195 protein-coding genes, 1 tRNA gene, 1 pseudogene and 1 riboswitch (1 of these 198 cut by a window edge) are annotated in these 230,686 nt (G+C 63.7%); of the genes and pseudogenes, 72 read left to right on the forward strand and 125 right to left on the reverse strand.

The window, feature by feature from the left end:
- Positions 1-293 carry the 3' portion of an asparaginase gene (locus tag QD172_RS04220; RefSeq protein ID WP_279855098.1) on the forward strand. The gene continues 754 nt to the left of window position 1, outside the view, so the window shows 293 of its 1,047 coding nt (coding positions 755-1,047); its start codon lies beyond the left edge, outside the window; it ends in the stop codon at positions 291-293.
- Positions 294-405: 112 nt separating this feature from the next.
- Here QD172_RS04220 and ppc read toward each other — a convergent pair whose 3' ends face one another.
- The 5 genes from ppc to cysM form a co-directional block, all read right to left on the reverse strand.
- Positions 406-3,054: a phosphoenolpyruvate carboxylase gene (gene ppc, locus QD172_RS04225; RefSeq protein WP_077372197.1), complete on the reverse strand. Its 2,649-nt coding sequence runs from the start codon at positions 3,052-3,054 to the stop codon at positions 406-408.
- 307 nt (positions 3,055-3,361) lie between these two features.
- Positions 3,362-4,297, reverse strand: a complete 936-nt coding sequence (gene mazG / locus QD172_RS04230) for a nucleoside triphosphate pyrophosphohydrolase (protein ID WP_077372194.1) — start codon at positions 4,295-4,297, stop codon at positions 3,362-3,364.
- A complete protein-coding gene (relA, locus tag QD172_RS04235; protein ID WP_077372191.1) occupies positions 4,294-6,558 on the reverse strand; it encodes a GTP diphosphokinase in 2,265 nt (754 codons plus the stop codon). Before relA ends, mazG begins: the two co-directional genes overlap by 4 nt.
- Before the next feature lie 56 nt (positions 6,559-6,614).
- Positions 6,615-8,018, reverse strand: a complete 1,404-nt coding sequence (gene rlmD / locus QD172_RS04240; protein ID WP_176492962.1) for a 23S rRNA (uracil(1939)-C(5))-methyltransferase RlmD — start codon at positions 8,016-8,018, stop codon at positions 6,615-6,617.
- Positions 8,018-8,947 carry a cysteine synthase CysM gene (gene cysM / locus QD172_RS04245; protein WP_279855099.1) on the reverse strand — a complete coding sequence of 310 codons (930 nt, stop codon included), beginning with the start codon at positions 8,945-8,947 and terminating at the stop codon, positions 8,018-8,020. The genes rlmD and cysM overlap by 1 nt, the downstream gene beginning before the upstream one ends.
- 340 nt (positions 8,948-9,287) lie before the next feature.
- Between cysM and QD172_RS04250 the strand changes: the two genes are divergently transcribed.
- Positions 9,288-12,269, forward strand: a complete 2,982-nt coding sequence (locus QD172_RS04250) for a response regulator (protein WP_077372182.1) — start codon at positions 9,288-9,290, stop codon at positions 12,267-12,269.
- A gap of 187 nt (positions 12,270-12,456) precedes the next feature.
- Here the strand turns inward: QD172_RS04250 and acpS are convergent, their stop codons facing one another.
- The 9 genes from acpS to QD172_RS04295 form a co-directional block, all read right to left on the reverse strand.
- Entirely contained in the window at positions 12,457-12,834 is a 378-nt protein-coding gene (gene acpS / locus QD172_RS04255; protein ID WP_077372179.1) for a holo-ACP synthase, read from the reverse strand.
- A complete protein-coding gene (gene pdxJ, locus QD172_RS04260; protein ID WP_279855100.1) occupies positions 12,831-13,655 on the reverse strand; it encodes a pyridoxine 5'-phosphate synthase in 825 nt (274 codons plus the stop codon). The genes acpS and pdxJ overlap by 4 nt, the downstream gene beginning before the upstream one ends.
- A gap of 103 nt (positions 13,656-13,758) precedes the next feature.
- Positions 13,759-14,475 carry a DNA repair protein RecO gene (gene recO / locus QD172_RS04265; protein ID WP_077372173.1) on the reverse strand — a complete coding sequence of 239 codons (717 nt, stop codon included), beginning with the start codon at positions 14,473-14,475 and terminating at the stop codon, positions 13,759-13,761.
- 147 nt (positions 14,476-14,622) lie between these two features.
- Positions 14,623-15,567, reverse strand: a complete 945-nt coding sequence (era, locus tag QD172_RS04270) for a GTPase Era (RefSeq protein WP_077373161.1) — start codon at positions 15,565-15,567, stop codon at positions 14,623-14,625.
- 92 nt (positions 15,568-15,659) lie between these two features.
- Positions 15,660-16,352 carry a ribonuclease III gene (gene rnc, locus QD172_RS04275; RefSeq protein ID WP_077372170.1) on the reverse strand — a complete coding sequence of 231 codons (693 nt, stop codon included), beginning with the start codon at positions 16,350-16,352 and terminating at the stop codon, positions 15,660-15,662.
- 343 nt (positions 16,353-16,695) lie between these two features.
- Positions 16,696-17,499: a signal peptidase I gene (lepB, locus tag QD172_RS04280; RefSeq protein ID WP_077372167.1), complete on the reverse strand. Its 804-nt coding sequence runs from the start codon at positions 17,497-17,499 to the stop codon at positions 16,696-16,698.
- 54 nt (positions 17,500-17,553) lie between these two features.
- Positions 17,554-19,374, reverse strand: coding sequence for a translation elongation factor 4 (lepA, locus tag QD172_RS04285; RefSeq protein ID WP_077372164.1), 1,821 nt, complete (start codon positions 19,372-19,374; stop codon positions 17,554-17,556).
- A 276-nt stretch (positions 19,375-19,650) separates the two neighbouring features.
- The gene (locus QD172_RS04290) at positions 19,651-21,057 is read right to left on the reverse strand and encodes a DegQ family serine endoprotease (RefSeq protein WP_065392616.1); all 1,407 of its coding nucleotides are present in this window, start codon (positions 21,055-21,057) and stop codon (positions 19,651-19,653) included.
- Between the two features lie 258 nt (positions 21,058-21,315).
- Positions 21,316-21,786 carry a SoxR reducing system RseC family protein gene (locus QD172_RS04295; protein WP_271302683.1) on the reverse strand — a complete coding sequence of 157 codons (471 nt, stop codon included), beginning with the start codon at positions 21,784-21,786 and terminating at the stop codon, positions 21,316-21,318.
- 146 nt (positions 21,787-21,932) lie between these two features.
- On the opposite strand from QD172_RS04295, the gene QD172_RS04300 reads away from it, so the two are divergent.
- Entirely contained in the window at positions 21,933-22,181 is a 249-nt protein-coding gene (locus QD172_RS04300) for a VF530 family protein (RefSeq protein ID WP_084209118.1), read from the forward strand.
- 167 nt (positions 22,182-22,348) lie between these two features.
- On the opposite strand, the gene QD172_RS04305 is transcribed toward QD172_RS04300, so the two are convergent.
- Together QD172_RS04305 and rpoE are read right to left on the reverse strand one after the other, a co-directional pair.
- Positions 22,349-23,065 (reverse strand): sigma-E factor negative regulatory protein, encoded by a 717-nt coding sequence (locus tag QD172_RS04305; protein WP_084209119.1) that lies wholly within the window; start codon positions 23,063-23,065, stop codon positions 22,349-22,351.
- A 321-nt stretch (positions 23,066-23,386) separates the two neighbouring features.
- Positions 23,387-23,989, reverse strand: a complete 603-nt coding sequence (rpoE, locus tag QD172_RS04310; protein WP_077372152.1) for an RNA polymerase sigma factor RpoE — start codon at positions 23,987-23,989, stop codon at positions 23,387-23,389.
- A 529-nt stretch (positions 23,990-24,518) separates the two neighbouring features.
- Here rpoE and QD172_RS04315 point away from each other — a divergent pair.
- A complete protein-coding gene (locus QD172_RS04315; protein WP_077372149.1) occupies positions 24,519-25,607 on the forward strand; it encodes a 3-deoxy-7-phosphoheptulonate synthase in 1,089 nt (362 codons plus the stop codon).
- Positions 25,608-25,751: 144 nt separating this feature from the next.
- Here QD172_RS04315 and dinG read toward each other — a convergent pair whose 3' ends face one another.
- Together dinG and QD172_RS04325 are read right to left on the reverse strand one after the other, a co-directional pair.
- Positions 25,752-27,890: an ATP-dependent DNA helicase DinG gene (gene dinG, locus QD172_RS04320; RefSeq protein ID WP_279855102.1), complete on the reverse strand. Its 2,139-nt coding sequence runs from the start codon at positions 27,888-27,890 to the stop codon at positions 25,752-25,754.
- Positions 27,891-28,073: 183 nt separating this feature from the next.
- Positions 28,074-29,378 (reverse strand): DEAD/DEAH box helicase, encoded by a 1,305-nt coding sequence (locus QD172_RS04325; RefSeq protein WP_084209121.1) that lies wholly within the window; start codon positions 29,376-29,378, stop codon positions 28,074-28,076.
- A 944-nt stretch (positions 29,379-30,322) separates the two neighbouring features.
- Between QD172_RS04325 and QD172_RS04330 the strand changes: the two genes are divergently transcribed.
- Positions 30,323-30,589, forward strand: a complete 267-nt coding sequence (locus QD172_RS04330; protein ID WP_077372139.1) for a hypothetical protein — start codon at positions 30,323-30,325, stop codon at positions 30,587-30,589.
- Positions 30,589-31,401: an exodeoxyribonuclease III gene (gene xthA, locus QD172_RS04335; protein ID WP_077372136.1), complete on the forward strand. Its 813-nt coding sequence runs from the start codon at positions 30,589-30,591 to the stop codon at positions 31,399-31,401. The genes QD172_RS04330 and xthA overlap by 1 nt, the downstream gene beginning before the upstream one ends.
- Positions 31,402-31,537: 136 nt before the next feature.
- On the opposite strand, the gene QD172_RS04340 is transcribed toward xthA, so the two are convergent.
- The 8 genes from QD172_RS04340 to QD172_RS04375 form a co-directional block, all read right to left on the reverse strand.
- Positions 31,538-32,866, reverse strand: coding sequence for a hypothetical protein (locus QD172_RS04340; protein WP_279855103.1), 1,329 nt, complete (start codon positions 32,864-32,866; stop codon positions 31,538-31,540).
- Between the two features lie 154 nt (positions 32,867-33,020).
- A complete protein-coding gene (locus QD172_RS04345) occupies positions 33,021-33,800 on the reverse strand; it encodes an energy transducer TonB (protein WP_279855104.1) in 780 nt (259 codons plus the stop codon).
- A 1-nt stretch (position 33,801) separates the two neighbouring features.
- Positions 33,802-34,200 carry a biopolymer transporter ExbD gene (locus tag QD172_RS04350; RefSeq protein WP_077372126.1) on the reverse strand — a complete coding sequence of 133 codons (399 nt, stop codon included), beginning with the start codon at positions 34,198-34,200 and terminating at the stop codon, positions 33,802-33,804.
- Positions 34,193-34,828 (reverse strand): MotA/TolQ/ExbB proton channel family protein, encoded by a 636-nt coding sequence (locus QD172_RS04355; protein ID WP_176492955.1) that lies wholly within the window; start codon positions 34,826-34,828, stop codon positions 34,193-34,195. The genes QD172_RS04350 and QD172_RS04355 overlap by 8 nt, the downstream gene beginning before the upstream one ends.
- Positions 34,821-36,287 carry a MotA/TolQ/ExbB proton channel family protein gene (locus QD172_RS04360; protein ID WP_279855105.1) on the reverse strand — a complete coding sequence of 489 codons (1,467 nt, stop codon included), beginning with the start codon at positions 36,285-36,287 and terminating at the stop codon, positions 34,821-34,823. Before QD172_RS04360 ends, QD172_RS04355 begins: the two co-directional genes overlap by 8 nt.
- On the reverse strand, positions 36,287-37,153 hold the full coding sequence (locus QD172_RS04365) for a DUF3450 domain-containing protein (RefSeq protein ID WP_279855106.1): 867 nt from the start codon (positions 37,151-37,153) through the stop codon (positions 36,287-36,289). Before QD172_RS04365 ends, QD172_RS04360 begins: the two co-directional genes overlap by 1 nt.
- Before the next feature lie 365 nt (positions 37,154-37,518).
- Entirely contained in the window at positions 37,519-38,445 is a 927-nt protein-coding gene (locus QD172_RS04370; RefSeq protein ID WP_279855107.1) for an FAD-binding protein, read from the reverse strand.
- Entirely contained in the window at positions 38,442-39,194 is a 753-nt protein-coding gene (locus QD172_RS04375; protein ID WP_077372115.1) for an electron transfer flavoprotein subunit beta/FixA family protein, read from the reverse strand. The genes QD172_RS04370 and QD172_RS04375 overlap by 4 nt, the downstream gene beginning before the upstream one ends.
- Positions 39,195-39,814: 620 nt before the next feature.
- Between QD172_RS04375 and QD172_RS04380 the strand changes: the two genes are divergently transcribed.
- Together QD172_RS04380 and QD172_RS04385 are read left to right on the forward strand one after the other, a co-directional pair.
- Complete coding sequence (locus QD172_RS04380; RefSeq protein ID WP_191236693.1) at positions 39,815-41,458, forward strand: electron transfer flavoprotein-ubiquinone oxidoreductase; 1,644 nt, start codon at positions 39,815-39,817, stop codon at positions 41,456-41,458.
- 303 nt (positions 41,459-41,761) lie between these two features.
- A complete protein-coding gene (locus tag QD172_RS04385; RefSeq protein ID WP_279855108.1) occupies positions 41,762-42,997 on the forward strand; it encodes a dicarboxylate/amino acid:cation symporter in 1,236 nt (411 codons plus the stop codon).
- Between the two features lie 101 nt (positions 42,998-43,098).
- Here the strand turns inward: QD172_RS04385 and QD172_RS04390 are convergent, their stop codons facing one another.
- The 16 genes from QD172_RS04390 to QD172_RS04465 form a co-directional block, all read right to left on the reverse strand.
- Positions 43,099-44,040, reverse strand: a complete 942-nt coding sequence (locus QD172_RS04390) for a sulfurtransferase (protein WP_279855109.1) — start codon at positions 44,038-44,040, stop codon at positions 43,099-43,101.
- A 98-nt stretch (positions 44,041-44,138) separates the two neighbouring features.
- Complete coding sequence (locus QD172_RS04395; RefSeq protein WP_279855110.1) at positions 44,139-46,709, reverse strand: ATP-dependent helicase; 2,571 nt, start codon at positions 46,707-46,709, stop codon at positions 44,139-44,141.
- 122 nt (positions 46,710-46,831) lie between these two features.
- Complete coding sequence (locus tag QD172_RS04400) at positions 46,832-47,461, reverse strand: DUF1285 domain-containing protein (RefSeq protein ID WP_279855111.1); 630 nt, start codon at positions 47,459-47,461, stop codon at positions 46,832-46,834.
- Positions 47,462-47,504: 43 nt separating this feature from the next.
- A complete protein-coding gene (locus QD172_RS04405) occupies positions 47,505-48,341 on the reverse strand; it encodes a TatD family hydrolase (protein ID WP_084209132.1) in 837 nt (278 codons plus the stop codon).
- Between the two features lie 106 nt (positions 48,342-48,447).
- The gene (locus QD172_RS04410) at positions 48,448-48,798 is read right to left on the reverse strand and encodes a PilZ domain-containing protein (protein WP_077372097.1); all 351 of its coding nucleotides are present in this window, start codon (positions 48,796-48,798) and stop codon (positions 48,448-48,450) included.
- A 173-nt stretch (positions 48,799-48,971) separates the two neighbouring features.
- On the reverse strand, positions 48,972-50,000 hold the full coding sequence (locus QD172_RS04415) for a DNA polymerase III subunit delta' (RefSeq protein WP_077372094.1): 1,029 nt from the start codon (positions 49,998-50,000) through the stop codon (positions 48,972-48,974).
- Positions 49,997-50,728: a dTMP kinase gene (tmk, locus tag QD172_RS04420; RefSeq protein ID WP_191236689.1), complete on the reverse strand. Its 732-nt coding sequence runs from the start codon at positions 50,726-50,728 to the stop codon at positions 49,997-49,999. Before tmk ends, QD172_RS04415 begins: the two co-directional genes overlap by 4 nt.
- A gap of 101 nt (positions 50,729-50,829) precedes the next feature.
- A complete protein-coding gene (gene mltG, locus QD172_RS04425; protein ID WP_279855112.1) occupies positions 50,830-51,831 on the reverse strand; it encodes an endolytic transglycosylase MltG in 1,002 nt (333 codons plus the stop codon).
- 72 nt (positions 51,832-51,903) lie between these two features.
- On the reverse strand, positions 51,904-52,755 hold the full coding sequence (pabC, locus tag QD172_RS04430) for an aminodeoxychorismate lyase (protein ID WP_279855113.1): 852 nt from the start codon (positions 52,753-52,755) through the stop codon (positions 51,904-51,906).
- Between the two features lie 147 nt (positions 52,756-52,902).
- Positions 52,903-54,147: a beta-ketoacyl-ACP synthase II gene (gene fabF, locus QD172_RS04435; protein WP_279855114.1), complete on the reverse strand. Its 1,245-nt coding sequence runs from the start codon at positions 54,145-54,147 to the stop codon at positions 52,903-52,905.
- A gap of 530 nt (positions 54,148-54,677) precedes the next feature.
- Complete coding sequence (gene acpP, locus QD172_RS04440; protein ID WP_065392587.1) at positions 54,678-54,911, reverse strand: acyl carrier protein; 234 nt, start codon at positions 54,909-54,911, stop codon at positions 54,678-54,680.
- 100 nt (positions 54,912-55,011) lie between these two features.
- Positions 55,012-55,755 (reverse strand): 3-oxoacyl-ACP reductase FabG, encoded by a 744-nt coding sequence (fabG, locus tag QD172_RS04445; protein WP_043331893.1) that lies wholly within the window; start codon positions 55,753-55,755, stop codon positions 55,012-55,014.
- Positions 55,756-55,815: 60 nt separating this feature from the next.
- Positions 55,816-56,778: an ACP S-malonyltransferase gene (gene fabD / locus QD172_RS04450; protein WP_077372081.1), complete on the reverse strand. Its 963-nt coding sequence runs from the start codon at positions 56,776-56,778 to the stop codon at positions 55,816-55,818.
- Positions 56,779-57,151: 373 nt separating this feature from the next.
- Positions 57,152-58,174 carry a phosphate acyltransferase PlsX gene (gene plsX / locus QD172_RS04455; protein ID WP_271302672.1) on the reverse strand — a complete coding sequence of 341 codons (1,023 nt, stop codon included), beginning with the start codon at positions 58,172-58,174 and terminating at the stop codon, positions 57,152-57,154.
- A 29-nt stretch (positions 58,175-58,203) separates the two neighbouring features.
- Positions 58,204-58,374: a 50S ribosomal protein L32 gene (gene rpmF, locus QD172_RS04460; RefSeq protein ID WP_065392644.1), complete on the reverse strand. Its 171-nt coding sequence runs from the start codon at positions 58,372-58,374 to the stop codon at positions 58,204-58,206.
- A gap of 33 nt (positions 58,375-58,407) precedes the next feature.
- On the reverse strand, positions 58,408-58,806 hold the full coding sequence (locus QD172_RS04465) for a YceD family protein (RefSeq protein WP_308457318.1): 399 nt from the start codon (positions 58,804-58,806) through the stop codon (positions 58,408-58,410).
- A 495-nt stretch (positions 58,807-59,301) separates the two neighbouring features.
- On the opposite strand from QD172_RS04465, the gene QD172_RS04470 reads away from it, so the two are divergent.
- A complete protein-coding gene (locus tag QD172_RS04470) occupies positions 59,302-59,889 on the forward strand; it encodes a nucleoside triphosphate pyrophosphatase (protein ID WP_141392621.1) in 588 nt (195 codons plus the stop codon).
- Here the strand turns inward: QD172_RS04470 and sppA are convergent.
- From sppA to QD172_RS04485, 3 genes are read right to left on the reverse strand one after another with little or no spacing between them, the layout of a single operon-like run.
- Complete coding sequence (sppA, locus tag QD172_RS04475) at positions 59,886-60,962, reverse strand: signal peptide peptidase SppA (protein ID WP_271302670.1); 1,077 nt, start codon at positions 60,960-60,962, stop codon at positions 59,886-59,888. The genes QD172_RS04470 and sppA overlap by 4 nt on opposite strands.
- Before the next feature lie 35 nt (positions 60,963-60,997).
- Positions 60,998-61,684 carry an HAD-IA family hydrolase gene (locus QD172_RS04480; RefSeq protein ID WP_279855115.1) on the reverse strand — a complete coding sequence of 229 codons (687 nt, stop codon included), beginning with the start codon at positions 61,682-61,684 and terminating at the stop codon, positions 60,998-61,000.
- Positions 61,677-62,636, reverse strand: a complete 960-nt coding sequence (locus QD172_RS04485) for an RluA family pseudouridine synthase (protein WP_279855116.1) — start codon at positions 62,634-62,636, stop codon at positions 61,677-61,679. Before QD172_RS04485 ends, QD172_RS04480 begins: the two co-directional genes overlap by 8 nt.
- Positions 62,637-63,666: 1,030 nt before the next feature.
- On the opposite strand from QD172_RS04485, the gene rne reads away from it, so the two are divergent.
- Positions 63,667-67,779, forward strand: coding sequence for a ribonuclease E (gene rne / locus QD172_RS04490; protein WP_279855117.1), 4,113 nt, complete (start codon positions 63,667-63,669; stop codon positions 67,777-67,779).
- A gap of 125 nt (positions 67,780-67,904) precedes the next feature.
- On the opposite strand, the gene murB is transcribed toward rne, so the two are convergent.
- The 9 genes and pseudogenes from murB to QD172_RS04535 all read right to left on the reverse strand — a co-directional run bounded on the left by murB (position 67,905) and on the right by QD172_RS04535 (position 77,476).
- Positions 67,905-68,966 carry a UDP-N-acetylmuramate dehydrogenase gene (gene murB / locus QD172_RS04495; RefSeq protein WP_279855118.1) on the reverse strand — a complete coding sequence of 354 codons (1,062 nt, stop codon included), beginning with the start codon at positions 68,964-68,966 and terminating at the stop codon, positions 67,905-67,907.
- Positions 68,963-69,505, reverse strand: a complete 543-nt coding sequence (locus QD172_RS04500) for a low molecular weight protein-tyrosine-phosphatase (RefSeq protein ID WP_279855119.1) — start codon at positions 69,503-69,505, stop codon at positions 68,963-68,965. The genes murB and QD172_RS04500 overlap by 4 nt, the downstream gene beginning before the upstream one ends.
- A complete protein-coding gene (kdsB, locus tag QD172_RS04505; RefSeq protein ID WP_077372058.1) occupies positions 69,498-70,304 on the reverse strand; it encodes a 3-deoxy-manno-octulosonate cytidylyltransferase in 807 nt (268 codons plus the stop codon). Before kdsB ends, QD172_RS04500 begins: the two co-directional genes overlap by 8 nt.
- On the reverse strand, positions 70,304-70,498 hold the full coding sequence (locus QD172_RS04510) for a Trm112 family protein (RefSeq protein WP_077372055.1): 195 nt from the start codon (positions 70,496-70,498) through the stop codon (positions 70,304-70,306). Before QD172_RS04510 ends, kdsB begins: the two co-directional genes overlap by 1 nt.
- 52 nt (positions 70,499-70,550) lie before the next feature.
- Positions 70,551-71,540 carry a tetraacyldisaccharide 4'-kinase gene (lpxK, locus tag QD172_RS04515; protein ID WP_077372052.1) on the reverse strand — a complete coding sequence of 330 codons (990 nt, stop codon included), beginning with the start codon at positions 71,538-71,540 and terminating at the stop codon, positions 70,551-70,553.
- Positions 71,537-73,285, reverse strand: a complete 1,749-nt coding sequence (gene msbA, locus QD172_RS04520; RefSeq protein WP_254696427.1) for a lipid A export permease/ATP-binding protein MsbA — start codon at positions 73,283-73,285, stop codon at positions 71,537-71,539. The genes lpxK and msbA overlap by 4 nt, the downstream gene beginning before the upstream one ends.
- A gap of 28 nt (positions 73,286-73,313) precedes the next feature.
- Complete coding sequence (locus tag QD172_RS04525) at positions 73,314-73,739, reverse strand: biopolymer transporter ExbD (RefSeq protein ID WP_176502779.1); 426 nt, start codon at positions 73,737-73,739, stop codon at positions 73,314-73,316.
- A 170-nt stretch (positions 73,740-73,909) separates the two neighbouring features.
- Positions 73,910-74,518, reverse strand: a pseudogene (locus tag QD172_RS04530) (MotA/TolQ/ExbB proton channel family protein); the annotation flags it as partial.
- A gap of 120 nt (positions 74,519-74,638) precedes the next feature.
- On the reverse strand, positions 74,639-77,476 hold the full coding sequence (locus QD172_RS04535) for a ComEC/Rec2 family competence protein (RefSeq protein ID WP_279855120.1): 2,838 nt from the start codon (positions 77,474-77,476) through the stop codon (positions 74,639-74,641).
- 168 nt (positions 77,477-77,644) lie between these two features.
- Between QD172_RS04535 and QD172_RS04540 the strand changes: the two genes are divergently transcribed.
- A complete protein-coding gene (locus QD172_RS04540; RefSeq protein WP_077372037.1) occupies positions 77,645-78,226 on the forward strand; it encodes a DUF2062 domain-containing protein in 582 nt (193 codons plus the stop codon).
- 105 nt (positions 78,227-78,331) lie between these two features.
- Here QD172_RS04540 and QD172_RS04545 read toward each other — a convergent pair whose 3' ends face one another.
- Complete coding sequence (locus QD172_RS04545; protein WP_077372034.1) at positions 78,332-79,054, reverse strand: ATP-binding cassette domain-containing protein; 723 nt, start codon at positions 79,052-79,054, stop codon at positions 78,332-78,334.
- Positions 79,055-79,106: 52 nt separating this feature from the next.
- A complete protein-coding gene (locus QD172_RS04550; RefSeq protein WP_077373141.1) occupies positions 79,107-80,351 on the reverse strand; it encodes a lipoprotein-releasing ABC transporter permease subunit in 1,245 nt (414 codons plus the stop codon).
- A 245-nt stretch (positions 80,352-80,596) separates the two neighbouring features.
- Here QD172_RS04550 and QD172_RS04555 point away from each other — a divergent pair, with 245 nt between their 5' ends.
- The 3 genes from QD172_RS04555 (at position 80,597) to QD172_RS04565 (ending at position 83,650) form a co-directional block, all read left to right on the forward strand.
- Complete coding sequence (locus QD172_RS04555; protein ID WP_279855121.1) at positions 80,597-81,658, forward strand: agmatine deiminase family protein; 1,062 nt, start codon at positions 80,597-80,599, stop codon at positions 81,656-81,658.
- Positions 81,658-82,578 (forward strand): carbon-nitrogen hydrolase, encoded by a 921-nt coding sequence (locus tag QD172_RS04560; protein ID WP_176502781.1) that lies wholly within the window; start codon positions 81,658-81,660, stop codon positions 82,576-82,578. The genes QD172_RS04555 and QD172_RS04560 overlap by 1 nt, the downstream gene beginning before the upstream one ends.
- A 202-nt stretch (positions 82,579-82,780) precedes the next feature.
- Complete coding sequence (locus QD172_RS04565; protein WP_279855122.1) at positions 82,781-83,650, forward strand: DNA replication terminus site-binding protein; 870 nt, start codon at positions 82,781-82,783, stop codon at positions 83,648-83,650.
- Between the two features lie 49 nt (positions 83,651-83,699).
- Here QD172_RS04565 and QD172_RS04570 read toward each other — a convergent pair whose 3' ends face one another.
- The 11 genes from QD172_RS04570 to QD172_RS04620 all read right to left on the reverse strand — a co-directional run bounded on the left by QD172_RS04570 (position 83,700) and on the right by QD172_RS04620 (position 94,923).
- Entirely contained in the window at positions 83,700-84,065 is a 366-nt protein-coding gene (locus QD172_RS04570) for a YrhK family protein (protein ID WP_279855124.1), read from the reverse strand.
- A gap of 116 nt (positions 84,066-84,181) precedes the next feature.
- Complete coding sequence (gene sthA / locus QD172_RS04575) at positions 84,182-85,573, reverse strand: Si-specific NAD(P)(+) transhydrogenase (RefSeq protein ID WP_077372019.1); 1,392 nt, start codon at positions 85,571-85,573, stop codon at positions 84,182-84,184.
- A gap of 131 nt (positions 85,574-85,704) precedes the next feature.
- Complete coding sequence (gene nqrM, locus QD172_RS04580) at positions 85,705-85,956, reverse strand: (Na+)-NQR maturation NqrM (RefSeq protein WP_077372016.1); 252 nt, start codon at positions 85,954-85,956, stop codon at positions 85,705-85,707.
- Between the two features lie 183 nt (positions 85,957-86,139).
- The gene (locus QD172_RS04585) at positions 86,140-87,210 is read right to left on the reverse strand and encodes an FAD:protein FMN transferase (protein ID WP_279855125.1); all 1,071 of its coding nucleotides are present in this window, start codon (positions 87,208-87,210) and stop codon (positions 86,140-86,142) included.
- 6 nt (positions 87,211-87,216) lie between these two features.
- A complete protein-coding gene (gene nqrF / locus QD172_RS04590) occupies positions 87,217-88,449 on the reverse strand; it encodes an NADH:ubiquinone reductase (Na(+)-transporting) subunit F (RefSeq protein ID WP_077372013.1) in 1,233 nt (410 codons plus the stop codon).
- Positions 88,450-88,474: 25 nt separating this feature from the next.
- On the reverse strand, positions 88,475-89,095 hold the full coding sequence (gene nqrE / locus QD172_RS04595) for an NADH:ubiquinone reductase (Na(+)-transporting) subunit E (RefSeq protein ID WP_077372011.1): 621 nt from the start codon (positions 89,093-89,095) through the stop codon (positions 88,475-88,477).
- Between the two features lies 1 nt (position 89,096).
- Complete coding sequence (locus QD172_RS04600; protein WP_077372008.1) at positions 89,097-89,765, reverse strand: NADH:ubiquinone reductase (Na(+)-transporting) subunit D; 669 nt, start codon at positions 89,763-89,765, stop codon at positions 89,097-89,099.
- Positions 89,766-89,767: 2 nt separating this feature from the next.
- The gene (locus tag QD172_RS04605) at positions 89,768-90,550 is read right to left on the reverse strand and encodes a Na(+)-translocating NADH-quinone reductase subunit C (RefSeq protein WP_077372005.1); all 783 of its coding nucleotides are present in this window, start codon (positions 90,548-90,550) and stop codon (positions 89,768-89,770) included.
- Between the two features lies 1 nt (position 90,551).
- Positions 90,552-91,784 carry an NADH:ubiquinone reductase (Na(+)-transporting) subunit B gene (locus tag QD172_RS04610; protein WP_279855129.1) on the reverse strand — a complete coding sequence of 411 codons (1,233 nt, stop codon included), beginning with the start codon at positions 91,782-91,784 and terminating at the stop codon, positions 90,552-90,554.
- Positions 91,784-93,133 carry a Na(+)-translocating NADH-quinone reductase subunit A gene (locus tag QD172_RS04615; protein ID WP_084209148.1) on the reverse strand — a complete coding sequence of 450 codons (1,350 nt, stop codon included), beginning with the start codon at positions 93,131-93,133 and terminating at the stop codon, positions 91,784-91,786. The genes QD172_RS04610 and QD172_RS04615 overlap by 1 nt, the downstream gene beginning before the upstream one ends.
- A gap of 341 nt (positions 93,134-93,474) precedes the next feature.
- A complete protein-coding gene (locus QD172_RS04620) occupies positions 93,475-94,923 on the reverse strand; it encodes a glyceraldehyde-3-phosphate dehydrogenase (RefSeq protein WP_077371996.1) in 1,449 nt (482 codons plus the stop codon).
- Between the two features lie 548 nt (positions 94,924-95,471).
- Here QD172_RS04620 and mfd point away from each other — a divergent pair.
- On the forward strand, positions 95,472-98,999 hold the full coding sequence (mfd, locus tag QD172_RS04625) for a transcription-repair coupling factor (protein ID WP_077371993.1): 3,528 nt from the start codon (positions 95,472-95,474) through the stop codon (positions 98,997-98,999).
- A gap of 116 nt (positions 99,000-99,115) precedes the next feature.
- Here mfd and QD172_RS04630 read toward each other — a convergent pair whose 3' ends face one another.
- The 6 genes from QD172_RS04630 to QD172_RS04655 all read right to left on the reverse strand — a co-directional run bounded on the left by QD172_RS04630 (position 99,116) and on the right by QD172_RS04655 (position 104,622).
- Entirely contained in the window at positions 99,116-99,853 is a 738-nt protein-coding gene (locus QD172_RS04630) for an S-methyl-5'-thioinosine phosphorylase (protein WP_191236680.1), read from the reverse strand.
- Positions 99,854-100,104: 251 nt separating this feature from the next.
- On the reverse strand, positions 100,105-100,686 hold the full coding sequence (locus tag QD172_RS04635) for a hypoxanthine-guanine phosphoribosyltransferase (protein ID WP_077371987.1): 582 nt from the start codon (positions 100,684-100,686) through the stop codon (positions 100,105-100,107).
- Entirely contained in the window at positions 100,667-102,058 is a 1,392-nt protein-coding gene (locus QD172_RS04640; RefSeq protein ID WP_240499577.1) for a mechanosensitive ion channel family protein, read from the reverse strand. Before QD172_RS04640 ends, QD172_RS04635 begins: the two co-directional genes overlap by 20 nt.
- A gap of 47 nt (positions 102,059-102,105) precedes the next feature.
- Entirely contained in the window at positions 102,106-103,200 is a 1,095-nt protein-coding gene (gene nagZ, locus QD172_RS04645) for a beta-N-acetylhexosaminidase (protein WP_084209151.1), read from the reverse strand.
- A gap of 202 nt (positions 103,201-103,402) precedes the next feature.
- On the reverse strand, positions 103,403-103,945 hold the full coding sequence (locus QD172_RS04650; protein WP_279855131.1) for a L,D-transpeptidase: 543 nt from the start codon (positions 103,943-103,945) through the stop codon (positions 103,403-103,405).
- On the reverse strand, positions 103,945-104,622 hold the full coding sequence (locus QD172_RS04655; RefSeq protein WP_077371978.1) for a TetR/AcrR family transcriptional regulator: 678 nt from the start codon (positions 104,620-104,622) through the stop codon (positions 103,945-103,947). Before QD172_RS04655 ends, QD172_RS04650 begins: the two co-directional genes overlap by 1 nt.
- A gap of 551 nt (positions 104,623-105,173) precedes the next feature.
- On the opposite strand from QD172_RS04655, the gene lexA reads away from it, so the two are divergent.
- Positions 105,174-105,803 carry a transcriptional repressor LexA gene (gene lexA, locus QD172_RS04660; RefSeq protein ID WP_077371975.1) on the forward strand — a complete coding sequence of 210 codons (630 nt, stop codon included), beginning with the start codon at positions 105,174-105,176 and terminating at the stop codon, positions 105,801-105,803.
- A 130-nt stretch (positions 105,804-105,933) separates the two neighbouring features.
- Here lexA and QD172_RS04665 read toward each other — a convergent pair whose 3' ends face one another.
- The 3 genes from QD172_RS04665 to topA form a co-directional block, all read right to left on the reverse strand.
- Positions 105,934-106,173, reverse strand: coding sequence for a hypothetical protein (locus QD172_RS04665; protein ID WP_103751365.1), 240 nt, complete (start codon positions 106,171-106,173; stop codon positions 105,934-105,936).
- 253 nt (positions 106,174-106,426) lie between these two features.
- A complete protein-coding gene (locus QD172_RS04670) occupies positions 106,427-106,906 on the reverse strand; it encodes a DUF6586 family protein (protein ID WP_077371969.1) in 480 nt (159 codons plus the stop codon).
- On the reverse strand, positions 106,906-109,548 hold the full coding sequence (gene topA / locus QD172_RS04675) for a type I DNA topoisomerase (protein ID WP_077371966.1): 2,643 nt from the start codon (positions 109,546-109,548) through the stop codon (positions 106,906-106,908). Before topA ends, QD172_RS04670 begins: the two co-directional genes overlap by 1 nt.
- 607 nt (positions 109,549-110,155) lie before the next feature.
- Between topA and pyk the strand changes: the two genes are divergently transcribed.
- Complete coding sequence (gene pyk, locus QD172_RS04680; RefSeq protein WP_077371963.1) at positions 110,156-111,625, forward strand: pyruvate kinase; 1,470 nt, start codon at positions 110,156-110,158, stop codon at positions 111,623-111,625.
- A gap of 79 nt (positions 111,626-111,704) precedes the next feature.
- Positions 111,705-112,178, forward strand: a complete 474-nt coding sequence (locus QD172_RS04685; RefSeq protein WP_077371960.1) for a methylglyoxal synthase — start codon at positions 111,705-111,707, stop codon at positions 112,176-112,178.
- 205 nt (positions 112,179-112,383) lie between these two features.
- Here QD172_RS04685 and QD172_RS04690 read toward each other — a convergent pair whose 3' ends face one another.
- From QD172_RS04690 to QD172_RS04715, 6 genes are all read right to left on the reverse strand, one after another.
- Positions 112,384-113,136 (reverse strand): isochorismatase family protein, encoded by a 753-nt coding sequence (locus QD172_RS04690; RefSeq protein WP_279855134.1) that lies wholly within the window; start codon positions 113,134-113,136, stop codon positions 112,384-112,386.
- A gap of 183 nt (positions 113,137-113,319) precedes the next feature.
- Positions 113,320-114,009: a prephenate dehydratase domain-containing protein gene (locus QD172_RS04695; RefSeq protein ID WP_084209155.1), complete on the reverse strand. Its 690-nt coding sequence runs from the start codon at positions 114,007-114,009 to the stop codon at positions 113,320-113,322.
- Positions 114,010-114,076: 67 nt separating this feature from the next.
- Positions 114,077-114,829: an SDR family oxidoreductase gene (locus QD172_RS04700; RefSeq protein WP_176502788.1), complete on the reverse strand. Its 753-nt coding sequence runs from the start codon at positions 114,827-114,829 to the stop codon at positions 114,077-114,079.
- A 227-nt stretch (positions 114,830-115,056) separates the two neighbouring features.
- On the reverse strand, positions 115,057-115,608 hold the full coding sequence (gene gloA / locus QD172_RS04705) for a lactoylglutathione lyase (protein WP_077371949.1): 552 nt from the start codon (positions 115,606-115,608) through the stop codon (positions 115,057-115,059).
- A 118-nt stretch (positions 115,609-115,726) separates the two neighbouring features.
- A complete protein-coding gene (gene oadA, locus QD172_RS04710; RefSeq protein WP_279855135.1) occupies positions 115,727-117,565 on the reverse strand; it encodes a sodium-extruding oxaloacetate decarboxylase subunit alpha in 1,839 nt (612 codons plus the stop codon).
- Between the two features lie 69 nt (positions 117,566-117,634).
- Positions 117,635-119,050 carry an acetyl-CoA carboxylase biotin carboxylase subunit gene (locus tag QD172_RS04715; protein ID WP_077371943.1) on the reverse strand — a complete coding sequence of 472 codons (1,416 nt, stop codon included), beginning with the start codon at positions 119,048-119,050 and terminating at the stop codon, positions 117,635-117,637.
- Positions 119,051-119,236: 186 nt separating this feature from the next.
- Between QD172_RS04715 and QD172_RS04720 the strand changes: the two genes are divergently transcribed.
- Positions 119,237-120,226, forward strand: a complete 990-nt coding sequence (locus QD172_RS04720) for a LysR family transcriptional regulator (RefSeq protein WP_077371939.1) — start codon at positions 119,237-119,239, stop codon at positions 120,224-120,226.
- An 87-nt stretch (positions 120,227-120,313) separates the two neighbouring features.
- Here the strand turns inward: QD172_RS04720 and lipA are convergent, their stop codons facing one another.
- The 12 genes from lipA to QD172_RS04780 all read right to left on the reverse strand — a co-directional run bounded on the left by lipA (position 120,314) and on the right by QD172_RS04780 (position 132,305).
- A complete protein-coding gene (lipA, locus tag QD172_RS04725) occupies positions 120,314-121,306 on the reverse strand; it encodes a lipoyl synthase (protein WP_077371936.1) in 993 nt (330 codons plus the stop codon).
- Positions 121,306-122,031, reverse strand: coding sequence for a lipoyl(octanoyl) transferase LipB (gene lipB / locus QD172_RS04730; protein WP_084209158.1), 726 nt, complete (start codon positions 122,029-122,031; stop codon positions 121,306-121,308). Before lipB ends, lipA begins: the two co-directional genes overlap by 1 nt.
- A 57-nt stretch (positions 122,032-122,088) precedes the next feature.
- Complete coding sequence (locus QD172_RS04735) at positions 122,089-122,376, reverse strand: DUF493 domain-containing protein (RefSeq protein ID WP_077371930.1); 288 nt, start codon at positions 122,374-122,376, stop codon at positions 122,089-122,091.
- Positions 122,377-122,539: 163 nt separating this feature from the next.
- A complete protein-coding gene (locus QD172_RS04740) occupies positions 122,540-123,742 on the reverse strand; it encodes a D-alanyl-D-alanine carboxypeptidase family protein (protein WP_084209159.1) in 1,203 nt (400 codons plus the stop codon).
- A 98-nt stretch (positions 123,743-123,840) separates the two neighbouring features.
- Complete coding sequence (locus QD172_RS04745) at positions 123,841-124,869, reverse strand: septal ring lytic transglycosylase RlpA family protein (protein WP_176502791.1); 1,029 nt, start codon at positions 124,867-124,869, stop codon at positions 123,841-123,843.
- Positions 124,866-125,906 (reverse strand): lytic murein transglycosylase B, encoded by a 1,041-nt coding sequence (gene mltB / locus QD172_RS04750; protein WP_077371920.1) that lies wholly within the window; start codon positions 125,904-125,906, stop codon positions 124,866-124,868. Before mltB ends, QD172_RS04745 begins: the two co-directional genes overlap by 4 nt.
- Positions 125,907-125,979: 73 nt before the next feature.
- Positions 125,980-127,128, reverse strand: a complete 1,149-nt coding sequence (gene rodA, locus QD172_RS04755; protein WP_077371918.1) for a rod shape-determining protein RodA — start codon at positions 127,126-127,128, stop codon at positions 125,980-125,982.
- Positions 127,118-129,070 (reverse strand): penicillin-binding protein 2, encoded by a 1,953-nt coding sequence (gene mrdA / locus QD172_RS04760; RefSeq protein WP_279855136.1) that lies wholly within the window; start codon positions 129,068-129,070, stop codon positions 127,118-127,120. Before mrdA ends, rodA begins: the two co-directional genes overlap by 11 nt.
- Before the next feature lie 42 nt (positions 129,071-129,112).
- A complete protein-coding gene (gene rlmH / locus QD172_RS04765) occupies positions 129,113-129,580 on the reverse strand; it encodes a 23S rRNA (pseudouridine(1915)-N(3))-methyltransferase RlmH (protein ID WP_077371912.1) in 468 nt (155 codons plus the stop codon).
- Between the two features lie 159 nt (positions 129,581-129,739).
- A complete protein-coding gene (gene rsfS, locus QD172_RS04770; RefSeq protein ID WP_077371908.1) occupies positions 129,740-130,099 on the reverse strand; it encodes a ribosome silencing factor in 360 nt (119 codons plus the stop codon).
- Positions 130,100-130,191: 92 nt separating this feature from the next.
- Complete coding sequence (gene nadD / locus QD172_RS04775) at positions 130,192-130,827, reverse strand: nicotinate-nucleotide adenylyltransferase (protein WP_077371905.1); 636 nt, start codon at positions 130,825-130,827, stop codon at positions 130,192-130,194.
- A gap of 194 nt (positions 130,828-131,021) precedes the next feature.
- On the reverse strand, positions 131,022-132,305 hold the full coding sequence (locus QD172_RS04780; RefSeq protein WP_136938286.1) for a glutamate-5-semialdehyde dehydrogenase: 1,284 nt from the start codon (positions 132,303-132,305) through the stop codon (positions 131,022-131,024).
- A 291-nt stretch (positions 132,306-132,596) separates the two neighbouring features.
- Here QD172_RS04780 and QD172_RS04785 point away from each other — a divergent pair, with 291 nt between their 5' ends.
- From QD172_RS04785 to QD172_RS04800, 4 genes are all read left to right on the forward strand, one after another.
- Complete coding sequence (locus QD172_RS04785) at positions 132,597-133,538, forward strand: hypothetical protein (protein WP_279855137.1); 942 nt, start codon at positions 132,597-132,599, stop codon at positions 133,536-133,538.
- The gene (locus QD172_RS04790; RefSeq protein ID WP_279855138.1) at positions 133,538-134,500 is read left to right on the forward strand and encodes a diguanylate cyclase; all 963 of its coding nucleotides are present in this window, start codon (positions 133,538-133,540) and stop codon (positions 134,498-134,500) included. The genes QD172_RS04785 and QD172_RS04790 overlap by 1 nt, the downstream gene beginning before the upstream one ends.
- Positions 134,497-135,951 (forward strand): bifunctional DedA family/phosphatase PAP2 family protein, encoded by a 1,455-nt coding sequence (locus QD172_RS04795; protein WP_279855139.1) that lies wholly within the window; start codon positions 134,497-134,499, stop codon positions 135,949-135,951. The genes QD172_RS04790 and QD172_RS04795 overlap by 4 nt, the downstream gene beginning before the upstream one ends.
- 83 nt (positions 135,952-136,034) lie before the next feature.
- Complete coding sequence (locus QD172_RS04800) at positions 136,035-136,913, forward strand: DMT family transporter (protein WP_084209164.1); 879 nt, start codon at positions 136,035-136,037, stop codon at positions 136,911-136,913.
- Positions 136,914-137,070: 157 nt separating this feature from the next.
- Here QD172_RS04800 and QD172_RS04805 read toward each other — a convergent pair whose 3' ends face one another.
- Genes QD172_RS04805 through mpl form a run of 3 tightly spaced genes read right to left on the reverse strand, consistent with a single transcriptional unit; the run spans position 137,071 to position 139,835 of the window.
- Complete coding sequence (locus tag QD172_RS04805; RefSeq protein WP_077371890.1) at positions 137,071-137,700, reverse strand: LysE family translocator; 630 nt, start codon at positions 137,698-137,700, stop codon at positions 137,071-137,073.
- Between the two features lie 42 nt (positions 137,701-137,742).
- Complete coding sequence (locus QD172_RS04810; protein ID WP_077371887.1) at positions 137,743-138,396, reverse strand: flavin prenyltransferase UbiX; 654 nt, start codon at positions 138,394-138,396, stop codon at positions 137,743-137,745.
- On the reverse strand, positions 138,393-139,835 hold the full coding sequence (mpl, locus tag QD172_RS04815; RefSeq protein ID WP_279855141.1) for a UDP-N-acetylmuramate:L-alanyl-gamma-D-glutamyl-meso-diaminopimelate ligase: 1,443 nt from the start codon (positions 139,833-139,835) through the stop codon (positions 138,393-138,395). The genes QD172_RS04810 and mpl overlap by 4 nt, the downstream gene beginning before the upstream one ends.
- Before the next feature lie 192 nt (positions 139,836-140,027).
- Here mpl and QD172_RS04820 point away from each other — a divergent pair, with 192 nt between their 5' ends.
- On the forward strand, positions 140,028-141,290 hold the full coding sequence (locus QD172_RS04820) for a 6-phosphofructokinase (protein ID WP_077371881.1): 1,263 nt from the start codon (positions 140,028-140,030) through the stop codon (positions 141,288-141,290).
- 148 nt (positions 141,291-141,438) lie between these two features.
- Here QD172_RS04820 and QD172_RS04825 read toward each other — a convergent pair whose 3' ends face one another.
- Positions 141,439-143,166: a bifunctional protein-serine/threonine kinase/phosphatase gene (locus QD172_RS04825; RefSeq protein ID WP_077371878.1), complete on the reverse strand. Its 1,728-nt coding sequence runs from the start codon at positions 143,164-143,166 to the stop codon at positions 141,439-141,441.
- Between the two features lie 329 nt (positions 143,167-143,495).
- Here QD172_RS04825 and ppa point away from each other — a divergent pair, with 329 nt between their 5' ends.
- The gene (gene ppa, locus QD172_RS04830; RefSeq protein ID WP_043331979.1) at positions 143,496-144,026 is read left to right on the forward strand and encodes an inorganic diphosphatase; all 531 of its coding nucleotides are present in this window, start codon (positions 143,496-143,498) and stop codon (positions 144,024-144,026) included.
- Between the two features lie 169 nt (positions 144,027-144,195).
- On the opposite strand, the gene QD172_RS04835 is transcribed toward ppa, so the two are convergent.
- The gene (locus QD172_RS04835; RefSeq protein ID WP_279855142.1) at positions 144,196-145,299 is read right to left on the reverse strand and encodes a DUF2333 family protein; all 1,104 of its coding nucleotides are present in this window, start codon (positions 145,297-145,299) and stop codon (positions 144,196-144,198) included.
- A 355-nt stretch (positions 145,300-145,654) separates the two neighbouring features.
- Here QD172_RS04835 and dsbD point away from each other — a divergent pair, with 355 nt between their 5' ends.
- The 8 genes from dsbD (at position 145,655) to purH (ending at position 154,639) form a co-directional block, all read left to right on the forward strand.
- Positions 145,655-147,685: a protein-disulfide reductase DsbD gene (dsbD, locus tag QD172_RS04840; protein WP_279855143.1), complete on the forward strand. Its 2,031-nt coding sequence runs from the start codon at positions 145,655-145,657 to the stop codon at positions 147,683-147,685.
- A 284-nt stretch (positions 147,686-147,969) separates the two neighbouring features.
- On the forward strand, positions 147,970-148,407 hold the full coding sequence (gene aroQ, locus QD172_RS04845) for a type II 3-dehydroquinate dehydratase (RefSeq protein WP_077371872.1): 438 nt from the start codon (positions 147,970-147,972) through the stop codon (positions 148,405-148,407).
- A 166-nt stretch (positions 148,408-148,573) separates the two neighbouring features.
- Positions 148,574-149,044, forward strand: coding sequence for an acetyl-CoA carboxylase biotin carboxyl carrier protein (gene accB, locus QD172_RS04850; RefSeq protein ID WP_077371869.1), 471 nt, complete (start codon positions 148,574-148,576; stop codon positions 149,042-149,044).
- A 19-nt stretch (positions 149,045-149,063) separates the two neighbouring features.
- Positions 149,064-150,404, forward strand: coding sequence for an acetyl-CoA carboxylase biotin carboxylase subunit (accC, locus tag QD172_RS04855; protein ID WP_077371866.1), 1,341 nt, complete (start codon positions 149,064-149,066; stop codon positions 150,402-150,404).
- Positions 150,405-150,588: 184 nt separating this feature from the next.
- Entirely contained in the window at positions 150,589-151,503 is a 915-nt protein-coding gene (prmA, locus tag QD172_RS04860) for a 50S ribosomal protein L11 methyltransferase (protein WP_077371862.1), read from the forward strand.
- A gap of 168 nt (positions 151,504-151,671) precedes the next feature.
- On the forward strand, positions 151,672-152,706 hold the full coding sequence (gene dusB / locus QD172_RS04865; RefSeq protein ID WP_077373125.1) for a tRNA dihydrouridine synthase DusB: 1,035 nt from the start codon (positions 151,672-151,674) through the stop codon (positions 152,704-152,706).
- 47 nt (positions 152,707-152,753) lie between these two features.
- Complete coding sequence (gene fis, locus QD172_RS04870; protein ID WP_225348107.1) at positions 152,754-152,999, forward strand: DNA-binding transcriptional regulator Fis; 246 nt, start codon at positions 152,754-152,756, stop codon at positions 152,997-152,999.
- Positions 153,000-153,061: 62 nt separating this feature from the next.
- Positions 153,062-154,639 carry a bifunctional phosphoribosylaminoimidazolecarboxamide formyltransferase/IMP cyclohydrolase gene (gene purH, locus QD172_RS04875; protein WP_279855144.1) on the forward strand — a complete coding sequence of 526 codons (1,578 nt, stop codon included), beginning with the start codon at positions 153,062-153,064 and terminating at the stop codon, positions 154,637-154,639.
- A 111-nt stretch (positions 154,640-154,750) separates the two neighbouring features.
- Here purH and QD172_RS04880 read toward each other — a convergent pair whose 3' ends face one another.
- Both QD172_RS04880 and QD172_RS04885 read right to left on the reverse strand, forming a co-directional pair.
- Complete coding sequence (locus QD172_RS04880) at positions 154,751-155,842, reverse strand: amidohydrolase family protein (RefSeq protein WP_279855145.1); 1,092 nt, start codon at positions 155,840-155,842, stop codon at positions 154,751-154,753.
- Positions 155,843-155,904: 62 nt separating this feature from the next.
- Entirely contained in the window at positions 155,905-156,144 is a 240-nt protein-coding gene (locus QD172_RS04885) for a DUF2061 domain-containing protein (RefSeq protein ID WP_176502795.1), read from the reverse strand.
- A 214-nt stretch (positions 156,145-156,358) separates the two neighbouring features.
- On the opposite strand from QD172_RS04885, the gene glsB reads away from it, so the two are divergent.
- Positions 156,359-157,357 carry a glutaminase B gene (gene glsB / locus QD172_RS04890; protein ID WP_254696424.1) on the forward strand — a complete coding sequence of 333 codons (999 nt, stop codon included), beginning with the start codon at positions 156,359-156,361 and terminating at the stop codon, positions 157,355-157,357.
- A 606-nt stretch (positions 157,358-157,963) separates the two neighbouring features.
- On the opposite strand, the gene QD172_RS04895 is transcribed toward glsB, so the two are convergent.
- The 6 genes from QD172_RS04895 to QD172_RS04920 all read right to left on the reverse strand — a co-directional run bounded on the left by QD172_RS04895 (position 157,964) and on the right by QD172_RS04920 (position 163,063).
- The gene (locus tag QD172_RS04895; protein WP_084209170.1) at positions 157,964-159,421 is read right to left on the reverse strand and encodes an NAD-dependent succinate-semialdehyde dehydrogenase; all 1,458 of its coding nucleotides are present in this window, start codon (positions 159,419-159,421) and stop codon (positions 157,964-157,966) included.
- A 91-nt stretch (positions 159,422-159,512) separates the two neighbouring features.
- Positions 159,513-159,878: a hypothetical protein gene (locus QD172_RS04900; RefSeq protein ID WP_279855146.1), complete on the reverse strand. Its 366-nt coding sequence runs from the start codon at positions 159,876-159,878 to the stop codon at positions 159,513-159,515.
- 35 nt (positions 159,879-159,913) lie between these two features.
- Positions 159,914-160,339 (reverse strand): dihydroneopterin triphosphate 2'-epimerase, encoded by a 426-nt coding sequence (gene folX, locus QD172_RS04905; protein WP_077371844.1) that lies wholly within the window; start codon positions 160,337-160,339, stop codon positions 159,914-159,916.
- Between the two features lie 86 nt (positions 160,340-160,425).
- On the reverse strand, positions 160,426-160,977 hold the full coding sequence (gene folE, locus QD172_RS04910) for a GTP cyclohydrolase I FolE (protein ID WP_077371842.1): 552 nt from the start codon (positions 160,975-160,977) through the stop codon (positions 160,426-160,428).
- A gap of 269 nt (positions 160,978-161,246) precedes the next feature.
- A complete protein-coding gene (locus tag QD172_RS04915) occupies positions 161,247-162,344 on the reverse strand; it encodes a serine/threonine protein kinase (RefSeq protein ID WP_279855147.1) in 1,098 nt (365 codons plus the stop codon).
- Positions 162,345-162,445: 101 nt separating this feature from the next.
- On the reverse strand, positions 162,446-163,063 hold the full coding sequence (locus QD172_RS04920) for a ComF family protein (RefSeq protein WP_139345415.1): 618 nt from the start codon (positions 163,061-163,063) through the stop codon (positions 162,446-162,448).
- A 328-nt stretch (positions 163,064-163,391) separates the two neighbouring features.
- Between QD172_RS04920 and bioB the strand changes: the two genes are divergently transcribed.
- The 6 genes from bioB to QD172_RS04950 all read left to right on the forward strand — a co-directional run bounded on the left by bioB (position 163,392) and on the right by QD172_RS04950 (position 168,572).
- Positions 163,392-164,570 (forward strand): biotin synthase BioB, encoded by a 1,179-nt coding sequence (gene bioB, locus QD172_RS04925; protein WP_279855148.1) that lies wholly within the window; start codon positions 163,392-163,394, stop codon positions 164,568-164,570.
- An 18-nt stretch (positions 164,571-164,588) separates the two neighbouring features.
- Positions 164,589-165,920: an 8-amino-7-oxononanoate synthase gene (locus QD172_RS04930; RefSeq protein ID WP_279855149.1), complete on the forward strand. Its 1,332-nt coding sequence runs from the start codon at positions 164,589-164,591 to the stop codon at positions 165,918-165,920.
- Positions 165,917-166,738 (forward strand): hypothetical protein, encoded by an 822-nt coding sequence (locus QD172_RS04935; protein ID WP_279855150.1) that lies wholly within the window; start codon positions 165,917-165,919, stop codon positions 166,736-166,738. The genes QD172_RS04930 and QD172_RS04935 overlap by 4 nt, the downstream gene beginning before the upstream one ends.
- A 1-nt stretch (position 166,739) precedes the next feature.
- Positions 166,740-167,567 carry a methyltransferase domain-containing protein gene (locus QD172_RS04940; RefSeq protein ID WP_279855152.1) on the forward strand — a complete coding sequence of 276 codons (828 nt, stop codon included), beginning with the start codon at positions 166,740-166,742 and terminating at the stop codon, positions 167,565-167,567.
- Between the two features lie 38 nt (positions 167,568-167,605).
- Entirely contained in the window at positions 167,606-168,397 is a 792-nt protein-coding gene (gene bioD, locus QD172_RS04945) for a dethiobiotin synthase (RefSeq protein ID WP_077371825.1), read from the forward strand.
- A gap of 90 nt (positions 168,398-168,487) precedes the next feature.
- A tRNA-Leu gene (locus QD172_RS04950) sits at positions 168,488-168,572 on the forward strand.
- Positions 168,573-168,950: 378 nt separating this feature from the next.
- On the opposite strand, the gene QD172_RS04955 is transcribed toward QD172_RS04950, so the two are convergent.
- Positions 168,951-169,322 (reverse strand): hypothetical protein, encoded by a 372-nt coding sequence (locus QD172_RS04955; protein WP_157109495.1) that lies wholly within the window; start codon positions 169,320-169,322, stop codon positions 168,951-168,953.
- A gap of 226 nt (positions 169,323-169,548) precedes the next feature.
- Positions 169,549-169,875 carry a YnfA family protein gene (locus QD172_RS04960; protein ID WP_077371819.1) on the reverse strand — a complete coding sequence of 109 codons (327 nt, stop codon included), beginning with the start codon at positions 169,873-169,875 and terminating at the stop codon, positions 169,549-169,551.
- Positions 169,876-170,091: 216 nt separating this feature from the next.
- Between QD172_RS04960 and QD172_RS04965 the strand changes: the two genes are divergently transcribed.
- Both QD172_RS04965 and QD172_RS04970 read left to right on the forward strand, forming a co-directional pair.
- Positions 170,092-170,544, forward strand: a complete 453-nt coding sequence (locus QD172_RS04965; protein WP_191236657.1) for a nucleoside diphosphate kinase regulator — start codon at positions 170,092-170,094, stop codon at positions 170,542-170,544.
- Between the two features lie 232 nt (positions 170,545-170,776).
- Complete coding sequence (locus QD172_RS04970; protein WP_205632710.1) at positions 170,777-171,322, forward strand: Mpo1-like protein; 546 nt, start codon at positions 170,777-170,779, stop codon at positions 171,320-171,322.
- A gap of 178 nt (positions 171,323-171,500) precedes the next feature.
- On the opposite strand, the gene QD172_RS04975 is transcribed toward QD172_RS04970, so the two are convergent.
- From QD172_RS04975 to QD172_RS04995, 5 genes are all read right to left on the reverse strand, one after another.
- Complete coding sequence (locus tag QD172_RS04975; protein ID WP_279855153.1) at positions 171,501-173,330, reverse strand: acyl-CoA dehydrogenase C-terminal domain-containing protein; 1,830 nt, start codon at positions 173,328-173,330, stop codon at positions 171,501-171,503.
- 328 nt (positions 173,331-173,658) lie between these two features.
- Positions 173,659-174,864 (reverse strand): uroporphyrinogen-III C-methyltransferase, encoded by a 1,206-nt coding sequence (cobA, locus tag QD172_RS04980; protein ID WP_307722817.1) that lies wholly within the window; start codon positions 174,862-174,864, stop codon positions 173,659-173,661.
- 196 nt (positions 174,865-175,060) lie between these two features.
- Entirely contained in the window at positions 175,061-176,338 is a 1,278-nt protein-coding gene (gene serS / locus QD172_RS04985; RefSeq protein ID WP_077371807.1) for a serine--tRNA ligase, read from the reverse strand.
- A gap of 135 nt (positions 176,339-176,473) precedes the next feature.
- Entirely contained in the window at positions 176,474-176,851 is a 378-nt protein-coding gene (crcB, locus tag QD172_RS04990; RefSeq protein WP_084209182.1) for a fluoride efflux transporter CrcB, read from the reverse strand.
- A gap of 206 nt (positions 176,852-177,057) precedes the next feature.
- Positions 177,058-177,915 (reverse strand): hypothetical protein, encoded by an 858-nt coding sequence (locus QD172_RS04995; RefSeq protein WP_077371804.1) that lies wholly within the window; start codon positions 177,913-177,915, stop codon positions 177,058-177,060.
- A gap of 350 nt (positions 177,916-178,265) precedes the next feature.
- Here QD172_RS04995 and QD172_RS05000 point away from each other — a divergent pair, with 350 nt between their 5' ends.
- The 5 genes from QD172_RS05000 (at position 178,266) to cobO (ending at position 188,283) form a co-directional block, all read left to right on the forward strand.
- The gene (locus QD172_RS05000; protein WP_279855154.1) at positions 178,266-181,481 is read left to right on the forward strand and encodes an FAD-binding and (Fe-S)-binding domain-containing protein; all 3,216 of its coding nucleotides are present in this window, start codon (positions 178,266-178,268) and stop codon (positions 181,479-181,481) included.
- A 209-nt stretch (positions 181,482-181,690) separates the two neighbouring features.
- Positions 181,691-183,658, forward strand: a complete 1,968-nt coding sequence (locus tag QD172_RS05005; protein ID WP_077371798.1) for a sodium:proton antiporter — start codon at positions 181,691-181,693, stop codon at positions 183,656-183,658.
- A 282-nt stretch (positions 183,659-183,940) separates the two neighbouring features.
- A complete protein-coding gene (locus QD172_RS05010; protein WP_077371796.1) occupies positions 183,941-185,182 on the forward strand; it encodes a NupC/NupG family nucleoside CNT transporter in 1,242 nt (413 codons plus the stop codon).
- Between the two features lie 158 nt (positions 185,183-185,340).
- Positions 185,341-185,582: riboswitch (cobalamin riboswitch) on the forward strand.
- 131 nt (positions 185,583-185,713) lie between these two features.
- Entirely contained in the window at positions 185,714-187,600 is a 1,887-nt protein-coding gene (locus QD172_RS05015) for a TonB-dependent receptor (RefSeq protein WP_279855155.1), read from the forward strand.
- Positions 187,601-187,683: 83 nt separating this feature from the next.
- A complete protein-coding gene (gene cobO / locus QD172_RS05020) occupies positions 187,684-188,283 on the forward strand; it encodes a cob(I)yrinic acid a,c-diamide adenosyltransferase (protein ID WP_077371790.1) in 600 nt (199 codons plus the stop codon).
- Between the two features lie 15 nt (positions 188,284-188,298).
- On the opposite strand, the gene QD172_RS05025 is transcribed toward cobO, so the two are convergent.
- Entirely contained in the window at positions 188,299-189,159 is an 861-nt protein-coding gene (locus tag QD172_RS05025) for an ABC transporter substrate-binding protein (RefSeq protein WP_167593048.1), read from the reverse strand.
- Positions 189,160-189,416: 257 nt separating this feature from the next.
- Between QD172_RS05025 and QD172_RS05030 the strand changes: the two genes are divergently transcribed.
- Positions 189,417-190,244 carry an SIMPL domain-containing protein gene (locus QD172_RS05030; RefSeq protein ID WP_170212639.1) on the forward strand — a complete coding sequence of 276 codons (828 nt, stop codon included), beginning with the start codon at positions 189,417-189,419 and terminating at the stop codon, positions 190,242-190,244.
- Positions 190,245-190,375: 131 nt separating this feature from the next.
- Here QD172_RS05030 and pyrF read toward each other — a convergent pair whose 3' ends face one another.
- On the reverse strand, positions 190,376-191,083 hold the full coding sequence (gene pyrF / locus QD172_RS05035) for an orotidine-5'-phosphate decarboxylase (protein WP_084209187.1): 708 nt from the start codon (positions 191,081-191,083) through the stop codon (positions 190,376-190,378).
- A 293-nt stretch (positions 191,084-191,376) separates the two neighbouring features.
- Here pyrF and QD172_RS05040 point away from each other — a divergent pair, with 293 nt between their 5' ends.
- Positions 191,377-191,748 carry a helix-hairpin-helix domain-containing protein gene (locus QD172_RS05040; protein WP_084209188.1) on the forward strand — a complete coding sequence of 124 codons (372 nt, stop codon included), beginning with the start codon at positions 191,377-191,379 and terminating at the stop codon, positions 191,746-191,748.
- Between the two features lie 740 nt (positions 191,749-192,488).
- Here QD172_RS05040 and QD172_RS05045 read toward each other — a convergent pair.
- Positions 192,489-192,995, reverse strand: a complete 507-nt coding sequence (locus QD172_RS05045) for a peptidylprolyl isomerase (protein ID WP_077371771.1) — start codon at positions 192,993-192,995, stop codon at positions 192,489-192,491.
- Positions 192,996-193,062: 67 nt separating this feature from the next.
- Positions 193,063-193,590 carry a transcription/translation regulatory transformer protein RfaH gene (rfaH, locus tag QD172_RS05050; RefSeq protein WP_279855156.1) on the reverse strand — a complete coding sequence of 176 codons (528 nt, stop codon included), beginning with the start codon at positions 193,588-193,590 and terminating at the stop codon, positions 193,063-193,065.
- Between the two features lie 265 nt (positions 193,591-193,855).
- On the opposite strand from rfaH, the gene QD172_RS05055 reads away from it, so the two are divergent.
- The 9 genes from QD172_RS05055 to QD172_RS05095 all read left to right on the forward strand — a co-directional run bounded on the left by QD172_RS05055 (position 193,856) and on the right by QD172_RS05095 (position 205,126).
- Entirely contained in the window at positions 193,856-195,061 is a 1,206-nt protein-coding gene (locus QD172_RS05055) for an AmpG family muropeptide MFS transporter (RefSeq protein ID WP_103751364.1), read from the forward strand.
- Positions 195,062-195,333: 272 nt separating this feature from the next.
- Positions 195,334-195,690, forward strand: a complete 357-nt coding sequence (locus QD172_RS05060) for an STAS domain-containing protein (protein WP_279855157.1) — start codon at positions 195,334-195,336, stop codon at positions 195,688-195,690.
- Complete coding sequence (locus QD172_RS05065) at positions 195,690-196,862, forward strand: polysaccharide biosynthesis/export family protein (RefSeq protein ID WP_279855158.1); 1,173 nt, start codon at positions 195,690-195,692, stop codon at positions 196,860-196,862. Before QD172_RS05060 ends, QD172_RS05065 begins: the two co-directional genes overlap by 1 nt.
- A 58-nt stretch (positions 196,863-196,920) precedes the next feature.
- Positions 196,921-198,375, forward strand: a complete 1,455-nt coding sequence (locus QD172_RS05070) for a hypothetical protein (RefSeq protein ID WP_279855159.1) — start codon at positions 196,921-196,923, stop codon at positions 198,373-198,375.
- 7 nt (positions 198,376-198,382) lie between these two features.
- Positions 198,383-199,756: an O-antigen ligase domain-containing protein gene (locus tag QD172_RS05075; RefSeq protein ID WP_279855160.1), complete on the forward strand. Its 1,374-nt coding sequence runs from the start codon at positions 198,383-198,385 to the stop codon at positions 199,754-199,756.
- Positions 199,757-199,895: 139 nt separating this feature from the next.
- On the forward strand, positions 199,896-201,278 hold the full coding sequence (locus QD172_RS05080; RefSeq protein ID WP_279855161.1) for an oligosaccharide flippase family protein: 1,383 nt from the start codon (positions 199,896-199,898) through the stop codon (positions 201,276-201,278).
- Entirely contained in the window at positions 201,275-202,357 is a 1,083-nt protein-coding gene (locus QD172_RS05085) for a glycosyltransferase family 2 protein (protein WP_279855162.1), read from the forward strand. Before QD172_RS05080 ends, QD172_RS05085 begins: the two co-directional genes overlap by 4 nt.
- Entirely contained in the window at positions 202,354-203,811 is a 1,458-nt protein-coding gene (locus QD172_RS05090; RefSeq protein ID WP_279855164.1) for a WecB/TagA/CpsF family glycosyltransferase, read from the forward strand. Before QD172_RS05085 ends, QD172_RS05090 begins: the two co-directional genes overlap by 4 nt.
- A 70-nt stretch (positions 203,812-203,881) precedes the next feature.
- Entirely contained in the window at positions 203,882-205,126 is a 1,245-nt protein-coding gene (locus QD172_RS05095) for a hypothetical protein (protein ID WP_279855165.1), read from the forward strand.
- Between the two features lie 191 nt (positions 205,127-205,317).
- On the opposite strand, the gene QD172_RS05100 is transcribed toward QD172_RS05095, so the two are convergent.
- Both QD172_RS05100 and QD172_RS05105 read right to left on the reverse strand, forming a co-directional pair.
- On the reverse strand, positions 205,318-207,144 hold the full coding sequence (locus QD172_RS05100) for an SEC-C domain-containing protein (protein WP_077371759.1): 1,827 nt from the start codon (positions 207,142-207,144) through the stop codon (positions 205,318-205,320).
- Between the two features lie 107 nt (positions 207,145-207,251).
- Positions 207,252-208,211 carry a homocysteine S-methyltransferase family protein gene (locus QD172_RS05105; protein ID WP_279855166.1) on the reverse strand — a complete coding sequence of 320 codons (960 nt, stop codon included), beginning with the start codon at positions 208,209-208,211 and terminating at the stop codon, positions 207,252-207,254.
- A 254-nt stretch (positions 208,212-208,465) separates the two neighbouring features.
- Here QD172_RS05105 and QD172_RS05110 point away from each other — a divergent pair, with 254 nt between their 5' ends.
- From QD172_RS05110 to QD172_RS05120, 3 genes are all read left to right on the forward strand, one after another.
- Complete coding sequence (locus QD172_RS05110) at positions 208,466-210,373, forward strand: hypothetical protein (RefSeq protein WP_077371752.1); 1,908 nt, start codon at positions 208,466-208,468, stop codon at positions 210,371-210,373.
- A 70-nt stretch (positions 210,374-210,443) separates the two neighbouring features.
- Entirely contained in the window at positions 210,444-212,558 is a 2,115-nt protein-coding gene (locus tag QD172_RS05115; protein ID WP_279855167.1) for a DNA topoisomerase III, read from the forward strand.
- Between the two features lie 45 nt (positions 212,559-212,603).
- Positions 212,604-213,698 (forward strand): 2-dehydropantoate 2-reductase, encoded by a 1,095-nt coding sequence (locus QD172_RS05120; RefSeq protein WP_279855168.1) that lies wholly within the window; start codon positions 212,604-212,606, stop codon positions 213,696-213,698.
- A 221-nt stretch (positions 213,699-213,919) separates the two neighbouring features.
- On the opposite strand, the gene QD172_RS05125 is transcribed toward QD172_RS05120, so the two are convergent.
- The 3 genes from QD172_RS05125 to zwf all read right to left on the reverse strand — a co-directional run bounded on the left by QD172_RS05125 (position 213,920) and on the right by zwf (position 216,858).
- Positions 213,920-214,582, reverse strand: a complete 663-nt coding sequence (locus tag QD172_RS05125; RefSeq protein ID WP_077371743.1) for a bifunctional 4-hydroxy-2-oxoglutarate aldolase/2-dehydro-3-deoxy-phosphogluconate aldolase — start codon at positions 214,580-214,582, stop codon at positions 213,920-213,922.
- 82 nt (positions 214,583-214,664) lie between these two features.
- The gene (gene pgl, locus QD172_RS05130) at positions 214,665-215,366 is read right to left on the reverse strand and encodes a 6-phosphogluconolactonase (protein WP_279855169.1); all 702 of its coding nucleotides are present in this window, start codon (positions 215,364-215,366) and stop codon (positions 214,665-214,667) included.
- Position 215,367: 1 nt separating this feature from the next.
- Positions 215,368-216,858, reverse strand: coding sequence for a glucose-6-phosphate dehydrogenase (gene zwf / locus QD172_RS05135; protein ID WP_077371740.1), 1,491 nt, complete (start codon positions 216,856-216,858; stop codon positions 215,368-215,370).
- A 372-nt stretch (positions 216,859-217,230) separates the two neighbouring features.
- Between zwf and QD172_RS05140 the strand changes: the two genes are divergently transcribed.
- From QD172_RS05140 to QD172_RS05165, 6 genes are all read left to right on the forward strand, one after another.
- Positions 217,231-218,088 (forward strand): MurR/RpiR family transcriptional regulator, encoded by an 858-nt coding sequence (locus tag QD172_RS05140; RefSeq protein ID WP_077371737.1) that lies wholly within the window; start codon positions 217,231-217,233, stop codon positions 218,086-218,088.
- Positions 218,089-218,207: 119 nt separating this feature from the next.
- On the forward strand, positions 218,208-219,089 hold the full coding sequence (locus QD172_RS05145; RefSeq protein WP_084209792.1) for a putative selenate ABC transporter substrate-binding protein: 882 nt from the start codon (positions 218,208-218,210) through the stop codon (positions 219,087-219,089).
- A 3-nt stretch (positions 219,090-219,092) separates the two neighbouring features.
- Positions 219,093-219,818: an ATP-binding cassette domain-containing protein gene (locus QD172_RS05150; protein WP_077371734.1), complete on the forward strand. Its 726-nt coding sequence runs from the start codon at positions 219,093-219,095 to the stop codon at positions 219,816-219,818.
- Positions 219,808-221,367, forward strand: a complete 1,560-nt coding sequence (locus QD172_RS05155; RefSeq protein WP_279855170.1) for an ABC transporter permease — start codon at positions 219,808-219,810, stop codon at positions 221,365-221,367. The genes QD172_RS05150 and QD172_RS05155 overlap by 11 nt, the downstream gene beginning before the upstream one ends.
- 78 nt (positions 221,368-221,445) lie before the next feature.
- Positions 221,446-222,726, forward strand: a complete 1,281-nt coding sequence (locus QD172_RS05160) for a cation diffusion facilitator family transporter (protein ID WP_279855171.1) — start codon at positions 221,446-221,448, stop codon at positions 222,724-222,726.
- Positions 222,727-222,850: 124 nt separating this feature from the next.
- Positions 222,851-223,153 carry a hypothetical protein gene (locus tag QD172_RS05165; RefSeq protein ID WP_043332474.1) on the forward strand — a complete coding sequence of 101 codons (303 nt, stop codon included), beginning with the start codon at positions 222,851-222,853 and terminating at the stop codon, positions 223,151-223,153.
- Positions 223,154-223,202: 49 nt separating this feature from the next.
- Here the strand turns inward: QD172_RS05165 and QD172_RS05170 are convergent, their stop codons facing one another.
- Positions 223,203-223,673, reverse strand: a complete 471-nt coding sequence (locus QD172_RS05170; protein ID WP_279855172.1) for a pilin — start codon at positions 223,671-223,673, stop codon at positions 223,203-223,205.
- A gap of 762 nt (positions 223,674-224,435) precedes the next feature.
- On the opposite strand from QD172_RS05170, the gene pilB reads away from it, so the two are divergent.
- The 5 genes from pilB (at position 224,436) to yacG (ending at position 229,501) form a co-directional block, all read left to right on the forward strand.
- A complete protein-coding gene (gene pilB, locus QD172_RS05175; RefSeq protein WP_279855174.1) occupies positions 224,436-226,172 on the forward strand; it encodes a type IV-A pilus assembly ATPase PilB in 1,737 nt (578 codons plus the stop codon).
- Between the two features lie 245 nt (positions 226,173-226,417).
- Positions 226,418-227,656, forward strand: a complete 1,239-nt coding sequence (locus tag QD172_RS05180) for a type II secretion system F family protein (protein WP_279855175.1) — start codon at positions 226,418-226,420, stop codon at positions 227,654-227,656.
- A gap of 99 nt (positions 227,657-227,755) precedes the next feature.
- Entirely contained in the window at positions 227,756-228,616 is an 861-nt protein-coding gene (locus QD172_RS05185) for an A24 family peptidase (RefSeq protein WP_084209205.1), read from the forward strand.
- Entirely contained in the window at positions 228,616-229,263 is a 648-nt protein-coding gene (gene coaE, locus QD172_RS05190) for a dephospho-CoA kinase (RefSeq protein WP_279855176.1), read from the forward strand. The genes QD172_RS05185 and coaE overlap by 1 nt, the downstream gene beginning before the upstream one ends.
- Positions 229,256-229,501 (forward strand): DNA gyrase inhibitor YacG, encoded by a 246-nt coding sequence (gene yacG / locus QD172_RS05195; protein WP_279855177.1) that lies wholly within the window; start codon positions 229,256-229,258, stop codon positions 229,499-229,501. The genes coaE and yacG overlap by 8 nt, the downstream gene beginning before the upstream one ends.
- A gap of 128 nt (positions 229,502-229,629) precedes the next feature.
- Here yacG and QD172_RS05200 read toward each other — a convergent pair whose 3' ends face one another.
- Complete coding sequence (locus QD172_RS05200) at positions 229,630-230,583, reverse strand: Nudix family hydrolase (protein ID WP_077371708.1); 954 nt, start codon at positions 230,581-230,583, stop codon at positions 229,630-229,632.
- Positions 230,584-230,686 lie beyond the last annotated feature (103 nt).

The following is a 230,686-nucleotide window of genomic DNA, read 5'->3' on the forward strand; positions in this document are numbered from 1 at the left end:
GCAGCGGCAATCTGCCGGCGGGCGCCGAGCTTCTGGGCGTGCTGGCCGATGCGCGCGGCGAAGGCAAGCTGCTGGCCGGCATCAGCCAGTGTCCGCATGGCCCGGTCAGCATCGGCCACTATGCGGCAGGCGCGGGCCTTGCCACCATCGGGGTACTGTCCGGTGATGACATGACGCTGGAGGCCGCCTTCACCAAGCTGCTGCACCTGGTCGCGCTCAATCAGGATGAGGACTGGCAGCGGGAACGTTTCCTGATGCCATGGGTAGGAGAGCGCGCCAGCGGCCTGCTGTAATCAGATACCACCGTTAGCTTCATGACAACGAAAAGCCCCGACAGGCATGCCTGTCGGGGCTTTTTCATGCAGTGACTCAAGACTGGCCGACGCGATATCGTCAGCCGCCGCCTCAGCCGGTGTTGCGCAGACCGGCCGAGATACCAGCCATGGTCACCATCAGGGCGCGCGACAGCTCGGCGGAGATGGCGCCATCGGCGTCCCGGTTGCGCTGCAGAAGCTCGGCCTGCAGGCCATGCAGCGGGTCGATGTAGGGGTTGCGCACATCGATGGCCTGACGGATCAGCGGCATGTGCTCCAGCAGCGTCTGTTGATCGCGGATCTCCAGCACCACCTTCTCCAGACGCTCGAGACGATCACGCAGCGACTGCCCCAGCTCCTTGAGCGCAGGCTCATCCACTAGACGTTGCTCGTAGTAGGCCGCCGTCGAGAGATCCGCCTTGGACAGCAGCATCTCCAGCATGTCGACATAGGTGGAGAAGAACGGCCAGTCGTTCATCATCTCGCGCAGGATTTCCAGCCCACCCTCTTCCTCGAGCCGATTGGCGAAGGCTTCGCCACTGCCAAGCCACGCCGGCAGCATCAGACGAATCTGGGTCCAGGCGAAGATCCACGGGATTGCCCGCAATGTCTCGACACCGCCATCCTGACGACGCTTGGCCGGGCGTGACCCCAGCGGCAGGCGCGCCAGTGCCGTCTCCGGCGTGACCGAGCGGAAGTAAGGCACGAAGTTCGGGTCCTCGCGCACCACTCCGACATAGGCCTTGTGCGCGACGTCCGCGAGACGATTCATCTCGTCGCGCCATTCCTGACGCGGGGCGGGCGGCGGCAGCAGGCTGGCTTCGAGGACCGCACAGACATAGATCTCCATCGAGCGGCTGGCGATGTCCGGCAGGCCGAACTTGAAGCGGATCATCTCGCCCTGCTCGGTCACGCGCAGGGAACCGGTCACCGAGCCCGGCGGCTGCGAGAGGATCGCCGCATGTGCCGGACCGCCCCCGCGACCCACCGTGCCGCCACGACCATGGAAGAGCGTCAGTTCGACGCCGTGCCGCTTGGTGACATCCACCAGCGTCTCCTGGGCACGATACTGTGCCCAGGCCGCCGCCAGCTGGCCGGCATCCTTGGCGGAGTCGGAATAGCCGATCATCACTTCCTGACGATTGCCGGCGTGCTTGCGATAGATCGGCATGCCCAGCAGCGTGTCGATGACCGGGCCGGAGCGATCCAGGTCGTCCAGGGTCTCGAACAGCGGCGCGATGGGCAGGCGCACATCACCGCCCACCTCCTTCATCAGCAGCGCCACCGCCAGTACATCGGAGGCCTGGCCCGCCATCGAGATGATGTAGGTGCCCAGCGCCTCACGGTGTTCACGCGCGATGACCTTGAAGGTATCCAGCACTTCGCGGGTATCGGTGGAGCACTCCCAATGACGCGGGATCAAGGGGCGCTGACCGCCCAGCTCCCTGGCGAGGAATTCACAGCGCTTCTGCTCATCCCACTCGAAGTAGCTGCCCATGCCCAGCGACTGGGTCAGCTCGTCGAGCACCTGGGCGTGGCGCGTACTTTCCTGACGGATGTCGAGCTTGGTGAGAGTCACGCCGAAACAGGCCACGCGGCGCAGCGTGTCGAGCAAGGCGCCATTGGCGATGGTGTCCAGTCCCACGTCACACAGCGAGCGGTAGCAGGCCAGCAGCGGTGCATAGAGCTGCTCACGCGTCTCGATGATGTCGAGCCCCTCGTGACGCTTGCCGTCCAGGCCAGCCTTGGCCCAGTCACGGGTGCTTTCCATGCGCAGGATCAGACGCCGCAGGATCTCGCGGTAAGGTTCCGCCACGTCGCCGGCCTCGGCACGCAGCGCCGCGGAGCACTTCCACATGGAGAGCTCGGACTTGAGCTGCTCGAGATCCCGCAGGTAGAGATCCGCCGCCATCCAGCGACCCAGCAGCAGCACGGTGCGGGTGACCCGCGCGGTGACATTCGGGTTGCCATCGCGGTCGCCCCCCATCCAGGAGGCGAAGCGCAGCGGCGCGGCGTCCAGCGGCAGACGCTCGCCGGCCGCCTCCAGCGTCATCTCGTCCAGCTGACGATGGAAGTCCGGCACCGCCTGCCACAGCGAATTCTCGATGGTGGCAAAGCCCCACTTGGCCTCGTCCACCGGGGTCGGGCGCTCGTGACGGATCTCGTCGGTATGCCAGGCCTGGCTGATCAGCTCAGAGAGGCGTGCACGCGCGAGCGTCGCCTGTTCCGGGCGATCACAGGCACCTTCCATCTGGGTCAGGCAGCCTTCGATGGCATCGTACTTCTGGATCAGGGTACGGCGGATGACTTCCGTCGGGTGGGCCGTTAGCACCAGCTCGACGCGCATCGCCGACAGCTCCTCGACGATCTTCTGGGCACTGAAGCCACGCTCACGGATACGCGTGATCAGCTCGCCCAGATCCGGCTGACTGCCGGGACGATAATCCTCGACACGCTTGAAGCGGCCGCGGTAGTGCTGCTCGGCGATGTTGGAAAGATTCAGAAACTGATTGAAGGCGCGGGTGACCGGCAGCAGATCGCTGTCGGGAAGGTCGCGCAGGTAATCGATCAACTCGCGACGGGCCGCGAGGTCGCCTTGCTGGCCTTTCTTGGCCAGGGCGCGAATGCGTTCGATACGCTCGACGAAGTCATCGCCGAGATCGGCCGCGATGGTCTGGCCGAGGTTGTCCCCGAGAATGCGCACATTGTCGCGCAACGATTCATGCAGGTCGTGACTCATGCAACCCTCCTTGGGAGTGACGGTGCCGCCGCGGGAATCATCCCCTGTCATCAGGGGCATTCAGTTGACAGATCCATGACGGGCTCGCGGCCCGTCGCAAGCCCTGCGCCACCTGACACGGAGACTGGCACAGAGATCTGACGCATGCCCCAAACGAAAGGCCCGCGGCGCAGCAGACCGGAAAGCAGGACAAGGCACTTGCCCTGATCGCTTACCATCAGCATACGACCGCGGGCCTTGGCTCCACAATCCGACTATCGCGTAAACTTACTACATTTTCTTTCTGCCGCCCGACGACGGCATCACATCACCTGACAAGCGGAGTCACCGCACGCGCGTTCGACGAGCCATCCTCGAGGCTCTCGGACTGACTGGCCGCCCGCTCCCGGCGCTTGGCCTCATCCCAGTGCGCATCCATCTCGGCGAGACTGGCCTCCTTCAGCGAACGCCCCTCTGCCGCAATCGCGGCTTCCACATGACGGAACCGGGAAGCGAAACGGGCATTGGTCGCCCGCAGCTGCTGCTCCGGGTCCGCCTTGAGCGTCCGCGCCAGATTGACCACCGCGAACAGCAGATCCCCCACCTCCTCACGCGCATGGGCCTCATCGCCCTCGGCCAGCGCTTCCTCGACCTCGCCGAGTTCCTCGCGGATCTTGTCCAGCACACCGGCAGTGTCCGGCCAGTCAAAGCCCGAACGTGAGGCCTTCTTCGAGAGCTTGGCCGCCCGCGTCAGCGCCGGCAGGCCCAGCGGCACGCCATCCAGCACGCTGACGTCAGCGGCCTGGCTGGCAGATGGCTCGCCGGACTCCTGCTGCTTGAGGGTCTCCCACTGGGCATTGAGCGACCCTGCGTCCACCTCATGCGTGGCGATGCCCTCACGGCGCGAAGCCAGGGTGCCATCCGGGAAGACATGCGGATGGCGGCGCAGCATCTTCTCGGTGAGCACATGGATGACGTCATGGAAGTCGAAACGCTGCTGCTCGCTGGCGATCTGGGCGTAGAACACGCCCTGAAAGAGCAGGTCGCCCAGCTCCGCCGGCAGCTCGTCGAGCACCTCGGCATCTGCCGCGGCCCGCTCGATCACGTCGGCGACTTCATAGGCCTCCTCCAGGGTGTGCGGCACCAGGCTCGCGTAGTCCTGCTTCAGATCCCACGGACAGCCGTACTGCGGGTCACGCAGCACGGCCATCAGGGTCAGCAGGTCCTCAAGGCCATGGCGTCCGGGGGGAGTTGCGGCACTCATGACTTGTTGCCACCGACCCGCAGGCGCTTGACGTCGATGATGTTGGGCAGCTGCTGGATACGTGCGAACACGCGTCCCAGCACATCGAGGTTCTCGACCTCCAGCGTGATCCTGAGCGTGGCGATGTTGTCGAGCTGGTCGGTGCGCGTATTGACCGACAGCACATTGACCTTGTCGCCACTGAGCACATTGGTGACATCGCGCAGGAGCCCCGAGCGGTCCCAGGCCTGGATCTCGATATCCACCGGATACTGGCTGCGTGACCGCTGGCCCCAGTCGACATCGACGATGCGCCGCGGCTCGTCCGAGCGCAGCTGGATCAGGTTCGGGCAGTCCTGACGATGCACCGTCACGCCACGCCCCTGGGTGATGAAGCCGGCGATCTGATCCCCCGGCACCGGATGGCAGCAGTTGGCCATGGTGGTCTTCAGGTTGCCGACCCCCAGCACCATGACGGCGTCCGGCTTCTCCTTGCCCTGCGGCTTGCGCTGACGCAGCAGGCGCTCGAGCTGCTCCTGATCATCGGTGTCGCCGAACAGCTGCTGCGCCTGATGCAGCACCTGGCCGACCCGCAGGTCCCCCGCGCCGATGGCGGCGTACATGTCATCACGCGTCGGATAGTTGACGGCGTTGGCCAGCTTGTCGCGATCAAGGTTCTCCAGCGCCAGACGCGAGAATTCCTTCTCGAGCAGCGCCTTGCCCTCGTCGACGTTCTGATCCCGCGCCTGGAGCTTGAACCAGGTCTGGATCTTGGCGCGAGCGCGCGAGGTGCGCACATAGCCCAGATTGGGGTTGAGCCAGTCACGACTCGGCCCGCCCTTGGTGGCCGTCAGGATCTCGACCTGCTGGCCGGTCTTGAGCTTGTAGGTCAGCGGCACGATACGGCCGTCAACCTTGGCACCACGACAGCGATGCCCCACCTCGGTGTGCACGCGATAGGCGAAGTCGATGGGCGTAGCGATCTTGGGCAGATCGATGACGTGCCCTTCCGGCGTGAAGACATAGATGCGATCAGGCGCCACGTCGGAACTCAGGCCCTGACGGATGGACTCCTGTCCTCCGCTCTCGCCGACCTCGTCCTGCCATTCGAGCACCTGACGCAACCAGGCGATCTTGTCCTCGTAGCTGCGACTCTTGTGACCGACGTCGTGGCCCTTGTAACGCCAGTGGGCACACACGCCCAGCTCCGCCTCCTCGTGCATGTCGAAGGTGCGGATCTGGATCTCGATGACCTTGTTGCTGGGCCCGACCACTGCGGTGTGCAGCGACTGATAGCCATTCTTCTTCGGGTTGGCGATGTAGTCATCGAACTCGTGAGGCACGTGGTGCCAGCGCGAGTGGACGATGCCCAATGCCGTATAGCAGTCACTGACGGTGCCGACGAGAATCCGCACCGCACGCACGTCATACACCTGCGAGAAGGCGATGCGCTTGATCTTCATCTTCCGCCAGATGGAGTAGATGTGCTTGGCGCGGCCGGCGACATCGAAGTGCTTGATGCCCTGATCGCGCATCAGACTGCGCATCTCGACCAGCAGATCGGCGATGTAATGCTCGCGCTCCAGACGCTTCTCGGCCAGCTGCTTGGCGATGTTCTTGTATTCGGTCTCCTCGCGGTAGCGGAAGGACAGATCCTCCAGCTCCCACTTGAGCTGACCGATGCCAAGACGGTGAGCCAGCGGACCATAGATGTCGAAGACCTCATTGGCGACCCGCATGCGCTTCTCGCGCGGCGCATCCTTGACGTGACGCAGGGCGACGGTGCGCTCGGCGATCTTGATCAGCGCGATGCGCACGTCATCGATCATCGACACCAGCATCTTGCGCAGGTTGTCCTGTTGATCGTGCTGCGCCATGCCATGACTGGGCGCCTGCAACTGACTGATGGCGGCCATGTTGAGCACGCCCTCGATCAGACGTGCCACCTCGGCACCGAAGTGCTTGTCGATGGCCTCAAGCCCCAGGTGCCCCTCACGCACCGCGCGATAGAGCACTGCCGCCACCAGCGCAGGCTGGTCGAGCTTCAGCTCCGAGAGGATATCCGCCATCTCGAGACTGAAGCGGAAACTGACCAGCGGCTCACGCCAGGGCTTGTCGCCACGCGCATCCGCCTCACGCGCCACCTTCAATGCGACTTCACAGGCTCGCACCATGACCTCGGCATTCACCGACGGGACCTCCTCGCGCAGTCGCGCGACCCACACCGGGATGTCCACACCACCGCTATCGGTCAGCGGCTGATCTTCGCGCACCTTGACCATGACCCTATGTCCTTGAATATCTTGCCATCTTGATGACAGCGCCCGGGGGCGCCGTCTCAGTCTTCCATCCGCTCCAGCAGCAGCATCGATTCCAGATGTGCCGTGTGAACGAACATGTCCGCCATCAGCGCACGCGTGACACGATAGCCGGCGTCGGTGAGCATCTTCACGTCACGCATCAACGTGGTCGGGTCACAGGCGATGTACAGCACCCGTGCGGGTGCATGGGAGACCTTCCCGGCATGCAGGTGACGTGCCAGCTCATCGCATAGAGGCTGAGCGCCATCGCGCGGCGGGTCCAGTACCAGAAGGTCGATACCCTCGAGTGATGGCAGCGCACGACTGAGGTCGGCGCGTCGAGCGCTCACCTGAGGCAGCGCGTTGTGCTCGGCATTGGCGATCAGCTGATCCACCATGCCCTGGCTGCCTTCGATGCCGGTTACCTTCGCGGCCCCCGCTGCCGCCACGGCCAGCGTGAGATTGCCGACTCCGGCATAGAGGTCCATGACCGCAAGGCCACTGACATCGCCCAGCCAGTCCAGCGCCGTATCCACCAGGCGCTGATTGAGCGCGGCATTGACCTGCACGAAGTCACCCGGCGAGAAGGCGAGACGCAGTGTCCGCTCGCCGACGCGCACGGAGTAGGCGGCGTCCGGCGTGCCGGCCAGCCATTCCAGCACCACCGGATCACGCCCGACTCGCCAGCCGACCACCAGCCCATGCTGTTCGGCAAAGGCCTGCCAGCGCTCGGCATCACGCGGCACGGCCTTGAGCTGTCGAATCACCAGGATGACCTGGTCATCCGCGGCCGTCAGCTCCAGATGGCCCAGACGCTTGGGCGCTTCCAGCGTATTGATCAGCTCGCGCAGCGGCGTGATCAGTCGATCCAGCGCCGGCACCAGCACGCTGCAGCTCTGGATATCCACCAGCTGATTGCTGCCACGGCCGCGGAAGCCCAGCTGGATCTCGCCGCTGTCCGTGACGCGCACCCCGAGGCGTGCACGCCGACGATAACGATGCTCGTCCTCGCCCAGTGGCTGGATATCCGCCAGCGCCACGCCATTGCGCTGTGCATGCTCACTGAGCACCTGCACCTTGTGGGTGCGCTGGGCCGGCAATGCCATGTGCTGGAGATCACAACCACCACAGGTGCCGAAGTGTGCACACGGCGGCGTCACGCGACTCTCGGCAGCATTGTCCCGCGAGCGCACATGCGCCTCGTTGAAGCGCTTGTGGGTACGGTGGATGGCCAGCGTGACCCGCTCACCGGGCAAGGCCTGGTCGATGAACTGGGTCTTGCCGTTCTCGTCATGCGCGACGCCTCGCCCATCATGCGCCAGACGTTCCACCGTCAGCCATTGGCTGTCGGCATCACTGACGTTGCGCGTCTCGCGACTGGCCACTTCCTTCTCACGACGCGTCGGCTTGCGCGCTGGGCGTTTCTGTCCGAGCAGTGCCATCAGAGGTCATCTCCGTGGGTGTAGAGGCCGGTCGACAGATAGCGGTCGCCACGGTCACAGACGATGAACACGATCACCGCGTTCTCGACCTGCTCCGCCACCGTGAGCGCCCCTGCCAGGGCGCCGCCGGAGGACACGCCCGCCAGAATGCCTTCCTCACGCGCCAGACGGCGCATGCAGACTTCGGCGTCCCGCTGAGCGATATCCAGGGTGCGGTCGATGCGCGAGGCATCGAAGATGCGCGGCAGATAGGCCTCGGGCCAACGACGGATGCCGGCGATGCTGGCGCCGTCCGCCGGTTGCAGTCCCACGATCTCGATGGCGGGATTCTGCTCCTTGAGATAGCGCGAGGTACCCATGATGGTGCCGGTCGTGCCCATGGAGGAGACGAAATGCGTGATGCGTCCCTGAGTCTGTTGCCAGAGTTCCGGTCCGGTGGTGCGGTAGTGCGCCAGGGGATTGTCCTGATTGGCGAACTGATCAAGGGCCTTGCCCTCGCCACGCGCGATCATCCCATCGGCGATGTCCCGCGCGTGCTCCATGTTGTCTGCCTCGATCAGCGTCGCGCCATACGCGCCCATGGCCTGCTTGCGCTCGCTGGAGGCAGTGGAGGGCATCACCAGCACCATGCGGTAGCCCTTGATGGCCGCGACCATCGCCAGCGCGATGCCGGTGTTGCCGGAGGTGGCTTCCACCAGGGTGTCACCGGGCTGGATCTCGCCGCGAGCCTCGGCTTCATTGAACATCGAAAGCGCCGGACGATCCTTCACGGAACCCGCGGGATTGTGGCCTTCCAGCTTGGCCAGCAAGACGTTGTTGCGACCGGCGGTGATACGCGTCAGGCGTACCAACGGCGTATTGCCGACGACATCGGCAAGACTGGGGAATTCAGTCGCGGCAAGATCCGCGGCGTCACTGACATGAGACATGAGGGGCAGACTCCAAGGACGCGCCCGGATACTCCGATGCTGACCGTCAGGAGGCAGCATCGAGACCTGAGACAATCGGGGCCACGTCGGGGGTGTAGAAGATGTGCGCAGTATATCGCTCCCGCCACCTCCCTGTCAGGGCGCGAACCATCGCATCACTGCAGTCTGGAAGGTATGCTTGAGCCTGGCTTTCGCACGCCGCTCGCCGCTGGCGGCTGTGCGGGCCTTGCACGCAGGCCCTCGGACACGTCACCTCCGGAAGGTGCGGCGCTGCAACCCTGTTTTCCTCTTCCTGCGGCATCCGAGTCTCTGGCTCGCTGCCCCGTCGCGATGGACTGCCATGCTGCTTAGAACCCGCTTTCAGCTCGCGTTGCTTCTGCTGCCGCTTGCCACGAGCCTGCTGTTCAGCCTCTATGTGGTGGATCGTGAGATCAGTCGTGAACGCACCGCCATGATGCAGCGTCTGCAGGCCAGTGTGCAGGCGATCATGCCCGGGCTTGCCAATGCCGCCCTGGAAGCCGACGACCAGCGTCTGCATGAACTGGCACAGATGCTCATCGATCAACGCGACGTGCGAGGGTTGACGCTGCGCACCCCCGAGGGTGGCACCCTGCTTCACATGGGGCCGAGCCAACGTCCACAGACAAGCTCGCTGCTGGAAAGCGACGCCTACCCGCAAGCCCCCGACGCGCTGGTGCTGGTGACACCGGTGATCGACCCATGGCGGGAGGCACGACGCGGAGACCGCATCTCCTGGCTGATTCTCGAGGCCTCCGATACCCGTATCGTGCTGCACCGCTATCAGCTGCTGGTCGGCTATGGGCTGGCCAACCTGGTCTTCGGACTGGCGCTGCTGCTGTTCGCCTACCATGCCTCACGTCGCATGCTGCAGCCCTTCCATGACCTCGGCGAAGCCATGACCCGCCTCGCGCGCGGCGAGACTCACCAGCGTCTGCCGGTGCAGGGCAATGACGACATGAGCGAGCTGGCCGAGCACTACAATCTCAGCGTCGAGCAGCTCAAGCGCGCGCGGGAAGACATGCAGGACCAGATCGACCAGACGACGCGTGACCTGCACGAATCGATGGAAACCGTCGAGATCAAGAACATCGAACTGGACATGGCCCGCCGCAAGGCGCTGGAAGCCAACCGCATCAAGTCGGAATTCCTCGCCAACATGAGCCATGAGATCCGCACGCCGCTCAATGGCATCATCGGCTTCAGCAACCTGCTGGGGCGCAGTGACCTGGACAACCGCCAGCGCGACTGGCTGGGCCACATGCAGAACGCCTCCTCCTCGCTGATGTCATTGATCAATGACATCCTGGACTTCTCCAAGATCGAGGCCGGCAAGCTCGAGCTCGAGAAGGTCCAGATGGACATCGAGCCGCTCATCGAGGAAGTGCTGGCGATGCACGCCCCGGAGGCGCATCGCAAGCATCTGCACCTGCTGGGGCTGGTCTACGATGACGTGCCACAACGCTTCGAGGGTGACCCGCTGCGCATCAAGCAGGTAGTCACCAATCTGGTGGCCAATGCGGTCAAGTTCACCGAGCAGGGCGAAGTGATCGTCCGCGTGATGGTGGATGACCTATCCGGCAGCAGTACCCGCCTGAAGATTGCCGTGGCCGATACCGGCATCGGCATGGACAGTGCGCAACGCAACCGACTGTTCCAGGCCTTCTCCCAGGGTGACCCGTCCCGCGCCCGCCAGTTCGGCGGCACCGGCCTGGGCCTGATGATCTCGAAACGCCTGGTGGAACAGATGGGTGGCGAGATCCAGGTCGAAAGCCTGCCCGGACATGGCTCCACCTTCCTGTTCAGCGTGCCGGTGGCCGTCAGCAGCATCGAGGAGCGCCCGCGCGAGATCGTCTTCGATCATCAGCGCATCTGTCTCATCGAGCCACACCCGGCCACGCGCCGCGCCCTGAGCTACCTGCTCTCGCGCTGGTCGCTGGACCTCGTCGGCATCGAGGAGCAGCCTGATCTCGTGGTAGTCGCCCTGGAAAGCCGTGACCTGAAGCGGCTGGAGGAATGGAGTCAGCGCCTCAAGCATCTGCCGTGTCGCGTGCTGTGTCTGCTGAATGCACCACTGCCGGCCAATATCGAGGACCTGCAGCAATACGGGATCGACGAACTGCTCAGCAAGCCGGTCACACGCCTGCAGATGCGCCACAAGCTGGCCAACCTGCTGCATTCACCGCGGCGTGACACACCACGCCTCCAGGAGCTGCCGGCCTTCACGCCGCTGGAGGATGGCACCACGGCCGGGCGGCTGACGCCTGATCTTTCCGCTCCGCTCCCGGAGCGCTCGCCGGCATCGCCGCGGGCCCCCGAGGCGCCGCCTGCCTCCCCCATGCCTGACGGGCTGCCTCAGGCTGCCACGCCTGCGGAGACGCCGAACATGACGCGCAAGTGCGTGATGGTCGTCGATGACAACCCCTCCAATCGCCTGCTGGCCGAGGAACTGCTCACCGACATGGGGCTGGATACCCTGGCCGCCCAGAGTGGCGAGGAAGCGTTGGCCCTGGCACAGCAGCAGCCGGTGGATGCGGTACTGATGGATATCCAGATGCCGGGCATGAACGGCCTGGAAGCCACCAAGGCTCTGCGCCATCAACAGCGCATGCGCCATGAGCACCTTCCCGTCATCGCGTTGACCGCGCACGCCCTGGCACACGAGCGCCGGGAGCTGCTGGCCGAGGGCATGGATGACTACCTCATCAAGCCGGTCGACGAGCACCTGCTGGCCAACATGCTGAGCCGTCACCTTGGCATCACGCTCAGCGTGCCGAAGACCCCGCCACACGACACGGCCCCCGCCTTCTCCCCTTTCTCCAGTGCCACTGACGCGGGCAGTATCGAGCGTGGCAAGCGCCCCGAGGGTGCACCTCCCATGCCCGCCGCGTTCGAGGGACTGAGCGAGCAGGATGGCGAACTGCCCATCGTCGACATGGCACTGGGCATCGAGATGGCCGGCGGGCGCAAGGCGCTGGCCCTGGAGATGCTAGGACTGCTGATCAAGAGCCTGCCGGAGAGTGAGGTCACCATCCGCAGGGCCTGGGCGGTACAGGATGGCGAGGCCATGCTCGATGGAGTGCACTATCTGAATGGCGCCTGCCGCTACTGTGGCGTGCCGCGCCTGGCACTGCTGGTCGAGGCGCTGGAGACACGCCTGCGCGTCAGTGGCCTGGATCAGCTGGAGGACGACGTCGCCGCGCTGTTCGATGCCATCGCAAGCCTTGCCCAGTGGGCACAGAGCGAGGAAGCCACCTTGCTCCTGGCAGAATCGCGCCCCGACGCCTCGGACCGCGAGCGCTGAGCGAGAGCGCTGGTCGAGAGCACTGGCCGAGAGCACTGATGACGGCATCCGCTCTTCGCCAATCCTCTTTCTCTTGCCTATTCCGCCCCCTCCTCACCATCCCACTGCCGACAACGACAACGCCACCCTGGCCGCGAGGCGAGGGTGGCGTTGTCATGTCCAGCACTTGTCAGCGGTCAGCGGATGCTCAGCGCTCCAGCACCACGAAGGCGATGGCCTGATCACGCTCATCACTGATCGACAGATGCAGATGACGAATCCCGGCACGCGCAGTCAGCGCTTCCGCCTCATCTGACAGCACGAAGGACGGCTTGCCCAACGCATCGTTCACCACCTGAATCTGGGTGAAACGCATGCCCTGACGCAGCCCGGTCCCCAGCGCCTTGACGAAGGCTTCCTTGGCCGCGAAACGCTTGGCCAGAAAAGCCGCCGGCTGGGGGTGATCCGCGAAGCGTGCCAGCTCCTGCGCTCCGAGCAGACGCCGAGCGAAGCGCTCTCCGTGGCGTGCCATGCCGGCCTCGAAACGCTCGATTCGCGCGATGTCCGTGCCTATCCCGACGATCATCCGCAGCAGCCTGACCCTTGCACGTGCTCATGATCCTCATCGTGCTCATGGTCATGGTCGTGTGCATCCAGCGCTGCCATCAGCCCCGCTTCCTGTCCGGCGATGCACAGGCGCTTCATCTCGATGACGGCCTCCTTGAGGCCAACGAACATGGCACGCGCGATGATCGCGTGACCGATGTTCAACTCGTTCAGCCCCGAGATGCCTGCGATGGCCTCGACGTTGTGATAGTTGAGACCATGCCCGGCATTGACGATCAGGCCCAGCTCGTTGGCGAGCTCGGCTGCGGCCGCGATGCGCTCGAATTCGACACGCGCCGCTTCACCGCTGGCATCCGCGTAGGCACCGGTGTGAAGCTCGACGACTGGCGCCCCGGTCTCGAAGGCGGCCCGAATCTGCTCAGGCTCCGGGTCGATGAACAGCGAGACTTCACAGCCCGCCGTCGCGAGACGCTCACAGGCCGCGCGAATGCGTTCCAGATCCCCGGCGACATCCAGACCACCCTCGGTGGTCAGTTCCTCGCGCTTCTCCGGCACCAGGCAGACATTGGCCGGACGCACTTCCTCGGCCAGCGCCAGCATCTCGTCACTGACGGCCATCTCGAGATTCATGCGCGTATTGAGCACCTCGGACAGAAGACGCACGTCGCGCTCCTGAATATGGCGACGGTCTTCACGCAGGTGCACGGTGATGCCATCGGCGCCGGCTTCCTCCGCGACCAGCGCGGCCTGGACCGGGTCCGGATAACGGGTGCCACGCGCCTGGCGCAGAGTGGCGATGTGGTCAATATTGACCCCGAGCAGGATACGCAGCGGGTGCATGATCAGCTCCTAGCGATGGAGATGGAAAATAGGCATGGCAACAGGTGCCATGACGAAGACAGCTTGCATGACGACAGGATACGACCTGCAGGCAAGGCCCGCATCATCCTGTCTGACGACTTTCACGTCGCCGGGCGGTCAGCTGACGCATCAGTTCACGCGAGCGCAGCGGACGCTCTCCCAACAATGGCGCCAGGGCGCGCCGCGCCAGCCATAGACTCTCGCGCGACAGGCCGGCGTGCCCCCAGTCCTCACTGGCCAGCAGCTTCAAGGCACGCCCCTCGATACCTGCCGCCCCCTCGGGTTGGGCGCGAAAACGCCGCTCGCTGGCGACATAGTCGTAGCGCACGTCGGGCATCAGAGGGGCATCCTCCAGCGTACGAAACTGCGGCAATTGCTCAAGGGCTTCCAGCAGGGTGTATTCCAGTCGCCTGAGCGCCGGGGCGCGACGAGCAGGCAGCGCCACGTCATCCAGGGTCAGCGAATAGAGCGCGAACAGCTCCGGTACCGGCATTTCCACCGGCAAGGTGCGCGTCAATAGCTCATTGGCATAGAAGCCACACAGAAGCCCCTCCCCCGCCAGCAGACTGGCACTGCCGCCGGTCTCCATCAGGTTGAGCGTCTTGAGATCGCTTTCCCCGCGCCAGGTGACGTGCAGGGGAGTGAACGGCTGCAGTCGCGCCCGCGACTTGCTGCCCGGACGCTGGACACCGCGTGCCACCGCGCGCACCCGACCATGCTCGAGGGTCAACAACTCGATGATGGCACTGGTTTCACGATACGGCTTGCGATGCAGCAGGAAGGCCGGTTGCGGCGTCATCGGACAGGCTCACGACAGAGAGGGCTTGCGGACAGGGAAGATGGCATCCGGCAGAGGCGAACGCCGAGCATCAGTCGATGCTCGACTGATGAGGCCACCCGTGGCGCGGCAGTCGTCTTGCCTGCCACGCCACGGGTGCGGGGAGCATCAGTCCTTGTCGTGGGTGTAACCCAGGCTTTTCAGGGCGCGCTCGTCATCCGACCAGCCACGCTTGACCTTGACCCACAGGTTGAGCATCACCTTGGCATCGAAGGCACGCTCCATCTCGAGACGCGCTTCGCGACCGATGTTCTTGATGCGCTCACCATTCTCGCCGATCAGGATCTTCTTCTGGCCCTGACGCTCGACCATCATCAGCGCGCTGATGTGCAGCGTACCGCGCTGATCGGTCTTGAATTCCTCGATCTCGACGGTCATCTGGTACGGCAGTTCGTCACCCAGCTGACGCATCACCTTCTCGCGCACCAGCTCGGAGGCCAGGAAGCGTGAGCTCTTGTTGGTGATCTGATCATCCGCGAACATGTGCTCGCCGTGCGGCAGACGCCCCATCACGTTCTCGAGCAACAGGTCGATGTTGGTGCCATTCTTGGCCGACATCGGGATGATGGCCGCGAAGTCACGACGTTCCTGCAGACTCTGGAGCCAAGGCGCCAGAGTGGTCTTGTCCTTCAGCCAGTCGATCTTGTTGACGACGAGAATCACCGGCGCCTTCACGTGGGCCAGCTTCTCGAGCACGATCTGGTCTTCTTCCATCCAGCGGGTGCGGTCGACGATGAACACCACGGCGTCCACATCGCGCAGCGCCTGGGTGGCGGTCTGGTTCATGAAGCGGTTGATCGCCTTGTTGCGATCGCGCTGCATGATGTGGATCCCCGGGGTATCGACGAAGACGCACTGGGTGCCGTCCTCGGTGTGGATGCCCATCACCTGGTGACGCGTGGTCTGCGGACGACGCGAGGTGATCGAGACCTTCTGGCCCAGGATGTGGTTCATCAGCGTCGACTTGCCGACATTGGGGCGCCCGACGATGGCGACGAAGCCACAGCGGGTATCCGGCAGCGGCTGATCGCTGACACCGGCGGCCGCCAGCATGCCCTCGAGGGCATCGGCGTTGCCGGTGTGCGTCTCGGTAGAGGCATCAGGGGCGTCGCCGCTCGGGGTGACGTTGTCTTCTGGGGTATGGCTCATGAGCGGCCTCCGCGGGCAGGTTCGAGCAGTTGCAGCGCGAACTCGGCCGCCTGCTGTTCAGCATGGCGACGGCTGGAGCCGACGCCTGTGGTCTTGGTGTCGATCATCTCGACGTGGCAATCGACGCTGAAGGTCTGCGAATGCGCTTCGCCTTCGACGCTGGTCACCTCATAGCGCGGCAGGGCCGCCTGACGCGATTGCAGGAATTCCTGCAGACGTGTCTTGGGATCTTTCTGGGTGTCCTGAAGGTTCAACGCCTCAAGACGGCTGTCGTACCAGCGCAGCACGTGTTCACGCACGACCTGCATGCCAGCATCCAGATAGATGGCACCGATCACGGCTTCCACGGCATCGGCCAGGATGGATTCGCGACGATGACCGCCGCTCTTCATCTCGCCGGAGCCCAGGCGCAGGTTCTCGCCCAGCTTGAACTCACGGGCAAGCTCCGCCAGGGTCTGGCCCTTGACCAGACGCGCACGCAGGCGTGACAGCTGGCCCTCACGGGCCTGGGGGAAGCGCAGGAACAGCGCTTCGGCGATCACGAAGTTGACGATGGAATCGCCAAGAAACTCGAGCCGCTCATTGTTCTGGCCACCATAGCTTCGATGGGTCAATGCCAGTTCCAACAGACTGGCATCCTCGAAGGTGTGGCCGATACGCTTTACAAAGGCATTCAGCGGGCTACTCACAGGTCTCCCTACTCTCTTTTTGTCGCTGACGCCCGCAGGCGTCCTGTCGAATGGTGCATCAGTCTTGACGGCTGATGCCTGTCGTCATCGACATGCTTCGCGATGCCCGAAGCCTACACGGCTTGAGGAGTTGCCGATCGCCACCATCCCAATCCGATATTCGTCAGCCGCGCTGCCCGCAGGCTCGTGGCCTCGGGTCCGACATGATGAACAGCAGGTTGACATGGCAGGCACGACGCATCGTCCCATGTCGAAAGATCCGTCCTTGCGGTACTGGCACGCCGCCGGGCGGCGCTGCCAGACACGACCGGGCCGCCTCTCGGCGGCCCGGTCAATGCACTGATCAATGAATCAGGCGTACCGAGGAAAAGTCCGGGAATCCGTCCTTCCAGTGCATCCACACCGCGACCGCCTTGCCGACGATGTTCTCTTCCGGCACGAAGCCCCAGTAGCGGCTGTCGTTGGAATGGTCGCGGTTGTCACCCATCACGAAGTACTGCCCTTCAGGCACCCGGATCTCGCGCATCTGCGGGCCGGGGTCCTGAGGGTTATTGTAGATTTGATGGGCGTGTTTCCCCAGTGTCTCATCCAGCAGACTCTCGCCGGGCTGCTCACTGACGTTGCGCGCATTGAGCGTCTTGCTGACCGCCTGACCATTCACGTAGAGCTGCTTGCCCTCATAGCGAATGGTGTCACCGGGCAGACCGACGACGCGCTTGATGAAGTTGGTGGACGGGTCCTCCGGGAAACGGAACACCATCACGTCACCACGCTCAGGCTCGCCGACCTCCAGCACCTTGGTGTCGACCACCGGCAGGCGCAGGCCATAGTCATACTTGTTGACCAGGATGAAGTCGCCGATCTTGAGCGTCGGCAGCATCGAGCCGGAGGGAATCTGGAACGGCTCATAGGCGAATGAGCGCACCACCAGCACCAGCAACAGTACCGGAAAGAACGACTTGGCATAGTCCACCAGCCACGGGTCCCGCGTCAGCTTCTCACGCGTACCACTGTCCAGTTCCCCTTCGACGGATGCCTCGGCCTTGGCCAGACGCGCCTTGCGCGCACCGCGCAGGGCAATCAGGTCTATCAGCCACACCACGCCGGCTACCGCTACGGCAATCACCAATACTAGCGAGAAATCCATCGTCATCCCTGTCTGCCCTGGGTCTTGGGGCAGGCCGCCAGCCGGCGGCCTGCATCAGTCGTTCATCTTGAGCACGGCAAGGAAGGCGTCCTGGGGAATTTCCACCCGGCCGACCTGCTTCATGCGCTTCTTGCCCGCTTTCTGCTTCTCGAGCAGCTTCTTCTTGCGGCTGACGTCGCCGCCGTAGCACTTGGCGGTCACGTTCTTGCGCAGCGCCTTCACGGTGGAGCGTGCCACGACCTGGCCACCGACGGCCGCCTGGATCGCCACGTCGAACATCTGGCGCGGAATCAGTTCCTTCATCTTCTCGACCAGCAGTCGGCCACGGCCGTGAGCATGGTCGCGGTGGATGATGGCCGCCAGCGCATCGACGCGATCGCCATTGATCAGCACGTCCAGACGTACCAGCTTGGCCGCCTCGAAACGCTCGAAGCTGTAATCCAGAGAGGCATAGCCCTTGGAGATGGACTTGAGACGATCGAAGAAGTCCATCACGACCTCGGCCATCGGCAGCTCGTAGACCAGCTGGATCTGGCTGCCCAGGAACTGCATGTCGAGCTGGACGCCGCGACGATTGACGCACTCGGTGATGACGTTGCCGACGTATTCCTGTGGCACGAGGATGGTGGCGCGGCAGATCGGCTCACGCAGTTCATCGACGTTGGCCATGTCCGGAAGCTTCGAGGGGTTGGACACCGGCAGCACGTCGCCGTTGTCCATCAGCACCTCGTAGATCACCGTCGGCGCAGTCGTCAGCAGGTCGAGATTGTACTCGCGCTCCAGACGCTCCTGGATGATCTCCATGTGCAGGGTGCCCAGGAAGCCGACGCGGAAGCCGAAGCCCAGTGCGTCGGAGTTCTCCGGCTCGTAATCCAGCGAGGCATCGTTGAGCGCCAGTTTCTGCAGCGCGTCACGGAAGTCCTCGTAGTCATCGGAGCTGATCGGGAACATGCCGGCGTAGACCTGCGGCTTGACCTTCTGGAAGCCCGGCAGACGCTCGACCTTGTCGGCCGTCTTGGTGTGCACGATGGTGTCACCCACCGGCGCGCCCATGATGTCTTTGATGCCGGCGACGATGAAGCCCACCTCGCCGGCACGCAGCACACCGGTTTCCTTGCGCTTGGGCGTGAAGATACCGATCGCGCCGGTTTCCCAGTCGCGGCCGGTGGACTTCAGGCGGATCTTCTCACCCTTCTTCAGGGTGCCGTCGAAGATACGCACCAACGAGACGACGCCGAGGTAGTTGTCGAACCAGGAGTCGATGATCAACGCCTGCAGCGGCGCTTCCGGATCGCCCTTGGGCGGCGGAATGTCACGCACCAGACGCTCGAGCAGCGCTTCCATTCCCATGCCGGACTTGGCCGACACCTGACAGGCATCCGTCGCGTCCAGACCGATGATCTCCTCGATCTCCTGGGAGACCTTCTCCGGGTCCGCCTGCGGCAGATCCATCTTGTTGAGGACCGGCAGCACCTCGAGGCCCTGCTCGATGGCGGTGTAGCAGTTGGCCACCGACTGGGCTTCGACGCCCTGACCGGCATCCACCACCAGCAGCGCCCCTTCACAGGCATACAGCGAGCGCGAGACTTCATAAGAGAAGTCGACGTGGCCCGGGGTATCGATGAAGTTCAGCTGATAGGTATTGCCATCATCGGCGTGGTAGTCGAGGGTCACCGACTGAGCCTTGATGGTGATGCCGCGCTCACGCTCGATGTCCATCGAGTCAAGCACCTGCTCCTTGAGCTCACGGTCACTCAAGCCTTCGCACAGCTGAATGATGCGGTCAGCCAGCGTGGACTTGCCGTGGTCGATGTGGGCGATGATTGAAAAGTTGCGGATATGCTTCAAGGACGGCGGCGTTACGCGTTCGGTCATGGATCACTGCTCTGTATTTGTGCCCGTCTCCGTGAAATCACACGGCCAACACGGGAGACGACGGAAATCGAATTGCACGCATTGTACAGTCCGACTTGAGGCGATGATAGAAGGCGTTACCTTTTGCACCTCTCTCACCCAGCCGTTCGAACGGCAGTCACAGGGCAATCCTCATGCTTGCGAGCCCCGCGAGAAGGGGCTCGCCCCTGAATGCAGACGGGGCGCACAGTCGCCCGTGCGCCCCGTCGTCACTCGCCTCCCTTGCTGGCGTCCGCGTCATTCATCGCGCATGCGCAGAGCGATGTACAGCGGGCGACCGTTGCGCACCAGGCGCAGCGAGACCGGGCGATCCGCCGGCAGCTTGGCCACCACGTCACGCAACGACTGCACGCTGGTCAACGGCTGCTGATTGAGCTCGACCAGCACATCGCCGGCAGTGATGCCCGCCTCTGCCGCCACGCCCTGTGGGTCGACCTCCAGCACCTTGACGCCATTGTCGAGGTTCATGTCTGCCAGCGCCGCCTTGCCAAGCTCGGTCACGGCAATGCCCAGGCCTTGCTTGTCATTGCTGGCAGCGGCAATCTTGTCCTGATCGCTGCCCGGCCAGTGACCTACCTTGGCCTGCAGGGTCTGATGCTTGCCATCTCGCAGGATGGAAAGCTTGAGCGAATCCCCCGGCGAGCTGGCACCGACCATGCGCGGCAGGTTGGCGGAGGTTTCCACCTCATCGCCATCGACCGCCATGATGATGTCGCCCGCCTTGAGGCCGGACGCTGCGGCCGGGCCATCCGGGTCAAGATCGGCGATCAGCGCGCCACGCGCCCGGTCCAGCCCGAAGGATTCGGCCAGATCCTTGGACACCGGCTGGATGACGACCCCCAGCCAGCCACGATCGACGCGACCATCGGTCTTGAGCTTGTCGGCCACATCCATCGCCACATTGATGGGAATCGCGAAGCTCACCCCCATGAAGCCACCGGAGCGGGTGTAGATCTGGGAGTTGATTCCGACCACGTCTCCCTCGAGATCAAACAGCGGCCCCCCGGAGTTGCCCGGGTTGATCGCGACATCCGTCTGGATGAAGGGCACATAGGCATCCGAGGGCAGCGTGCGATCGATGGCACTGACGATCCCCGCCGTGACGGAGTGATCGAAGCCGAACGGCGAGCCGATGGCCGCCACCCACTGACCGACTTCCAGGGCGTCACTGTCGCCCATCGGCAGAGTGGGCAGATCATCCGCCTTGACCTTGAGCAGCGCGATATCGGTCTTCTTGTCCTCGCCGACCACCTGAGCCTTCAGCTCCCGACGGTCATTCAGGCGCACCATCACCTCGTCGGCACCATCCACGACGTGGGCGTTGGTCATGATGTAGCCATCGTCGGAGATGATGAAGCCGGAACCGAGGCTGGAGCGCTTCTCGATCCCCCCACGCCCCTGACCGGGGAACTGATCACCGAAGAAGTGCTTGAAGAACTCCGGCATCTCCTGGCCATCCGGGCCACGGAACACCGGGCCCGAGGTACGTTTGATCTCGGTGGTGGTCGCGATGTTGACCACGGCAGGCGCCGAATCCTTGACCAGCTGGGTAAAATCGGGAAGTTCACGCGCCTGGGCCATCTGGGCACCCATCAGGGCAGCCATGGCCAACGCGGGCGCCATCAGGCGAGAAAGCGATTTCATCGATGCGACTCCTGGTACGTCCTGTCACTTGTTATGAGGCACGCTGTCACTTGCCATCCAGCATGCTGACGCCGCAGGCGACGTCCCATTCATTGACGCCAAGACGGCGTTGAAGTTCAGCGAATGATACCGCGCTCGACGCAACCTCAGGTCGCATGAAAGCGACAGACGACATGCAGCAGGCATTCTCGGGGACGGGCGAGGGTCGACCACTGCCGCTCACGCGCGCGAGCAGCTGTCAGCCGAGCACAAGAGCCGTCAGACGGCCTTGATGGCCAGCGAGCCCACTCCCAGGCGACGCAGCAGGCGGGGACGATACAGCGCCTGCTGCTCAGGACGCGCGGCATGCCAGCGCACCACGCCCAGCCCCGCCGCCAGCGAGAGCGCAAAGCCCAGCGGCACCACCAGAGCCCCTGCGCCTGCCAGCTGCTCGGCCACGATACCGCCGAGCATGCCACTCATCAGCGGCAGGCCATACAGCAGTCCGGCACTGCGCAGGAAGGCGGATTCGTCGATACCGATCACGACCCGTTCGCCGACCATCGGCCACGCCTCGCCAAGCGGCACATGAATCAGCACGCGGTGTGCCTTGCGGCGCGAGAACTGGCTCAACAGCCCGCTCCCGCAACTGCTGCGAGCCTTGCAGGCTCCACAGGTGGAGCGGCGCTGGGTCTCGACCCACACCCCTTCCCTGCCATGACCGGTGACCTGCCCTTCTTCCTGCATCATCTTGCCGACTCCTGAAATCTCGCCACCTGCCGGCAGCACATATGGGTAGAATAACGCCTTTCAGGGGGACGCTTCACCTCACCCCGCCGCCATTGCCCCTCATCCCGGTCGACCGAGATGACACCCATGTCCGCACAGGAACTCTCATGAGCGAAGCACCGCCACCCTCCACCTCGCGTCTCGACCCCCTGCACGGGGTCACCCTCAAGGCGTTGCTGACCTGGCTGGTCGACCATTACGGATTCGAGACGCTGGGCGAACTGATCCCCATCAATTGCTTCCTGAGTGACCCCAGCATCAACTCCAGCCTCAAGTTCCTGCGACGCACGCCCTGGGCACGCGCCAAGGTCGAGGCGCTCTACATCCAGACGGCAGATCGCTATCTACATGACTGAGGCGGAGAGTGGCCACACCGCCAGGTGACGGCGCTGGCCGGACGCGACCAGGATATGCAGACGCAAAAAGAGGGGCAGCCAATGGCTGCCCCTCTTTTCCTGTCGACCCTTGCTGCTTTCACCTACCCTGGCAACGACGCCATCGCAGGCCAGTCATCCAGCGAAGGTTACTGGGCGACATCCTGCAGACTGATCCATTCGCTGCGCTCCGGCACGGGGCCGCGCTCGGACGACTTGCTCAGGTACGCTTCAAGCAGTCGACGTTGGGCAAGATCCGCCGCCGCGACGTTGCTGGACGACATGCCGGATTCATAACCGCCATTCTGCGGGGCCATGAACATGGGACGCGACGGAGAAGCCGTCACGCCGACCTGCATCAGGCCGCCTGCAGCACTCGGTTGTGCCCACTGGGAAGCCTCGGCATTCACGGACGGCTGGCTGACCTGATGCACCGCGCCACCCTGCAGGCCTGAAGCCCCGCTGGCCAGCTCCGCGCCTGAGCCGTTGAGGCTCGGCACGCCGGTGTCAGTGCCGTTGAAGACCTGCACACCGGTGATCACCATCACCGCGACACCCGCCGCGATCGCGGCAGAGCCTGCGAAGGAGAAGAGGCTGCGGCGCTCGGCCACGGGTTCGGCAACCGGCGCTTCACGGGAGATCATCTCGACCTCGGCACTCACGGCCGCCGAGATATCCATGGTGAAGCTGCTCTCGCGCTCGCGGTGCATGACGCTGCGCGCAAGATGATAGCGACGCCAGGTGTCTGCCGCCTCAGGCGATTCGTCGAGCCCCTTGAGGACACGTCGCAGATCCAGCTCGTCACCCTCCGCATCCATCAGCGCGGACAGCGACTCCTTCACGGATTCGGTGGTCTTAAGATTCATGCGTAAATACCCTCACACTCGACAGGCCATCACGGGGCACAACCTGCATTTCAGACAACGAATGGCGTCATGACACGACTGGCTCGCTGCATGACTCTTGGCGGCCCGACTGAACGAACCGGCAATCTGCACACTATGATCACGCGCACGCCAGTTCGTTCCGCGATTCATTCAGAAAACATTCACTTTTCATGCACTATCTGAACAAGCCATTGTTTTTGATGAATTTTCTCGGCAGACAAGGATGTAGACCATCGGAGACAGATACTTGCCTGTCGGGTTCTGCTCGACCGCCAGTCGCCATCTTCAACAGTGCCCCTCTCAGTCAGCTACCGCCCCAGCTGCAGCAGGACTGAGCAGCCCCTGGATGGCCTTGTCCACCGATTCGCGAGCACGGAAGATGCGTGAGCGAACGGTCCCCACCGGGCACTGCATCACCTCGGCGATATCCTCATAGGACAGACCGTCGAACTCGCGCAGCGTGATGGCGGTGCGCAGGTCTTCCGGCAATTTCTCGATGGCATCGAACACCACCTTCTCCAGCTCGTCACGCGCCATGGCCGCTTCCGGTGTCTCGACATCCGCCAGACGCCCGGACTGATCCAGCACCTCGGCATCCCCGATGTCCAGATCCGTCCCCGGGGGACGCCGCCCCCGCGAGACCAGATGATTCTTGGCGGTATTGATGGCGATGCGATACATCCAGGTATAGAAGGCGCTCTCCGCCCGGAAATTGGGCAAAGCGCGATAGGCCTTGATGAAAGCTTCCTGGGCGACATCCTGGACTTCGGCATGATCATGCACATAACGGCTGATCAGGCCGAGAATCTTGTGTTGATACTTGTTGACCAGCAGATCGAAGGCGCGGTTATCCCCTTTCTGGGCGCGCTCGACCAGCTGCTGATCTGTCTCATTGACACTCATTCACTCGCTCCCTCCGCGGGAGTGGAGGCACCGCTAGAGACGACTCGCAAAGACGTCCCCGGGGCATCAGTACCTGATGGAAATTGCGACTCGCGCATATGGAATCCGGCCCCTTTGACATTCATGCTCATGGATGCGTCGCGCAATTCGAACAGCACACTGGCTACCTTGCACCCGTTCGGGCGACCAAAATCAACGCACAGTGTTCCTGTTTATCATTTGCACGGCAAGACACGTGGTGGCCAAAGCCACAGGTTTTCCATGCCTACGCCTGAGATGACCGTGTTTGGCGACGCTGACTCGCTCAAGTGTAACGATTACTTTACGACTGACTCATTGCCAGGCATGACACTCGCTCCTGATCCCTCCATTTACCTTGACAGGTGATTTATATTGCGCCAAAGCCGCTGACAAGCGTCAAAGCAGCAGATACCATGGAGCCATTCACGACTCCACTCACGGCAGGGGGACAGCCTCTGCCAGGATCTGCGCTCACGATTGCGGACCGAACAACGCTCAGGACACCGTCATGTCAGAACAGCACGTCAACAACCTCAACGTCCTGTCCCAGGATGTACTGATCACTCCGCAGGCGCTCAAGCAGGACATCCCGCTGACCGACAAGGCCGAGCAGACCGTCATCGAAGGCCGTCGCACCATCCAGCGCATTCTGGACGGCGAGGATCCGCGCCTGCTGGTGGTGGTCGGCCCCTGCTCCATCCATGACCTGGACGCCGCCCGCGACTATGCTCGCCGCCTGAAGGTGCTCGCGGAAGAGGTCAAGGACAGCCTCTACATCGTGATGCGCGTCTACTTCGAGAAGCCGCGCACCACGGTCGGCTGGAAGGGATTGATCAACGACCCGCACCTCAACGATTCCTTCGAGATCGAGGAAGGCCTGCACATCGCCCGTGGCCTGCTGGTCGAACTGGCCGAGATGGGCCTGCCGCTGGCCACTGAAGCGCTGGACCCGATCTCCCCGCAGTACCTGCAGGACTGCATCAGCTGGTCCGCCATCGGCGCGCGCACCACCGAATCCCAGACTCACCGTGAGATGGCGTCTGGCCTCTCATGCCCGGTCGGCTTCAAGAACGGCACCGACGGCTCGCTGGATGTCGCCGTCAACGCGCTGCAGTCCGTCTCCCACGGCCACAACTTCCTGGGCATCAATCAGGCCGGTCAGGTCGCGATCATCCGCACCCGCGGCAACGCCTACGGCCACGTCGTGCTGCGGGGCGGCAACGGCAAGCCGAACTATGACAGCGTCAGTGTCGCCCTGGCCGAGCAGGAACTGGCCAAGGCCGGCGTCACCGCCAACCTGATGGTCGACTGCTCCCACGCCAACTCCAACAAGGACCCGGGCCTGCAGCCGCTGGTGCTGGAGAACGTCACTCAGCAGATTCTCGAGGGCAACCGCTCCATCATGGGCCTGATGGTCGAGTCGCACATCAACTGGGGCGCCCAGAAGATCAATGCCGACCGCAGCAAGATGGAATATGGCGTTTCCATCACCGATGCCTGCATCGACTGGGCGACCACCGAAGAGACCTTCAAGACCATGGACACCAAGCTCAAGGACGCCCTGCGCGCCCGCCTCGAGCAGTCCGCCGAAGCCTGATACGCACCGGACAGGCAGACAGAAAAAGCCCCGCCGATCGGCGGGGCTTTTTTGTGGCCACTCAGTACTTGCGAATCAGTACTTGCGAATCAGTACTTGCGAATCAGCACTTGCAGATCAGTACTTGCAGATCAGGCTTGCGGCTCAGCTCTGACGTACGCCGTCAATCTCGCGCACGAAGGGCGGCAATGCCTCGATCAGCTGCTGACCGTAACGCTTGGTCAGAATGCGTCGATCCAGAATCGTGATGCGCCCCTCATCGGCCTCCTTGCGGATCAGGCGCCCGCAGGCCTGCACCAGCTTGATGGACACATCGGGCACCGCGATGCGCATGAACGGATTGCCGCCTCGCGACTCGATCCACTCTGCAAGCGTCGCACCGACCGGATCATCCGGCACCGCGAACGGCAGCCGCGTGATTACCACATGGGTCAGGTACTTGCCGGGCAGATCGATCCCCTCGGCGAAGCTCGCCAGGCCGAAGATGATGCTGCCGCGACCACCATCCACCGCCTTGCGGTGCTGACTGAGCAGCTCGTGCTTGGGCAGGCGACTCTGGGCCAGCACCCGCTTGCGGGTCTCGTTGTCCAGCGCCTTGTTGACCGCCGCCAGCTGCTTGCGCGAACTGAACAGCACCAGCACCGCCTCGCGCACATCCAGCGCATTGACGAAATCGACGATCGCCTGCTCATGCGGGCCGGGCGGCGACGGCTCCACCGCCTCGCGCGGGATGGCCAGCACCGCCTTGCCATAATCGAACGGGCTGGGTAGTCGCTGATAGCGATAGCGATTGGCCAGACCAGCGCGCTCCTGCAGGCGCTCGAAGCGGTTGAGCGCCGTCAGGGTCGCGGACGTCAGTACCGCGCCGAAACAGGTCCCCCACAGGTGGCGCGCCAGAGTCTCCGCCGCCGAGACGGGGCTGGCCGAGACGGTCATCTCCGGTTCGCCATTGAAGCGCTCGAAGGTCAGCCAGCGCGCATGCGGCGGGCCATCCGCAGGATCGCTCAGCCCGATGGCCTCCCACAGCGCATGGGCTTCCAGCGCACGTCCATGCAACAGGGCCACCAGCGGCAACCAGTCTTCGGCATTCTCCTTGGGCAGGCCTGTTGCCTTCTCCGGGTCCAGACTCTCGCGCAGGATATCGGCGATCTGCTCCAGCGCCCGTGACAGCTCCGCGAAGCCCTTGAGCAGATTGTGCCCCAGCTCCTTGAGCGCCTCCGGTGCCTGGCCGCGCTCGAAACGATGATTGGTGGCATCATCGCCCGCCCCCTCCGGCAGGTCAGCCAGCTGGTGGCCCAACCCGAACACCTCGCCCAGCCGCGGCTCGATGTCGGCCAGCAACTCCGGCATGCGCGCCAGCAGGCGCCCGATGGTCGGCTGACTGCCCAGCGCCGCGTTCAGCTCGGTGAGCGACTTCTTGAGATTGCCCAGCCAGCGCAGCGTCTGATTGATCGGCGTGCGGTGGTGGAAGTGGTCCAGCGCCTTGTCCGGCAGGTGATGCGCCTCATCGAAGACGTAGATGCAGTCACTGGGCGAGGGCAGCACCAGCCCGCCGCCCAGCGAGAGATCCGCCAGCACCAGATCATGGTTGGCGACGATGATGTCGGCCTGCTCCAGCTGACGGCGGGCGCGGAAGAAGGCGCACGCCGAGAAGTGGCTGCAGCGACGATTGGTACACTGGCGGTGATCCGTGGTCAGCCGCGCCCAGTCGCGATCCTCGACCTGCAGCGGCCAGCTGTCGCGGTCCCCTGCCCACTCGCCGCTGGCATAGTCCTCGGCCATCTTGCCGGCCAGCTCCACGAAGCTGCCGCCATCGCTGGCGATCATGTCGCGCTCGAACAGCGCCATGGTCGGGTTGTCCTCGACGCCTTCCAACGCCTGATCCAGCTTCTGCACGCACAGATAGCGCCGCCGCCCCTTGGCCAGCGCATAGTCGAAGGTCAGCCCCGAATGCTTCTTGAGCGCCGGCAGGTCCTGATGCATGACCTGCTCCTGCAACGCGATGGTGGCGGTGGAGACCACCAGCCGCTTGCCGCGTGCCTTGGCCACCGGCAGCGCGGAGAGCAGGTAGGCGAGCGTCTTGCCGGTACCGGTACCGGCCTCCAGCACGCAGACGTGCTCGTTGCCGAGGCGATACCCTTCCGGATTCTGCTCGATGTTGCCCAGGGTGCGTGCAATCTCGGCGATCATCAGCCGCTGCCCATAGCGCGGCGTCAACTCAAGCCCCTCAAGCAGCTTGCGATAGGCGGTCTGGATCTCGCCCTTGAGACTGTCTTCCAGCATTGCGTGTCTCTCCTTGTGCCGAGCTGACCGCCGTGCGGTGCCCTAGCGCAAGACGGCGAACAGCCTGAGCTGTTCGCCGTCCATCACTTGCTGTCTTCTGACTGCGCTGCCGAACCATGCCCTGATGAATGGCATCGGTCATCCAGGCCAGACAGCCAGCATGAGCGGGGTATCACCCCCGCGTCACAGCATGCCCTGTGGCGGTTGCTCGCGGGGCAGCGTTTCCTGGATGTACTCCTCGATCTCCGGCAGGGAGAACACATCCTCCTCGCCGATGAAGCTGATCAGGCTCACGTCACTGAAGCTGGCACGATGCACGTAATCTTCCGGCACCTCCGGCAGCGTGAAGTTGATGGCATGGGTGGCATCTTCCAGCGGCAGTCCCCGCCCGGCCACGTCACTGACCACCAGCACCTTGAGCTTGCCGTTGCGGAAGGCTTCCTGCGCCTCGAGACGTGCCGTCTGGGTCTCGGCACCCGACATCAGCGCCACCTCGATGCCTGCCTCACGCAGAGCGGCATCGATGCGACGCACCAGCGCACGGGTATTGCCGAACACCACCACGCGCTCCAGCGCGTCCTGCTCGACGAGCTTGACCAGCAGACGCAGCTTGTCGTCGTCGCTGACGGTGTAGGCCTGCACGCCCGCGTTGTCCGCCGGGATGGCGGCCGCGGCTTCATGCTCCACCGCCACCTGAGCGGCCTCATGCGTCCACTGCTCTGCCAGGCCCAGCACGTCGGAGGACAGCTCGGCGGAGAACAGCAGTGTCTGGCGCTCCTCGGCACGCGGTGTGGCGCGGATGATGCGCTTGACGTCCGGGATGAAGCCCATCGACAGCATGCGGTCGGCCTCGTCGACCACCAGCACTTCGGTCTCGGAGAGATCGACATCGCGCTTGGTATGGAAGTCCAGCAGGCGGCCCGGCGTGGCGACCAGCAGGTCGACCTTGCGCTCGAGACGCTCACGCTGCTTCTGGTAGTCCATCCCGCCGACCACGCAGGCCACGGAGATGCGCGCGAATTCGGAGAATGCCTTGGCATCCTTCTCGATCTGCAGCGCCAGCTCACGGGTCGGCGCGATGATCACGGCACGCGGGGCACCCGGCTTCTGACCTTCCGGCGCCTTCTCTTCCAGGAAGTAGGCCAGCGTGGCGATCAGGAAGGCAGCCGTCTTGCCGCTGCCGGTCTGGGCGCGCCCGACCACGTCACCGCCCAGCAGCGCCTTCTCGAAGGTCTGGGTCTGGATCGGAGTGCAGTATTCGAAACCGGCCTTCTGGATGGCACGCATCAACGGCAGCGGCAGATCGAAATCGTGGAAGCGCCACTGACCGGCGACCGGCGCGACCTGGAACTGATCAAGGTTCCACTTGGACTGGGAGCGACGCGGCTTGCGGCGGCGACGCTTGGGCTTTCTGGGCTTCTGGTTCGGGTCCTGCGGCTCTTGCTGAGTCTGCTCAGCGGCTGGCTGGGTCTGATCCGTCTCGCTCATGTAATCCGTTCTTTTCAAGGGTTCATATGCGACAGGCGCGGGCCGCTCTCGGAATCTCGCCACGACAGGCCACACCCGGATGGTTCGTCATGCCCAGTGGTCTCACCTGGTTCGCCTGACCCGCTTGTGACAAGCGGTCGTCTCGGGCTGCATGCGCCTTTGCCGGATTGGGAGTCATCCCGTACCTGTCTGCTCCCCTTCGGGGGTATGCGTCTCCAGGGCCACGCAGGCCCCGGGTGCAGACATGCACGAATGCTCTCACCTGTTCTGAACGGATTCACGCATCCGGATCTCCCCTGCCCGAATGTTCGGCAGGGGCTGGAGCGGACGTCGGCCATGAGGGTCAGCTCACCTGGCATCGGTCATGTCATCGCCGCGCACAGGGAACCGACAGGCTCATGGGTCGCCACAAGGGCGGCCAGTACTGCGTGTCGGTGGAATGGTTGTCTTCTGTCATCTTCTTTGGGCCCGGCGAGGACACGCTGAACGCTTCCTGCCGGAGCGACCGGGCGGTACGTTGCAGGCCAGGTCAACGAGGCTGGCGGGTCCTGAGAGCCGTTCCCCCGGCACGGCATGCAAGCAACGTGCCGCGAAGGCAGGGTACTTGAGACATGCGTGTGGAGGGTGAGGCTTCGGATCCTGCGGCCAGTCGCGAGTCGCGCCTGCGGGTAACAACGATGATGCCGGATCATTGTACCAGCACGTGACCATCTTCGCGCCCCTGCGTGGCATCGTGATGACCCCGCCCGGGCATGGAGAAACCTCCCATCACCGTCTGCGTCCTGCAGACATCAGGGGAGCGGCGTGTGACATGGTGCATGGCACCTGCCCCGTGCAGGCTGGTAGAATGCCCGCCAACTGATGCGATTGCCCGCACGCCACGCCCTGACTTGCGCGTGTGCCCGAGGCTGGCGACTGCTGACACCGAACAGGAAAGCCCGAAGATGACACGCAGAAAGAAGAGCCGCTCCATCGCCGACAAGGTGCAGATTCGCACCGGCCGCCGCAAGGACTTCAAGAAGTGGCGCGCCGAGAATCCGGATCAGGTACATTCCGGACCTCGCTACGTGGCCAAGAAGAAGGATCAGCGCAAGAGCCAGGCAGCCGCCAAGCTGGAACGCATGAACGCCGCCCCGCTGCTGCCACTGCATCCGGACGCCCCTGCCGAGCAGGACGACAAGGGCGGAAATGATGAGGGAGGCAAGGCGTGATGCGACTGGTGTCCTTCAACATCAATGGCATCCGTGCGCGTCCGCATCAGCTGGAAGCGCTGATCGAGGCGCATCAGCCGGACGTCATCGGCCTGCAGGAAACCAAGGTGCAGGACAGTGAATTCCCCCACGCGCACATCGAGGCGCTGGGATATCACGTGGTCTGGCACGGCCAGAAGGGCCACTACGGCGTCGCCATGCTGACCCGCCAGGTGCCGAAGAAGGTGCATTACGGCATGCCCGATGACAGCGAAGATGCCCAGAAGCGCATGATCGGTGTCGAGATCGACGGCCCGAACGGCGAGCCGCTGATCGTCTACAACGGCTACTTCCCCCAGGGCGAGAATGTCGAGCACCCGGTGAAGTTTCCCTACAAGACGCGCTTCTATCAGCAGCTGTTCCGCCTGCTGGAAGAGGACCACACCCCCGATCAGCACGTGGTGGTGATGGGCGATTACAACATCTCGGCGACTGACCGCGACATCGGCATCGGCGAGCCCAATCGCAAGCGCTGGCTGCGCGAAGGCAAGACCAGCTTCCAGCCCATCGAGCGCGAGTGGATGGAGCGTCTCTACGCCTGGGGCCTGACGGACAGTTTCCGCCACGTGCACCCGGAAGTCGATGACCAGTTCAGCTGGTTCGACTATCGCTCGCGTGGCTTCGAGCGCGAGCCCAGACGCGGCCTGCGCATCGACCTGATCATGACCAGCCCGGGCCTGACCCCGCTGATCAAGGATTCCGGTGTCGATTACGTGCTGCGTGGCATGGAAAAGCCATCGGACCACGCGCCCGTCTGGACCGATATCGGCTGACACGCTGAGCAACGCCAGCGCGAACACGATCGCCAGATACGCAAACGCCGCCTTCCCCCGTCTCAGGACGATCAGGAAAGGCGGCGTTTTCGTTGCACTGCCGGTCAGACAGCCAGGAGTCGCGGGGGTGGGCGCCTCAGCGCTGCGCGAGTGACTTCAGCCAGTCATCGGCCCCTTCGGCGCCGCGTGCCTGCGCCTTCTTGAAGGCCTCACGCGCGGGGTCCAGCTGATCAAGCTGACGGGCGACCACACCGCTGAGCAACCAGTGACGCGCGGAATCATCCCCGCGCTCACCGGCACTGGCCAGGGCACCGCTCGCGATATCCCAGCGCCCCCAGTCATAGGCCAGTTCCGCCAGCTGCCGAGCATCCTCGACACGGCCACTCTGCTCGGAAACCATCGCCCACGCCGTCAACGAGTGCTCGATGTCGCGCGCCGAGGTCCAGGCCTCTGCCAGCTGACGACGCAGTACCGGCGTGTCTACCAGCAACGGCTGCCCCTCGGGAGTTGCCGACGTCGAAAGTCCCGCCTCGATCAACTCCGCGGCCCGCGCCGGCGCGCCGGCGGCCAGTTGCAGATCGATGCGCTGCTGATAGGCCTCGCGACCACTGACGATTCCCGCCGCCCAGGCGGCTTCCCAGGTACTCGCCGCACGCCGCTGCTGATTGAGACGCTGATAGAGCGCCACGGCGCGCTGCCAGTCCTGCGCATCCCGCGATTCGCCAAGTCCCTGCTCGACCAGTGCCACCGCCGCAGCATGGCGTCCCGTCTGCTGATAGACGCTGACGGCAAGTTTCAGACGATCGCCTTCTGGCGCACTCGCTCTGCTGGCGCGCTCCAGCCAGTCCTCGGCCCGCGACCACTGGCCACGGTTGGCTTCCAGGCTGACGGCCAGCCACAGATCATCGGCACTCGCCGAGCCGCCATGCAGGTACTCCGCCAGACGTGCGGTACCGGCTTCCTGCTCTCCCGCCCGCAATCTCAGCATGGCTTCGCGCCGCAGCCACTTGCGCGCCTGACTGGCATCGACGCCCGGCAACCGGCGGGCTTCGCCATAGAGTCGCGCCGCCTGGGCCTGATCCCCTTGTCTTGCCCGCGCGCTGGCGGCCAACGACAGATACAGCGCACGTACCTCGCCACGTTGCTGACGGGCTTCCCGCTCGGCACGCTCGCCGACCTCGTCGTAATCCCCCTCTTCCAACCGTGACTGGAGCGTGCGCAGCTGCCCCGCGACCTCCGCCGACACGCGCATGGCCCCATTCGCGGTGTCGACGCCCCCGACCTCCATCATCAGCATCAGACAGGTGGAGACCAGGGTCACGCGCGTCAGGCGACGCCCGCCGCGACGAATCGCCGTCATCAGACGAGCGCCGAGACCTTCAGGCGTCGCTGACTCGGCAGGCGCCTGTCGCGCGGACTGCCCGCATGGTGAGCGCTCGGCGGAATGCTTGTCTTGGTTCGACATCGTACGGATATCCTTTGCTCCACGACTCAAGTACGTCTCAGATACGCCTCAGGCGTCATGCCTGCCATCTGCTTGCAACACCAGCTCTCTTCTACACCAGATTCGCGGCGAAGACATGAATGACAGGTACCGCTTTGCATGCGCCCGGGTTGCCTCAACGCAACTGGAACTCAAGCCGTTGACGCGCCTGACGCGCTGTCTGGGCCGCCGGGAACTCCCAGCGCGCGATGGCCTTCATCGCGGCGCGATCAAAGACACCGGAAGGCTCTGCACGCACCACCCTCAGCGAACTGCCATCGACATTGCCATCCGGACGAATCACGAAGGCCACCTCGACGAAACCCTCGATGCCACGCCGGCGTGCACGACTGGGGTACTCAGGCGCCGTGCGCAGCGTCGGGCGGGGCGAGCCCCCTTGCGCCGCGGGTGCCGGCGTCGACCTGGCCTCCGATCGAGAAGCACTGGCGGTGGCCTGGGCACTGGACTGGGCTGACGCTTGGGAGGCGGGTGCCGGGGCCGGCTTCGGCGTTGGCTTGGGCTTCGGATCCGGTTTCGGCTCCGGTGTCGGTCTCGGCGGACGCTTCACCTCCAGTGGCGGCAGGCTGTCATCCAGCGTCAGCTCCGGCGTTGGCGGCAGTGGTGTCTTGACCTCAGGGATCGCCACCGTGCTTGTCACCTCTGGTGACGGCATCGGTGCCGCTTTAGGCGGCGGCGGTGGCTCGGCCGGTGGTGTCGGCAAGGCCTCTGCCGGCGCCGCTTCAGGGGCGGGTGCCTCTTCAGGCGCCTGAACGGTCGAGACCGACAGCGGCTCAGGCGCCGGCGCATCGTTCACCGGCGGCGCCACCAGCAGTGCCAGGGCATAGAACAGGGCCAGCGCCAGCAGGGCTCCGCCCAGCAATCCGATCAGTCGATTGGCATACAGACGTCGCGTCATGTCATTCGCCTTTCGATGCCGCGACCGCGATGTCCTGCACTCCCGCACTGCGCAGCGCATCCATCGTCTCCACCAGCAGCCCGGTCCGCGATTGACGATCCGCCTGGATCACCACCGGTTGGCCGTCGGCCAGCTCCGCCACCGCGTCCCCGACACGGTGGGCATCCACCGGCTTGCCATCGACCCACACCGCGCCCTCGGCGGTGATCGCCACCATCACGGCCGCATCCGGACGCGCCGTGGCATGCGAGGCCTCGGGGCGCTGGATCTCGACCCCCGACTCCTTGACGAAGCTGGTGGTGACGATGAAGAAGATCAGCATGATGAAGACGACATCCAGCATTGGCGTCAGGTTGATCTCGCCGCTGTCTTCCGCGGCTTCCATGCGACGTCTACGCATGCGGTGTCTCGCTTGTATCAGAGGAATCGGAGTCAGACGCGGTGGACATGCCGCCAGGTACCTTGCCCTTGCGGGCATCATCCACGGCGCGCGCCAGGCGGTCGTGCAGGCGTTGGTCTTCACGACGCACGACACGCTCGAAACGGGTCACGAACAACAGTCCCACCACCGCCACTGCCATGCCGGCCAAGGTCGGCAAGGTGGCACGCGCCACGCCATCGGCCATCGCTCGCGCCTGGCCGGTACCGGCGATCGCCAGGGAATCGAAGACGTGGATCATGCCGGTCACGGTGCCCAAAAGGCCCGCCAGCGGGCAGATCATCACCAGCAGCTTGAGCCACGGCAACGGCGCGCGCAGGCGTGACAGCAGCTCGCGGGTCAGTACCTCGCGGTGAGTGAGTGCCGACCAGCTGTGGTGCTCGCTGCGCGCCACCCAGTCGTGGATCAACTGGCGGCGCGCCGGCCGATGCACCAGCCGCCAGTAAAGGCCGCGCTCCAGCGCCAGACCGAACAGCAGCATGGCGATCAGGCAGATCACCACGATCAGAGGCCCGCCGCTATCCACCAGCCGCATGACCGGTGCCAGCGCACCGGGCAACAAGGAAGAAGAGGCCAGCGACTCAGGCATGCTCGGTTTCCCGCGTGCGGGCATTGGCCGCCGCCACGGCGGCGGGCGCACGACGCTCGAGGTGATCCGCCAGACGCGCACTGGCACGCCCTTCCAGGCGCCCCATCAGCCCCTTCGACAGGCTCGACAGACCGGTCTGCGCGAACAGCAGCGGCACGGCGGTGATCAGACCCAGCACGGTGGTCACCAATGCCTGGGAGATGCCGCCGGCCATCAATTTCGGATCGCCGGTACCGAAGACGGTGATCGACTGGAAGGTGCCGATCATGCCGGTCACGGTGCCCAGCAGACCCAGCAGCGGCGCGATGGCCGCCAGCAACTTGACCAGTGCCTGACCACGCTCCAGCTTCGGTTGCTCGGCGAGCAGCGCCTCATCGAGACGCGCTTCCAGCGCTTCCGGCTCATGATCATGACGCATGCCTTCAAAGCGGGTCAGCACGCGGCCCAGCGGGTTGTCATCCTTGAGCTGGGTCAGATCCGCTTCCTGACGCTTGACCGCGCGCCGCGTGGCCGTCAGGCGCACCAGCTGGATCAGCGCGATGATCAGCCCCAGCACGCCAAGCCCGACGATCACGTAACCGACCGCCCCGCCCTGCTTGAGTCGCTCGGTCAGCCCCGGCGCACGTGACAGGGCGCGGGTGACATCACCCCCGGTGGGATCGAAATCGAGTCGATCGGTATCGCCGGCATTGAACGCCGCCAGCTGATCACGCATGGTCGCCGGCGTCTTGCCGGCAAGGCCGAGACTTTCCAGTGCGCTTGCACCATCCACGGCCTTGTCACCGGACAACGGTGAGAGCAGCAGATCGCCACTGAAGGCCATCTGCTCGCCGACACGCACGATCTCACGTGGCTTGATGCTGCCATCGGCACCGGCCAGCGGTGCCTTGAAACGCAGCGCACGGCCACTTTCGCGGGCGATGCTGCCGATGTCGGCCGTCAGGGCCGCGAGTCGCTCACGACCGGGCACTTCATCCCGCGGACCAAGGTCCGGCAGTCGGGCCTGCCCACCGGCCAGCAACCAGTTGCCGGCCACCCCTTCCCGGACTTCCCGCGCATGCTTGCGCGCCACCGTGAAGACCTGGCCGAGATCACCCTGCTGCGCCTGGCGCTCGTCATCCAGGCCGCTGAGGGTCGCCTGCTGCTGCTTCGCTTCGGCTTCAAGGCTCTCGCGCTTCTCGCGCAGGCTGTCACGTTGCGCCTCGGCCTTGGCCACGGCCGCATTGAGCGCTTCACTGTCCGACAGCAACGTCTCCAGGCGTATCTGATCGCGACCTTCCGCCTGACTGGCCGCCTGCTCGAACTGCTCGACGCTCAGTGCCTGTGCCGCGGAGCCGGTCACGGCATGTGCCGGCAGCGCGCTCATGCCGAGCACGCCCAGCAGGCTCACGCCGAGCCACCCGCGCTTGAGCGCGCCAGACATCGACAGTCGCGGGAATGTCTTGTGCATCATGGACATCAGCTGGACTCCTGCGCGGACGGGGTAGACGAAGCGGCATTGGAGGCAGCCTGACGAGAGGCGTCGAGCTCCACGTTTTCCACCGGGACGGACAGCGGCAAGGTGAGCAATGACGGTGCCTGCTGGTCACGCGCCATGCTGATTCCCTGGCGCAGCTCGCTCAGCGCACTGTCATCCAGTACCTGCCAGCTGTCATTCTGCGTCTTCCATGCCCCGCCGTGCTGGCCATCCAGCGTCAGGTAATAAAGCCCCACGCGACCGACACGCAGATATTGCACCTCGGTGTCCTCCGCACCGATCAGCCCCGCACGCCAGGTATCCAGGCCCTGGCCGTAGCTCAGCTCCTGCTGCCAGGCATTGAGCAGCTGATCGAGGCGCTCGTCATTGGTGAGACTGGCGTTGGACAGGTTGTCGCGCAGCCGTGCGACACGCGCCAGACGCTCTTCCTTCAGGAAGGGCAGGTCCTGCTCGATGAACGCTTCCAGCTCATTGACCTGCTCACGCAGCAGGCCCGGCAAGGACTCGCGGGTGGCCTCGAGATTCTCGAGCGCCGTGCGCTGACGCTCGATTCGCGCGGCACGGTCGGCATTGAGCGGGGTCAGTTCCGCGGTATAGCTTTCCAGACGCGCCGCTTCCTGACGCGCCTCGCGCAGCCTCACCAGCAATTCGCGGGTCTCGTCGTCAGCCGCGTCGATGCGCGACTGCAACTCCCCCTGGGTCTGCTGATGACTCGCCGCACTGTCACGCAGCGTCTGTGCATGAACCGGCAGACTCGTGGCACACAGAGGCACCATCAGCGCCAGCGCGGGCAGCATGCCGCCAAACGCGCGCGCCCTCGGGAAAGAGAAAGAAGTGGAACGCCGCACGGACATCTCCTGAAGAACAAGACTGGGTTGCATCCTCGGTCACTGGCCATGCTGCCAGAGAGTCGCGAGTGGAAATGCAAATCACTGGCAGGGACGGTATTACAAACAAGAACAATTATCAATTGATCTCGATCCGCACTCGCCTCCATCTCTGCAATGCCGCGTTGCAGGCTTTCCCCTCGCGTGCCGACGCTCACGCAGAGCCTGTCAGATGTCATGCCCACGGGGTGCCATCCAGGCAGACGCCATGACGTGACGATGCCTGATCCGGGCACAAAAAAAACGCGACCCGCCGAAGCGGGTCGCGTTTTCTGCTCATGTCCGGTCCGGGTGTCCGGCGCCGGATGAGAGGTCAGCGCACTGTCTTACAGCTTGCCTTCCAGCTCCGGCAGCACCTCGAACAGATCTCCGACCAGACCGTAATCCGCGACCTGGAAGATCGGCGCCTCATCATCCTTGTTGATCGCGACGATGACCTTGGAGTCCTTCATGCCCGCCAGGTGCTGGATCGCACCGGAGATGCCGACGGCAATGTACAGGTCCGGGGCAACGATCTTGCCGGTCTGGCCGACCTGCATGTCGTTGGGCACGAAACCGGCATCCACGGCGGCACGTGAGGCACCGATGGCAGCGCCCAGCTTGTCGGCGATGCCGTCGAGTAGAGCGAAGTTCTCACCGTTACCCATGCCGCGGCCACCGGAGATCACCACCTTGGCAGCACCCAGCTCCGGACGCTCGCTCTCGGCCAGCGTCTCGTTGACGAAGCTGGAGACACCGGCATCCTCGACGACATCCACCGCCTCGATGGCCGCCTGGCCGTCAGCCGCCACCGGGTCGAAGCCGGTGGCACGCACGGTGATCACCTTCAGGACGTCGTCACTCTTGACGGTCGCGATGGCGTTGCCGGCATAGATCGGACGCAGGAAGGTATCGGCACTCTCGACCGCGATGATCTCGGAAATCTGTGCGACGTCCTTCAGCGCTGCCACGCGCGGCATGAAATTCTTGGCCGTGGTGGAAGCACCGGACAGCACATGGCCGTAGTCGTCCGCCAGCGCCACGACCAGCGCCGAGACATTCTCCGCCAGCTGATGGGCGTAGACCGCGTTGTCCGCCACGCGCACGCGCTTGACGCCGGCAAGCTTCGCGGCCTGCTCGGCAACCCTCCCGACACCTTCCCCCGCGACGAGAACATCGATATCGCCACCGATGGCGCTGGCAGCCGCTACCACACTGGCAGTGGTACCTGTCAGCTGGCCATCGTGATGATCGGCAATGACGAGAATGCTCATGAGATCACCTTTGCTTCATTCTTGAGTTTGTCCACCAGCTCATCGACGGAGCCGACCTTGACGCCACCCTGGCGCTCGGCCGGCGGCGTCACCTTGACCAGCGTGACCTTCGAGGCCGTGGAGACACCCAGCTCTTCCGGCGTCTTGACGTCCAGCGGCTTCTTCTTGGCCTTCATGATGTCCGGAAGCTTGGCGTAGCGCGGCTCGTTGAGGCGCAGGTCCGTGGTGACCACCGCCGGCAGGCTGAGCTTGACGGTCTGCAGACCCCCGTCGATCTCACGAGTGACGTTGACGCTCTCGCCATCGACCACCACCTCGGAGGCGAAGGTGCCCTGCCCCATGCCGGTGAGCGCCGCCAGCATCTGGCCGGTCTGGTTGTTGTCGGCATCGATGGACTGCTTGCCGAGAATCACCAGGCCAGGCTGCTCTTCCTCGACCACCTTGGCCAGCAGCTTGGCCACTGCCAGAGAGTCGACGGCGTCATCGGTCATCACCTGCACCGCGCGATCTGCCCCCAGCGCCAGCGCGGTACGCAGCTGTTCCTGGGCGGCCTTCGGCCCGATGGTCACGGCCACGACCTCGGTCGCCACGCCTTTTTCCTTCAGGCGTACCGCTTCTTCCACGGCAATCTCGCAGAAGGGGTTCATGGCCATCTTGACGTTGGTCAGATCCACGTCAGACTGATCCGCCTTGACGCGAATCTTGACGTTGTAATCGATGACGCGTTTCACCGCGACGAGTACTTTCATGGTGTCCTCGCTGATCTCTCATGGAGCGAGAGGCTGCTCGAGGCGCCCCCGCTCGATTCATGCAAGCGTTTGATAGGTGAATATCATCCAAAATAGGTCGTGCTGACAAGCACCGCGTCACGGCACCCCATCCCACGACCCGAAGGCATGCTGCCTGCTGCTGGCGAACGCCGCTCGCCGGCCGTTGACAACCGGCCCTGATGGCAACGGATCATCATTCTCATGGGGGCATCTTGCGCAGAATTGGGGGTCGGGGTCAAACCGGAAAGCCACCATCCGGGTGCCCGGACATGAAACCCGTCAGGCGATATCCTGCAACACGCCGTGTGGCTATTACGTCAGACCCAAGCATAATAAACAAACGGTCGTTTTAAATGCTACTGTTGCGGCATGCTATGCGGCTGCCTTGCGCATGACAGCTCGCCACGACGGGATAGGGACCATATCCTTCACTGTCGACACGACGAGCACAGCATCGTTTTTTGCTTTGGCGAGCCACCGCCCTGACGCGCGCCGCCGAAGATCAATAGCCCTGCGATCAGCAACGACTGATCGTGATACGCCCACCCCGCCGGATCCGCGGGGCCTGATACAGGGCATCAAGATTGAGGAGACGGGTCATGGAACGCGAATTCATGGATTTCGACGTCGTCATCGTCGGTGCCGGGCCTTCCGGCCTGTCGGCGGCCTGTCGACTGATGCAGCAGGCCAATGAGGCGGAGCACGAACTGACGGTCTGCGTGGTCGAGAAAGGCTCTGAAGTCGGCGCCCATATCCTGTCAGGCGCAGTGCTGGAGCCGCGCGCACTCACCGAACTCTTCCCCGACTGGGCCGAGCGCGGCGCGCCGCTCAATACCGCCGTGACCCGTGATGAAGTCGTGCTGCTCAAGGATGACCAGAAGGCACAGGTCATCCCCAATGCGCTGGTTCCCAAGACCATGCACAACGATGGCAACTACATCATCAGCGCCGGCAACCTGACCCGCTGGCTGGGCGAGCAGGCCGAGGAACTGGGCGTCGAGATCTTCCCGGGCTTCGCCGCTCAGGAAGTGCTGCACGGAGAAGATGGCACGGTGCGCGGCATCGTGGTCGGCGACATGGGCGTGGCCGCCGATGGCAGTGAAAAGGATGGCCACATGCCGGGCATGGAACTGCGCGGCAAGTACACCCTGTTCGCCGAGGGCTGCCGCGGGCATCTGGGCAAGCAGCTGATCTCGCGCTTCTCTCTCGACAAGGACGCCGATGCCCAGCATTACGGCATCGGCCTCAAGGAGCTGTGGGATGTCCCGGCCGAGCAGCATCAGCCGGGGCTGGTAGTCCACGGCAGTGGCTGGCCGCTCAAGGGCAACGCCGAAGGTGGCTTCTTCCTCTATCACACCGATGACCAGCAGGTGGTGGTGGGCCTGATCGTCGATCTCGCCTACGACAATCCGTACCTGTCACCCTTCGATGAATTCCAGCGCATGAAGCAGCACCCGACCCTGGCTCGGCACCTCGAAGGCGGCAAGCGGGTCTCCTACGGTGCACGCGCCATCGCCAAGGGTGGCCTCAACTGCCTGCCGAAGATGAGCTTCCCGGGTGGCCTGCTGATCGGCTGTGATGCCGGTACGCTCAACTTCGCCAAGATCAAGGGCCTGCACACCGCGATGAAGTCCGGCATGCTGGCGGCGGAGAGCGTGTTCGCCGCCATCAAGAGCGGCGATGAAGGTGGCGAGGACCTCGTCGACTTCGGCAAGCGCTTCCAGGACAGCTGGGCCCATGAGGAGCTGGATGCCTCGCGCAGCTTCGGCCCGGCGATGCACAAGTACGGCACCTTCCTCGGTGGCGCCTACAACTTCCTCGACCAGCTGATGGGCGGCCGACTGCCGACCCTGCATGACACCACCCCGGACTACGCGCGCATGCGCCCGGCGGATGAATGCACGAAGATCGAGTATCCCAAGCCGGACGGCAAGCTGTCCTTCGACAAGCTGTCCTCGGTGTTTCTCTCCAACACCAATCACGAGGAAGACCAGCCGTGTCACCTGCGTCTGGCAGACCCGGCGCTACCGGTGCGTGACAACCTGCCGCGCTTCGCTGAGCCGGCCCAGCGCTACTGCCCCGCCGGGGTCTACGAGATCATCGAGGAAGCCGGTGAGCCGCAGTTCCAGATCAACTTCCAGAACTGCGTGCACTGCAAGACCTGTGACATCAAGGACCCGGCGCAGAACATCACCTGGGTCGCCCCGGAAGGTGGCGGTGGCCCCAACTATCCGAACATGTGACCCAACGCTGCCCGCCAGCTGACAACGCCGCCGTGGCCCTGCCGCGGCGGCGTTGTCGTTTCTGGCCTCCCGTACGGACCTGCTCCGTGGACCGCTGCGCGGTCCGCTTCAGCATGGCGATGTCGCGCTCTCACGAGAGCGCTTCTTGTGTTATTACAAAACAGTCTCAAATACTTCATTGATATAACTTTCCATGGATAGCACATTAGCCATCCTTGATTTCACTCACTCCAACGGGGTCAGACGGCGCAGCACCCGAGCGTCGACTCGCCTCTTCCTGACTTCCCTTGCTTAGGAGCCACCATGTCCGTCACTCGTCAGATACTGCTCGCCCTGGGGCTGGGTATCCTCAGCGGCCTTGCCCTGAACGCCGGAGCAGGTGCCTTGCCCGAGGGCAGTGTCGCCTGGCTCGACACCAACCTGCTGACGCCGGTAGGCCAGATCTTCCTGCGTCTGCTGCAGTTCGTGGTGGTACCGATGGTCTTCGGTGCCCTCATCCTCAGCCTGACCAGTCGCGAAGGCGGTGCTGACGTGGGCCGCCATGCCGGGCGTCTGCTGGGCAGCTACGTGGTCACCAGCGCCGTGGCGCTGACGCTGGGCATGCTGGTCGCTCATTGGCTCAGCCCGGGCAGCGGTGCCGAGAGCCTGGTGGACTCGGCGCCTGAAGGGCGCAATGCCGACAGCATCGCCCAATGGCTGGTGGGGCTGGTGCCCAACAACCCCTTCACGGCGCTGGGTGGCGGCGGCCTGCTGCAGGTCATCTTCGCAGCCGCCTTGATCGGGCTGGCGATGCGTGCCCTGCCGGAAGAAAGCGCGCCGCTGCATCGCGTGATCGAAAGCGGCTACACCGTCAGCCTCAAGGTACTGTCCTTCGTGCTCAAGCTGGCCCCGCTTGGTGTCTTCGCGCTGATCACCTCGGTGATCGCCACCCAGGGGCTGGATCTGCTGATGCGGCTGGGCATGTACGTGATCGGTCTGATCATCGCGCTGGCCTTGATGGCACTGCTCTATCTGGTGCTGCTGGCCGTGACCGGTGCCCGTCCGCTGGCCTTCATGCGCCACTTCGGCCAGAGCCTGGGCTTCGCCTTCGGTACCGCCAGTTCCGGTGCCACCCTGCCGCTGGCGCTGGGCAATGCACGCGACTACGGCATGCAGGAATCCCTGGCCAGCTTCGCGCTACCCTTCGGTACCGCGCTCAAGCGTGATGGTGCCGCCGTGCTGCAGGGCTTCAATGCGCTATTCGTGGCGCAGCTGTTCGGTATCGACGTCACGACGTCACTGGTGATCACCGTCTTCACCACCGGTCTGCTGGTCAGCTTTTCCACGGCGGGCGTGCCGGGTGCCGGGCTGGTCGCGATGACCACCGTGCTGGGCGCGGCGGGCCTGCCGCTGGAGGGCGTGGCCGTGGTCGCCGGCGTCGACCGCTTCACCGACGGCCTGCGCACCGCCCTCAACGTGATGGGCAACTGCGCCAACGCTGCCCTGCTGGAGCGCTTCGAGTCACGCAAGCCCGCCACGGAGCCCAAGACGCCAGCCTGAGCGCGCACGGAAAGCGCGCCCCACAAACGACAACGCCCGCCAGAGGTTTCTCTGGCGGGCGTTGTCGTTTCGGCAATATCCTTGTCGGACTTGCCTGAATGCTACCCTTCGCTGGCCTCGCCGGTGGCGACCGGGCGTTCGGCGTCACTGATCCAGTCACTCCAGGAGCCGGCGTACAGACGCGGCAGCGGCAGTCCCGCGATCGCGAAGGCCAGGATATTCTGACAGGCGCTGATGCCGGAACCGCAATAGGCGATCACGGCGCTGTCATCCGGCAATGTCCGGCGCAGCTCGCGCATCAGGCTCATGCGGTCCTTGAAGCGACCATTGGCCTCGAGATTGCCGGGGGTCGGGCGACACAGGGCGCCGGGGATATGGCCGGCCACCGGGTCGACCGGCTCCTGCTCACCGCGAAAGCGCGCTTCACCCCGGGCATCCAGCAGCACCGCCTGACTGTCCACCACCTCCTCGGCAGTGACCAGCAGGCTGTCGTCAAAGCTCGGCTGCCAGTCACTGGGCGCGGAGGTCACTGGCTGGGAGGGAGCGCGCTTGAGCTCGCCCATGGCCTGATTCCAGGCCTGGATGCCGCCATCCAGCACACGCACATCCGGATGCCCGGCCCAGGTCAGCATCCACCACAGGCGCGCCGCCGCCATCTGGCCGCCCATGTCGTCATAGACCACCACCTGTTGCTCGGGCGTGATGCCGAGACGGCGAAACAGCTCGGCTGTCGCCTGGTGCGACGGCAGTGGATGACGACCTCCCACGCCGTCCTCGCGCACGGGCGCGGAAAGATCACGTTCCATATCGACATGGATGGCCCCTGGCAGGTGCCCTTCACGCCACATCCGCTCGCCCGCCTCGCCATCCTCGAGGCGAGCGCGGCAATCCAGTACCACGGGGGACTTGAGCCCTGCCATCGCCAGCTGGGTCACCAGCTGACTGGCGTCGATCAAGGGTGCCTGCCGCTGGTCCGGGGCCAGCAACGATGAGGTGGAGACGGAGGCTGCCGCCAGTGCGGCAGGATCGGGATACTGGGCCATGGGAACTCCTTTCCAGCGGACGGTGACGCCATGAAGGCATGATGGCCCTCACGTCGATGATTGGCAATCGCGCACCTTGCCACCCTGGGCGTCTGGTCTTACAGAGCGGACAGTGGCGCACGCGAGGCGATCAGGCGTCGCTTGCTGCCATCGGCAAAGCGCACTTCGACCAGCGGATTGGTGTCATTGCCGGACACCTCTTCGATCACGCCCTCGCCAAAGATGTCATGAGCGACACGCTGCCCCACCTTCCAGCCACCGACGCTTTGCAGCACGCCAGACACCTCGCTGCGAGAAGAGGATGACGTGCGGGAATGACGGCCCCCGGAACGAGGCTGACGCCGGCTGGATGCGGCGTCAGCGGTCTTGCCTACGCCACCGGGCTTGCTCTGTTGCTCGGCCCTGGGCCTGGGCGAGGCCTCAAGCGTCGGCGGCGTGATGCCATGACGTACCAACGGCAGGCGTGCCAGATAGGCCTCGCCAAGGGCTGGCGCGCTCACGCGCAGGGTCTCGGTATTTTCAGAGGACGCCTCGCGACTGGATGCGTCGCCCTCACCGGCCTGCTGGCGAGCGAGCTTGGCACGCTTGCCCGCACCGTGAATCCAGTCACCGAGGCGGGAGCAGTCCTCCACGCACAGTTCCGCCAGGAAGCGACTCGGCGCATGGGTCCCGCCATCCCGCCACAGATGCAGCTGTTCGCGAGCACGGGTCACGCCGACATAGCACAGACGTCGCTCTTCCTCGAGGCGCTCCGGCGACAGCGGGTTGTCGCGCGAGTAGGCCGGAAAGTCCTCTTCGTTCATGCCCCAGAGGCCTACCAGCGGCCATTCCAGCCCCTTGGCACCATGGACCGTGGTGATCAGCACGCCATCGGCGGCATCCTCGACCGGATTGCGCAGCAGGTTGACGAAGGCCTCGGGGTCGTTGGCAAGCTCCCCCGCCTGCTCGATCAGCACGTCCAGCAGACGCACGTCCTCCTCGCCCTTGTCCCGTCGGGCCGCGGCCCGTCTCAGCACCTTGTCGGCTTCCAGCTCATCGACCACGTGCCGCAGCAGCCGCGCGGGTGCCCAGTCGCCCAGCGAAGGGAGATCACACAACAGCTTCCAGCGCTTGTGCAGGTTGCGGCGCTGCAGCGGCTTGAGCCCTTCGAGAATCGGGTCTTCCTTGCGCGGCCAGCGCTGGCTGTCGGCCAGTTGCTGACACAGACGCTCGAGGCGCTCGCGCGCGACGAAGGCGGTGGGCTGGGTGAACAGCAACATCAGATGCGCCGGGTCACGCAGCCGCGTGGCGTCACGCGCAAGCTCCAGATAGCCTGCCAGCGCCTGCACCAGTGGCAGGCGGAACACGAAGCGATCGCCCTGCCCGAGCCGGAAGGGAATCCCGGCCTTCAGCAACTGCAGCTGCACCGGCACCGACAGCGCCCAGCTGCGCACCAGCACGGCGGCCTCGGCACCGCTGCGCCCGGCGTCCCTCCAGGCGGTCAGCGCCGCGACCAGACTGGCGGCCCCCTGCCCTTCGAACAACCGCGTCGGCGGTGTGCCGGGTGCAGCCAGACACAGCTGATCCGGTCGGCGCGCATTGGCGGCAATGGCGTGATTGGCCGCCAATGCCAGACGATGACCATGGCGAAAGGTGTAACTGAGCGGGAAGTCCAGCGGGGACGGGAAACTCTCGGCGAAACGCGTCAGCATGTAATCAGGGCGGGCGCCACGCCACTCATAGATGCACTGGTTGGCGTCACCTACCGCCATGACTTCTGCCACGGTGCTGGATGATTCGCCGGTGACTGCCGGCGAGGAAGCCTCAGTGGACGGCGCACCGGCCAGCAGCGCCAGCATGCGCTGCTGCGCCTCATTGATGTCCTGATACTCATCGATGATGACGTGCTGCAGATGCCCCTGGATGCGCGCACGGGTCTCCGGCTCCTTCTCCAGCTGACGCAGCGGCCGGTAGAGCAGATCGGCATAGGTCATCTGGCCATGCTGCTCGAGCAGCTGCTCAAGCTGGGCGAAGGACTCGACGAAGTGACCGGTGTGCTCACCAAGGTTCATGCGCTCGTACAGCAGCGTCGGTTCACACATCTCGGCCTTGACCAGATCACAGAACTGGGCAAGCGCTTCGAGACGCTCACCTTCCAGTGCCGCCTCACGATCGGCGCGGTCGGCATCGCCCAGGGCACGCTGGGCGGCCTGCTTGAGCAACCGCTCCAACGCCCAGTCCTGCTGGATCAGCTCGCGCGGCGCCAGACTCCCCCAGCGCACCAGGGTAGTGGTCAGGCGATGACCGATGGAGTGAAAGGTGCGGACATCCGGCAGGCGTGTGCCCGGTGGCGCCGACTGCGCCAGCTTGGCGACGAAGTCCTCGCGCGCCGAGCGGTTGAACATCAGCACCAGAATCCGCTGCGCCGGAATGCCTTCCGCCAGCAGACTCAGCACTCGCGCCACCAGCGTGGTGGTCTTGCCGGACCCTGCCACCGCCGCGACCCGTGCGTGTCGTCCGCGATGTGCCACCACGGCGCGCTGCTGATCCGTCAGCCGTTGCGTCAGCTGGCCGACGGCGTGCGCGAGCGGCGAGACCGGTTCCGCACCGTCGGTGGCGACATCATCTGGCGTGACGCCGATGGCCTCGACAGGGGTATCAGGCGCGACTGGCGGGAGAGTAGAAGACATGAAGACCTGCAATGGCTGACGAGGGACGGCAAGGATGCCATGCGTCGTTGATGAATACGGTTCAGGCGGCGCTGCCGCGGGCGACTCAAGTTTCGAGACCCAGGTGTCGAGGAGATCCAGGTTTAGAGATCTCGGGCACTCAGTACACCGAGCATCTGCCAGTGGCCGTCGCTCATGAAGCCCAGCGCCTGATCGCCATTGTCCAGCTCGCGCATCTCGGCCTCTTCCAGCAGACGGTAGTAGAGATTGCGATGCAGGCGAGCGGCGAGTCCGAAGCGCACCGGCGCTTCCGGCAACCACAGGCCATCCGGTGTCTCGCTGAGCGTCAGGCGGGTATCCCCTTCCAGTCGCACGATATCACCCTGGTCGGTGACCAGCTGCCAGATGTCCGGCTGAGGCTGAGGCTCAGCCTCTCCGAGTGCTGCCTGTCCAGGCTGTGTCTGACCAGGTTCAGACTCGACACGGGAGCAATCCACCGCCAGGAAGGGGCGATCCTCGACCTGGATGGTGACCTTCTCCGCCGGCGTGACCAGGCAGTAGCTGCCATCGGGTTCGCGCCGCATGACCCGCGACAGCATGTGCACCAGCCGTGCACGACCGATCGGCGTGCCTTCATGCACCCAGCGACCATCGGCGCGGATGACGAGATCCATCTCGCCGCAGTGCTCCGGGTGCCAGGTCTCCACCGGTGGCAGTGGCCCATCCTTGCCGGCCCTGTCGCCCAATCGAGTGAGAATGGCGGCTGGATTCATGACATTTCCTCCCTGCCTGGCGTGTCACGCTGCCCGTGGGCGCTCATCCGTCGATGAGCATGCCGCTGCTGGCCAGCGCTTCGCGAACGTTGTCCGGGGCTTCCGGCGCGGCGGCGCGGAACAGACGATAGAAGTTGGCGGTGGTCTGCATCGCCAGCTCATCGACGGTGATGCCGCGCTCGGCGGCGATGCATTCGGCGACCTCGACCACGTTGCCCGGCACGTTGGAGGTGCCACGGTACGGCACCGGCGCCAGGTAGGGGCTGTCGGTCTCGATCAACAGGCGATCCAGCGGGATGGCGCGCGCCAGCTCGCGGACATGCTCGGCATTGCGGAAGGTGACGATCCCGGAGATGGACACCATGAAACCGTGGCCCACCGCGACACGTGCCATGTCCAGATCTTCCGTGAAGCAGTGCAGCACGCCACCCACGGCGGGATCGGTATGCTCCTTGATCAGCGCCAGGGTGTCCTCGCGGGCTTCACGGGTATGGATGATGACCGGTAGCTCCAGCTCGCGCGCGGCAATCAGATGACGCGTGAAGCGCTCGTATTGCAGTTCACGGCTGACGCTCTCGTAGTGATAATCGAGGCCGGTCTCGCCGATGGCCACTGCACCGAAGCGCTCGGCACACTTCTTGATGTCCTCGACCGAGGGCTCCGGGTCCACCTGATGCAGCGGATGCACACCGGCGGAAATCACCACATCGTCATGCTGTCGGGCGATGGCCGAGATCTCGGGCACATCGTCCAACGTGACCGCGATGGCGAGGAATTGATGCACGTGACGGGCGCGTGCGGCGTCCAGCACGGCGTCAAGGCTGCCGCCATGTTCTTCAAGCTTGAGGCGATCAAGGTGGCAATGCGAATCGACAAACATCCGGAAACTCTCAGACTGGGGGCCACGCGAGGCATGGCGAAAACATGAACGACCGACACGCCAGCATGGCGGCACCGGTCGGGGTGACAGGCAGAGCGGGGTCAGCTCATAGCGTATAGGTGGCGTGGCCCTTGCCCAGCATGCCGGCCAGATGGTTCTCGATATGATCACGCACCTGGCGGTCCTCTTCACTGAAGTGGATGCCGATGCCTGCGGTACGGCGACCGCCGACACCCGAGGGGGAGATCCAGACCACGCGACCGGTGACCGGAATGCGCTCGGATTCTTCCGGCAATGTCAGCAGCAGGTAGACCTCCTGCCCCATGGTATAGCGCTCGGTGGTCGGCACGAAGATACCGCCTCGCACGAGAGTCGACATGTAGGCGGCCAGCAATGTCTTCTGGTCGCGAATCGTCAGCGACAGTGCCTTCTGGCCTTGCTGTGGAGCGGTGTGCATCCTTCACCTCCGGCCGGTGATCCGGCGAATTCAGTCTCGTGGCTCGGCGTCTGCTCTTCTCACGGCGACGCCGAGCAGCGTGAATCTCATGGCGCCTGTCCTGCGGTTCGCGCGGCGCCTGCTGTCAGTCTAGCCCGCGGGACACGTTGAGCGCTGCCTCCTGCTCACGGGCATCACGAACGCAGCAGCGCTGCCCAACGCACCAGCCAGGACTCCAGTACCAGCTGCGGGTTGGGGTTGCCCCCCGCCGCCAGCAGACGGCGCTGCTCACGGGCAAAGTCCAGCAGCTTGAACCAGTCACGGGTGCGGCCATTCTTGACCGCCTGACGCAGCAAGGGCTCAAGACTCGGGTCACGCAGCTGCGCGGTATTGCCAGACAAGCCCATGCGTATCAGATCTTCCAGCCAGGCAATACCGTACCACAGCACCTGCGACAGCGGTTGGCGCTCCAGACGCCAGGCTTCCGCCACCGGCTCTCCCCCGCGCACCAGCGCGTCGAACAGTTCACGCAATGCCTGCCTGAGCTGGCGCTGGTCCGCCTCGCCCAGACGCACCGCCAGCTGCGGCAGGCCTCCTGCCATGCGCAGCAACGATTGGGCATCTTCGCCCAGCTGCTCGCTCAACCACGGCAGACTGTCTTCAGCCGACGGAATCACCAGGGGCCACTGCTGGCAGCGGGAGCGAATGGTCGGCAGCACGCGCGATGGCATGTCACTGAGCAGGATGAACAGGGTGTTGGCGCCGGGCTCCTCGAGACTCTTGAGCAGCGCGTTGGCCGAGGCGATGTTCATCGATTCCGCCGGCTGCAGGCGAATGACACGATAGCCGCCCTGCTGGGCCGTCTGAGCGACGAACCGATTGACATCGCGGATCGGGTCGATACGGATCATCTTGCCGACGTCCTGAGGTGACACCGCCATCAGGTCAGGATGATGCCCTGCCGCCAGCATGTGGCAACCATGGCAGTCACCGCAGGCGGCAGCGCCGGGTTTGCCCTGTGCGGTGCGACACAGCACACGGGCGATCATCGCATCCGCGAGTTCCTGCTTGCCAAGCCCCGAAGGTCCGCTGAGCATCACCGCGTGCGGCAGGCGACCGCTGTCATGCACGGCGGTGAAGTGCTGCCACAGCGAGTGCTGCCACGGCAGAGGCGAGAAACTCGAGAGTGTCACGCCGTCATCGCTGGATCGCGTTGCGCTCATGCGGTCTCTCCTGCCTGCCAGGCGGCGATGCGGGCCGACAGCACGCCGGCGATCTCGGCCTGTACCTCTGCCAGCGACTGATCGGCATTGATGGTGGCAAAGCGCTCGGGGTCTGCATCGCGCCGCTGGTGATAGCCGACTCGCACCGCTTCGAAGAACTGCTCGGCTTCCTGCTCGATGCGATCCGCGCCTTCGCCGGTTTCGGCGCGCCGTGCGGCCAGACGCCCTCGTGCGGCCTCGACCGGCATGTCCAACAGCAACGTCAGATCCGGCTGCAGCCCTTTCTGCACCAAGGCTTCCAGTGTGGTGATGTCGGCCAGCGGCAAGCCACGCCCCCCGCCCTGATAGGCGAAGGTGGCATCGGTGAAGCGATCACACACCACCCAGGCACCACGTTCCAGCGCCGGGCGAATGGTCGCGGCCAGGTGCTGGGCACGCGCGGCGAACATCAGCAGCAGCTCGGCATCATCGCTCAAGGCCTCCGCGGGGGCCGGGTCCAGCAACAACCGGCGTATGGCTTCCGCCCGCTCACTGCCTCCGGGTTCCCGCGTGCGCACCACCTCGATGCCGTGCGCCTCGAGCTCGGCGACCACGAAGGCGACATTGGTGCTCTTGCCGACACCTTCTCCTCCTTCCAGGGTGATGAAACGCCCCGTCGATGGGCTCACCTCGAGGGGGGTGGTGTGGCGAGAAGACGTCGTGCTTGCGGCGCTCGGACGTGAAGACATGAGGTTTCCTGATTCAGACGGCAGATGACTCGCGACGAAGGCCCACGCGGCATGGCGATGATCACCGGACCACGCGGACATTTCGCCTCATTCACGGCGTATTACCGGTTGAGAATATAGCGGCGCACGGCGTTGTTGTGCTCTCGCAGAGTGCGCGAGAAGTGGTGCTTGCCCTCGCCCTTGGCGACGAAGTAGTAGGTGTCGCCTGGCTTGGGGTGCACCGCGGCTTCCAGAGCGGCACGCCCCGGCATCGCGATGGGTGTCGGCGGCAGGCCGGTGATCACGTAGGTATTCCAGGGGGTCGGCTTGCGCAGATCGGCACGCGACAGCGAGCCATCATAATTCTCGCCCAGACCGTAGATCACGGTCGGGTCGGTCTGCAGGCGCATGCCACGCTCCATGCGACGCTTGAACACGCCGGCGATCTCGCCACGCTCTTCCGGGGCACCGGTCTCGCGCTCGATCAGCGAGGCCAGAATCAGGGCCTCGTACGCGGTGGTGATCGGCAGGTCGTCATCACGCCCGGCCCACACGTCCTCAAGCGTCTTGCTCATGCGCGCGTAGGCCTGCTTGTAGAGCGACAGATCGCTCACGCCCTTGTGATAGCGGTAGGTGTCCGGGAAGAAGCGCCCTTCCGGCTTCTCGCCTTCTGCCCCTACGGCCGCCATCAGCTCCTCATCGCTCATGTCGCGAGTCGTGTGCTCAAGCTTGGGTGAGGCGTCCATGGCGGTACGCATCTGGGCGAAGGTCCAGCCTTCCGGCACGGTCAGGGTATAGCTGACGACGTCATCGCTGGACAGCAGTGCCACCAGCTCACGCCCGTTCAGGCCCGGCGTGAGACGGAATTCACCGGCGCGCAGACCATTGACGGCATCAGGCTCCAGACGTGCCCATATCTTGTACGGCCAGCTGGCCTCGATGATGCATCGGGATTCCAGCTCGCTCACCACCTTGGAGAGACTGGCACCGCGCGGGACCTCGAACAGCTGTTCCTGCTCGATCGCCAGCGGTGACAGCAACTGTGCCTGCCAGTAACGAAAGCCCACCATACCCGCAGCCACGGCCACGACGACCAGCATCAGAAGGATCTTGAATACACGCATAATCGGATTTCCAGTCTTCATGGCGAAGAAGGTGTCTGCTCGGGAACGCCCCCGCAGCCTGGACGCCTTCCATCAATACGCGGGCTCGCCCAGCAAGCGCGCGACAATGTCGTTCAGTGACGCAAGCGCCGGATGCCCCTCATCACTCCATTGGGCCAGAGGCGCTCCCGACGCCGCCAGCAAGGTGCGCAGCGGCCAGATGCCCTGCACGGAATTCATCACCACCACCACCTCGGCCGCCCTCAGTGATGCCAGTCCTTCGCGCACTCGCATGACGGGGAGCTCGGCCTCTAGCGCCACCAGCAAGGTGCCCTCGACACCGGCGCGGTCCAGGCATGGCGTGAACCATTGCCCGTCGCGATACCAGGCGAGGTTCATGCTGGTGGCCTCGACGAGCTCATCGCTTGCCGTCAGCAACAACCCCTCCCGGATGGCGGGGTCTGTCCACTCACGGCGTGCCAGCACATTCTCGAGCCGGTTGAGATGCTTGAGTCCCGCCAGCGCCGGCTGCTCCGCCACGCGCAATTCGCACACGCGCGCCGTGATGCCCTGACGGGCCTCACGATTGACCACAAAGGGCATTGCGCGTGCCCGCAGACGAGGTTCGGGTGACTCGGGTGCCTTGTAGCCACGACCACCGGACCCGCCGGTGACGACCAGCTTGAGCACCTCGAGCCCCTCTCCCCGGCAGACATTCAGACACGCATCGAGCGCCTGCGACGAGGGCACGGGCAAGCCAAGTCGCCGGCAACCACGGGTCAGTCGCGCCAGGTGCCGTGACCATAGCTGCGGCTGGCCATCGCGCACCAGAATCGTCTCGAACACGCCCTCACCGTAGGCAAGGCCGCGATCCTCCATGGGCAGGTCCGCCGCAAGCGAGTCGTGAAGCATCTCCTGCGTGGTACCGGTATGGTCAGCCGTCATCGATGCAACACTCCTTCGCGACATGCATGGCACACAAGGTGTCAGCAAGACATCGTGATCCGGTCATCACCGCCTGGCAACGCCCCACAGACAGACGCGCCCCCGGATGGGAGCGCGTCAGAGGGGAGATCACGACAGCGTGCGACCTCAGTCCTTGAGCTTGCCGAACACCAACGAGCCGTTGGTGCCACCGAAGCCGAAGGAGTTGGACAGGGTGTACTCGATCTTCATGTCGCGTGCGACATTGGGAACGTAGTCGAGATTGCAGCCCTCGGCCGGATTGTCGAGGTTGATGGTCGGCGGGGCGATCTGATCACGCATCGCCAGCACGCAGAACACGGCCTCGACGGCACCGGCGGCACCCAGCAGGTGACCGATCATCGACTTGGTGGAACTGACGGCCACGTTGCGCGCCGCGTCGCCCAGCACGGATTCGACGGCCAGGCTCTCGGCCTTGTCGCCGGCATTGGTAGACGTGCCGTGAGCATTGATGTAATCGATCTCGCTCGGGTCCAGCTTGGCATCCCGAATGGCGTTGCGCATCGAGGCGGCCGCGCCACGGCCGTCTTCAGGCGGCGCCGTCATGTGATGCGCATCATCGGACATGCCGAAACCGAGCACCTCGGCGTAGATGGTCGCACCACGTGCCTTGGCGTGCTCATACTCTTCCAGCACCACGACACCGGCACCGTCGGACAGCACGAAGCCATCACGATCACGGTCCCATGGGCGGCTGGCCGCCTGAGGGTCGTCGTTGCGGGTCGAGAGCGCGCGCGCCGCGGAGAAGCCGCCCAGACCCAGCGGTGTGGTCGCCATCTCGGCACCACCGGCCACCATCACGTCAGCATCGCCGTAGGCGATGGTACGAGCGCTGTAACCGATGTTGTGCGTTCCGGTGGTACAGGCGGTGGTGATCGCGATGTTGGGGCCGCGATAACCGAACTGGATCGCCAGATTGCCGGAGATCATGTTGATGATGGAGCCCGGCACGAAGAACGGCGAGATGCGACGCGCACCGCCTTTCTCCAGCGCCTTGTGATTGTGCTCGATCATCGGCAGACCACCGATACCGGAACCGATGGCAACACCGATGCGATCGGCATTGTCTTCCGTGCACTCGATACCGGAATCGGTGATGGCCTGATGGGCCGCCGCGATACCGTACTGGATGAAGAAGTCCATCTTGCGGGCCTCTTTCGGGTTCAGATACTGACCCACATCGAAATTCTTGATGGAACCGCCAAAACGGGTATTGAAACCGCTGACATCGAAATGCTCGATGGGTGCGATGCCACTCTTGCCCGCCTTGATGTTGCTCCAGCTTTCCTCGACGGTATTCCCTACCGGGGTCACCAGGCCTAGACCTGTCACCACTACCCTTCTGCGAGGCATCGTGTCTCCTCCAAAACTATCGACTTGGCACGCCTGGGCCAGCTGCACCTGGGCGGTAATTGAGCGCATTATACAGAAACCTTGCCAGTGATGGGCAGTCGGTTTTCCTGCGGTTTTCCAGACGCTGTCCTGCGCACAGGCGACGGGGGTGACACCGCCATGTCACCTGCGATCAACACTGCCGACCACACGCCCTGCTCCCGCCTCTTTTCGCCCACAAAGACAGGGCTCTGGCACAGGAAGGTCGCGCGAGACATCCCGCGACAGGCTCACGCTCCTGCGCAGACCTCGCCCTTGCCTCGGACGTCGCCCGCCCCTGGCACCGCCAAACTCTCGCATCTCCCGCCGGCAGAGAAGTCTGCCGTCCTTGCTGGCCGCTCTGCCGAGAAAGGCACGGCCGACCAGCGCTCAAGAGTGACGAATGGCAGAAACGACAAGAGCCGCACTGAAGACAGTGCGGCTCTTGAACGTACAGACGATTGCATCACGACCCTGAGCCACGAAGGGCCCGCTGGTCGCTTCAATCCACCTTACTGGTGGTTGACGATGTAATCGATAGCTTCCTGCACGGTGGTGATCTTCTCTGCTTCTTCGTCAGGAATTTCAGTATCGAATTCCTCTTCCAGAGCCATCACCAGCTCAACGGTGTCCAGGGAGTCGGCGCCCAGGTCTTCAGTGAAAGAGGAAGAGTTCTGGATGTCTTCTTCTTTGGCGTTCAGGCGCTCGGCCACAACCTTCTTGACGCGTTCTTCAATGGTGCTCATTTAACAATCACTCCTAGTGGTACGGAATCCGCAGCTCGAAAAAGCTGGGCGTAGTTTATAGGCCACCCCAAAAGGACGCAACCACGTCCCCGCGCGGGGCTTAGCGCATGTTCATGCCGCCGTTTACCTGCAACGTCTCACCGGTAATGTAGCCTGCTGCATCACTGGTCAGGAAGCCGACTGCCGCAGCAATCTCTTCCGGCTGGCCAAGGCGCGCCAGCGGGATGTTGCCGAGCAGCGCTTCGTGCTGCGCTTCCGGCAATGCTTCGGTCATGTCAGTGGCGATGAAGCCCGGCGCCACTGAATTGACGGTAATGTTGCGCGACGCGACTTCACGCGCCAGCGAGCGGGCAAAGCCTTCCATGCCTGCCTTGGCGGCAGCATAGTTGACCTGACCGAGGTTGCCCATGGTCGCGACCACGGACGAGATGTTGACGATGCGACCGAAGCGCGCCTTGGTCATGCCGCGCAGGCAGCTCTTGCTGACACGGAAGACCGACTTGAGGTTGGTGTCGAGCACCGCATCCCAATCGTCTTCCTTGAGGCGCATCAGCAGGTTGTCACGGGTGATGCCGGCGTTGTTGACCAGGATGGTCGGTGCGCCGAAGCGCTCGCCGATTTCCTTGAGCACGGCGTCGACGCTGGCCTGGTCGGTGACGTTGAGCAGCATGCCCGCGCCTTCGATACCGTGCGCCTCGAGGTCAGCGCCGATGGCGGCCGCCCCTTTTTCGCTTGTGGCCGTGCCGATCACGATACGGCCCTGACGGCCGAGTTCACGGGAGATGGCTTGGCCGATGCCACGACTGGCACCGGTTACCAGTGCGATTCTGCGTTCGCTCGTCATCTTGAGTCCTGAGTTGGCTGATCCAAGTCACATGACTGGCCGCGCGGGCCAATCACGAGCTTACTGATTCTGTTCGGCAGCGGTCTCACGGGCAAGTTCCAGCGCCGCTTCCAGGCTGTCCGGGTCGTTCACGGCCAGGCCACGGGCCTGACGCTGGATACGCTTGCCGAGACCGGTCAACACCTTGCCCGGACCGCATTCGATGAAGGTCCGCGCGCCGCTGTCGAACATGGCATTGACGCAATCCGTCCAGCGCACCGGCTGATAGAGCTGCTCGATCAGGCGCTGACGCAGTGTCTCGACATCCTCATGGGCCTTGGCATCGACATTCTGGATGACGGTGTAGCGCGGCGCACGGAAGTCGATGTCGTTCATCGCCTCGGCCAGCTTGTCAGCCGCCGGACGCATCAGATCACAATGCGAAGGCACGGAGACCGGCAGCGGCATGGCACGCTTGGCACCCGCCTCCTGACACGCCGCGATGGCACGCTCGACGGCAGCCGTGCCGCCCGCGATGACCACCTGACCCGGCGCATTGTAGTTGACTGCCGCGACCACTTCACCCTGCGCCGCACTGGCACAGGCAGCTTCGACCTGAGCATTCTCGAGACCGAGAATGGCCGCCATCGCGCCCTGCCCCTGAGGCACGGCAGTCTGCATGGCTTCGCCGCGCAGATTGACCAGCTTGACGCCTTCGGCAAAGCCGATCACGCCGGCGCAGACCATCGCGCTGTATTCGCCCAGGGAGTGACCGGCCATGCGCGCCGGACGCGGACCTTCCAGCTCCTGCCAGACGCGCCAGATGGCAACGCTGGCCGTCAGAAGCGCAGGCTGGGTCAACTCGGTACGATTGAGCTCCTCTGCCGGGCCTTCCTGCGTCAGATGCCAGAGATCGCGCCCCAGCGCGTCAGAGGCTTCTTCGAAGGTAGTGCGGACGACGCTGTAGCGCTCCGCCAGCTCCCGCAGCATGCCGACCTGCTGGGAGCCCTGTCCCGGGAAGATGAGGGCCAGGGAATCTGTCATTGCTGTCACCATTTCCATCTGTTCAGGTGGGACTGACACGGGTAAGGAAACCCGATTTCCGCTGGCCCGCCAGTGCGCTGCGCCGTGTCGCTCCCATCCGGAGCCATTCACCAACGCCACACACTCCTGCCAGGGGAAAGCCTGCTTCTCCCTTCACTGCATTGTACTCGCCAGCGACACACTTGCTGCCTGCTGCCACCCTCTCACTCGCCATCCCTCGCGAGAACAGGCCTTCACACCTGCCGGACATCCCGGACATCAGGCGGCGCCTTCGCGTCAGACCCGATGCCACATCGGTCGGGCGCAGGCATTGTCGCACCGAGTGAGACCAAGCTCGACCCCCGCCGACCAAGAATCCGACCAATTTACGCAATTAACCCGGCAGGCTGCCCTTGAGAGCATGCGCAAGACGCTCCGGCAAGCCTCGACGCGCCTCACTCGCCGCGCGCGAAACAGCATAGGCGAATCCCTCCGCGGCCGCCCCGCCATGACTCTTGACGACCACGCCGGCCACGCCCAGCAGACTGGCACCGTTGTAGCGCACCGGATCCAGCTGACGAGACAGGCGCGTCAATGCCGGACGTGCCAACCAGGCCATCAGGCGCGTACGCCAATCCGCCGCCAATGTCGCCCCCAGCTGTGCCGACAGCATCTGGGCCAGCCCTTCACTGCTCTTGAGCACGACATTGCCGACGAAACCGTCGCAGACCACGACGTCTACCTCACCTGCGAAGAGGTCGCCCCCTTCAACGAAGCCGAGATAATCGAAATTCGCACCGCTGCCAGCCAGCAAGGCATGCGCTTCCTGCACCTGCGCCGTCCCCTTGCCGGATTCGACACCGACATTGAGCAGCCCCACGCGCGGGTTGGCGACACCTTCCACCAGCTGGCACCGCACGGCACCCATGCGAGCAAATGCCAGCAGATGCTGCGGCGCGACCGCCACATTGGCGCCAAGATCCAGCAGACTGCAGGACCGCTCGCCCTGCGTGGGTACCGCCGCACAGATGGCTGGCCGCTCCACTCCCTCGACCGTTCCCACGTCCCGCATGGCCAACGCCATCAAGGCGCCGGTATTGCCCGCACTGACGCAGGCGTCGGCCTGCCCGCTCGCCACCAGGTCGAGCGCACGGGACATGCTGCTGGGCTCGCGACTGCGCACGACACGCGAGGGGCGAGCATCAGACGCGACAATGCCGTCGACAGCGAGTGTCTGAAGGCGATCACGAACACGGGAGAGTGAAGCAGGGAGGGAATCAAGCTCGGCATCCAGAAGATGCCCTGGACCCACCAGCGTGGCGCTGAGTCGTGGGTCACGCAACAGTGCACTGGCAGTGCCCCGTAACGTAGCGCGGGGACCGAAGTCCCCGCCCATCGTATCGATGGCGATACGCACGGCGTTACGCCGTGCGCTGCATCAATGCTTTAGGCATCGACGACTTTACGGCCACGGTAGAAACCGTCGGCAGACACGTGGTGACGCAGGTGAACTGTACCGGTTTCCTTGTCCTGGGACAGGGTCGGTGCAGTCAGGGCGTCGTGGCTGCGACGCATGCCACGCTTGGAACGGGTTTTGCGGTTCTGCTGAACTGCCATGGGAATTACTCCAATCTTGTCGACAAATTGAGTTCAGTGCTTGTCCTTCAGGGTGCCAAGCACACTGAATGGATTCACAGCGGGTGCGTCCGAGGCCTCGGGTTCCACACCGCTGGCCAGCTGGTCGCGAGAGACGGCACAATCGGCCTCCTCGTGGTAGACCACCTGCGGCAGGACAAGGAGCACTTCATCCTCGATCACTGACAGGAGATCCAGCTGTTCGTTTTCCACCACTACCGGCTCGTACTCACCGGGCAGCTGCGATGCCAGTGCGTCATTGGTGACCAGTCCCAACAGGAATTCGCTGGAAAGCGGTTCCGGCTCGGTAGGTCCCAGGCAGCGCTGGCACAGCAGACTTGCCTCGAAGGCGATGCTGCCCTCGATGAAGCTGCGACGCTGAGTATCGATGTCAAAGGCCAACGTGATGCTCACGTCACCCTCCTGTGCACCGATCGCTTCAACTACACGGGGCATGTCCGCCAGAGGAATCACGCCTTCAAGGCGTTTTCCCGCTGACGCCAGCCGGTAGGGCTCGACCTTGGTCGGCAGTCTTGTGGTCAACATAGGCGCGCCATAATAGGGATTCCCCCTCCCGGTGTCAAAATGCATGAGCAACTTGTTCATTCTGCCAGCCCACGGCATGGCGGCCTTTCCGCGCCACCCGACCCGAGCATGAGCACAGATGAGGTCAGGCGGATCCTTCAGCGCGCGATTGTACGCCTGTGTCGCTTCAATGCCGAGAGGATTTGCGGCATCCTCCAATCTCAAGCATATCAACGAGTTGTCGTGAGAAAGCATGGCGGCGATGCATCACACGGAGAATCACGCGCGCGCCGGCCCCTCTCGACCTTCTACCCCTCTCATGCTCCGCCCCCTTCGCGTCCCGAACGCATGCACGAATCGAGAGCCCAAAAAGAGAACAACGCCATGACACGACTGGTACTGGCTTCCAGCTCCCGCTGGCGCCGAGCCTTGCTTGATCGACTCGGACTCCCCTACACATGGGGGGCGCCTGACATCGATGAAACCCCTCGTCCCACGGAATCTCCCGAGGCACTGGTCCATCGCCTGTCCCTGGGCAAGGCCAACGCCCTGGCGGAGGCCTATTCACACCACTTGATCATCGGCAGCGACCAGGTGGCCGTCTTCGAGGGCGAGATCCTCGGCAAGCCACAGGACCTGGCCGCCGCCCGCGCTCAGCTGACACGCTTCTCGGGACGCCGAGTCCGCTTCGTCACCGGCCTGGCGCTGTTGGATACACACAGCGCGCGACACTGGGTCTGCCATGAAAGCTACGACGTGGTGTTTCGCACGCTGAGCGAGCAGGAGATCACGCGTTACGTCGAGCGCGAATGCCCGCTGGACTCGGCCGGCAGCTTTCGCATGGAGGGGTTGGGCATCACGCTCTTCGAGCGTCTCGAGGGACGTGATCCCAACACCCTGATCGGCCTGCCGCTGATTCGCCTGTGCGAACTGTTGCGTGAGGCAGGCCTGGATCCACTGCTGGAGGACTAGGGCAGGCGATAGCTGACCGGCGAGACATTGGCGTCAAGCCCCAACGCGCTGGCCATCACACCGGCAAAGCGCCGCGTGAAGCGCTCGAAGGGATCCTGACGCGGCGTGTAATCATGCACGCCACCCTGCGGTGCCAGCTCGGCAGCCAGCTCCTCAAGCGTTGCGGTGCGATCCACAAGCCCGAGCGCGCGAGCCTGCTCGCCGGTCCAGATCAGCCCGGAGAACAGCGCCGGATCGTCCTTGAGCCGCTCACCGCGCCCGGCCTTGACCGCCGCGATGAACTGCTGGTGAGTCGTGGCCAGCACGTTCTGCCAGAAGTCGCGCTGCTCAGGCGAGATCTCGGAGAAGGGATCGAGAAACGCCTTGTTGTCACCTGCCGTGAACACACGTCGCTCGATTCCCAGCTCTTCCATCGGCCCCTTCAGCCCGAAGCTCGAGGAGATCACCCCGATGGACCCGACCAGACTCGACGGTGCCGCGAGAATCTCGCCGGCGCCGGCTGCCATGTAATAGGCGCCACTCGCCCCGAGATCCTCGATCACGGCGATCACCGGCTTGCCACCCTGCTCCCGCATGCGCATCAACTCGTCATAGACGCGCTGGGACTGCACGGGACTGCCGCCGGGGGAGTTGATATCCAGCACCACCGCCACGGAGGCCGGCGACTCATTGGCCGCTCGCAGACCCTTGATGATGCGCTCGGCATTGGCTTCGCCATCCGCCTCGATCACGCCCTTGACGCGCACGACACCGAGGTGCCGTTCACCGGGCAAGGCTGCCGGCTGGCTGCCGAGCGTGAAGAGGGTCACGGATGTCGCGATCGAGGCAATGAACAACAACGCGAACAGGAAGCGAAAGAACAGCTTCCAGCGCCTGGAGCGCCGTTGCTCGGTGACCACGCCCTGCACCCAGCGGTCCATCATCTCGAGCTGCACGGTACGCTCACGCGCCTGCCAGTCCACCTCGCTGCTGGAGGTGGCAGCGCTGTCAGCGCCCTGTCCGCTCGCGCCCGCTTCACCCTCGTCCTTGCCACCTGGCCCTTCACGCCAGGGATCCTGCGGCCTGTCACTCATCGTTTGCTGCTCCTGTCATGGGCAGGACACCGTCATCATCTGACCGCGCCAAGCCACTCCATCAATTCATCGAAGTGCGAGACGATGCGCTGTGGGGCACAGGCCTCGAGTCGCGGCACGCTGTGCACGCCATAGGTGACACCGACACTGTGCATGCCCAGCGCACGCGCCATCTCGAGATCATATTCGGTATCGCCGACCATCAGCGCCTCATGCGCCTCAACGTTCAGCTCGGCCAGCAGCTCTTCGAGCATCAGTGGATGCGGCTTGGACAGCGTCATGTCCGCGGTACGCGAGGCGTGGAACCAGTCACCGCAGTCATGGGCTTGGAACATCCGATCAAGCCCGCGACGACTCTTGCCCGTCGCGACGGCCAGCAGCTGCTCCGGGTGAGCTCGCAGACGCTCGATGCCATTTTCCACGCCCGGAAAGAAATCCAGCGGCGTGGTATCGACTGCCACGAAATGCTGCTTGTAGGCCTCGACCAGTGCCTCGCACTGGGCAGCCGAAGCTCCGGGGAACAGCCGCGCCATGGCCTCCGGCAATCCGAGACCGATGATGTCGCGCGCGGCATGCGCCGGAAGCTCTCCCATGCCGACCGCCAGCGAGGCCGCCTGCAGGCAATCGACGATGCGTGCCTCGGAGTCCATCAAGGTACCGTCCCAATCGAAGATGATCAGACGATAGCGAGGTGAAGGCAGTACCGCAGAGGCGTCAGTCATGACGGGCTCCCAATTCTCGAGCATTGGCAAGGACGCGCTTCATGCGCTTGTCCAGCGGCGCACGGACCGTCACGGTCCGCCCGTCGGTGGGGTCTGGGAAGCTGAGCTGAGCGGCATGCAGGAACAGGCGCTCCAGCCCGACCTTCTTCGCCAGCGCATTGCCGCGTTCGGTCCCGTATTTGGTATCGCCGAGCAGCGGGTGACCGGCATGCACGGAGTGCACACGAATCTGGTGGGTACGCCCGGTGATCGGCTCGGCCTCGACCAGCGTCATGCTGGGATAGGCTTCGCGCACCGCATAACGGGTACTGGCCGTCTTGCCGGCCTCGTCGACGCGCACGCGACGCTCCCCGTTGCCGCCGTCGTAACGCTCAAGCGGTGCATTGACGTAATCACGCCGCGAGTCCCAGCGCCCTTCCACCAGCGCCAGATACAGCTTGGTCATCTTGTGGGCCTTGAGGTCCGCATTGAGCTGCAGCAACGCCGCACGCGTCTTGGCCAGCAGGATGCAGCCGGAGGTATCACGATCCAGACGATGCACCAGCTCCAGAAACGGCAGTTCATCACGAATCTGACGCATGGCCTCGATCAGCCCGATCTTGACGCCGCTCCCGCCGTGCACGGCGAGACCGGACGGCTTGTTGATGATCATGAAATCATCGGTCTCGCGCACGATGCAGCCCGACAGCACCTCACGCAGATTGCCACTGACTTCCTGCACCGCAGCCTCCGGCGACAGACGCAGTGGCGGTACACGCACCAGATCTCCCGCCTGCAGGCGATAGTCGACCTTGATGCGCTTCTTGTTCACCCGAACCTCACCCTTGCGCACGATGCGATAGATCAAGGCCTTGGGTGCCCCCTTGAGACGTGTACGCAGGAAATTGTCGATGCGCTGCCCGGCCAGTTCCGGGGCAACCTCGATCCACTGGACTGATTGGCCCTCGGCCATGTCTCGCTCCTTTCCGGCCTCGCCTTCGCGCGGCCTGTTCATCATGTTGCCGTACGCCGGGGCGCACTCAGACTGGCCATTCTACGGTGTCATGCGACCAATGGGGAATCATCCCGCCATCGGAGGGCTCTGGCTGCGCCGCTCAAGGCCGCGAAACCCGGGACGAATGGCGGGCATTCGGGCGAAGCATTTGATATGCCTGCCGAATTGCTGGCCCATACCTTTACTGGTATATTCGGGCCCAGTGAGATGGGCCTTCTCTATATGCCCGATCACCCGCGTCACGACCCCGCCGAGACGGCGAGGTAAACGGTTCTGCATGCGGCGTGAAACCCCATGCAGACCACGTGAACAGGGCCAGCCGGCCCACGACGAAACAATGCGCACCGACGTCAGCACCGTGCAGAGTCTTCACGCACCCTGTTGTCACCTGGACTGTCGGCCGCGTGCTGTCCTGCGCAACGGGTCTGCCGATTGCAGATCACGAATGCCGCCTCACGGACAGTCGTCCAATGCCGCTGGCTGGCCAGCATCATGACGAAAGACATCGATAACGTCCGCGCCAGAGATGGCGAGGTAACGCTATCAGCGGGCGCGGGACGTGTTACCCCGCGCGCCGCAGCGCGACCGGCCGTGACGCCACCTCCCCGCGAGACACGTCACTGCCCTCGAGCGCAGCAACACGATGCAATGCCCAGCCTTCTGGTGGGCCAATGACACACTACCGCCCGGGCATGATGCCCGGGCAATCATTCGATATCCGTGCCGAAGGCCGGCGTCGATGAATCGGCGAATGCCAGGTGTTAGGGAAGAGACCGCAGGGCCGGAGGAGTCAACGTTCCCCGCAACACGTCCTGCCTCTTTCCAGTACTCAACATGATCATGCCGCATGTGGCACGTCACGAGACGTGCCTGCATGCGAAAGACGCATCCCACGACATGCGCTGAGCACAACACGAAGCTGAAAACGGTTCCTCGTCGCCGACGCAAATGCGGCTGCCCTTCGGCACGCCCAGTCTAGCGAGACGACATGAAACGGATGCTCATCAACGCGACCCAGCCGGAAGAGCTGCGCGTCGCACTGGTCGACGGACAACGCCTTTACGATCTCGACATCGAGTCTGGTGCCCGCGAGCAGAAGAAAGCCAACATCTACCGCGGCAAGATCACCCGCATCGAGCCCAGCCTGGAAGCCTGCTTCGTCGATTTCGGCGCCGATCGCCACGGCTTCCTGCCGCTCAAGGAAATCTCCCGCGAGTACTTCAGCAAGGACCCGGGCCAAGGCCGCCCCAACATCAAGGAAGTGCTCAAGGAAGGCCAGGAAGTCATCGTCCAGGTCGACAAGGAAGAGCGTGGCAACAAGGGCGCCGCCCTGACCACCTTCATCAGCCTGGCCGGCCGCTTCCTCGTGCTGATGCCCAACAACCCGCGTGCCGGTGGCATTTCCCGCCGCATCGAGGGGGAAGAGCGCGCCCAGCTGAAAGAGGCGATGAACAGCCTCACCCTGCCAGACAAGATGGGCGTCATCGTACGCACCGCCGGTATCGGCAAGAGCGCAGAAGAGCTCCAATGGGACCTCGACTATCTGGCACAGGTCTGGGATGCCGTCACCAAGGCTGCCGCCAGCCGCCCTGCCCCCTTCCTGATCTATCGTGAATCCAATGTCATCATCCGTGCCATGCGCGACTATCTGCGCAATGACATCGGTGAGGTGCTGATCGATTCCGGTGACGTCCAGGAAGAAGCCCTGTCCTTCGTCCGTCAGGTCATGCCGAGCTATCAGCAGAAGATCAAGCTCTACGAAGACGACGTCCCGCTGTTCTCGCGCTTCCAGATCGAATCCCAGATCGAGACCGCCTATCAGCGCGAAGTGAAGCTGCCTTCCGGTGGCGCCATCGTCATCGACCACACCGAAGCTCTCGTCTCCATCGACATCAACTCCGCGCGTGCCACGCGTGGCAGCGATATCGAGGAAACCGCGCTGCAGACCAATCTGGAAGCGGCGGACGAGATCGCGCGCCAGCTGCGTCTGCGTGACATCGGCGGCCTGGTGGTGATCGATTTCATCGACATGACCCCGGCGCGCAATCAGCGTGAAGTCGAGAATCGCGTGCGAGACGCGCTCAAGATCGACCGCGCTCGCGTGCAGATCGGTCGCATCTCACGCTTCGGCCTGATGGAAATGTCGCGCCAGCGCCTGCGTCCGTCACTGGGCGAGACCAGCGGCGTGGTCTGCCCGCGCTGTGACGGCCAGGGCACCATCCGCGACGTGCGCTCCATGGCGCTCTCGATCATGCGCCTGATCGAGGAAGAGGCCATGAAGGAGCGCAGCTCGCAGATCCGCGCCATCCTGCCGGTGCCGGTCGCGACCTACCTGCTCAACGAGAAGCGCGCCACGCTGTTCGACATCGAGCGTCGTCAGGGCGTCAATGTCGTGCTGCTGCCGAACCCGGAACTCGACACGCCGCACTACGAAGTCGTGCGTCTGCGTGATGACCATGTCGATGAAGACGGTGCCGACAAGTCCAGCTTCGAGCTGTCCGTCGAGACCGAAGTCGGCAAGGAGCCGGATCCGAATTTCGACAAGCCACCGGCACGCACCGAAGCGGCGGTCAAGAGCGTGTCCCACACGACGCCTGCCCCCGCCTCCGCACCGGAAGTCAGCGAGCCCGCCGAGACTGACGAGAACACCTCCGCTTCCGGCAACGGCAACGGCAACGGCAACGGCAACGGCAACGGCAACGGCAACGGCAACGGCAACGGCAACGGCAACGGCAACGACAATGCCAAGAGCGGCAACCGTCGTCGCAATGGCAATGGCAGCAATAACCGCAGCCGCAACGACAATCGTAACGACAGCCAGAGCGAGACTCGCAACGACAGTCGTCAGGGATCGCGCAGCGACACTCGTAACGACGGCCGCAATGCCAATCGCAACGACAATCGTCAGACCTCTCGCAATGACGGACGCAATGCGGTGAGCAAATCCGAGGCCACGGCGGCCCCGGCCACCCAGGCACCGGCAGCAGCCCCTTCCGGCGGCGGTCTGCTGGCACGTCTGGCCAAGGGCTTCAGCCGCCTGCTGGGCAGCGACGACAGCGCCAGCGCGACGCCGGCCAAGTCCAGCGAAGCCCGCAAGGCACTGGAAAAGGCACGCGAGCGTCGCGAAAGCGTCAGCGAAGCCTCAACCGACGGCAATGCACGCAAGGATGGCCGCAATGCCAACCGCGGCAACGCACGCAACGACAATCGTCGCCGCAACGCCGAGGGCGATTCACGCCAGCAGGACTCGCGTCAGCAGGACTCACGTCAGCAGGACACGCGCGGCAACGACAACGATGGTCGCAACGACAGTCGCAACGATGGTCGCAACGACAGCCAGAGCGACAACCGCTCCGAGGGTCGCAGCAACAACAAGCGTCGTCAGCGCAATGACCGTGGCAATCGTCGCAAGTCCAGCGAGTCGCGTCAGGACAACGCTCAGGACATCGTGACCAACGACAGCAAACCGCAGGCAGAAGCGACGGAGAAGACATCCGACGCACAGACGCCTGCCAAGGCGCCGTCCGGCAATGATGCCAAGAGCGATGCCAAGCAGAACGATGCCAAGCAGAACGATGCTGCCAAGCAGGACAATGCTGCCAAGCGTGATGACAAGCCGGCGCGCCGTGAGAAGCCTTCCAAGGCGGACAAGGCAGAGCAGGTCAACAGCCATCATGCTCGCGAGTCCATCAAGGCGGCAGAACAGGCCCAGCAGAGCGAGCAGCAGGCAGACGATGTCCAGCAGCCGACGCGCAACAATCCGCGCGCTCGTAGCCGCAGCCATGCACTCAATCCCGATGCCGTCGCTCAGCAGCAGTCCCTGAAGGCCATGGCACTGGCCGGCCCGCAGGCGCAGAGCGCTCAGCCAGCCGACACCGTGCTCGATGACGTCGCCTCGACCGCAGCACCGCAGCAACCGGTTCCCGCCGTTGCCGAGGAAGGTGCCGAAGGCGTGAAGGTCGCGCCTGAGACGGTCGAGAGCAGTGAACCGCAAGCGCAAGCTGTCGTCGCTGACAGCGATGGCGACAAGGCAGCACCTGCCGACACCAGTGCCGAGGTCAGCACCAAGGTGGAGACGGACGTGGCGCCGGCCGTGGCAGTGACCGCTGACGACGCCACGCCTGATGAACAGCCGTCGGTCGCCGAGACGCCAGAGGCGCCGGAAATCAGTGCGCCCAGCACGCAAGCCCTGCAACAGGACGTGATGACACGGGATGACTCTGCCGAGGTCAACGACTCCAGCACCGCGTCTTCCACGCCCCATCAGGCTCAGCGCACTGAACAGCACGCCACCCAGCGTACTGAGCAGCATGCACCGCAGCAGGCCAGCGCTCATCAAGCGCAGGCCGAGACGCTGAGCGCAACGACCAAGACCGATGCCGACACCTCTGAAACCGTGTCCGATGCCGAGGCCGATGTGGCAGCAACGGACGTCAAGGCGGATGACAGCGCGGTACAGGCGCAGGTCGCGGTGGAGACCGCACCGGAAGCGGCCGTCGACAGCCAGGCGCTGAAGGACAGCGTGATGCCGCAGGAGACGGCGTCCGTGGCCGAGACCGAAGCTTGCGTGGAAGCAGACACCCCCCATCGCACTGAGCACGCCAGCGAAGCGGCGACGCAGCCAGAGGCGACGGCTCAGGTAGAAGCGACTCCGGAGACTGCACCTGCCGAGCACGATGCAGGACAGTCTGAAGCCGCCAAGCCGGAAGTGCAGCAGCCACAGACCCAATCTGCCGCGACCCCGCTGGCGTCGACTCAGGCCGATGCACAGCCTGATGCGTCTCAGGCAGAGGCTGCGCCAGCAGAGCCCGCTCTGGAAGATGTCGAGGCGACCGCCTCCGTGCAGACGGAAACGCCAGCACAGGATGACGACATCGCCGCGGCAGACGCTCAGGCACCTGCAAGCGATGACAAGCAAGATGAGGCAGCCGGGACCGCCAACGCTTCACGTCGCCGCCGTGGTGCTCGCGCCTACAATGACCCGCGCGAAGTTCGTCGTCGTGAGCGTGAGGCCGCCGAGAAAGCGGCCGCCGATGCTCAGGCGACAGAGGGTCAGGCAGAAGTCAGCTCGCAGGACAACGACGACAGCACGACACGTTGAGCCCTGCCCCCTGCCTCACCGGCTTCATCGGTGCAGGCAGGGGTTTGACCCGTCACGAAAAAGCCCCGCAGATCACTCTGCGGGGCTTTTTCGTGACGGAATGCCTTCGACAAACCGACCAACCGTCAGGAAGGCATCGCGGCCATCTCTCCCAGTACGCGCGGTTCCTGCTCCAGCCAGACCCCGAAACGCGCATGAACGCTCTCACGTACCTCATGTGCCAGCGCCATCAGCTCCGAGACCTGCCCGCCCCCAAAGTGAACCAGCACCAGCGCCTGGCGATCATGCACGCCGACATGACCCCGACGTGCCCCCTTGAGGCCACATTGGTCGATCAGCCAGCCGGCCGCCAGTTTCACGCTGCCATCGGCCTGCGGGTAGTGCGGCAAGGTCGGATGATGCGCCAACAGCTCGCGCGCCTCGTCGGCGGCAAGCTGAGGGTTCTTGAAGAAGCTTCCCGCATTGCCGAGCACGGCAGGGTCCGGCAGCTTTTCACTGCGCGTGGCAATCACGGCATTCGCCACACTCAATGGCGTGATGGCCTCCCCTTGCGGTGTGGCGGCACTGACGCGCTGAGCGAGGTCCCCATAGGCCAGTTGCGGTGTCGCTTCACGCGTCACCACGAACTCCAGGCGAGTGATCAGGACACGATGCTCAAGCGACCCCTTGAAGAGACTGTCACGGTAGCCGAAGGCGCACTCCTCGCGACTCAGCCAGCGCGTGCTGCCATCCTCCAGCGACATGACTTCCAGTCGCAGCAGATGGTCGGCCAGCTCGACACCATAGGCACCGATGTTCTGGATCGGGGCTGCGCCACAGCAGCCGGGAATCAAGGCCAGATTCTCATAGCCCCACCAGCCAGCTGTCGCCAGCTCCATCACCAGGGCGTGCCAGCGCTTGCCCGCCTCGACACTCACGGTGGCGGTTCTGCCATCCGCTGCCGGCGTGATCGTCATGGCCTCGAAGGCCGGGCGCATCACATGGGCATCCAGCCAGGGCAGCAACACCAGATTGCTGCCCCCACCGATCACCACCAGACGCTCATCGGCCGCACGCGAGTCCAGAATCTGGCGACGCGCCTCGGCCACGCTGCGTGGCTCACTGAAGGTACGTGCGGTGGCGGCAAAGCCCAGGGTATTGCAGGCCGTCAGTGATGCTCTCGTCGATGACTTGTCGGGCGCCATCATGAAGGGGTCCGCGTGACAGGTGGCAGGGCATCGATCAATGCCTCACAGGCGATGTCGATCAGGTCCAGCACCTGCTCGAAGGCCTCAGGCCCCCCGGTATAGGGGTCCGGCACTTCGCGACTGCCTCGCGCCAGAGTCGGCAGCGGCGTCGGCAGCAGGTCCAGCAGACGGCCAAGCAGTGCCGGACTGTCCTGGGGTGCCAGACGCCGCGCGTCACTCAGGTTGGCATCATCCATCACCAGGATCAGATCGACGTCATAAAAGTCCTGCACGCACAGCTGGCGGGCGCGCAGGCCACTGATGTCGTACCCACGCTCAGCCGCATGCGCGATGGCACGTGAATCCGGCGGAGCACCCACATGCCAGTCACTGGTACCACAGCTGTCGACCTCGATGAGCTCATCCAGCCCATGGCGTGCCAGCGCGGCACGCAGTACGCCTTCCGCGCTGGGGGAGCGACAGATATTGCCCAGACAGACCATCAGAATTCGTCTGACCGGCGGTCTGCGCGCCGCTATCCGCTCAAGCAATTCACTCATCACCGGCCTCTTGCGTCAGCCAGTCACGCACGCGCTCGAGATCTTCCTGGGTATCCACACCGGCAGGATGGGAGGTGCAGGCGATGGCGACCTGAATCGCATGACCATGATGCAGTGCGCGCAATTGCTCGAGCTGCTCGAGCTGCTCCAGCGGCGCCGGCAGCCAATCGACATATTCGCTCAGAAAGCTGGCGCGATAGGCGTAGAGACCGATATGGCGCAACCAGGAGTCGGTGGCCAGCACGGTCGGCGGCGTGGTGAAGTGCTCCCGATCCCACGGCAGCGGTGCGCGCGAGAAGTACAGCGCGCGACCACGCAGATCACGCACCACCTTGACCACATTGGGATTGAACAGGCTATCGACACTGGTGATGGGCTCGGCCAGGGTCGCGATGGAAGCCCCCTCGTCTTCCTCGAGACGCAAGGTGACCTGATCGATCAGCGCGGCAGGCAACAGCGGCTCATCTCCCTGCACGTTGACGACCAGCGTCTCGGGAGCCAGTGCCAGCCGCTCGACCACTTCCGCGAGACGATCGGTGCCACTGGGGTGATCGGCACGAGTCATCACGACCTCGGCACCGAAGCCCTCACAGACGGTGCGGATACGCTCATCGTCCGTGGCGATCACCACACGGCTCGCCTGACTGGCACAGGCATTGCGCCAGACATGCTCGATCATCGGCCGACCATGGATGTCCGCCAACGGCTTGCCGGGCAGGCGCGAGGAGTTGAAGCGCGCCGGAATCACCACCACAGCGCCACGACCTGTCACATCACTGCTGTGCGCCACATCGCTCATCAGCCGCGACTCCCCTTGAGCTTCTCGTCGGCATCCATCACGCGCGCTTCTTCTTCCAGCATGACGGGGATGCCGTCACGCACGGGATAGGCCAGTCCATCATAGAAGCACTTGAGCTCGGCATTCGCCGCATCGTAGGTCAGCTTGGCCTGACAAAGCGGGCAGACCAGCAGCGCGAGCAATTCCTTGTCCATCGAGACATCTCCGGGATAACAGCTAATAAGAAAGAAACAATCGGTCAGTCGCTCACAGCGCCTCGAGGCGGTTGGCGAGCCAATCCACCAGCGCCTGATCCGGACGCGCCTCGACATCCAGTGCCCAGCAACGCTCGTTGGCGAAGCGGCGACACTTCACGGCATCCTTGGCCGTCATCACCACCGGCAGGTTGTCGGAAAAGCGCAGGTCCGTCGGCGTGAAGCGATGATGGTCCGCCAGGGGATGGGGCTGATGCTCCACCCCCAGATTGGTCAAGGTACGGAAGAAACGCTGGGGATTGCCGATACCGGCCAGTGCATGCACCGAGCCACTGAATGGCTGATGAGTGGCGGGATAACGCACATCATCGATCAGATGGCGCCAATGGACCGGCGTCAGCGTCATGCAATGTGATTCCACCGGCAGGCGGGTGCAGTCGATCACCCCATTGGAGATCACGGCATCGACACTCGCCAGCCGTGACAGCGGCTCCCGCAGGGGACCCGCCGGCAGGCACCGCTGATTGCCGAAGGCGCGCTCACCATCCACCACCACCAGCTCGATGTCGCGCCCCAGCGCATGGTGCTGCAAGCCGTCATCGGAGAGCAGGATGTCGCACCCCGCCGCGATCAGACGACGCGCGGCACTGGGACGGTCCGGGTCCACCGCCACCGGCAGGCCGGTCTGCTGAGCCAGCATCACCGGCTCATCTCCGGCGTGCTGCGGGTCCGTATCGGCCTGGACATACAGCGGGTAACGCGGCGCGTGGCCACCATAGCCCCGTGAGATGATGCCCGGGCGCCAGCCCTGCTCGCTCAACCAACGGCCGAGCCAGGCCACCAGCGGCGACTTGCCGGTTCCACCGACGGTGATGTTGCCGATCACGATCACCGGCACCGGCGCCTTCCAGACCTCACGCTTGCCAGTGAGATAGGCCTCACGTCGGCGTGCCACCACCCCTTTATAGACATGCTCCAGCGGACGTAACAGATGGAGCCAGGCGGCGCCCCGATACCAGGCGTCTACCAGTCGTTCACTCATGCGTCAGCCGTCTCCCGGAACTGGATGCGATGCAGGGCGGCGTAGGCCCCTTCCTGAGCGATCAACGCTTCATGCGTACCGTCTTCGATGATCTCGCCGTCATCCATCACCAGGATGCGATCCGCCTTTTCGATGGTGGACAGGCGGTGCGCGATGACGAAGGTGGTACGGCCCTGACAGACTTCCTCCAGCGCCCGCTGGATGTAGCGTTCCGACTCGGTGTCCAGTGCCGAGGTGGCCTCATCGAGCACCAGAATCGGCGAATCCTTGTAGATGGCACGCGCGATGGCGATGCGCTGACGCTGCCCTCCCGAGAGCATGATGCCGTTGTCACCGACGATGGTGTCATAGCCCTGACTCATGCGTTCGATGAACTCGTGGGCATAGGCGGCGCGCGCCGCTTCCTCGACCCGCTGGACATCCGCTTCCCCGGTGCCGTAGGCGATATTGGCGGTGAGGTTGGCATTGAACAGCGTCACGTTCTGGGAGACCAGCGCGATCTGCTGGCGCATCGGGCGCAGCTTGTAGTCCTCGATGGCCACGTCGTCGATCAGGATGCGGCCCGTGGTAGGCGAGTAGAACCGTGGCAGCAGGCTCATCAGCGTCGACTTGCCGGAACCTGAGCGCCCGACGATGGCTACCATCTGCCCGGCCTCCACTTCCAGATCGATGCCCTTGAGCACATCCGGCTGGTTGTCGGCGTAACGGAAGTGGACGTTGTCGAAGCGCACCCGGCCCGCCAGGCGACCGTCCGGAACCACGTTGCCGTTGTCGGGCTCCGCGGGCATGTCGAGCAGCCCGAACAGCTCCTCGGATGCCGCCATGCCCTTCTGGATCTCGCCGTTGACCTCGGTCAGCTGACGCACCGGCTTGGCCATCATCGAGGCCGCGGTGATGAAGCCGACGAATTCACCCGCCGACATGCCAGCCATCAATTCCGGCGCCATCGCCAGCCACACCAGGGTCGCCAGTGCCACGGCGATCAACAGCTGGATCACCGGCGTGGCGGTGGCCTTGGTCAACGCCTCCTTCATCTTCTGCTCGCGGTTGTACTCACTGACCGCAGCGAAGCGCGCCTTCTCGTAATCTTCCGCACCGTGGGTGCGGACCACGCGATGCCCGGACAGCGCCTCGGATGCCACATGGGTGACCTCCCCCATCGAGCCCTGGATACGCTTGGAGAGCTTGCGGAAGCGCTTGCTGGCATAGCTGACCACCCAGCCGATCAGCGGCGTGACCGCGATGAATACCAGCGTGAGTTTCCAGTTGGTCCAGAACAGATAGCTCAGCAGACCCAGCACGAAGAAGCCTTCGCGCATGATGATGGTCAATGCCTTGGTGGCGGCGCCGGTGATCTGCTCCACGTGATAGGTCACGCGGGTGATCAGGTGACCGGTGGAGTTCTCGTCGAAGTAACGTCCCGGCAGATGCAGCATGTGGTTGAACACGGTGGTACGCAGGGTATGCACCACATTGCGTGCCACGTCGCTCATGCAGTAGGTCCCCAGGAAGGTCCCCACACCGCGTATCGCGAACATGCCGATCACGAACAACGGCAGGAACAGTCTGAACTGGGCGTCAGGATTCTGAATGCCATCGATCAGGCGCTTCATCATCTCGGCCAGCGCCGTGCTCGAGGCACCATAGATGACGTAACCCAGCACGGCAGCCAGGAACATCTTCCAGTACGGACGGACATAGCCGAGCAGGCGGCGGTAATGAATCCAGGTGGAGTCGCGACTCACGGGGTCTCCATAGACTTGAGCGGCGCCCTCATGGGGCATCCGGTGGTGATGTATCGGTCCCGGTGCGCGTACTGATGCGCACTCGGGTAATGCCCACTTCGGCGGCAGCGTCCAACGCTTTCACCACCTTCGCATGTGGCGTACGGCCATCGGCTTCGAGGATCAACCCGAAGCGATCAGCCTGGTCCTTGTGTCGTGCAAGCGCAGTCCCCAATGCTGACTCGGTGAGCGAGGTGTCACCGAGCGTGAAATCTCCCTTGGCGCCGATGGTCATGATCAGCGGCGCCTGCTCCACGGCGCTGGCCTGACTGGATTGCGGCAGAATCAGGTCCAGGGCGCGTCGACTGTCAAACGTGGTCGAGACCATGAAGAAGATCAGCAGCAGAAAGACCACGTCGATCAGCGGCGTGAGATTGACCTCGACCGATTCACGCTGGCGACGAGGAAACCTCATGACGGCCTCCCGGGCCCCACGCCTCGATCGGCGAGCGTATCGGAGCCCGACAGCGGATCATCCTCGTCCCGGCGCATGTAGGCCGGCAGGTCTTCCGGCAGACTCTCCCTCGGCGCTGGCCCGTTGCGCTGGCCCGCGCGACGATCGAAGCCGTCATGACTCTCGGCCAGCCCCAGCTCCCCCTGATGGTGCGAGATATATTCCACCACCTGCCCCGCCTGCTCTTCCATGGTCACGGTGATGTCTTCCACGCGACGCTGGAAATAGCGATGGAACATCAGCGCCGGAATCGCGACCGTCAGACCCGCCGCCGTGGTGACAAGCGCCTGGGAAATCCCGCCGGCCAGCTCCTGGGCACGCTCGGCGGACCCGGCGTCCACGATCACGGCGAAGACATCGATCATGCCGACCACCGTGCCCAGAAGGCCCAGCAGCGGGGTGATGGCCGCGATGGTCCCCAGGGGGCTCAGGAAGCGCTCCATGTCGTGGATCACCGCAACGGCCGATTCCTGAATGCGCGCACGCACCTGTTCATTGCCCAGGCGCGCATTGCGAAGTCCTGCCGCCAGCACCCCCCCAAGGGGCGAATGACTCTCCAACCAGTAGACATTGACCTGTCCCTGACTGATCAGTTCACACACCTGCTGTCCCAGACCGCGCGGCGCGATACGGCGCGTGCGCAACGTCCACAGACGTTCGAGGATGATGGCCAGTGCCACGACCGAACATCCCAGGATCGGGAGCATCAGCAGCCCCCCTGCGTACAAGGCTTCCAACATGTGACCTCTCCCTTGGTCTTGATGGTGCACCGTCAACGGCGCCGATCATTGTTGTCGTCATCAGGCCTGCGCGACCGCGTCCCTGGCACGCTGACAGGCAGACATTCGCCATGCCCCTGATCAATCAACGGATTTTACCCCAAGGCACTGCGTATCGATACCGGCAGCACCCCGCGCGGGAATGAGGCGCTCCGCGTCAGGGGACCACTCCCAGCGCAGCGCTCCCTCCAGGCCACTGTGCCAGACACATTGCGCATGCCGCATCAGGCGTTCGACCACCTCGTCATGCGGATGACCATGCGGGTTGTAGCGTCCGGCACTGATGATCGCGTGGCGCGGTGCCAGACGCGCGAGCCAGGATTCCCCACTGCTGCTGCGACTGCCATGGTGCGCGACGACCAGCAACGGCAGCGGGCTTCCCGCCAGCCGACGCGAGAGCAGCTCCACCAGCTGGCGCTCCTCCTGCACCCCGATATCGCCACTCAGCAACGCCAGCGGACGCTCACCCCACGCGATCAGGACCACACAGGAGTGGGCATTGTCACGCCGCACCTTCCACCCGGGCGGCGGCCACAGCATCTCCAGTTTCACGGGGCGGTCGGCGAGATGGCCGAGCGTGATGCGCCGCCCTGCCTCACAGGACGCGGTCGGCACGTCCTTCAGCCAGCCGACCTGACGGTCAAGACGGTTTCTCTGTCCCTCAGGCACCCACAACTGCGCGACCTGCTCCGCTCGCAGCGCCGCCAGCCCGCCTGCATGATCGCCATCACCATGACTGATGATGACGCCCCAGGGCGCCTCGGCAGCCTTCAGCAGCTCCCCCATGCGCGGCGGCCCGAAGGCAGCACCGGGGCCGAGATCATAGAGCCAATGACGAGGAAGATCCTCCATCGTCTCAGGCGACAGCACGCGCCCCGCTACCCTGAGCGATATCGCCAGCCCCTGTCCGACGTCATGGACGGTCACGACCAACGGGGCCGCTCGCGAATCGGCAAGCCACGCGCTGTCGCGCCCTGTGCGTCCTTCGCCGGCGTGGGCGCTGGACGGCCATGGCGCAGGCGGCCACAGCAGCAAGGCAAGCCCCGTCCCCCACAGCATCGCCAGGGCGGTGCACAGCCCTCTGACACGGCGCTCCAATCCCGGCACTCCACTTGCCAGCCACAGGCCGCCCAGTACCATCATCGCCATCGCTGCTGCCATGTCAGCGGACAGGGTGTCCGTCGCTGTCCGTACGGGCCAGAGGCCATGACGCTGCGTGACGGTACCGAGCCACGCCATGCCATGATCCACTCGCTCGGCGAGCCACTGCCACAGCGCCCCGCTCATTCCCGCCCCTTCCGACAGCCGCAAGCCCATCGCGTCCAGCAGGGAATCGATGCCAGCCAGCCCCCAGCCCAGCATCCCCAACGGCACGACCAGGAGGGTCGCGAGCGGAGCAATGACGAGGTTCATCGGCATGGCAAGCCATGACAGCTGACCACGCCCGACCAGCAGAGCGACCCCCATCACCAGCGTCAACACCCATTGGCTGCGCAGCGTGGCGCGACACCAGCCCAGCGCGCCGCGGGGGCGCTCACACCCCTGCCAGGCCAGCAGCAGCGCTGCCACGGCAAGAAACGAATACCAGGTGCCGGGTCGCCACAAGGCCAGCGGATCAAGGCCGATCACCAGCGACAACGCCAGCATCCATATCTGCCAGACGCCCAGGCCGCTGCGCCCGCTGGCCATCCACAACCCAACACTTGTCATCAGCGCCGCTCGCAGCGCCGGCGGCGCCAGCCCCGCCAGTATCGCGAAACTCCAGGCCGCCAGACACGCCAGCCACCAGGGAGCGACGCTGAAACGCCAGTCGGCAGGACGAAGACGGCGCAGGACGCCAAAGCTCACCACCAGCACCAGGCTTGCCATCAGCCCGACATGCAGCCCTGACACCACGGCGAGGTGCGTCAACCCGGTGGCATTCAAGGACTCCCAGTCATCGCGAGTCAGCGCCGAGGCACGCCCCAGCGTCAGCGCCGCCAGCCAGCGGCAGGGCGAATGCGCCCATTGGATGTCATCGCCCCGCCCTCCACAGCCCTGCCACAGCCGCTGCTCGGCCGCCAGGCGCAACGCTGCCACCCCGCGGGGTGGTGCCAGTCGCTGCGCCCGGGCGGGGTCTCGCACGTACCCCGTCGCCACGATCCCCTCGCGCCACCACCAGCTGACCCGATCAAAACTCTGCAGCGCGTCCGGGTTGCTGGCAGCATGCGGCGGCACCAGTCTGGCGATCAGCCGCCACCGCTCCCCTGCTTGCCAGGGAACGAGAAGAGGCGAAGCTGATGATTCAGAGGCGGTACGCCGCGGCCAGTAGCGCCGCAATTGCACCCGCTGGCCCTCGAGACGACGACAGGCCAGCTCACGCCCGGCGCTCGTCATGCCGGATGCGTTCACCCTGGGGGGCTTGAGCGCCTCACCTTGCTCTCCGCCTGCTTCGCCGTCAGCGCCCGAGGCTCGACAGGCTTCCACCCTGAAGACCAGACGCACCGACTCCCCCGGGGCCGGGAGCGAACGGCTGGCCTGCTCGATGCGCCCCTCCAGCCAGATATCCTCGCGCGCCAGTGCTTCGGCAAGCATGAGTGGCTGATGCGCCAGCCCGAGCAACAGCCCACCCCACAGAGCAATCCCCAGCCGCAAAACTGCCGGGCATCGCGCGAAGGCGAGCATCACCAGCAGGCTTAGCACAAGGGATGGCAGCAACAGGCTGTCTGCCATCCCGTTCAAGACATCCCCTGCGCTTTCGGGTGCGCCATCCGGCATGCGTCCCTGCCAATCGGCCGCCCACTCCCCCTGTCGCGACAGCCACACCCCGGCCACCAGACCGGCGAGCCACTGGATCAGAGCCCCCGGTGTCAGCCAGGACCCGCGAAACCACGTGGCGTCGCTCGCGCCCACGGGCAGCTTTTCAGACGAATCGTTCAAGGAGGCAGATATCGCTCTTCATCAGGCATGACGGGGGCTGGCCTGCGTTCAGCATCATTTCAAGCACACAGGATTGCACGATGCGGGCCGCTTAACTGAGCTCACAGCATGGCAGTCCCGGGGACATGTATGGATAATGGCCGGCGTTGAATGCCAAATGGCCAAGCCATGCCTCGTCGTCTACTCAAGCGGTTCATGCCGGAACCGGATGCCCTCAGGCGCAAGAAATCCCTGCGCTTCATGCATCACCTGATCGCCGACCCCGCGTTGTGGGCGTTGTCGCGTCGAACCGTTGCCAATGCGTGCATGGTGGGCTTCTTCTGTGCCTTGCTGCCGATCCCCTTCCAGATGGTGGTGGCTGCCTTCGGCGCCTGGGCGTTGCGCTGCAACCTTGCGCTCTCGGTAGGTCTGGTGTGGATCACCAACCCGTTGACCATGCCCGTGGTCTACTACGCGACCTATCGCGTGGGCGCCTGGATGCTCGATACGCCTGCCCGGGTGATGCCGGACCAGGTCTCCGCGGCCTGGTTCGCCAACCAGCTGGAAGATATCCTGCCGGCACTTGCGCTGGGCTCGCTGGTCAGCGCGGTGGTGGTCGCCTTGCTCGCCAACGTGCTGGTCCGGCTGCTGTGGCGTTATCAGGTCGTGCGCAGCTGGCGCAGCCGTCGCAAGGCGCGTCTGGCCGCCAGGCGTTGCACCAAGGCGCAGCGGTCCGACCAGAACGCTGCCCCGGATACCGACAAGTCCTGAAGGCTGACGACGCCGCCCATGAAAAAGCCCCGCCATCTCTCGATGGCGGGGCTTTTGGCTTTCTGGCATGGCGTGAGGCAGACATCCGCCACTCAGCGGTGGAGCTCAGTCCTCGTGCAGCTTGCCGCCATCCAGGCGCAGCACACGGTGCTGGTGCGCGGCCAGCCCATTGTCGTGGGTCACGATGATGAAGGCGGCCTGCGCTTCCCGAGCGATGTCATCCATCAGCTCCAGAATGCGCGCCGCCGTGGTCTGATCCAGGTTACCGGTCGGTTCATCCATCAGCACCAGGCTCGGGTCCGTCACCAGCGCACGCGCGATGGCGACGCGCTGACGTTCCCCCCCGGACAGCTCGCCCGGCTTGTGATCGGCGCGCGGCGCCATGCCGACACGCTCCAGCAGCTTGCGCGCCTTGACGGCGGCCTCGGCACGCTTGTGGCCCCGGATGATCAACGGCATCGCCACATTCTCTTCGGCGCTGAATTCCGCCAGCAGATGATGGAACTGATAGACGAAGCCGATGTGCTGATTGCGGAAGCTGCCCAGCGCCGACTCACTGAGTTCGGACAGGCGCTGGCCGGCCACCTTCACGATGCCCTGACTGGGATGATCCAGCCCGCCGAGCAGATTGAGCAGCGTGGTCTTGCCGGAGCCGGAGCTGCCGACGACGGCGACCCGCTCGCCGGCGTGCACGCGCAGCTCCAGTTCGTCCAGAACCTGCACCTTCTGGGGGCCTTCGTCGTAGCTGCGACTCAGGCGCTCACAGATCAACATCGGCTTGCCGTGAGCCAGGTCAGTCGCACGGGTGTCAGAAGCCGGGGTCGGCATGGCGGAGTCTCCAGCAGCAGAGCGGGATGATGCATCGGTCGATGTCGGTAGATCATTCATAGCGCAGCACCTCGGCCGGCTGGATGCGGGAAGCGCGCCAGGCCGGATAGAGTGTCGACAGGAAGCTCAGCACCAGCGCGGAGCCGATGATGACGCCCATGTCGGACAGCTCGAGACGAGACGGCAGATAGCTGATGAAGTAGACGTTGGGATCCAGGAACTGGATACCGAAGGTCGACTGCACCCAGGCGATGATGTCGGAGACGCTCAATGCCAATGCCACCCCGGCGATGGCGCCGATGATGATCCCCATCACGCCGATGGTCAGCCCCTGGACGATGAAGATGCCCATGATGCTGCCGGGTTTGGCCCCGAGGGTGCGCAGGATGGCGATGTCGGCGTGCTTGTCGGTCACCATCATCACCAGCGTCGAAACGATGTTGAAGGCTGCCACGGCGACGATCACCATCAGCAGCAGGCCGATCATGTTCTTCTCCATCTGGATGGCGGCGAACAGGTTGCCGTGGGTACGCTTCCAGTCCATGCCGCGATACTGCGGCCCCAGCTGGCTGATGATGTCACGGGTGACGGCATCGGCACTGAACAGGTCATCGAGTTTCAGGCGTACGCCCTGTACCTCGCCTTCCTTGAAGCGTGCCAGCTTGGCCATGTCCGAGATGTCGGTGTAGGCGAGACTGGCATCCACGTCCGCGCCGACCTTGAAGATGCCGGTCACCGTGAAGCGCTTGAGGCGCGGGAAGATGCCCCCGGGCGTGATGGAGGCCTCGGGCACCAGCAGCGTGACGCGATCCCCGACGCCGACCCCGAGATTGCGTGCCAGCAGCTCCCCCATCACGATGCCCCAGCTGCCCGGCGTGAGGTCTGCCAGACTTCCCTGCACCATGTGCTCACTGATGATCGAGACCTGGTCCTCCGCGGACGGATCGATACCGGTGACCAGCGCGCCCTTGTTGCGACCATTGGTGGTGAACATGCCCTGCTGCTCGATGTAGGGAGCGGCACCGACGACATGCGGCTTCTCGCGCAACATGCCGGCGAGCGTCTCCCAGTCGGTGACGCTGTCGCGCGCCTCGACCCGCACATGCGGCACCATGCCCAGTACGCGGGTACGCAATTCGTGGTCGAAGCCGTTCATGACGGACAGCACTAGAATCAGCACGGCCACGCCCAACGACAGGCCGAGCATCGAGGTCAGGGAAATGAAGGAAATGAAATGGTTACGGCGCTTGGCGCGGGTATAGCGCAGGCCGATCAGAAAGGGTAGGCGATCCAGCAGCATCGAAGTCGATTCCTTGGGTCAGGGTCGCGGGCCATGATACGCATTCCGCAGGCTCGGCGCATGGGGCCACAATCGCGCCCAGTTTGCCAGCCCTCGCATGAGAACAGCATGAACCGCCAGTCTCGAGTGTCTGGCCATATGACGCACGCAGGGGCTAGCGTCGACGCATGGCTCTGCTATCATCGCGCGCCGAGTCCGCGGTATCGCGGCATTACCGTCACTTCTTCATCAGGGAGATGCCCATGGCCACCCGTCTGCTTGCCGAATGGCACCCGCAGGATGCCATCCAGCTCAGCTGGCCCAGCCCCCACAGCGACTGGAACGAGATGCTCGAGAGCATCGAAGCCACCTGCGAGGCCATGGTGATCGCCATCAGCCGGTATCAGCACGTGCTGATCAGCGTCAGTGACGAGGCCACCCGCGAGCGCCTCACGTCACGCTTCGCCGGTTTCGGCGTGCCGGCCGAGCGTCTGCATCTGCATGTGGCGCCGCTGGATGACACCTGGACGCGTGACCACGGCCCCATCACCGTCGAACGTGATGGCCAGCCGGTACTGCTCGACTACACCTTCACCGGCTGGGGCGGCAAGTTCGAAGCCGCTCGTGACAACGCCCTGACCCGAGCGCTGGCCGCTCAAGGGGTCTATGCAAGCCCGGTGGAAAGTCGCGATTTCATTCTGGAAGGCGGTGGTATCGAGACGGATGGCCTGGGGACACTGTTGACCACCGAGGCCTGCCTGCTCAACGACAATCGAAATGCCGGGCTGAGCCGCGAGCAGGTCGAGGCACAGCTCACGGCTGATTTCGGTGTCTCACGCATCCTGTGGCTGGCCAATGGCCATCTGGAAGGCGATGACACCGACAGTCATGTCGACACCCTGGCGCGCTTCTGCGACCCGCGTACCATCGCCTACGTGCGTTGCGATGATCGCGACGACCCGCACTACCCGGCGCTCAAAGCGATGGAAGCCGAGCTGGAAGGCATGCTGGATGCCAATGGCGATCCGTACTTCCTGGTACCGCTGCCATGGCCGGATGCCTGCTTCGATCCCGAAGATGGCCATCGCCTGCCGGCGACCTATGCCAACTTCCTGATCATCAACGGCGCGGTGCTGGTGCCGACCTATGCCGATCGTCACGACATGATCGCGCTCAAGGCCCTGGCGGGCGCCTTCCCGGGACGTGACATCATCCCGGTCGACTGCCGCGCCGTGATTCGCCAGCATGGCAGTCTGCACTGCATGACCATGCAACTGCCCAAGGGCACCCTGGCCACCTCGAACCTCACTCAAGGAGCACTGTGATGACCACTTCCCGCCGTACACTCAAGGTCGGTGTCGTCCAGCAGCAGGGCTGGCCCGACAAGGATACGAGCCTGGCGGCCAGCGAGGCGGCCATCCGCCGCCTGGCAGCCGGCGGTGCTGAGCTGGTGATGCTGCAGGAGCTGCATGCCAGCCACTATTTCTGCCAGACGGAAGACACCGCGATCTTCGATCTCGCCGAACCCCTCGAGGGCCCGACCACCCAGCGCCTGGCCGGTCTGGCCGCTGAACTCGGTCTGGTCATCGTCGGCTCCATCTTCGAGCGCCGCGCGGCGGGCGTATATCACAATACCGCCGTGGTGCTCGACAAGGCCGATGGCCTGGTCGGCACCTTCCGCAAGATGCACATCCCGGATGATCCCGGCTTCTACGAGAAGTTCTACTTCACGCCGGGTGATGCGCCCAGCGCACAGTCGCCTCGCCGCGGTTTCGAGCCCATCGATACCTCGGTGGGCCGCCTGGGCGTGCAGGTCTGCTGGGATCAATGGTACCCGGAAGGCGCGCGGCTGATGGCACTGGCCGGTGCCGAGATGCTGCTCTATCCCACCGCCATCGGCTGGGACCCGCGCGATGATGAGGCCGAGCAGACGCGCCAGAAGGATGCCTGGACACTGATCCAGCGCAGTCACGGCGTCGCCAATGGCGTGCCGGTGATCGTCGCCAATCGGGTCGGCCATGAAGCGGACCCGACGCCTGCCAGCGAAGGAATCCAGTTCTGGGGAGGCAGCTTCGTGTGCGGACCCCAGGGCGAGCTGCTGGCGCATGGCGGCACCGAGCCCGAGGAGTTGCTGGTCGAGGTGGATCTGGCGCGTGGCGAGGACGTGCGCCGCATCTGGCCCTATCTGCGTGACCGCCGCATCGATGCCTATGGCGATCTCACCGAACGCTATCGCGATCGCTAGACGCAAGGTCGCGATCAGCTCCTGAGGAAGCCGCGTGTTTCTTGACGACGCTTCCCGCCCGGGAGATGCCAGCCATGCCACGAGGCGCCCTGCGGGGCGCCTCGTGTTGTATCCGCACGCTTGTCTTTCCCGCCAGGCTGCGCTAAACAGGATAACGCGATAAAAAGAGTGTATCCCTCAAGCGCCAACCAGGACGCGGACCATGCCCGAATATCAGCTGATGGCCAGAATAGAGGCGGCCTTCGATGAACAGATCAGCGCAGCCGAACAGGTCATCACTGCCGTCGCGGAGGAGAATTCGCCGCTGTGGCGGCTGGATGGCGGCCATGCCGATCTCGATTGGCTACGGCTCGCGCTGCAGGATGTGTGGTATCAGGATGGGCAGGATGGGCGTGTCACCCGCCCCTATCTGGGCGTGGTGGCGGCAGGCCCGCAGGTGATCCAGGCGGTCTGCGCCCTCAATCTGGCCAAGGAGCATCTGGCGGGACTGTTTGCCGAACTGCGTGAGGCGTATCCCGATCAACTCGCGGAGCTCAAGGCCATCCTGCCCTTCCGCCACCCCGGCCTCAACCAGCACCTGAAGGGCGATGGCCTCGCTCGTCTGCATCTGAAGCAATGCTGGCGGCGCGTACCGGTCGCGGAAGCAGCGGTGGCGCGAGTGCGTTTCGCCTGGTACAGCTCCGGACGCTCCATTCAGCGCGTCAGTGTGCCGGAGTGCGAGGCGATGCTGATGAAACTGGATACCGAGGCCGATCACGTGCGCCTGCAGCTCAGACTGCTGGCGGGCCTGCCCTCTGACGAGATACTGGCACGCATCCAGCCTCAGGCGCCGCTGATGCGCGCCAATCTCTTCTATCGTGAGCCGGTCTTGCGCGAGGATGGCGAGCTGCGCACTCGCCGCGCGATGAACGTCTCGCTACCGCTGTTCCTGCCCCACGATGACCTGCGCCTTCCGGCGCTCAACCAACCCTCACCGACCCCGCCCGCACAGCGCACACGCGCCAGACGCGGAGATGTGCGCATCGAGGACACGCCCTTTCTCAAGAGCCTGCGCGTGCATCGCTATCGCTGATCTCTAGAGCCGGAGAGCCAGTGAGACAGACAGACTGTGAAGTCGCCTGCTAGAGTTCCAGCCCTGATTCCGGCAGGCGCTTGAGGTGCATGCGGCGCGCCAGGCGAATCAACGGCTTGAGCGTCAGCTGCAGCGAGCCGATCACGAACAGCCAGATCCCCAGCGTCATCCACTCATCCCAGAAGAAGCACACGCTGCCGATGGTGAACAACAGGCCCAGCACCAGCTCGTTGATGATGCTGGCCAGCTCGTAACGGCGGTGGATGACCAGCTCCTCATGCCCCAGCCTCAGGGTCAGGACCGTGGTCGGATCATCCTGCAGCGCCCTGCGTGAATGATTGCTTGGCTGCCGAGTGTCGCTTGCCTGCGAGCTGTTTTCCTGCGTGCCGCTTTCCCCGCAATCATGCTGCTGCATGCGTCATTGCCCTCAAGGTTCGTCAATGGAAAGGTCCCTGCGAGAGCCCCGGATACGACAAGGCCTCGACACCAGAGATGTCGAGGCCTTGTGAACCGCTTTCAAGCGCAGCGTAATCAGAACAGACGATTCAGCCCGTTCATGGCAGCGACCCGATAGGCTTCCGCCATGGTCGGGTAGTTGAAGGTGGTATTGACGAAGTACTTGAGCGTATTCGCCTCACCTTGCTGCTGCATGATGGCCTGGCCGATGTGCACGATCTCGGACGCCTGATCACCGAAGCAGTGGATGCCGAGGATTTCCAGCGTGTCGCGATGGAACAGGATCTTGAGCATGCCGACGGTGTCGCCGGTGATCTGGGCGCGTGCGGTGTCCTTGAAGAAGGCCTGCCCCACTTCGTAGGGAATGCGCGCTTCGGTCAGTTCGCTCTCGCCACGCCCCACCGAGCTGATCTCGGGGATGGTGTAGATGCCGGTCGGCACCTCATTGACGAACTTGAACTCCTCGCCCAGCAGATTGGCCGAGGCGAAGCGGCCCTGATCATAGGCAGCAGAGGCCAGGCTCGGCCAGCCGATGACATCGCCCACGGCATAGACGTGGTCCAGCTCGGTGCGGTACTGATCATCGACCGTCAGCTGACCACGACCATTGGCCTGCAGACCGATGTTCTCGAGGCCGAGGCTGTCGGTGTTGCCGGTGCGCCCATTGGCCCACAGGAAGGCGTCCGCACGCAGCTTCTTGCCGGACTTGAGGTGCACGACCACACCGGACTCATCGCCCTCGATGCGCTCGTATTCCTCATTATGGCGCACCAGCACGCCGTTGTTGCGCAGGTGGTAGGACAGCGCGTCGGAAATCTCGTTGTCCAGGAACGACAACAGACGATCGCGGGTATCGATCAGGTCCACCTTGACGCCCAGCCCCGAGAAGATGGAGGCGTACTCGGACCCGATGACACCGGCACCGTAGATGATCAACGTGCGCGGCGTGTGCGACAGACCCAGGATGGTATCGGAGCAATAGATACGCGGGTGGCGGAAATTGACGTCTGCCGGGCGGTAGGGGCGCGACCCGGTGGCGATCACGACCTTCTCCGCGTGCAGCTCCTCGGTCCCTTCATGGGCATCACGCACCAGCACGGTGTGCTCGTCCTTGAAGCGCGCGGTACCGAAGAACACGTCGATGCGATTGCGAGCATAGAAGCGCGTGCGCATCTCGACCTGCTGCTCGATGGTACGACGCGAACGTTCCAGCACCTTGGGGAAGGAGAACCAGCGCGGCTCACCGATGTCGCGGAACATGCGATTGGTGTTGAACTCGATGATCTGCTTGACCGCGTGACGCAGGGCCTTGGAGGGGATGGTGCCCTTGTGGGTGCAGTTGCCGCCCACGGAGGACTGGGCCTCGATCACGGCCACTCGCTTGCCATGCTTGGCCGCATTGACCGCCGCGCTCTCCCCTGCCGGACCGGTACCGATCACGACCACATCGTAGTTGTAGACTGCCATGAGACTCGCTTTGCTCCTTGGTTGTTCGTAGGCCGGCCCTGACACGCCACACTCTGCTCAGGGAGAGAATGGCATGCCAGGGCCGGCGGCTGGCCTTGCGGCCGGCGGGCTCTGAGTCATCAGAGCAGAAATCAGCGACGCGGGGCTTCGTAGGCCAGATCACTGGCCGGCTTGCCGCCGCTCTCGGCCATCAGACGCTGGCGCTCCTGCTCCTTCTCGCACTCGTCATCCTTGCCGCCACAGATATCACAGCCATCCTTGAGCCCGAGGTTGTTGAGGCCGCCGCAGGAGCCGGCGATCGGCTTGCGCCCCATCAACACCCCGACAGCCATCGCGCCGATCAACAGCAGCATGGCGGCGAACACCAGTAACCAGATAGTCATGTCATTTCTCCCGGGGCATGGCCCCATGTTGGCCCACTGTGACCGACCCGACTCGACCGCCACATCGGTACCCGCCCTGACGGGAGGGTGCCGATGCATCGTGAGTGGCAGGCCCGGTCAGGGGCGTGTCACGACAGGTGGCAGCGGATCACGTCCTCCCCGTCTGCCTGACGGCAGACAGGCTCAGACGCTGGATTCCCCTACGGGCTTCGTGTCGCCTGTCGCCGGCGCGTCCTTCAGATAGGGCGCGAATGCCGGACTCCAGGACTGCTTGAAGCCACCATCCGTTTTGACAATGAAATAGGCGGCAATGTTCTCGCGTCTTGCGATGGCCATTGCCTTCTCGGCGCCAAGCACGTTGAGTGCCGTGGCCCAGGCGTCCGCACTCGCACAATCTGGCGTGATGACCGTCACCGATGCCAGGGAGTGCTGAATGGGACGACCGGTACGCGGATCGATCGTGTGTGAGTAACGTACGCCGTCCTGCTCGAAATAGTTGCGATAGTCACCGGAAGTCGCCACGGCAGCATTGCCGGGGTCGATGATCCGCTGCACGGAACGCTCGAAGGACTTCGGCGCTTCGATGGCGATACGCCACGGCTTGTGGCCGGGCTTCTCACCCTTGACGCGGATCTCGCCACCGACCTCGACCAGATAGTTCTCGATGCCATTGGCCTCGAGCACATCGGCGACTCGATCCACCCCATAGCCCTTGGCGATCCCCGACAGGTCGGCATACACCGGCTTGCGCTTGATCACCGTATTGCCATCGAGCTCCAGCGCCAGATGATCGACCTTCTCGAGCGCCTGCGCGATCTGTGCATCACTCGGTGCCTTGTCGAGACGCTCATCCGGGCCAAAGCCCCACAGATTGACGGCCGGGCCGACGGTGATGTCAAAGGCACCCTCGGAGCGCCTGCCGATATCCTGCGATTCGGCCAGCACCTGCGCCAGGCCATCCGACAGCGTGATCGGCGTATCCAGCGGTGCCTGATTGAGCTTCGAGAGCTCCGAGGTGTCCTTGTAGGTCGACATCTGCCAGTCGACCTTGTCCAGCGCCTCGACGCTCGCCTGCTTGAGTGACGCCACCTCATCGACATCCAGATCCCCTGCCACCGTGACATGGAATCCGGTGCCGAAGATGGGACCGGCAAAGCGATGCAACTCAGGGTTGCTGGAATTTTCACAGCCTGCAACCAGCAGGGCCAGCCCCATGAGGGCCGGCCCTGCCAGTCGTCTTGCGACGCGTGACATCATCGATCAACCACCGAAGTCATCGAGCAGGATGTTCTCCGGCTCCACACCCATGTCGGTCAGCATCTTGACGACGGCGGCGTTCATCATGGGCGGCCCGCACATGTAGTACTCGCAGTCCTCAGGGGCCGGGTGGTCCTTGAGGTAGTTTTCGTACAGGACGTTGTGGATGAAGCCCGTCGGGCCTTCCCAGTTGTCCTCAGGCTGCGGATCAGACAGCGCCAGGTGCCACTCGAAGTTCTCGTTCTCTTCGGCCAGCTGGTCGTATTCCTCGTTGTAGAACGACTCGCGCATGGAGCGCGCACCGTACCAGAACGACATCTTGCGCTTGGAATTCAGACGCTTGAGCTGATCGAAGATATGGCTGCGCATCGGCGCCATGCCGGCACCGCCACCGATGAAGACCATCTCGGCGTCGGTATCCTTGGCGAAGAACTCACCGAACGGCCCCATCACGGTCACCTTGTCACCCGGCTTCAGCGAGAAGACATAGGTGGACATCAGCCCCGGCGGATGCTGGGAATTCGGCGGCGGAGTGGCGATACGGATGTTGAACTTCAGGATGCCGTACTCTTCCGGATAGTTCGCCATGGAGTAGGCGCGGATGACCGGCTCTTCGTTCTTGTGCTGAACGTTGAACAGACCGAACTTCTCCCAGTCACCACGATACTCTTCTTCGATATCGAAGTCGGAGAACTTGATGTCGTAGGCCGGCGCTTCCAGCTGCACGTAACCGCCGGCGCGGAAGTTGACTTCCTCGCCTTCCGGCAGCTGCAGGTTCAGCTCCTTGATGAAGGTCGCGACGTTCGGGTTGGCGGTCACGGTGGTTTCCCACTTCTTCACACCGAAGATCTCTTCCGGCACTTCGATCTTCATGTCCTGCTTGACCGGGACCTGGCATGACAGGCGCCAGCCTTCCTTCTTCTCACCCATGGTGAAGTGGGATTCCTCGGTGGGCAGGATGGAGCCGCCGCCCTCCTCGATCCGACACTTGCACTGGGCACAGGAACCACCGCCACCACAGGCGGAGGACAGGAAGATGCCATTGGCCGCCAGGGTCTGCAGCAGCTTGCCGCCGGCCTGGGTGGTCAGGGTGTTGGCGGGGTCGCCATTGATCTCGATCTGGACGTCACCGCTCGAGACCAGCTTGCTGCGTGCCGCGAGAATCACGAGCACCAGGCCGATCACGACCACGGTGAACATGACGACGCCGAGCACGATGATGGAGGTATCTACCATTTCGATTTCCTTATGCTCGGTTGCGTTACAGCTGGACGCCGGAGAAGGACATGAAGCCCAGCGACATCAGGCCAACGGTAATGAAGGTAATGCCGAGACCCTGCAGGCCAGCCGGCACGTCAGAGTACTTGAGCTTCTCGCGGATACCGGCCAGTGCGGCGATCGCCAGTGCCCAGCCGAAGCCGGCACCCACGCCATAGATCACGGACTCGCCGAAGCTGTAGTCACGCTGCACCATGAACAGGGCCGCACCGAGAATCGCGCAGTTGACCGTGATCAGCGGCAGGAACACGCCCAGCGCGTTGTAGAGCGCCGGCACGAACTTGTCGAGGAACATCTCGAGGATCTGGACGATCGCCGCGATGACGCCGATGTAGGACAGGTAACCCAGGAAGGACAGGTCGATGCTTTCCGCACCTTCCAGACCGGTCCAGGTCAGCGCGCCTTCACGCAGCAGATAGTTCAGGATCAGGTTGTTGACCGGGACGGTCACCGCCAGCACGACGATGACGGCCACGCCCAGACCGATCGCGGACTGGATCTTCTTGGACACCGCCAGGAAGGTGCACATGCCCAGGAAGAAGGCCAGCGCCATGTTCTCGACGAACACGGCCTTGATGAACAGGCTCAGGTAGTGTTCGAACATGTTACACGGCCTCCTTGATCTTGGTGTTGGCGGTAATCTTGTACTCCGCCTTCTCGACCTGCTCCGGATAGACGCTGCGCAGCACCCAGATGAACAGACCGATGACGAAGAACGCGGACGGCGGCAGCAGCATCAGACCATTCGGGATGTACCAGCCACCGTCGTTGACGGTCTGCAGGATGGTCACGCCGAACAGGGAGCCGGAACCGAACAGCTCACGCACGAAGCCGACCACCAGCAGGATCACGGTGTAGCCGAGACCGTTGCCGATACCGTCGATGAAGCTCATCGCCGGGCCATTCTGCATGGCGTAGGCTTCCGCGCGGCCCATCACGATGCAGTTGGTGATGATCAGACCGACGAAGACCGACAGCTGCTTGGAGGTCTCGAAGGCGAAGGCCTTGAGCGACTGATCGACCACGATGACCAGCGAGGCGATGATCGTCATCTGCACGATGATGCGGATGGACGACGGGATGTGATTGCGGATCAACGAGATGAACAGACTGGAGAACGCCGTCACCAGTGACACTGCGATCCCCATGATCAGGGCGGTGTTCATCGAGTTGGTCACCGCCAGCGCGGAGCAGATACCGAGGATCTGCAGCGCGATGGGGTTGTTCTTGAAGATCGGCGTCGTCAGGACACCTTTAGGAGTTTCGGCTGCCATCATTACGCTCCTTTGACGTCGCGGAACTGGGTCAGGTACTTGGCGAAGCCATTCTCACCCATCCAGAACTGCAGCAGGTTGGTCACGCCGTTGCTGGTGAGGGTAGCACCTGACAGGGCATCAACCTGGTACTTGGCATCCGGAGATGACGGATTGACACCGCCCTTCTTCAGGTGCACTTCCGGGTCCATGCTGTCTTCGGGATAGATCTTCTTGCCATCCCACTGGGCCTTCCACTTCGGGTTGTCGACTTCGCCGCCCAGCCCCGGAGTTTCCCCCTGCTGATAGAAGGACAGACCCACCACGGTGTTGCCGTCACCCTTGAGTGCCAGGTAGCCGTACATCATCGACCACAGGCCGTTGCCACGCACCGGGACGATGATCTCGTCCGGCTGCTCGACATCACCGACCAGATAGACCACCGAGTACTGCTCACGACGCTTGATGCCCGGCAGATCCTCGTCACCGGACAGGGTACGTGAGGTGGCCGGGTCCTTGGACATCTTGGCCTGGTCGTACTTTTCCGGATCGATGTCGTCAACGTACTCACCGCTGTTCAGGTCGACGACCTTGGCGGTGACCTTGTCACGGAACTGCTGGCCGACATCCTCGCCCGGCTGCAGCAGCTCGGCGACCGCGAGGATGTTGCTCTTGCGGTCCAGCTCGGCATTGGTCATCTGCATCGGACGCAGCACGACCGCTGCGGTGGATACCACCACCGAGCAGACGATGCACAGCCCGAGCGCGACGCCGAGGGTCTTCTTGATGGAATTGTTGCTGGCCATGTCAGGCGGTCTCCTCGTTCGCGATGCCGGCAGCCTCGCGCTTGACGCGGCGCTTGATGTTGGCCTGCACGACGAAGTGGTCGATCAGCGGGGCGAACAGGTTGGCGAACAGGATCGCCAGCATGATGCCCTCCGGGAAGGCCGGGTTGGCGACACGGATCAACACGGTCATCACGCCGATCAGTGCACCGAAGATCAGCTTGCCCTTGTCGGTCATGGAAGCCGAGACCGGATCGGTGGCCATGAAGACCATGCCGAAGGCGAAGCCGCCGATGACCAGATGCCAGTACCACGGCATCGCGAACATGGCATTGGTGTCACTGCCGATGGCGTTGAACAGCGCCGAGGTCGCGACCATGCCCAGCAACACGCCCAGCATGATTCGCCAGGAGGCGATGCGCGTCCACAGCAGTACCGCCGCGCCGAGGAAGATGGCCAGCGTCGATACCTCACCCAACGAGCCCGGAATGAAGCCCAGGAAGGCATCGGTCCAGCTCATCTGCTGCATCAGGGCGCTCATGCCGTCCTGTGCCGCGGTGGACAGTGCGGTCGCACCGGTATAGCCGTCAGCCGGCACCCACACCGCGTCACCGGAAATGCTGGCCGGATAGGCGAAGTACAGGAAGGCACGACCGGACAGCGCCGGGTTGAGGAAGTTCTTGCCGGTACCGCCGAAGACTTCCTTGCCGATCACCACACCGAAGGTGATGCCGAGCGCGACCTGCCACAGCGGGATGGTGGCCGGCAGCGTCAGCGCGAAGAGCACGGAGGTGACGAAGAAGCCTTCGTTGACCTCGTGACCGCGACGCATCGCGAACAGCACTTCCCAGAAGCCGCCGACCGCGAAGGTCACCAGATAGATGGGCAGGAAGTAGGTGGCCCCCAGGATGAAGTTGGCCCACACGCTGCCCGCATCATGGCTGCCCGCCAGCATCATGACGATGGCTTCACGCCAGCCGCCCAATGCACTGTAACCGCCAGCGATGGCCTCGTTGGCCTGCAGACCGGCGTTGTACATGCCGAAGAACATGGCCGGGAAGGTACACATCCAGACCGTGATCATGATGCGCTTCAGGTCGATACCATCACGCACGTGCGCGGTGGAACGCGTGACACTCGCCGGCGCATAGAAAATCGTGTCCACGGCTTCGTAGAGCGCGTAGAACTTCTCGTACTTGCCACCCTTGTGGAAGTGCGGCTCCAGGTTATCCAGAGTCTGTCGAATACCCATCATCAGACCTCTTTCTCGATCGTGGTGAGGTTGTCACGCAGGATGGGACCGTACTCGTACTTGCCCGGGCACACATAGGTGCACAGTGCGAGGTCCTCTTCATCAAGCTCCAGGCAGCCAAGCTGCATGCCGGTCTCGATATCACCCACGATCAGCGAGCGCAGCAGCTGCGTCGGCAGAATGTCCAGCGGCATGACCTTCTCGTACGCCCCCACCGGCACCATGGCACGCTCGGAGCCATTGGTGGAGGTGTTGGGACGATAGTCACGCAGACCGGTCAGCTTCGACAGGTAGATACCCAGCACCGAGTGACGATTGGCACCGGTGGACAGCCAGCCCATGAAGGCACGCTTGTTGCCTTCTTCCAGCAGACTCACCTGAGTGTGATAGCGGCTGACGAAACGCAGCGCCCCTTCACAGGTCAGACCGGAGAACACGGAACCGGAGATCACACGGGTATCTTCCGGCTGCTCGACTTCCCCCTTGAGCAGTTCTTCAGTGCTCGCGCCCAGACGGGTACGCAGCAGGCGGGGCTTGGTGGCACGCGGGCCACCGACGGCGATGACACGCGTGGTGTCCAGACGCCCTTCCGCCAGCAGGGTACCGATGGCGACGACATCCTGATAACCGACATGCCAGACATGACGTTTCAGGCTGACCGGTGCGAGATGATGGATGTGCGTACCCGGCAGACCTGCCGGGTGCGGGCCCTTGAAGGACTCGCTGACCACGCCGGCCACATCGCCGCCCGGGATATCCGCGCCCGGTGCCTGGCACAGGAACACCTTGCCTTCGGTCAGACGCGTCAATGCGACGAGACCCTGACGGAACGCAACTTCCTGCCCCTTGAGCACCACGGCCGGATCTGCGGCCAGCGGGTGGGTATCGATGGCGGTGACGAAGATGGCTGCCGGGGTGGCATCCAGTGCCGGCACACGCGAGAACGGGCGGGTACGGAATGCCGTCCACAGACCGGAGTCGACCAGCTGGTCGACCACGACCTGACGCTCGAGACCGGCCAGCGCCGCCTCGCCATGCGCGGTGAATTCCACCGCTTCGCCCTGCGCATCGGTCTCGATGACCACGGACAGAAGCTTGCGCTTCTCGCCACGGTTGATCTCGACCACGGTCCCGGCAGCAGGCGCGGTGTAACGGACGCCCGGGGTCTTCTTGTCGGTGAACAGGAGTTGCCCCAGTTTCACCTTGTCCCCTTCACGGACTTCCATCGTCGGCTTCATGCCGACGTAGTCAACACCCAGGATCGCTACGCGACGAACGGGCTGCGCATCCTCGATACGCTGCTCCGGCGCCCCGGCGATGGGGAGATCCAGGCCACGTTTGACTTCGATCATAGACTCGCCCAATTGTCGGATCTGATGTTGTTCAGGAAAGATCACGCATCAATGACACGCCTCGAGGCCGACATACGGCCAGGCAACCTCGCGAGATTCGCGTTTCAGTTGATGTGAATGCTTTTCTTATCAGACGGTTGGAGGTGTAGCCCAGAGATTGGACCGGCCCAAAAAAATCCGCCTCATTATAAAGATGCGAGCCCCGAAAGACCATACGACACTAAAGTGGTGAGGGCATTCAACACGCCAACGCCCCTGCCATCGAGGACGGCAGGGGCGTTGTATTGACAGGCATTTTTTCCTCACCGTGCGTGAATCACGCCATGGCGCGACCCATTGCCTCAGCGAGTGGGGAAATAGCTGAAACGCACGTTGGACATGTGCTGCAGGATACGCACGACCTGGCAGCTGTAACCGAACTCGTTGTCATACCACACATACACGACGGCCTGCTTGTCGGTGACGATGGTCGCCTGACCATCGACGATGCCGGAATGACGGTTGCCGACGAAGTCGGAAGAGACCACTTCACAGGAATCGACGTAGTCGATCTGCTTCTGCAGTGAAGAGTGCAGAGAGGCCGTGCGCAGGAAGTCATTCATGCGCTCGGCGTCACTTGCGGTGTCCAGCGTCAGATTGAGAATCGCCATCGAGACGTTGGGTGTCGGCACGCGGATCGCGTTGCCGGTCAGCTTGCCGGAAAGCTCCGGCAGCGCCTTGGCGACGGCCTTGGCGGCACCGGTCTCGGTCAGCACCATGTTGAGTGCCGCCGCGCGACCGCGACGGTCCCCGCTGTGGAAGTTGTCGATCAGGTTCTGGTCGTTGGTATAGGAGTGGACCGTCTCCACATGCCCCTGACTGACGCCGTATTCGTCGTGCAGCACCTTCAGTACCGGCACGATGGCGTTGGTGGTGCAGGACGCCGCGGAGATGATGCGATCATCGTCACGGATGTCGGTGTGGTTGACGCCATAGACGATGTTCTTCAGATCGCCCTTGCCCGGAGCGGTGAGCAGCACCTTGGCCACGCCCTTGCACTCGAGGTGCTGCCCCAGTCCGGCCTCGTCGCGCCACTTGCCGGTATTGTCGACCACGATGGCATTGTCGATGCCGTGCGCGGTGTAATCGATCTCGGACGGCGAGTTCGCGTAGATGATCTTGATGTAGTTGCCATTGACGATCAGCGCCGAATTCTCCTGATCGACCGTGATGCTGCCCTCGAAGGGACCATGCACGGAATCACGACGCAGGAGGCTGGCCCGCTTTTCCAGATCCTCCTTGCTGCCACGCACCACGATGGCGCGCAGACGCAGCAGATTACCGCCACCGGCCTTCTCGATCATGATGCGCGCCAGCAGGCGGCCGATACGCCCGAAGCCATACAGGACGACATCCTTCGGGTCGCCGCCCATGCCGCCTTCGACGTAGCCACCGACGATCTCGGCAAGCTCGCGTTTTAGGAAGGCAGTGATGTCCGTCTCGTCGGAGCGCTTGAAGGCCACCGCCAGCTTGCCGATATCGACATGGGCCGGCCCGAGATTCAGCTCGATCATGGCACGCACCAGCGGGAAGGTGTCCTCGACGGACAGCTCCACCCCTTCCGCCTTGCGCACCCAACGGTGGTTCTTGAGGATACGCACCATGGAGCGGTTGATCAGCGAACGCCCATAGATGGAGGGCACGACATTGAAGCGACGATAGAGGTCACCCAGCAGCGGGATCATCTGTTCGGCGAGGGCTTCATTGTCTTGCCACTGCTTGAAACAGGCTTCGAGATTCTCTTTGCTCACGGAGGAATTCCTCTGACTGGCGAACGATAGGCGAACGCGGCAAGCGAGCTTGCAGCGTCGGACAAGGCCAGCTGAGTATGCGTAACGGGGGGCGGGGTCACAATGAAAGGATGGTCGCACGGAGGGTAGTAGTGCTACAGAATCAACGATTTGACTACAAGAGCCCTTCCTGAAGCACCGTCCGCATCCCGTGGAGGATCGCCGGACAAGCTCTTGCGAGATTCCGGGCCTCGCCACCGATGAAAAGGCCACGCCTCGCCCCCATGACAGGGAATGACTTGCTATCATCAGGCGCAGGGCATTGACGACACCGCCTCGGCAGCCCCGTCACGGCAAGGGGTTGGGTCTGCGACCATCAGAGCGGACCGTCAGAACGCCCCCTCCATGCTGGCTGCCACGAGGAGCGCCCTGCGCCGACCATTGCGCCTTCATCACCATCGCTCGCGCCGCCGCGGGCTTTCACCGTTTGGCGTGACTGGCGAGGAGCACCCCTCCCGCCGGTGAATCTTCCCGTGCGCCCAAGCCCAGGACACAAGACACCAGAGCCCATGTTCGAGACTCCGCTGACGCCCCCGTTGCCACGCTCTCCCCGTGAGACCACCTACTGGACGCTGCAGGATGGCAGCGCTGCCGCCCTGGCGCTGGCGCGCCTGGCGGACGCCGATGAAGCGCCACTGATGGTGATCACGCCGGACACCGCCAGCGCCCAGCGTCTGGAGGCGGACCTGCACTTCTATACCCGCCACCCGGAGCGCCTGCTGCCATTCCCTGACTGGGAGACACTGCCCTACGACAGTTTCTCGCCCCACCAGGACATCGTCTCGGAGCGCCTGCGCACGCTGCGCACCCTGCAGGCCAGCCGCCGCGCCATCGTGCCGGTGCCGGTCAACACCCTGATGCAGCGCCTGGCGCCGGCGGATTACATCGCCGGCCAGGTCTTCAGTCTCGCCAGGGGAGACACTCTCGACCGCGAGAATTTCCGCTCACGCCTCTCACGTGCCGGATACCGTGCGGTGGAGACCGTCTACGAGCCCGGAGAGTATGCGTTGCGCGGCGCGCTGATCGACCTGTTCCCGATGGGCAGTGAGCAACCGCTGCGAATCGATCTGTTCGATGACGAGATCGACACCCTGCGCGCCTTCGACCCCGACACCCAGCGCAGCGGCGACAAGGTCGAGGCGATCGAGATCCTGCCCGCCCACGAATATCCTCTGACGCGCAGCGCCATCGCCTGTTTCCGCGAGGGCTTCGAGACACTGTTCGATGTCGACCCCCGCCAGTGCATCCTCTACAACGATGCCATCAAGGGCATTCCCTCACCGGGGCTCGAGCAGTATCTGCCGCTGTTCTTCGAGGAGACTGCGACGCTGTTCGATCACATGGGCGACAACCTGCGGATCGCCATGCTGCCGGGAGCTCGCGAAGCGGCCGAACATCATTGGGACGCCATCACCACGCGCTACGCCAATCTCGGCGTGGACCCCACGCGCCCGCTGCTGCCGCCGCATCGCGCCTTCGTGCCGGTCAACGAACTGTTCGCGTTGATCAAGCAGCACGAGCGCATCGAACTACTACGCGAGCCCAATGCGCACACCATCGAATTCGGCCAGCAGGCGCTGCCCAGCCTCGCCATCGATGCACGCAGCGCCGACCCCACCCAGGCGCTGGCGAGCTTCCTCAAGCAGCGACTCAACGGCCAGAGCGCACAGCGCATCCTGTTCGTCGCCGAGACCCAGGGTCGCCGGGAAGTCGTCGAGGAGCAGCTCGCTCCGCTGCTGCGCAGCTTCGGGCTACGCAGCCTGGAGGACTTCGCGAGCTTCCAGCACTTCGTCGACAGTCCCGCCGCGGTCGGCCTGACCGTCGGCGGCCTGACGCGTGGTGCCTGGGTAGCGGGTGAGCAGGCCTCCCAGGCGCCCTCCCCCGAGCGCGCAGACGCCGCCAAGGGGCTGGTCATCGTCACCGAGACCGAGCTCTATGGCGAGGTAGTCCGCCAGAGCCGTCGTCAGGCGCGTGCCACCGATGACAACGAACTGGCCGTGCGTCATCTCTCGGAGCTGCGCGAAGGCGCACCGGTGGTACACCACACCCACGGGGTCGGTCGCTACCTGGGACTCGAGACCATCGATGCCGGCGGCCAGGAAGCCGAGTTCCTCGCCCTTGAATACGCCGACGGCGCCAAGCTCTATGTGCCGGTGGACAGCCTGCATCTGATCTCACGCTATTCCGGCGCCAGCGATGAACTGGCACCGCTGCACAAGCTGGGGTCCGAGCAGTGGGAGAAGGCCAAGCGCAAGGCGGCCGAGAAGATTCGCGACACCGCCGCCGAGCTGCTGGATGTCTATGCACGGCGCGAAGCGCGTGTCGGCCATGCCTGCGACTTCCCCGCCGAGGACTACGCCCGTTTCGCGGCCAGCTTCCCCTTCGAGGAGACACCGGACCAAGCGCAGACCATCGGTGCGGTGATCCAGGACATGTGCTCTCCTCAGCCGATGGATCGCGTAGTGTGCGGCGATGTCGGCTTCGGCAAGACCGAGGTGGCGATGCGCGCCGCCTTCCTGGCCGTCAACTCCGGCCGTCAGGTGGTGGTGCTGGTGCCCACCACCCTGCTGGCCCAGCAGCATTACGACAACTTCCGCGATCGCTTCGCCGACACCGCGGTGGAGATCGCCCTGCTGTCGCGCTTCACCAGCGGCAAGGGCCAGGAAGCGTCACTGGAGCGCATCCGCAAGGGGCAGGCGGATATCGTGATCGGCACCCACAAGCTGCTCTCCAAGTCGCTGGAATTGCCCAACATGGGACTGCTGGTCATCGATGAGGAGCACCGCTTCGGGGTCTCCCAGAAGGAGCGACTCAAGAGCCTGCGTGCCGAAGTGGACATCCTGACCCTGACCGCCACGCCGATTCCGCGCACGCTCAACATGGCGATGAGCGGCATTCGCGACCTGTCCATCATCGCCACGCCACCGGCGCGCCGCCTATCGGTGAAGACCTTCGTCCAGCAGCGCAACGACGGCGTGATCAAGGAAGCCATCCTGCGTGAGCTGCTGCGCGGCGGACAGGTCTACGTGCTGCACAACGAGGTCAAGACCATCGAGGAAAGCGCGGCACGCATCGCGGAACTGGTGCCGGAAGCCATCGTCGGTGTCGCCCACGGGCAGCTGCCGGAGCGTAGCCTGGAGCGGCGCATGTCGGACTTTTACCACAAGCGCTTCAACGTGCTGGTCTGCTCGACCATCATCGAGACCGGCATCGACGTCCCGAGCGCCAACACCATCATCATCGAACGCGCCGACAAGTTCGGCCTCGCGCAGCTGCACCAGCTGCGTGGGCGCGTCGGGCGCTCGCATCACCAGGCCTACGCCTACCTGCTGACCCCGCACCCCAAGGCCATGACCCGCGATGCGGTCAAGCGTCTGGAGGCAATCAGCGAATCGCATGACCTGGGGGCAGGCTTCACCCTGGCCTCCCATGACATGGAGATCCGTGGCGCGGGCGAGCTGTTGGGTGATGAGCAGTCCGGCCAGATGGAAACCATCGGCTACTCGCTGTACATGGAGATGCTGGATCGCGCCGTGAAGGCCATCAAGGCCGGCAAGACACCCAACATCGAATCGCCGCTGGATGAGGGTGTGGAAGTCGGACTCAATCTGCCGGCGCTGATTCCGGGTGACTACCTCCACGATGTCCAGCAGCGCCTGATGATGTACAAGCGCATCAGCAACGCCGAGAACGCCAGCGATCTCCGGGAATTGCAGGTCGAGATGATCGACCGCTTCGGCCTGTTGCCGGAGCCGGTCAAGACGCTGTTCCGCCAGACCCGGCTGCGCCAGCGCGCCCAGGCACTGGGCATCGTCAAGCTGGAAGCCGGTGCCGCACGCGGCCGCATCATCTTCGGCGCCCAGACGCCTGTCGATCCCTTGACGCTGGTGACACTCATCCAGCGCCAGCCCGATGTCTACAGGCTGGAAGGTGCCGACACGCTGCGCTTCACCACCGAGATGGAAGACGCCGAGGCGCGCTTCAGCTTCTGCGAATCCCTACTTGAGCTGCTCAACGCCAAGACCCAGGCGGCCTGACGCCCCCACTCACCTCTGTGCACGTGAAAATGCGCGGAACATGAAAACGGCCTGCATCACTGATGCAGGCCGTTTTTCTGGCAGGCAGACCGCCTCACCTCCCAGGGACAAGCGCCTCACGCATGGCGTGCCAGCAGCGCCGCCAGCAAGCGCTGCACCTGCGGCATGCCTGCCTCGATCACCGACTCCGTTCCGGCCCTCGTCGGCTCCTCCTCCCCGACCCCGGCCGCGTGACTGATCACCAGGCACAGGCTGGCGTACTCCATCTCGAGTTCACGGGCCAGCACGGCCTCGGGCATCCCCGTCATGCCCACCAACGTATTGCCATCGCGCGCCATCAGACGAATCTCGGCCGCGGTTTCCAGTCTCGGCCCCTGCACCACGCCCAGCACTCCGCCTGCCTGGATCGCCAGTCCCGCGTCAGAGGCCGCCGAATGCAGCTCCTCGCGCCAGACACGGTGATACGGCCAGGCGAATGCCACATGCTGGAACGGCTTGAAACGGCCATCGAAGAACGAGCCCTCGCGCCCCGTCGTGTAATCGATCAACTGATCCGGGACCACCAGCGTGCCCGGCGTCAGCGTCGGGTCAATACCTGACACGCAGTTGACGCCAACGACGTGAGTCGCCCCGGCCTGCTTGAGCGCCCACAGGTTGGCGCGATAATTGATTCGGTGCGGCGGCATCTTGTGGGGTTGACCATGCCGCGCCAGAAACAGGATCGACCTGCCGCCGAGCCGCCCCTGCACCACCCCGCAGGACGCCGCCCCCAAGGGAGTTTCCTGACCACCCCGCTTGAGCACCTCCAGCCCCGGCCAATGGCCGAACCCGGTCCCCCCGATGACTGCCAGCATCCCCTGTCTCCTCGCCACCCATGTGCAGGAATCTCTCAAGGGCCGAACGCTTCGCCCCTGAGCGAACGCTACTCCGAGCCAACCGACAACGACAAGCACAATCGTCACGCTCTGCGCCAAGAGACGAGAAAAGGCCCCGAAAACGACACCACCCGCCGCGGTGGCCCGGGCGGGTGGTGATCACATGCCGGCGTGGCTGCGATGGTGAGACAGGACGGCAGCGCGACGAAACCGCCTCGTCTTCAGGAACGCTACAGCCCCTTGGGCGCGTAGATGCCCGGCGCGTTGCGCCAGTAGCCCTTGTAATCCATGCCGAAACCGAACAGGAAGCGGTCCTCGACATCCAGACCACAGAAGTCGGCCTTGAAGCCCGGATAGGCCTTGCGATCGTGCTTCTTGTCCACCAGCACACAGCTGGACACGCTGCGCGCACCCGCTTCACGGCAGTACTCGATGATGGCCGCCAGGGTGCCACCCTCATCGAGGATGTCATCGACGATGACCACGTCACGACCGGCCATCGGCAGTTCCGGATTGACGCGCCAGAACAGCTCGCCACCGCGCATGGCACCGCGGTAACGCGTCGCGTGCAGATAATCGACTTCCAGCGGGAACTTGAGTCGGGTCAACAGCTGACCTGCGGTAATCAGGCCGCCATTCATCACGCAGTAGAAGATCGGCATGCGATCACCAAGGCTGCGGGTCAACTCCCCGGCCATGCGATCGAGTGCGACCTCCAGCTCTGCCTGGGGAATCAGGCAGTCGGCGTTGTCCATCACGTCTCGCATTTCGGCATGCAGGGCGCTCAGGGAGTCAGGCGTCGGAGTCAGCATCGGGAGTTTCCTGGGTATCACTGGCCTCATCTCCACGTCGGGCGGACGTGGCAGAGGATGTAGCAGCGGAGGATGAAGCAGAACGGCGGGACCCGCTCTGCGCAGCGTGTGACGGCGAGGCTTCAGCGGCCTTGCCGTCCTGTTCGTCTTGCGGTCGGCGCGAGGACGACTCGCGATCAGCATTCGTGTCGCCTTGAGGAGCAGCGCCCTCGAGGGACAGCACGTCAGCGAAGTGCAGGCGCTGCCCCGGCAGGGCCACGCGTGCATCGTGCTCACGGATGATGTCATGGATGCGCAGCAGCACATCCTGCTTGATGGCGTGATACTTCACCCAGTCGGTGGTGCGCGTGAAGACGTACACGAAGAAGTCCAGCGAGTGTTCACCGTAGCTGTTGAAGTTCACGATCTGGGTCCGCGTCTGGTCGATCTCGTCATGCCCTTCCACCATCTCGCGGACCGCGGTGATGATGTCACCGACCCGGGTGGCATCTTCATAACGCAAGCCGATGGTCTCGAAGATGCGCCGGTTGTACATCCGTGACGGATTCTCCACCGCGATGCTGGTGAAGATGGCGTTGGGGATGTAGAGCGGACGCATGTCGAAGGTGCGGATGCGCGTCAGCCGCCAGCCGATGTCCTCGACGGTGCCCTCGATCTCGCGGTCCGGCGAGCGAATCCAGTCACCGACCTTGAATGGGCGGTCGAGATGGATCATCAGGGCACCGAAGAAGTTGGCCAGCAGATCACGCGCGGCGAAGCCCACCGCGATACCGCCGACCCCACCGAAGGCCATCACGCCGGACAGTGACACACCGAGATTCTGCAGGATGGCCAGACCCACCAGCACGATCACGACGGCACGCAGCAGTTTGCTGATCGCCGAGGCCGTGGTGGCATCCATCGCATTGACGTTGGTGCCGGGCGGTGGCGTGGTACGCAGCGACTCGAAGCGCTTGATCATGCGAATCAACGCCCAGGCCAGCGCCAGCAGGGTGATGATCTGGCGCACCGTGCCCAGATAGGCCTCCAGGCTGCCGGGCGCGAACTGATGGGCAAGAATATCCAGCGCGACCAGCGACCCCATGCTGTAGAGCCACAGAGACAGCGGATGGCGCAGCCCATGCAGCAGCGCGTCATCCCACAGGTTGCGACTCTTCTCGGCATGCACGGCCAGGCGACTGAGCAGAATGCGCTCGCTCAGATGCAGCACGACCACGGCCACCAGCACCAGGGCGAGGTTGATCCCCCAGAGTGGCAGACCGAAGGTCTGCTCCACCCAGTTGCGCAGCGGCTCGACCCAGTGATTGATCATCTCTTCGGCAGGCGCCGCCAGCTTGTCGGCAGCCGCCTCGGTGGCGGATTTCTCAGCCATGTGGAGTCCTTGGGTGACGTCTGGAGGAAAAGCCCCTCAAGGCTGGCTCATTCAGCCAAGCCCGATGGCATGGCCACCTGCTCGAGCGGCTGACTGGCCGCCAGCGCCTCGAGACGTGCATGGGTACGCCGCCAGCGAGACAGCCCCGCAAGGCCCTCGAGCGTGGGGCGGGCGCGCCCGTAGCGCAGACGCGCCTGACGCTTGCCGGCATTGCGCTGCTCATCCCCATCGAGGCTGTCGAGCACGGCACGTGCGGCGGCGGGATCATTGCACACCAGCGCCATGTCGCAGCCGGCATCCAGTGCCAGACGAGCGCGCACTTCCGGCTCGCCCTCGGCCACGGCAGCCGCCATGCCCAGGTCATCGGAGAAGATGGCGCCCTTGAAACCGAACTCCTCACGCAGCAGCCCCAGCCAGCTTGGCGAGAAGCCGGCGGGGCGCGCATCGAAATCGGGGTAGATGACATGAGCCGGCATCACGCCACCCAGGCGATCCGCCAGCGCCGCGAAGGGCTTGAGATCATGCTCGCGCAGCTCGCGGAAGGGGCGGGGGTCGATCACGCGCTCGCGGTGGGTATCCGCCGCGATGCCACCATGACCGGGATAATGCTTGCCGACCGCTGCCATGCCAGCTTCGCGCAGGCCCTCGATGAAGGCGGTACCGACGGCAATCACGTCCTCGGGAGTCGTCCCGAAACTGCGGTCGCCGATGATGGTGGAGCCCGCGACATCGATATCCAATACCGGCGCGAAGGTGATGTCGCAGCCAATGGCGGCCATCTCCATGCCCAGCAACCAGCCGGCGTCACGGGCAAACCCGAGCCCTGACGACTGGGCATCATCACCGCAGCCGTCACAGTCACGTCCCAGGCAGCAATGTGCCAGGGCGCGCATCGGCGGCAGGCGGGTCACGCCTTCGCGCAGCCGTTGCACCCGTCCGCCTTCCTGATCGATGGCGATCAACAGATGTGGATTGACGCGGCGGATCTCACCGCACAGCGCCAGCACCTGCTCGGGAGAAACACAGTTGCGCGCAAACAGGATGACGCCGCCGACGGCGGGGCGTGCCAGTAGTTCACGTTCGTCAGACGTGAGGGTATGCCCCTCGACGTCGAGCATTACGGAGCCCAATGGCTGTGTCATGACATCCTTCCTGTCCATGGCCTGCTGGCCGTGTCATGCGCTGCAAGGCATGGCACGCACGGCAGGGTTTCATGTCGTTACGGGGCTCGGCAGCCTGGAAGACAAGCCTCAGGACAGGCGGCCGGCGCGAGGAAAGGCGCAATTCTAGCCGACTGAGCGCGACTCGAACAGTCGCGAGCACCAGCCGCCAGGCAACGCAGCGTCAGGCATGCAACAGCACTGGCGTTCCGGCGGGCGCATGCTGGTAAAGGCACAGCAGATCCTCATCGCGCAGACGAATGCACCCATGGGAGGCCGGGGTGCCCATCGGCTCGCTGGTCGGCGTGCCATGGAAGTAGATGTAGCGCCGCAGGCTGTCGACGCGCTGTCCCGCCGCGTTGCGGCCACGGTTGATGCCGGCCTCACGACCGCTGAGCCACAGGATACGCGTCAAGATCCAGTCGCGTTCGGGGTGCTCGGCGGCCAGTCGAGGCGTGAACACCTCTCCCGTGAAGCGCCGCCCACGATAGACGGCACCACGCGGATTGCCCTCCCCGATCGCGGCGCGAACCACATGCCAGCCGGTCGGCGTGCAACCGCTGCCATCGAGCTCGCCGATACCGTTGAGGCCGCTGGAGATCGCACAGGCATGCACCAGCGTGTCAGGGTCAGCCGCGGGGGGCGGCGCATCACGACTGCCACTGGGCGCGTCATTGCGTATCTCAAGACGCTGGCGGGTGAGATCCACCGCCACCCAGCAAGCCATCAGCTGGCCGCCTGGGTGACCGCTTCACCATCTCCGAGCGAGGCCGGCAGCGGAGCCGCCATCGCCGCCACCACCACCGGACGCATGTGCTGGATCAGCTCGCGCACACTGGTGTGATGGCCGTATTCGGCCTCTTCGATATCGCGCAGTGCGTCCAGTCCCGAGAAGGTGAAGATCACGCTGCCGAGCATGAAGTGCAGACGCCAGAAGCGCTCGTTGTCTGGCAGGTCCGGCGTCGCAAGCTTCAGGAGCTCGGCGAAGCGGCTGAAGACCGTGCCGTAATGCTCGCGGATGTAGCGACGCATGTGACCCTGCCCCTGGGTATAGGCAAGCCCGAGCAGGCGCATGAAGGTACGCAGGCTGTTGCGCTCGGCCGGCACCTCCAGCACCGTGCGCGCCATCACTTCCAGCAGCGTTTCCAGCGGCACCTGACGACCGGCATGCTGCTGCTCGACACTGTCGAGTGCCGCATGGAAACGCTCGCTGAAGGGGTCGAGATAGCGGGCGAACACTGCCTGGATCAATGACTTCTTGGAGCCGAAGTGATAATTGACCGCCGCCAGGTTGACCTTGGCCTTGCTGGTGATATTGCGCAGCGAGGTTTCGGCGAAGCCTCGCTCGGCGAACAGGACCTCGGCGGTATCGAGGATACGGGTAACGGTATCGGTCTGGGCCATGGGCGGATGCCTTGTCAGGTGATCAGTCACGAGGGGGCACGGGAGTCCTTGTCCCCCCGGGAAACGGCAAGGCCGTGGCCCGGGGGGCGACTCTTCTCATGCAGGTCAATCAAACGACATGTCGGTCTTCACGCACCGCGTGTCAGGCAGCGACTCCGAGGCGGAGGCTGCCACGAGCCGTGTCCCGAGCACAGGACACACAGGGCCTGTGTACCGGTAGCCGGATGCGCCCGACGAACATTCGTTTGAAACAAGGTAATTCTAGCTGTCCATGCCATGACTGGCAATTGCTGGTTGTTTCAAACACTCGACAGCCAAGACCGGCAGGACGCGCATTCACGCGGGACATTCGGGGACGGGATGGTCATGGGGCGTCCCGGACACCCGCTGTCTCGCGTCAGCATGTCGATGTCGACGAAGATGCCGGCAACGTTGCTGCCAAAGCAACCACGATGCCTTGCATGACCGCCATGACTGGATACAATGACAGTTGTATGGATGCACACCCCGTGCCGTCAGCTCAGATGCCGCCCAGGCCAAAGGCAATGCCCATGACTCAGCCGCTTACTCCGCGCCAGCAGGATGTCTTCGATTTCATCATCAAGACCATCAAGTCCTCAGGCTATCCGCCAACGCGTGCCGAAATCGCCCAGGCACTGGGCTTTCGCTCACCGAATGCCGCGGAAGAGCATCTGCGTGCCCTGAAGCGCAAGGGAGCCATCGAGATGGTGCCGGGCACCTCGCGGGGCATCCGCGTGCCGTCTCTGGCCGAGGCGGAAGAGGATAGCGAGCAGGGCCTGCCGGTCATCGGGGAAGTGGCCGCTGGCAGCCCTATCCTGGCCAGCCAGCATATCGATCGCCATTGCCCGCTGCCCAGTGACTACTTCTCGCCTGCCGCCGACTATCTGCTGCGCGTGCGCGGGGTCTCGATGAAGGATGTCGGCATTCTGGAAGGTGACCTGCTGGCCGTGCACCGCACGAGCAGCGTGCGTGACGGACAGATCGTGGTGGCGCGTCTGGGGGATGAAGTGACGGTGAAGCGTTTCCGTCGCGATGGCCATTACGTATGGCTGGAAGCCGAGAACGAGGACTTCGCTCCCATCAAGGTGGATCTGCGCACGGACAGCCTGGAAATCGAGGGCCTCGGCGTGGGCGTGATCCGCGATGGCGGCCTGCACTGATCTCAAGGCTCGCAGGCAGTCTGTCCTCACAGCGCTGACGCGCAGATGACGATTGTCGCCATCAGGGCATCCACGAAAAAACCCGCCGATTGGCGGGTTTTTTCGTGGCAGGCAGACATGCGGGAAGTGCTCAGTGCACCATGCCTTCCGACTGCTCGTCTTCATCATCCTCGCCATCCCACAGGCGGGTGCGGGTGATGGCGTGGTCGATCATCTCACGCGCGACCTCGAAGCGATTGTCACGCAGCAGATCGGCAGCTTCATCGGAGATGCGGATACTCAGAAGTGGCTCACCTTCACTCTCGGCGGCACGCAGGATCACTTCCCCATCTTCCATTTGCACGATTTCAAGTACGGCGGGATCGGACACGTCATTCCTCCTGCACGGCATCCTGAGGATACCGGCGTCGTTGTGATCGTCAGCTTGACGGCGGGCAGGCCCTGCGACTTGCAGTCACTGGCGACAATGCAGAAAAAAGTACGACCACAGCCAGAGCCATGGTCGTACCGGAGAATGCAGGGCTTGCCACAATGCCGCCAGTCTAGCACCCGTCATGCCAGGGCGTCACCTGAATGACAGGTGCGTGACATGCCAGCGCCTTCGGGTCAGGCAAGGCGCGACGCTACCACTCCACATTCGACTCGCGAAGGTGTGACAGCAACGCCTTCATGGCGCTGACTGCCGTGGCGAGACGCTCTGCCAGAGGCGCATTGGCCGCCGCGGCGATGATGAGACCATCGCCACGCGCCTGGCCTTCCTCACGCCGGGCAGCACCGCCCTCTTCATGCAGACGCGTGATATCGGCCACCAGCTGGCTCAACCAACTGTCCGGCTGCGCCTGCAGGCTTCGCAACTGCTCGATTTCCGCCACGGGAGTCGGCGGTGTGGCCAGCCGCTCGCGCCAGCTGCCCTCAGGCCAGCGTGCCGACGCGGCGCACTCCTCGATCAACGAGGCCAATGCCAGCTCCATCAACGCCAGCGCCCCTTCCTCACCGGCCATGCGCCGTGCGACGGCATGCTCATCACGCGTCGCGACGGCCGCCTGCTCCAGCAGCAACTCGGCCTGATACAGCAGTTGATTGGTGCGGCCACGCTGGCTCATCAGCTCTTGGCTCCCTTGCGCTTGTCCTCGACGACCCAACGGCCGTTGTCGAAGGTCGCCTTCCACCCCGTCGCCTTGCCATCTTCGTCCGTCATCACGAACTGCTCCTTGGCCTTGCGCGAGAAACGAATCTGCGTCGGGCGGCCATCGGGGTCTTTCTCCGGCGCCTTGAGGATGAAGTGATACTTCTCCGGGAGCTCGTCGGCATGCGCCTTGAGCTCGCTGACCAGCGGCGGACGCGTCTCGCGATTCTTGGGGAACTGACTGGCGGCAAGGAACAGGCCACTGGCGCCATCACGCAGCACGTAGTGATCCTCGACCTTCACGCAGGCAAGTTCCGGCATGGGGATCGGGTCCATCTTCGGCGGTGCCACTTCACCGGACTTGAGCAGCTTGCGGGTGTTCTTGCAATCCTCGTTGGTGCAGCCGAAGTACTTGCCGAAACGCCCGGTCTTGAGCTGCATGTCGGCACCGCACTTGTCGCACTCGATGACCGGCCCATCGTAGCCCTTGATGCGGAACTGACCCTGCTCGACTTCATGTCCCACGCAGTCCGGGCTGTTGCCGCAGACGTGCAGCTTGCGCTGCTCGTCGATCAGATAGCTGTCCATGGCCGTGGCGCAGATCGGGCAACGGCGCTTGGCACGCAGTGCATCGGTCTCGGCATTCTCATCCGCGTCAGCGGCGACCGCCTCATCCCCCGGCAACAGGTCGATGGTGGTCTTGCAGCGCTCCTTGGGCGGAAGGTTGTAACCGGAGCACCCCAGGAAGACGCCAGTGGAGGCGGTACGGATCTGCATCTCGCGGCCACAGGTCGGGCAGGCGATATCGGTCGGCACCGGCTGATTCGGGCGCATGCCCTCTTCTGACTGGGCGTGATCCAGCTCGGCCTTGAACTCGGCGTAGAAGGCATCCAGCAGTTCACGCCAGTTGCGCTGACCGTTGGCCACCTCATCGAGGTAGTCTTCCATGCGCGCGGTGAAGCCGAAGTCCATCAGGTCCTTGAAGGATTCACTGAGACGATCAGTGACGATGTCACCCAGCTTCTCGGCGTAGAAACGCCGATTTTCCAGCGCCACGTAACCACGATCCTGAATGGTCGAGATGATGGCCGCATAGGTCGAAGGACGGCCGATGCCGCGCTTCTCCAGCTCCTTGACCAGACTGGCTTCGGTGTAACGCGCCGTCGGCTTGGTGAAGTGCTGCTGCGGGTCCAGCTCGACCAGCTCCAGCACCTCGCCGATGGCCAGGTCCGGCAGTGACTGGTCCTCTTCCTTCTTGCCCGCCGGCTTCATCACGCGGGTATAACCGTCAAACTTGAGCACCCGGCCCTTGGCGCGCAGCTCGTAGCCATCGACCTCGATGGTCAGGGTCGAGGACAGATACTCCGCCGGCACCATCTGGCAGGCGACGAACTGACGCCAGATCAGCTCATACAGACGCTCCGCATCACGCTCCATGCCGGTGAGGTCCGTCGCGCGACGCGCCACCTCGGAGGGACGGATCGCTTCGTGAGCTTCCTGGGCGCCTTCCTTGCTGGAGTAGACGTTGGCGGCCTGCGGCAGATAGTTGTCGCCGAATTCCTCAGCGATGAAGTCCCGCGCGGTGGCCACCGCGTCCGCCGACAGATTGGTCGAGTCGGTACGCATGTAAGTGATGTAACCGGCCTCGTAGAGGCGCTGCGCCATCATCATGGTCTTCTTGACCGAGAAGCCGAGACGACTGCTGGCCGCCTGCTGCAGGGTCGAGGTGATGAAGGGGGCATTCGGCTTGGAGCGGGTCGGCTTGTCTTCGCGATTGGAAATCGCGAGCCGAGCGGTACGCAGCGCCGCGATGCGATCCAGCGTTTCCTTCTCGCTGGTCGGACGGAAGGCCTTGCCATCCTGACGCGCCAACTCGAAACGGATCGCCTCGCCGCTGGTCGCGGCAAGCTCTGCGTGCACATCCCAGAATTCTTCCGGAATGAAGGCACGGATCTCACGCTCACGCTCGACGATCAAGCGCACGGCAACCGACTGCACTCGCCCGGCCGACAGCCCACGAGCCACCTTGGCCCACAGCAGCGGCGAGACCATGAAACCGACGACACGATCCAGATAGCGACGCGCCTGCTGAGCATGCACGCGGTCCATCTTCAGATCGCCCGGCTCATCGAAGGCCGCCGTGATCGCCTTCTTGGTGATCTCGTTGAACACCACGCGCTTGTAGCGGGTATCGTCGCCACCGATGGTCTCGCGCAGGTGCCAGGCAATCGCCTCCCCTTCGCGGTCCAGATCCGTCGCGAGATAGATGGTGTCGGCCTTCTCGGCCAGGCGCGTCAGCTCGGAGACGACCTTTTCCTTGCCGGGCAGGATCTCGTAATGCGCCTCCCAGCCGTTCTCCGGGTCTACCCCCATGCGACGGATGAGCTGCGTCTTGGCCTTCTTTTCCTTGTGAGCCGCCTTGGCTTCCGGCGACATCTTGCGCGTCTCGGCTGCCTGACGGGCACGCTCCTTGGGATCGGTGGCCTGCTTGCCGCTACCGCTGGTCGGCAGATCGCGGATATGCCCGACACTCGACTTCACCACGAAGTCGTTGCCGAGATACTTGTTGATGGTCTTGGCCTTGGCAGGCGACTCGACGATCACCAGTGACTTGCCCATGGTTGCTCGCATCTCCTGGCCGGCGCTGACTGCACCGGCGAATGACTCGTAGCGCTGGGTTTTATCCCAGCCTAAAAATGCGCCTACCCTACCCCAGCATTTCAGCGCTGACCAGCAATGTTGCCAGCACCACGACATGTGGGTGGTGGCAGCGGACATCACACACCACCCCGAATCTCGAGAATCGACGCCCGAGGCATGACGCGGTCATCGACCGGCACCCGGACCTGCCAGACCCGCCAGGTGCATGTGTCGCCATGACGACAGGCAAGCCATGACTATATATAAGTGGCCTTTTCACGATTCGTCACATCAGTGTGGCATTACTGACACAGGCAGTGGCAGGCCTGCGGGTCAACGTAGATGCCATCCTCACAGCCAGGGCCTCTCGGATCACGCCATGTCTGACTGGCCACCAGCCTGACGCCAGCGCTTGTGAAGACGCAAGTCATGTCGCTACCATCGCCGCCATGGCAGCCGAATCACTCACGCGCTACCACACCAATCAACCACGACACTCGACAGGCTCCCTTTACGTCGTCAATGTAGTAAAATGACAACACAAACCGCCTGACCCCTCACGCAAGTGTTCAAGGAGTATGTTCTCATGCCGCACGCGTTCAACGGCCCGATCCGCCGCACCAAGATTGTCGCCACACTCGGTCCGGCCAGTGACAAGCCGGGCGTCCTCGACGCGATGATCCGTGCCGGAGTGGATGTGGTTCGCCTCAACTTCTCTCACGGCAGCCCCGAAGACCACCGCATGCGTGCCGAGGCCGTCCGTGCCGCCGCCGCCGCCCAGGGCCGCAGCGTCGCCGTGCTGGGTGATCTGCAGGGTCCGAAGATCCGCATCGCCCGCTTCAAGGACACCGCTGTCCAGCTTCAGGAAGGCCAACCGTTCATCCTGGACATCGGCCTGGGCCGCGATGAAGGTACCGTCGAGCGTGTCGGCTGCGACTATCAGCAACTGGCCGATGACGTGGTCGCCGGCGACGTTCTGCTGCTTGATGACGGTCGCGTGGTGCTCGAGGTCAACGAACTCAAGGGCAACGAGATCCACACCACCGTCAAGGTGGGTGGCAAGCTGTCCAACAACAAGGGCATCAACAAGCAAGGCGGTGGCCTGTCCGCCGAGGCGCTGACCGAGAAGGACAAGGCAGACCTCAAGACCGCCATCGACATCGGCGTGGACTATCTGGCCGTCTCCTTCCCGCGCAGTGGCGCCGACATGCAGCTGGCACGTGAGCTGCTGGGCGAGGAAGGTCGTGACATCGGCCTGATCGCCAAGGTCGAGCGCGCCGAAGCCGTCGCCGACGACGCCGTGCTCGACGGCATCATCCTCGCCAGTGAAGGCGTGATGGTGGCGCGTGGCGATCTGGGCGTGGAGATAGGCGACGCACAGCTGATCGGCGTGCAGAAGCGCATGATCCGCCGTGCCCGCAGCCTCAACCGCGTGGTCATCACCGCGACCCAGATGATGGAGTCGATGATCAGCGCCCCGCTGCCGACCCGCGCCGAAGTCTTCGACGTCGCCAATGCCGTGCTCGACGGCACCGACGCCGTGATGCTGTCGGCCGAGACCGCGGCAGGCGATTTCCCGGTCGAGACCATCGAGACCATGGATCGTGTCTGCCTGGGTGCCGAGCGTGAACGTGCCGCCCAGGAATCCCAGCACCGCATCCACGAAGGCTTCAGCAAGACAGATGAGACCATCGCACTGTCTGCCATGTACGCGGCCAACCACCTGACGGGTGTCGTGGCCATCGTCTGCATGACCGAATCCGGCTATACCCCGCTGATCGCCTCGCGCATCCGCTCGGGTCTGCCGATCGTCGGTCTCGCCCAGGACCAGAAGACCCAGCGTCGCATGGCTCTCTATCGTGGCGTGGTGTCACTGCCCTTCGATTCCAGCGAGCTGCCGGCGCAGGAGATCAACCGTCGCGCCATCGCCGAGCTGGAAGCGCGCGGCATCGCCAACCGTGGTGATCTGGTGATTCTGACCCGAGGCGATCAGATGAATGCCCACGGTGGCACCAACACCATGAAGATCGTCACTGTCGGTGGCACCATCGACTGAGCGACCGGCATCGACGGATCGACACCGGCAGCGTTATCACTGGCGGGGCTGACACCCCGCCTTCAGGAGATCAAGCGGCATGAGCGAGCAACGACCCAAGCGCCAGGCACGACGCACCCTGGCAGAACGCAAGCGGATTGCGCTGGTGGCTCACGATGGCAAGAAGGATGAGATGCTGGCCTGGGCCATGCGCTGGCGCGATGAGCTGTCACGCCACCAGCTGCTGGGCACCGGCACCACGGCCCGACGCATCAGCAAGGAGCTCGGACTTGAGGTCGAAGGCCTGATGAGCGGGCCGCTGGGTGGTGATCAGCAGATCGGTGCGCGCATCGCCGAAGGCAATCTCGACCTGCTCATCTTCCTGTGGGACCCGTTCGCTCCGATGCCGCACGACCCTGACGTCAAGGCGCTGCTGCGCCTGGCGACACTGTGGAACGTGCCGGTGGCCAACAATGTCGCGAGTGCCGACTTCATGTTCCACTCATCACTGATGTCGGAGTCGGTCGAGATCGCGGTCCCCGATGCCAATGACTGGGTCAGCACCCGCGCCTGACACTGGCACATTGCCGATACACGCAGACGCCCGCCCCTCATTTGAGTGGGCGGGCGTCTGCGTATGGGCTCATGTCAGCGTGATCCACATGGTCATTGGCTTCATGCAGAACAGCGAATATCCGCAAAAATGTCGTAATCAAACTACATTTCGGACCTGTACCTGACTGACAGCCTCAAGCGCATTCCTCCAGGCGTCTGATGCCTCACGCCTGAATCCTGAGCTGGCTGGCGATGATCGCCCCGCGTGAGGCCATGCAATAGAGCCCGATGTGATGGGCGTCTCGCTGCGGGTGGATGGCGGGCGCAGGCAATCCAAGGGCAGCCACGCTTTCCGCACTCAGATCATAGGTGGCGCAGGCAGGCTCCAGCACCACGATGTCGCTCACCTCGCCCAGCAGACCATGATTGCGTGCAGAGAGAAGCGTCAGCACCAGGTCCATCACGCAGATGTCCGTGCAGATTCCCGCCACTACCAGCGTCTTCAGTCGCTGCCGGCCAACCCAATCCTGCAGCGCATTGACACCGATTGCCGGGTCGATCGCGCCAATATATCCATTGATGCAATCCTTGCGTACCAGAGTGGCATGCGGATCGCTCTCCAGCCACGCAAGCTCTGCCACCAGCTCATCCTCACCACTACCCTGCTCACAGTGAGCGGGATAGGGCGGCTCCGGGACGCCGGGTGAGTGGGAGTCAATGAAGGCCAGCAGTGGGCGGGCGTGCGCCGAGAAACAGCGCGCCACGTCGTTACTGAGCGCCACCATGCGGGTTACCTGGGCATTGTCGGCCTGCGGGGCCAGAGCGCCTCCTTGCACCTGACAGAAGCCGTTGATCTCATCGACCAGAATCAGTCCGGCACTCGGCAGCGAACATTCGTAAGGGGCAGGCCGTACCGGCAGGCGCGCATCCAGCGCAAGGGGGGAGTCGAGAGGCGCGGGGGATGCAGGAAACGACAACGGCGAGCTGTCGGGGCTGCTGGCCGAGGTAGCATCGGCCTTTGACGCTCTCGTGTCAGTCTCTGAGGAAGCAATGGAGTGAGGCATCGTGTCGTACCCGAGGCAAGGAAAGCCTTCAGAGTATCAGCAGGTCACCGGACATGGCAGCGACGCACGGGCGATGGCTTCCATGTCGAAGGATACTCAGCCCGGATCAGACTCGCCTGCCACACAATCTGGCGAAGTTGAGGGCGCGTCGTCCAGATATCCCTGGCCACGCACGCTGCTGGTATCGCGCTTCAACACCGCAAACTGAGCGACACGCCCGGGGTCGTCCTCGATCCGCTCGGCAAGGCACACCAGACCCGGCCTGCGTGCGAGAGACGGTGGCGCGATCGCCAGGGTATCGTGGCGCCCCTCGGCCATGTCCAGCGCATCCGCCATGTGCAGGCATTCGATGCGTGCGACACCGGGGAGATTGTGCTCAAGCCACTCGCTGCACTCCTCGAACAGAGCCTCGCGCGCCACGATGCGCTGGACCTTCGAGGGACAGAGGTCCGGTGGCCCCAGCAGGCTGAGGCTGATGGCACGGAAAAGCCGACGCTCCACCCGAATGCCCGGCCAGCAGGCCAACGCCTCGTGGGTGGCCGTCACCGGTCGCTGATGCCCTCTTGACCAGGGGACGACGGCAGCCTCCACCTCTCCTCTCACCAGGGCGTTGACCACCTCGTCGATGCCCGCATAGGCACTCAAGGTGGCATTCGAGGCATACATCTTGGCGGCGCATTCGCGTGAGTACCCCCCGAGCCGTCCCGGGTAGCCGACCCGCAGCACATGAGCCGATGCGCGCGTTGTCGATGCATTTTCCTGAGCTTCGCTTACCGTCACCTTCATCCCTGCCCCTCATGACAACGACTGATGAACATCCGACTTGCCATCAGCATAGCCGTAAATGGCGCACTCAGGCGAAACCACCATTGGCGCCGATGACCTGCCCGGTGACCCAGGCGGATTCCTCACCGGCCAACCAGGCCACGACGGCCGCGATATCCGTGGCATCCGCGATACGCCCCAGCGCTGCCATGCCCTTGAGGCGCTCGATGGTCTCCTCGCTCTTGCCATGCCGGAACAGCCCGGTATCCGTCGGGCCCGGCGCCACGGCATTGACGGTAATCCCGCGTGCGCCGACCTCCTTGGCCAGCACGCGAGTGAGCTGGTCCACCGCGGCCTTGGACGCCGCATAGGGACCATAGGTGGCGAACATCTGGCGCGTCACGGAGGTGGAGATATTGATCACGCGGCCCCCATCACGCAGCTTGCGCGAGGCTTCGCGCATCATGTTGAAGCTGCCGGTGAGGTTGGCCTGCATCAGACTGGAAAAGTCCTCATCCGTGAACTCGGCCAGCGGCTTGTAGAGGCTCATCCCGGCATTGTTGACCAGAATATCCACTCCGCCATAGTGCTCAGTGGCCACCGTGAACAGCTGACTGGCCATCTTGCTGTCGCCGACATCGCCCTGGACGGCAAGCGCCTGCCCGCCAGCTGCCACTATCTCGGCCACCACCTGATTCGCCCCATCGACATCACTGCGGTAATTGACCACCACCCGGGCGCCGTCCGCCGCCAGACGCTGAGCGATGCCTGCGCCGATGCCGCGCGAGGCTCCGGTCACCACCGCCACCTTGCCGCTCAACTGCTGTGCATTCTCCGACATGGCTGTTTCCCCTTTCGTCATGGGCCATCGATTTCAAGGTCCCTCAATCTCAAGGTCCCTCAATCTCAAGGTCCCTCAATCTCGAACCTTGAGCGTCTCAGTCAGACCTCATCATTGCAGCAACCGGATGCCACTGACACCCCTGCAACGCGGGGTGTCGTATCAACGAAAGAACCGCCACCCCGGGCATGCCGGTGGTGGCGGTTCTTTTACATCGGAGGCCTGCCTCAGGCTTGGCCGTTGGCCTGACGCTCGAAGGTATCGGCACGCAGGATCTCGATCCAGTAGCCGTCGGGATCCTTGACGAAGGCCAGACCCTTCATCTTGCCATCATCGGGGCGCTTGACGAACTCGACACCCAGCGATTCGAAGCGCTCGCTGGCGGCGTAGACGTCCGGCACGCTGACCCCGATGTGGCCGAAGCCCTGAGGCTGGGCGTTGCCGTCATGATAGGCGAAGTCCGGGTCGTCCTCGGTCCCCCAGTTGTGCGTCAGCTCCAGCATCGCCTCACGCCCGAAGGTGTAGGTGGTGCGCTTGAGATCATCACTCGGCACGTCACTGGCCTGGTCGTCGTCCAGATAGGCGAGGAAATAGAGGCTGAACTGCATTTCCGGGAAGTCGAGCTTGCGCACCAAGCGCATGCCGAGCACACGGGTATAGAAGTCCAGACTACGCGTCGGATCCTTGATGCGCAGCATGGTCTGGTTGAAGACATAGCCTCGGGTAGCCGGATCAATCTGCTCACTCAGGCCGGGAACCTGCTCGAAATGTGTTGCCATGATGGTCCTTCCACAGGAAAGGACGGCAGGACATCCACGATGCCCGGCCGTCCCTGGTGATCGAATAGCTGTCAGATGGAGACGGCGAGCGGGTTTTGCAACCTCGCCGGCCGCGGCATCACTCGATTTCGATCAGTACTTCCCCCGGCGTGACGCGATCGCCGCGAGCCACGTGGATGGCCTTGACGGTACCGTCGACGCGCGCCGTGATCTCGGTCTCCATCTTCATCGCCTCGCTGATCAGCACCGACTGACCTGCCGTGACGCTGTCACCCACCGCCACCAGCACCTCGACGATATTGCCCGGCATCGCCGTGGTGACGTGCCCCGGCGCAGACGCACTCGCGCGCCCGCCGCTCTGGCCACCTGCCACGTAATCGTCCTTGGCTTCGAACACCACCTCTTCCGGCATGCCGTCCAGAGTCAGATAGACGTGACGCTTGCTGCCCTTGGCACCGCCGACGCCGGTGATCTGCACCGCATAGGACTCGCCGTGGACATCGATGACGAACTCGGTCGGCACGCCGGAAGACACCGGACGCTCCGCCTCGCCCTGGGGGATGATTTCCGGCGTGAGGGTGTCGGCGCGGCGCTCGCTGAGAAAGTCACGCCCCAGCTCCGGGAACATGGCGAAGGTCAAGACATCCTCAGGGGACTCGGCCAGCTCGCCCAGCTCCTCGGTGAGACGCGCCATTTCCGGGCTCAGCAGATCCGCCGGACGCCCGACCTCCACCGGTGCGTTGCCGATGGCACGCGAGCGAACCTCTTCGTTGACCGGTGCCGGCGCCTGGCCATAGCCGCCCTGCAGATAGCGCTTCACTTCATTGGTGATGCTCTTGTAGCGCTCGCCGGTCAGCACGTTGAGCACCGCCTGGGTACCGACGATCTGTGAGGTCGGGGTGACCAGCGGCGGATAGCCCAGATCGGCACGCACACGCGGAATCTCGGCGAACACCTCACGAATGCGCTCCAGCGCATTCTGCTCCTTCAACTGACTGGCCAGGTTGGACATCATGCCGCCGGGAATCTGGCTGATCTGGACCGAGACATCCTCACGGGTGAATTCGCTCTCGAAGGCCGAATACTTGCGGCGCACCTCACTGAAGTAGTCGCCGATCTCACGCAGCGACTCCAGTTCCAGTCCGGTGTCCCAGCGAGTGTCACGCAGCGAGGCGACGAAGGATTCGGTGGCCGGGTGGCTGGTGCCACCGGCGAAGGCCGAGATGCAGGTATCGATGTGGCGGCAGCCCGCCTCGACGGCCTTGATCTGACACTGCGGTGCCAGGCCTGCCGTGGCATGGCTGTGCAGGTGGATCGGCACTTCGACAGCCTCGACCAGCGCACTCACCAGGTCGAAGGTGGCATACGGGGTCAGCAGCCCGGCCATGTCCTTGATCGCGATGGAATCGGCGCCCATCTCGACCAGCTTGCGCGCCTGCTCGACATACATCTCCAGCGTATGCACCGGGCTCACGGTGTAGCAGATGGTGCCCTGGGCGTGCTTGCCGGCCTTCTTGACCGCGCGCATGGCGGTTTCCATGTTGCGCAGGTCATTCAGGGCATCGAACACGCGGAAGATATCGATGCCGCCGGCCGCGGCACGCTCGACGAAGGCCTCCACCACGTCATCGGCATAATGACGATAGCCGAGCAGGTTCTGGCCGCGCAGCAGCATCTGCAGCGGCGTGTTGGGCATGGCTTCCTTGAGCGACTTCAGACGCGCCCAGGGGTCTTCCTTCAGAAAGCGCACACAGGCATCGAAGGTCGCACCGCCCCAGACCTCGAGGCTGTAGAAGCCGGCCTGATCGAGACGTGCCGCGATGGGCAGCATATCCTCGGTGCGCATGCGCGTGGCGATCAATGACTGGTGGCCATCACGCAGGACGACTTCGGTGACCTTGACGGCATCCGCCGCAGAGTCGCTCGCGGCATGGGGAGTGGAGGTAGCAGCAGTCATGTCAGGTGTCCTTGTCATTGTTGGTTGAGGAGTCGGGGGAAGGACTCGAACGGCATGTCAGGGGTGGACTCAGAGACCGGCGTGCGCCGCGATCGCCGCCGCGATCGCCAGTGCCGTCTGTTCCGGCAGGCGCTTGACCGAGTACTGGGTCAGCTCCGGATGCGCCGCCACGAAACCGGTATCGAAGCGCGCGTTGCGGAAGTCCGGATGCTTGAGGATTTCCTGATAGTAAGGCGCGGTGGTCTTGACCCCCTGCAGGCGCATGTCATTGAGGGCGCGTGACCCGCGATTGATGACCTCTTCCCATGTCAGCCCCCACACGATGAGCTTCAGGCACATGGAATCGAAATACGGCGGGATGGTGTAGCCGGTATAGATCGCGGTATCGGTTCGCACGCCAGGCCCGCCGGGGGCGTAGTAACGCGTGATGCGCCCGAAGCTGGGCAGGAAGTCGTTCTTGGGGTCCTCGGCATTGATGCGGAACTGGATGGCATAGCCGTGATGGCGGATGTCTTCCTGACGGAAGGCCAGCTTGTGGCCCCAGGCGATGCGGATCTGCTCGCGCACGATGTCCACGCCGGTGATCGCCTCGCTGATGGTGTGCTCCACCTGGACGCGGGTGTTCATCTCCATGAAGTAGATCTCGTTGCCCTTGACCAGGAACTCCACGGTACCGGCATTGCGATAGCCCACGGCCCGCGCGGCGCGCACCGCCATCTCTCCGACGTAGGAGCGCTGCTCCGGCGTCAGCTGAGGGCTGGGGGCAATCTCGATCAGCTTCTGGTTGCGGCGCTGGATGGAGCAGTCACGCTCGAACAGATGGATCACGTTGTCGTGACTGTCGGCCAGAATCTGGACCTCGATGTGATGCGGGTCGACCACGCAGCGCTCCAGGAAGACATCCGCACTGCCGAAGGCCTTGGTAGCCTCCGAGATCACGCGACCCCAGGCCTGCTTGAGCTGCTGGGCATCATCACAACGCCGGATACCCCGCCCCCCACCACCTGAGGTAGCCTTGAGCATCACCGGATACCCCACCTGTTCCGCCACGCTCAAGGCTTCCTCGACATCGGCCAGATTGCCCTTCGAGCCCGGCGTGACCGGCACGCCAGCCGCCTTCATGGCGGCGCGGGCTTCGGTCTTGTCTCCCATGCGCGCGATGACATCACTGGACGGGCCCACGAAGGCAATGCCCGCCGCTTCGCAGATTCTCGCGAACTCAGCATTCTCGGAAAGGAAACCATAGCCCGGATGAATGGCATCACAGCCTGTCTCGCGGGCCAGATCCACCAGGCGACGGGGGTCCAGGTAGCCGGCCAGCGGGTCTTCGCCGATGAAATGCGCTTCATCGGCACGCTTGACGTGAAGCGAGAAACGATCGGCTTCGGTGTAGACCGCGACAGAGCGGATGTCCATCTCGGCACAGGCGCGTACAATGCGCACTGCGATTTCCCCTCGGTTGGCAATCAGCAACTTGCGGAACATGGTGACTCTCCCTGACGGAACGCGGTGATCTTGTTGTTGACGGCTTGCGTCTGACTCTCCTGCAACCCTGAAGGCTTGCGAGGGCAGTCATGTTCTCAGGCTTTCCACGCTACCCAGCGAGAGACCAATAGAAAAGTTGATATTTTTTTGCCAATCTATAAGCAAAACCTTATGACTGGGTGTGTCATGTCGCGTCCAAATCTGCTAAACCGATTAACTTTCAGACAGTTACAGGTATTTCAGGCTGTCCATCGCCAGCAGTCCTACTCGCGTGCGGCTGAGCAACTCGGACTGACACAGCCCGCCGTCAGTGCCCAGATTCGCCAATTGGAGCAGGCGCTCGAGCAATCGCTGTTCAAATATGCCGGCAAGACGCTGCATATCCTGCCGGCGGCGGATGCGCTGGCAAGCTCGGTACAGTCGATCTTCGGGGAAGTCTCGAGCCTGCAGATGGAGCTGTCGGAAATCGCCGGCACCATCCGTGGCGAGCTGAATCTGGCGGCCGTGTCCACGGCCCAGTATGTGGTGCCCCACATTCTGGCGCGCTTTCGTGCCCGCTACCCGGAAGTCTCGGTGCGCCTGCGCGTCTGTAATCGCGGCCAGGCACTGGAACGCCTCGCCGAGCGACGCGATGACCTGGTGATCATGGGCATGGTGCCCGATGACGCCAACCTGGCCTTCATGCCGATCCTGGACAACGAGCTGATCCCCATCGTCTGGCCCGGCCACCCGCTGCTGGACGTCAAGGGCGTCACGCTGGAGGATCTCGCCCAGTACTACATGCTGATGCGCGAGCCCGGCTCCGGCACGCGTACCGCCTTCGAGGAATTCGCCGCCCGCGAGCGCGTCTCGCTGCGCCATACGCTGGAGCTGGGCTCCAACGAGGCCATCAAGCAGGGCGTGATGGCGCATCTGGGCGTGGCGATCCTGCCGCGGCTGGCCGTCCAGCTGGAGCTGGCCTCCGGCCTGCTGGCCTCGCCGTCCCTGCCGGGCTTCCCGCTCAGACGCTCCTGGTGCACGGTCTATCCCAAGGATCGCTACCCCACGCCGGTCACCGAGCTGTTCCTGCGTTTCGTGCGCGAGCTGCTGCCGGAGCTCAACGCACACTTCAGCGCGCCGATGGAGCCGATTCCCGGGCACAGCGTCGCCTGCCTGCCGCTGGCCACGGAGCAATGACGCTCCACCACACGCCCCTGTGCTCATGAACCAAAAAAACCGCCGCGGAGATGATCTCCGCGGCGGTTTTTTTTGGGCCAGTCCGGCTTATTTCACTTCCACACCATGCGCCTGCTTGTCGGCGTGATAGGAAGAGCGCACCAGCGGACCGGAGGCGACATGCGAGAAGCCCATCTCGCGCGCCTTCTGACCGAGCCAGTCGAAGGTATCCGGGTGGACCCAACGATCGATCGGCAGGTGGCTGCGTGACGGCTGCATGTACTGCCCGAGGGTCAGCATGTCGACGCCGTGATTGCGCAGGTCCTGCATGACCTCGAGCACCTGCTCGTCAGTCTCGCCCACCCCCAGCATCAGACCGGATTTGGTCTTCACTTCCGGGCGACGCTCCTTGTAGCCCTTGAGCAGATCCAGCGACCACTGATAGTCGGCGCCCGGACGCACGCGGCGGTACAGGCTCGGCACGGTCTCCAGATTGTGGTTGAAGACATCCGGCGGCGTCTGCTCGAGCACGTCCAGCGCGACCTGCATGCGGCCACGGAAGTCCGGCACCAGCACTTCGATCTCGGTACCTTCACACTTCTCGCGGATCTCGCGGATGCACTCGGCGATGTGGTTGGAGCCACCGTCACGCAGGTCATCACGGTCAACGGAGGTCACGACGACGTAATTCAGGCGCATCTCGGCGATGGCTTCGGCCAGCTCGCGCGGCTCGTCGGCATTCAGCGCATTGGGACGACCGTGGGCCACGTCACAGAACGGGCAGCGACGGGTACAGATATCGCCCATGATCATGAAGGTCGCGGTGCCGCCGCTGAAGCACTCGCCCAGGTTCGGGCAGGAGGCTTCTTCACACACCGTGTGCAGGCCGTGCTTGCGCAGGGTCTGCTTGATGCGGCTCACCTCAGGGGAGGCAGGCATGCGCACGCGCAGCCAGTCCGGCTTCTTCGGCAAGGTCTCGGTGGGAATCACCTTGACCGGAATGCGAGCGACCTTCTCGGCGCCACGCAGCTTCACGCCACGCTCCTTGCGAGCAGGAGCAGCGGAGGGAGCGGGCTTCGGGGTAGCGGTGGTCTCGGTCATCAGTTCTGTCCTGCTGTTCGAGAAATGTCAGCCAGTGCCGCGGGCAGCCCGCTCACCGGAGTCAGGGTCACGTCCCCCAGGCTTGCGCCCAGACAACGCACCAGGCGGTCACGCTCAGCGGCAAGATCCACCGGCTCGCGCGTCAGGTCGCGTAGCTGGGTCATCGCCATGCCGGCATAGCCGCAGGGATTGATGCGCCCGAAAGGCGCAAGGTCCATGTCCAGATTGATCGCCACGCCATGGAAACTGCATCCACGTCGGATGCGCAACCCCAGCGAGGCAATCTTGGCCTCTTCCATCGAGCGGCGCGGATCATCCATGCGCTGCGCCGATTTCTTCACGTAGACCCCCGGGGCATCGGGGCGTGGATACGCCTCGATGCCGTGCTCGGCCAACGCCGCCACCACCGTCTCTTCCAGCGCAGTGACCAGCTGACGAACGCCGATGCCGCCACGCTTGACGTTGAGCAACGGGTAGAGCACCAGCTGGCCGGGGCCGTGATAGGTCACCTGGCCACCCCGGTCGGTCTGCACCACCGGGATGTCACCCGGCATCAGCAGATGTTCCGGCTTGCCAGCCTGTCCCTGGGTAAAGACGGGGGCGTGCTCCACTACCCACAGCTCATCCGGGGCCTCCGGCGAGCGGGTATCGGTGAAGTCACGCATCGCCGACCACACTTCCTCATACGGCAGCACGCCGAGGTGGTGGACGTGAATCGTGTTCATGCATGCGCTCCTGTGCTCATGGCGCAAGCCAGTGAAGTCGCTCGTCTCACGCGAACGTCACAATACCATGTGGATGCGACCGGTGGCCTTGAGGTCACGGTGCAAGGCATCCAGCTGGTCGGTTCCGGTGGCTCGGATCACCACGCGGATGCTGCGATAGTTGCCGTTCTTGCTGTCCTGCCAGGTGATGGCCGTGGCGTCGAAGCCGGGCGCATGCACTTCCAGGACATTGCAGACCACTTCGACGAGATCTTCGGCGGCATTGCCGACGATCTTGAGGGAGAAATCGCAGGGGAATTCGATCTTGGGGGGTGTCTTCTCACCCGCTTTTGGCGTGTTGGCCATGGGAAAGCCCTTCCAGTGATTCTATTTCCGACCATTCTACTCAACAAAGGGCGATCCGTCAGCCGGATCGCCCTTCGTGAAAGACGCATCCCCGGGTTTCAGGGGCGCGTGGCGGGCACCGTCGCATCACCTTGCTCGCTGGCAAGGGCGGACGGCACCAGCCTCAGTTGAACAGGCCGTGGAAGAACAGCATCAGGGCGTCCCACAGACGCTTGAAGAGACCGCCCTGCTCGACTGATTCCAGGGCAACCAGCGGCTCTTCCGCCAGCACCTTGTCCTCGAGCTTGATCTGCAGGGTGCCGTACTGCTCGCCGACCTGCACCGGTGCCTTGATGGTGTCCTTCAGATCAAGACGGGCGGTCAGCTTGTCGGCCTGGCCACTCGGCAGGGTCAGATAGACTTCCTTGGCCATGCCAAGACGCACCTGATCCTTCTCGCCGCCCCAGACACGGGCCTGATTGAGCACGGCACCCTTGTCATAGAGCTTCTTGCTCTCGAAGTAGCGGAAGCCGTAGGTCAGGAGCTTCTGGGATTCCTGGGCACGCGCCTCTTCGGAGCTGGTACCCATCACCACGCTGATCAGACGCGTGTCTTCCTTCTTGGCAGACGCCACCAGGCAGTAACCCGCTTCATCGGTATGACCGGTCTTCAGGCCGTCGACGTCCTTGTCACGCCACAGCAGCTTGTTGCGATTGGGCTGCTTGATGCCATTCCAGGTGAAGTACTTCTGGGAATAGATCTGATAGTGATCCGGATAGTCGCGGATGATGTGGCGCGCCAGAATCGCGAGATCATGTGCCGTGGAGTAGTGCTCCGCGTGCGGCAGACCGGTGGCGTTCATGTAATGGGTATTGTTCATGCCCAGACGCTTGGCGTGCTGGTTCATCAGGTCGGCGAAGGAGCCCTCGCTGCCGCCGATGTGCTCGGCAAGCGCGACGCTGGCGTCATTGCCTGACTGGATGATCACGCCGTGCAGCAGATCATCGACCGAGACACTGGTGCCCTCGCGAATGAACATGCGCGAGCCGCCGGTCTTCCAGGCGTTGACGCTGATACGCACGTTCTCGTCCGGCGTCAGCTTGCCGTCATCGATTTCATTCTCGACCAGATAGGCCGTCATCATCTTGGTCAGACTTGCCGGCGGCAGACGCTTGTCGGCATTGTGCTCGACCAGGATGCGACCGGAATTGGCATCCATCAGAATCCAGGAGGACGCGGCCAGTTGCGGCGCCGCCGGAATCAGGGTGTCGGCCTCGATGGCCCGGGCCGGCGTGGAGGTGACGCTGGTCAGCAGCGCGATACCGCTGGCCGCCATCAGCCCGGCAAGACGGCGCCGCAATGGAAGAAGTCTGGCTTTCAGGGACATGTTGAAATCTCTTTGACACTCATGCGTTAGCCGGGGCACAAGCCCCGGCCATGTTGCACCCTCGTGGGATGCATGATGGATGCGCCAGATCACCACCGCTAGCGCGGTGCCTGTACGCTGAAGGCGCCGGAGAAGCCGGCATCGGCGATCGCGGACTTGAGCGACTCGATACGCACGCTTTCTTCAAGCGGGCCCACCTGCACCTTGTAAAGATTGCCACTGCCCAGCACTCGGACCGGGCGATCAAGCGCCGCGCTGACGCGCTTGCTGATGCGGTCTGCCGTTTGCAGGTCACTGACCGCCGCCACCTGCAGGAAGCTGGCATCAGCGCCACTGGCCGTGGTGTCGGTCGCGCGCGCCGCAGAGGCTACCACGGGCTTGGCGGCAACGCTCGTGCTGGACGTCTTCGCCGCCACGGAATCGCCGGTTGCGCCCATTTCCTCAAGCCCTGCGATGCCCTGCTCGCGACGCACCGCCTGACTGCGGGCCAGCAGGCGCTCGGACTCGGCCGTGCCCTGGGTCGGGCTCGGTCCCGGCCGCCAGGTGCTGGCATCCAGCGTCTCGACGCGCACATGACCGGTACCATGGCCAAGCATGTCGAGACGCCACGCCGCACTGTAGGACAGGTCAATCAGGCGATCATCATGGAAGGGCCCACGATCGTTGACCTTGACGATGACCTGCTTGCCGTTGTCCAGATTGGTGATTCGCGCGTAGGTCGGCAGCGGCAGCGACTTGTGGGCCGCCGTCATGGTGTACATGTCATAGATCTCGCCGCTGGCGGTGGCGTAGCCATGGAACTTCTTGCCATACCAGGAGGCGGTACCTTCCGCCACGTAGCCGCGCGGGTCATCCATCACATGATAGGTCTTGCCCCACACTTCATACTCGCTGCGGTTGCCGCTGCGCGTATAGGGCTCGGGCTTCGGCACGGCGTCCGGCACCGCGGAGACGTCCGGCGCGTCGTCGGGATAGGCGTCCGAATCCATCTCGTAACGCCCATTCTTGCCCGCCTTCTTGCCCGTGCTCGGCGAAGCACCGTCGCTGACCGTGGTGCCACCACTGCTGGCACAACCGGCCAGCAGGGCAAGCGCCAACGTCAACGGCAGCGCGCGTGACCAGCTCATCCGGCACCCCCATCCTCGAGACGGCGCTTGATCGCCTGGGACAGCTCATTCACGGCCATCGCATACAGATGGCTGTGGTTGTAGCGAGTGATGACGTAGAAGTTGTCATAGCCCACGGCGTAGCGATACCCCTGCTTGAGGTCCAGCGCCAGCGGGATGATCTGGGTATTGCCTGCCACGCCACCCGCGACCTCGACCCCTGCCGCCTCAAGTGCCGAGACGCTCATGTAGGGCTTCTTGGTCTTGTTGAAGGTGACGGAAGACGGCGGAGTACCGGGGCCATCGGCTGCGCTGACGACCGGTGCACCGGCCTTCCAGCCGTGACGGGCGAAATAGTTGCCGACACTGCCGATGGCATCGACGGGGTTGTGCCACAGGTCCCGCACGCCATCGCCATCGAAATCGACGGCATAGGCCTGATAGCTGGTAGGGATGAACTGTGGGTAGCCCATCGCACCGGCATAGGATCCCTTGATGGAGAGCGGGTCGATGCCCTGCTCCAACGTCAGCTGCAGGAAGGCGGACAGCTCACCACGGAAGAACTTGCCACGACGCGGATGATCGAAGGCCAGCGTGGAGAGTGAGTCGATCACGCGGTGGGTGCCGGTGTGCTTGCCGAAGAAGGTCTCGACGCCAATGATGGCGGCGATGACTTCCGGCGGCACGCCATATTCGGCCTGGGCGCGATCGAAGGTCTCGCGATGCTCGGCGATGAACTTCACGCCGGCCTCGATGCGAGATTCCTTCATGAAGATGGCGCGGTACTGGTCCCAGCGCAGGTGCCCTTCCGCCGGGCGCGACATGGCATCCAGCACTTTCTGGCTGTAATCGGCCTGATTCATCAGCTCGGTCACGCGAGCGCGATCCAGCCCCTTGGCCACCAGCTCATCCACCAGCTTGGCCGTCTCCGGGTGAGTGGCGGGAGCAAAGCCATCCGGCGCCGCCATGGCCGCCCCTGACATGCCCAGCAACGGCGCGATCATCAGGGCTGCGCCCCAGTGCTTCAGACGCCGCCCACGTGCGTTAATCACCGTCATCGACTCTCTCCTTGCCTGTCTGCGGGCGTCGGCCCGCGAATGTCCTTGCCATCCGGTAGCTGCAAAGGCCGCGTCAACGCGACAGCAGGCGCCGGTGGGTATGAATGCTCATGAGAATACCGAAGCCCGCCAGCAAGGTCACGCTGGAGGTCCCACCATAACTGACCAGCGGCAGCGGAACGCCCACCACCGGGAGAATGCCTGACACCATGCCGATGTTGACGAACACATAGACGAAGAAGGTCAGGATGATGGCTCCCCCTGTCAGGCGCGCGAAGCTGTCCTGACCATGGTTGGCCATCACCAGCCCGCGCAGCACGATCAACACGTAGAGGGCGAGGAAGAAACTCATGCCCAGAAGCCCCAGTTCCTCCCCGATCACCGCGACGATGAAGTCGGTATGCCGCTCAGGCAGAAATTCAAGCTGCGATTGGGTCCCCAGGGTATAGCCCTTGCCCAGCAAGCCTCCGGAGCCGATGGCGGTCTTGGACTGGATGATGTTCCAGCCGGCTCCCAGCGGGTCGGACTCCGGATTCAGGAAGGTCAGCACACGCCGGCGTTGATAGTCATGCATCACCATCCACAGAAGCGGCAGCGCCGAGGCGATCAACGCCCCGAAGAAGGCGATCAGTTTCCAGGAGAGTCCCGCCAGCAGGATGACGAAGACCCCGGCCGCCGCGACCAGCAGCGAGGTTCCCAGATCCGGCTGCCGGGCGATCAGCAGCACCGGCGTGACGATGATCACCCCACAGATGACCAGATCGCGCCAGCGTGGCGGCAGCGGCCGCTGCCCCAGCCAGCAGGCGACCATCATCGGCATCGCCAGCTTCATGAGCTCCGACGGCTGGAAGCGCACGACGCCGGGAATCACCAGCCAGCGCTGGGCCCCCATCCCGACATCCCCCAGTACCTCCACCGCCACCAGCATCAGGAAACCGCCGCCGTAGGCGACAGGTGCCCAGCGGTACAGCGTGCTCGGAGAGAGCTGCGCCAGGCCGATCATGACCCCCAGCGCCAACGCCTGACGTGACGCCTGGCGCAGCGTGAAATCGATATCCTGACCGCTGGCGCTGTAGAGCACGATCAGACCGCACCCCAGCACGATCAGCAGCAGCAGCAGCAGCCAGGGGTCCAGATGGATCCGCTCCCACAGACTGGTGCGACGCCGGCGATTGAGCTCGCCTCCCACGCTGCGCATCGAGCGCTGATAATCAGTCGGCATCATTGACTCCTGCAGGGGTTGCGCTCTGCTCGGACTGCGCCGCCGTCTCTTCCAGGGCCGCCGCCAGCGTCAGGGCGGCATCACGGGCGACAGGATCAATGCGCGGCAACAACCAGTAATCCGTGATGGCACGTGCCATGGGGCCGGCCACCGAGCTTCCGCCCTGACCGTTCTCCACCACCACGGACACGGCGATCTCGGGATTCTCGACCGGCGCGAACGCCGCAAACAGGGCATGGTCGCGCAGACGCTCCGCCAGCTCGTGACCGTTGTACTTCTGGTCCTGCCCCAGGGTGAAGACCTGCGCCGTACCGGACTTGCCGGCCATGCGATACTTGAGCCCGGGACCGACGTACTTGCGCGCCGTGCCCTCGCGGCCATTGACCACGCCCTCAAGCGCGCCGATGACCTCGTCCCACCAGGCCGGATTCTCCACCACCACGTCAGGCTTCTCTTCGCTGCGCGGCAACAGCACCGTCTCATCGCCGATGCGCTTGGCCAGATGAGGCGTCACATGCCGGCCACGATTGGCCAGCACCGCCTCGGCGGAGGCGAGCTGCAGGGGCGTCGTCAACCAGTAGCCCTGGCCGATCCCGATGGAGATGGTCTCGCCGGGATACCAGGGCTTGTCGTAGCGATTGCGCTTCCATTCCTTGGACGGCATCAACCCCGGCAAGGCACCCTGCACGTCCAGCGCGGTCTGCTCACCGAACCCGAACTTGTGCATGTACTCGCTGATGCGATCGATGCCCAGCCGATAGGCGACATTGTAGAAGTAGGTGTCATTGGAGACGGCGATACCGCGCCGCATGTTGACTCGTCCATGCCCCCAGCGCAGCCAGTTGCGATACTTGTGGCTGTCATTGGGCAGCTGGAAATACCCCGGGTCGAAGAAGGTGGTCTGCGGCGTGATGACACCATTGTCCAGCCCCGCCAGCGACATGAAGGGCTTGACCGTCGAGGCAGGCGGATACTGTCCCCGTATCGCCCGATTGAACAGCGGCAGGTCGATGTCGGACTGCAACGCACGGTAACTCTTGACGCTGATGCCGGTGACGAACTCGTTGGAATCAAAGCCCGGCACCGAGGCCATGGCGAGGATCTCGCCGCTCTCCGGCTCGATGGCCACGATCGCCCCACGGCGCCCCTTGAGCAGTCGATAGGCCAGATCCTGCAGGCCACGGTCGATGGTCAGCGTCAAGTCCTTGCCGGGCTGCGGGTCGATACGCGACAGCTCACGCAGCACGCGGCCGCGCGCATTGGTTTCCACCTTGCGCAGCCCGGCCTGACCATGCAGCGCCTCTTCATAGAAGCGCTCGATCCCGGTCTTGCCGATGAAGTGCGTTCCCGAATAGTTGCCCTTGTCGAGGGTCTTGAGCTCCGCCTGATTGATGCGCCCGACATAGCCCAGCGTATGCGAGAGCGGCTTGGCATCCGGGTAGTAACGCAGCAGCTGGGCCTCGACCTCGACACCTGGCAGGCGATAGCGATTGACCGCCAGACGCGCGATCTGCTCCTGGCTCAGCTCACTCATCAACAGGGCTGGCTGATAGGGGCGCTGTCGCTGACGCGAGCGTTCCTTGAAGTCTTCGATTTCATCAGGGGGGAGATCGAGAATCTCGACCAGACGCTCAAGCGTCGTCTCCAGATCACCGGCGCGTTCGCGCACGATGGTCAGGTTGTAATTGGGGCGATTCTCGGCAAGCAGACGACCGTTGCGGTCATAGATCAGGCCGCGCGTCGGCGGCAGGGGTTCGACACGCACACGGTTCTTGTCCGAGCGCGTGGTATAGATATCGTGTTCCACGACCTGAAGAAAGACCAGCCGTGCCAGCAGGCAACCGGCCAGCACCAGCACCAGGCCGGCGGCCACGATACTGCGAAGGCGAAAGATCCGCACTTCCTGTTGGGGATTCTTGATCGTCGCCCGGCGTTGGCGCATGGCGGGTCTCGCAACTCGTGTCTTGTCGCAAGCGGCAGGCGCTTAACGGTGATAAGGATGCCCGACCAGCAGTGTCCAGGCGCGGTAGAGCTGCTCCGCCAATACGATGCGCACCAGCGGGTGCGGCAGGGTCAGCGCGGAGAGCGACCAGCGCTGATCCGCGCGGGCCAGCAGGCGTGGATCGAGCCCGTCAGGACCGCCGATCAGGATGGCCACATCGCGACCGCCCAGGCGCCAGTCATCGGCGTGCTGAGCCAGCTGCTCCGTGCTCCACGACTTACCTAGGACATCAAGGGCGACAACATGTTCATTTCCCTTGAGTTTTTCGAGCATCCGATCACCTTCACTGGCCATGGCACGGGCAATGTCCGCGTTCTTGCCACGGTTTCCGGGCGCCAGTTCGATGAATTCGAGGGAAAAGTCTCTTGGCATGCGCTTGAGATATTCCCGGCTACCCTTCTCCACCCAGTCAGGCATCTTCTGCCCGACCGCCAGTACTCGGATCTTCATGTCCTGTCCCGTGTCGTCAGTGGCCAACGGGCATGCCCGCTGACCCTCTCCTTCCGTCCAACCACCACGGGCCCGCCCTGTCAGCATGCTGCCCGCAACCGGCGCCGGTGGCACCGCCGTGCCGCATCACTCCGCCTCTTGAGGCAGGCAAGAGCGGAATCAGCTGCGCTGTTCGAACTCTTCGCTCGTCTCGCGGGGCAGATCGCTCCACAGGCGCTCGAGGTCATACAGGGCACGGGTTTCGGCCAGCATGACGTGGACGACGACATCGCCCAGATCCAGCAACACCCAGTCGGAACCGTTGTCGCCTTCGCAACCCAGCGGCTTGACGCCGGCTTCTTTCACCGTGACCTGCACATTGTTGGCCAGAGCGGCGATATGACGGCTGGAAGTCCCCGTCGCGATCACCATGACATCGGTGACGCTGGTCAGCTTGGAGACATCGATCTCGCTGATTTCCTGGGCCTTGAGGTCGTCAAGGGCGTCGATCACCAGGTTTTTAAGAGCTTCGGTCTGCATGATTCCTCGGAAGTTTGTTCGGCAGGGGGCGCATTCTACCCGTTGGTGATGCGCTCGCCTATGGGCATCGTCAATCTACGCGTCACGAACCCTCACTCACAGGGCGGGCAGTAAAGCGACCGGGCCTCGATATGGCGGATGACCGTCTCGGGCAGCAGGTAGCGCACGCTATCCCCCAGCGCGAGCCGCTCGCGCACGAAGGTCGCGCTGATCGCCATGCGGGTCGGCAATGACAACCGCAGCAACAGGCCGCCGGGACGCGCCATCAGCTCGGCCACCGTCTGCACTTCCCGCCCCTCGATCAAGGCCTTCAACGCCTCTGGCAGAGGAGCATCATGATCAGGGCGCTCGATCACCACGACATGGGCATCATCGAACAATCGCTCGGCGGCATGCCATTCGCCAAGCTTGAGAAAGGCATCATGGCCGATGGCCATCACCAGCCGCGCCTGAGGGCCATATTCGCCGCGCAGGCTCGCCAGGGTGTCGGCACTGTAGGACGGCCCATCCCGGAAAAGCTCGCGGGCGTCCGCCTTGAGCCCCGGCTCACCGGCAATCGCGGCCTCCAGCATGGCCAGACGCTCCTCACTGCTCACCCCGGGTGCGGCACGATGTGGCGGCTGATGGCAGGGAATCATCAACACATGATCCAGGCCCAGCGCCTCACGCAGTTCGATGGCGCTGCGAAGGTGCCCGTGGTGTACCGGGTCGAAGGTGCCCCCGAGCATCGCCACCCGGGGGACCGGCCCGAGACAGCCCTCGAAGCCGGGCTGTGGCTTCTCGTCAGGCAGAGTGTCGCAGGCCTCCCCACCCGGCTGTGTGGCAGGTTCGCGCTGCGCGGCGTCGCCGTCGACATTCAGCGGGCGCTGGCTATCGTCCAGCGCCCGTGGCGATGCGCTGACCGAGGAAGGATCTGGAGATCTCACTGACGAATCTGCCCATCGCCGAACACGACATACTTGCGTGTGGTGAGCCCTTCCAGCCCCACGGGCCCGCGAGCGTGCAGCTTGTCGGTGGAAATGCCGATCTCGGCACCCAATCCGTATTCGAAGCCATCGGCAAAGCGGGTGGAGGCATTGACCATCACGGAGCTGGAATCCACTTCGGCCATGAACCGGCGCGCCAGCGCATAGTTGTCGGTGATGATGGCTTCGGTATGCCCGGAGCTGTGACGCTCGATATGCGCCATCGCCGCTTCCACGCCCTCGACGACCCGAATCGCCAGAATCGGTGCCAGATACTCGGTATCCCAGTCCTGATCCGTGGCGGCCACGGCCTCGGACAGGATGTCACAGGTGCGTTCACAGCCACGAATCTCGACCTCATGGACCGCCAGACGCTCGGCGATGCGCGGCAGCACCTCGGCCGCGACAGCCGCATCCACCAGCAGGGTCTCCATGGTGTTGCAGGTACCGTAACGGTGTGTCTTGGCGTTCTCGGCGATGCTCACCGCCATGTCGAGATCTGCCGTGGCGTCGATATAGACGTGGCAGATACCGTCGAGATGCTTGATGACCGGCACGCGCGCCTCATTGGTGATGCGCTCGACCAGACTCTTGCCCCCACGCGGGATGATGACATCGACGTACTCGGGCATCGCGATCAGACGGCCCACCGCGGCACGGTCCGTGGTGGCCACCACCTGCACCGCCGTCGCCGGCAGCCCGGCCGCCACCAGCGCCTCGCGGATGATCTCACCCAGCGCACGGTTGCTGGACGCCGCTTCGGAACCACCACGCAGGATGCAGGCATTGCCGGACTTGAGGCACAGGCTGGCGGCTTCGATGGTGACGTTGGGCCGTGATTCGAAGATGATGCCGATCACGCCCAGCGGCACACGCATGTGACCGACCTGGATGCCGCTGGGGCGATATTTCAGGCCATCGATCTCACCGACCGGGTCCGGCAGGGCCGCGACCTGCTCGAGCCCCTCGATCATGGCGTCGATACGCGCCGGCGTGAGGGCGAGGCGGTCGACCATCGCCTCCGACAGGCCATTGTCACGCGCTCGCGTCAGGTCATCGGCATTGGCGGCGGTCAGCGACTCGCGGCGCTCGTCGATCAGTCGTGCCATGATCTGCAGCGCCCGGTTCTTGAGGCCGCTGTCGACACGACGCATCACCACGCTCGCCGCGCGGGCATCGCCGCCCAGACCGTTCATGTAAGCCACGACGTCCGTGGTGTCGTGCTTGCCCAGCTCGCTCATGTGCCTTGTCTCATTCGTAGAAAGATGTAGGAAAGTGCCTTCCGCCCGCTCTGGCGACTGTGGATCAGCCGAGGGAGGGGCGAAGCGAAAGCGCCGGATCACCTCGACACTTCGGAAAATCATGGTTTGGGGTATGCTGGCCCGTATCAGCGCCCGGCAGAGCCGGGACAGGCAGGCGGCATCACGCTCGCACATCCTGTCATGGCATGGCTCAATGCGCTGCGCCCCATCCGACCGGGGAGTCTGGTCGGATTCATGTCATCCACGGGAAAGGTGCCAATATAAGTCACCATGGAGATCAAGTTCAAAGTCCGGGTTAGTCAGTTCATCTGTCTGCTCGGCTCTGTGCTGTTGCTGCTGGAAGCGGCGCGCCAGATCAGCCTCGCCCTGACCATCACCGGACTGCTGCTGGCCATCGGCGGCACCTTGCTGCTGGTGGTCTCCCTGGCGCACGAACTCTTCACGCTGGGCTGGTTCCGGACCACGGCCATGCTCAGCGTGGCGGTGATCATGGCGCTGCTGGTGCTGCTGGCACCCGAGCAGCACATGATGTGGCTATGGGGGTTTGCCGTGCTGCTGCTCTATCCGCGCCCCGCGTGGCTGGCGCCGGCCTGCGCCATCATCGGGCTGATCACCACTTGGCTGGCACTCACGCCGCTGGGCAGTGACTGGCTGAGCCTTGGCATCGGCATCACGGCCACCTTGATGGCGCTGGGCGCCATCGCCGGTCAGCGTCAGCAGGAGGTCTGGCGTCAGCTGGAGCGGCGCGGTCGCCGTGACGCGAATCGTGCCATCTGGTCACAATACCAGCTGCTCCGGGATCTGCCGCGGGAAATTTCCCGGGCAGATCGTGAAGACATCCACATCGAGCTGATCCTGCTGGAGCCAGCCACGCCCACCCGCCTCACGCGTCGCCGTCTGCTGAATACGCTGGACAGCGCGGCGCTGCCCCATGAGACACGCTATCAGCTTGACGACGGCTGCCTGGCGTTGCTGTTGGTGGCACGCAGCGAACACGCTGCCAACCTGCGGCGCCGGCAGCTCATGGAGCATCTCGCCATGCCAGTGCGGGCACGGGTCCAGCCGCTGAACGATACCGAGGCCGACCATCTCGATCTGCAGGCGGCGAGCGCCAACCTCAGCGAGGAGCGCGAGCCGATCACTCACCTGCCCGCGCTCCCCTCCCGAAAGGCGGCACTCGCCGACACCCCCCAGGCGGAGGCTGAAGACTGATGTCATCGTCAACGACGGCCACGCGCGCCAGAGAGCGCCGCCGGCTGGCCAATCGCAAGACCCTGATCATGCTGCTGGCGACCCTGGTGCTGGCCACCTACGCGCTCTGGCGTTATCTGGTCGGGGACTACTCCCACATCCTGACACCGGTGCTGGCCACCTTGCTGATGGGGATCGCGACCGCTCTGCACCTCCTGGATGAAGAGCAGCCGCTTCCCGCCTATCTGGCGCTGATCGGCGGTTACCTGATGCTGGCGCTGGAGGCCCCCAGCGCGCACATCGGAATGTCGCTGTGGCTGGGATTGCCGAGCATCCTGACGCTGCTGCTGCTGCCATTGGCGCCGGCGATGCTCTTGAACGTGGTACTGGCCCCGCTGTGGCTATGGCTGCTGGGTCAGCCGGATGACAACTTCGGCGAGGTACTGCGCTATATCTGCCTGCTGCTGGTCGCCAGCCAGCCCTTCGTGATCAACAACCTGCAGTCAGGTGTCATGCGCATGACCGCCAGCGAGGAAGTCGAGTGCAATGCCTACAATGCGCGCACCGGCCAGCAGCGGCTGACCAGCGAGGCCGCACGCGCCAGTGCGCTGGAGCAGCCGTTGAGCATCCTGGTCATCTACCTGCCGCAGCTGGAGATGCTCGGTGAGCAATTCGGGGAAGACCGCCGCATCGAGTGTCTCTCCTCGGCCTGCGATGTCATGCAGGGCATCTCGCGTCAGGGCGATCTGCTGTGTCGCAGTGACAAGGCCACGTTCTGGCTGATGCTCCCCAATACCGGCGAGGCCGGCGCCCTGATCATGCGTGAACGCCTGACGGCCGCCCTGGCGGCGACGACACAGCCCGAGACCGGCTCGATCATCGCTCACGCTCGTCTCGTCAACTACAAGGCGGGCGACACGGTACAGAAACTCGAACAACGCCTGCTGGCCGCCCAACTCACCCTGATGGACCTCAATGAATGAGCAACACCCTTGCCACACTGACTCACTGGCTGGACCCCACCTCCCTGATGGCCACGCTGAGCGAGCACCCCGTGGCGCTGATTGTCATCATCGGCTTCATCTCCCTGCTCGAATCCCTCGCCATCGTCGGACTGCTGGTCCCCGGCGTGGTCATGCTGACGGCCGGCGCCTCGCTGGCGGGGCACCTTGAGCTTTCCCTGCCACTGGTGCTGCTTTCCGGTGCGCTGGGGGCCGTGATCGGCGATGGCGTGAGCTTCTGGCTCGGCGTCCATCATCGGGATCAGTTACCGCAACGCTGGCCCTTCTCGCGCCACCCCGAATGGATCGAACACGGTCAGCGCTTCTTCCATCGTCACGGCAGCTGGTCGATCGCCTTCGGGCGTTTCGTCGGCCCGGTACGCCCGATCATCCCGCTGGTCGCGGGCATGCTGGACATGCCGGCCTCGCGCTTCTTCATGGTCAATGGTCTCTCGGCACTGGCGTGGTCTCCCGCCTATCTGTTGCCGGGCTACCTGCTGGGCCAGACCTGGCAAGCTCTGTTCACGCTGCCGCCGGGCGCCAACGGCCTGCTGATCGGCCTGGCCAGCGGCCTGATCGCCTGCGCCTTTGCCTTCTCCTTTCTGCGCCGCCAGCTGGGCCGCGAAGGCCGCCTCTATCACTGGCTGGCGCGCCGCATGCGTCGCTCGGCATCCGGCCGTCGCCTGTGGTGGCAGCTGCGCCACCCCGACCCGGAAGGCGAGTTCCCGCTGGCCTCGATGGCACTGCTGGTCTTTGCCGTCATCAGCGTGCCCGCGATGAGTCTGGCGGCACTCGCTCACCCCGGGCCCTGGCAGATCGACGTCGTCGCGGCCTCGCTCGCCGACAGACTCCACACCCTGCTGCCCGAGAACCTTCTGCACCAGGCCAGCCTGTGGCTGTCGCAGCTCGGCGATGGCACGGGGCTAGCGGCACTCGTGGCGCCCTGGCTCGTGTGGCTGGCACTCACGCGCCGCCATGCGATATGGATCCATCTGAGCGCCGCCTGGGTCGGCATCGCCTGCGCCAATACCGTGCTCAAGTATCTGATCCAGCGCCCCCGTCCGGACACTCCCGCCTTCCTCGAGGGCTCGATGTCGTTCCCCAGTGCCCACACGGCCGGTGCCGTCGCGGTATTCGGCCTGGCAGCCGCCTTCATCGCCGAACGGCAACCCTCTCCACGCCGACGCTGGATCTACTGGAGCGCCATCATCGCCTGTAGCGTGATCGGGCTGTCTCGCATCTTCCTCGGCGTGCACTATCTGAGCGATATCCTGGGCGGCGCCTGTCTGGGACTGCTGGCGTGTGCTCTGGTGCGCATCAGCTACCCTGCCTTCGTCCAGCAACCCTGCCCCTCGCCGACCGCCCCCGTGGTGTGGTTGAGCCTGGCGAGTCTGGGTCTGCTGACGGCGCGCCTGCTGTGGCTGCCGCTCTAGACCGTCATTCACGATCGACCCTCAAGGTGATCGCTGCACGTCATCACCGCCACCACCTTCGCCTTCTGCCCAAGAGGATACCCATGCCCGGTCCTGCCGCTCCCCCTGCCAACCAGCCCCAGGCGCTCATGTCGATTCATCTCGGCATCGCGCTGCTCGGCGGCACGGCGCTGTTCTCGAAGGGCCTGCCACTCTCGGCGCTCGACATCACCACCTGGCGCAGCCTGCTGGCCGGCCTGTTCCTTCTGTGGATCGCACGGCTGAAGTGGCAGGTCTCGCTGCGCCTGAGCGGCCGCGACTGGGCGCTGGTGGGCGTGGCCGCGGCGCTGATGGCCGCTCACTGGGTCAGCTACTTCCACGCGATGCAGGTCTCGTCCGTGGCCACCGGCATGCTGGCACTGTTCACCTATCCCATCTTCATCGTGCTGCTGGAACCCTGGGTGGAGGGCACGCGCCTGAAAGCCGGGGATCTGGCGGCAGCGGGGCTGGTGTGCATCGGCGTCTGGCTGCTGGTTCCCGGCGGCGACAGCAGCGCGCAGGGCGATAGCCTGGCGGGAGTGTTGTGGGGCGTGTTCTCGGGCCTGCTGTTCGCGGCGCGCAATCTGCTGGTGCGCTACCGTCTCAGCCACCTCAACCCGGTGCTGTCGATGAGCCTGCAGGCGCTGGGCGTGGTGGTGCTGACATTGCCGTTCGCCTCCGGCGAGATCATGGACGCAAGCCCGGGAACAGGCATCGCCATGCTGGTACTGGCCGTCGTGTTCACGGCCACCCCCCATGCCCTGATGACCTTCGCCCTGGGTGGCCTCAGGGCCAAGACCGTCGGCATGATCGGCTGTCTGCAGCCGGTGTATGGGGTGCTGCTTGCCTGGTTGATTCTCGGCGAGGCCCCCACCTGGATGACACTGGTGGGCGGCAGTTTCATCGTGGCGGCGGCAGCACTGGAGACCCTGCGACGCAATTGACTCGCACACCACCGTTGAGACAGCTGCCGGCGTTGCGCCAGCCGCCCCGATTGTCCCCGTCGTCGCGGTTGCTCCAGCCGGCGAACACACGAAGGCCCGCCATTGGCGGGCCTTCGTGTGTTCGGGGTGTGTCGGTCAACGCCTTGGCATGCCGAGATCAGCCGGTGGCGAGCCAGATGCCCACGCCGACCATCAGGGTCCCCGCGACCCGGTTCATGAGCCGCACGCGCGAACCACGACCGAGCCAGCGCGCCAGTCCACTGCCGCCACCGGCATACAGCATCAGACAGCTGAATTCGAGCGTGAGAATGATGCCCACCAGCGCCACCAGCTGTGGCGTCATCGGCAGGCTCGCGTCCAGAAACGGTGGCAGCAGCGCGATGAAGAACGCCCAGCCCTTGGGATTGGCGATGGCGGTGACGAAGCCCTGTGCCGCCAATGTCCGCCGCGAGGCTCGTGGTGCAGCACTGGCCTCGCCCACGGCCCCCAGCGCCAGGCGCCCTCGCGAGCGCCACATCTGGATGCCGAGCCACACCAGATAGGCGCCCCCGGCCAGCTTGAAGGCCGAGAACACCAGCGGATAGCGCAGCATGATGGTCGCGACCCCGATCACGGCCGAGACCGCCACCAGCCCGACCCCCAGCAGCTCGCCCACCATCATCCACAGGGTGCGGCGCACCCCTTGCGTCATCCCCAGGGTCATGGCCAGCGTCATGCACATGCCCGGTGTCAGCGACACCAGAAAGAAGGTCGGCACGAACACCGACAACAATGACCAATTCAGCATTCCCTGCTCTCCCTGCACAATCCGATGATCAAGATGGCGACACTAGTCACCACTGACATGCCCTTCGCCCCAGCGCGGCATCAGCGCATGCGCGATTCCCAGCTGATTGAGAATGCGCGCGACGATGAAGTCGATCATGTCATCGAGTGTCTGCGGGCGGTGATAGAAGCCGGGGGCGGCGGGCAGGATGACGGCCCCCATGCGCGTCAGGCTCAGCATGTGTTCGAGATGGATCGCCGAGAACGGCGTCTCGCGCGGCACCAGAATCAGCGTGCGACGCTCCTTGAGGGCGACGTCGGCGGCGCGTTCGATCAGATTGTTGCTGGCGCCGGTCGCGATGGACGAGAGCGAGCCGGTGGAACATGGACATACCACCATGGCACTCGGCGCGCCGGAGCCGGACGCCACGGGCGCCATCCAGTCCTCGCGGCCGAAGCAGCGAATCTGACCGGGCCTGGCGGCGTAGCGCTGGGTGAGCACCTCGGTGAGGCGAGCCGGGCGCGCCGGCAGTTCTTCATCGGTCTCGGTGGCGATCACCATGTGGGCGGCCTTGGAGACCATCACCATCACCTCATGACCCGCCGCGACCAGGCATTCGATCAGCCGCAGGCCATACTGGGCACCCGAGGCCCCGGTCAGCGCGACGGTGACCGCTGACTTGAACTCCCCTTCGGGGGCTTTCGCTTGCTGGCTCATGCCTCACCTTCCCGTGCTGCCAGTGCACTCAACAGACGTTCGTGGATACCGCCGAAGCCGCCATTGGACATCACCACCACCCAGTCGCCGGCGCGGGAGTCATTGGCGATCTTGGCGATCAGGGCGTCGAGGTCCTGCTCGACATCGGCTTCAACGCCGAGGGCACGACACTCGCTGACCGTCTCGTCCAGTGACCAGCCCAGTGTCGGGCCCGCGAACCAGCTGACCCGATCCGCTGCGGTGACCGCTGCCGGCAGGCGCGCCTTCATGGTGCCAAGCTTCATGGTGTTGGAACGCGGCTCGATCACCGCCCACAGACGACCGCCCTGCCCTTCGGCTGCCACGCCCGGCGCCAGGCCCTCAAGCGTGGTGGCGATGGCGGTCGGGTGGTGCGCGAAGTCATCGATGACCTTGACGCCGGCCACCTCACCGCGCAGCTCCTGACGGCGCCTGGGCGGCGCGAAGCGCGCGAGCGCCTGCAGCGCCGCCTCGACACTCACGCCGCACTCGACGGCAGCGGCCACCGCGGCACAGGCATTGGCCACGTTGTGGCGTCCGCGCATCGCCCACTGGCACTCGACGAAGCGGTCCGCCTCGCCGGACACGGCGGCCGGCGCCGCCAGCGCGAAGTGGCTGCCATCGGCACTGATCAGACGATAGCGCCAGTCGCCACCGGCATTCTCGATGCCACCTTCATCGCCGAAGCGTGTCACCGGCGTCCAGCAGCCTTGATCCAGCACGCGTTCCAGCGCCTCGGCACCGGCGATGGCGTCGGCCGCGACCACCAGCTTGCCGCCAGCCGGCACGGTACGCACCAGGTGATGGAACTGCCGTTCAATGGCCGCGAGATCCGGGAAGATGTCGGCGTGGTCGAATTCGAGATTGTTGAGCACGGCGATGCGCGGGCGGTAATGCACGAACTTGGAGCGCTTGTCGAAGAAGGCCGTGTCGTACTCATCGGCCTCGACCACGAAGGGTGCCTGCGGATCGCCGATACGCGCGGAATCGCCCAGCTGCGGCGGCACGCCCCCGATCAGATAGCCCGGCGTGAGGCCCGCGCATTCGAGAATCCAGGCGGTCATGGTCGCGGTGGTGGTCTTGCCGTGGGTGCCGGCAATGGCGACCACCGGTCGTCCCGTCAGCACCTCGTCACACAGCCATTGCGGGCCGGAGGTGTAGGCCAGGCCGCGCTCGAGCAGCGCCTCGACTTCAGGATTGCCGCGCGAGACGGCATTGCCGACCACCGTAAGCTCTGGCGCGGGCTCGAGATTGTCGGCGGCATACCCTTCCATCAGGGTGATACCGGCCTCGGCCAGCTGTGTGCTCATGGGCGGATAGACATTGGCATCGCTGCCGGTGACGCGATGGCCGCGCGCACGCGCAAGCAGTGCCAGAGAGCCCATGAAGGTACCGCAAATACCGATGACGTGAAGGTGCATCTGTTTCTCCAATCCGGAAGCCCGAGCAGCCTAGCATGCCCGCCAGGCGGCGAGTAGCACGGGCGTGTCGGGGCAGAACGACAGACACGTGGCATCCGGGCGTCGTGCAGGGGTCATGTCTTTCGGATATGATGCGGCGGGTAAGCGCCAGCCCGTTCAAGACCATGACAAGGAAGCAGAGACGAGAAGCCCATGCCCCAGCACAATGCCTTCTACGCCCAGTCCGGTGGCGTTACCGCCGTCATCAATGCCAGCGCCTGTGGCGTGATCGAAGCCGTGCGTGAACACGGCGACCAGATCGGCAAGCTCTACGCCGGTCACAACGGCATCATCGGCGCCCTGACCGAAGATCTGATCGATGTCAGCCAGGAAAGCGACGAGAACATCGCCGCCTTGCGCCATACTCCGGGCGGTGCCTTCGGCTCCTGCCGTTACAAGCTCAAGAGCATCGAGGATCACCGTACCCAGTACGAGCGTCTGATCGAGGTGTTCAAGGCCCACGATATCCGCTACTTCTTCTACAACGGTGGCGGCGACAGCGCCGATACCTGCCTGAAGGTCTCCCAGCTGGCCGAGACCATGGGCTACCCGATCCAGGCCATCCACGTGCCCAAGACCGTGGACAACGACCTGCCGATCACCGACAACTCGCCGGGCTTCGGCAGCGTGGCCAAGTACATCGCCACCTCCACCCGCGAGGCCGGCCTCGACATCGCCTCCATGTGCGCCACTTCCACCAAGGTGTTCATCCTTGAGGTCATGGGACGTCACGCTGGCTGGATCGCCGCCGCCGGTGCCCTGGCTGGCGAAGATGCCACTCAGCCGCCGCACATCGTGGTCTTCCCGGAAGTCGCCTTCCACCGCAAGGACTTCATGGCGCGTGTCGACCAGTGCGTCAAGGACCACGGCTACTGCGTGGTGGTGGTCTCCGAGGGTGCCCGCTATGAAGACGGCACCTTCCTGGCCGATGCCGGCAACACCGATGCCTTCGGCCACCGTCAGCTGGGCGGCGTGGCGCCGACGCTGGCCGGCATGGTCAAGCAGGATCTCGGCTACAAGTATCACTGGGCCGTGGCCGATTATCTGCAGCGCGCGGCACGCCACATCGCCTCGAAGACCGACGTCGAGCAGGCGTACGCCACGGGTCGTGCTGCCGTGGAAATGGCCCTGGCCGGCAAGAACGCCGTGATGCCGGCGATCCGTCGCCTCGGCGATGGCGCTGACTACGCCTGGGACATCATCGAGGCACCGCTGGAGCAGATCGCCAACCATGAGAAGTTCATGCCGCTGGAGTTCATCAGCGAAGACGGCTTCTACATCACTGACGCCTGCCGCCAGTACCTGTCACCGCTGATCCAGGGCGAGGACTTCCCGCCCTTCGTCAATGGTCTGCCGGCGGTCGCCCGCCTCACGCTGGCCAAGGTCGAGAAGAAGCTCACGCCGTTCTCGATCTGATTGATCGCGCTGCCCATTTCCCGGGCAGCGCTGTGTCAACGCCGTTGCGGCACCCATGAGAAAGCCCCGCACAGATCACTGTGCGGGGCTTTCTCGTTCATGACGCGAGGCTGCTCTCGACAACCGCACGCCACCGACACACGCAGGGCTATTTGAGCAACCAGGACAGCACCAGCAGCAACAGCAGGATGCCGGCGACGCCCTGCCAGAAATTGGCTGGTTCGCGCATGGCCTCGGATGGCGTGATGGCCTTGCCGGGGTCCTGCTGTGGCAGGCGCAGTGCATAGAGCAGCTCCGACAGACGTCGGAAGCGCAAGGTGCGCTGGGGGTCCAGCGCACGCCTCAGGGCATCGTCCAGCATCTGGGGAACCTGCGGATTGCGCATGCGTGCCGGCTGATACTCCAGCAGCTCGAGGTCCGTCTGGGTGCGCAGCTGATCCATCGACTGAGCGTAGGGCTGCATGCCGGTCAGCAGCCAGTAGATCACCGACGCCAGCCCGTACTGATCGCTGCGGCGACTGACCTCGGCCCCCAGCGCATATTCCGGCGCACTGTGCTCGGTCAGCCCGACCTGGCGCACCAGGGGACCGGCACTCTCGTGCCCATCCCCTTCGCGCAGATGACAGGCCCCGAAGTCCACCAGCACCACCTTGCCGTGACGGTCGATCATCACGTTGTCGGGGTGGATCAACTGATGCAGCACTTCACGCCGATTGAGTGCGTGGACCGCCTTGCCCAGCTGGCGGGCGATATCCAGGCGCTGCTCGAGATTGGCCTGGGGATGCTGGCGCGCCCAGTCGGTCAGCGTCTGCGCCTCCAGATGCTCGAGCAGATAGTAGAGGTGATCCCGCGGGCGCGAGGGTTCCACCACCTTGACGACGAAGGGCGAGTTGACGCGATCCACCACCCACTGCTGGAGCAGAAAGTGCTCGAGATAGGCGTTCTTGAGCGAGAGCTCCGGACTCGGCGCCTTCATCACCATCACGCGCCGGCTCTTGAGATCCCGGACCTTGTAGACGCGCACCCGCGCACTGCGTGACATCACCTCCAGCACTTCCAGCCCATCGATGCGATCCCCCGGCTCCAGCTCGCGCGGCACCGGCAGATCCCCATAGATACGCCCCGGCGTGTCCTCGCTGGCACTGGCCAGGCGATCGATACGCACCAGCTGGAAGCAGAACTGATCCGCGGTATAGCCACGTTCGTCGGCACGGTCCGCCGCGGCATGCGCGAGACGCTCGCTAGCGGCGTCCAGATCCGAGACATCGTCACGAATCAGTGACACGAAGTCCGAGGGCAGCAAGGTGCCGCGCACCGCCTGGGTGGTCAGCAGGAAGATGTCGCCCTGCTTGAGCGGCAACTCGATGTAATCGATGTCGAGACTGACATCCATGCCCAGAGCCCGTGAGGGATAGCGATAACCGCCCAGGTCCGTGACATGATCACGCGAGATCTGTTCGAACTCGCCACCACGCAGACGGAACACCACGGTATCGCCGGCATGGAACAGATGCGCCGACTGGCCACGGAAGATGACCGCGGAAATCGAGGTGACGTAACTGCCGCCACGCACGAAGCGACTCTGGCTGTAGCACCAGCTGTTCAGCGCTCGCAGCACACGAGTCGCGGAATACTTGACGCTCCAGTTGTCGGGCGTGGCGAAGTAGTCGGCCAGAAAGCCACGCACGGCCAGATCGCCCGCCTGCTTGGCGATGGCGTTCTTGCTGGTGGTATCCGCGATCAACGCACAGCCGCCCTTGGTCGCCAGCGGGCCACGCTCGACAGGAATTTCCAGCGACATCGAGCTGCGGTGGCGCTTGCGGTCCGGTGCCACGAAGGCCTGACCATAACTGAGTGAAAGCTCTGCATCCGCCAAGGCGGTCTCCTTGCATGTCTGTCCTGCGGTGACGACCCTGCTGGTGCATGCCGGCCACGACAGGCCTCGTCACAGTGTCTGCACGGCACCGCGAGTCGCGCGGCGATCCTTGAACAACGGGCACACCATCGGCCAGAGTGTCGATGGATGGCCTCCACATGGGCTCGCGCGCTGCCAAGTGTTACCCGAGTCAGCCTGCAGTGCCACCACTCGTTGGTGCAACGCAAGGCGATCGAGCGTGGCATAATGGCAAAACGGTCTGCCAGTTCGTATAATTCAGCGGAATTTTGACCCGCAGGCCTTCAACCCGCAAACCCAAGGACTCGACAATGAGTTTCGACAAGATCCCCGCTGGCAAGGAATTGCCGAACGACGTCTACGTAGCGATCGAGATTCCGGCCAATCACGCGCCGATCAAGTACGAGATCGACAAGGACATCGATGCACTCATGGTGGATCGTTTCATGGCCACTCCGATGTTCTACCCGGCCAACTACGGTTACATCCCGAACACCCTGGCTGACGATGGCGATGCCCTCGACGCGCTGGTCGTGACTCCGTATCCGGTCGCGCCGGGCAGCGTCATCCGTGCGCGTCCGGTCGGCGTGCTCAACATGAGCGACGAAGCTGGCGAAGACGCCAAGCTGGTCTGCGTACCGCACCAGAAGCTGACCTCCCTGTACGACGACGTCCAGGAAGTCACTGATCTGCCGGAACTGCTGCGTCAGCAGATCGCGCACTTCTTCGAGAACTACAAGGATCTCGAGAAGGGCAAGTGGGTCAAGATCGATTCCTGGGACGGCGCTGATGCCGCGCGTGCCGCGATCGAGAAGGCAGCAGCTGCCTACCAGAAGGACTGATCCTTCCCGTGACGGTCGCCAACTGACCCTCATTTGCTGACCGCTCATGAAAAAGCCCCCGTCATTGACGGGGGCTTTTCGTTTTCTGGGCTCAGCCCGATCCAGTTCAGGCTGACGAGGCTGGCGGGACATGACCTCAGTCAGGGTCCGCCAGCCTCGCTGTCAGACTTCAGCCCTTCTCGAGCAGGCTGCGCAGGTCACTGATCGCGGAATTGGCGCGTGCGATGTAGTTGGCCATGACCAGCGAGTGATTGGCGAAGAAACCGAAGCCGGAACCGTTGAGGATCACCGGGCTGCCGATATCGGTCTGGGTCGACTCCAGCTCACGGATGATCTGGTCGATGGAGGTCAGGGCATTCTTGTCTTCCAGAACGCCCTGGAAGTCATGACGCACCGCCTTGAGCAGATGGATCAACGCCCAGGAGGTGCCGCGCGCCTGATAGAAGACATCGTCGATCTCGAGCCACGGCGTCTTGATCTCTTCTTCCGTCTGGATGCTCTTGGCCGAGGTCGCGTTCTTGTCACCGGCCAGACTCAGATTGAGCTGAGACTTGCCGACGCTCGCGGACAGTCGCTGTGACAGGGAACCGAGACGATTCTCGACATCCGACAGCCAGGCCACCAGATTGTCGGCGCGCGCATAGAACTGGCCATTGTTCTGGGTGTCATCGCTCAGACGCTTGAGGTAGTCCCCCAGCTGGCGGTTGGCATCGGCATATTCATGCTCGGCTTCCGGCAGCATCCAGGCATTGGCGTCGATGAACAGCAGCGATTCCGCCTTGCCCAGCGCCTTGTCATCACTGGACTGGGACTGTGAACGACTGAATTCCTTGCGCAGCTCGCGCGTCATGTCGCGCACCTGCACCAGTACCCCATATTCCCAGTTGGGCATGTTGTCCAGCCACAGCCCCGGGGGTGCCACGTCATTCTTCAGATAGCCGCCGGGCTTGTGCAGCAGGGTATCGTTGAGTTTCATCAGGGTCGCGACAGTCGCCGTGCCCGTCGGCAGCACCTCGAAGGCCGGTGCCGGCTGCTCGCCATCGACACTGGCAACGGGTGCCGCCAGCCCATGTACGCGGGCCAGTTCGGTGCGCGTGGCCTGGTCGACATTGAATTCGTCCGGCTCGCTGCTCCAGTAGATCCCAAGGCCAACGCAGACCAGCAGGTAAATGACGAACAGCCCGACCAGTGGTTTCCAGATCCAGCCATACTGAGGTGTTTCCAGCACGTCGCGACCCGCGCCACGCTTGCTGCCTTTACCGAATAGGGCCATGCGTTCTTCCTTGTATGAAGCCTTGTAAAAAGCCGTGTGAAAAAAGACGAGTCAGAAGACCGTGAACCGGTGTCGATACCCGCGTTGCCTCCAGCGCCGGTACTCATGACGTACGTCCTATCCTATCATGCGTCCCTGCGTGTGCCAGTCGCGCTCATCGCGACGTCAGAACCGGGGGGAGATCATCGCTACATGGTGGCGCATTCATCCTGGTGCAAGTCGCGACCCGTGATCATCGTGGGCATCATTGCCGGCCCTCTTTCCGTGACGAACACCTCAAGCGAGCTGATCGCGCAGAGGGCACAGGCACTCGCAAGATCGGCTTCTTCTCCCGGCACTGCAAAAGGATGCCTTCGTGCTTCGTCCGTTTCCCGCAAATGACGCGATCTCCCGCCAGATTCGCGCCAGTCTCGCCCTCGCCCGACCGATGCGCCCCGGGGTGCTGCTGGTCATTGTGCTGCTCCTCAGCCTGACCATTTTCGCCCTGCCAGCCCATGCCGGGCTGTTCGGCAGCAGTCCGGCCGCCTCCTCCAGCAGCGAATCGTCTACCGGGCTGTTCACGAGACAGGCATCCAGCAGCGACTTCCTGCCGGTCAACGAGGCCTTTACGCCCCGCGCATGGCGTGAAGGCGACACCCTCTATGTCGGCTTCACCAGTGCCGAGGGCTATTACCTCTATCGCCATCAATTCGACTTCGCGACCTCCCGTGACGACCTCCGGCTCGGTGCCGCGGACCTGCCCCCCGGCGAATTCAAGCAGGACCCCTATCTGGGTGACGTGCACGTCTTCCATGACCCACTGGTCATTCGCCTGCCTCTGACAGCCGCAGACCGTCAGAATGCCCCGGACGAGGCGTCATCGATCAGTGGTCCGGTACCGATATCCATCACTTTCCAGGGGTGTGCCGACGCCGGCCTCTGCTACCCCCCCGAGACCGTCACGCTCGAGGCCGGTGAGCAGAGTGCGCCCGATGCCTTTGCCCACCTGATGCCTGATGCCGCCACCCTGGAGAGCGGCGCTGCCGACGACACTAGCGCACATCGTGCCGGCGAGCCCACCGCTATCCCGGGGACGGATGGCAGCTTTCGAGCATTGTTCACGGATGCCGGCCTCGTCACCTTGCTCGGGCTGTTCTTCCTGGCAGGCCTCGGGCTGACCTTCACGCCCTGCGTGCTGCCGATGATCCCGATTCTCAGCTCGATCATCGTCGGCCAGCGCCCCAGCCGCCCGCGCGCCTTGCTGCTGTCGTCAAGCTACGCCCTGGGCATGGCGCTCACCTACGCCGCGGCCGGCACGCTGATGGGTCTGTTCGGCGCCGGCCTCAACCTGCAGGCCCAACTGCAATCTCCCGTCGTGCTGATTCCCTTTGCCGCCCTGTTCGTGCTATTCGCGCTGGCCATGTTCGGCGCCTTCAATCTGCGCCTGCCCGGCCGCCTGCATTCGCGCCTCGACACGCTGCAGGGGCGCCTGATGAATGCCGGCCCGGGGGGGTTGGCGCTGGCAGGCGCGTTATCGGTACTCGTGGTATCGCCCTGCGTCTCGGCACCTCTGGCCGGTGCGCTGGTCTATCTCTCCGCCAGTGGCGATGCCACCAGCGGCGGGTTGGCGCTGTTCGCGCTCGGGCTCGGCATGGGGGTGCCGCTGGTACTGGTCGGCACCTTCGGCGCCAGTCTCCTGCCCAGGGCCGGCGGCTGGATGGAAGGCATCAAGCAGGCCTTCGGCATTCTGCTGCTGGGCGTGGCGCTGTGGCTGGTAGAGCGCTTGCTGCCGGCCTCGCTGGCGGTGCTGGGCTGGGCGGCATTGGCCATCGGCACCGGGGTGGCGCTCGGCGCGATCAGCTCCTCAAACCACGGCTGGGCCCGCGCCCGTCAGGCACTGGGGCTGCTGGCACTCGGCTGGGGGATGATCAGCCTGCTGGGCGTGGCCGGCGGCGCAAGCGACCCGCTACGCCCATTGGCCCCCTTCACCGGAGGCGGAACTGCCTCGGGACAGGCAACCGAGCAGACGCTGGACTTCACCACCGTCACCGACATGGCTGCCCTCAAGCGCGAGCTGGCACTGGCTGACCGTCGCGGGCAGCCGGTCTTCGTCGATTACTACGCCGACTGGTGCATCTCCTGCAAGGTGATGGAGCGCGAGGTCTTTCCGCGCGTCGCGAGTCAGCTGCGACAGTTTCATCTGATTCGCGCCGATGTCACCCAGACGGATGCCACCACCCGTGAGCTGCTGTCATCGTTCGGCCTCTTCGGACCGCCCAGCCTGCTGTTCTTCGCAGGACAACAGGAAATGACCGAAGCGCGGATTCAGGGAGAGGTCGATGCCGAGCAGCTGGGCGAGCATCTCGACAAGGTGCTGCGTCACCATCGCACTGCCGCGGGTGCATGATCTGGCGGGAGTCAGCCATGCCGGACACCGGCAGATGACGTCGCGATGTTGACAGGATGGCAGCGCGGGAGAGTCGGCGTGGCAATCAGGATAAAAGCGGCAGGAAATCCGGTTCGGTGCCAAACTGGACAGCGTTCGAGAATTTCGGCAGAATCCGCGTCACTGCGACAACAGTCTAGGCTCAATAGGTAAACGTCGCGGATAGTGACGGTATCTTTGCATTTTCACCCAGGGTTAACAGCTCAGCGAGTCACGCACTTGCTTCCGCTGACAAGAGGACTTTCATGGCGCGCATCCTGGTACTCAACGGCCCCAACCTCAATCTGCTGGGCACCCGCGAGCCCGAGGTGTACGGCACGACCACCCTGGAAGATATCCGCTCACGTCTGGAGACACGGGCCAGCCAGGCTGGCCACCAGCTGGACTGGCTGCAATCGAATGCCGAGCATGTGCTGGTAGATCGCGTGCATGCGGCCCGTGAGGATGGCACCGCCATCATCCTGATCAATCCCGCGGCCTTTACCCATACCAGCGTAGCGCTGCGCGATGCCCTGCTGGGGGTCGCACTGCCCTTCATCGAGCTGCACCTGTCCAATACCCATGCCCGCGAGGCGTTCCGCCATCATTCCTATCTTTCCGATGTGGCACGCGGCGTGATCATGGGGTTTGGCGCTCGAAGTTACGACATGGCGCTTGATGCCGCCCTGGCCGATCTTGCCTAGCAGGAACGTCCCGGCGCAGCCTTCAGGCACGGCAGGCCTCATAGCTGCCTGAGACAAGGATTGACCGGCCCATCGGTCGGGACAGCCAATATCGCTGTCACCCGCAACCAGTGACGTCTCGGTTGCACACCCCATTTCCAGCCACCTTTATATCGGGATGAATTTCATGGATATCCGCAAGGTCAAGAAGCTGATCGAGCTGCTCGAAGAGTCCAACATCAGCGAAATCGAGATCCAGGAAGGCGAAGAGTCCGTTCGCATCAGCCGCCATCCGCAGGGCTTCGCCCAGCAGCCGATGATGCAGGCCCCGATGATGATGCAGCAGCAACCGATGCAGCAGCAGGCTGCACCGGCAGCCGGCAGCGTCGAGGCACCGGCAGCCGCCGCTCCGGCAGCGCCGCAGGGCCACACCATCAATTCGCCGATGGTCGGCTCCTTCTATCGCTCTCCGGCACCGGGCTCCAAGGCCTTCATCGAAGTCGGCCAGAGCGTCAAGAAAGGTGATACCGTCTGCATCGTCGAAGCCATGAAGATGATGAACCAGATCGAAGCCGACAAGGATGGTGTGGTGGAAGCCATTCTGATCGAAGACGGCGAGCCGGTTGAATTCGACCAGCCCATGATCGTCATTTCCTGATCCCAACGGACACGTCACCATGCTCGACAAGGTACTGATTGCCAACCGCGGCGAGATTGCACTTCGCATCCTTCGCGCCTGCAAGGAACTGGGCATCAAGACGGTAGCGGTGCACTCCAAGGCCGACCGCGATCTGATGCACGTCCGCCTGGCCGACGAAGCTGTCTGCATCGGCCCGGCCTCCTCTGCCAAATCCTATCTGCACATCCCGGCGCTGATCGCAGCCGCCGAGGTGACGGACGCCGACGCCATCCATCCGGGCTACGGCTTCCTGTCGGAAAACGCCAACTTCGCCGAGCAGGTCGAACGCTCAGGCTTCGCCTTCATCGGCCCGCGCGCTGACACCATCCGCATGATGGGTGACAAGGTCGCGGCCATCGAAGCGATGAAGCTGGCCGGCGTCCCGACCGTACCGGGCTCCGATGGTCCGGTGCCACAGGATGAAGACGAGATGTTCGCCATCGCCGAGCGCATCGGCTACCCGGTGATCATCAAGGCCGCCGCTGGCGGTGGTGGTCGCGGCATGCGCGTGGTGCACTCCAAGGCCAGCCTGCTGTCCTCGGTGAGCATCACCCAGGGTGAAGCCGCCGCGGCCTTCGGCGACGGCACGGTGTACATGGAGAAATTCCTCCAGAACCCGCGTCACGTCGAAGTCCAGGTGCTGGCCGATGGCCAGGGCAACGCCATTCACCTGTATGACCGCGACTGCTCCCTGCAGCGTCGTCACCAGAAGGTGCTGGAAGAAGCGCCGGCACCGCAGCTGGATGAGGAAGCCCGTGCCAAGGTCCTCAAGTCGTGCACCGATGCCTGCATCGAGATCGGCTATCGTGGCGCCGGCACCTTCGAATTCCTGTACGAGAACGGCGGGTTCTACTTCATCGAGATGAACACCCGCGTTCAGGTCGAGCACCCGGTGACCGAGATGGTCACTGGCGTCGACATCGTCAAGGAGCAGCTGCGCATCGCCTCCGGCCTGCCGCTCTCCATCAAGCAGGAAGACGTCAAGCTGCGTGGCCACGCCTTCGAATGCCGCATCAATGCCGAGGACTCGCGCACCTTCATGCCGTCCCCGGGCAAGGTCGAGCTCTATCACGCGCCGGGCGGTCTGGGCGTGCGCATGGACTCGCACCTGTACTCCGGCTACACCGTGCCGCCGCACTACGACTCCCTGATCGGCAAGCTGATCACCTGGGGCGAGAGCCGCGAGATCGCATTGACGCGCATGCGCAATGCCCTCGATGAGCTGCTGGTGGAAGGCATCAAGACCAACACTGACCTGCAGAAGGATCTGGTGCGTGATGCCGGCTTCCAGGAAGGTGGCGTCAACATCCATTATCTGGAGAAGAAGCTGGGCCTGTAATCTGCCCTGCTTGAGACTGGCAGCATCGGTCGACACATGACAGAAGGGTGGCCTCGGCCGCCCTTCTGTCGTTTGCGCAGGGGCCCTTGAGTGCGCTCAGGGTCATGCCGGCATCCGAGCGCCCCTGCCCCCACTGCCGCTTCGTCTATTCTCTTCACTCCCTACCTATTCGACAGGAGCCACCATGTCCTGGCTGCAACTCAAGGCGCGTATCGCCCCCGACCACGCCGAGATTCTCGAGCATCTGCTGATGGAAGAAGGTGCCTGCGCCATCACCCTGCAGGACGCCGAGGATCAGCCACTGTTCGAGCCGGACCTCGGCAGCACGCCGCTGTGGAGCGAGACAGTGCTTACCGGCCTGTGGGATGGCACCGAAGGCATCGAGACCATGCGCGAGCGGGTCAAGGCCGGCTGGGCGGCACTGATTCCCGATGAGCCCTGCCCGGAGATCGAGGTCGAGATTCTCGAGGACCGCGACTGGACACGTGAGTGGATGGACGGCTTCGAGCCGCTCAAGATGGGCCAGCGGCTGTGGATCGTGCCCAGCTGGCATGACGCGCCGGAACAGGACGCCGTCAACCTGATGCTCGACCCGGGTCTGGCCTTCGGCACCGGCACTCACCCGACCACCGCCCTGTGCCTGGAATGGCTCGATGGCCTGGCCGTGGAGGGCAAGCTCGCCCGGCACAGCGTGCTGGACTTCGGCTGCGGCTCCGGCATCCTGGCCATCGCCGCACTCAAGCTCGGCGCGGTGGATGCCATGGGCACCGATATCGATCCCCAGGCCCTGCAGGCCTCCCGCGACAACGCCCAGCGCAACGAGGTCAGCGACAGGCTGACACTGTGCTACCCGGACCGCCTGCCGGACGCGGGCTATCAGATCGTGGTCGCCAACATCCTGGCCGGCCCGCTGGTCGAGCTGGCCCCGCAGATCGCGGGCAGTGTGGCCCCGGGTGGCCTCCTGGCGCTTTCCGGCATTCTCGCGCCCCAGGCGGGAGACGTGCTCGAGGCCTATCGTGAGGCCGGCCTGATCATGGAAGAGCCCACCGAGCGCGATGGCTGGGTGCGCCTCAACGGCCAGCGCCCGCTCGAGGGCTGAGCCACGCAATACCATGAGTGCCGTAGCGCAGGGAATCCACGGCGCAAAGGAAGACCTCCGGAACGCGCCACGGATGAAATAGCCCTTCAAACCCTGCGGCGCTCTAGGTATCATGACGCCCCCGTGATGCCTGCATCGCGCGCCACCCCACTGCATGACACGAGCCCCATGACCGAGACATCCCTTCACGCCGAGCTCCCGCGCATCGGTGTGCACCAGTTGCCCAATCGCGTGATTCTGGCCCCGATGGCCGGCGTCACCGATCGCCCGTTCCGACAGCAATGTCGTGAGCTGGGCGCGGGGCTCGTGGTCTCGGAGATGGTGACCAGTGACAAGCGCCTGTGGAACACCGTCAAGTCGCGCACGCGCATGAATCATGCCGGTGAACCCGGCCCGCGTGCCGTGCAGATCGCCGGGGGCGATGCCGCGATGCTGGCCGAGGCCGCCGCGCTGAATGCCGAGATGGGCGCCGAGATCATCGACATCAACATGGGCTGCCCGGCCAAGAAGGTCTGCAACAAGGCCGCCGGGTCTGCCCTGATGCGCGATGAGCGGCTGGTCGGCGAGATTCTCGAGGCCGTGGTGCGTGCCGTGAAGGTGCCGGTCACGCTGAAGATGCGCACCGGCTGGTGCGAGGAAACACGCAACGCCATCACCATCGCGCGCATGGCCGAGAGTGCCGGCATCCAGGCGCTCTCCGTGCATGGTCGCACCCGTCAGCAGAAATATACCGGTGAGGCCGAATACGACACCATCGCTGCGGTGAAGGCGGCAGTCTCGATTCCGGTCTTCGCCAATGGCGATATCGACAGCGGCGAGAAAGCGCGACATGTGCTTGACTATACGGGCGCCGATGCCGTGATGGTCGGCCGTGCGGCCCAGGGCAACCCCTGGATCTTCCGCGAGATCAATCACTATCTGGCCACTGGCCAGGTAGCTTCCGGCCCGAGCGATGCGGAGCGTGCCCAGGTGATGCGCACCCATCTCGAGGCCCTGTACGAATTCTACGGTGACTACATGGGCGTGCGCATCGCGCGCAAGCATGTGGGCTGGTACCTGGCGACCCGCGAGGATGGCAGTGAGTTGAAGCGCAGCTTCAATCCTCTCGAGGAGCCCGATGAACAGCGCCAGTTCCTGACCCGCCTGTTCGGCGAGCCGGAAGGCATCGCCCGCACCGAGACGCAAGGAAGTCACGCAGCATGACCAGCAGGCACCCTCTATCCCCTGACGACGCAAGCCAGGCCACGCTGATGACGCCCGTTCGGCACCATCAGACCCTGCGCGAAGCCGTCGAGCATTCCATGGCGCGCTACTTCGCCCACCTGGATGGCGAGCAGGTCACCGACCTGCATGCCATGGTGATGGCCGAGGTCGAGGCGCCGCTGCTGGAAGCGGTGATGGCCCACGCCCAGGGCAACCAGACCCGCGCCGCCGATATGCTGGGCCTCAATCGAGGCACGCTGCGCAAGAAGCTCAAGCAATTTGATCTGATCTGACCCCGCCGGGGCATCCTCACAGGTGCCCCGGCGTCTTTTTGTTGATCCACGAGTGGAGCATCATGCAAGCCAAGCCCCAAGCCATCCGTCGCGCCCTCCTGAGCGTTTCCGACAAGACCGGCATCGTCGAATTCGCCCGTGCCCTCGACGCCCGTGGCGTCGCCCTGCTGTCTACCGGCGGCACCTTCCGTCTGCTCAAGGACAACGGCCTGGCCGTGACCGAAGTCTCCGAGCACACCGGCTTCCCGGAAATGATGGATGGCCGGGTCAAGACCCTGCATCCCAAGATCCACGGCGGTATTCTCGGTCGACGCGGTCAGGATGATGCGGTGATGGCCGAGCACGGCATCGACCCCATCGACATGGTCATCGTCAACCTGTATCCGTTCGCCGCCACCGTGGCCAACCCGGATTGCTCGCTGGAAGACGCCATCGAGAACATCGATATCGGCGGCCCGACCATGGTGCGTTCCTGCGCCAAGAACCACGCGCACACCACCATCGTCGTCAACGCGGCCGACTACGACCGCGTGATCGCCGAGATGGATACCAATGACAACGCCGTCAGCGACGAGGCGCGCTTCGACCTGGCCGTGGCAGCCTTCGAGCACACCGCCGCCTACGACGGCGCCATCGCCAACTGGCTGGGTCAGCGGGTCGAGGGTGGCAGTGAAGGTCTGCCGCGTCAGTACAACGTCAGCCTGAGCAAGAAGCAGGACATGCGTTACGGCGAGAACCCGCATCAGCAAGCGGCCTTCTACGTCGAGGACGGTGCCACCGAGGCCAGCGTCGCCACGGCCGTGCAGGTCCAGGGCAAGGCGTTGTCCTACAACAACGTCGCCGATACCGATGCCGCCTTCGAGTGCGTCAAGGCCTTCGACGAGACCGCCTGTGTCATCGTCAAGCACGCCAACCCGTGTGGCGTCGCCATCGGCGAGTCTGCCCTGGCCGCCTACGAGCGCGCCTATCAGACCGACCCGACCAGCGCCTTCGGCGGCATCATCGCCTTCAACGTGCCGCTGGACGCCGAGACCGCGCAGGCCATCGTCTCGCGCCAGTTCGTCGAGGTGATCATCGCCCCGGGAATCAGCGACGAAGCCGCTGCCATCGTCGCCACCAAGGCCAACGTGCGTCTGCTCGACGTCGCGGAGGCCTGGGCGGCCGAGCGTACCGGCGGTCACGACTTCAAGCGCGTCACCGGCGGTCTGCTGGTGCAGGACCGCGATCAGGGCATGGTCGGCCGTGATGAACTCAAGGTCGTCACCGAGCGCGCGCCGAGCGAGCAGGAACTCAACGACCTGACCTTCGCCTGGAAAGTGGCCAAGTTCGTCAAGTCCAACGCCATCGTCTACATCAAGGATGGCCAGACCATCGGTGTGGGCGCCGGTCAGATGAGCCGCGTCTATTCGGCCAAGATCGCCGGCATAAAGGCCGCCGATGAAGGGCTGGAAGTGCCGGGCTCCGTGATGGCCTCCGATGCCTTCTTCCCGTTCCGTGACGGCATCGACGCCGCGGCGGCGGCCGGTATCACGGCCGTCATCCAGCCGGGTGGCTCCATGCGTGATCAGGAAGTCATCGATGCGGCCAACGAAGCCGGCATCGCCATGGTCTTCACCGGCATGCGTCACTTCCGTCACTGATCGACGGCTCTGACACATGATGTGTGAGCCTCTCTGACGCTCACGAAAAAGCCCCCCGCCAGCGAATCGCTGACGGGGGCTTTTCGTATGCCGGGGCATCAACGCCTGCCCCTATTCGACAGGCAGTCTGACCAGGCGCAGGAAGTTGTCACGGGCGACATTGTGCGCCGTCTGTGGCGACAGGGCATCGAGGAATGGCGTGTAACTTGCCAGGATATCGCCCACCGAGCCGAAGCGCCCGACCACGTCACTGCCAAGCACGAAGCGCTGTGGGAAGCGCTCGACCAGCTTGACCCAGCGCGGGCGCGGCTGGCCCTTGTCATCCATCAGATACGGCTCCAGCACTGACCAGGACAGGTCGATATTCAGGTTGGGATAGGTTTCCAGCATGCGCTCGATCTCGCCGTGCAGCCATGTCATGCGCCCCAGGCGACGATTGAGCTCGGCACTGGTACCCGCATGTGCCCAGATGAAGGTCGTGTCCGGATTGTCGCGCACCGCACTCTCGAATTCCTCGAGATACAGCCCCTCATGCCCCTCGCGCTTGCTGGTGACATTGGAATGCACCATCACCGGCAGGCCCTTCTCCGCCGCCAGCGCATAGACCTTTCTCAAGGCGGGATGATTGGCTCGTGGCGTCTCGCCCTCGGTCAGGCGCGTCAGGTCATCATGACGCGTGAAGACCTCGCCGATGCCTTTCCAGAAGCCGGGATAGATCGCCATCAACTGGCGAATCTCATCGGCAGCATTCAGATCAGTGGGGTTGAAGCCGGTGATGAACGGCGAGAAACGCGCCTGGACCGGCTCGGGAGCGCGAGTCAACGCCTCGGCCAGAATGTAATCGGTACCGGAGTACCAGTAGACCGGCCCATCATCACCCATGTAGTAACGCGGCTTCTTGGGCGCGTCCTGCTGCCATTTCTTGGCGACACCGATGCCCGTGATCAGGGCATGATCCACCTGCGCCTCATCCATGGCATCCAGCAAGGCCCCCAGGCCATCGCCCTGCTGGAAGAAGTCGACGAAGTGCAGGTGGGCGTCGCTGTAGTGATAATCGCGTGTCTCATCGGCAGCCACGGGCTCGGCGACAGCCATGCTGCCGGCAAGCCCCAACAGCAACGCCAGCGCCCCCTGGAGGAGAGGACGCTGGCGCAGACAGGACAGGCGAGAGAAACGGACGGGGCGAGAGGCAAGCTTCAGCATGGGTGGCTCCGAGGAAAGATCGCTCGATTCTGCGGTGCCCACCCTTGCCGGCGCAAGTGTCCTCAGCTCGCCAATACCGCACCATTCATGCCGGAGGGGCGGCTTCCCTGCCGTTCAGCTGCCTGCTGACGACGGGCAGTCACACGATTCCAGACCTTCTCGTGGAAGAAGAAGGCGACGGTGTTGACCGCAGGCTCGACGATGGCGACCAGACCGCCGACCACGATGTCACCGGTCAGCAGGTAGGTGACACCGAAGGCGATGGAGAAGTGCATGCTGGCAAAGGTCAATGTCTTGATCATGTTGGCTGCCCTCCGGGCGGTCTGTGCTCAGCGAGACGCTGAACCCCAGCGCGTCGCGTGTCTCTTGGTGGGCAACCTGTTGTTGTTGCCTCGATGTAATGAATGATAGTGAGTCTCATCTGCAACTTGAAATCACTTTGCCCTACCCCGCTGATAAGGGCTGGCTATCAAGCGCTCGGATCACCACGCGCCACAGCCCACAGGATTGGGTAGAATGCGCAGCCGTACCATGCGATTGCATTCCCATCCACTCTGTCTCCTCAAGGTCGCCATGACGCCGCCACTCGACTCTGATGCCCTCCAGACGCTGCTTGAACGCCTGTCCAATGATGCCAGCCGCTGCTTCAACGAGGGCAAGGTCGCGGATTACATCCCGGCCCTGGCGCAGGTGGACCCGGATCAGTTCGGGATTGCCGTCTGTCATGTCGATGGCCGCGTCCAGTATGCCGGGGATGCACACACGCGCTTCTCGATCCAGTCGATCTCCAAGGTCCACGCACTGGTACTGGCGATGCAGCGTCTGGAAAGCGACGAGATCTGGTCACGCGTGGGACGTGAACCCTCTGGCCAGGCGTTCAATTCGATCATGCAGCTGGAGGTCGAGAACGGCATTCCACGCAACCCGTTCATCAATGCCGGGGCACTGCTGATCACGGACCTGCTGGTCTCGCGCATCGTCTCGATCCAGAACACGCTGCGTGAACAGCTCAGACGCCTGTCCGGCAGCCCCGACATCGGCTTCGACGAGAAGGTGGCGCGCTCCGAGATGGACCACAAGGCACGCAATGCCTCGCTCGCCTACCTGATGCAGGCCTATGGCAACGTGCACTCCGATGTGGATGACCTGCTGGACACCTACTTCCACAGCTGTTCGGTATCGATGAACTGCGTGGAGCTGGCCCGCAGCTTCGCCTTCCTGGCCAATCGTGGCGTCAATCCGCTGGATGGCAAGGAAGTGGTCTCGCCCTTGGAGACACGTCAGCTCAATGCGCTATTGCTGACCTGTGGGCTCTATGACGCGGCGGGAGACTTCGCCTGGCGCGTGGGCCTGCCGGGCAAGAGTGGTGTCGGCGGCGGCATCATCGCCATCCTGCCGGGACAGATGAGCATCTGTGTGTGGTCGCCGCGCCTGGACGGCTATGGCAACTCGATTGCCGGCCGGCATGCATTGGAAGGATTGGTGGCGGGAATGGGGCTGTCACCGCTGGGCTGAGGAGTGAGGAGTGAGGGCTGAGAAGGGAGAACTGAGAAGTGCGGGCTGACAATACTGAGCTGGGAACCGGCCATAAAAAAGGGCAAGTCGCGTCCGCCACGCCACTCGCCCTGTCTTCAATCCTTGAAGACTATCACCACAGGTCCCGCTCTTTGACTGTAGCGTAAATAAGCATATCCACAAGTAAGAGAATGCCGACAAAGCACACCTGTCTTTGTCCCTGATCCGCGGTAAAAGACAGCGGCATACCGCTTTGGTCTGACACGCGCAGCGCGATCAATGTCCAAGACACCTCACCTCTACGACCAATGACGCATGGGCCTCTTGACGCGAGATTGCTCCCTCTCGCGCATGCCGCTTTCTCATCAGCAGCGAAAGATCGCTCTCAGCAGCAGCGAAAATTCCATAGGTTGCAGACACGCTTGGCGGCAACAGGCCGGATGACTGAATGACATGAAAAAGCCCGCCCGGTGTCCCGGGCGGGCTTTTTGCAACTGATGTCGTGTCCGGTCATTGCCTTGAGCGCTGGCCATCCATCGACGATGCCACGTTCAAGGATGAAGGGCTCAAGCAGGGATCAACGTCGCAGATCCGATGACGAACGGATCAGCCAAGTGAGAGACACAGATACTTGGTTTCCATGTACTCCTCGAGGCCATACTTGGAGCCCTCACGGCCCAGCCCCGATGCCTTGGTGCCGCCGAAGGGCGCGGCGGCGTTGGAGATCAGTCCGGTGTTGATACCGACCATGCCGTAATCCAGACCTTCCGACACGCGCCAGACACGCTTGAGATCCGTGCTGTAGAAATAGCTGGCCAGCCCGAACTCGGTATCGTTGGCCATCTCGATGGCCTCTTCCTCGCTCTCGAAGGGGAAGATGGCTGCCAGCGGCCCGAAGGTTTCCTCACGGGCCACCTTCATCTCCGGCGTCACCTGCGAGATCAACGTCGGGGTGAAGAAGCTGCCACCCAGCGGATGCGGATGACCGCCCAGCAGCAGCTCGGCCCCCTTGTCGAGAGCATCCTGCACGTGATCCGTGACCTTCTCGACGGCGTCACCATCTATCAGTGGGCCGACCTTGACGCCCTCTTCCATGCCGTTGCCCACGGTCAACTCGGCATTCATCGCCGCTGCCAGCTTCTCGCTGAAGGCATTGACCACGCTTGACTGCACCAGGAAACGGTTGGTGCAGACGCAGGTCTGGCCGGCGTTGCGGAACTTGGCTGCCATCGCGCCTTCCACCGCCGCATCGAGATCGGCGTCTTCGAACACCAGGAAGGGCGCATTGCCGCCAAGCTCGAGCGAGATCTTCTGGATATGCTGTGAGGCATTGGCCATCAGTCCGCGGCCAACTTCGGTGGAGCCGGTGAAGGTGACCTTGCGCACGAGACGCGAATCGGTCATCGCCTTGGCGATATCCCTGGCCGAGCCCGGCACCACGTTGAAGACACCACGCGGCACACCAGCGCGCTCCGCCAGCACCGCCAGCGCCAGCGCCGAGAAGGGAGTCTGACTGGCAGGCTTGACCACGATGGGGCAGCCCGCCGCCAACGCGGCACCCGCCTTGCGGGTGATCATCGATGACGGGAAGTTCCACGGCGTGATCGCCCCCACGACACCCACGGGTTGCTTGAGCACCATGATGCGCTGATCACGCTTGGCTGCCGGAATGGTGTCACCGTAGACTCGCTGTCCTTCCTCGGCGAACCAGCGCAGGAAGCTGGCGGCATACTGGATCTCACCGGCGGATTCGGCGAGTGGCTTGCCCTGCTCCAGGGTCATGATCTGCGCCAGGTCATCCTTGTGCTCCTGCATCAGGGCGTACCACTTCATCAGGATGTCGGCACGTTCCAGCGCGGGGGTTTCCTTCCAGTCAGCGAAGGCATTCTGGGCCGCCTCGATGGCACGCTCGGTTTCCGCATAGCCCAGGCGAGGCACTCGGCCGATGATCTCGCCGGTGGCCGGATTGTCGACCTCTATCTGCTCACCGGAATCCGCGGCGACCCAACCACCATCGATATAGGCAAAGGGGCGAAAGAGACTGGTATCGTTGAGATGTTCCATGAAGACTCCAGAGGCATGCAGGTGGATCGAGGCGGCGTTGAGCGCTAGCCGAGACTATTCAAGACTAGCCTAATAGAACCTAGATGCGGGTTCAGTGCCAGAACCACAACCCTGCCAGCACCAGCCCTGCCATGGCCAGCCCCGTGATCACACGCCCCATGGGCCACTCGCGTCGGCCGGATGGCTGCTTGCCGGCCCCGACAGACGACGGCGGTACCTCACCGAGCTCGCGCTCCGGCGGCATCGACACGACACGCCGCGCCTTCTGCTGCTTGACCCGCGCATTGAACACCTGACTCGCACGCCCGTCACGCGCCTCGAAATCCACCGCCAGTCCCGGCCCCGGGAGACCGCGGCCGCGCCAACCGACAAGATCGAACACGTACTCGGCGCCCCTGTCATCCGTGATGACACCCTCCTGGGTGGCATCATCGAACCGAGTGATCTCTCCGATCATGCTGCCCCTCCTGACATCCCGTCTCTCCTGACTGTCTAGCGTCCGACACTTGCCGTCTGGATATGGTCTTCCCGGCTGTCCGACAGGGTGATGGACACCGAATCGGAGAAGCGCAGCGCATGCGGCTTGTCGATCTCGACCTGAGCCGTCAGCACCTGCTCATGCTGCATCACGATATCCAGCACTTCCCGCGTCATGCGCTCGAGCAATGCGAAACGCCCATCCTCGACATGCGCGATCAGCTGCTTGGTGATGGTGCGATAGTTGAGGGCTTCGCTGATGTGGTTGAACTGAACCGCACGCGCGGCGCGGTAGCGGATCACCACATTGATCACGACATCCTGACGATTCTGGATCTCGTCATCGTTGATCCCGATATAGGTGCGCAGACGCAGGTTCTTGATGCGAATGGTGGCAAGATCATGATCGAGATGTTCATCGTGCAAGGCATGCATCGGCATCGACGGGGACTCCTGAACAAGAGATGTCAGACAAACGACTCACAGACGACGACGCCGCCTCGAGAGGCGGCGTCGTGGCTATCGGATCAGCTGATCAGGGTCAGGAATTCCTGACGGGTCGGCTGATTCTCGCGGAAGGCCCCCAGCATCACGGAGGTCTTCATGCTGGAATTCTGCTTTTCCACGCCACGCATCATCATGCACATGTGGCGCGCCTCGACCACCACCGCCACACCCCGTGCGCCGGTCACCTGCTGGACCGCCTCAGCGATCTGCTTGGTGAGGTTTTCCTGGATCTGCATGCGGCGCGAGTACATGTCGGTGATGCGCGCGAACTTGGACAGCCCCAGCACCTTGCCCGCCGGCAGATAGGCGATATGGCACTTGCCGATGAACGGCAGCATGTGATGCTCGCACATCGAGTAAAGCTCGATATCCTTGACCAGTACCATCTCGTCGGTGTCCGAGGTGAAGACGGCGCCGTTGACGATCTCCTCCAGCGACTGATGATAGCCATGGGTCAGGAACTGCATGGCCTTGGCAGCACGCATGGGCGTGTCCTGCAGGCCCTCGCGCTGCGGATCCTCACCCAATGCAGTGATGATCTGGCGGTAATGGTTGGCAATCTCTTCGGTCATCCGTCTGCCTATGGTATCGGTCAGGGGCGCGCATGAGCGCACGCATAGCAGGGGTAAAGCACATAACTTATACAATATCTTAACGTTGAATTGATCTTGTACAAGTTAGTGTTCAATGTCAGCGCAGATTCTACCTCAGGCCCGCCTCCAACGCAGGCCTGATCACGTCTTTCCCGCAAGGCCGCAACGACGACGCCCTCAACGCAAGGCGTCGAGGGCGTCGGGTCATGGGACTCAAGAATGGCCCACCGGTCTCCGGCGCGGGCGGCTCACGCCAGCCAGCGAGGAGCATCAAGCACGACTCGCTGCTGCTCAAGACTGCGGATGTGGTCATCCCAGTACCCCAGGCTCGCGACATGCGAGAAGGCCTGCGGGAAGGCGGGGTCCGTCCAGCGCCGTACCACCCAGGCACTGTGACGCACCATGCGCAGCGTACGCAGTGTCTCGATCCACTTCAGCTCCCCGCGATTGAAGTCGCAGTGCTGCTCATATCCTTCCAGCACCTCGGACAACTGCATGTGGAGCTCGGGGTCACTCTCTCCCGTCAACAGCATCCACAGATCCTGAATGGCAGGCGCATTGAGACAATCATCGAAATCCACCAGCGCGAAGCTGTCATCCCGCCCCAGCATGTTGCCGATATGGCAGTCACCATGCGCACGCAGCAAGCCACTCTGCGGCCAGCTCTGCTCCGCCACCAGGGGGCGCAACGCCGCGATGACACGCTGATAGCTTTCACTCTGACGCTCACTCAGCCAGTCGGAGGCCAGCACGCTGTCACGACTCTCCTCGAGGATGCGCAGTGGCGTGAGCGTTTCACGCTCCTGGAAGAGGCCTTGACGTCCGACGGCGTGCACGCGACCGATCAGCTCTCCCAGATGGTAGAGGTGCTCGGGAGATTCGAGTTCGGGAGCCCGCCCGACCACATGGGGAAACAGCGCGAAGTCGAAGCCTTCGTGATGATGCAGGGTCTCACCCCTGGCATCCGCCCAGGCGGGCGCACCGGGAACGCCCTCGGCTTCCAGCTCGGCCAGAAAGGCGTGTTCCTCGAGGATCTGGGCGCGGCTCCAGCGATCCGGACGATAGAACTTGGCGACCCAGCGCCGCCGGTCATCATCGGCCAGGTGATAGACCCGATTCTCATAACTGTTGAGCGCGAAGGGCTCGCCGGGCAACCAGAAACCAAGCGACTCGACGGCGGCCACGACACGATCCGGCGCAAGCGCATCAAAGGGATGTGAACGCTTGTCCAGTTCGCCTTCCCGGGATGACGCAGCCTCCCAGGTGTTGCCGTTGGCGCGCTCATCAAGCTCGCGCGAGGTGCCGGATGATTGCGAATCAGCAGGTGTAACAGGATCAATAGGCATGGCAATTCCTCGGGCATGGACCAGCAAACGGCTGCCGGACCTTGCATGCTATGAGATTAGACCCTCACACCGCCAGTCCCGCAGGCCATAGACCAATAGCATCATGGCGAACCAGGCGGCGTACGCGCCAGCACACAGGCGACGACCTCTCGAGCCCCCGCCCGCTGACAGGCCTGCGCCAGGCTGTCGAGGGTCGCGCCACTGGTCATGACATCATCGATCAACAGCACGCTTTCCGGCAGAGGAGCGCTGATGTCATAACGTCCGCGTTGCGCCTTCAGACGTCCGCGCCGCCCCCGCAGACGCTGATCCTCATCGGCCGCATGTCCCGAGCGAATCCGCACCACGTCGCCGCGTTGTCGTTCACGCACCCGCAGACCACGCGTCAGCTCCACCAGCACCTCATGCCCCCGCGTTCGTCGCCGTCGCGAATCCCCCGGCACCAGGATGACCCATGCTTCGGGACGTGCTGCCAGCCACTCCCGGCAGAACGGGGCCAGCTCTCGCGTCATCAATTGGCGCAGCAGGAGCCCGGCACGCCTCTGATGCTGGTCCTTGTAACGCTGGAAGAGACCCGCGATCAGCCCCTCATAGCGCAATGGAGCGTACACGTGCTGATAGGCCGGTGGCGTCCGCAGACACCGTGCACAGGCCACCTGACTCAATGCCTCGGAGGCCACCGGCTCGGCACAGCACGGGCAGGCATGACGATTGCGCACGATCCGCTCTTCACAGGCCTCGCACCAGTCGCCATGGCGTCCCCTCGGGCGCCTGCCATGCTCATGCCCTCGTTGCTGCTGCAGGCAGAAGGCACAGGGGCGTGACACACGCCTCCTGTCAACCAGCAGACCTTCCAGCGTTGACAGCACTCGCGAAAACTCTATCATTTCAGTCAACCCTCATTCATGAATCGCGTTGACTGACCGACAGCCGTCGCTCGCGGGACTGGATGGCGGCGTGCGCCTGACCCGAAGACACTGGCGATCGTCCGGCGCTGACTGCCACCTGACGCGTCTCACTGCCTGCCTCAAGAAGGATCTCACTCCCATGACCGTAGAAGCCCCGAGCGTGACCACGCAAACCTCGCACGACGAACGGACCAACGCAGATGGCGAGGTACGTCACGACTGGCGCGTCGAAGAAATCGAAGCGTTGTTCGCCCTGCCCTTCAATGACCTGCTGTTCCGGGCCCAGCAGATCCACCGCCAGCACTTCGATCCGAATGCCGTCCAGGTCTCGACCCTGCTGTCGATCAAGACCGGCGCCTGCCCGGAGGACTGCAAGTACTGCCCGCAGTCAGGCCACTACAACACTGGCCTGGGCAAGGAAAAGCTGATGGAGATCCAGAAGGTGGTCGAGCAGGCCCGCGCCGCCAAGGATGCCGGTGCCAGCCGGTTCTGCATGGGCGCCGCCTGGAAGAGCCCGCGGGAGCGCGATCTCGAGGTGGTCACCGAGATGGTGCGTCAGGTGAAATCACTGGGACTGGAAACCTGCATGACGCTGGGAATGGTCGATACCGATCAGGCCAGAAAGCTCGCGGATGCCGGCCTCGACTACTACAACCACAATCTGGACACCTCACCGGAGTACTACGGCGAGATCATCACCACGCGCAGCTACAGCGAGCGCCTGGACACCCTGGCCAGCGTGCGCGAAGCCGGCATGAAGGTATGCTCCGGCGGCATTCTCGGCATGGGGGAAACCACCACGGATCGTGCCGGCCTGCTGCGCCAGCTGGCCAATCTGCAACCACAGCCGGAATCGGTGCCGATCAACATGCTGGTCAAGGTGGCGGGCACACCGCTGGAAAATGTCGAGGATCTCGATCCCATCGAGTTCATCCGTGCCATCGCCGTGGCGCGCATCATGATGCCGAAGAGTCACGTGCGCCTGTCCGCCGGTCGCGAGCAGATGGACGATTCCACCCAGGCGCTGGCCTTCCTCGCCGGTGCGAACTCCATCTTCTATGGCGAGCGTCTGCTGACCACCGGCAATCCGCAGGCCAACCGTGACCGCGAGCTGTTCGAGCGCCTTGGCCTGCACCCGGAAACCCGCCAGGAAGTCGCCAGTGACGATGTGCGGGAAGCGGCGCTCAAGGCAGCCATGGAAGAACAGGCGCGCGCCAACGTCGAAGGCAGCCTGTTCTACGATGCCACCCGCGAGACGACGCCCGCCAGCAGTGAAGGCCAGGTGCGTGAACGCAAGCCCTGCGGTCTGGTGGTCTGATCCCACGTGGCCACCGACATGCCCACCCGCTCACACACGCGCTCCAGTGGCGGCGCAAGCTTCGCCCACCTGGACGACCTGCTCGCCAGACGCGAGCAGGTCGGGCGCTATCGCCGGCGCCTGACACTGGATTCGCCACAGGGGCCCCACGTCAGCCTCGCCGGACAGGCAGCAGGTGAAGAGGCACGTCCGCTGCTCAACTTCACCGCCAACGACTACCTGGGGCTGGCCAACCACCCGGCACTGGTCGAGGCCGGCTGTCGCGCGGCGCATGAATTCGGTGTCGGCAGCGGCAGTGCCCATCTGGTCAATGGTCACCAGACGCTTCATCACCGACTGGAAGCCCGTCTGGCCGAATTGACCGGACGCCCGCGTGCGCTGTTGTTCTCCACCGGCTTCATGGCCAATCTCGGCGTGATCGATGCGCTCGCGAGCGCCTCGCGCGAGGCCGGGCGCACTCTCGAGATCTTTCATGACCGTCTCAACCACGCCAGCCTCCTCGATGGCGCGCGGCTGGCATCCTCCGGCAACTCAGCCGTGCGCTCGCGCCGCTTCCATCATCGCGACCTCGAGGATCTCGAGCGCCAGCTGGCACGCTCACAGGCCGACGACAGGCTGGTGATCAGCGATGGCGTGTTCAGCATGGATGGCGACTGTGCCGATATCACGGGCCTGGCTCGGGCATGTGCTCGCCATGGCGCCTGGCTGATGATCGACGATGCGCATGGGGTGGGCGTGCTGGGCGAGCACGGCGAAGGACTGGTCGGACGGAACACTCCGCTGGCCGAAGTGCCGGTATTGGTGGGCACGCTGGGCAAGGCCCTGGGCAGCGCTGGCGCCTTCGTCGCCGGCAGCGAGGCATTGATCGAAAGCCTGATCCAGCTGGCCCGCCCGTATATCTACACCACGGCGCAACCCCCGCACGTCGCTGCCGCCACCCTGGCAGCGCTGGATATCATCGAGCAGGAACCACAGCGACGCGAGCACCTGGCGGCGCGCGTACGACAGTTTCGCGAGGGGTGTGCAGCTCTGCTTGCAGGCAGTGGTCTGGCGCTCGGCCTGCCCCCGGTGACGGCAGGCGCCCCCTCACCCCTCACTGACCCGATGACACCGATCCAGCCACTGATACTCGGTAGCGAAACTCGTGCCCTTGCCTGGAGCGCGGCACTGCGCGAGCGCGGCATTCTGGTATCTGCCATTCGTCCCCCGACGGTCCCAGCCGGCAGTTCACGCCTGCGCTTCACCTTCAGTGCCGCGCACAGCGAGAACGATGTCGAGACTCTGCTGGCCGCCCTCAGGGAGGTGCTGGAATCGAGCACTACCAGACCCACCACGGGGGCCGAGACATGACGCGATTGACACGTCTGGTGCTATTCAACGGCTGGGGTATCGATGCCCGCATCTGGCAACCCTTGAAGACGCGACTGGCCGAGCGACAGCAAGCTGCCGAACGAGAGCGGACTGCCGGACCTGCGACACGCCCGATCGAGATCGTGACGGCAGACTGGCCCCTTGCGGCGCCTGACGATCCCGAAGCAGCTCCTTCGCACCTCGGCGGAGCGGACACGCTGTGGCTGGGCTGGTCATTGGGTGCGCTACGCGCCGAGGCACTCGCGACTGCGCTGCCGATGGACCAACGGCCCGCGGCACTCATCGCGTTGGCCATGGGGCCGGCGTTCATCACGCCGGATCACGCGACTCCCGAGACGACTCTTGCTCATCGCAGGCCCCCGGCGCCCCTTCCGGCACTGCCCAGCATCACGCTCACCACCTTCCAGACAGCCTTTGCCCGCTCTCCGCTCGCCAGCTGGCAGCATTTCCTGCGCTGGCAGGCCAGTGGCGAGCCTGACCCGCGCGACTGCCTACGGCAGTTGCGTGAATTGATCGGCACTCGCCCTGAAAGCTCTGTCGATGCACTCTCGGCAGGGCTCGAGGAGCTGGCCACGCGGCGAATGTCACTGACACGAGCAGGTCAGAATCTCGAATTCTGGCTGGGCCGGGATGATCCATTGCTGGCACCGGGACTTGCCGAGGCACTGCGTGATCACGGCCATCAGGTGGTGGAATATTGCGGCGGACATTGTCTGCCACTGAGTCGCCATGATGACCTGGCCGATGCCCTGCTGACTCGCATGGGCCATGTCGTCGTTGCAAGGGAAGAAGGCTGAGATGCAGATGGTGACCCTGCCCCACGCGTCGTCGCGCCAGCGTATCGCTCAGGCCTTCGATCGCGGCGCGAGCGAATACCTCACCCTGGCACGCGCCCAGCATGTCATGGCCAGCCGATTGTTCGAGACCTTGCCGACAACGCTTCCAGATGCTGCGGTGGTACTGGATCTGGGGTGCGGCCCCGGCCAGTGGACACGTGAGCTGGCGTGCCACTACCCCACCGCACGTTGCCTGGGGCTGGATCTGTCGATGGCCATGCTCAGAGAGGCCTCGAGATCCGCCGACACGCCGCCTCGGCACATGACACCAGGCAACGCGCAACCTCCTATCCACTGGTTGCGCGGCGATGCCGAGCGCCTGCCAGTGGCCGACAACAGTCTGGACCTGGTGTTCTCGAGCCTGGCAGTGCAATGGTGCCCCACCCCCCGCCACTGGCTGGGGGAGCTTGCGCGTGCACTGAAGCCGGGTGGCAGGGCGCACATCAATACGCTCGGACCAGGCACATTGGCAGAGATCCGCCATGCCTGGCAGCGACAGGATGACTCGGTCCGACACTTTCCCTCCCGAGAGCAGCTGATCGACTGGGCACGGCGCACTGGCCTCAAGGTGCATTGCCAGACACATCGTCATGTCTTCCATTATCCTGACGTCTCGGCCGTCATGCGCTCCATCAAGGGAATAGGCGCCCAGACAGCGAGCGGGTATCGCCTGACACGTGCGGATCTGGCCCAGGCGACCGCCCGACACGAGGCGCTTCGCACATCGCAAGGATTGCCTGTAAGCTATCAAGTCATTGAACTTGTCATGGAAAAATCAGTCACAGACTGATAGACATCAACGCGAACACTTTGCAGAAAGATAACGAAATGCCATCAGCGCACTTGAGCAATACCAGCCAGCCTTCCGCCTCCCATGCCATCCCCCACGGCATCGCGGCCTTCGTGACCGGCACCGACACGGAAATCGGCAAGACCTTCATCGCAAGCGCCTTGCTGGCTCGTGCCCGCATGCGGGGCCTGAGCACTCTCGGGCTCAAGCCCGTGGCGTCAGATTGTTTCGAGAGTCACGACGGGCTGGTCAATGCCGATGCCCTGTCGCTGCAGGCACAGTGCGAGCCGCCCGCGGATTACGAGAGCATCAATCCCTGGCGATTCGCTCCGGCCATCGCGCCGCATATCGCCGCACGCCAGGCAGGTGTGAGTCTCGAAGTGGCCAGGATCTCTCGACACATTCGTCACCAACGCGAGACGGCCCCGCGTGACCTGACCTTGATCGAGGGAGCAGGCGGCTGGCGCGTTCCGCTCAATGACGAGGAAGATTTCTCGGATCTGGCCATCGCCTTGGGGCTACCGGTGATCCTGGTGGTAGGCCTGAGACTCGGGTGCATCAATCATGCACGTTTGACCCTGGAAGCCATCGAGCGCGATGGGCTTGAGGTGGCAGGCTATGTCATCAACCATCTGGAAGCCGACATGGAAGTCAGTGAAGACAACATGGCGACGTTGTCGCGCACGCTGAAAGCGCCCTGTCTCGGCGTGGTGCCTTGGGTGCGTGATGATGACCTCACTGACAGCCGCCATGCGGCAGAACGCGCCGCGAGCTATCTGCAATTGCCCTGCGGACTCGAGTCACGCAGCCAACATGGCCACCATGACTGACAAGCCGTCGCTGTGGCCTCCCTCAAGGGATAATTGGCCACAAGCGATTGACTTGAAAGGCATCGCAGGTAAAATGCACGCCAGCTTCTCGCGGAAGTGGTGGAATTGGTAGACACGCCAGATTTAGGTTCTGGTGCCGCAAGGTGTGGGGGTTCGAGTCCCCCCTTCCGCACCATCAGCACATCCTGCTGATGCCCTCTCGAAGCATCCTCTCTGTCTTTACTGATCTATCCCCTGCTCCATCAGTCCGCTGTCCACATGATGCGACTTGCTGTGTGATGCGACCTTTCATGGGATACGACTTTCCATGTGCTTCTCACGCGTATCGCGATCTCTCGTCGTGGCTTGCCGCACGCTGCATTCCCATGGCGTCGGGCTTGTGTACTCCGTCATTTCCCCTTGCCGTTCTCGCTAGCCGTTTCCCCCTGGCTTCTCCCTCTGTCGTCACACTCCAGTCGTTTCCCTGTCGGATTCAGCGCCCCCTTTCAGCGCCCCCTTTCAGCGTCCAACCGCTTGCATCGAGGAAACGACATCCTCTCTGTTCTTGTCTGGCTCAACGAGGCCTCAGCCTGTCCTGCAGCGTCGCCAGCGTCAGGCGCGCATCGTCCAGAAGTGCCTGTTGCTCATGACGATCATGATGCGCCTCACCGGCCGCTGCCAGTTGCAGATTCAGATACTCGACACCGCTGGTGAAGCGATAGAACGCCTTGTGCGAGGCCACGGCACGGAATGCCTCGAGCTGATCTCCGGGTACCTCAAGCGGTCTGCCGGCGATGACCTCGGGCTCAGCCTCGCGAAGTGTCGCAAGCAGTGGCCTCACGGCAGCATTCCACTCGTGACGACGCGGTAGATGGCGTGCGAGCAAGAATCCGACGAAGCCGCCAAGCACTATCCCACCAAGGCCCCACAGCAGTTCACTTGTCATGTTGGTGTCTCGGTGCATCCATCAGTGATCCAGCATCCTGGTAATAAAGCATGAGTCCTTCTGATACTAACGCGCTGGTGCGCAAGGGGTGTAGCGCCTTGACGGAATCCTCCATTCCCGACATCCGTCATGGGACCTTCGTCCTACAAGATCGGCCTGCTGCAGCGAACGATCGCGCCATCAGCGCCAGGCGTTCAGGGACCGGCTCAGCGAGCCTGCCCGCGACTCACTGCGCCCGCCCTCCCCACAGGATCAGCGCACTGCCCAGCAGGCAGACCAGCGAGCCAAGCAGATCCCAGCGACCCGGCACCTGTTGCTCCACCAGCCAGAGCCAGAGCAGCGAGGTGACGATATATACCCCACCATAGATGGCAAAGGCTCGCCCCGCCTGATCGACATCCACCAGCGACAGCAACCAGGCAAACGCACCGAGGCTCATCATGCCCGGGATCAACCATAAAGGGCTGCGATCCAGTTTCCACCACGCCCAGAAGGCGAAACAGCCGGCGATTTCCGCCAGTGCCGCCAAGGGATAGATCCATACGATTGCCATGACGATATCCTTGCAGGGAAAGATGACAGCGCCTCATCACCTGTCGTGATCAGACGACTCCCCTGTACGAGAAAAAGCGAATAGGATTGACCTGCGGCTGACAGGAACCTCGGGGCCACCCGGACGCCAACCGCTTCCCACGAAAACAATGCCAGGATTGGCGACGTCTTGCGGCGCAGCATAGCGCGACGCGACGTGATGACAAGGAACCTGCAGATGACTCGGCCACGTCTGATCATCAACCGTCTGGATGCGGATCGCATTCAGCGCCTGATCGATAGCCAGCAGCATGATGACGAGCTGGCAACCCGCCTGGAAAGCCGCCTGATTCAGGCGGAGATCGTGCCACCGGATGACTTCCCGAACAATCACGTCAGCATGCGCAGTCATCTGCGCCTCACCGGCTCTCGCTCTGGCCATCATGAACTGATGCTGCGTTATCCAGACCCCGCAAGCGAGGAATGCATTCCGTTCGCCTTCGGCTCCACCGCGCCTTCCCTCCAGTCGGCCATAGCCCCGCTGTGCATCATGTCCCCCCTGGGGATCGCCCTGCTGGGACTGGCTGTCGGCGAGCAGATCACCCTGCCCTGCGAGGATGGCCTGAGCGACATCATCCGTGTCGATGCCATTCTGCATCAGCCTGAGGCCTGTGGTCAGTTCCACCTCTGAATTCGCCGCCAGCGCTGTCGCCTTCTCGCCCGCGCTGGCGCAACAGACCCCAGACCGGCCAGGCTGACAGCCGCCCTGTACCCTGCCGGCCGACACGATACGCTATGATGAAAGTCAGCAGGGTTGCCGGACCTTGCTGCATCACGCCAATGCTCTCTGACCTCCCCACGCCACCTATCCCGCTGCGCACGCGCCAGCCGGGCACTCATCATGTCTGTCAGGAGATCTTCACATGGGCATCTCATCGCACTCGCACATGGGTCTTGGCGCTCAGGCGCGCCTCAAGGAATCGCTGGCCCACTACTCGGCCAGCCATCGGCACCCCGACAATATTCGTCTGCATCTCATCTGTGTACCGCTCATCTTCACCGCGACACTGATCCTTGTCTGGCGGCTGCTGGGGGGCCAGGGGATGTCCAGCGAACCCGGCGCGGGACTGTGGATGCTGCCCGGCGGCCTGCTGACCCTCGCTGCGCTCGGGTTCTATGCCCGACTCTCGTGGCGCGCATCGCTGGTGATGCTGGTCTGGAGCCTGATCAGTCTTGCCGCGATGTTCGCGATGCTTGGCCTACGCTGGCCAGTGGTCCCGTTGATGGTGGCAATCTTCCTGCTTGCCTGGGTCGGTCAGATCATCGGCCACCGTCTCGAGGGGCGAAAACCCGCATTTCTCGATGACCTGCGCCAGCTTCTCATCGGCCCGCTGTTCGTACTTGTCGAACTGTTTCCCGACCTGCGTGACTGGCTTCTCGCATCCAAATCCTCCTCTGACGACGCCTGAGTCCGCCCTCTGCCGCAAAGGTCTACAATGCAAAGGCCTGAAACGCAAAGGCCTGAAACGCAAAGGCCTGAAACGCAAACGCCCAGCGATCCGGAAGGATCGCTGGGCGTTTGCGTTTCAGAGTGTCACGAATGAGCCGTTGCCCGAATCATCGCATGGCTCGCCGTACCGGCACGGCTCACTGCGCCGGATCGAAATCCTCGAGACGGAAGGCCATCAGCGGTGCAGCACCTGCCGCGATCTGGGCTTCCAGCGCGACGGCGCGCGGCAAGACCCGCTGGACGAAGTAGTTGCCCATGGCCAGCTTGCGACGGTAGAAATCCTCCCCGCTGGCACCCGATGTCGCCAATCCCTGTACCGCGGCGCGCGCCATGCGCAACCACAGATAGCTGTAGACACACAGCCCGGCCAGGTCGAGGAAATCGCAGGCCGCTGCCCCCAATTCCTCGGGATTATCATCCGCGCGGGCCAGCAACTGCTCGGCGACACGCTCCAGGCGCGCCAGTTCCTGCTGGCAGGCCTCGGCGAACGGCCGGGTCCGCTCGTCGTCATCCTGCCCCTCAAGCTCGGCCCTGACCTGCTCGGCAAAGCGTGCCACGTACGCCCCGCGATTGCGGTAGAGCTTGCGTCCGACCAGATCCATCGCCTGGATCCCATTGGTGCCTTCGTAGATCATCGCGATGCGGGCATCACGCACGTACTGCTCGGCACCCCACTCCACGCAATAACCATTACCGCCATAGAGCTGTTGCGCCATGACAGTGGCATCGAAGCCACGATCCGTCAGCAGCGCCTTGGCGATCGGCGTCAGGAATTGCACCAGTGCATCCGCATCAGCCTTCACCGCTTCATCGGCGTGATACTTGACGCGATCCAGCTGCTGACCGACGAAGACGGCAAAGGCCCGTCCGGACTCGTTCCAGACACGGGTTTCCAGCGCCATGCGGCGAACATCAGGGTGAACCAGAATCGGATCAGCCGGCCTGTCTGGTGCCTGTGCGCCCGTCGGTGCGCGGCTCTGCAGACGTTCAGCAGCGAAATCCATCGCACTCTGATAGGCCACTTCCCCCAGTCCCAGCCCTTGCAGGCCGATGGAGAGGCGCTCGTAGTTCATCATGGTGAACATCGCCGCCAGCCCCTGGTGCGGCTCGCCGATCAACACCCCTTCGGCACCATCGAAGTTCATCACGCAGGTCGCGCTGCCCTTGATGCCCATCTTGTGCTCGATGGACCCACAGCTGACCGCATTCGATGCCGCGGGCTGTCCCTCGGCATCGAGCAGTTGCCTGGAGACCAGAAACAGCGAGATGCCGCGGGTGCCGGAAGGCGCATCCGGCAGCTTGGCCAGCACCAGATGCACGATGTTGTCGACCATGTCGTGCTCGCCACCGGTGATCCAGATCTTGGTGCCGGTAATGCGATAACGTGGCAGCCCCAGCAGTGGGTCATCACCCTCGAGGGGCTCGGCACGAGTGCGGATCATGCCCAGGTCCGTCCCGCAGTGAGGCTCGGTCAGACACATGGTGCCCAGCCAGTCACCGGCGTACATGCGCGGCAGAAAGACCCGCTTGACGGATTCAGGGGCATGGCTGTCCATCGCCAGACAGGCCCCGGCATTCAGTGCCGGGTAGAGCGCGAAGCTGGTATTGGTAGCGTAGAGCATTTCCTCGAAGGCCACGGTGAGCATCTTTGGCATGCCCTGACCGCCGTATTCAGGGTTGCCACCCAACCCCATCCAGCCACCCTCGGCGAGCACCCGATAGGCTTCCTTGAAGCCCTTGGGCGTGGTGACACGCCCCTCTTCGAAGCGCGCGCCCTCGGCATCACCACTCAGGTTCAGCGGCAGCAGCTCTGCCTGGGTCACGCGCGCGCCTTCCTCGAGTATCGCCTCGGCCAGTTCCGCATTCACCTCGGAAGTGGCCTCCATGGTCGCCCATTCCTGCTCGGCCGCGAATACCTCGTTGAGCACGAAACGTGCATCCTTGAGCGGTGCCTGATACTTGGCCATGTGACTCTCCTTGCAGGTCTCTTCCGACGACGTCTTGCAACGGCGTGGTTCGTGATGGCGTGCTGTCGGCCGCGAGCCTTCCGTCGTGACACTGCAATACCGTGACACTGCGCCGCTGGAGCGCTGACAGGGTCCGACCCGCGATTCAAACGATTGCTTGAAACAATAGGCGCAATCGCTGTCTGCGTCATCTCGACCTTGGCCCAAGGCGTACCGCGCGACGCTCGCTGCGCGCCACGGGACCTCATGACGCAAGACGCCGCCCCGGCAGGAACCGGGGCGGCGTCTTGAATACTTGATTACTTGAATGCTCGAAGCCTCACCTCTCTCAGGCAGTGTTCACCTGGGCCAGCGGCGTCGGGTGCTTGCCATCTTCCCAGCCAAGGCTGCTGTCGGCCGTCGGCGAGAACCACTTGAGGGAATCATGCAGCCTGACGACATCCCCGACGATGATCAACGTCGGCGGCTTGAGCCCCTGCCCCGCCACCTGTGCCGGCATCTCCGCCAGAGTCGCCACATGCACGCGCTGACGCGCGGTAGTGCCCTGCTCCACCAGCGCGATCGGCGTGCCGGCCGCCAGACCATGGTGGATCAGCTGCTCGCAGATCAGCGCCAGACTGCCCAGCCCCATGTAGAACACCAGGGTCTGGGCGGGGCGTGCCAGCGCCTCCCAGTCAAGGTCACAGCTGCCATCCTTGAGGTGCCCGGTGACGAAACGCACCGACTGGGCATGATCGCGGTGGGTCAGCGGAATCCCGGCGTAGGCGGCGCAACCGGAGGCCGCGGTGATACCTGGTACCACCTCGAAACTGATCCCGGCATCCGCCAGCGTCTCGAGTTCCTCACCACCACGCCCGAAGATGAAGGCATCGCCGCCCTTGAGGCGCACGACACGATGGCCAGCGCGCGCATAGTCCACCAGTGCCTGATTGATGCCTTCCTGGGGCACGCTGTGGTCACTGCGCGCCTTGCCGACATACAGCCGGCGGGCTTCAGGCCTGGCCAGCGCCAGAATCTCGTGACTCACCAGCCGGTCATGGATGATCACGTCGGCCTGCTGCAGATGACGCAATGCCTTGAGGGTCAGAAGCTCCGGGTCGCCGGGGCCGGCGCTGACCAGCGCCACCTGACCATGCGTGCCGGTGAAGCGATCCTCCTCCTTCACCGGCAACACCGCCTCGCCCGCGACCAGCCGGGGCGGAAGACGCACGCTGGAGTCCGCCGGATGACGCGGCGCAAACACCATGACGTGCTGCTCACGCGCGTGGCGCAGGATACCGCGATCCCGGCCCTCGCTACCCGTGACGACCAGCCACAGCTGGCCGGGTGCAGGCACCGGTAACAGCGTATCGGCCACTTCCCAGCCCTCTTGACCGCACAGTCTCTCCAGCGCCGGCATTCGGGCATCGCCGTAGACACACAGATCCGCCCCCAGGCCGGCAAAGCGCTCGGCCAGCGCCAGCGCCTCCTGGCCACCGCCGATCAGGCACAGCTGGAGTCGTGAAGGATCACAAGAGAGATTGAGAAATTCCATGGGCATATCCACAAACGGGGCGAGGCTGGGTAGCAGCCTTCGATGAACGGCATTTTAGAGCATAAGAAACACTCTCTAAAATAACCAATAAGCATAACGACCCCGAAGGCACGTTGTAGCAGAGCCGCAGACGAAAAACCCCCGCTTCCGGCCGGAAGCGGGGGTTCGGGGCGCGAGCGGAGCTGCGCGGCGGGCCTCAGACGTTGAGGGTGTCCACACCGCCCATGTAGCTGCGCAGCGCCTGCGGCACGCTGATGGAACCATCCGCATTCTGATGGTTCTCGAGCACCGCGACCAGACAACGTCCCACCGCCAGGCCGGAGCCATTCAGTGTGTGTACCAGCTGCGGCTTCTTCTGTCCTTCGACACGGGCGCGTGCCTGCATGCGACGTGCCTGGAAGTCTTCGCAGTTGGAGATGGAGGAAATCTCGCGATAGGTATTCTGGCTCGGCAGCCAGACTTCCAGGTCATAGGTCTTGGCCGCCGCGAAGCCCATGTCGCCGGTGCACAGCGTCACGGCACGGTACGGCAGCTCCAGCGCCTGCAGGATGGCCTCGGCATGGCCGCGCATCTCTTCCAGCGCGTCATAGCTCTTGTCCGCCTCGACCACCTGCACCATCTCGACCTTGTCGAACTGGTGCTGGCGAATCATGCCGCGGGTATCGCGACCATAGGCACCCGCCTCGCTGCGGAAGCACGGCGTATGCGCGGTGAACTTGAGCGGCAGATCGCTGGCGTCGAGAATCTCGTCGCGCACCATGTTGGTCAGCGGCACTTCGGCGGTCGGGATCAGGAAGAATTCGCGATCGTCATTGAGCTTGAACAGGTCTTCCTCGAACTTGGGCAGCTGGCTGGTGCCCATCAAGGAATCACGGTTGACGATGTAGGGCACGTAGAACTCTTCGTAACCGTGCTCGAGGGTCTGCTTGTCGAGCATGAACTGCACCAGCGCACGATGCAGGCGTGCGATGGAGCCGTGCATGATGGCAAAGCGTGAACCGGTGATCTTGGCGGCGAGCTCGAAGTTGAGCTGCCCCTTGAGTTCCCCGAGGTCAACGTGATCACGCACCTCGAAATCGAACTCACGCGGGGTGCCCCAGCGATGCAGCTCGACATTGTCATTCTCGTCGGCGCCTTCCGGCACGTCGGCGTTGGGCAGGTTCGGGATGCTGGCGGCCATGGCCTCCGCCTTGCTCTGCAGCTCGGAGAGCTCTTTCTTGGCGGCGTCGAGGCGCTCGCCCAGATCACTGACTTCCGCCAGCAGCGGTGCGATATCTTCACCGCGAGCCTTGGCATTGCCGATGGACTTGGAGCGAGTGTTGCGCTCGTTCTGCAGCGATTCGGTCTCGATCTGCAGATCACGGCGACGCGCTTCCAGGGCGGCGAAGGCCTCGGTATCCAGCTGATAGCCACGACGTGCGAGGCGCTCGGCGGTCGCGTCAAGATCGGCGCGCAGAAGTTTCGGGTCCAGCATGTGGGAAGGCTCTCTCGTCAGTTCACTCAGGCCGCATCGCGGCACGGTAAGGTCATGCGCACTAGTCTACCTCAGCCACGCCCCGCTTCGCAGCCGCCGCAATGCCGAGGCAGCCACCCGGGGGCAGGCCGTCGCTCACAGCAGGGCGCGGGCGAGCTTCATGCCGAGCGCCACCATGCCCAGACAGGCCACCACGCTCACCGCGACGTAGATCAGCCCTGCCAGCATGCGACCGCTGATCATCAGATTGAGCGCTTCGAGGGCGAAGGTGGAAAAGGTGGTGAAGGCGCCGGTGAAGCCGGCCACCATGATCGCCTGCCAGACAGGCGCAAGCTTGAGCTCTTGGGTCACCCAGATGAACAGGAAGCCCATCAGGCAGCTGCCGAGGAGATTGACCCCGAGCGTCCCCCAGGGGAACCCTCGACCCGCCGTTCCCGTGATCCAGCCACTGACCAGATAACGTCCAAGAGCGCCGATGGCGCCGCCCGCTGCTACTGCCAACCAGGTTCCCATGTCTCGCATCTGCCTCATGTCATGAGCCGCCAACGGCTCGTCCAGCTGTCGAAATACAAGACCATGCCTCAGGCACGCAGCCGCACCTGAGGCATGTCATTGACTGCCAGTGTAAGAAAATCGCGGGACGCGGGGAACTCGGGTCACGGGAAAGACGGGTTCAGCAAAGCATGACTCGCCGCCCGTGATGACCGACGGACATGGAATCAGTTCAGCTCGCTTCTCAGCCCATCCAGCACTTGCTGCCACCGATGGTGGGCACCGTCCTTGCCGCCCAGTTGCTCAAGCCCGCGTGCCGTCCAGGTGCCGGGCGTGCCGATGCGCGAGGCAAGCTCGCCCGGCGGGGTATCGGGGTGGGCTTCCATCAGGGCAAGGGCATCACGCATCTGGGTCATCAACAACTGGCGGGCCTGCGGCCCGGTGATGCCGGGGACGGTCTGGAACCAGTCAAGCAGCGCCTGCTGCTGGGCCAGCTGCCAGGCATTCACGCAGACTGCCAGCATGCTGGCCTCGAAGGCGGCCTCTTCCTCGAAGGCAATCACCTGCCGGACTGCCGGACTGAGCAGGTCCCGCGTGAGGGGGTCTTCCGGATAGAGCGTGAGCGCGCTCTGCCCCTCGGACACCGCCAGCCCCGTCATCACGCGCACCACTCTGGCCGGCGCGAACCAGCGCTGCAGGTTGGCGAGTGAGACACCGGCCGCCATCACCATCAGATGATGGTCCTTGCTCAGAGCGCGGCTTTCACGCAGTTCCATGGCCAGCGCTTCCAGCTGCTGCGGTCGGACCCCGACCAGCACGCAGAGGCTGGCTTCGCATACCGCGACGTTGCTGGCGTGGCGGACGGCACCGAAACGCCAGCCCAGACGGTGGCTGCGGACATCATTGCGCGGCGAGAGGTGGAACTCGAGATCATGCCGCGAGCGCCCATCGCGCAGGCAGCCTCGCGCCAGCGCGACCAGAAGAGACTCCGCCAGTTCTCCCACGCCCAGAACCCCCAATCGCGTAGGAGGCTGACGGGATTCGCGATGGCAGGTGGAGGTCGAGGGATAGGATGACGATGCCATGGAACGGCTCCTGCTGAGAGAAAGGAAACGAGCAAACCACAAGGGTGTCGGTCGATGGTGCCTCTGCCGATATCCTGCATCGGTAGCTTCTTCACGGCAGAGGATGCGGCAAGAGGGATTGCCTCGAGAAGCTCCCGCATGAAGGGGCGTGCCACAACGAGACGTGGCGGGAACTTCCCGGCAATCTAGCCCCTTTCAAGCGTAGTCAGTCCTGACTCGGATGACCGGATTATCCTGACAGGACAGCGCAGGATGCCCCTTGAGGCTGGGGCCACGCCTTCAGCTCAGGTAAGCTTAGGCACATCGGCCCACGTGGCCTGCCTGACGCGACTCACTGCCCGAGCGAGATCATGACCGAACGCCTGCTGGATACGCCTGCCCCCGTCGATGCCCTCTACCTGGACTTCCTGGCCGCCCTGCGCGATGCAGGCTTTGCCGGTGACATCAGTCCGGACTACGCCAACCGTACCGTGTTGTCGACTGACAACTCACTGTATCAGGTACTGCCTCAGGCCGTGGTCTATCCACGTCATGCCGAGGACATCCAGTGCATCGCACGGCTGTCCAACGACCCCCGCTTCGCGGCGGTCACCCTGGCGCCACGTGGCGGCGGTACCGGCACCAATGGCCAGTCACTCAATGATGGTGTGCTGGTGGATGTGTCGCGCCACATGAACCGCATTCTCGAGATCGATGCCGAGAAGCGTCGCGTACGGGTCGAGGCCGGGGTGGTGAAGGATCAGCTCAATGCCGCGCTCAAGCCGCATGGTCTGTTCTTCGCCCCGGAACTCTCGACCTCCAATCGTGCCACCATCGGCGGCATGATCAATACCGATGCGTCCGGCCAGGGGAGCTGTGAATACGGCAAGACTCGTGACCACGTGATCACGCTCGACAGCGTGCTGCTGGATGGCACGCGACTGGCGAGCCATGCCATCGACGATGCCGAGCTCGAGGCACTGTGCGCACGTGAGGATCGCGTCGGTGAGATCTACCGCACCGCGCGCGCCATCGCCGATGAGCGTGCCGAGGAAATCGCCGACATCTTCCCACCGCTCAATCGCTGCCTGACCGGCTACGACCTCGCCCACCTGCGCGAGGCCGATGGGCGCTTCAACCTCAACAGTCTGCTGTGCGGCGCCGAGGGCACGCTGGGCTTCGTGGTCGAGGCCGAGTTGAATGCCCTGCCCATCGCGCCCTGCTCGACGCTGATCAACCTGCGCTACGCGAGCTTCATGGACGCGCTGCGCGACGCCAAGACGCTGATGGCGGTCGAGGGCAACCGTCCGACTTCCATCGAGACGGTGGATGACACCGTGCTCAACCTGGCCATGCAGGATTTCGTGTGGGACAGCGTCGAGGAATTCTTCCCGGCCAGTGCCGAGGGCTCCCCGGCCATCGGCGGCATCAACCTGATCGAATTCAATGCCGACAGCGAAGCGGCACTGGACGCCAAGGTGGCCGCCTTCAGCGAGCATCTGGCCAGTGACACCAGCGTCGAGCGCCTCGGCTTCACCGAAGCGCGTGGGCGTGCGCAGATCAGTCGCGTCTATGGCATGCGCAAGCGCTCGGTGGGCTTGCTGGGCAATGTCGAGGGAGAAGCCCGTCCGCTGCCCTTCGTCGAGGACACGGCCGTTCCGCCGGAGCATCTGGCGGACTACATCGCCGAATTCCGCGCCGCTCTCGATGCCCGCGGCCTGCGTTATGGCATGTTCGGGCATGTCGATGCCGGCGTGCTGCACGTACGCCCGGCACTCGACATGAAGGACCCCGCCCAGCAGGCGATGATTCGCGAGATCTCCGACGAGGTCGCCGCCCTCACCCACAAGTACGGTGGCCTGCTGTGGGGCGAACACGGCAAGGGCGTGCGCTCGGAATATGCCCCCCGCTTCTTCGGCAGCCTCTATGGGGCGCTGCAGGACGTGAAGGCGGCCTTCGACCCGCGCAATCAGCTCAACCCGGGCAAGATCACCTCGCCCCGCCTGTCAGTGACGCTGGTCGACGACGCTGGCGCCAGCGAAGGTGAGAGCGAGAGCGACAAGCGTGATCACGCTGACAGCGCCGTCGAAGCCTTCGACCCCCACCTGATGCGCATCGATGACGTGACCATGCGCGGCGATCTCGATCGCCAGATCGATGAACGCGTGTGGCAGGAATACGCCAGCGCCGTCTACTGCAACGGCAACGGTGCCTGCTACAACTACGACCCCAACGACGCCATGTGCCCGTCCTGGAAGGCGACGCGACAGCGCATCCATTCGCCCAAGGGACGCGCCAGCCTGATGCGTGAATGGCTGCGCCTGGAAGGCAATGCCGGACGTGACGTGATCGCCGAGGCGCAGGCCGCCCGGACGCCGGGCCTCAAGGGGGCCGGCCTGTGGCTGGCGCGTCTGCCGACCCGCATCGGCGCTTCGCTGAAGGCGCGTCGTGGTGGACAGACGCAGACTGGCGCTCAGGAGGCCGGCTTCGATCAGCAGGTCTATCAGGCGATGGCCGGCTGTCTGGCGTGCAAGTCCTGCGCGGGCCAGTGTCCGATCAAGGTCAACGTGCCGGACTTCCGCAGCCGCTTCCTCGAGGTCTATCACCATCGCTATCAGCGTCCGCTGCGCGATTACCTGATCGGCAGCCTCGAGTTCGTGCTGCCGTGGGCCGAGCGCGTCACGCCGCTCTACAACGGCCTGCTGTCCAATCGCCTGGTCAGTCGTCTGCTGGAAGGCCCGATCGGCATGGTCGATGCCCCACGCCTGTCGCGCGCCAGTCTGCGCAGACAGCTCAAGAGCTGGGGCGTCTCGGAGGCGACCCCGACCCAGCTCGGCCGCCTGACCGAGTCCCAGAAGGCCAGAAGCGTGATCCTGGTGCAGGACGCCTTCACCAGCCACTTCGAGGCCCAGCTGGTGATGGACATCATCGAGCTGCTGTCACGACTCGACATTCGGGTGTTCGTCGCGCCCTTCGCCCCCAATGGCAAGCCGCTGCAGGTACAGGGCTTCACCGGCGCCTTCCAGCGCACCGCGCGCGCTCAGGCCAAGCGTCTCAAGGCGATCGCCGATTTCGGCGTGCCGCTGGTCGGCATCGACCCGGCGATGACCCTGACCTATCGTCAGGAGTACGTGAAGACCCTCGGCCCGGACGCCGTGCCGGATGTCCTGCTGCTTCAGGAGTGGCTGATCAGCCTGCGCAAGCTGCTGCCGGTGGGCGTCACCAAGACGGTGCTGGGCAAGATGGACCCGGGCCTGACACTCCTGAGCCACTGTACCGAGAGCACCAATGCGCCGGGGTCCGCCAAGGCCTGGCAGCAGGTGTATGCCGCCTTTGGTCTCAGCCTCGAGACACTCTCCACCGGCTGCTGCGGCATGTCCGGCACCTATGGTCACGAAGCGCGCAATCTCGAGACCTCACGTGCCATCTATGAGCTGTCGTGGAAGGCGGTGGTCGAGGACGAGGCCAATCAGGGCAAGCTGGTCGCCAGTGGTTATTCCTGTCGCAGCCAGAGCAAACGCTTCTCCGAACGTCAGCTGCCGCATCCCCTCCAGGCGCTGCTGCCACTGGTGCGTCGCGCGCAGTGACAGCCAGGGGGCCCAGTGGCCGTGCAGGAGGAATGACATGAGGGGAGCGCGATAAGGCAACGCGACGTTGCATACCACGGAATCAATCGCTAGTCTGCGCCCTTCCGGCCAGCCGTGATGTTGGCATCTGGCCGAGACAAGACGATTCGATGAGCGGTGACCGCGTCAGTGGCACCGCTCATTTTCGCTGACTCCAAGGAAGCTTCCCGATGACGGAACCCGCACTGGCCCTGACCCTGATCGGTCTGATGGCTCTCGGCTGTCAATGGCTGGCCTGGCGCATGCGTCTGCCCGCCATCCTGCCGCTGCTGATCGTTGGCATCCTTGCCGGCCCCGTCACGGGCTGGCTCAAGCCGGATGAGCTACTGGGAGACCTGCTGTTCCCGCTGGTCTCGCTGGCAGTGGCGGTGATCCTGTTCGAGGGCAGTCTGACGCTGGACTTCAAGGACCTGCGGGGACACGGGCACATCGTCAGACGACTGGTGACCACCGGGGTGGTGATCACCGGCGTGATCGGTACCGTGGCGGCGCATTATCTGCTCGACATGCGCTGGGAGATGGCCGCCGTGCTCGGGGCCCTGCTGGTGGTGACAGGCCCGACCGTGGTGATGCCATTGCTGCAGACCCTGCGCGCGCGCGGCAACCTGACCCAGATCCTGCGCTGGGAAGGCATCATGATCGACCCGGTGGGCGCGCTGCTGGCGGTACTTGTCTATGAGTACGTCGCACTGGGCATGACCGGCAATGCGGTGTCACATACCCTGGTGCTGTTCGCCCAGACGGTGGGCCTCGGCCTTGGCATGGGCGCGCTGGGCGGCTGGTGCTGGGGGCTGGTGCTGCGCCACTTCTGGCTGCCCCAGAAGCTGCACAACTTCGGCACCCTGATGGTGATGCTGGGGCTCTTCGCCATCTCCAATACCCTGTTCCACGAATCCGGACTCCTGACCGTGACCGTCATGGGGGTATGGCTGGCCAACATGCGCGGCGTGCCTACCCAACAGATCATCGAGTTCAAGGAGACGCTCACCGTCCTGTTGATCTCCGGGCTGTTTCTGCTGCTGGCGGGGCGCCTGACCGTCGAGCAGCTTTCACTGCTGTCCTGGCCGGCGTGGGTCTTCCTGGCCGTGTTGATGTGGGTCGCGCGCCCGCTGACTGTCTGGCTGTGCACCCTGGGCAGCGAATTGACGCTGCGCGAGAAGGCGCTGCTGGCCTGGCTGTCTCCTCGCGGTATCGTCGCGGCCGCCGTGGCCTCGCTTTTCGCGCTCAAGCTCGAATCCCAGGGCATCGAAGGCGCCGAGATGCTGGTCCCGATGACCTTCCTGGTCATCATCGGCACGGTGGTGATCCAGAGCTTGCTGTCACGCCCCATCGTCAAGGTGCTGGGTGTCGGTGAGCCACCGCCCTCGGGCTTCCTGATTCTCGGGGCCAACTCGGTGTCGCGCCTGGTCGCCCGCGAGTTGGTGGATGCCGGCTTCTCGGTACGCCTGACCGATACCAACTGGGACGCGGTACAGGAAGCCCGCATGGCAGGCCTGCCGGTCTATTACGGCAACCCGCTGTCCGAGCATGCCTCACAGCATCTCGAGTTGACGGGCATCGGCCATCTCATGCCCCTGTCGCCCTATCGCGAGCTCAACAGCCTCGCGGCGCTGCATTTCGAGCACATTCTCGGCCACGGCCGGGTCTTCCGGCTCGCCGAGGACAATGGCAAGAATGCCAAGCGCCAGCAGGACCAGGCGCTCGGCCACCTGCCGCTGTTGTTCGATGGCCAGGTCACCTACGCCAAGCTGGCCAGCCTGCTGTCACAGGGGGCGGAGTTCCGACGTGCCCGCATCAGCGAGAACTTCAGTCTCGAGGACTATCGCCGGATTCATGACGACCGCCTGCTGACCCTGTTCTGCATCAGCAGCCAGGGCCGGATTCGCATCGCCAATTCCGCCGTCGCACTGGAACCCAAGGCCGGTGAGACGCTGATCAGCCTGATCTATGCCGACTCGCCTGAGCTGACCCGACCGGCACAATCCAAGGCGGACAAGGCCGAATCGAGCAAGTCATCCCAGGCCGCAGAAGGGGCAGGCTCTGACGCGAGTTCCTCCACCCGCTCCACCGCGAATCCCGGCACCGCCACGGGCTCCGGCCCCCTGCCCGCCAGCCGTCTCCCCGGTGGCCGAGCCTGATGACGGCTTGAATGCATCCCGAAAACGGCATGCGCGCAGACGGCACGGCGCCCGGAGATGATGCCAGCCCCCTGACCACGAGACCCGCTTCCTGCGGGCCTCGTGGCGAATGGTGCATAGCCGCGAAGCGGGATTCACAAAAAATGCCTAAAACGTTAGTGGCAGACTCCGACAGCCGCCCAAAATGCTGGTAGAGTACGCGCCAGTTTTGGCAGCCCTGTCCGGCAGCCAGCGCTATTGCCTTGTCCTCAACGTAACACCTACGCATTCAGGAGCTGCTTGATGCAGATCGTCATGGGCCTGGTGGGCGTCTTAGCCCTCCTGGGGATCGCCTTCCTATTATCTGAAAACCGACGCGCCATCAGCTTGCGCACCGTACTGGGGGCCTTTGCCATCCAGGCATTGCTGGGGGCATTCGTACTCTACGTTCCCGCCGGCAAGAGCATGCTGCTCGGTCTCAGCGAAGGGGTTCAGGCCGTCATGTCCAGCGCCAACGTGGGCATGGACTTCCTGTTCGGTGGCCTGGTCAGCGACAAGATGTTCGAAGTCTTCGGTGGCGGTGGTTTCGTGTTCGCTCTGCGCGTACTGCCGATCATCGTGTTCTTCTCGTCATTGATCGCGGTGCTCTACCACCTGCGCGTGATGAACGTCGTGATCAGTGTGCTGGGTGGTGGGCTTTCGAAGATTCTCGGCACCAGCCGTCCTGAATCGCTGTCCGCCGCGGCCAACATCTTCGTCGGCCAGACCGAAGCACCGCTGGTCGTGCGTCCGTTCATCGCCGGCATGACCCGCTCGGAACTGTTCGCGGTGATGACCGGTGGCCTGGCCTCCGTGGCCGGTTCCGTGCTGGTGGGCTATGCCTCGCTGGGCATTGACCTCAAGTACCTGCTGGCAGCGTCCTTCATGGCAGCCCCGGGTGGCCTGCTGATGGCCAAGATGCTGATCCCGGAGACCGAATCCAAGACCCAGAGTGTCGAGGAAGCCCTGGGCAAGGACATCGATCGCCCGACCAACGTCATCGATGCTGCCGCGTCCGGCGCAGCATCCGGCGTGCAGCTGGCCATCAATGTCGGCGGCATGCTGCTGGCCTTCATCGCCTTGATCGCGCTGGGCAACATCATCATCGGCTGGGTCAGTGGATTGTTCGGCTATCAGGACATCACGCTGCAGCTGCTGCTGGGCTACGCCTTCGCGCCGGTCGCCTGGGTCATCGGCGTGCCGTGGCATGAAGCTATCCAGGCCGGCAGCTTCATCGGTCAGAAGCTGGTGCTCAACGAGTTCGTCGCCTTCGCCGACCTCGCCAGCCATCAGATCAAGCTGTCCGAGCATTCCGAAGCGATCATCATCTTCGCGCTGTGTGGTTTCGCCAACCTGTCCTCCGTGGCCATCCTGATGGGCGGCCTGGGACTGATGGCACCGAACCGCCGCAGTGACATCGCGCAGATGGGCATGAAGGCGATTCTCGCCGGTACGCTCTCCAACCTGATGTCAGCCAGTCTTGCCGGACTGTTCCTGTCGCTGTGACGCTCATCGCAAGCCTCGCATGCGAGTGAGACACGCCGTCAGGTGACCTCTCGACAACGCCCGCCCAGTGCGGGCGTTGTCGTATCCAGCCCGCGTCACGAGCCAGCGAACGCCAGACCGGCAGACGACGGGGCCTGCCGATTGACTCCCTGTCGCCCTCCCCAGACAATAGCTCGGGTAGAAGCCTGGGTGCTCGGGAATCGGGTGAAAGCCCCGTACTGCCCCCGCAACGGTGATCGCAACGCTCATGCCGGTCGAGATGACCAGCCACTGCCTCCGGGACGTCCTCGTGACGACCCTCAAGGGAAGGAGGTGGGAAGGCGCATGAGGGGGTGAGACGTTCCAACAGGACGTCCGCCAGGCGTCAGTCCGGAGACCGGCCCTCGCTTCCACACTGGTTGATGCGGAGGGCCTCACCAGTGGCAAATTCGTCGGGATGTCCTTTTTCAAAGGGGCACGCCGCGACGATGTGCATCCACGCACCCTGTCACGCCTGTCCTCCTCATTGCGTCTGACGCTTGAGGATCATTCATGAATACTTACAAGACCCGTGGTCGCGCGCACGCGCAGGCCAAGTACACCCTCGTGGGCAGTCTGCTGCTGCTGACACCTCCTGCCCTGGCGGCACAGGAGACCACCGCCCCTTCATCGGATAGTCTGGAGACCGTTCAGGTCACCGCCAATCGCATCCCCCAGCTGCAGAATGATGTGCTGGCCAGCACCGACGTCATCACGCGTGACGAGATCGAACGCCTGCAGGCCAGCTCGCTGGTGGACCTTCTGCAATCGCGCAATGGCATCGAAGTCGCGCGCAGCGGTCCGATGGGGAGCCAGACCAGCCTGTTCATGCGCGGCACCGAGTCCGATCACACCTTGATCCTGGTCAACGGCCAGCGCATCGCCAACAGCGCCGATGGCCTGGCGCACTTCGAATTTCTGCCGCTGTCTGCCATCGAACGTGTCGAGATCGTGCGGGGGCCGCGCGCCAGCGTCTACGGCGCCGATGCCATCGGCGGCGTGATCAACCTGATCACGCGTGGCGGCAGCGAAGTCGGCCAGCACGCGGAAGTCACGCTGCGCGCCGGCAGCGACGGCACCTTCCGCCAGAACGCCCAGTTCAGCTCGGTGGAAGATGACACTCGTCTCTCCGCCAATCTCCATCATGATGAAAGCGATGGTTTCTCCGCCCGCGATACCGGCAGTGAAGATGATGGCTACGAGGCCACGGGCGCCGAACTGCGCCTTGGGCACGACTTCGGCCAGCGAGCCACGCTGTCTCTCGGCGTCGCCAAGACCGACACGGACTACGATTACGACGATTGCTACGACAGCAGCTTCAGTGCCTCTGAAGACTGCAGCGGAGAAGGTAGCCAGCTGGTACTGGATGCCAGCCTGCTGACCCACCTGAACCCGAACTGGGACATGACGGTCAGCGTGGCGCGTACGCGCGACGAGTACGAGAACACTGAAGCCGGCAGCGATGCCGGGCGTGTCGCCAGTGCCCGCAACGAGATCGGCCTGCGCCACGACTTCTACACCGACCTCGGCACGCTCAGCCTGGGGGTGGATCACCGCGAGGAAAGTCTGGACGCCGATGGCCCCTACTTCACCGCCGACGGCTATGAAGTGGACAGCCGCTATGCCACGGGGGTCTATGGCAGCTGGCAGCTCCAGCAACAACGCCATCACGTCACCACCAGCCTGCGGTATGACGATGACAATCGTTATGGTCATCAGATGACCGGTGGCTCCAGCTATGCCTATGACCTGACTCAGGCACAGCAGCTCGGCGCCAGCTACTCGAGCGCCTTCAAGGCCCCCAACCTGATCGATCTCTACAGCCCTTACGGCTCAGGCAACCCGGATCTGGATGCCGAGACCTCCACCACGGCCGAACTCTTCTGGCGTCTGCAGGAGCAGCGGTGGCATGTGGGCGTCAATGCCTTCCAGACGGATATCGACAATCTGATCAGCTACGAAGGCACCGACTTCACGCCGATCAATATCGACCGCTCACGCATCCGTGGCATCGAGCTGAGCAGTGGCTGGAAAGGTGACGCGCTCAGCGTGAATCTCGCCATGACCTGGCAGGACCCGGAAGACCGCGAGACAGGAGAGCAGCTGAAACGTCGGGCCAAGCGCTTTGCGCGCCTGGATGCCGATTACGCCCTCGCCGACTGGAGCTTCGGAGCAACGCTGCGTGGCAGTGCCAGCCGCAGCGATACCGATGCCGATACCTACACGGACACTCGCACCGCCGGCTATGGCGTCTTCGACCTGCGCACCAGCTGGCAGGTGATGCAGAACGTCAAGCTGAGCGCCAAGCTGGAGAACGTCTTCGATCGTGATTATCAGCTGGTCAACGGCTACAACACCCAGGGGCGTTACGTCGAAGGCGGCGTGACCTTCTATTTCTGAGCACCTCTTACTGACGACGGGCCACACTCCTCACTGCGCCGCCCCGAGAGCGGCGCAGTGACAATGACTGACGGAGCACACGCATGACGGACCGCAATACCCGCCACAAGACGGCAATGGAAAAGCTCAAGTCACATGTCGACGACAAGGTGGCACAGGCCAATGAGGAGCGCGGCCAGCTGCTGGTCTTCACCGGCAACGGTAAGGGCAAGACGACCGCTGCATGGGGCACCATCACCCGGGCACTCGGCTATGGCTACAAGGTCGGTGTCATCCAGTTCATCAAGGGACTGTGGGAGTGCGGGGAGCGTGAGCGCCTTGCCGAGGATGCCAATCTGGAAGTCCACGCCATGACCACCGGCTTCACCTGGGACACCCAGAATCGTGACGCCGATACCGCGGCCTGTCAGGCGGTGTGGCAGGAAGCGAAGCGCCTGATGCGCGATGAAAGCGTCTATCTGGTCGTGCTTGATGAGCTGACCTATATGGTCAAGTTCGGCTACCTGCCATTGGAAGAGGTGATGACGGCGCTGGAAGGTCGCCCCGAGGAGCAGACCGTCATCATCACCGGACGCAATGCCAACCGCGAGATCGTTGCCTGTGCCGATACCGTCACCGAGATGACCGAGATACGTCACGGCTTCAATCATGGCCTCAAGGCGCGCCGCGGCATCGACTTCTGAGCAGCTCGACCCACGTCACCGCGCTGCGCGCTGCACCGAGATGGCATGGCAGATCTGCGCCATCGCCTCGACGCTGCGCGGCCCCGGACGGCTGACGGGGTCCGGATCCAGTCCGACAAGCGCCACCGAGGCCAGCGGGCCACCCCTGGCTCGCCAGGCTGCCTTCCAACGCTCACGGGGGGCGCCTGCGGCCACCGGATGCAGAATCAGCCGAGGCCCTGCCAGCCACAGCGCTTCACGGCGTATCTGAGGCACCACGGTGGGGGCGTCAGACAACAACGGCTCTCCCCCGCAGCGGCGAATCAATTCATTGACCAGATGCCCTCCTGCCAGAGTCGTCATCGGGCTCTCGCCCAGCTGGAAGAAGACCGGCAAGGGCGCGTCGCCCTCCATGCCATCGCGTGCCTCCAGGTGACTGATGCGCTTCTCGAGACGCGCCACGTAGGCCTCTGCCTCGGGCCGGGTGCCCATCAACACCCCCAGGCGCTCGATATTGGAGAGTACCTGCGCCAATGTCCTGGGCTCGCTGAGGAAGGTCGTCAGCCCCAGCGCCGCCAGGCGCGCCTGCATTTCCGCGGACAGCCCGCTGCCCCACGCCACGATCAGCGCGGGTCTGGCCGCCAGCACCGCCTCCAGATTCGGCCCTTGATAGCTCGCGACACGCGGCAGCGTCTTGACCTGTGGCGGGTAATCACTGCCCTGGCTGACGGCGACCAGATGTGCAAGCCCTCCCGCCGCCGCGACCAGCTCCGCGGCATGGGGCGCCAGGGTGACCACACGATGAGCGGGCCGGGAAAGCGTCACCGTCTCGCCACCATCATCCACGACGGAAAGACTCGCCGCCCAGGCGAGCGACGGCATTGCGGTGAGCAGCAACGCTGACAGTCCCCCGAGGAGCGCGCGTCGCCCCTGAGATAGCGTGACGGTATTGATGGTATCGCTCCTGTATGACCGCGACGTCCCTGACGCCATGAGATGCCTGATCGAGGCACACGATCGCTTCAGCGCGTCTCGTGCGAAGTGCTATCGTGATCCACGCGATGTCGGACGTTCACGCCATCATTCTGTGTCAATATCGACATATGAAAATATCACCATATGACAATATCGCCATGTGCCAAAAAGGAGTTTCCATGCCCCGCATCCTGCCATCCGTAACTGCCGACGCGAGTTCAGGCGTCCAGCATTCCTTCTTGCGGCTAGGGCTGGTGCTGGCACTGAGTGCCGTCAGCGCCGTGAGTACGGCACAGGCTGACCAGACACCTGCACCGGCGCTTGTCCATGTCAGTGCCAGTGCCAGCATCGAAGCCGCGCCGGACAAGGCCAGCATCGAGGCGCGTCTCTGGGAGAAGACACCGGCCAGCAAGGTGGACGACAAGGCACCGGACAGTCAGAAGCAGGGAGAAGCCGCGCGCCAGGCCCGCCAGACACTGGAAGGCCGCATGAGCACGCTGATCCAGGCACTGGAAAGCGCCGGTATCGAGAGTCGCCTGATCAAGGCGGGCAGCCTGACCCTGCGACCGGAGCGCTACTACGAGCGCACTGCCAATGATCAGAACCCGCAGCAATGGCAGCGTACCCATCTCGAGCGCCCGATCAGCATTTCGCTGAAGAATCTGGACCAGGTGCCGGAGGTGATCGACCTGCTGTTGGGAGCGGGGGTGAATCAGTTGGCGGGCGTGCAATATCAGCTCAGTGATCGTGCAGCACTCGAGGACAAGGTACTGCAGCAAGCCCTGACCAAGGCACGCCACAAGGCCGAACTGATGGCCGAGACGCTGGGAGCGACACTGGGTGATGTGCAGTCGATCAATGAATCTTCCCAGAGCCCTCGCCCGCCGATGATGGCCATGCGCGCCGACATGGCAGAAGCCAAGAGTGGTGGCAACGAGTATCGTCCCGGCGAGCTGTCACTGGAAAGTGATGTGCAGGTCAGCTGGGGACTGACATCAGCCGACTGAGCGTCGACACCCCGAACGCCACTCTCAAGACGCCAGCCGCTTGTCCAGAGCCGCTGGCGTCCATGCGTGACATGAAGCTCGGCCTATCTCGAGAGTGACACCCCGCGATTCACACCCCCTCGGGCGCTGACTTACGCCCGGCCACCAAGCTCCGTCTCGATGGCGGCAAGCGCTGCCATGGGATTCTCGGCCTGAGTGACCGGACGCCCGATCACCAGGTGGGTGCTACCAGCCGCCATTGCCTCGCCCGGCGTCATGGTGCGTCGCTGATCACCGGCCTGGGCAAAGCTCGGGCGGATACCGGGCGTCACCTTGAGGAAGTCCGGCCCACACAGCGCCTTGAGACTGGGTGTCTCGCGCGCCGAGCACACCACACCGTGCATGCCGCTTTGCTGGGCAAGGCTCGCCAGACGCTCGACCTGGGCCAGTGGCGTGACATCCAGACCGATACCCGCAAGATCACTCTGCTCCATGCTGGTCAGCACGGTCACGGCAATCAGGCGCGTCTCGAGCTGGCGCGTGGCCAGTGCACTGGCGGCGGCTTCCATCATGCGCGCGCCACCACCGGCGTGCACGTTGGTCATCCAGACACCGTGCTCGGCAGCCGCCAGCACGGCCTGCGCGGTGGTATTGGGAATATCGTGGAACTTGAGATCCAGAAAGACCTCGAAGCCGCGCTGATGCAACGCCTTGAGGATGTCCGGCCCTACTCGCGTGAACAGCTCCTTGCCCACCTTGACGCGGCAGCGCGTCGGATCCAGCTGGTCCGCCATGGCCAGTGCGGCGGCCATATCCGGGTAATCGAGGGCGATGATCAGGGGGGAAGTCGTGGCAGGCATCCGGGCTCCGGGCAATGAGACTAGGCGCGATGACAGGGGGTCATGGGCTCGGGGCAACATTATAGCGCCCACCAACGCACCTGTAAGCTCAGAGAAAGCCGAATCGAATCAGCTCGCTATTCGCGCTAGCACTTTCGCGCGTTGAGCGCTGAAGCGGCCCCAGGGATGAGGAATCGTTTAATTCTTAATGACTACAAAACTCATCCTTCAGCCACAGTGATTCACGTGCTGGGCACAGGGCATCACGGCCCGACCAGACGCCCCGACAATCATCATGAAACAAGGAAAAGCTCATGAAAACTCTGATGGGATCACTCGTCGTCGCAGGCCTGATGGCTTTCACCCCTCTGACGCAGGCTGCCGAGATGAACATCAACACCGCCACCCCTGAGCAACTGACTCAGCTCAAGGGCATCGGTGACAAGAAGGCACAGGCCATCGTCGCCTGGCGCAAGGCCAATGGCCCCTTCACCAGCGTCGATCAGCTGGCTGAGGTCAAGGGCATCAGTGCCAACACGCTCGAACGCATGGAGACCACACTGACGCTCGACAAGACCGGCAACAGCGCCATAACGACGGGTCAGCCGGTCAGCGACAAGGCCGCGCCGAAGGTCAAGACATCCGGTGAGGCGACGCCCAGGGAGATCACCAGCAACCAGAGCTGACCAAGACGGCCGAGGTAAGGTCTCGACTCCCGCCACCCTGCAGGTGGTGAAAATCCACCGGCGAAAGACCAGCCTGGCCAGCGGCAGGGGAGTTCCGACAAAAGCAGCGCCGCAGACTTCCTGCGGCGCTGCTTCATCGTCGGGGTCAACACGACGGTGCCCGAGAAGCACGGCTTACATGAGGCGTTGCTTTCCTGCCACGAAAAAAAGCCGACCCGAAGGCCGGCCAGCGGGGTTTCCCCCTCCCCTGACGGTGAATCGGGCACCTGCATGCCCGATTCTGGCAGTAAAGCCATCCCTGGCTTTCCCCTTCCCCAAGGGGCTTCCTCAAGCGCCTGCCTCTGCCGGCAACCGACGCCCTGCAACTTCTCCCTGACCAGACGGTGGCCTGCGCCGCTTTCCGATACCTCGAAGAGTATCTCCCCGAAGCATGATGCCCCATGCGGCATCCTCGTACGCCGCCCGTCTCGACATGAGCACTCTATCGCGATCATCGGCAGGCGAAGATGACATGCGTCAATTTCGTGAGCCTGGGTGGCATTATGCCGCTGCCTTCATGATCCACGTCAATTCATGAGCGCTTCGCTCCCATGAATCCGTCCCGGAATGACACGCAGCAGACCCGAAACGCAGCAGACCAGACACGAAGAAGGCGCCTTCGATCATCATCGAAAGCGCCTTCCTGATCAGCGACAGGGAGACCCCTGAAGCGACATGCGGCATGCGGCATCAGCGCGACTTCAGCGACGCACCTTCTTGTCTTCCACTTCGGTATGGCTCACCTCAAGCCCCAGCGGATGGCCTGCTGCCAACTCGGCCCGAGTGGCATCGCGCACTTCCAGCACCTCGACATCCCAGCTGAGGGCCTGACCGGCCAGGGGATGATTGGCATCGACCTTGACCTGCTGATCACCGACTTCCAGTACGGTCACCGAGCGCTGCCCTTCGGGAGTTCGCGCCTGGAAGCGCATGCCCGGTGCAAGCTCCCCCGGGCCGAAGGCATCACGCCCGAAGTACTGGACCAGCCCCTCATCCCGCTCACCGAAGCCTTCCGCCGGCGTCAGGTTGACGACCTTGCTGTCGCCGACGCTGCAACCTTCAAGCGCGGATTCCAGAGCGGCAAGTATATTGTCGTGGCCATGCAGATAATCCATCGGTTCCCGATCACGAGAAGTGTCCAGGACGGTGCCATCTGCGGTACGCAGCGTGTAGTGCAGGCTGACCACCTGCTGAACGGTAATCGACATGAAACAACTCCAGAAATGACAAGTGCGGTGAGCTCACGCCCTCCCCGGAGGGCGCAGGCACCGAGACTCAGGATTCGCGACGACGCAGCTGACGACTGGACAGCTCGACGCGCTGCTGCTGATTGATCAGATTGAGCAGCACGATGACGCGCTCATCGCCCTTGGCACTCTCGAAGACACCACTGAGCGAGCTCAGCGGCCCATCGATGATCTCGACCTGCTCGCCGGCACGGAAGTAGAGGTTCTCGGCTGGCTGCTCCTGGCGTTGCTCACCATTGGCGATCAGCGCCTCCACCAGCGAGGTGGGGACCGGCGTCGGGGTCGTGCCGAAGCTGACCAGCTTGAGCACGCCACGTGTCGAGCGAATCGGGCGCCAGTTGTCGTCCACCTGATCCAGACGGATGAACAGGTAGTAGGGGAAAAGGGGCTCTTCCACCCAGCGCAGCTTGCTGCCGCGCTTTCTTTCCACTTCCAGCAGGGGGTGGAAGACGTGAAATCCCTGATTGGTGAGGTTCTCCGCCGCACGGAAGGACTCTCCACCCTTGCACTGGATCAGATACCAGTGCGCCTTGGCAGTGTCTCGGACTTCACTCATGATGACCTCTCATTGCCTACCTGCCCACAGGGGCCCGACGCAAGCCTTTCACCACGCCAGCCAGCTGATGGTCAGCGGCACCTCAGGACAATGCATGGCCCTTGCGCTCAGGCAGTGCGACAATCCCGCCATTGACGATGCATGTGGCGCATGGCCATGGGTCACGCGCGACTCCCGCGCGGATACACTCTCTGCAAGGACAGGCAAGGCTTTGACTTCAAAGGATTTACGCTTACTCGTTGGCCGTCATGGTATCACGTTCCTGATGGGATTCGCCTCAGGCCTGCCGCTGCTGCTCACCGGGAGTGTCCTGCAGGCCTGGATGACGGATGCCGGCGTATCACTGGACGCCGTGGGCCTTCTGGCACTGGTCGGCCTGCCCTATACCCTCAAGTTCCTGTGGGCCCCCTTGCTGGATCGCATCATGCCGCCCGCACTGGGGCGGCGACGCGGCTGGCTGATGATCGCGCAGCTGGCCCTGACCGCGCTGATCGCGCTGCTTGCCCTGCAGGACCCCCACATGTCGCCGCTGACCATGGGGGCCATCGCGCTTTCCGTCAGCTTCTTCAGTGCCACCCAGGACATCGTGATCGATGCCTACCGACGTGAGCATCTGCCGGACAACGAACTGGGGCTGGGCTCCAGCTTCTATGTCTATGGCTATCGCATCGGCATGCTGATGGCCTCGGCCGGTGGCCTGGTGCTGGCGGACATGATCGGTTTCCGCATGACCTACCTGATCATGGCCGCGACCTTGGGAGCCTGCATGCTGGTGACCCTGCTGGCGCCGGAACCCGAGGCACAGGCAGCGCCGCGTGCCCATCACCTGCACGAGATCCTCTGGGACCCCATCCGCCATTTCATGAAACGTGATGGAGCCATCTGGCTGCTGCTGTTCATCCTGCTCTACAAGCTGGGCGATTCCGTGGCGGGCAATCTGACGACGCCTTTCTACAAGGAGATCGGCTTCAGCAACTCACAGATCGGCGCGACCGTGAAGCTGTTCGGCCTGTGGCCATTGCTGGCAGGCACCTTCTTCGGCGGCCTGATGATCATGCGAATCGGCATCTACCGTGCACTGTGGTGGTTCGGCATCCTGCAGATGGTGTCCACAGCCGGCTTCATCTGGCTGCATCACGTCGGTGACTCGCTGGCCTGGCTTGCCGGAGTGGTGGCATTCGAGAACCTGGCGGCCGGCATGGGCAGCGCCGCCTTCATCGCCTTCATGGGCGCACTGACCGACAAGCGTTTCACCGCCGGCCAATATGCCATGCTCTCCTCGATCATGGGCTTGCCACGTGTGGTGATCGCCGCCCCCTCGGGCTATCTGGCCGATGCCGCCGGCTGGGACAGCTTCTTCTGGATCTGCACCCTGGCCGCCATCCCGGGGCTGTTGTTGCTGCTGCGCTTCCGTCATTGGGGAGCCATGCTGGCAACGCCCCACAAGGCGCCAGCGATGTCGGGAGATTGAGAGACGAGTTCCCTGAACGGTCTGGGCCGTCGACAGGCTGAGCCGGAAGAAGAGAAAAGCAGGGAAGGATGAAAGAAAGGAAGATAGGAAGGGTGAAGAAAGGAGAAGGAACCAGACATCTCATCAGTCAGGACTGAGACAATTCCCGTCATGTCGTTGACACCGCGACGATAGGCAAACGATGCTTGTGCGGCATAGTGCATAAAGATAACAAGTCGCACCGCAGGCCCGACATGGCGCCAGCCGGTGACGGCAGGCACAGGGAATTCGCCATGCCCATCACCACCAGAATTGACGAAGGCATCATGATCACGCCGCCGGCTCAGCTGACAGGCGAGGTCGCGCGCTATTTCCGCCAGGAGATGCTCGCGATGATCCCGGACCACACCGGCAAGCTGGCAGTGGATCTGAGTCATGTGACAGCCATCGATGCCGACGGACTTTCCGTGCTGGTCAGCCTGCATGATGCTTTGTCACCGCAGGCTCTGATCGTGGTGGAACCCTCTCCCATCATGCAGACCGAGCTGGAACGCGTGCGCCTGTTCGAACTCTTCGACATCTACTATCAGCGCGACCCGCTATTGGTGCCGGATGCCCACGCGTCAGGGTCTTCTCGCGAGGTAGCCTGATGACGTCTTCCCTGGCACGCCTCACCTCATGGACCCAAGTCTCACGCCGCCTTTCGGGGATTGCCATGCTCGCCGGTCTGATCAGCGGCTGCACACCGCTGATGCTGGACAACACCCCGGCCGAAGAGCACTGGCAACAGGTGACCTACTGGCCACTGGAGCTGCCCACGCCGCAGGCCGATGATCACTTTTCCCATCGGCCTGCAAGCGATGACCAGCGCCTGGCCGCCGGCGATCGAGTGAACGTCAGGGTCGCCGGCAGCGAGCTGTTCGATGGCAGCTACGAGGTGGATCACGATGGGCGTCTGCGCCTGCCCTGGCTCTCGCCGGTCGATGCCTCCAACCAGACCATCGATGCCCTGGCACGTGAGATCACCGAGCGTCTGATACAGGAAGAGCTGATCCGCCCGGGGCTGGCCCATGTCAGCGTTCGTCTCGAGGAATGGGCGCCGTTGGCGGTCGCCGTCTCCGGGGCAGTGTTCTTCCCGGGCGAAGCCGTCGTCAATGCCCGCGAACCGGAAGAGCGCATGGTGCGTCGCGACTTTGCCGGAGGCGATGCCAGCCAGCAACGGCGGCTGTCAGCGGCCTTGACCACGGCTGGCGGCGTGCGGCCGGACGCGGATTTGAGCCACGTCGAACTGATTCGCGACAACCAGACACAGATTCTCGACATGCGCGGCCTGATCGATGGCGAATATGCCGCCAACCCCTGGCTGCGCGAAGGGGATCGCATCCATGTGCCCTCCAGCGGTGCCTTCCAGGCAGCGCTGATGCGCCCGTCCCCCATCACCGCGCCGGGCATCGTCATCTATGCCTCCAACCTGACCACACCGGCCAACAACAACAATGTCAGCAATTACACGGTGCTGCGCTCCCAGGTGCCTTACGGCGTGCGCATGCTGCAGGGGGTGATCAACGCCAACTGTGTCGGTGGTATCCAGGCGACGTCCGGTTCGCGACGCGCCGTGCTGGTCAGCACCAATCCGATGACGCATCAACCGGTCGTGGTGGATCGCGGCATCGACGACCTGCTGGCCAATCCAGCGGACGTGGGCGTCAATCCGTATCTGATGCCGGAAGATGTCGTCGGCTGCTATGACTCAGGTGTCACCAACATCCGGGATATCGCCAGAACGCTGACGGACCTGCTGACGCCGGCCACTCTGCTGTAACGCTTCGCCTGTGCGTTGCCGGAAGGCAACTGATCACTACCACGCGACAAGGATGTGCATGACAGAGTCCCGCTCACCCGACACGCCGCAAGACACGGCGAAGCCCTCACTGGGGCGTCGAATGCTTGGCGTATTGCTGGGCTGGGCAGCTCGTGGCTCCAGCATGCGCCCGCGCACCCGCCGCGCGGCCTATCTGTTGTTGACCACCGCCATCCTGAGTGTCATCTGGGGGCTGACCATCGCCTTCATCGCCGTGGCACCCGTCACCTATACCACCAGCTGGACGATGATCCTGCCGGGTACCGGCTCGGGGCTTTCGGTGAACTTCGAGAGCATCGGCCAGGCCAGCACCAGCGCCAACTCGTCCTATTCCAGTTCCTCGCTGGACCCCAAGGTCAACTACCGCGCCATCGCCGAGAGCCCTGCCGTGCTGGAGCGTGCCGCCAGGACGGTCGACATGCATCCCGACGATTACGCCAAGCCCAAGATCAAGCTGACCGACCAGACCGCCCTGATCGCCTTCCAGACCAGCGCACCGAGCGCCAGGGCCGCGCTTGAACGCGCCAATGCGCACATCGATGCCTTCAATGAGGTGATCGAACAGCTGCGCAACGATGAACAGGCGCGACGCGAAGCCGTCATCCGTCGCTCGCTCGAGACCTACGATCGCACGCTCAAGGACACCCAGCGCAAGCTGCTGGACTTCCAGTCCACGTCAGGCCTGGTCTCCATGGAGCAATTCAAGGAGCTGACACTGAGTGTCGAGGAGTTCAAGGACACCCTCGAGATGCGGGATGGCGAGCTGTCGGCGCTGAACGCCCGCCTCGCCACCCTGTCCAGCCGACTGGGGCTCGATGCCAGTCAGGCGGGGGGCGTGATCGCACTGCAGCGTGATGCTCGCTACCAGGCGCTGCTGACGCAGGCAGCGGAGCAGGCAGCCAGTCTCGATGAAGCGCGCGGCAAATGGGGCGAGCGCAACCCGGAAGTCATCAATCTGGCCGCGGGGCTCGCTTCACTGGAACGCTCGCTGGCCTCACGCATGCGGGAGTTGCTGCCCCGCCAGACCTCGCGCAACCAGAGCGCACTGCGTGCCGCGTCCGGCCATGCCAATCAGGACAGCCTGGTCGGTGAGCTGATCACCCTGGACACCCAGCGGCGCGGCGTGATCAGCGAGCTCGAGACCGGACGCGCCCACCTGGCAGCCCGGCAGCAACGACTGGACAACAGTGTCGCCAAGGCGGCCCAGCTGCAGGACCTGTTGCGCGAGCAACAGGTCGCCACGGCGGTCTACACCACGGCACTGGCCAAGATCGACATCGGCCAGATCGACCCCTTCGCCAGCTACCCGATGCTGCAGATCCTCGACCCGCCGCCACTGCCCGAGAAGGCTGACTCGCTGGGCATCAAGCTGGCCATCGTCGGTGCGCTGGCCGCGAGCGTCTTCAGCATCATCGGCCTGATCCTCCTGTGGATCAGAAAACCCTACCTGCTGCGCTTGCAGCAAAGCGTGTGAGCCGCCGATGTTTTCCCTGAAGGCCGGGCCAGAGGCGGATGTCCGCCCCGAGACCCCGGAAGAGCGCATCATCTGGTTCTCGATCACCGCGACCTACCTGTTCTACCTGATCGGTGGACTCTACGTACTGGCCCCGGTGCTGGCCTGGTCTCTGGTGATGCGCGCCGCCTGGCTGCACCTCAAGGGCCGTCAACGCTTTCCGCGCCTCCCCTGGCCACTGTGGGTATGGATCATCGGCATGCTGGTGATGGAATTCTCGCTGCTGGCCGGCCATCTGATCGAGAGTCTGGGCACCGGCAAGCTGATCAAGTCCTCCATCGGCTGGGCCAAGGGCTGGGCGCTGCTGGCGGTCTTCCCGATCATCGGCTGCTTGGCGATCCGCCCGGCGGTGATCATCCGCGCGGCCATGCACGTCTGCCTGCATACCATGCTGTTGCTGCCGGTGTTCGTCGGCGCCTGGCTGGCAGGGCTGCCCCAGGTGCCCTTCGTCTCGCCACTGCAGGCCATCGGGGGGCCGGGACCGGAATTCTTCGCCGTTTCCCTCTACGAGATCGACCCCGGCAGCGGCATGCCACGCTGGCGACTCTTCACCCCCTGGGCACCGGCGGTGGGCTTCGTCGCCAGCATCTATTTCGCCTGCGCCCTGCTGGAAAAGCACCCGATATGGAAGGCGATCGGCATCGGTGGCAGCGTGCTGATGATCCTGATGTCCGGCTCGCGCATGGCGCTGGTGTCGCTGGTGTTGATCAGCGCCGGGATGTTCCTGCTCAAGCGCCTGCACAAGCCGTGGCTGTGGTTCAGCTTCTCCGGCGCGAGTCTGATCGGCGGCTTTCTCGGCGCGCCGATTCTGGAAGCCATCGACAATTTCATCGCCGCCTTCAAGGGCTCACGGGCGGACTCGACCCGCGTGCGCGCCGCGCTGGGGCGCATCGCGGTGGACCGCTGGCGCAACGAGGCGCCGTGGTTCGGCCACGGCATCGTCGAGCGCGGCCCGCACCTGGTGGAGTACATGCCGATCGGCTCGCACCACAGCTGGTATGGACTGCTGTTCGTCAAGGGCATCTTCGGTCTGTTCGCGCTGTTGATTCCGATGCTGGTCAGCCTGCTGCATCTGCTGCGCTTCGTGGTCGGCCGGCCTGTCGTGCAGCTGGGACTGATCATGGTCGGGCTGCTGTTCGTCTACTCCTTCGGCGAGAACCTGGAGATCCTGGCCTATCTGATCTGGCCGGGGCTGATCCTGATCGGCAAGGCACACCAGCTGGCGAGCCTGCCCGCCAGTGAGGGGCATATCCACAACAGGGGGCCGGTGGATGTGGAGGCATCTCATCCCGAGCCCGATGCCCACCCCGCCAGCGCAGGCAACGGTGATGCAGCGAAATGACCCGATAGTGGAACAGGACTGCGTCAGATCACGCCAATTCATCAGTCCATTGCGCTAGAGTGGCGACACAAGTCATCAATCCGCATGACTGACAAGATCAGATGCCTGCACAGGGCACGACAAGGCAGGGAGCCAGGCGATGGGAGTGATCACGCGACTCAGGACACGCCTGTCAGGTGGCGGAGAAGGCGGCAATGGCCGACTGATCCGCAACCTGGCATGGATGGGCATGTCGCAAGGGGTTCACCGCATCGCCCGACTGGGTGCCACCCTGGTGGCCGCACGCATGATCGCGCCGGAATCCTTCGGTATCGCCGCCATCGTGCTCACCGCACACGAGATCATGCACGCCATCTCCAATGCCGCCGTGGTGCCTGCCCTGGTACAGGCCGGTCGCGACGGGTATGAGCGTCTGTGCCGCGATGCCTACTGGTTCAATTGGGTGGTGTGCCTTGGCCTGATGGTGCTGCAGATGGCACTGGCCCCGCTGCTGGCCTACCTCTATGACGCTCCCGATCTGACCCTGCCGTTGATGGCGCTGGCGCTGATCTTCCCGATGCTGCCCCCCGCCGCCATCAACGCGGCGCGCATTCTGCGCAGCAACCGCCTGCACGTCACGGCCCGCATCGAGATGGGCCAGAGCATCGGCGAGGCACTCGGCGTGATGCTGCTGGCCGCCATGGGAGCCGGGTTCTGGGCCTTGATCCTGCCCAAGCTGATCGTGACGCCCATCTGGACATTGAGCTACCGCTGGTGCGAGTCATGGCGCATCGATGAGCGCCCCTCTACGCTGTGGTCGCGGCCGCTGATGCGCTTCGCGCGCCCGATGATGGGCGTCGAGGTGGTCTCGGTGCTGCGTCAGCAGATGGATTACCTGCTGGTCGGCGCCCTGTTCGCCATGGACGTGCTCGGGGTCTACTTCTTTGCCTTCAATGCCGGACTCGGTATCAGCCTTGGCCTCCTGCGCGCCTACTCCACCGCCATCTTCCCGCAGCTGTGTGGCGACATGACCTCGCGTGAGCGACTGGCGCGCATGCACCACGGCATGCGCCTGTTCGCGCTGGTCGCGGTGCCCGCCATCATCGCCCAGAGCCTGCTGGCGCCCTGGTACGTGCCGATCCTGTTCGGGGAGGCCTGGGTCGAGCGTGGTGCCCTGCCGATCCTGATCCTGATCTGCCTCTCCGCCCTGCCGCGCATCCTGCTCGACAGCTGCGGCCAGCTGCTGCGCGCCCAGGGCATGCCCGGGGCAGACCTCAAGCTGCAGATCTTCATGACGCTGATGCTCGGCGCCGGCATGTTCGCTGGCGTGCCCTTCGGCATCAACGGCGTCGCGGCCGGCATTCTGGTCGGCATCAGCCTGGCCGCCCTGCCCGGCTATCTGTGGACACGCCGGCTGATCCTCACTCAGGACGGCTTGATGACACATACATCGACCCAGCCACCAGACTCGCCAGACACACCTCACGCAGCATCCACCGCATCGCTTTCCCCAGACAGGGACGTCCAGGAGGCCAGACCATGACCCCGACCTTTTCGGTCATCATGCCGATCTACAACGTCGAACGTTTCGTCACGGCCGCCATCGACAGCGTGCTGGCGCAGGAGGATGGCGATCTTGAACTGCTCATCATCGATGACTGCTCCCCCGATGGCAGCCGGGCGATCTGCGAAGCCTATGACGACCCGCGCATCACACTGATCTCTCATCCGGTCAATCGCGGGCTGGCCGGGGCGCGCAATACTGGCGTGCGCGCCGCACAGGGCCGTTATCTGGCCTTCCTCGACTCCGATGACATCTGGGAGCCCGCGAAACTTGCGCGCCACCGCGAGCACTTCGAGGCACGCCCCGAGGTAGGGTTGTCCTTCTCGCGCTCGGCTTTCATCGATGCCGACGGCGCACCGCTGGACTACTACCAGATGCCAAGCCTGACCGACATCACGCCGGGGCTGCTGTTCTGTCGCAACCCGGTGGGCAATGGCTCGGCGCCAGTCATCCGCCGCGAGATTCTCGAGGCCATCGCCTTCGACTGCGAGGTCAAGGGAGGTGGCGTGCTGCCCTGCTACTTCGATGAAAGCCTGCGTCAGAGCGAAGACATCGAGTGCTGGACACGCATCGCCCTCAAGACCGGCACCACGGTGGAAGGCATTCCCGAGCCGCTGACCCGCTACCGCCTCAATGAAGGCGGGCTTTCCGCACAGCTGGAGCGCCAGTACCAGAGCTGGCTGGCGATCGTCGAGCTGACACGCGCCTATGCGCCCGACTTCATCGAACAATGGTATCCCCGCGCCCAGGCCTACCAGCTGCGCTATCTGGCACGCCAGGCGATTCGACTGCGTGACGGCAAGGCCGCCTGGGATTATGTCCGCCGCGCCATCAAGGCCTGGCCAGGCATTTGGAAGGCCGAATTCGGCCGTACCGCGGCCACGGCAGGCGCCGCACTGATGCTGCGCGTGATGCCCGAGCGCCTTTATCTGCGCTGTGAAGGGCTCGCCCAGGGCATCATCGGCAAGGCCCAGAAGAAGAAGATCGACAATGATCCACGCCCCCGGTCCGTCACGCCAGAACGCCAGCAGGACGCTCACGAAGCGGAGTCGCCATGATGAGTCAATCCATCGATCAGACGCTTTTCACCACTGAGCACGTCAGGACACTGCCACACGTCAAGGTGCTGGGCGTGCCCTTCGTCAACACCAGTCTCGAGACCTGTCTGCGCCTGCTCAAGAGCTGGATCAGCGACCCGCAGCCGCGCACGGTCAATTTCGTCAATGCGCACTGCCTGAACGTGGCACAGCATGATCGCTATTACCTGCAGGTACTGCATGACAGCGACCTGCTGCTGCCGGATGGCAGTGGCGTGAAACTGGCCTGCCGCATGCTCGACCAGGAGCTGGAAGCCAACCTCAATGGCACCGACCTGCTGCCGCATCTGTGCGACATGCTGGTCGCGGATGGCAAGCGGCTGTTTTTGCTCGGGGCCGCGCCAGGCGTCGCCGAGCGGATGGCGGAGAAACTCAAGGAGCGCTGGCCAGATCTGGAGATCAGTGGCGTGCACCATGGTTTCATCGGGCCGGAAATCATCGAGGACGTTCTGGCACAGATCAATCAGGGCACTGACCTGCTGCTGGTGGCGATGGGCGTGCCCGCTCAGGAAAAATGGATCGCTGCACACCGAGAGCGCCTCCAGGTGCCAGTGGTGATGGGCGTCGGCGGTCTGTTCGACTTCTATTCCCAACGCATTCCGCGTGCGCCAGGTGTCGTGCGCAAGCTTGGCATGGAGTGGGCCTGGCGTCTGCTGATGGAGCCACGCCGCATGTTCAAGCGCTATGTGCTTGGCAATCCGAGCTTCCTGCTGAGCGTGCGCAAGTATGGCGAGGAGGCCATCCCCGGCCGAGGCCTGTGGATGAAGTCACGCTCCAACTGGCGACATTTTCGATGGCGAGTGAGCAACTGGCTGACCCCACGCGCACGCCGCACGATGGACATCGTCGGCGCCAGCGGTGTGCTGATGGTGCTGTCACCGTTGCTGCTGGGCACTCTGCTGGCCATTCGCCTGGAATCCCCCGGGGCCATCCTGTTCGGACAGGAGCGCATCGGTCGGCATGGCAAGCCTTTCAAGCTGTGGAAGTTCCGCTCGATGTATATCGACGCGGAAGAGCGCCTGCGTGAACTGCAGGCCGCCAACGAGAGTGAGGGCGGTGTGCTGTTCAAGATGAAGCAGGACCCGCGGATCACGCGGGTGGGACGCGTGATCCGCAAGCTGTCCATCGATGAACTGCCGCAACTGTGGAACGTGCTGCGCGGCGAGATGGCGCTGGTGGGGCCGCGCCCCGCGCTCGCCCGCGAGGTGGCGTTGTATGAGGCTCGCGCCCGCATGCGCCTGGATGCCACGCCGGGACTGACCGGCCTGTGGCAGGTGTCCGGACGCTCCGATCTGTCCTTCGAGCAACAGATTCATCTGGATCTCTTCTACCTGCACCGTCAGGGCATCAAGGAGGACATCAAGCTGCTGTTGCGCACGATTCCTGCCGTCCTGACCAGTCGCGGAGCCTATTGATGCGTGATACCCACCTCGCCACGCGCCCTGCAGCGCGTCACTCTCACGATGCATGCCAAGGAGGTCTGCGATGCATATGATCCTGTTGGCAGACCGCCTCGGTCAGGAGATCGCGCCGATTGACCGCCGTTATTCTCCGGCCCTGCTGCCGATCGCCGGCCGCAGCGTGCTGGAACGCAATCTCGATCTGCTGGTCGGGCGCGGCGTGACGCATATCAGTCTGATCATCGCCCGTGACCCCGAATGGTTCCGGGCACGACTCGCCGATGGCTCACGCTGGGGGATCGAGCTCGACATCCTGCCGATGCCCGGGGAGCGCGACCCGCGTGAGCAGCTCAAGCGCCTCGGGGCCATGGCGGCCCTGCCCGCCCCGGTACTGCGCGCCGATGTACTGCTGATGCCGGAGTGGTTCATGCCCGACAGTCTGGACATCAGTGAGCTGGCCATGACGCTTGAGGCACCGCTTTGCCTGCCATCCTCTCTCAAGGACCCGGCCCTTGGCCGACTGCATTGGCGTGATGTGCGCGACAACTCCCGGCTGGGGCCAGCCCTGCTGGGCTCGCTGTCGCATTACCACGCTCTGGTGATGCAGGCTCTGGCGACCGACGACACACGCCTGTCACCCCATGGGGAGCGCGGTGTGCAGCCCGGCGAGCAGGACCTGCACCACGTCTATTATGCCGCCGGCGCGACGCGCCTGGATGAATCGCGCCTCAGCGGAGGCTTTGCCGGTATCACCACCCATGTGGAGCCCGGCGTGCTGCTGCAGGGACGGTGCTGTGTCGAGCAGGGCAGCTATGTGGAAGAAGGCGCCATGCTCGAGGACTGCGTCATCCTGCCCTTCACCCGTGTGCATGGTGGTCAACAGATGACCGCCGGCATCCTGTTTGAAGGGGAGGCACTCGATGAGCGCGCCCCCCACTGGTTCAAGGACCGACGCCAGGCGGGAGCAGCCTCTCAGCGTGGCGTGGCCTATCGCAACCCGGCACGCCCTCAATGGCAGGAACGTCTCTTGGCCGGCTTGATCAGCGTGGCGGTCCGGCCTCTGGGAGCGCGCCACAAGGCGCTCGTGCATCGTCTGCGCCAGGTACAGAACGGTCACATGCGCTTGCTGGGCATACTGCCGGAACATGCCCCGCCCCCGCTGGACCGAGTCGGCGTCAGCAGCGCCGGGGCTCTCCAGCCCCCTGACTGGCGTGCCACACCGGACGCCTTCGCCGCGACGCTGGAGGCTATTCAGGTCGGGCAGACCCCGGGCCTGCGCGCAGCCTTGCGGGAAGCCTGGCGGCTGCGCCAGCAAGGCAAGCAGCAGTGATCGCCCCCCTACACGCATCCCCCTGAGCCCGCCTCACGATACGAGGCGAGGCACAAAAAACCCCGCAGTGCCTAAGCACTGCGGGGTTTTTTCCTTCGGGCCTCGTCATACGGGACCTTGGCACACGAGGCCATGTCATGTGAGCGCTTGCGATCACTCGTCAGGCAGCATGAGCGACCCTTGACACCGGCTCAGCGGTGCTTGGCCAACCAGGCAAGCGCGCCTTCGCTGCGCTTCCACTGATCGCGCATCAGGGTGCGATACTGCCAGGCCTCGCCTCGCGTGCCGGGCTCCGGCGCTTCCACCGCCAGACTCACCGGTCGCGGGTGCTCCGCCACCAGCAGGCTGATCAGATGGGAGTTGGCCTCGCGCACGATCACCAGTGCCTCTTCGGCATCCGCCTGACGTCCCAGACGATAGAGTGCCAGCACATGCCCCATCAGAATGCCCAGCAACGGCATTTCATCCTCGAGGGCACGGCGTGAGATATCGTGCTCCGCCAGGGTGACGGCCTCATCATCGCGGCCTTCGCGCAGCAGCTGATCCAGCACCAGCTCGCGCAGACCGAGACTGTCTTCCTCGTCCAGCTTGAGCAGGCGCTCCGCCAGCTGACGTGAGCGCTCGCGCTCACCGCGCTCCATGCCGATCACCAGTCCCAGGCCACAACGCAGCAACTGGGCGTTGTCACCATCCTCCCAGCGCAGCAGGCCGCCGGCCTGTTCGATCTGGTCGAGCCAGCGCTCGAAACGACGCGCCAACGGCACGAAGAAGGTGTCCGACATCCACGGCAGACTGCCGAAACGACTGGCCAGCGCCAGGATCAATCCCTGACAGACCGCAGGAACATCCAGCCATTCGGGACTGGCACACAGCTGTTGCAGCCACTCGTTGGGGTCCTGGGTCTCCCACGGGTCGACATCCAGCGCCAGCGCTGCCTCTTCCTCGATCCGCGCCGGGAATACCGCTTCCCAGAGTCCCAGTGTCACCGCCTGCTCGGCATTCTGACGAAACAGCAGACTGCCGTCGTCCTGAGTCTCCAGCGCCAGACGCGACGGGTGCTCGATCACCTCGAACAACGCCTGCAGCGAGGCCAGTGAATCCGAGAGTGACTCGTCGGAATTGACCATCTGCTCGGCGAGCGTCGCACGCGGGTTCTCGGCCAGGTCAGCCAGGAACTCCAGCTGCCCCGGTTCGATATCCTTCTGCTTGGAGAGACGCCGCCACCAGAAGCGCGCACGTTCCTGCGCCTCTTCCGGCTGCCCTTCATGCAGCAGCAGCATGGCTTCGATATAGGCCAGCGTCGGCGAGTCCGGCAGGGTCTGCTGCGCGCGGACGAAGGCGGCTCGCGCCGAGCCGAGGTCATCACTGTCCAGATGCAGCAGGCACTGATGCTCCAGTGCCACACCGCGCAGGAAGGCGGGACCACGCTCCAGCACCTCATCCAGCAACAGGGCCTTCTTGCGGGTGAAGCCGCGCTCCTGATAGAGATCCAGCAGCAGCTCGAAGCCAGGCTCGGCCTGCTCCGGAAGGCGCGACCAGTCACTGGTGTCAAACAACGCTTCCATGATCTGCTGGGCACGCCCGCGGCTACCGGCCTCGGCACTGATCAGTCCCGCCTCCAGCAGCGCCTGAGCCGGCGCGAGCCGCGAAGCCAATGCGGCCTTGAGCTGCTCGCCCTTGAACTCGCGCAGCGACAGCATCCACATCAGGTGCTCCGGTATCGGCGGCAACTGGACCTTGTCACAGCACTGCTTGTACTTGCGGCCGGAATCGCACCAGCAGGGCTCGTTGCGACCGGGCGGTGCCAGCGGCTCGCAGGCGAAATCGAGGCGTACCAGCGGCGTCTGGCTCCACAGCACCGGTGCCAGTGCTACCGCCAGCGCCTCATCACCACCGCTGTAATTCACCCCCTCCGAATGCGCCCACTGCATGAAGGCAGGAAAGGATTCATCAGAGCGGATGGCATCAAGTGCCCCACTGGCGTAACTCAAGAGCCGTTCGACCCACTCGGCAAGCATGGCATCTCCCTAGAAAAAACGTTTCACGGCCCCGCGGACATGGCGCCCGACGGGGCCTGCGAAGCAGGAGGCGGAGTCTATCACGATGATGCCTCACGCCTCATCGTTCACTCCCCCAGTCGGGAGACACAGCGATGACCGGCCGCCTTGAGCTGCTCGGACAGGCACGCGATGTGCGCCGGGCCGACCTCGCAGCAGCCGCCGACGATACGCAGTCCCCGCTGCACCCAGCCCAGCGCATGGGCCGCATACTGCTCGGGCCCGAGATCCTCGCGCGCCTTGAGGTCCTTGACGGTACCGCCGGGCTTGAGCGCCGCGATCGACGTGAAGCCGTTGGCATAGGCGCCCGCCGGCAGCGAACTGCCAAGCAGCGTGTCAAGGCTGCCCTGAATGGCCTCCGGCGCACTGCAGTTGATCAGAATGGCATCCACGCCGAGCGCTTCCAGCATGGCGACGGTGTCCGCCAACGGCTCACCGCTGCGCAGGGTCGCATTCAGATCGTCCTTCACGGTCAACGAGACCCACACCGGCAGGCCACTTTCCAGCGCTGCAGTGGCGGCGGCCTGCGCCTCGTCATGCGAGGACAGCGCTTCGCAGAGCAGCACATCGACCAAGGGCGCCTGCAGCGCCACCAGGGTGCGATAACTGGCCAGCGATTCTTCCTGATCCGGTGCGACATCGGGCCGATAGGTCGCGACCAGTGGCGGCAGACAACCGGCCACGCGGATATCCGTCTCGCCACTCAGGGCGATGGCATCCCGCGCCGCCTTGCCAGCGGCCGCATGCACGGCGCCGATGGTCTCGCCGACTCCCGCCAGCGTCAGGCGTTGGGGCGTGGCCGTATAGGTATTGAGCGTGATGACCCGGGAGCCGGCACGAATGAAATCCAGATGCAGATCACGCACCAGCTCGGGCTGATCCAGCATGACCTGGGAGGACCACAGCGGTGTCGGCTCACGACCGCTGCGACGCACCAGCTCCTGCCCCATGCCGCCGTCCAGCAGCACGACATCCCCGGCGCGCCCCCCTTCCCCTACTGGCGCCCCCGTTACTGCGACTTGTTCCACACGACCTCCTGAGCGATTCGATGTCTCTGCAGCATCTGAACTGATGAACTGGCGGCCTACGCCTGGCTGTCAGCCGCGGCGAAATTCTAGCATGGTCAGGCGCGTGACGGCGTGCCGCTCACTGGAGCGAAATGGGTCGCCAGTGCTACTGTTAGCAGCGCCTTTCGCCAGCGATCCCTTGCGCTGCCCCTGCCTGCCCCGCAAGCCCATGCCGCGTCTCGCGGACGTGCCCCATTGATTGAAGGAAGTCTGTCTTGTTGCTGCCGAGTCTCTTTCGTCCCCGCGCCAACCCTGCCAATGATGCACCCCAGGTGCGTCTTGAGCGTGAAGGCCGGGACGAGATTCGCCGCATCACCCAGGCCGTCGAGCGCGTGCCATGGTCAGTGAGCCTGATGCAGATCCTGTGGACGGCCGGCCCGGTGACGCTGATCGGTGCCTGGGGGGGCTATCTGCTCGGGTATGGCAAGGAACCCACCTTCGAGAACTACATCTTCTTCATCTCCTACACCGTCATCACCGGTGTCGCGGGGATCGTGGCCAACATCGCCCACAACCTGACCAGTTCTCGCCGCTATGACCGCACCGAGGCCAAGATCGAGCGCGTCATCGATACCGTGCCTGAGCTGATCCTCGCCACGCGCAACCTGATCGTCGAGAGCCTGGAAGGCGATGCCCGTCGCCGCGAAGCCGCTGCCATGCTGCTGCGCAAGCAGGATCTCGCACCGGAAGGCGTGGAACTGGCGGCGCTGGAGCTGCTGGATGATCGTGACGCCGCCCGCATCATCAGTCAGATCGACGTCTATCGTCGCATCGGTCTGCACGCCCGTATCCGCGACATGAACACCCTGAACCGCGAATGGCTCGAGCCCCAGTTCAATGAGCTGGCGGAGCTGGCGCCCGAGGCCATCGGCCTGCTGCGTGAGCGCTTCGAGGGCCGAGCGCCGGATCTGCACAAGGGCGTGCCTCGTGACGAGAACTTCATCGAGCGTGTGCTGGCCGCCATCGAGCAGGACAACGACCTGCTGATGACGATGCAGGACGTGGAGGAGATGCTGATCCTGGCCTTCGAGTTGATCAGCGGACGCAAGATCCCGCTGCTGACCTTCGAATATCGTGGACGCTGGAAGCTGGCTCGCACGCTGGACAATCTCGAGCACGCCCGTTCCCGCTACCGCATCCGCCAGGCGACGGGGCTTTCACGCCTCAAGGCGCTGACGGTCTATCTGGCGGAGCAGTCCGGCACTCTGGTGGAAGATGCCGCTTCCGGGCTCAGGGCCGAGGTACTGCTGGAGCGCTCCACCCAGGCCATGGACGCGCTCGCCGAGCAGGTGACGCACCTGGCGATCGCCGTCAACGAGGGTGACCGTGAACATCGCAGCGCCCTGCGGACGCGCGCCGACATCCTCACCAACGCCATTCGCCTCTACAAGACGGTCACCAGTGCCTATGAGCAGGTCGGTCGCAGCCACGCCGTCTTCCTCAAGATGTCCAAGCGCTGGGAGAATATCTCCTCGCAGATGTCCGACGATGCCACGCGCCTGCGTGTCGGGCCGGGGCGGCGCGGTCTGCGCATCCAGGAAAAGACCATTGCGCTGGATGACGAGGCCAAGGCGGAGGTCTGCAAGCACCTGGCGGATCACCTCAGCAAGAGCCACATCAAGCGGGTCGACAGCGAGATCGCCTCTCAGGCCCGCGAGACGATCCTGCGCGTCGGCGTCGACAAGGCAAAGGCCATGGCGATCGAGATCGCCCTGGCGCTCGAACCGCACATCCACCTCTCACGCCCGGCCGTCCAGCGCGCCATCAATGGCTCGAATGCCGCCTACTTCGGCCAGCTGGAGCCCAACCAGTCCGCCGCCGCCAAGGCGGCACTCGGCAGTGCCATGGTGCGCGAGATCGACGACGACCTGTCACGTACCGCCGAATCGCTGGCCATCGCGCTGGTGCGTCACTATCGCGTTGAACTGGAACCGCTGGCGATCGACTTCCTGCGCGACACCTTCGGGGCGCGGGAGGCGACGCTCAACATGCTCAGCAACTACCAGCCGGCGGATCACCACCCGATCAGCTACCTCTCCAACCGCCCGCCGCTGATCCAGACCGCCAACCGCGACTGGTATCGTGCGCTCGTCCAGGCACGCCGTGCCCTCGACGACGATTGATCCCCGCGCCGTGCCAGCGGCATACTGTATGGATCACCATGCAACGTGCCACTGACCGCCAGGATGACCGATGCGCCTGATCATCGCCGAAAAGCCCAGCCTCGCCCGCGCCATCGCCGAGGCCCTGCCCGGGCGCAGCAGCAAGCACGACGGCTATATCGATGCCGGAGACACTCGCGTCACCTGGTGTATCGGCCACCTGCTCGAACAGGCGCCGCCGGACGACTATGACGAGCGCTTCAAGCGCTGGTCACTGGATCACCTGCCGATCATTCCAGCACAGTGGAAACTCAAACCACGCAGTCAGGCACGCGGCCAGCTCAAGACCATTCGAGAACAGCTCAAGCTGGCTGACGAGGTGATACATGCCGGCGACCCGGATCGCGAAGGCCAGTTGCTGGTGCAGGAAGTGCTCGAGCACATGCGCTGGCGTGGGCCGGTCAAACGCCTGTTGATCAGCGACATGAACCGCCCCGCCGTCACGCGTGCCCTCGACAAGCTGGATGACAATCAGCGCTGGCAACCCCTGTACGAAGCCGCGCTGGCCCGCCAGCGCGCCGACTGGCTGTATGGCATGAATCTGACACGTGCCTGGACATTGACGGGCCGTCAGGCCGGCCATGATGGCGTGTTGTCGGTGGGGCGCGTGCAGACACCGCTGCTGGGGCTGGTGGTGCGTCGCGACGAGGAGATCGAGGCCTTCGAGCCGCGTGCCTTCTTCCCGTTGTGGATCGAGGCCGGCGTGGCGACCGGCAGCTTCAAGGCCTGGTGGCATGCCCCCAGTTCCCCGTGGCTGCAACGACTCGCGGCCAAGGGCACTCGACTGCCACTGGATGACAAGGGCCGCCTGCTGGACAGCCGCCCCGCCGAGCGCCTCGCCCGCCACCTGGCGACACTGAAGACCCCGGGCGATGGTCACGTCGAGAGCGTCGAGGCCAGCGACAAGTCCCAGCCCTCGCCGCTGCCCTACTCGCTCTCGGCGCTTCAGGTCGATGCCGCTCGCCGCTATCGCCTGCCGGCCCAGAAGGTGCTCGACACCTGCCAGGCCCTCTACGAGCGACATCAGCTGATCACCTACCCGCGCTCCGATTGTCGCTACCTGCCGCGCGAGCATCATGCCGGCATGGCCAATCTGATGATCAGTGCCTGCAGTGGCGATGAAGAGCTTGAGCGTTTCAGTGGCGGCGCGGATTTCAGCCTGCGCTCACGCGCCTTCAATGACGCCAAGGTCAGCGCCCACCATGCCCTGGCACCGACAGGGCGCGAGCCGGACTACGCACGCCTGTCGCGTGACGAAGCCAACCTCTATCGCATGATCACCCGCAACGTGCTGGCCCAGTTCTATCCGGCCTACCGCTATCGTGAGGTCAAGGTCGAGCTGCGTTTCGCCAAGGAGCCCTTCCGCGCCAGTGGCCGCAGCGTCATCGACGAAGGCTGGAAGGTGCTGTTCCAGCGCGCGGCACAGGCATCCGACGACAAGGCCCCGGCAGACGACAAGACCCCGCCTCCTCTGCCCGCCTTGCAGGAAGGCGAGCCGGCCTGCGTGCTCGACTGCGGTATCGAGGAGAAGGAGACCCGCCCGCCGGAGCCCTTCAATGATGCCAGTCTCATACAGGCGATGATGAACATCGCCCGCTACGTGGAAGATGACGCGGTACGCCGGACGTTACGTGATGTGGATGGCCTGGGCACCGAGGCGACACGTGCGGGCATGCTGGAGACACTGATCAATCGCGGCTACCTGGTGCGCGATGGCCAGGCCATGCGCTCCACGCGTATCGGTCGCGCCCTGATCCATGCGCTGCCGGACGCCGTCTCCCGCCCCGAACGTACCGCCCTGTGGGAGCAGCGCCTGAGCATGATTCACGAGCAGGGCGATCCGGCAGCGCCTTTTCTGAGCGAGCTGGTCGATGACCTGCGTGCCCTGCTGGCTGACAGCTCGGCCAGCCGCCTGAGCGCTGCGCTGGCCAGTGTGGGTGGCGCGACACCGCGCAAGAATTCCGGGGCACGCAAGGGCAATGGTGCGCGGCGCAAGAGCGGAACCTCTCGACGCAGCAAGACCGGCACGAGCAAGACCAGTACGAGCAAGACCGGCACAAGCAAGGAAGCCGGCTCCGGCAGCACCCGACGCTCTAGCGGCACTCGCAAGCCGGCCGGCTCCCGCCGCAAATCCCCCAGCCAATGAGCCACTTCGCCTCTGTGCCCGCTCACCCATGATGAGAAATCACGCATGACGACTTCCACGCCGGCTGACGACAATCACACACTCTCGACGGCTTTCGATTCACTTTCCCAGCGTCTTGCCGTTGCAGGCGATTGGCTGTGGATCGTCGGCCCCGGGGCCATCGGTCGATTGCTGGCGGCCACGCTCGCTCACGCCCGCCAGCGCGAAATGGCAACGCAGGGAAGGAGCACATTGCCAAACCTTCTGTTGGTGGGTCGCCGGGCATCCGTCAGCGAGATGGTGACGATCGAGATGACCTCACCAGAAGGCCAATCTGTTAGCTCAGAGATAACTTACACCTCGATTGACCAGCTGACAACCTTGCCATATCCGCCACCTGCCGCAATCTGGCTGGCCACCAAGTCACATGCCATCGAGTCTGCCTGGGCACACGTCGCGCCGCTGATAGACTCACGGACACCAGTTACCTGTTGGCAAAACGGGCTGAGCGCACAACCCTGGTTGGCAGAGCAGCACCCTCAACTGCTGTGCGCCAGTACGACCGAGGGTGCCTGGATTCCGGAATCGACCGCGCTTGCCAAACACACCCTCCCAGAACGCCTGGCCGTGCAACACGCCGGCCATGGCCAGACCTGGCTGGGCACCTGGTCATCGCAGGCCGACCCGACATCCTCCTCCTCTGCCATGGCGGCCGCAGAAAGGCAGGTTGCCTGGCTGCAGGCGGCTGGCCGTGAGTGTCATGTCAGTGCCGACATCGGCACTCGCCTATGGCACAAGCTGGCGATCAATGCCGCCATCAATCCACTCGTGGCACGCTTTCGGATTCGCAATGGACAGCTGCGTGATCGCCCCTTTTTCCTGATGGTGCGCCAGGCCGTCGACGAGATCACTCGAGTGCTGGAAGCCGAGGGTATCGCCCCGCCACCGAATGGCTGGCAGGCCCTGGTCGACCAGGTCATCCGTGCCACGGCGAACAACCGTGCCTCGATGCTTCAGGATGTGCTGGCAGGTCGCACCACGGAAGTGGAGGCCATCCTTGGTCCGTTGCGACACGCAGCTCTCCGTCACGGGCTGTCACTGTCCGATGACCTGCCATTGCTCGAGCAACTCCACACCCACCTGAGCAGTCAACAGCCCTGAGCGGTTAAGCGCTGGATCCCCGACCCCTCCTTAGCCATAACCTCAGACCTGTGACTGCTGGCCCGCCTCGACGTCATTCTCTGGCATTCGGCCAAAAAAAGACCCGCCTCGCGAGAGACGGGTCACAAGCAACAGCCAAGCTGTCGAGAGAGAGCAGTAATGTTCGGTCTTGCGCGTCAGGCCACCGATTGCCGTATGGCAACCCGCTGACCTGGCGAAAATCAGTGGTGGAAACGCTCGGACGCTTCGCGCGCCAGCTCACGAATGCCATCCCAGTCGCCTGCATCGATCAATTTCTGCGGCGCCACCCAGCTACCACCGACACACATCACGTTCTTGAGTGCCAGATAGTCACCGGCATTGTTGAGCGTGATGCCGCCGGTCGGGCAGAAGCGTGCTTCGCTGATCGGGCCACCGAAGGACTTGATGGCATTCACGCCACCCGCGGCCTCGGCCGGGAAGAACTTGAAGCGGCGGTAGCCGTACTGCCAGCCGGTCATCAATTCGGACACGGTCGCGACGCCCGGCAGCATCGGCACGCTGCTGGTCACGCCATACTGATAGAGCGCTTCGGTAGTACCCGGCGTGACGACGAAATCGACGCCCAGCTCTTCCACCTTGCGATACTGTTCCGGCGTGAGCACGGTGCCGGCACCGATGCTGGCATTGGGCAGCGCTTCACGCATGCGGCGAATCGCCTCGAGAGCGCAGTCAGTTCGCAGGGTGACCTCGAGAACGGTCAAGCCGCCTTCATAGAGCGCCTTGCCCAGCGGCACGGCGTCCTCGATGCGCTCGACGGCGATCACCGGCAGCACGGAAGCCTTCTGGCAGATGCTGTCGATCTCGGTCGTGCGCGTCGAGGGAAGTTGTTTTTCGAAGCTCATGGCGTTCTCCTTGCGCCGCAGCGCTGATGTTGTCTAGTACGCCACGGCGCTGATGTGGTTGATAGCGCCGTGGCCGATAGGATCAGGGGGCCCAGTACAGCGCCAGGGGCGCGGACAGGAAGGCGCGGATCGGCAACTCGCTGACGGCTTCGACATCGCCCAGCGCACGTGACAGCACGGCCTGCTTGTCGGTGCCCGTCAGATGCAGCACGGTACGGCGCGTCTGGCGCAAGCGCTCGAGGCTCAGGGTGATGCGCGCCTGCGGGACGCTGGGGGCACGCATCGGCACACAGCAATCACGGCTGGTCAGCGCTTCCTGGAGGCGATCCCCATCCGGGAACAGCGAAGCCGTGTGACCATCGCCCCCCATGCCGAGAATCACCGCGGAGGCCGGCCAGGAGAGTGCCGCGATGCGAGCACTCACTTCCTCGCAACCCGCCTCTGGCTCTGCTTCGGCGCTGGTCAGCGGATGGAAGGTCGCGGCAGCGGCTGCGCCCTTCAACAGATGCTCACGCACGAAACGGGCATTGCTGTCGTCGGCGTCTTCACTCACCCAACGCTCATCCGCGAGGGTGATGTCCACACGCGACCAGTCCAGCGGCTTGTCACGCAATGCGGCGAACAACGGCTTGGGCGTCGAGCCCCCGGAGACCACCAGCAGTGCGCGAGCCTCAGGCGACGCCGCCAGGTCAGCGGTCAGTGCTGCCGCGAGATACTCGGCCAGCGACTCGGCAGTCTGCTGGCGCGGGTCCTGGGTGGCGTTCTGTGTCATGTCGACAGCCATCTCAATACTCCTCATACCAGCTGCGACCATCACGCGTGATCATCGCGATGGAGGAGACCGGCCCCCAGGAGCCCGCCGGGTAACGACGCGGCGTGGCAGCGCGCGATTCCCAGCCATCGATGAGGGTATCGACCCAGCGCCAGGCGTGTTCGATCTCGTCACGACGCACGAACAGATACTGCTGGCCCTTGATGACCTCGAGCAGCAGACGTTCGTAAGCTTCCGGAATCCGGCGCTTGGGGAAGGCGCTATTGAAGTCGAGATCCAGCGGACCCGGACGCAGGCGCATGCCCTTGTCGAGACCGGAGTCCTTGGTCAGCACCTGCAGCGAGATGCCTTCGGAGGGCTGGAGACGAATGATCAGCTTGTTGGCCGCCAGCGAGCGCTGGTCCGGATCGAAGATGTAGTGCGGCTGCTGACGGAAGTGGATCACGATCTGTGACAGCTTCTCGGGCATGCGTTTGCCGGTACGCAGGTAGAACGGCACGCCTGCCCAGCGCCAGTTGGACACTTCGGTCTTGAAAGCCACGAAGGTCTCGGTGGAGGACTCGGTATTGGCGCCCTCTTCTTCCAGATACCCCGGCACGTGCTGACCATCGACGGCACCCGCGATGTACTGACCACGTACCAGATCAGTGTTCAGACGCTCACCGGTGATCGGGCGCAAGGCCTTGAGCACCTTGACCTTTTCATCGCGAATGGCATCGGCGTCCAGATTGGATGGCGGGTCCATCGCGATCAGGCACAGCAGCTGCAGCAGGTGATTCTGCACCATGTCACGCAGCTGACCCGCCTGATCGAAGTAGCCCCAGCGTCCCTCGATACCGACCTTCTCGGCCACGGTGATCTCGACGTGAGAGATGTGGTTCTGGTTCCACTGATTGCCGAACATCGGGTTGGCGAAACGCAGTGCAATCAGGTTCTGAACGGTTTCCTTGCCCAGATAGTGATCGATGCGATAGATCTGCGACTCGTGGAATACCGCGCCGATGGCATCGTTGATGACACCGGAGCTTTCCAGGTCGGAGCCGATCGGCTTCTCGACCACGACACGCGAGTTCTCATCCAGACAACCGGCGGCCTGCAGGTTGTTGCTGATGTCACCATAGATGCGTGACGGCACGGAGAGGTAGATCATCAGCGGGCGCGGCGAAGGCTTGCCCTTGGCGTCAACCCGCCAGTCGGCGATGGCCGAGTAACCTTCCACCGTGCTGAAATCCAGCGCGGCGTAGCTGATACGGGCGAGGAAGCGCTCGATGGCAGCCTTCTCGAAATGCTCCGGCTTGACGCGCTCCTTGAGCGAGGCCTGCACGGTTTCCTTGAAGGATTCGAGGCTGACGTCCTGACGCGCCAGGCCGATCAGGCGAGTTGCCTTGTCGAGCAGACCATCGCGATCAAGGTGATAGAGGGCTGGATACAGCTTGCGCTTGGCGAGGTCGCCCAAGGCGCCGAACAGGGCAATATCCACGCCCGGAATGGTGTCGGAACTCATGCAGCCGATTTCTCCCGTCGAAACTGCCCTGCATGCCTGGCTGGCCGATACGGTGGTGCCCTCCCTGAATCTCCGATGGCGCGACGCGAGGGGCGCAGCACGCAGGATTTCAAGAGGCATGTGGGACACCGGGACGGCTGTGGCGATACATGGCTGGTTATATTAACAACAAATGTAGCGATAACGTCGCGCTCTCTCAAGACAAATCGCCCAACAAGTAGGTAAACTTACCTAAAAGTGGTAGCCAGCGGACGTTTCACTGAGCTTGGAGCATCGTCCGAGGCAAAGGGATGCTTGGCCTGCCAGACGAGTGAGGCTAGGATGCCCAGATTACGTAGTTATTTCACTACACAATGGCAAGGTAATCGGCGAATGGCAGTACACGACCTCATCAACCGCATCCGCGAACGTCTCGACGACCTCAATCGTTCAGAGCGCAAGGTCGCTGACGTCATTCTGACAGATCCGTCGGCCGCCACGGGAATGAGCATCGCGGCACTCGCTCAGGCCTCGCTGGTCAGCGAGCCGACCGTCAACCGTTTCTGTCGCAATTTCGACGCCAAGGGCTTCCCGGACTTCAAGATCAAGCTGGCCCAGAGTCTGGCCGGTGGCACGCCCTATGTCTCGCGCAGCGTCGAGCAGAATGATGACGCCGAATCCTATGGCGACAAGATACTTGGCGCCACGGTTGCCGCTCTCGATGATGCGCGCCGCGCCCTTGATGCCAAGCGCATCGAACGTGCGGTGGATTATCTGAGCCAGGCCAAGCAGATCTGCTTCTTCGGCCTGGGGGCTTCCGGGCCGGTGGCGGCAGATGCCCAGCACAAGTTCTTCCGTTTCAATCTGCCCGTGATGGCCTATGAAGACGTGCTGATGCAGCGCATGGTCGCGGCCGCCTGCCATACCGGTGACGTGATCGTGATCATCTCCTATACCGGCCGCACGCGGGAACTGGTCGATATCGCCAGGCTGGCGCGCGGCAACGGTGCCGCCGTGCTCGGCATCACCGCGCCGGACTCTCCGCTGGCGCGCGAGTGTACCGAGGTGCTGGAAGTCATGGCACCGGAGGACACCGACATCTACATGCCGATGACTTCGCGCATGATCCATCTGGCTCTGATCGATGTGCTGGCGACCGGCGTGACGCTCAGGCGTGGCGTGGACTTCCAGCATCACCTCAAGAAGATCAAGGATAGCCTCAAGGACACCCGTTTTCCGCCGGAATCCTGACGGTTCAAGCAGCGGTGGACTTGCACCGATGCCGCCAAGGCACAACAATACGCGCCATGAACCTGCATGCGGCCGCTGGCTGCATGATCTCCCATGTCGTGAATGCCGAGGAAGCCCTCATGCGCTGGTTGGCCACTGCTGCTCTGACCCTGTTCTCTGCCCTGCCTTTCAGCATCAGTCTGGCGCAAGCCGAGACCTTCAAGTTCACTGCCATTCCCGATGAAGATGAGTCGCGTCTGGTGGAGCGCTTCGACAAGGTCGCCGACTATCTGGAAGAGAAGCTCGGGGTGGATGTCGAGTACGTGCCGGTCAAGTCCTACAGCGCCGCGGTCAGTGCCTTCCGCAATGATCAGATCCAGATGGCATGGTTCGGCGGCCTCACCGGTGTCCAGGCCCGCCAGCTGGTGCCGGGCTCCCAGGCGATCGCCCAGGGTGTGGAAGATGCCGCCTTCCGCAGCTATTTCATCGCACGACGTGATCTCAAGCTGGCCGGCGATGCACAGACGCCGCTGGAGACGCTGCCCGAATCCGTGGAAGGCCACTCCTTCACCTTCGGTGCCAAGACCTCCACTTCCGGGCGCCTGATGCCGGAATACTATCTGCGCGAACAGTTCGATGACGCCCCCGAGAAGGTCTTCTCGCGCGTCGGCTTCTCCGGTGATCACTCACGCACCATCGCGCTGGTTGCCGCCGGCACCTACGACGTGGGCGCCGTGAACTACGCCGTGTGGGAAGCCGCCGTCAAGGATGGCAAGGTCGATCCCGCCAAGGTCCAGGTACTGTGGGAAACTCCGGCCTACCCCGACTATCAGTGGACAGTGCGCGGCGATGCCGACAGCCACTACGGTGCGGACTTCACGCAGCACCTCACTCAGGCGCTGCTGGACATGAAGGATCCGGACCTGCTGGAAAGCTTCCCGCGCTCCGGCTTCATCCCGGCCAGCAATGATGACTACGCCCCGATCAAGACGGTTGGCGAGCAACTCGGTCTGCTGCGCTGAGTCATGACCCAGGCAACACCCTCTCCCCTGCTGCACCTATCACGACACCACCTCGGCCATGGCGCCGAGGTGGTGTTGCGCGATCTGGACGTTCAACTCGAGCATGGCGAGCGCGTCGCTCTGCTTGGCGCCAGCGGTGCGGGCAAGTCCACGCTGCTGGAAGCCTTGCGCAGCGCCCTGCACGAGCAGGGTACTCCTGCAGCCTGGTGCCCTCAGCGTCAAGGACTGGTGCCTCAGCTCTCCGTGTATCACAACATCTTCATGGGCAGGCTGGATCAGCAATCGTCGCTGACCAACCTGCTCAATCTGCTGCGCCCCAGGCCCGCTCATTGGCAGGCAGTCGCCGCCGTATGTGAACCTCTGGGCATCGCCGGCCTGATGGAGCGCTCGGTCGAGGCGTTATCCGGTGGACAGCGTCAGCGGGTGGCCATCGCCAGGGCACTTTATCAGGGACATGATCTGTTTCTCGGGGACGAGCCTGTGGCGAGCGTGGACCCGCATCAGGCCAGCCAGCTGATCCACTGGATTCACTCTCGCCATGCCACCAGCGTGGTAGCGCTTCACCAGAAGGAGTTGGCACTCACTCACTTCACTCGTGTCATCGGTCTGGGCAAGGATGAGAACGGCAACGGCAAGGTACTGCTCGACGCCAATACCGACGACCTGAAGCCGCAGGACCTCGACTGCCTCTACCCTGCCGCCAGCAGTGAGCCACTTGATGTCGACTGATCCCGGCCTCGCGCTCTCCAGACTGCGCAAGCCGCCACGCTGGTGGCAGGCGCGCAGTGAAGGCTCACACCTGCTGCGGCTCGGTATCGGCCTGCTGGCTGCCATGCTGATACTGGCACCCTTCGGTGATCTCTCCATTACCTCACGGGAGCCATGGCAGGAACTTGGCCGCATGCTGAATGGCCTGGTGATGCCGGCCCCCAGTGCACTGGAATCACCAGTGCATGCCTTGATCCTGACGGTGGCGTTCGCCTTATGGGGGACGCTGCTGGGGGCGCTGCTGGGACTGCCCCTTGCGCTGCTCTACTCCCGCTCACGAGCATTGCGCGCTGTCTGCGCCGGCCTGCGGGCCGTGCATGAGCTGTTCTGGGCACTGCTGCTGCTGCAGGTATTCGGCCTGTCCGCCATCACGGCGCTGGCCGCGATCACCATCCCCTACGCGGCAACCTTCGCCAAGGTCTACGCCGAGATACTGGAACAGGTTCCCCAGGCACCGCGCCGCGCTCTGCCTGCCACCACATCACGCCTGATGTGCTTCGTGTATGCAGAACTCCCACTGGCATGGTCGCGATTGGCGAGCTACACCCGTTACCGTTTCGAGTGCGCGCTACGCGCCAGCGTCCTGCTGGGCTTCGTCGGCTTGCCGACGTTGGGCTTCTATCTGGAAAGTGCTTTCCGCGAAGGTCGCTACCATGAAGCCGGCGCCCTGCTGTGGATCTTCTACCTGCTGATCGCGACGCTGCCATGGTGGGGACATCGTCGCCTGCTGCCCCTTCTGGGAGTCGCCAGTCTCTGGTGGCTGGGGCCATGGCCGGACGTGAATCCGACACTGCTGTGGCGCTTCCTCAGCCACGACATCTGGCCAGCGCCGCTGGTCAATGCCAGCGTCGAATCACTGATCTCCGGCCAGCTACTTGCTGATCTGCTGGATTGGGCGAGCCATCTGCCCCACCTGCTGTCCGCGCTGGGCAACACCCTGCTGCTCGGTCTGCTGGGCACCGCAGGCAGCCTGCTGATCGCCATGCTGCTGTGGCCATTGGCCAGCCGACATGTGGGCAATCGCGCCTCCCGACAGGCCACTCAAGGGCTGATGATCTTCCTGCGCACCACCCCTGAGCTGATGCTGGCCTTCATTCTGCTGCTGCTGCTGGGCCCCTCGCTCCTGCCTGCCTGGCTGGCACTGTCCCTGCACAATGGCGCCATCATCGCCTTTCTGTGTGCACGACATGCCAACCAGATCCAGCTGCCGCCCGGCAAGCCCCGCGGACGACTGGAAAGCTGGCTGTATGAGATCAACCCGAGAGTCGCGCCCGGCATGTTCGCACTGCTCTTCTATCGCGCCGAGACCATCATTCGCGAGACGGCGATTCTCGGCATGCTCGGCGTGGCAACGTTGGGCTTCCACATCGATTCGAGCTTCGAGTACCTGATGTTCGACCAGGCCTTTGCATTGCTGCTGCTGACCGCAATACTCAATATCGTCGTAGACAGCGTCGCGCGCCGTCTGCGTCCGACGCATGAAATCGCCGAAGACAGCTGCGTTCGCTGACCTCACTCCTTGCTGACCTGCATTCGATTCATGTGCAAGCAGTCACTTCCCTCACACCCGGCCTGCCGCGAGCTTCCCATGACGACATCCGCTCAGATGAAGACAGATTCTGCCGCACAGGCCAGACGTGAGGCGCAGCGCATCACCCTGATCGGCGCGGCGCTGGATGGGGTGGTGGGCATCGCCAAGTTGATCGTCGGCAAGCTGGTCGGCTCTCAAGCCTTGATCGCCGATGGCATCCATTCACTGTCAGACCTGGTGACGGATGCCTTCGTATTGGTGGCCACTCACTTCGGCCGTCAGGCACCGGATCGCTCGCACCCCTGGGGGCATGAACGCATCGAGACGCTGGGCACGCTGGTGCTTGGCAGCTTGCTCATCGCCGTGGCGGGTGCAATCGGCTGGGAAGGCGTGCTGCGCAGCTGGGAGCTGATATTCGGCACCCTGAGCATTCCGCTGCCAGGGGCTCTGGGCATCGGCGTCGCAGTGATTTCCTTGATCGCCAAGGAAGCCATCTTTCGTGCAACGCTCAAGGTGGCTCGCAAACAGAAGTCCAGACTGCTGGAAGCCAATGCCTGGCACTCACGCAGCGATGCGCTCTCGACCGTCGCCGTGCTGGTGGGCTTGATCGGCACTCAGCTCGGGGCAGGCTGGATGGATGGAATAGCTGCCATCATCGTCGCGGTGATGGTCGGCAAGATCGGCGTATCGCTGGCGTGGGAAGCCTCACGGGAATTGATCGACACCGCTCTGCCACGCGAACAACAACGCGCCATGAGTGAATGCCTGCTGTCATTGCCGGAAGTGCGTGGCGCACATGATCTTCGCAGTCGCACGCTCGCCGGTCGTATCGTGCTGGAAGTCCACCTGCTGGTCGCGCCACGCATCAGCGTCTCGGAAGGTCATGCCATCGGCCATCACGCCGTGGCACGCCTCAAGTCAGAATTCCCCCAGCTCAGCGATGTGCTCTATCACATCGACCCCGAAGACGATTCACATATCGGCCAGGCGGATACGACACATCCCACACCCATGCAGCCACTGCCGCTGCGCAGCGAGATCATCACTGCACTTGATGCCTGCTGGCAGTCACACCCTGTATGGCAAGAACGCAGCGGGCTGATGCTTCACTATGTCAATCATGTCACCACACCCCCTTCTGCTCCCTCGAGTGCTCCGCATGTCGATGTCCAATTGGAGGTTGCCGATCAGGCATTCACTTCGCTCAGCGAATGTAACCTGGCACCTGCCTCACGCAACACGACAGTCGACGAACTGCAACGCCTGGCAAAGGACATCCGCTGGCTGGGCACGGTAAGACTCAGCATCATTTCGCGTGCCCAAGAGGCCGAAACGTGAGTTACACTTTGCGATACACAGCAGTCTGCCCAGCGGTGCAGTGCCTCAACGAATCCACTGGTGACGATGATGTTCGTCACCTTGCCCATCTTCAGTGATCACACAAACACCCAAGGAGCACGTCATGAGCAACGCATCCGGCGAAATGCATAAGACACGTATCATCAGTGAGCTGAAAGGCTTCATTCGCAAGCTGCTGCAAGACCCGAAGATTCTCGAGCAGTCACTGGTGGTGGCGCGAGCGCGCCTCAAGGAAGGGGCAGAACAAGGAAAGAATGAGCAAGCAGTGCTGGCTATCATCGCCAACGAGATTTCTGATACCACCAGCATCCATATCCCGGAAGACCCAGCAGAGCACTCCGATGCCGACAAGCTGTTCTTGGAGCTGCTAAAGGATGTAGTAGAAGAGGAAGAAGCGCTTTATTGAAGGTTTCACAACACAATAAAACCGCCCCTAGGGGCGGTTTTATTGATTATTATTCTGTCTGCGCGGTACTACCAGTGGTACGACAATTCTGAGGGAGATACTGCTCAGCGACAGAAGAATCAGTACAGTCCCAGACTATTGAACCAGCACTTTCATCGTCAGGTGTCAGTACTACAGTATTAGCACCTTCTTCAGTCAGAACCGCATTTGCATCATTACCCATTGTTGCTGTGATTACACCATTCAGAACTGCTACGCCACTAACATAAGAACCTGTAACGGAAGTAGCTGCTGGGATACCATTTGTACCACTATCGATCCCAGCAAGGTCGCCTGTATTAGCATATATCTCTGCAACTGAAGTTTTCAGACCACTAGCAAGATTAATAGCTTCAGTTACTTGGGAGCGAGCTACATAATCTTGATAACGCGGAATTGCGATGGCCGCCAGAATACCGATAATCGCGACAACGATCATCAGCTCGATCAATGTAAAACCTGCCTGTTGCTTGCGTGTCATGGTGTGACTCCCTTGCCTTTGCGTAGTGAGATCAGGTCGTACGTCCTGAAACCCCGGTTACTGTCCCTGAACATCAAACTGTTACTTAGGGTGACATGCCGTGTCGAGCGTTGCGACTCTGTATCAGCATTCCACCATTGTTAGCATAACATTTTGATATCACGGGGTATCGACCGGACGGGACGATTGATACCACAGCCACAGTTCAGGTGCCATTGCCATGTCGCAAGTCGCTTTCAAGGCGGCGCTGACGGCTGCTTGTGAGTTACAATAGATTACACTCGGTCACATTGCAAGCAACACCATGAAATTCTTTCTGCCCATCAAACCAACGCAGCTCAACGCTCACTGCAACTGCCTGACTACATCAGACTTCCCCTCCTTGATGGCAGTCTGATGACAAGACGGCGTTCAAGGCCCTGCTTTGATCTCTCCTTTTTACTCTCCCTCTTTTGCCCTGCAAGTCAGCCTCTCAAGACACGCCATCAGTGGATCTTCTCCTGGCCACCGCTCGAACATCGCCGAGTCCGACTGAGGCACTGACGGCTGCCTCCAAGCCTCTAGCTCGGGAGTGGGCTGGTAAAGTGAGGGTGCCGGCATTTCTGCCAAGTGCCAATCAGGCTACACTGGAGACAACATCAGCACTCTCGCAACTCACCACCATGGCGAGAGCGTGCAACGGTATTGGGGGCTGTCAGGTATCGCGGCGCTCATCGACACTAGCCGCAAGACAGACTTTCAGATTCGCCACAGGACTTTTCTATGCCCCAGAGTGATCAGACATTGAAGGGATTTGCCGCTCGCCTGGTGGAATCAGGCTTGCTGGAGCCTCAGGCTGCCTTGCTGGCTGAGCAGGAGGCCAATGAAGCTGGCGAGAGTCTGCTGCTGCATGTCATCACTCATGGCTTGGCTTCGGCACGTGAGGCCACCTTGGTGGCAGCATGGGAATACGGGCTGCCCTATGTAGATCTCGATGCAATACGTATCGATTCACTCCCGAGCATTGATGAGCTGCCAGAGAAGGTACTGCGAAAGCTGGGCGTACTGCCGCTCTATCGACGCGAACATCGTTTGACCGTCGGCGTGCCCTCGCCATCGACACTGACTCACCTTGATGAATTGCAGTTTGCCACCGGCCTGTCGATTGAAAGCGTACTGGTCGCAGCCGATCAACTCGCACCTGCGCTAGAGCAATATCTGGAAGCCGGCGAAGAAAGCGCCATGGACATGCTGAGCGAAGATGGCGAGGCTCTGGATGGACTCGAATTCGAAGGCGAAGAAGACAACAACCATGATATGGCCATCACGGCCAATAGTGATGATGCGCCAGTCGTGCGATTCGTTCACAAGGTACTGTTGGATGCCATCAAACGTGGCGCCTCGGACATTCACTTTGAACCTTATGAATCCACGTACCGGATTCGCTTTCGTATCGATGGCATGCTGGTCGAGAATACTCGTCCGCCCTTCAACATGCGCAACCGTATCTCGGCGCGCTTGAAGGTGATGTCGCGCATGGATATCTCCGAGCGACGTCTGCCTCAGGATGGCGCCATCAAACTGCGACTTTCCAAGTCACGCTCCATCGATTTTCGTGTCAACACCTTGCCAACCGTTTACGGGGAGAAGTTGGTACTGCGTATTCTTGACCCCAGCTCGGCCAAGATGGGGATCGAGGCGCTAGGCTTCGAGCCCGAACAGCGTGCCATGTTCGAGAAGACACTCGGCGAGCCTCAGGGCATGATTCTGGTCACCGGCCCTACCGGTAGCGGCAAGACCGTCACCCTGTATACCGGCTTGAACATCCTCAACACGCCTGAGCGCAATATCTCGACCGCGGAAGACCCGGTCGAGCTCAAGGTAGAGGGTGTCAATCAGGTCAACGTATTGCCCAAGATAGGGCTCGATTTCGCTTCGGCACTGCGCGCCTTCCTGCGCCAGGATCCCGACGTGGTGATGGTCGGGGAGATTCGGGACAAGGAAACCGCCGAAATTGCCGTCAAGGCCGCGCAGACAGGCCACCTGGTGCTCTCGACCCTGCATACCAATTCTGCCCCTGAAACGTTGACGCGCCTCAGCAACATGGGGATCGCGCCCTTCAACATCGCAAGCTCGGTTTCCTTGATCATCGCGCAACGTCTGGCGCGGCGTCTGTGCCCCCACTGTCGTCAACCTGCCGAGATCCCCCAGGAAGCCATGGCCTCGATGGGCTTCAGCGCAGAAAATGGCTTCAGTGCGGAAGATTTGGAAAACGCCACCATCTATCGTCCGACGGGTTGCAGCCAATGCACGCTAGGGTACAAGGGACGCGTCGGCATCTATGAAGTGATGCCCATCTCTGATGAGATGAGCCGCTTGATCATGCGGGAAGGGACCGCGATAGAACTGGCAGACCAGGCGCGCAAGGAAGGGTTATCGGATCTGCGCCGCAGCGGTTTGCGCAAGGTCATGGCGGGCATGACCTCGCTGGAAGAAGTCAACCGTATCACCAAGGATTGATGACAACACGCTGGAGCGTTGACAGCGCCGATGTGAACAATCTTCACCAGCGCTGACTTTTGCTCAGTCATCAGGCACATTGAACATGGATTACCTCCCACCGCGATGAGCAGGTCACTCATGCACTGACTGCCAGCAGTGTAAATCGCGGCATAGGGAGGGAGCAGCCACTGGCCTGCTCACGTGTAACATGAGTCTCGCGAGTCAAGACAGGGACTCTCATTCATCAGGGAATGACAACCGACATGGCGACGATCAGAACTGCCAAGAAAGACAAGAAGAAGGCGGGCATAGAAACCTGGCAATGGACGGGCAAGAATTCGCGTGGTGAAAAGGTCAAGGGCGAGTTGATGTCCGCCAATGTCGACCAGGTGAAGAATACGCTGGTCGGCCAGGGTATCATCGTCAAGCGTTTGCGCAAGAAATCCGCCCTGTTTGGTGGCAGCAAGAAAGTCAGCGGCAAGGATGTCACCATGTTTGCCCGCCAGATGGCAACGATGATTCGCGCCGGTGTCCCCGTTCTGCAAGCCTTCGGTATCGTCGCTGAAAGCATGAAAAGCCCGGGCATGCGACACCTGGTGGAAGATCTGATGAATCAGGTCGGTGCGGGCGCCAGCTTCTCGGAAGCACTACGCAAGCACCCGCAACATTTTGACAATCTCTTCTCCAACCTGGTCGCCGCAGGTGAGCAGGCCGGTGCCCTCGACAAGATGCTGGACCGCGTCGCGACCTACAAGGAGAAGATCGATTCCCTCAAGGCTCGCGTGAAAAAAGCGCTCTACTACCCCATCGCCGTCATTGGTGTGGGTATCGGGGTAACGGCGATTCTGTTGATCAAGGTCGTTCCCCAATTCGAGAGCCTGTTCCAGGGCTTTGGTGCTGAACTACCCGCTTTTACTCAGCTGACCATCACTTTGTCGGAATACGCCCAGAATTATTGGTACATCGCTTTGGGCGCCGTGATTCTGGCAGGCATACTTGTCGCTCAAGGCATGAAGCGCTCCGACAAGTTCGCCTATGCCATGCATCGCTTCATGCTCAAGATACCGGTGCTGGGTGATATTCTCGACAAGTCATCCGTGGCACGTTATTCACGCACTCTCGCCACCACCTTTCAGGCTGGCGTGCCGCTGGTAGAATCACTGGATACTGCTGCAGGCGCTTCCGGCAACAAGGTCTATGAACGCGCCATCGCCCAGATCAAGGAGGATGTCTCCACGGGTCAGCAGCTCAACTTTGCCATGCGCAATACTCAGCTGTTTCCCACGCTGGCGGTGCAGATGGTGGCCATCGGAGAAGAAGCCGGCTCTCTGGATGCCATGCTCAACAAGGTGGCCGACTTCTATGAAGAGGACGTCGACAACAAGGTCGATGCCCTGACCTCGCTACTGGAACCCCTGATCATCGTGGTGCTGGGCACTCTGGTTGGCGGTCTGGTGGTGTCGATGTATCTGCCGATCTTCGAACTCGGCAACGCTATCTGATACTTCACGGTCAGATGCTTCATCATGACAGGCGGCCGCGACACCCGATGGGGCGCGGCCGCCTCATTTCCAGTCCAGCTTTTCTGACAAGGATGTTCCGTGGATTCTCTCGCCTCCCTCTCCCCCGCTCTTCAGGCCTGCCTCGCGGGGATTTTCGGCCTGTTGATCGGCAGTTTTCTGAATGTAGTGATCACACGCCTGCCGGTGATGATGATGCGTCAGTGGCGTGCAGAAGCACGTGAAGCGCTGGAACTGGAGCCGGAAGCGTCGCCACGCTTCAATCTGTTGGTGCCTGCCTCACGCTGCCCTGGCTGCGACACCCCAATCAAATGGCATGACAATCTCCCTGTCATCGGCTGGCTGAAACGCCGCGGCCGCTGCGCGAGCTGCAATACCCGTATCAGTGCACAGTATCCACTGGTGGAGCTCGCCGGTGGCGCGCTCGGCGCTTCCATCGCGTTGATCTACGGCCTGGAAGCACAGAGCCTGTGGATCTTCGGCGCCTGTCTGACACTGCTGGTGTTGTCAGTGATCGATTTCCGCACCCAGCTGTTGCCTGATGCCATCACGCTACCGTTGCTGTGGGCCGGTCTCGCCTACCAACTGCTTTTCCAGCCATTGATGCTGCCCAGTGCCGTGATTGGTGCCATGGCCGGCTATCTGGTGCTGTGGAGCTTCTACTGGCTGTTCAAGCTGGTGACTGGCAAGGAAGGCATGGGCTATGGCGATTTCAAGCTGTTGGCGGCACTGGGCGCCTGGCTGGGCTGGCAGTGGTTGCCACTGCTGTTGATCCTCTCTGCGGGACTCGGCGCAGTACTCGGCATCCTGTTGCAACTCCTGGTACCGCGCCTGCGGGGAGCCCCCATGCCATTCGGCCCTTATCTGGCCGTGGCAGGCTGGATCGCACTGCTGTTCGGCACCCCGCTGATGAGCCTCTACCTCAGCGTGATAGGTGCCTGATGACGACTGCGTTCAATCAAGGCCCCATCATCGGGGTGACGGGCGGTATCGGAAGCGGAAAATCCAGTGTGGCACGGATGTTCGGAGAGCTCGGCATCCAGTGGGTGGACGCCGATGATGTCGCGCGCGAGATCGTGCGTCCCGGCGAAACCGCACTGACCGAGATCATCGCCCACTTCGGCGAGTCGATCGTCACGGTGCAGGGCGAGCTTGATCGCGCCGCGCTGCGCGAGCGGATCTTTGCTTCCCCCGAGGAGCGTCAATGGCTGGAGCGCTGCACCCATCCGCGTATCCGGGAGCGCATCGTGCAACACCTGGCGGCCATGACCAGCCCCTATCGCCTGCTGGTCTCTCCCCTGCTGTTCGAGTCCGGCCAGGACAGCCTCGTCTCACGCACCCTGGTGGTGGATGTCAGCCAGGATGTTCAGCTGGCGCGTACGCTGAGCCGCGATGGTGTCAGCGAAGCGCAGGTACGCGCCATCCTCGCGGCCCAGCTGCCGCGCGAGACACGACTGGCCAAGGCCGACGATGTCATCGACAATAACGGCAATCAGGCGAGCTTGCGTGAGCAGGTCGCGGCCATGGATGTCCGCTATCGCTCGCTGGCCGCCTCCAATGCATCATTTCAGGAGCTTCCCGATGTCTGACTCCGCGTCCTCACAGCCCCACAAGGCGCCCTTGTCCGTTGCCTGCCCGCAATGTCGAACCCCCGTGCCATGGAGCGCCGCCAGCGAATATCGTCCCTTCTGCAGCAAGCGCTGCCAACTGCTGGACCTCGGCGCCTGGGCTGATGAGTCCCACAGCATCGCCGGCGAGCCCGCCATGGATGAGACCAGCATCGATGAGATGGTGGCGCGCATGGAGCGCGACATGAATCAGCAGTAGCGCTCGAGAGAGCCCTGCTGGTTCAGACTGGCTCAAGCTCGACGCTCAAGATGCTCGCCAAAAAAAGACCCTCGAGGCTGGCCTCGAGGGTCTTTTTCGTTCAGGCAACTGCCATCAACGCGCGATCATCACTTCCAGAAGTCACGGATCGATGCGATACCCTGGGCGCCGACGGCGCGCGCATGGTCACTGTCGTAGCGCGACATGCCCCCAAGGGCATAGACCGGCATGCAGGCCTGCTCGACCAGCTCCTGGAAGTCATGCCACCCCAGTGGCGCACGCTCAGGATGGGAAGGCGTGACACGCAGCGGTGAAAGGCTGACGAAATCACAGGTCACCCGTCCCGCCTGATCCAGCTGCGCCTGGTCATGCGTCGAGGCGGACAACCACTTGTTGGCTGCGATCGGACGCTCGCCCTTCTCTGCCAGCTCCGCCAGACGCACGCTGGTCAGGTGGATACCGTCCGCATCGACCTTGTCGAGCATGGAAGGCTCCGCATTGAGCAACAGACGCGCACCACGTGCATGACAGATCGCCAGCGCCTTCTCGGCCCGGGCAATGTACGCCGCCTCATCGAGTTCCTTGGCACGCAGCTGTACCAGGCGCACGCCATCTTCATCCAATGCACGGATCAAGCGTGTCTCGAAGATTCCCTCATCAGCCTCTTCCGGCGTGATCAGATACTCGCGTGGCAGCGAGACCGCGCGCAGAATCGGCAGATTCGCAGCCGGGAAGGCATATTTGTAAAGGTCCTCGATCTCGACCCAACGCACTGCCTGCCCTTCGCGGCCAAAGGGCTCGCCATTGAACTGACGCGTTTCCCACACATCCAGCAGGATATGCTTGTCCGGGTATTCGTGATGAATGCGGATCAGCGGCTGAGCACGCGTGATCTCGACCCCCAGCTCTTCGCACAGCTCACGCTTGAGCGCTTCCAGACCGGTTTCGTAGGGCGCCAGCTTGCCACCCGGAAACTCCCATAAGCCGCCCTGATCCACCGTCGAGGGACGGCGTGCAATCAGGACCTGGCCCTGTTCGTTTAAGATGGCGGCAGCCGCCACGTGAACCCTTCGCTTCGGCATGATGCCTGTACCTTTGACTCGCGTTGTACATCCGACTCCACCCTGATGAGGCGAAGCCTGCGGGAGATGTTGCATTACCGTTTCAGCGTAAGCCTCTGCCCTC

Origin of the sequence: Cobetia sp. 10Alg 146, from assembly GCF_029846385.1 — a bacterium.
GTDB lineage: Bacteria > Pseudomonadota > Gammaproteobacteria > Pseudomonadales > Halomonadaceae > Cobetia > Cobetia marina.

Excerpts from the sequence above, each read along its gene's own strand:
- prmA (WP_077371862.1), top strand. The coding sequence starts at position 150,589 with ATGTCCTGGCTGCAACTCAAGGCGCGTATCGCCCCCGACCACGCCGAG.
- QD172_RS05080 (WP_279855161.1), top strand. The coding sequence starts at position 199,896 with ATGGGAGTGATCACGCGACTCAGGACACGCCTGTCAGGTGGCGGAGAA.
- QD172_RS04400 (WP_279855111.1), bottom strand. The coding sequence starts at position 47,461 with ATGAATCCAGCCGCCATTCTCACTCGATTGGGCGACAGGGCCGGCAAG.
- QD172_RS04835 (WP_279855142.1), bottom strand. The coding sequence starts at position 145,299 with ATGGCCCTATTCGGTAAAGGCAGCAAGCGTGGCGCGGGTCGCGACGTG.
- QD172_RS04300 (WP_084209118.1), top strand. The coding sequence starts at position 21,933 with ATGAGCGAAGCACCGCCACCCTCCACCTCGCGTCTCGACCCCCTGCAC.
- QD172_RS05060 (WP_279855157.1), top strand. The coding sequence starts at position 195,334 with ATGCCCATCACCACCAGAATTGACGAAGGCATCATGATCACGCCGCCG.
- QD172_RS04295 (WP_271302683.1), bottom strand. The coding sequence starts at position 21,786 with ATGATGCAGGAAGAAGGGCAGGTCACCGGTCATGGCAGGGAAGGGGTG.
- fis (WP_225348107.1), top strand. The coding sequence starts at position 152,754 with ATGACGCCCGTTCGGCACCATCAGACCCTGCGCGAAGCCGTCGAGCAT.
- rodA (WP_077371918.1), bottom strand. The coding sequence starts at position 127,128 with ATGCCGACTGATTATCAGCGCTCGATGCGCAGCGTGGGAGGCGAGCTC.
- mrdA (WP_279855136.1), bottom strand. The coding sequence starts at position 129,070 with ATGCGCCAACGCCGGGCGACGATCAAGAATCCCCAACAGGAAGTGCGG.
- recO (WP_077372173.1), bottom strand. The coding sequence starts at position 14,475 with ATGACGCCGCAACCGGCCTTCCTGCTGCATCGCAAGCCGTATCGTGAA.
- yacG (WP_279855177.1), top strand. The coding sequence starts at position 229,256 with ATGTCTGACTCCGCGTCCTCACAGCCCCACAAGGCGCCCTTGTCCGTT.
- nqrF (WP_077372013.1), bottom strand. The coding sequence starts at position 88,449 with ATGGTAGATACCTCCATCATCGTGCTCGGCGTCGTCATGTTCACCGTG.
- QD172_RS05005 (WP_077371798.1), top strand. The coding sequence starts at position 181,691 with ATGACGGAACCCGCACTGGCCCTGACCCTGATCGGTCTGATGGCTCTC.
- gloA (WP_077371949.1), bottom strand. The coding sequence starts at position 115,608 with ATGGCAACACATTTCGAGCAGGTTCCCGGCCTGAGTGAGCAGATTGAT.
- ppc (WP_077372197.1), bottom strand. The coding sequence starts at position 3,054 with ATGAGTCACGACCTGCATGAATCGTTGCGCGACAATGTGCGCATTCTC.
- QD172_RS05165 (WP_043332474.1), top strand. The coding sequence starts at position 222,851 with ATGAGCAACGCATCCGGCGAAATGCATAAGACACGTATCATCAGTGAG.
- dusB (WP_077373125.1), top strand. The coding sequence starts at position 151,672 with ATGACCGAGACATCCCTTCACGCCGAGCTCCCGCGCATCGGTGTGCAC.
- lepB (WP_077372167.1), bottom strand. The coding sequence starts at position 17,499 with ATGGATTTCTCGCTAGTATTGGTGATTGCCGTAGCGGTAGCCGGCGTG.
- QD172_RS04360 (WP_279855105.1), bottom strand. The coding sequence starts at position 36,287 with ATGTCCATGATGCACAAGACATTCCCGCGACTGTCGATGTCTGGCGCG.
- QD172_RS05030 (WP_170212639.1), top strand. The coding sequence starts at position 189,417 with ATGCCCCGCATCCTGCCATCCGTAACTGCCGACGCGAGTTCAGGCGTC.
- QD172_RS04915 (WP_279855147.1), bottom strand. The coding sequence starts at position 162,344 with ATGCCTATTGATCCTGTTACACCTGCTGATTCGCAATCATCCGGCACC.
- QD172_RS04480 (WP_279855115.1), bottom strand. The coding sequence starts at position 61,684 with ATGACTGACGCCTCTGCGGTACTGCCTTCACCTCGCTATCGTCTGATC.
- acpS (WP_077372179.1), bottom strand. The coding sequence starts at position 12,834 with ATGATCGTCGGGATAGGCACGGACATCGCGCGAATCGAGCGTTTCGAG.
- QD172_RS04370 (WP_279855107.1), bottom strand. The coding sequence starts at position 38,445 with ATGAGCATTCTCGTCATTGCCGATCATCACGATGGCCAGCTGACAGGT.
- QD172_RS04415 (WP_077372094.1), bottom strand. The coding sequence starts at position 50,000 with ATGAGCGCAACGCGATCCAGCGATGACGGCGTGACACTCTCGAGTTTC.
- coaE (WP_279855176.1), top strand. The coding sequence starts at position 228,616 with ATGACGACTGCGTTCAATCAAGGCCCCATCATCGGGGTGACGGGCGGT.
- QD172_RS05075 (WP_279855160.1), top strand. The coding sequence starts at position 198,383 with ATGTTTTCCCTGAAGGCCGGGCCAGAGGCGGATGTCCGCCCCGAGACC.
- rpoE (WP_077372152.1), bottom strand. The coding sequence starts at position 23,989 with ATGAGTGTCAATGAGACAGATCAGCAGCTGGTCGAGCGCGCCCAGAAA.
- QD172_RS04940 (WP_279855152.1), top strand. The coding sequence starts at position 166,740 with ATGCAGATGGTGACCCTGCCCCACGCGTCGTCGCGCCAGCGTATCGCT.
- nqrM (WP_077372016.1), bottom strand. The coding sequence starts at position 85,956 with ATGACTATCTGGTTACTGGTGTTCGCCGCCATGCTGCTGTTGATCGGC.
- lipB (WP_084209158.1), bottom strand. The coding sequence starts at position 122,031 with ATGAACACGATTCACGTCCACCACCTCGGCGTGCTGCCGTATGAGGAA.
- rlmD (WP_176492962.1), bottom strand. The coding sequence starts at position 8,018 with ATGGCACTGCTCGGACAGAAACGCCCAGCGCGCAAGCCGACGCGTCGT.
- QD172_RS04395 (WP_279855110.1), bottom strand. The coding sequence starts at position 46,709 with ATGTCTTCTACTCTCCCGCCAGTCGCGCCTGATACCCCTGTCGAGGCC.
- QD172_RS04670 (WP_077371969.1), bottom strand. The coding sequence starts at position 106,906 with ATGAGCCAGCGTGGCCGCACCAATCAACTGCTGTATCAGGCCGAGTTG.
- aroQ (WP_077371872.1), top strand. The coding sequence starts at position 147,970 with ATGGCGCGCATCCTGGTACTCAACGGCCCCAACCTCAATCTGCTGGGC.
- fabD (WP_077372081.1), bottom strand. The coding sequence starts at position 56,778 with ATGACAGATTCCCTGGCCCTCATCTTCCCGGGACAGGGCTCCCAGCAG.
- QD172_RS05180 (WP_279855175.1), top strand. The coding sequence starts at position 226,418 with ATGGCGACGATCAGAACTGCCAAGAAAGACAAGAAGAAGGCGGGCATA.
- QD172_RS04995 (WP_077371804.1), bottom strand. The coding sequence starts at position 177,915 with ATGGCATCGTCATCCTATCCCTCGACCTCCACCTGCCATCGCGAATCC.
- crcB (WP_084209182.1), bottom strand. The coding sequence starts at position 176,851 with ATGGGAACCTGGTTGGCAGTAGCAGCGGGCGGCGCCATCGGCGCTCTT.
- QD172_RS04600 (WP_077372008.1), bottom strand. The coding sequence starts at position 89,765 with ATGGCAGCCGAAACTCCTAAAGGTGTCCTGACGACGCCGATCTTCAAG.
- cobO (WP_077371790.1), top strand. The coding sequence starts at position 187,684 with ATGACGGACCGCAATACCCGCCACAAGACGGCAATGGAAAAGCTCAAG.
- fabF (WP_279855114.1), bottom strand. The coding sequence starts at position 54,147 with ATGCCTCGCAGAAGGGTAGTGGTGACAGGTCTAGGCCTGGTGACCCCG.
- QD172_RS04695 (WP_084209155.1), bottom strand. The coding sequence starts at position 114,009 with ATGAAGGTGACGGTAAGCGAAGCTCAGGAAAATGCATCGACAACGCGC.
- dinG (WP_279855102.1), bottom strand. The coding sequence starts at position 27,890 with ATGCTGGAAGACAGTCTCAAGGGCGAGATCCAGACCGCCTATCGCAAG.
- QD172_RS05085 (WP_279855162.1), top strand. The coding sequence starts at position 201,275 with ATGACCCCGACCTTTTCGGTCATCATGCCGATCTACAACGTCGAACGT.
- QD172_RS04410 (WP_077372097.1), bottom strand. The coding sequence starts at position 48,798 with ATGCACACCGCTCCACAGCAAGGCCAGAAGGCACTGTCGCTGACGATT.
- purH (WP_279855144.1), top strand. The coding sequence starts at position 153,062 with ATGCAAGCCAAGCCCCAAGCCATCCGTCGCGCCCTCCTGAGCGTTTCC.
- QD172_RS04610 (WP_279855129.1), bottom strand. The coding sequence starts at position 91,784 with ATGATGGGTATTCGACAGACTCTGGATAACCTGGAGCCGCACTTCCAC.
- pyk (WP_077371963.1), top strand. The coding sequence starts at position 110,156 with ATGCCGCACGCGTTCAACGGCCCGATCCGCCGCACCAAGATTGTCGCC.
- QD172_RS04655 (WP_077371978.1), bottom strand. The coding sequence starts at position 104,622 with ATGGCCCAGACCGATACCGTTACCCGTATCCTCGATACCGCCGAGGTC.
- lipA (WP_077371936.1), bottom strand. The coding sequence starts at position 121,306 with ATGACCGAGACCACCGCTACCCCGAAGCCCGCTCCCTCCGCTGCTCCT.
- QD172_RS04685 (WP_077371960.1), top strand. The coding sequence starts at position 111,705 with ATGAGCGAGCAACGACCCAAGCGCCAGGCACGACGCACCCTGGCAGAA.
- sppA (WP_271302670.1), bottom strand. The coding sequence starts at position 60,962 with ATGAGTGACAGGCCGCAGGATCCCTGGCGTGAAGGGCCAGGTGGCAAG.
- mazG (WP_077372194.1), bottom strand. The coding sequence starts at position 4,297 with ATGAGTGCCGCAACTCCCCCCGGACGCCATGGCCTTGAGGACCTGCTG.
- serS (WP_077371807.1), bottom strand. The coding sequence starts at position 176,338 with ATGCTGGACCCGAAACTTCTGCGCGCCGATCTTGACGCGACCGCCGAG.
- QD172_RS04325 (WP_084209121.1), bottom strand. The coding sequence starts at position 29,378 with ATGAGCGAGACGGATCAGACCCAGCCAGCCGCTGAGCAGACTCAGCAA.
- QD172_RS04975 (WP_279855153.1), bottom strand. The coding sequence starts at position 173,330 with ATGGCCAAGTATCAGGCACCGCTCAAGGATGCACGTTTCGTGCTCAAC.
- QD172_RS04820 (WP_077371881.1), top strand. The coding sequence starts at position 140,028 with ATGCCCCAGCACAATGCCTTCTACGCCCAGTCCGGTGGCGTTACCGCC.
- nqrE (WP_077372011.1), bottom strand. The coding sequence starts at position 89,095 with ATGTTCGAACACTACCTGAGCCTGTTCATCAAGGCCGTGTTCGTCGAG.
- QD172_RS04935 (WP_279855150.1), top strand. The coding sequence starts at position 165,917 with ATGACGCGATTGACACGTCTGGTGCTATTCAACGGCTGGGGTATCGAT.
- QD172_RS04385 (WP_279855108.1), top strand. The coding sequence starts at position 41,762 with ATGTCCGTCACTCGTCAGATACTGCTCGCCCTGGGGCTGGGTATCCTC.
- QD172_RS04785 (WP_279855137.1), top strand. The coding sequence starts at position 132,597 with ATGGAGATCAAGTTCAAAGTCCGGGTTAGTCAGTTCATCTGTCTGCTC.
- sthA (WP_077372019.1), bottom strand. The coding sequence starts at position 85,573 with ATGGCAGTCTACAACTACGATGTGGTCGTGATCGGTACCGGTCCGGCA.
- QD172_RS05115 (WP_279855167.1), top strand. The coding sequence starts at position 210,444 with ATGCGCCTGATCATCGCCGAAAAGCCCAGCCTCGCCCGCGCCATCGCC.
- mltB (WP_077371920.1), bottom strand. The coding sequence starts at position 125,906 with ATGACGGTGATTAACGCACGTGGGCGGCGTCTGAAGCACTGGGGCGCA.
- QD172_RS05170 (WP_279855172.1), bottom strand. The coding sequence starts at position 223,673 with ATGACACGCAAGCAACAGGCAGGTTTTACATTGATCGAGCTGATGATC.
- nagZ (WP_084209151.1), bottom strand. The coding sequence starts at position 103,200 with ATGACACAGCCATTGGGCTCCGTAATGCTCGACGTCGAGGGGCATACC.
- QD172_RS04790 (WP_279855138.1), top strand. The coding sequence starts at position 133,538 with ATGTCATCGTCAACGACGGCCACGCGCGCCAGAGAGCGCCGCCGGCTG.
- QD172_RS04305 (WP_084209119.1), bottom strand. The coding sequence starts at position 23,065 with ATGAATCTTAAGACCACCGAATCCGTGAAGGAGTCGCTGTCCGCGCTG.
- QD172_RS04640 (WP_240499577.1), bottom strand. The coding sequence starts at position 102,058 with ATGGCTGAGAAATCCGCCACCGAGGCGGCTGCCGACAAGCTGGCGGCG.
- QD172_RS04390 (WP_279855109.1), bottom strand. The coding sequence starts at position 44,040 with ATGGCCCAGTATCCCGATCCTGCCGCACTGGCGGCAGCCTCCGTCTCC.
- QD172_RS04965 (WP_191236657.1), top strand. The coding sequence starts at position 170,092 with ATGACTCGGCCACGTCTGATCATCAACCGTCTGGATGCGGATCGCATT.
- relA (WP_077372191.1), bottom strand. The coding sequence starts at position 6,558 with ATGGTCAAGGTGCGCGAAGATCAGCCGCTGACCGATAGCGGTGGTGTG.
- QD172_RS04605 (WP_077372005.1), bottom strand. The coding sequence starts at position 90,550 with ATGGCCAGCAACAATTCCATCAAGAAGACCCTCGGCGTCGCGCTCGGG.
- QD172_RS05095 (WP_279855165.1), top strand. The coding sequence starts at position 203,882 with ATGCATATGATCCTGTTGGCAGACCGCCTCGGTCAGGAGATCGCGCCG.
- rfaH (WP_279855156.1), bottom strand. The coding sequence starts at position 193,590 with ATGAGTGAAGTCCGAGACACTGCCAAGGCGCACTGGTATCTGATCCAG.
- QD172_RS05150 (WP_077371734.1), top strand. The coding sequence starts at position 219,093 with ATGACCCAGGCAACACCCTCTCCCCTGCTGCACCTATCACGACACCAC.
- pilB (WP_279855174.1), top strand. The coding sequence starts at position 224,436 with ATGCCCCAGAGTGATCAGACATTGAAGGGATTTGCCGCTCGCCTGGTG.
- QD172_RS05065 (WP_279855158.1), top strand. The coding sequence starts at position 195,690 with ATGACGTCTTCCCTGGCACGCCTCACCTCATGGACCCAAGTCTCACGC.
- QD172_RS04555 (WP_279855121.1), top strand. The coding sequence starts at position 80,597 with ATGGCCACCCGTCTGCTTGCCGAATGGCACCCGCAGGATGCCATCCAG.
- mfd (WP_077371993.1), top strand. The coding sequence starts at position 95,472 with ATGTTCGAGACTCCGCTGACGCCCCCGTTGCCACGCTCTCCCCGTGAG.
- QD172_RS05100 (WP_077371759.1), bottom strand. The coding sequence starts at position 207,144 with ATGCTTGCCGAGTGGGTCGAACGGCTCTTGAGTTACGCCAGTGGGGCA.
- QD172_RS04510 (WP_077372055.1), bottom strand. The coding sequence starts at position 70,498 with ATGGACAAGGAATTGCTCGCGCTGCTGGTCTGCCCGCTTTGTCAGGCC.
- QD172_RS04745 (WP_176502791.1), bottom strand. The coding sequence starts at position 124,869 with ATGAGCTGGTCACGCGCGCTGCCGTTGACGTTGGCGCTTGCCCTGCTG.
- QD172_RS04250 (WP_077372182.1), top strand. The coding sequence starts at position 9,288 with ATGCTGCTTAGAACCCGCTTTCAGCTCGCGTTGCTTCTGCTGCCGCTT.
- QD172_RS05125 (WP_077371743.1), bottom strand. The coding sequence starts at position 214,582 with ATGAGCTTCGAAAAACAACTTCCCTCGACGCGCACGACCGAGATCGAC.
- lexA (WP_077371975.1), top strand. The coding sequence starts at position 105,174 with ATGACTCAGCCGCTTACTCCGCGCCAGCAGGATGTCTTCGATTTCATC.
- fabG (WP_043331893.1), bottom strand. The coding sequence starts at position 55,755 with ATGACGAGCGAACGCAGAATCGCACTGGTAACCGGTGCCAGTCGTGGC.
- murB (WP_279855118.1), bottom strand. The coding sequence starts at position 68,966 with ATGATGGCGCCCGACAAGTCATCGACGAGAGCATCACTGACGGCCTGC.
- QD172_RS05155 (WP_279855170.1), top strand. The coding sequence starts at position 219,808 with ATGTCGACTGATCCCGGCCTCGCGCTCTCCAGACTGCGCAAGCCGCCA.
- QD172_RS04800 (WP_084209164.1), top strand. The coding sequence starts at position 136,035 with ATGCCCGGTCCTGCCGCTCCCCCTGCCAACCAGCCCCAGGCGCTCATG.
- cysM (WP_279855099.1), bottom strand. The coding sequence starts at position 8,947 with ATGTCTCATGTCAGTGACGCCGCGGATCTTGCCGCGACTGAATTCCCC.
- QD172_RS04740 (WP_084209159.1), bottom strand. The coding sequence starts at position 123,742 with ATGTCCCTGAAAGCCAGACTTCTTCCATTGCGGCGCCGTCTTGCCGGG.
- QD172_RS05200 (WP_077371708.1), bottom strand. The coding sequence starts at position 230,583 with ATGCCGAAGCGAAGGGTTCACGTGGCGGCTGCCGCCATCTTAAACGAA.
- QD172_RS04930 (WP_279855149.1), top strand. The coding sequence starts at position 164,589 with ATGCCCACCCGCTCACACACGCGCTCCAGTGGCGGCGCAAGCTTCGCC.
- kdsB (WP_077372058.1), bottom strand. The coding sequence starts at position 70,304 with ATGAGCGATGTGGCGCACAGCAGTGATGTGACAGGTCGTGGCGCTGTG.
- oadA (WP_279855135.1), bottom strand. The coding sequence starts at position 117,565 with ATGACTGCTGCTACCTCCACTCCCCATGCCGCGAGCGACTCTGCGGCG.
- QD172_RS04350 (WP_077372126.1), bottom strand. The coding sequence starts at position 34,200 with ATGCGTAGACGTCGCATGGAAGCCGCGGAAGACAGCGGCGAGATCAAC.
- QD172_RS04470 (WP_141392621.1), top strand. The coding sequence starts at position 59,302 with ATGACACGACTGGTACTGGCTTCCAGCTCCCGCTGGCGCCGAGCCTTG.
- QD172_RS04780 (WP_136938286.1), bottom strand. The coding sequence starts at position 132,305 with ATGAGCGAGCTGGGCAAGCACGACACCACGGACGTCGTGGCTTACATG.
- QD172_RS04485 (WP_279855116.1), bottom strand. The coding sequence starts at position 62,636 with ATGGCCGAGGGCCAATCAGTCCAGTGGATCGAGGTTGCCCCGGAACTG.
- cobA (WP_307722817.1), bottom strand. The coding sequence starts at position 174,864 with ATGGAATTTCTCAATCTCTCTTGTGATCCTTCACGACTCCAGCTGTGC.
- QD172_RS04715 (WP_077371943.1), bottom strand. The coding sequence starts at position 119,050 with ATGTTCCGCAAGTTGCTGATTGCCAACCGAGGGGAAATCGCAGTGCGC.
- bioB (WP_279855148.1), top strand. The coding sequence starts at position 163,392 with ATGACCGTAGAAGCCCCGAGCGTGACCACGCAAACCTCGCACGACGAA.
- QD172_RS05040 (WP_084209188.1), top strand. The coding sequence starts at position 191,377 with ATGAAAACTCTGATGGGATCACTCGTCGTCGCAGGCCTGATGGCTTTC.
- tmk (WP_191236689.1), bottom strand. The coding sequence starts at position 50,728 with ATGTCTTCACGTCCGAGCGCCGCAAGCACGACGTCTTCTCGCCACACC.
- QD172_RS04970 (WP_205632710.1), top strand. The coding sequence starts at position 170,777 with ATGGGCATCTCATCGCACTCGCACATGGGTCTTGGCGCTCAGGCGCGC.
- QD172_RS04345 (WP_279855104.1), bottom strand. The coding sequence starts at position 33,800 with ATGACGCGACGTCTGTATGCCAATCGACTGATCGGATTGCTGGGCGGA.
- QD172_RS04700 (WP_176502788.1), bottom strand. The coding sequence starts at position 114,829 with ATGTCGGAGAATGCACAGCAGTTGAGCGGCAAGGTGGCGGTGGTGACC.
- QD172_RS04570 (WP_279855124.1), bottom strand. The coding sequence starts at position 84,065 with ATGCAGCAGCATGATTGCGGGGAAAGCGGCACGCAGGAAAACAGCTCG.
- QD172_RS04525 (WP_176502779.1), bottom strand. The coding sequence starts at position 73,739 with ATGAGGTTTCCTCGTCGCCAGCGTGAATCGGTCGAGGTCAATCTCACG.
- QD172_RS04635 (WP_077371987.1), bottom strand. The coding sequence starts at position 100,686 with ATGCTGACTCCGACGCCTGACTCCCTGAGCGCCCTGCATGCCGAAATG.
- acpP (WP_065392587.1), bottom strand. The coding sequence starts at position 54,911 with ATGAGCACCATTGAAGAACGCGTCAAGAAGGTTGTGGCCGAGCGCCTG.
- QD172_RS04880 (WP_279855145.1), bottom strand. The coding sequence starts at position 155,842 with ATGCTGAAGCTTGCCTCTCGCCCCGTCCGTTTCTCTCGCCTGTCCTGT.
- QD172_RS04500 (WP_279855119.1), bottom strand. The coding sequence starts at position 69,505 with ATGAGTGAATTGCTTGAGCGGATAGCGGCGCGCAGACCGCCGGTCAGA.
- topA (WP_077371966.1), bottom strand. The coding sequence starts at position 109,548 with ATGGGCAAGTCACTGGTGATCGTCGAGTCGCCTGCCAAGGCCAAGACC.
- folX (WP_077371844.1), bottom strand. The coding sequence starts at position 160,339 with ATGCCGATGCATGCCTTGCACGATGAACATCTCGATCATGATCTTGCC.
- QD172_RS05055 (WP_103751364.1), top strand. The coding sequence starts at position 193,856 with ATGGGATTCGCCTCAGGCCTGCCGCTGCTGCTCACCGGGAGTGTCCTG.
- QD172_RS04380 (WP_191236693.1), top strand. The coding sequence starts at position 39,815 with ATGGAACGCGAATTCATGGATTTCGACGTCGTCATCGTCGGTGCCGGG.
- xthA (WP_077372136.1), top strand. The coding sequence starts at position 30,589 with ATGCGACTGGTGTCCTTCAACATCAATGGCATCCGTGCGCGTCCGCAT.
- folE (WP_077371842.1), bottom strand. The coding sequence starts at position 160,977 with ATGACCGAAGAGATTGCCAACCATTACCGCCAGATCATCACTGCATTG.
- QD172_RS04900 (WP_279855146.1), bottom strand. The coding sequence starts at position 159,878 with ATGATCGGAGAGATCACTCGGTTCGATGATGCCACCCAGGAGGGTGTC.
- mltG (WP_279855112.1), bottom strand. The coding sequence starts at position 51,831 with ATGCGTGTATTCAAGATCCTTCTGATGCTGGTCGTCGTGGCCGTGGCT.
- QD172_RS04355 (WP_176492955.1), bottom strand. The coding sequence starts at position 34,828 with ATGCCTGAGTCGCTGGCCTCTTCTTCCTTGTTGCCCGGTGCGCTGGCA.
- ppa (WP_043331979.1), top strand. The coding sequence starts at position 143,496 with ATGAGTTTCGACAAGATCCCCGCTGGCAAGGAATTGCCGAACGACGTC.
- QD172_RS04805 (WP_077371890.1), bottom strand. The coding sequence starts at position 137,700 with ATGCTGAATTGGTCATTGTTGTCGGTGTTCGTGCCGACCTTCTTTCTG.
- QD172_RS04330 (WP_077372139.1), top strand. The coding sequence starts at position 30,323 with ATGACACGCAGAAAGAAGAGCCGCTCCATCGCCGACAAGGTGCAGATT.
- pgl (WP_279855169.1), bottom strand. The coding sequence starts at position 215,366 with ATGGCTGTCGACATGACACAGAACGCCACCCAGGACCCGCGCCAGCAG.
- QD172_RS05140 (WP_077371737.1), top strand. The coding sequence starts at position 217,231 with ATGGCAGTACACGACCTCATCAACCGCATCCGCGAACGTCTCGACGAC.
- QD172_RS04375 (WP_077372115.1), bottom strand. The coding sequence starts at position 39,194 with ATGAAAGTACTCGTCGCGGTGAAACGCGTCATCGATTACAACGTCAAG.
- QD172_RS04290 (WP_065392616.1), bottom strand. The coding sequence starts at position 21,057 with ATGAAATCGCTTTCTCGCCTGATGGCGCCCGCGTTGGCCATGGCTGCC.
- QD172_RS04540 (WP_077372037.1), top strand. The coding sequence starts at position 77,645 with ATGCCTCGTCGTCTACTCAAGCGGTTCATGCCGGAACCGGATGCCCTC.
- lepA (WP_077372164.1), bottom strand. The coding sequence starts at position 19,374 with ATGACCGAACGCGTAACGCCGCCGTCCTTGAAGCATATCCGCAACTTT.
- QD172_RS04895 (WP_084209170.1), bottom strand. The coding sequence starts at position 159,421 with ATGGAACATCTCAACGATACCAGTCTCTTTCGCCCCTTTGCCTATATC.
- QD172_RS04720 (WP_077371939.1), top strand. The coding sequence starts at position 119,237 with ATGTCGCGTCCAAATCTGCTAAACCGATTAACTTTCAGACAGTTACAG.
- rsfS (WP_077371908.1), bottom strand. The coding sequence starts at position 130,099 with ATGCAGACCGAAGCTCTTAAAAACCTGGTGATCGACGCCCTTGACGAC.
- QD172_RS04560 (WP_176502781.1), top strand. The coding sequence starts at position 81,658 with ATGACCACTTCCCGCCGTACACTCAAGGTCGGTGTCGTCCAGCAGCAG.
- rlmH (WP_077371912.1), bottom strand. The coding sequence starts at position 129,580 with ATGAAGATCCGAGTACTGGCGGTCGGGCAGAAGATGCCTGACTGGGTG.
- QD172_RS05045 (WP_077371771.1), bottom strand. The coding sequence starts at position 192,995 with ATGTCGATTACCGTTCAGCAGGTGGTCAGCCTGCACTACACGCTGCGT.
- QD172_RS05145 (WP_084209792.1), top strand. The coding sequence starts at position 218,208 with ATGCGCTGGTTGGCCACTGCTGCTCTGACCCTGTTCTCTGCCCTGCCT.
- mpl (WP_279855141.1), bottom strand. The coding sequence starts at position 139,835 with ATGCACCTTCACGTCATCGGTATTTGCGGTACCTTCATGGGCTCTCTG.
- QD172_RS04615 (WP_084209148.1), bottom strand. The coding sequence starts at position 93,133 with ATGATCGAAGTCAAACGTGGCCTGGATCTCCCCATCGCCGGGGCGCCG.
- QD172_RS05070 (WP_279855159.1), top strand. The coding sequence starts at position 196,921 with ATGACAGAGTCCCGCTCACCCGACACGCCGCAAGACACGGCGAAGCCC.
- rne (WP_279855117.1), top strand. The coding sequence starts at position 63,667 with ATGAAACGGATGCTCATCAACGCGACCCAGCCGGAAGAGCTGCGCGTC.
- QD172_RS04315 (WP_077372149.1), top strand. The coding sequence starts at position 24,519 with ATGTCAGAACAGCACGTCAACAACCTCAACGTCCTGTCCCAGGATGTA.
- QD172_RS04545 (WP_077372034.1), bottom strand. The coding sequence starts at position 79,054 with ATGCCGACCCCGGCTTCTGACACCCGTGCGACTGACCTGGCTCACGGC.
- era (WP_077373161.1), bottom strand. The coding sequence starts at position 15,567 with ATGCTGGCGGCCGCCGGTGTCAGCGATCAGCCGCTGCCGGATACCCGC.
- QD172_RS05015 (WP_279855155.1), top strand. The coding sequence starts at position 185,714 with ATGAATACTTACAAGACCCGTGGTCGCGCGCACGCGCAGGCCAAGTAC.
- QD172_RS04630 (WP_191236680.1), bottom strand. The coding sequence starts at position 99,853 with ATGCTGGCAGTCATCGGGGGGACCGGGTTCGGCCATTGGCCGGGGCTG.
- QD172_RS05090 (WP_279855164.1), top strand. The coding sequence starts at position 202,354 with ATGATGAGTCAATCCATCGATCAGACGCTTTTCACCACTGAGCACGTC.
- QD172_RS05010 (WP_077371796.1), top strand. The coding sequence starts at position 183,941 with ATGCAGATCGTCATGGGCCTGGTGGGCGTCTTAGCCCTCCTGGGGATC.
- lpxK (WP_077372052.1), bottom strand. The coding sequence starts at position 71,540 with ATGAGTGAACGACTGGTAGACGCCTGGTATCGGGGCGCCGCCTGGCTC.
- QD172_RS04565 (WP_279855122.1), top strand. The coding sequence starts at position 82,781 with ATGCCCGAATATCAGCTGATGGCCAGAATAGAGGCGGCCTTCGATGAA.
- QD172_RS04650 (WP_279855131.1), bottom strand. The coding sequence starts at position 103,945 with ATGGCTTGCTGGGTGGCGGTGGATCTCACCCGCCAGCGTCTTGAGATA.
- bioD (WP_077371825.1), top strand. The coding sequence starts at position 167,606 with ATGCCATCAGCGCACTTGAGCAATACCAGCCAGCCTTCCGCCTCCCAT.
- pabC (WP_279855113.1), bottom strand. The coding sequence starts at position 52,755 with ATGACGGCTGACCATACCGGTACCACGCAGGAGATGCTTCACGACTCG.
- glsB (WP_254696424.1), top strand. The coding sequence starts at position 156,359 with ATGCGCAGCCGTACCATGCGATTGCATTCCCATCCACTCTGTCTCCTC.
- QD172_RS04735 (WP_077371930.1), bottom strand. The coding sequence starts at position 122,376 with ATGGCCAACACGCCAAAAGCGGGTGAGAAGACACCCCCCAAGATCGAA.
- accC (WP_077371866.1), top strand. The coding sequence starts at position 149,064 with ATGCTCGACAAGGTACTGATTGCCAACCGCGGCGAGATTGCACTTCGC.
- QD172_RS04795 (WP_279855139.1), top strand. The coding sequence starts at position 134,497 with ATGAGCAACACCCTTGCCACACTGACTCACTGGCTGGACCCCACCTCC.
- QD172_RS04885 (WP_176502795.1), bottom strand. The coding sequence starts at position 156,144 with ATGATCAAGACATTGACCTTTGCCAGCATGCACTTCTCCATCGCCTTC.
- pdxJ (WP_279855100.1), bottom strand. The coding sequence starts at position 13,655 with ATGCACCCGCTGCGTATCCTGCTCGGGGTCAATATTGACCACATCGCC.
- pyrF (WP_084209187.1), bottom strand. The coding sequence starts at position 191,083 with ATGCCTGCCACGACTTCCCCCCTGATCATCGCCCTCGATTACCCGGAT.
- QD172_RS04810 (WP_077371887.1), bottom strand. The coding sequence starts at position 138,396 with ATGAGCCAGCAAGCGAAAGCCCCCGAAGGGGAGTTCAAGTCAGCGGTC.
- accB (WP_077371869.1), top strand. The coding sequence starts at position 148,574 with ATGGATATCCGCAAGGTCAAGAAGCTGATCGAGCTGCTCGAAGAGTCC.
- QD172_RS05120 (WP_279855168.1), top strand. The coding sequence starts at position 212,604 with ATGACGACTTCCACGCCGGCTGACGACAATCACACACTCTCGACGGCT.
- QD172_RS05160 (WP_279855171.1), top strand. The coding sequence starts at position 221,446 with ATGACGACATCCGCTCAGATGAAGACAGATTCTGCCGCACAGGCCAGA.
- QD172_RS04340 (WP_279855103.1), bottom strand. The coding sequence starts at position 32,866 with ATGTCGAACCAAGACAAGCATTCCGCCGAGCGCTCACCATGCGGGCAG.
- QD172_RS04585 (WP_279855125.1), bottom strand. The coding sequence starts at position 87,210 with ATGTCACGCGTCGCAAGACGACTGGCAGGGCCGGCCCTCATGGGGCTG.
- rpmF (WP_065392644.1), bottom strand. The coding sequence starts at position 58,374 with ATGGCAGTTCAGCAGAACCGCAAAACCCGTTCCAAGCGTGGCATGCGT.
- nadD (WP_077371905.1), bottom strand. The coding sequence starts at position 130,827 with ATGCTCGGGGGCACCTTCGACCCGGTACACCACGGGCACCTTCGCAGC.
- zwf (WP_077371740.1), bottom strand. The coding sequence starts at position 216,858 with ATGAGTTCCGACACCATTCCGGGCGTGGATATTGCCCTGTTCGGCGCC.
- QD172_RS04405 (WP_084209132.1), bottom strand. The coding sequence starts at position 48,341 with ATGTTTGTCGATTCGCATTGCCACCTTGATCGCCTCAAGCTTGAAGAA.
- QD172_RS05000 (WP_279855154.1), top strand. The coding sequence starts at position 178,266 with ATGACCGAACGCCTGCTGGATACGCCTGCCCCCGTCGATGCCCTCTAC.
- QD172_RS04955 (WP_157109495.1), bottom strand. The coding sequence starts at position 169,322 with ATGACAAGTGAACTGCTGTGGGGCCTTGGTGGGATAGTGCTTGGCGGC.
- QD172_RS04960 (WP_077371819.1), bottom strand. The coding sequence starts at position 169,875 with ATGGCAATCGTATGGATCTATCCCTTGGCGGCACTGGCGGAAATCGCC.